Origin of the sequence: Mesorhizobium sp. BR1-1-13 (assembly GCF_020165515.1) — a bacterium.
Lineage (GTDB): Bacteria > Pseudomonadota > Alphaproteobacteria > Rhizobiales > Rhizobiaceae > Mesorhizobium.
Genome location: NZ_JAIUIH010000001.1, coordinates 109,785 through 335,640, shown reverse-complemented (window position 1 = coordinate 335,640; position 225,856 = coordinate 109,785). Strand labels below are relative to the sequence as shown.

At 64.1% G+C, this 225,856-nt stretch carries 212 protein-coding genes, 1 tRNA gene, 1 other RNA gene, 3 pseudogenes and 1 riboswitch (2 of these 218 only partly in view); of the genes and pseudogenes, 126 read left to right on the top strand and 91 right to left on the bottom strand.

Annotation, left to right across the window (positions count from 1 at the left end):
* From leuC to rplS, 7 genes and pseudogenes are all read right to left on the bottom strand, one after another.
* Window positions 1–105 carry the 5' portion of a 3-isopropylmalate dehydratase large subunit gene (leuC, locus tag LB533_RS01685; protein ID WP_224676506.1) on the bottom strand. 1,305 nt of this gene lie to the left of the window's left edge, so the window shows 105 of its 1,410 coding nt (coding positions 1–105); it begins with the start codon at window positions 103–105; its stop codon lies beyond the left edge, outside the window.
* A gap of 312 nt (window positions 106–417) precedes the next feature.
* Window positions 418–1,053, bottom strand: coding sequence for a class I SAM-dependent DNA methyltransferase (locus LB533_RS01680; RefSeq protein WP_224676752.1), 636 nt, complete (start codon window positions 1,051–1,053; stop codon window positions 418–420).
* Between the two features lie 56 nt (window positions 1,054–1,109).
* Window positions 1,110–1,925, bottom strand: coding sequence for an amino acid ABC transporter permease (locus LB533_RS01675; protein ID WP_224676505.1), 816 nt, complete (start codon window positions 1,923–1,925; stop codon window positions 1,110–1,112).
* A gap of 116 nt (window positions 1,926–2,041) precedes the next feature.
* A pseudogene (locus LB533_RS01670) lies at window positions 2,042–2,841 on the bottom strand (transporter substrate-binding domain-containing protein).
* 177 nt (window positions 2,842–3,018) lie between these two features.
* Window positions 3,019–3,528: a MarR family winged helix-turn-helix transcriptional regulator gene (locus LB533_RS01665; protein ID WP_140643310.1), complete on the bottom strand. Its 510-nt coding sequence runs from the start codon at window positions 3,526–3,528 to the stop codon at window positions 3,019–3,021.
* Window positions 3,525–3,941, bottom strand: coding sequence for an organic hydroperoxide resistance protein (locus LB533_RS01660; protein WP_224676504.1), 417 nt, complete (start codon window positions 3,939–3,941; stop codon window positions 3,525–3,527). The genes LB533_RS01665 and LB533_RS01660 overlap by 4 nt, the downstream gene beginning before the upstream one ends.
* 154 nt (window positions 3,942–4,095) lie before the next feature.
* The gene (rplS, locus tag LB533_RS01655; protein ID WP_140492749.1) at window positions 4,096–4,635 is read right to left on the bottom strand and encodes a 50S ribosomal protein L19; all 540 of its coding nucleotides are present in this window, start codon (window positions 4,633–4,635) and stop codon (window positions 4,096–4,098) included.
* Window positions 4,636–4,940: 305 nt separating this feature from the next.
* On the opposite strand from rplS, the gene LB533_RS01650 reads away from it, so the two are divergent.
* The gene (locus tag LB533_RS01650) at window positions 4,941–5,693 is read left to right on the top strand and encodes a sulfite exporter TauE/SafE family protein (RefSeq protein WP_140643307.1); all 753 of its coding nucleotides are present in this window, start codon (window positions 4,941–4,943) and stop codon (window positions 5,691–5,693) included.
* On the opposite strand, the gene trmD is transcribed toward LB533_RS01650, so the two are convergent.
* Both trmD and rimM read right to left on the bottom strand, forming a co-directional pair.
* Window positions 5,675–6,376 carry a tRNA (guanosine(37)-N1)-methyltransferase TrmD gene (trmD, locus tag LB533_RS01645; RefSeq protein ID WP_224676503.1) on the bottom strand — a complete coding sequence of 234 codons (702 nt, stop codon included), beginning with the start codon at window positions 6,374–6,376 and terminating at the stop codon, window positions 5,675–5,677. The genes LB533_RS01650 and trmD overlap by 19 nt on opposite strands.
* Window positions 6,373–6,972: a ribosome maturation factor RimM gene (rimM, locus tag LB533_RS01640; protein WP_224676502.1), complete on the bottom strand. Its 600-nt coding sequence runs from the start codon at window positions 6,970–6,972 to the stop codon at window positions 6,373–6,375. The genes trmD and rimM overlap by 4 nt, the downstream gene beginning before the upstream one ends.
* A 315-nt stretch (window positions 6,973–7,287) precedes the next feature.
* Here rimM and LB533_RS01635 point away from each other — a divergent pair, with 315 nt between their 5' ends.
* Together LB533_RS01635 and LB533_RS01630 are read left to right on the top strand one after the other, a co-directional pair.
* Window positions 7,288–8,226 (top strand): tyrosine recombinase XerC, encoded by a 939-nt coding sequence (locus LB533_RS01635; RefSeq protein ID WP_224676751.1) that lies wholly within the window; start codon window positions 7,288–7,290, stop codon window positions 8,224–8,226.
* 175 nt (window positions 8,227–8,401) lie between these two features.
* Entirely contained in the window at window positions 8,402–9,469 is a 1,068-nt protein-coding gene (locus LB533_RS01630) for a TraB/GumN family protein (protein ID WP_224676501.1), read from the top strand.
* A 571-nt stretch (window positions 9,470–10,040) separates the two neighbouring features.
* Here LB533_RS01630 and lpdA read toward each other — a convergent pair.
* The 11 genes from lpdA to mdh form a co-directional block, all read right to left on the bottom strand.
* Window positions 10,041–11,444, bottom strand: coding sequence for a dihydrolipoyl dehydrogenase (lpdA, locus tag LB533_RS01625; RefSeq protein WP_224676500.1), 1,404 nt, complete (start codon window positions 11,442–11,444; stop codon window positions 10,041–10,043).
* A gap of 25 nt (window positions 11,445–11,469) precedes the next feature.
* Window positions 11,470–12,225, bottom strand: coding sequence for an SDR family oxidoreductase (locus LB533_RS01620; RefSeq protein ID WP_140641062.1), 756 nt, complete (start codon window positions 12,223–12,225; stop codon window positions 11,470–11,472).
* Window positions 12,222–12,680, bottom strand: coding sequence for a hypothetical protein (locus LB533_RS01615; RefSeq protein WP_181169414.1), 459 nt, complete (start codon window positions 12,678–12,680; stop codon window positions 12,222–12,224). The genes LB533_RS01620 and LB533_RS01615 overlap by 4 nt, the downstream gene beginning before the upstream one ends.
* Before the next feature lie 86 nt (window positions 12,681–12,766).
* Entirely contained in the window at window positions 12,767–14,053 is a 1,287-nt protein-coding gene (gene odhB, locus LB533_RS01610) for a 2-oxoglutarate dehydrogenase complex dihydrolipoyllysine-residue succinyltransferase (protein ID WP_140641066.1), read from the bottom strand.
* Window positions 14,054–14,099: 46 nt separating this feature from the next.
* Window positions 14,100–17,084: a 2-oxoglutarate dehydrogenase E1 component gene (locus tag LB533_RS01605; protein ID WP_140641068.1), complete on the bottom strand. Its 2,985-nt coding sequence runs from the start codon at window positions 17,082–17,084 to the stop codon at window positions 14,100–14,102.
* A gap of 138 nt (window positions 17,085–17,222) precedes the next feature.
* Window positions 17,223–18,125 carry a succinate--CoA ligase subunit alpha gene (gene sucD, locus LB533_RS01600; protein WP_140518080.1) on the bottom strand — a complete coding sequence of 301 codons (903 nt, stop codon included), beginning with the start codon at window positions 18,123–18,125 and terminating at the stop codon, window positions 17,223–17,225.
* 14 nt (window positions 18,126–18,139) lie between these two features.
* Window positions 18,140–18,559 carry a PIN domain-containing protein gene (locus LB533_RS01595; RefSeq protein ID WP_140641070.1) on the bottom strand — a complete coding sequence of 140 codons (420 nt, stop codon included), beginning with the start codon at window positions 18,557–18,559 and terminating at the stop codon, window positions 18,140–18,142.
* Entirely contained in the window at window positions 18,549–18,779 is a 231-nt protein-coding gene (locus LB533_RS01590; RefSeq protein WP_140641072.1) for a hypothetical protein, read from the bottom strand. The genes LB533_RS01595 and LB533_RS01590 overlap by 11 nt, the downstream gene beginning before the upstream one ends.
* A gap of 56 nt (window positions 18,780–18,835) precedes the next feature.
* Complete coding sequence (locus tag LB533_RS01585; RefSeq protein ID WP_140641074.1) at window positions 18,836–19,207, bottom strand: cupin domain-containing protein; 372 nt, start codon at window positions 19,205–19,207, stop codon at window positions 18,836–18,838.
* A 4-nt stretch (window positions 19,208–19,211) separates the two neighbouring features.
* The gene (gene sucC, locus LB533_RS01580) at window positions 19,212–20,405 is read right to left on the bottom strand and encodes an ADP-forming succinate--CoA ligase subunit beta (RefSeq protein WP_140641075.1); all 1,194 of its coding nucleotides are present in this window, start codon (window positions 20,403–20,405) and stop codon (window positions 19,212–19,214) included.
* 30 nt (window positions 20,406–20,435) lie between these two features.
* Window positions 20,436–21,404 carry a malate dehydrogenase gene (mdh, locus tag LB533_RS01575; protein WP_140492808.1) on the bottom strand — a complete coding sequence of 323 codons (969 nt, stop codon included), beginning with the start codon at window positions 21,402–21,404 and terminating at the stop codon, window positions 20,436–20,438.
* Between the two features lie 235 nt (window positions 21,405–21,639).
* On the opposite strand from mdh, the gene LB533_RS01570 reads away from it, so the two are divergent.
* A complete protein-coding gene (locus tag LB533_RS01570; protein WP_224676499.1) occupies window positions 21,640–22,068 on the top strand; it encodes a GNAT family N-acetyltransferase in 429 nt (142 codons plus the stop codon).
* A 55-nt stretch (window positions 22,069–22,123) separates the two neighbouring features.
* On the opposite strand, the gene zapE is transcribed toward LB533_RS01570, so the two are convergent.
* The 3 genes from zapE to LB533_RS01555 form a co-directional block, all read right to left on the bottom strand.
* Window positions 22,124–23,323: a cell division protein ZapE gene (gene zapE, locus LB533_RS01565; protein WP_224676498.1), complete on the bottom strand. Its 1,200-nt coding sequence runs from the start codon at window positions 23,321–23,323 to the stop codon at window positions 22,124–22,126.
* A gap of 28 nt (window positions 23,324–23,351) precedes the next feature.
* A complete protein-coding gene (locus LB533_RS01560; RefSeq protein WP_140550731.1) occupies window positions 23,352–23,891 on the bottom strand; it encodes a protease inhibitor Inh/omp19 family protein in 540 nt (179 codons plus the stop codon).
* Window positions 23,892–24,027: 136 nt separating this feature from the next.
* On the bottom strand, window positions 24,028–24,258 hold the full coding sequence (locus LB533_RS01555; RefSeq protein ID WP_224556313.1) for a hypothetical protein: 231 nt from the start codon (window positions 24,256–24,258) through the stop codon (window positions 24,028–24,030).
* Between the two features lie 73 nt (window positions 24,259–24,331).
* Here LB533_RS01555 and LB533_RS01550 point away from each other — a divergent pair, with 73 nt between their 5' ends.
* The 8 genes from LB533_RS01550 to LB533_RS01515 all read left to right on the top strand — a co-directional run bounded on the left by LB533_RS01550 (window position 24,332) and on the right by LB533_RS01515 (window position 31,651).
* Window positions 24,332–25,342, top strand: coding sequence for an MBL fold metallo-hydrolase (locus LB533_RS01550; RefSeq protein WP_140641079.1), 1,011 nt, complete (start codon window positions 24,332–24,334; stop codon window positions 25,340–25,342).
* A gap of 86 nt (window positions 25,343–25,428) precedes the next feature.
* Window positions 25,429–25,590, top strand: coding sequence for a DUF1328 family protein (locus tag LB533_RS01545; RefSeq protein WP_140550734.1), 162 nt, complete (start codon window positions 25,429–25,431; stop codon window positions 25,588–25,590).
* A 72-nt stretch (window positions 25,591–25,662) separates the two neighbouring features.
* Complete coding sequence (dapF, locus tag LB533_RS01540; protein WP_140641081.1) at window positions 25,663–26,547, top strand: diaminopimelate epimerase; 885 nt, start codon at window positions 25,663–25,665, stop codon at window positions 26,545–26,547.
* Window positions 26,547–27,875: a tRNA (N(6)-L-threonylcarbamoyladenosine(37)-C(2))-methylthiotransferase MtaB gene (gene mtaB / locus LB533_RS01535; protein WP_224676497.1), complete on the top strand. Its 1,329-nt coding sequence runs from the start codon at window positions 26,547–26,549 to the stop codon at window positions 27,873–27,875. Before dapF ends, mtaB begins: the two co-directional genes overlap by 1 nt.
* A gap of 12 nt (window positions 27,876–27,887) precedes the next feature.
* Window positions 27,888–29,720 (top strand): signal recognition particle-docking protein FtsY, encoded by a 1,833-nt coding sequence (ftsY, locus tag LB533_RS01530; protein ID WP_224676496.1) that lies wholly within the window; start codon window positions 27,888–27,890, stop codon window positions 29,718–29,720.
* Between the two features lie 51 nt (window positions 29,721–29,771).
* A complete protein-coding gene (locus LB533_RS01525) occupies window positions 29,772–30,446 on the top strand; it encodes a septation protein A (RefSeq protein ID WP_140641087.1) in 675 nt (224 codons plus the stop codon).
* Window positions 30,447–30,469: 23 nt separating this feature from the next.
* Window positions 30,470–31,090 carry a pyridoxamine 5'-phosphate oxidase family protein gene (locus tag LB533_RS01520; RefSeq protein WP_140641089.1) on the top strand — a complete coding sequence of 207 codons (621 nt, stop codon included), beginning with the start codon at window positions 30,470–30,472 and terminating at the stop codon, window positions 31,088–31,090.
* A 30-nt stretch (window positions 31,091–31,120) separates the two neighbouring features.
* Window positions 31,121–31,651 (top strand): NADPH-dependent FMN reductase, encoded by a 531-nt coding sequence (locus LB533_RS01515; protein WP_224676495.1) that lies wholly within the window; start codon window positions 31,121–31,123, stop codon window positions 31,649–31,651.
* Between the two features lie 297 nt (window positions 31,652–31,948).
* Here the strand turns inward: LB533_RS01515 and LB533_RS01510 are convergent, their stop codons facing one another.
* On the bottom strand, window positions 31,949–32,152 hold the full coding sequence (locus tag LB533_RS01510; protein ID WP_224676494.1) for a tautomerase family protein: 204 nt from the start codon (window positions 32,150–32,152) through the stop codon (window positions 31,949–31,951).
* 22 nt (window positions 32,153–32,174) lie between these two features.
* On the bottom strand, window positions 32,175–33,095 hold the full coding sequence (locus LB533_RS01505) for an SMP-30/gluconolactonase/LRE family protein (protein WP_224676493.1): 921 nt from the start codon (window positions 33,093–33,095) through the stop codon (window positions 32,175–32,177).
* Window positions 33,096–33,405: 310 nt separating this feature from the next.
* On the opposite strand from LB533_RS01505, the gene LB533_RS01500 reads away from it, so the two are divergent.
* Window positions 33,406–33,573, top strand: a complete 168-nt coding sequence (locus LB533_RS01500; RefSeq protein ID WP_140641097.1) for a hypothetical protein — start codon at window positions 33,406–33,408, stop codon at window positions 33,571–33,573.
* Between the two features lie 114 nt (window positions 33,574–33,687).
* Here LB533_RS01500 and LB533_RS01495 read toward each other — a convergent pair whose 3' ends face one another.
* Both LB533_RS01495 and LB533_RS01490 read right to left on the bottom strand, forming a co-directional pair.
* Window positions 33,688–34,281 (bottom strand): hypothetical protein, encoded by a 594-nt coding sequence (locus LB533_RS01495; RefSeq protein ID WP_224676492.1) that lies wholly within the window; start codon window positions 34,279–34,281, stop codon window positions 33,688–33,690.
* A 44-nt stretch (window positions 34,282–34,325) separates the two neighbouring features.
* Complete coding sequence (locus LB533_RS01490; RefSeq protein WP_224676491.1) at window positions 34,326–34,943, bottom strand: TetR/AcrR family transcriptional regulator; 618 nt, start codon at window positions 34,941–34,943, stop codon at window positions 34,326–34,328.
* A 74-nt stretch (window positions 34,944–35,017) separates the two neighbouring features.
* Between LB533_RS01490 and LB533_RS01485 the strand changes: the two genes are divergently transcribed.
* Window positions 35,018–36,301 (top strand): MFS transporter, encoded by a 1,284-nt coding sequence (locus tag LB533_RS01485; protein WP_224676490.1) that lies wholly within the window; start codon window positions 35,018–35,020, stop codon window positions 36,299–36,301.
* 87 nt (window positions 36,302–36,388) lie between these two features.
* On the opposite strand, the gene LB533_RS01480 is transcribed toward LB533_RS01485, so the two are convergent.
* The gene (locus LB533_RS01480) at window positions 36,389–36,670 is read right to left on the bottom strand and encodes a hypothetical protein (RefSeq protein WP_224676489.1); all 282 of its coding nucleotides are present in this window, start codon (window positions 36,668–36,670) and stop codon (window positions 36,389–36,391) included.
* A gap of 199 nt (window positions 36,671–36,869) precedes the next feature.
* On the opposite strand from LB533_RS01480, the gene typA reads away from it, so the two are divergent.
* A complete protein-coding gene (gene typA / locus LB533_RS01475) occupies window positions 36,870–38,699 on the top strand; it encodes a translational GTPase TypA (RefSeq protein WP_140492867.1) in 1,830 nt (609 codons plus the stop codon).
* 61 nt (window positions 38,700–38,760) lie between these two features.
* Here typA and LB533_RS01470 read toward each other — a convergent pair whose 3' ends face one another.
* Window positions 38,761–39,387, bottom strand: coding sequence for a DUF1062 domain-containing protein (locus LB533_RS01470; RefSeq protein ID WP_224676488.1), 627 nt, complete (start codon window positions 39,385–39,387; stop codon window positions 38,761–38,763).
* Between the two features lie 399 nt (window positions 39,388–39,786).
* Between LB533_RS01470 and LB533_RS01465 the strand changes: the two genes are divergently transcribed.
* Complete coding sequence (locus LB533_RS01465) at window positions 39,787–40,401, top strand: LysE family translocator (protein WP_140628809.1); 615 nt, start codon at window positions 39,787–39,789, stop codon at window positions 40,399–40,401.
* Window positions 40,402–40,404: 3 nt separating this feature from the next.
* Here LB533_RS01465 and LB533_RS01460 read toward each other — a convergent pair whose 3' ends face one another.
* Both LB533_RS01460 and LB533_RS01455 read right to left on the bottom strand, forming a co-directional pair.
* A complete protein-coding gene (locus LB533_RS01460) occupies window positions 40,405–40,728 on the bottom strand; it encodes a YciI family protein (RefSeq protein ID WP_140641107.1) in 324 nt (107 codons plus the stop codon).
* A 129-nt stretch (window positions 40,729–40,857) separates the two neighbouring features.
* A complete protein-coding gene (locus LB533_RS01455) occupies window positions 40,858–41,421 on the bottom strand; it encodes a peroxidase-related enzyme (RefSeq protein WP_140641109.1) in 564 nt (187 codons plus the stop codon).
* A 136-nt stretch (window positions 41,422–41,557) separates the two neighbouring features.
* On the opposite strand from LB533_RS01455, the gene LB533_RS01450 reads away from it, so the two are divergent.
* On the top strand, window positions 41,558–46,390 hold the full coding sequence (locus LB533_RS01450) for an NAD-glutamate dehydrogenase (RefSeq protein ID WP_224676487.1): 4,833 nt from the start codon (window positions 41,558–41,560) through the stop codon (window positions 46,388–46,390).
* 279 nt (window positions 46,391–46,669) lie between these two features.
* A complete protein-coding gene (locus LB533_RS01445; RefSeq protein WP_140641113.1) occupies window positions 46,670–48,046 on the top strand; it encodes an MFS transporter in 1,377 nt (458 codons plus the stop codon).
* Window positions 48,047–48,086: 40 nt separating this feature from the next.
* On the opposite strand, the gene purH is transcribed toward LB533_RS01445, so the two are convergent.
* From purH to htpX, 4 genes are all read right to left on the bottom strand, one after another.
* On the bottom strand, window positions 48,087–49,703 hold the full coding sequence (gene purH, locus LB533_RS01440) for a bifunctional phosphoribosylaminoimidazolecarboxamide formyltransferase/IMP cyclohydrolase (protein WP_140641116.1): 1,617 nt from the start codon (window positions 49,701–49,703) through the stop codon (window positions 48,087–48,089).
* A 90-nt stretch (window positions 49,704–49,793) separates the two neighbouring features.
* The gene (locus LB533_RS01435) at window positions 49,794–51,518 is read right to left on the bottom strand and encodes a heparinase II/III family protein (protein ID WP_140641118.1); all 1,725 of its coding nucleotides are present in this window, start codon (window positions 51,516–51,518) and stop codon (window positions 49,794–49,796) included.
* A 249-nt stretch (window positions 51,519–51,767) separates the two neighbouring features.
* Window positions 51,768–53,150 carry an RsmB/NOP family class I SAM-dependent RNA methyltransferase gene (locus LB533_RS01430; RefSeq protein ID WP_181169418.1) on the bottom strand — a complete coding sequence of 461 codons (1,383 nt, stop codon included), beginning with the start codon at window positions 53,148–53,150 and terminating at the stop codon, window positions 51,768–51,770.
* Window positions 53,147–54,160: a zinc metalloprotease HtpX gene (gene htpX / locus LB533_RS01425; RefSeq protein WP_140641122.1), complete on the bottom strand. Its 1,014-nt coding sequence runs from the start codon at window positions 54,158–54,160 to the stop codon at window positions 53,147–53,149. Before htpX ends, LB533_RS01430 begins: the two co-directional genes overlap by 4 nt.
* Window positions 54,161–54,278: 118 nt before the next feature.
* Here htpX and LB533_RS01420 point away from each other — a divergent pair, with 118 nt between their 5' ends.
* Window positions 54,279–54,497, top strand: coding sequence for a DUF1674 domain-containing protein (locus LB533_RS01420; RefSeq protein ID WP_140641124.1), 219 nt, complete (start codon window positions 54,279–54,281; stop codon window positions 54,495–54,497).
* Between the two features lie 164 nt (window positions 54,498–54,661).
* Here the strand turns inward: LB533_RS01420 and LB533_RS01415 are convergent, their stop codons facing one another.
* Complete coding sequence (locus LB533_RS01415; protein WP_140641126.1) at window positions 54,662–55,327, bottom strand: HAD-IA family hydrolase; 666 nt, start codon at window positions 55,325–55,327, stop codon at window positions 54,662–54,664.
* Between the two features lie 214 nt (window positions 55,328–55,541).
* Here LB533_RS01415 and LB533_RS01410 point away from each other — a divergent pair, with 214 nt between their 5' ends.
* The 3 genes from LB533_RS01410 (at window position 55,542) to LB533_RS01400 (ending at window position 59,807) form a co-directional block, all read left to right on the top strand.
* Window positions 55,542–56,411: a transglutaminase-like domain-containing protein gene (locus LB533_RS01410; RefSeq protein ID WP_224676486.1), complete on the top strand. Its 870-nt coding sequence runs from the start codon at window positions 55,542–55,544 to the stop codon at window positions 56,409–56,411.
* 289 nt (window positions 56,412–56,700) lie between these two features.
* Entirely contained in the window at window positions 56,701–58,179 is a 1,479-nt protein-coding gene (locus tag LB533_RS01405; protein WP_140641130.1) for a TadE/TadG family type IV pilus assembly protein, read from the top strand.
* A gap of 365 nt (window positions 58,180–58,544) precedes the next feature.
* Window positions 58,545–59,807: an SAM-dependent methyltransferase gene (locus tag LB533_RS01400; RefSeq protein WP_140641132.1), complete on the top strand. Its 1,263-nt coding sequence runs from the start codon at window positions 58,545–58,547 to the stop codon at window positions 59,805–59,807.
* Here the strand turns inward: LB533_RS01400 and LB533_RS01395 are convergent, their stop codons facing one another.
* Together LB533_RS01395 and acs are read right to left on the bottom strand one after the other, a co-directional pair.
* A complete protein-coding gene (locus tag LB533_RS01395) occupies window positions 59,808–60,548 on the bottom strand; it encodes an MOSC domain-containing protein (RefSeq protein ID WP_140641134.1) in 741 nt (246 codons plus the stop codon).
* Window positions 60,549–60,556: 8 nt separating this feature from the next.
* A complete protein-coding gene (gene acs / locus LB533_RS01390; RefSeq protein WP_140641136.1) occupies window positions 60,557–62,512 on the bottom strand; it encodes an acetate--CoA ligase in 1,956 nt (651 codons plus the stop codon).
* Between the two features lie 303 nt (window positions 62,513–62,815).
* On the opposite strand from acs, the gene LB533_RS01385 reads away from it, so the two are divergent.
* Window positions 62,816–63,088 carry an usg protein gene (locus tag LB533_RS01385; RefSeq protein WP_140641138.1) on the top strand — a complete coding sequence of 91 codons (273 nt, stop codon included), beginning with the start codon at window positions 62,816–62,818 and terminating at the stop codon, window positions 63,086–63,088.
* A 232-nt stretch (window positions 63,089–63,320) separates the two neighbouring features.
* Here LB533_RS01385 and LB533_RS01380 read toward each other — a convergent pair whose 3' ends face one another.
* Both LB533_RS01380 and LB533_RS01375 read right to left on the bottom strand, forming a co-directional pair.
* Window positions 63,321–64,355 (bottom strand): aldo/keto reductase, encoded by a 1,035-nt coding sequence (locus tag LB533_RS01380; protein WP_140641140.1) that lies wholly within the window; start codon window positions 64,353–64,355, stop codon window positions 63,321–63,323.
* A gap of 58 nt (window positions 64,356–64,413) precedes the next feature.
* Window positions 64,414–65,595, bottom strand: a complete 1,182-nt coding sequence (locus LB533_RS01375; protein ID WP_140641158.1) for an MFS transporter — start codon at window positions 65,593–65,595, stop codon at window positions 64,414–64,416.
* Between the two features lie 124 nt (window positions 65,596–65,719).
* Between LB533_RS01375 and LB533_RS01370 the strand changes: the two genes are divergently transcribed.
* Window positions 65,720–66,625, top strand: a complete 906-nt coding sequence (locus tag LB533_RS01370; protein ID WP_140641160.1) for a LysR family transcriptional regulator — start codon at window positions 65,720–65,722, stop codon at window positions 66,623–66,625.
* 115 nt (window positions 66,626–66,740) lie between these two features.
* Here LB533_RS01370 and LB533_RS01365 read toward each other — a convergent pair whose 3' ends face one another.
* Window positions 66,741–67,790 (bottom strand): aldo/keto reductase, encoded by a 1,050-nt coding sequence (locus LB533_RS01365; protein ID WP_140641162.1) that lies wholly within the window; start codon window positions 67,788–67,790, stop codon window positions 66,741–66,743.
* 389 nt (window positions 67,791–68,179) lie between these two features.
* Window positions 68,180–68,830 carry a YggS family pyridoxal phosphate-dependent enzyme gene (locus LB533_RS01360; protein ID WP_140641164.1) on the bottom strand — a complete coding sequence of 217 codons (651 nt, stop codon included), beginning with the start codon at window positions 68,828–68,830 and terminating at the stop codon, window positions 68,180–68,182.
* Window positions 68,831–68,983: 153 nt separating this feature from the next.
* On the opposite strand from LB533_RS01360, the gene leuS reads away from it, so the two are divergent.
* From leuS to LB533_RS01345, 3 genes are all read left to right on the top strand, one after another.
* Window positions 68,984–71,608, top strand: coding sequence for a leucine--tRNA ligase (leuS, locus tag LB533_RS01355; protein WP_224676485.1), 2,625 nt, complete (start codon window positions 68,984–68,986; stop codon window positions 71,606–71,608).
* Entirely contained in the window at window positions 71,595–72,173 is a 579-nt protein-coding gene (gene lptE / locus LB533_RS01350; RefSeq protein ID WP_224676484.1) for an LPS assembly lipoprotein LptE, read from the top strand. Before leuS ends, lptE begins: the two co-directional genes overlap by 14 nt.
* A 263-nt stretch (window positions 72,174–72,436) precedes the next feature.
* A complete protein-coding gene (locus tag LB533_RS01345) occupies window positions 72,437–74,986 on the top strand; it encodes a DNA translocase FtsK (protein WP_224676483.1) in 2,550 nt (849 codons plus the stop codon).
* 71 nt (window positions 74,987–75,057) lie between these two features.
* On the opposite strand, the gene fsa is transcribed toward LB533_RS01345, so the two are convergent.
* Window positions 75,058–75,714: a fructose-6-phosphate aldolase gene (gene fsa / locus LB533_RS01340; RefSeq protein WP_224676482.1), complete on the bottom strand. Its 657-nt coding sequence runs from the start codon at window positions 75,712–75,714 to the stop codon at window positions 75,058–75,060.
* A 90-nt stretch (window positions 75,715–75,804) separates the two neighbouring features.
* Here fsa and LB533_RS01335 point away from each other — a divergent pair, with 90 nt between their 5' ends.
* The 8 genes from LB533_RS01335 to LB533_RS01300 all read left to right on the top strand — a co-directional run bounded on the left by LB533_RS01335 (window position 75,805) and on the right by LB533_RS01300 (window position 84,653).
* On the top strand, window positions 75,805–77,988 hold the full coding sequence (locus LB533_RS01335; RefSeq protein ID WP_224676481.1) for a primosomal protein N': 2,184 nt from the start codon (window positions 75,805–75,807) through the stop codon (window positions 77,986–77,988).
* A 46-nt stretch (window positions 77,989–78,034) separates the two neighbouring features.
* Window positions 78,035–78,730: an aspartate/glutamate racemase family protein gene (locus LB533_RS01330; RefSeq protein WP_224676480.1), complete on the top strand. Its 696-nt coding sequence runs from the start codon at window positions 78,035–78,037 to the stop codon at window positions 78,728–78,730.
* A gap of 95 nt (window positions 78,731–78,825) precedes the next feature.
* Window positions 78,826–79,221, top strand: coding sequence for a DUF4345 family protein (locus tag LB533_RS01325; RefSeq protein ID WP_224676479.1), 396 nt, complete (start codon window positions 78,826–78,828; stop codon window positions 79,219–79,221).
* Window positions 79,222–79,456: 235 nt separating this feature from the next.
* Complete coding sequence (locus LB533_RS01320) at window positions 79,457–80,017, top strand: F0F1 ATP synthase subunit delta (RefSeq protein ID WP_140550778.1); 561 nt, start codon at window positions 79,457–79,459, stop codon at window positions 80,015–80,017.
* Window positions 80,017–81,546 (top strand): F0F1 ATP synthase subunit alpha, encoded by a 1,530-nt coding sequence (gene atpA, locus LB533_RS01315; RefSeq protein ID WP_140550779.1) that lies wholly within the window; start codon window positions 80,017–80,019, stop codon window positions 81,544–81,546. The genes LB533_RS01320 and atpA overlap by 1 nt, the downstream gene beginning before the upstream one ends.
* 46 nt (window positions 81,547–81,592) lie before the next feature.
* Window positions 81,593–82,477 carry a F0F1 ATP synthase subunit gamma gene (locus LB533_RS01310; RefSeq protein ID WP_224676478.1) on the top strand — a complete coding sequence of 295 codons (885 nt, stop codon included), beginning with the start codon at window positions 81,593–81,595 and terminating at the stop codon, window positions 82,475–82,477.
* A gap of 69 nt (window positions 82,478–82,546) precedes the next feature.
* Complete coding sequence (gene atpD / locus LB533_RS01305) at window positions 82,547–84,133, top strand: F0F1 ATP synthase subunit beta (protein ID WP_224676477.1); 1,587 nt, start codon at window positions 82,547–82,549, stop codon at window positions 84,131–84,133.
* A gap of 112 nt (window positions 84,134–84,245) precedes the next feature.
* Window positions 84,246–84,653 carry a F0F1 ATP synthase subunit epsilon gene (locus tag LB533_RS01300; protein WP_140641182.1) on the top strand — a complete coding sequence of 136 codons (408 nt, stop codon included), beginning with the start codon at window positions 84,246–84,248 and terminating at the stop codon, window positions 84,651–84,653.
* Window positions 84,654–84,705: 52 nt separating this feature from the next.
* Here the strand turns inward: LB533_RS01300 and LB533_RS01295 are convergent, their stop codons facing one another.
* On the bottom strand, window positions 84,706–86,196 hold the full coding sequence (locus LB533_RS01295; protein WP_224676476.1) for a mannitol dehydrogenase family protein: 1,491 nt from the start codon (window positions 86,194–86,196) through the stop codon (window positions 84,706–84,708).
* Window positions 86,197–86,556: 360 nt separating this feature from the next.
* On the opposite strand from LB533_RS01295, the gene LB533_RS01290 reads away from it, so the two are divergent.
* The 7 genes from LB533_RS01290 to LB533_RS01260 all read left to right on the top strand — a co-directional run bounded on the left by LB533_RS01290 (window position 86,557) and on the right by LB533_RS01260 (window position 92,232).
* On the top strand, window positions 86,557–87,534 hold the full coding sequence (locus LB533_RS01290) for a TRAP transporter substrate-binding protein (protein WP_140641186.1): 978 nt from the start codon (window positions 86,557–86,559) through the stop codon (window positions 87,532–87,534).
* 79 nt (window positions 87,535–87,613) lie between these two features.
* Window positions 87,614–88,165 carry a TRAP transporter small permease gene (locus LB533_RS01285; protein WP_140550947.1) on the top strand — a complete coding sequence of 184 codons (552 nt, stop codon included), beginning with the start codon at window positions 87,614–87,616 and terminating at the stop codon, window positions 88,163–88,165.
* Window positions 88,166–89,446, top strand: a complete 1,281-nt coding sequence (locus tag LB533_RS01280; protein ID WP_140560745.1) for a TRAP transporter large permease — start codon at window positions 88,166–88,168, stop codon at window positions 89,444–89,446.
* 8 nt (window positions 89,447–89,454) lie between these two features.
* Window positions 89,455–90,231: a FadR/GntR family transcriptional regulator gene (locus LB533_RS01275; protein WP_140525004.1), complete on the top strand. Its 777-nt coding sequence runs from the start codon at window positions 89,455–89,457 to the stop codon at window positions 90,229–90,231.
* Between the two features lie 22 nt (window positions 90,232–90,253).
* Window positions 90,254–91,105 carry a 5-dehydro-4-deoxy-D-glucuronate isomerase gene (gene kduI / locus LB533_RS01270; protein WP_140641188.1) on the top strand — a complete coding sequence of 284 codons (852 nt, stop codon included), beginning with the start codon at window positions 90,254–90,256 and terminating at the stop codon, window positions 91,103–91,105.
* Window positions 91,102–91,866 (top strand): 2-dehydro-3-deoxy-D-gluconate 5-dehydrogenase KduD, encoded by a 765-nt coding sequence (kduD, locus tag LB533_RS01265; RefSeq protein ID WP_140641190.1) that lies wholly within the window; start codon window positions 91,102–91,104, stop codon window positions 91,864–91,866. The genes kduI and kduD overlap by 4 nt, the downstream gene beginning before the upstream one ends.
* A 27-nt stretch (window positions 91,867–91,893) precedes the next feature.
* Entirely contained in the window at window positions 91,894–92,232 is a 339-nt protein-coding gene (locus LB533_RS01260) for a cupin domain-containing protein (protein WP_140525007.1), read from the top strand.
* A gap of 238 nt (window positions 92,233–92,470) precedes the next feature.
* Here LB533_RS01260 and LB533_RS01255 read toward each other — a convergent pair whose 3' ends face one another.
* Window positions 92,471–93,892 (bottom strand): coniferyl aldehyde dehydrogenase, encoded by a 1,422-nt coding sequence (locus tag LB533_RS01255; protein WP_224676475.1) that lies wholly within the window; start codon window positions 93,890–93,892, stop codon window positions 92,471–92,473.
* Window positions 93,893–94,083: 191 nt separating this feature from the next.
* On the opposite strand from LB533_RS01255, the gene recQ reads away from it, so the two are divergent.
* Complete coding sequence (recQ, locus tag LB533_RS01250) at window positions 94,084–95,925, top strand: DNA helicase RecQ (RefSeq protein ID WP_140641194.1); 1,842 nt, start codon at window positions 94,084–94,086, stop codon at window positions 95,923–95,925.
* A gap of 105 nt (window positions 95,926–96,030) precedes the next feature.
* On the opposite strand, the gene LB533_RS01245 is transcribed toward recQ, so the two are convergent.
* Window positions 96,031–96,120, bottom strand: a tRNA-Ser gene (locus LB533_RS01245).
* A 574-nt stretch (window positions 96,121–96,694) separates the two neighbouring features.
* On the opposite strand from LB533_RS01245, the gene LB533_RS01240 reads away from it, so the two are divergent.
* The 3 genes from LB533_RS01240 to LB533_RS01230 all read left to right on the top strand — a co-directional run bounded on the left by LB533_RS01240 (window position 96,695) and on the right by LB533_RS01230 (window position 98,458).
* Window positions 96,695–97,363: a 50S ribosomal protein L21 gene (locus LB533_RS01240; RefSeq protein WP_140517511.1), complete on the top strand. Its 669-nt coding sequence runs from the start codon at window positions 96,695–96,697 to the stop codon at window positions 97,361–97,363.
* A 100-nt stretch (window positions 97,364–97,463) separates the two neighbouring features.
* Window positions 97,464–97,733 carry a 50S ribosomal protein L27 gene (gene rpmA, locus LB533_RS01235; protein WP_140493012.1) on the top strand — a complete coding sequence of 90 codons (270 nt, stop codon included), beginning with the start codon at window positions 97,464–97,466 and terminating at the stop codon, window positions 97,731–97,733.
* A gap of 137 nt (window positions 97,734–97,870) precedes the next feature.
* Entirely contained in the window at window positions 97,871–98,458 is a 588-nt protein-coding gene (locus tag LB533_RS01230) for a GNAT family N-acetyltransferase (RefSeq protein WP_224676474.1), read from the top strand.
* Window positions 98,459–98,609: 151 nt separating this feature from the next.
* Here the strand turns inward: LB533_RS01230 and LB533_RS01225 are convergent, their stop codons facing one another.
* Window positions 98,610–99,479, bottom strand: a complete 870-nt coding sequence (locus LB533_RS01225; RefSeq protein WP_140641218.1) for an endonuclease/exonuclease/phosphatase family protein — start codon at window positions 99,477–99,479, stop codon at window positions 98,610–98,612.
* Between the two features lie 128 nt (window positions 99,480–99,607).
* Here LB533_RS01225 and obgE point away from each other — a divergent pair, with 128 nt between their 5' ends.
* The 5 genes from obgE to LB533_RS01200 all read left to right on the top strand — a co-directional run bounded on the left by obgE (window position 99,608) and on the right by LB533_RS01200 (window position 105,248).
* Entirely contained in the window at window positions 99,608–100,639 is a 1,032-nt protein-coding gene (obgE, locus tag LB533_RS01220; RefSeq protein ID WP_140641220.1) for a GTPase ObgE, read from the top strand.
* 7 nt (window positions 100,640–100,646) lie between these two features.
* Complete coding sequence (gene proB, locus LB533_RS01215) at window positions 100,647–101,786, top strand: glutamate 5-kinase (protein WP_140641452.1); 1,140 nt, start codon at window positions 100,647–100,649, stop codon at window positions 101,784–101,786.
* A gap of 3 nt (window positions 101,787–101,789) precedes the next feature.
* The gene (locus LB533_RS01210) at window positions 101,790–103,076 is read left to right on the top strand and encodes a glutamate-5-semialdehyde dehydrogenase (RefSeq protein WP_140641222.1); all 1,287 of its coding nucleotides are present in this window, start codon (window positions 101,790–101,792) and stop codon (window positions 103,074–103,076) included.
* Between the two features lie 185 nt (window positions 103,077–103,261).
* Window positions 103,262–103,849: a nicotinate-nucleotide adenylyltransferase gene (locus LB533_RS01205; protein WP_224676750.1), complete on the top strand. Its 588-nt coding sequence runs from the start codon at window positions 103,262–103,264 to the stop codon at window positions 103,847–103,849.
* 100 nt (window positions 103,850–103,949) lie between these two features.
* The gene (locus LB533_RS01200; protein ID WP_224676473.1) at window positions 103,950–105,248 is read left to right on the top strand and encodes an MFS transporter; all 1,299 of its coding nucleotides are present in this window, start codon (window positions 103,950–103,952) and stop codon (window positions 105,246–105,248) included.
* Here LB533_RS01200 and LB533_RS01195 read toward each other — a convergent pair whose 3' ends face one another.
* On the bottom strand, window positions 105,249–106,100 hold the full coding sequence (locus LB533_RS01195) for a mechanosensitive ion channel family protein (protein WP_140641226.1): 852 nt from the start codon (window positions 106,098–106,100) through the stop codon (window positions 105,249–105,251). It lies immediately after the preceding gene.
* A gap of 242 nt (window positions 106,101–106,342) precedes the next feature.
* Between LB533_RS01195 and rsfS the strand changes: the two genes are divergently transcribed.
* The 10 genes from rsfS to LB533_RS01145 all read left to right on the top strand — a co-directional run bounded on the left by rsfS (window position 106,343) and on the right by LB533_RS01145 (window position 115,921).
* Window positions 106,343–106,720 carry a ribosome silencing factor gene (gene rsfS / locus LB533_RS01190; RefSeq protein WP_135902362.1) on the top strand — a complete coding sequence of 126 codons (378 nt, stop codon included), beginning with the start codon at window positions 106,343–106,345 and terminating at the stop codon, window positions 106,718–106,720.
* Between the two features lie 75 nt (window positions 106,721–106,795).
* A complete protein-coding gene (gene rlmH, locus LB533_RS01185; RefSeq protein ID WP_140641228.1) occupies window positions 106,796–107,278 on the top strand; it encodes a 23S rRNA (pseudouridine(1915)-N(3))-methyltransferase RlmH in 483 nt (160 codons plus the stop codon).
* 167 nt (window positions 107,279–107,445) lie between these two features.
* Window positions 107,446–108,795: a murein hydrolase activator EnvC family protein gene (locus tag LB533_RS01180; protein WP_140641230.1), complete on the top strand. Its 1,350-nt coding sequence runs from the start codon at window positions 107,446–107,448 to the stop codon at window positions 108,793–108,795.
* 1 nt (window position 108,796) lies between these two features.
* Window positions 108,797–110,128 carry a S41 family peptidase gene (locus LB533_RS01175; protein ID WP_181168618.1) on the top strand — a complete coding sequence of 444 codons (1,332 nt, stop codon included), beginning with the start codon at window positions 108,797–108,799 and terminating at the stop codon, window positions 110,126–110,128.
* Window positions 110,129–110,326: 198 nt separating this feature from the next.
* A complete protein-coding gene (locus LB533_RS01170; RefSeq protein WP_140641232.1) occupies window positions 110,327–111,502 on the top strand; it encodes a divergent polysaccharide deacetylase family protein in 1,176 nt (391 codons plus the stop codon).
* 30 nt (window positions 111,503–111,532) lie between these two features.
* Window positions 111,533–112,054, top strand: coding sequence for an RNA pyrophosphohydrolase (locus LB533_RS01165; protein ID WP_140641456.1), 522 nt, complete (start codon window positions 111,533–111,535; stop codon window positions 112,052–112,054).
* Window positions 112,055–112,145: 91 nt separating this feature from the next.
* On the top strand, window positions 112,146–113,285 hold the full coding sequence (gene alr / locus LB533_RS01160) for an alanine racemase (RefSeq protein WP_224676472.1): 1,140 nt from the start codon (window positions 112,146–112,148) through the stop codon (window positions 113,283–113,285).
* 275 nt (window positions 113,286–113,560) lie between these two features.
* Window positions 113,561–113,983 (top strand): nucleoside diphosphate kinase regulator, encoded by a 423-nt coding sequence (gene rnk, locus LB533_RS01155; RefSeq protein WP_140641237.1) that lies wholly within the window; start codon window positions 113,561–113,563, stop codon window positions 113,981–113,983.
* A 14-nt stretch (window positions 113,984–113,997) separates the two neighbouring features.
* Complete coding sequence (locus tag LB533_RS01150; RefSeq protein WP_140641239.1) at window positions 113,998–114,540, top strand: nucleoside-diphosphate kinase; 543 nt, start codon at window positions 113,998–114,000, stop codon at window positions 114,538–114,540.
* 124 nt (window positions 114,541–114,664) lie between these two features.
* Window positions 114,665–115,921, top strand: coding sequence for a D-amino acid dehydrogenase (locus LB533_RS01145; RefSeq protein WP_140566787.1), 1,257 nt, complete (start codon window positions 114,665–114,667; stop codon window positions 115,919–115,921).
* A gap of 237 nt (window positions 115,922–116,158) precedes the next feature.
* On the opposite strand, the gene LB533_RS01140 is transcribed toward LB533_RS01145, so the two are convergent.
* A complete protein-coding gene (locus LB533_RS01140) occupies window positions 116,159–117,040 on the bottom strand; it encodes a LysR family transcriptional regulator (RefSeq protein ID WP_140550806.1) in 882 nt (293 codons plus the stop codon).
* A 221-nt stretch (window positions 117,041–117,261) separates the two neighbouring features.
* Here LB533_RS01140 and LB533_RS01135 point away from each other — a divergent pair, with 221 nt between their 5' ends.
* Together LB533_RS01135 and LB533_RS01130 are read left to right on the top strand one after the other, a co-directional pair.
* Complete coding sequence (locus LB533_RS01135) at window positions 117,262–118,758, top strand: CoA-acylating methylmalonate-semialdehyde dehydrogenase (RefSeq protein ID WP_140641241.1); 1,497 nt, start codon at window positions 117,262–117,264, stop codon at window positions 118,756–118,758.
* 582 nt (window positions 118,759–119,340) lie between these two features.
* Window positions 119,341–119,637, top strand: coding sequence for a hypothetical protein (locus LB533_RS01130; protein WP_140641243.1), 297 nt, complete (start codon window positions 119,341–119,343; stop codon window positions 119,635–119,637).
* An 84-nt stretch (window positions 119,638–119,721) separates the two neighbouring features.
* Here the strand turns inward: LB533_RS01130 and LB533_RS01125 are convergent, their stop codons facing one another.
* Window positions 119,722–120,366: a GntR family transcriptional regulator gene (locus LB533_RS01125; protein WP_224556308.1), complete on the bottom strand. Its 645-nt coding sequence runs from the start codon at window positions 120,364–120,366 to the stop codon at window positions 119,722–119,724.
* Between the two features lie 116 nt (window positions 120,367–120,482).
* Between LB533_RS01125 and LB533_RS01120 the strand changes: the two genes are divergently transcribed.
* The 13 genes and pseudogenes from LB533_RS01120 to LB533_RS01060 all read left to right on the top strand — a co-directional run bounded on the left by LB533_RS01120 (window position 120,483) and on the right by LB533_RS01060 (window position 135,371).
* Window positions 120,483–121,376, top strand: coding sequence for a dihydrodipicolinate synthase family protein (locus LB533_RS01120; protein ID WP_140641247.1), 894 nt, complete (start codon window positions 120,483–120,485; stop codon window positions 121,374–121,376).
* Between the two features lie 48 nt (window positions 121,377–121,424).
* Window positions 121,425–122,717 carry an NAD(P)/FAD-dependent oxidoreductase gene (locus tag LB533_RS01115; RefSeq protein WP_181169422.1) on the top strand — a complete coding sequence of 431 codons (1,293 nt, stop codon included), beginning with the start codon at window positions 121,425–121,427 and terminating at the stop codon, window positions 122,715–122,717.
* A 16-nt stretch (window positions 122,718–122,733) separates the two neighbouring features.
* Entirely contained in the window at window positions 122,734–123,735 is a 1,002-nt protein-coding gene (locus LB533_RS01110) for a 4-hydroxyproline epimerase (protein WP_224556307.1), read from the top strand.
* A gap of 335 nt (window positions 123,736–124,070) precedes the next feature.
* Window positions 124,071–124,973, top strand: a complete 903-nt coding sequence (locus LB533_RS01105; RefSeq protein WP_140493067.1) for a branched-chain amino acid ABC transporter permease — start codon at window positions 124,071–124,073, stop codon at window positions 124,971–124,973.
* 91 nt (window positions 124,974–125,064) lie between these two features.
* A pseudogene (livM, locus tag LB533_RS01100) lies at window positions 125,065–126,576 on the top strand (high-affinity branched-chain amino acid ABC transporter permease LivM); the annotation flags it as partial.
* Window positions 126,576–128,078, top strand: a complete 1,503-nt coding sequence (locus LB533_RS01095) for an ATP-binding cassette domain-containing protein (RefSeq protein WP_140641255.1) — start codon at window positions 126,576–126,578, stop codon at window positions 128,076–128,078. The pseudogene livM and the gene LB533_RS01095, both read left to right, overlap by 1 nt.
* The gene (locus LB533_RS01090; RefSeq protein ID WP_140493077.1) at window positions 128,078–128,806 is read left to right on the top strand and encodes an ABC transporter ATP-binding protein; all 729 of its coding nucleotides are present in this window, start codon (window positions 128,078–128,080) and stop codon (window positions 128,804–128,806) included. The genes LB533_RS01095 and LB533_RS01090 overlap by 1 nt, the downstream gene beginning before the upstream one ends.
* Before the next feature lie 17 nt (window positions 128,807–128,823).
* Window positions 128,824–129,171 (top strand): DUF6867 family protein, encoded by a 348-nt coding sequence (locus tag LB533_RS01085; RefSeq protein WP_140493080.1) that lies wholly within the window; start codon window positions 128,824–128,826, stop codon window positions 129,169–129,171.
* A gap of 137 nt (window positions 129,172–129,308) precedes the next feature.
* Window positions 129,309–130,427, top strand: coding sequence for a branched-chain amino acid ABC transporter substrate-binding protein (locus tag LB533_RS01080; RefSeq protein WP_140641257.1), 1,119 nt, complete (start codon window positions 129,309–129,311; stop codon window positions 130,425–130,427).
* A 266-nt stretch (window positions 130,428–130,693) separates the two neighbouring features.
* Window positions 130,694–134,152, top strand: coding sequence for a pyruvate carboxylase (pyc, locus tag LB533_RS01075; RefSeq protein WP_224676471.1), 3,459 nt, complete (start codon window positions 130,694–130,696; stop codon window positions 134,150–134,152).
* 166 nt (window positions 134,153–134,318) lie between these two features.
* On the top strand, window positions 134,319–134,579 hold the full coding sequence (locus tag LB533_RS01070) for a DUF2312 domain-containing protein (RefSeq protein ID WP_140493089.1): 261 nt from the start codon (window positions 134,319–134,321) through the stop codon (window positions 134,577–134,579).
* 32 nt (window positions 134,580–134,611) lie between these two features.
* Entirely contained in the window at window positions 134,612–135,052 is a 441-nt protein-coding gene (locus tag LB533_RS01065) for a DUF4268 domain-containing protein (RefSeq protein WP_140641261.1), read from the top strand.
* A 7-nt stretch (window positions 135,053–135,059) separates the two neighbouring features.
* Complete coding sequence (locus LB533_RS01060; RefSeq protein WP_224676470.1) at window positions 135,060–135,371, top strand: hypothetical protein; 312 nt, start codon at window positions 135,060–135,062, stop codon at window positions 135,369–135,371.
* A gap of 63 nt (window positions 135,372–135,434) precedes the next feature.
* Here LB533_RS01060 and msrB read toward each other — a convergent pair whose 3' ends face one another.
* From msrB to LB533_RS01035, 5 genes are all read right to left on the bottom strand, one after another.
* Window positions 135,435–135,839 carry a peptide-methionine (R)-S-oxide reductase MsrB gene (msrB, locus tag LB533_RS01055; RefSeq protein ID WP_140560780.1) on the bottom strand — a complete coding sequence of 135 codons (405 nt, stop codon included), beginning with the start codon at window positions 135,837–135,839 and terminating at the stop codon, window positions 135,435–135,437.
* 113 nt (window positions 135,840–135,952) lie between these two features.
* Window positions 135,953–136,750, bottom strand: coding sequence for an MBL fold metallo-hydrolase (locus LB533_RS01050; protein ID WP_140641267.1), 798 nt, complete (start codon window positions 136,748–136,750; stop codon window positions 135,953–135,955).
* Window positions 136,751–136,774: 24 nt separating this feature from the next.
* A complete protein-coding gene (locus LB533_RS01045) occupies window positions 136,775–137,965 on the bottom strand; it encodes a vWA domain-containing protein (protein WP_224676469.1) in 1,191 nt (396 codons plus the stop codon).
* Window positions 137,966–137,971: 6 nt separating this feature from the next.
* A complete protein-coding gene (locus LB533_RS01040; RefSeq protein WP_140628055.1) occupies window positions 137,972–138,418 on the bottom strand; it encodes a GNAT family N-acetyltransferase in 447 nt (148 codons plus the stop codon).
* A gap of 65 nt (window positions 138,419–138,483) precedes the next feature.
* Entirely contained in the window at window positions 138,484–139,347 is an 864-nt protein-coding gene (locus LB533_RS01035; protein WP_224676468.1) for a LysR family transcriptional regulator, read from the bottom strand.
* Window positions 139,348–139,489: 142 nt separating this feature from the next.
* On the opposite strand from LB533_RS01035, the gene LB533_RS01030 reads away from it, so the two are divergent.
* A complete protein-coding gene (locus tag LB533_RS01030; RefSeq protein WP_224676467.1) occupies window positions 139,490–141,055 on the top strand; it encodes an MFS transporter in 1,566 nt (521 codons plus the stop codon).
* Between the two features lie 43 nt (window positions 141,056–141,098).
* Here the strand turns inward: LB533_RS01030 and LB533_RS01025 are convergent, their stop codons facing one another.
* Window positions 141,099–141,938, bottom strand: a complete 840-nt coding sequence (locus LB533_RS01025) for an AAA family ATPase (protein WP_224676466.1) — start codon at window positions 141,936–141,938, stop codon at window positions 141,099–141,101.
* A gap of 159 nt (window positions 141,939–142,097) precedes the next feature.
* On the opposite strand from LB533_RS01025, the gene ssrS reads away from it, so the two are divergent.
* The 4 genes from ssrS to LB533_RS01005 all read left to right on the top strand — a co-directional run bounded on the left by ssrS (window position 142,098) and on the right by LB533_RS01005 (window position 144,655).
* Window positions 142,098–142,253: non-coding RNA, 6S RNA (gene ssrS, locus LB533_RS01020), on the top strand.
* 95 nt (window positions 142,254–142,348) lie between these two features.
* Window positions 142,349–142,936: a 5-formyltetrahydrofolate cyclo-ligase gene (locus tag LB533_RS01015; protein ID WP_140641272.1), complete on the top strand. Its 588-nt coding sequence runs from the start codon at window positions 142,349–142,351 to the stop codon at window positions 142,934–142,936.
* A 62-nt stretch (window positions 142,937–142,998) separates the two neighbouring features.
* Window positions 142,999–143,823 carry a YmdB family metallophosphoesterase gene (locus LB533_RS01010; protein ID WP_224676465.1) on the top strand — a complete coding sequence of 275 codons (825 nt, stop codon included), beginning with the start codon at window positions 142,999–143,001 and terminating at the stop codon, window positions 143,821–143,823.
* A 70-nt stretch (window positions 143,824–143,893) separates the two neighbouring features.
* Window positions 143,894–144,655 carry a TerC family protein gene (locus tag LB533_RS01005; protein ID WP_224676464.1) on the top strand — a complete coding sequence of 254 codons (762 nt, stop codon included), beginning with the start codon at window positions 143,894–143,896 and terminating at the stop codon, window positions 144,653–144,655.
* 50 nt (window positions 144,656–144,705) lie between these two features.
* Here the strand turns inward: LB533_RS01005 and LB533_RS01000 are convergent, their stop codons facing one another.
* The 3 genes from LB533_RS01000 to LB533_RS00990 all read right to left on the bottom strand — a co-directional run bounded on the left by LB533_RS01000 (window position 144,706) and on the right by LB533_RS00990 (window position 146,267).
* Complete coding sequence (locus LB533_RS01000) at window positions 144,706–145,173, bottom strand: SRPBCC family protein (protein ID WP_224676463.1); 468 nt, start codon at window positions 145,171–145,173, stop codon at window positions 144,706–144,708.
* Between the two features lie 204 nt (window positions 145,174–145,377).
* Entirely contained in the window at window positions 145,378–145,767 is a 390-nt protein-coding gene (locus LB533_RS00995; RefSeq protein WP_224556306.1) for a VOC family protein, read from the bottom strand.
* A gap of 17 nt (window positions 145,768–145,784) precedes the next feature.
* On the bottom strand, window positions 145,785–146,267 hold the full coding sequence (locus LB533_RS00990; RefSeq protein WP_140641280.1) for an SRPBCC domain-containing protein: 483 nt from the start codon (window positions 146,265–146,267) through the stop codon (window positions 145,785–145,787).
* A 51-nt stretch (window positions 146,268–146,318) separates the two neighbouring features.
* Here LB533_RS00990 and LB533_RS00985 point away from each other — a divergent pair, with 51 nt between their 5' ends.
* The 3 genes from LB533_RS00985 to LB533_RS00975 all read left to right on the top strand — a co-directional run bounded on the left by LB533_RS00985 (window position 146,319) and on the right by LB533_RS00975 (window position 147,908).
* Window positions 146,319–146,642, top strand: coding sequence for an ArsR/SmtB family transcription factor (locus tag LB533_RS00985; RefSeq protein ID WP_140493140.1), 324 nt, complete (start codon window positions 146,319–146,321; stop codon window positions 146,640–146,642).
* Between the two features lie 207 nt (window positions 146,643–146,849).
* Window positions 146,850–147,599 carry a YebC/PmpR family DNA-binding transcriptional regulator gene (locus tag LB533_RS00980; RefSeq protein WP_140493143.1) on the top strand — a complete coding sequence of 250 codons (750 nt, stop codon included), beginning with the start codon at window positions 146,850–146,852 and terminating at the stop codon, window positions 147,597–147,599.
* A gap of 12 nt (window positions 147,600–147,611) precedes the next feature.
* Window positions 147,612–147,908 (top strand): SelT/SelW/SelH family protein, encoded by a 297-nt coding sequence (locus LB533_RS00975; RefSeq protein WP_140641282.1) that lies wholly within the window; start codon window positions 147,612–147,614, stop codon window positions 147,906–147,908.
* A 248-nt stretch (window positions 147,909–148,156) separates the two neighbouring features.
* Here LB533_RS00975 and LB533_RS00970 read toward each other — a convergent pair whose 3' ends face one another.
* Window positions 148,157–148,636: a DUF1772 domain-containing protein gene (locus LB533_RS00970; protein WP_140641284.1), complete on the bottom strand. Its 480-nt coding sequence runs from the start codon at window positions 148,634–148,636 to the stop codon at window positions 148,157–148,159.
* 220 nt (window positions 148,637–148,856) lie between these two features.
* Between LB533_RS00970 and LB533_RS00965 the strand changes: the two genes are divergently transcribed.
* Window positions 148,857–149,513 carry a TetR/AcrR family transcriptional regulator gene (locus LB533_RS00965; RefSeq protein ID WP_140641286.1) on the top strand — a complete coding sequence of 219 codons (657 nt, stop codon included), beginning with the start codon at window positions 148,857–148,859 and terminating at the stop codon, window positions 149,511–149,513.
* Window positions 149,514–149,586: 73 nt separating this feature from the next.
* Here LB533_RS00965 and rpmE read toward each other — a convergent pair whose 3' ends face one another.
* Window positions 149,587–149,808, bottom strand: coding sequence for a 50S ribosomal protein L31 (gene rpmE / locus LB533_RS00960; RefSeq protein ID WP_006327661.1), 222 nt, complete (start codon window positions 149,806–149,808; stop codon window positions 149,587–149,589).
* 208 nt (window positions 149,809–150,016) lie between these two features.
* Between rpmE and LB533_RS00955 the strand changes: the two genes are divergently transcribed.
* Window positions 150,017–151,816, top strand: coding sequence for an ABC transporter transmembrane domain-containing protein (locus tag LB533_RS00955; RefSeq protein WP_140641288.1), 1,800 nt, complete (start codon window positions 150,017–150,019; stop codon window positions 151,814–151,816).
* An 18-nt stretch (window positions 151,817–151,834) separates the two neighbouring features.
* Here LB533_RS00955 and LB533_RS00950 read toward each other — a convergent pair whose 3' ends face one another.
* Window positions 151,835–153,322: a carboxypeptidase M32 gene (locus LB533_RS00950; RefSeq protein ID WP_224676462.1), complete on the bottom strand. Its 1,488-nt coding sequence runs from the start codon at window positions 153,320–153,322 to the stop codon at window positions 151,835–151,837.
* Between the two features lie 141 nt (window positions 153,323–153,463).
* On the opposite strand from LB533_RS00950, the gene LB533_RS00945 reads away from it, so the two are divergent.
* Window positions 153,464–153,817, top strand: a complete 354-nt coding sequence (locus LB533_RS00945; RefSeq protein ID WP_140641292.1) for a DUF1304 domain-containing protein — start codon at window positions 153,464–153,466, stop codon at window positions 153,815–153,817.
* Between the two features lie 77 nt (window positions 153,818–153,894).
* Here LB533_RS00945 and LB533_RS00940 read toward each other — a convergent pair whose 3' ends face one another.
* The 9 genes from LB533_RS00940 to LB533_RS00900 form a co-directional block, all read right to left on the bottom strand.
* Window positions 153,895–154,320 carry a hypothetical protein gene (locus tag LB533_RS00940; protein ID WP_140641294.1) on the bottom strand — a complete coding sequence of 142 codons (426 nt, stop codon included), beginning with the start codon at window positions 154,318–154,320 and terminating at the stop codon, window positions 153,895–153,897.
* A gap of 250 nt (window positions 154,321–154,570) precedes the next feature.
* Window positions 154,571–155,602, bottom strand: a complete 1,032-nt coding sequence (locus tag LB533_RS00935; RefSeq protein ID WP_140641296.1) for a peptidoglycan -binding protein — start codon at window positions 155,600–155,602, stop codon at window positions 154,571–154,573.
* Between the two features lies 1 nt (window position 155,603).
* Window positions 155,604–156,629, bottom strand: coding sequence for a MotA/TolQ/ExbB proton channel family protein (locus tag LB533_RS00930; RefSeq protein WP_140493167.1), 1,026 nt, complete (start codon window positions 156,627–156,629; stop codon window positions 155,604–155,606).
* A gap of 104 nt (window positions 156,630–156,733) precedes the next feature.
* On the bottom strand, window positions 156,734–157,420 hold the full coding sequence (gene trhA / locus LB533_RS00925) for a PAQR family membrane homeostasis protein TrhA (protein ID WP_224676461.1): 687 nt from the start codon (window positions 157,418–157,420) through the stop codon (window positions 156,734–156,736).
* Between the two features lie 124 nt (window positions 157,421–157,544).
* Complete coding sequence (locus LB533_RS00920) at window positions 157,545–158,345, bottom strand: inositol monophosphatase family protein (RefSeq protein WP_140641300.1); 801 nt, start codon at window positions 158,343–158,345, stop codon at window positions 157,545–157,547.
* 87 nt (window positions 158,346–158,432) lie between these two features.
* Window positions 158,433–158,999 carry an elongation factor P gene (efp, locus tag LB533_RS00915; RefSeq protein ID WP_140493174.1) on the bottom strand — a complete coding sequence of 189 codons (567 nt, stop codon included), beginning with the start codon at window positions 158,997–158,999 and terminating at the stop codon, window positions 158,433–158,435.
* A 140-nt stretch (window positions 159,000–159,139) separates the two neighbouring features.
* Window positions 159,140–160,180 (bottom strand): tetratricopeptide repeat protein, encoded by a 1,041-nt coding sequence (locus LB533_RS00910; protein WP_224676460.1) that lies wholly within the window; start codon window positions 160,178–160,180, stop codon window positions 159,140–159,142.
* A 1-nt stretch (window position 160,181) separates the two neighbouring features.
* A complete protein-coding gene (locus LB533_RS00905) occupies window positions 160,182–160,829 on the bottom strand; it encodes a thiamine phosphate synthase (protein WP_224676459.1) in 648 nt (215 codons plus the stop codon).
* A 130-nt stretch (window positions 160,830–160,959) separates the two neighbouring features.
* Window positions 160,960–161,865 (bottom strand): DMT family transporter, encoded by a 906-nt coding sequence (locus tag LB533_RS00900; protein ID WP_224676458.1) that lies wholly within the window; start codon window positions 161,863–161,865, stop codon window positions 160,960–160,962.
* 128 nt (window positions 161,866–161,993) lie between these two features.
* Between LB533_RS00900 and LB533_RS00895 the strand changes: the two genes are divergently transcribed.
* From LB533_RS00895 to LB533_RS00885, 3 genes are all read left to right on the top strand, one after another.
* Window positions 161,994–162,434, top strand: coding sequence for an Lrp/AsnC family transcriptional regulator (locus tag LB533_RS00895; protein WP_224676457.1), 441 nt, complete (start codon window positions 161,994–161,996; stop codon window positions 162,432–162,434).
* Window positions 162,435–162,521: 87 nt separating this feature from the next.
* On the top strand, window positions 162,522–163,250 hold the full coding sequence (locus LB533_RS00890) for a class I SAM-dependent methyltransferase (RefSeq protein ID WP_224676456.1): 729 nt from the start codon (window positions 162,522–162,524) through the stop codon (window positions 163,248–163,250).
* Window positions 163,251–163,367: 117 nt separating this feature from the next.
* The gene (locus tag LB533_RS00885) at window positions 163,368–164,138 is read left to right on the top strand and encodes a sulfite exporter TauE/SafE family protein (RefSeq protein ID WP_224676455.1); all 771 of its coding nucleotides are present in this window, start codon (window positions 163,368–163,370) and stop codon (window positions 164,136–164,138) included.
* Between the two features lie 21 nt (window positions 164,139–164,159).
* Here the strand turns inward: LB533_RS00885 and LB533_RS00880 are convergent, their stop codons facing one another.
* Window positions 164,160–164,711 carry a DUF2269 family protein gene (locus LB533_RS00880; RefSeq protein ID WP_224676454.1) on the bottom strand — a complete coding sequence of 184 codons (552 nt, stop codon included), beginning with the start codon at window positions 164,709–164,711 and terminating at the stop codon, window positions 164,160–164,162.
* A gap of 326 nt (window positions 164,712–165,037) precedes the next feature.
* On the opposite strand from LB533_RS00880, the gene LB533_RS00875 reads away from it, so the two are divergent.
* From LB533_RS00875 to ruvB, 5 genes are all read left to right on the top strand, one after another.
* On the top strand, window positions 165,038–165,418 hold the full coding sequence (locus LB533_RS00875; protein WP_140550847.1) for a cbb3-type cytochrome c oxidase subunit I: 381 nt from the start codon (window positions 165,038–165,040) through the stop codon (window positions 165,416–165,418).
* Between the two features lie 377 nt (window positions 165,419–165,795).
* Window positions 165,796–166,329, top strand: a complete 534-nt coding sequence (locus tag LB533_RS00870; protein ID WP_224676453.1) for a DUF1465 family protein — start codon at window positions 165,796–165,798, stop codon at window positions 166,327–166,329.
* A gap of 92 nt (window positions 166,330–166,421) precedes the next feature.
* Window positions 166,422–166,934 carry a crossover junction endodeoxyribonuclease RuvC gene (gene ruvC / locus LB533_RS00865; RefSeq protein ID WP_140641317.1) on the top strand — a complete coding sequence of 171 codons (513 nt, stop codon included), beginning with the start codon at window positions 166,422–166,424 and terminating at the stop codon, window positions 166,932–166,934.
* Between the two features lie 13 nt (window positions 166,935–166,947).
* The gene (gene ruvA, locus LB533_RS00860; RefSeq protein ID WP_224676452.1) at window positions 166,948–167,568 is read left to right on the top strand and encodes a Holliday junction branch migration protein RuvA; all 621 of its coding nucleotides are present in this window, start codon (window positions 166,948–166,950) and stop codon (window positions 167,566–167,568) included.
* 43 nt (window positions 167,569–167,611) lie between these two features.
* Window positions 167,612–168,649, top strand: a complete 1,038-nt coding sequence (gene ruvB, locus LB533_RS00855; protein WP_140493220.1) for a Holliday junction branch migration DNA helicase RuvB — start codon at window positions 167,612–167,614, stop codon at window positions 168,647–168,649.
* A gap of 105 nt (window positions 168,650–168,754) precedes the next feature.
* Here ruvB and LB533_RS00850 read toward each other — a convergent pair whose 3' ends face one another.
* Window positions 168,755–170,023 carry a glycoside hydrolase family 5 protein gene (locus LB533_RS00850; protein WP_224676451.1) on the bottom strand — a complete coding sequence of 423 codons (1,269 nt, stop codon included), beginning with the start codon at window positions 170,021–170,023 and terminating at the stop codon, window positions 168,755–168,757.
* A gap of 57 nt (window positions 170,024–170,080) precedes the next feature.
* Here LB533_RS00850 and ybgC point away from each other — a divergent pair, with 57 nt between their 5' ends.
* From ybgC to ftsH, 10 genes are all read left to right on the top strand, one after another.
* Window positions 170,081–170,551, top strand: coding sequence for a tol-pal system-associated acyl-CoA thioesterase (gene ybgC / locus LB533_RS00845; protein ID WP_140641323.1), 471 nt, complete (start codon window positions 170,081–170,083; stop codon window positions 170,549–170,551).
* Between the two features lie 268 nt (window positions 170,552–170,819).
* Entirely contained in the window at window positions 170,820–171,530 is a 711-nt protein-coding gene (gene tolQ / locus LB533_RS00840; protein WP_140550852.1) for a protein TolQ, read from the top strand.
* An 11-nt stretch (window positions 171,531–171,541) separates the two neighbouring features.
* Entirely contained in the window at window positions 171,542–171,994 is a 453-nt protein-coding gene (tolR, locus tag LB533_RS00835; protein ID WP_140493239.1) for a protein TolR, read from the top strand.
* A 7-nt stretch (window positions 171,995–172,001) separates the two neighbouring features.
* Window positions 172,002–173,156: an energy transducer TonB gene (locus tag LB533_RS00830; RefSeq protein ID WP_224676450.1), complete on the top strand. Its 1,155-nt coding sequence runs from the start codon at window positions 172,002–172,004 to the stop codon at window positions 173,154–173,156.
* Window positions 173,157–173,197: 41 nt separating this feature from the next.
* The gene (tolB, locus tag LB533_RS00825; RefSeq protein ID WP_140641326.1) at window positions 173,198–174,508 is read left to right on the top strand and encodes a Tol-Pal system beta propeller repeat protein TolB; all 1,311 of its coding nucleotides are present in this window, start codon (window positions 173,198–173,200) and stop codon (window positions 174,506–174,508) included.
* Between the two features lie 37 nt (window positions 174,509–174,545).
* Window positions 174,546–174,923 (top strand): four helix bundle protein, encoded by a 378-nt coding sequence (locus LB533_RS00820; protein ID WP_224676449.1) that lies wholly within the window; start codon window positions 174,546–174,548, stop codon window positions 174,921–174,923.
* A gap of 220 nt (window positions 174,924–175,143) precedes the next feature.
* Window positions 175,144–175,650 (top strand): peptidoglycan-associated lipoprotein Pal, encoded by a 507-nt coding sequence (gene pal / locus LB533_RS00815; protein WP_140641328.1) that lies wholly within the window; start codon window positions 175,144–175,146, stop codon window positions 175,648–175,650.
* Between the two features lie 212 nt (window positions 175,651–175,862).
* Window positions 175,863–176,984, top strand: coding sequence for a tol-pal system protein YbgF (ybgF, locus tag LB533_RS00810; protein WP_224676448.1), 1,122 nt, complete (start codon window positions 175,863–175,865; stop codon window positions 176,982–176,984).
* Window positions 176,985–177,042: 58 nt separating this feature from the next.
* Window positions 177,043–178,401, top strand: a complete 1,359-nt coding sequence (gene tilS / locus LB533_RS00805; protein WP_318012442.1) for a tRNA lysidine(34) synthetase TilS — start codon at window positions 177,043–177,045, stop codon at window positions 178,399–178,401.
* A 133-nt stretch (window positions 178,402–178,534) separates the two neighbouring features.
* The gene (gene ftsH / locus LB533_RS00800; protein WP_140493260.1) at window positions 178,535–180,460 is read left to right on the top strand and encodes an ATP-dependent zinc metalloprotease FtsH; all 1,926 of its coding nucleotides are present in this window, start codon (window positions 178,535–178,537) and stop codon (window positions 180,458–180,460) included.
* A gap of 440 nt (window positions 180,461–180,900) precedes the next feature.
* Here ftsH and LB533_RS00795 read toward each other — a convergent pair whose 3' ends face one another.
* Window positions 180,901–181,743, bottom strand: coding sequence for a hypothetical protein (locus LB533_RS00795; RefSeq protein ID WP_140641332.1), 843 nt, complete (start codon window positions 181,741–181,743; stop codon window positions 180,901–180,903).
* A 368-nt stretch (window positions 181,744–182,111) separates the two neighbouring features.
* On the opposite strand from LB533_RS00795, the gene glmM reads away from it, so the two are divergent.
* From glmM to serA, 5 genes are all read left to right on the top strand, one after another.
* Window positions 182,112–183,464 carry a phosphoglucosamine mutase gene (gene glmM, locus LB533_RS00790; protein ID WP_140550858.1) on the top strand — a complete coding sequence of 451 codons (1,353 nt, stop codon included), beginning with the start codon at window positions 182,112–182,114 and terminating at the stop codon, window positions 183,462–183,464.
* A gap of 246 nt (window positions 183,465–183,710) precedes the next feature.
* Window positions 183,711–184,544: an outer membrane protein gene (locus tag LB533_RS00785; RefSeq protein WP_140493269.1), complete on the top strand. Its 834-nt coding sequence runs from the start codon at window positions 183,711–183,713 to the stop codon at window positions 184,542–184,544.
* A 185-nt stretch (window positions 184,545–184,729) separates the two neighbouring features.
* Entirely contained in the window at window positions 184,730–185,494 is a 765-nt protein-coding gene (locus LB533_RS00780) for an outer membrane protein (protein ID WP_140641334.1), read from the top strand.
* Between the two features lie 202 nt (window positions 185,495–185,696).
* Window positions 185,697–186,872, top strand: a complete 1,176-nt coding sequence (locus tag LB533_RS00775; protein WP_140641336.1) for a phosphoserine transaminase — start codon at window positions 185,697–185,699, stop codon at window positions 186,870–186,872.
* A gap of 159 nt (window positions 186,873–187,031) precedes the next feature.
* Window positions 187,032–188,630: a phosphoglycerate dehydrogenase gene (gene serA, locus LB533_RS00770; RefSeq protein ID WP_140641338.1), complete on the top strand. Its 1,599-nt coding sequence runs from the start codon at window positions 187,032–187,034 to the stop codon at window positions 188,628–188,630.
* Between the two features lie 334 nt (window positions 188,631–188,964).
* On the opposite strand, the gene LB533_RS00765 is transcribed toward serA, so the two are convergent.
* Window positions 188,965–189,867, bottom strand: a complete 903-nt coding sequence (locus LB533_RS00765) for a DMT family transporter (protein ID WP_140641340.1) — start codon at window positions 189,865–189,867, stop codon at window positions 188,965–188,967.
* A gap of 213 nt (window positions 189,868–190,080) precedes the next feature.
* Between LB533_RS00765 and LB533_RS00760 the strand changes: the two genes are divergently transcribed.
* Complete coding sequence (locus LB533_RS00760; RefSeq protein ID WP_140493285.1) at window positions 190,081–191,379, top strand: adenylosuccinate synthase; 1,299 nt, start codon at window positions 190,081–190,083, stop codon at window positions 191,377–191,379.
* A gap of 74 nt (window positions 191,380–191,453) precedes the next feature.
* Window positions 191,454–193,139: a hypothetical protein gene (locus LB533_RS00755; protein WP_140641342.1), complete on the top strand. Its 1,686-nt coding sequence runs from the start codon at window positions 191,454–191,456 to the stop codon at window positions 193,137–193,139.
* On the opposite strand, the gene LB533_RS00750 is transcribed toward LB533_RS00755, so the two are convergent.
* From LB533_RS00750 to LB533_RS00735, 4 genes are all read right to left on the bottom strand, one after another.
* The gene (locus LB533_RS00750; RefSeq protein WP_246674453.1) at window positions 193,108–193,350 is read right to left on the bottom strand and encodes a CcdB family protein; all 243 of its coding nucleotides are present in this window, start codon (window positions 193,348–193,350) and stop codon (window positions 193,108–193,110) included. The two genes, LB533_RS00755 and LB533_RS00750, sit on opposite strands and share 32 nt — an antisense overlap.
* Before the next feature lie 83 nt (window positions 193,351–193,433).
* Window positions 193,434–193,676, bottom strand: a complete 243-nt coding sequence (locus LB533_RS00745; RefSeq protein WP_140641344.1) for a type II toxin-antitoxin system CcdA family antitoxin — start codon at window positions 193,674–193,676, stop codon at window positions 193,434–193,436.
* 57 nt (window positions 193,677–193,733) lie between these two features.
* Window positions 193,734–195,551, bottom strand: a complete 1,818-nt coding sequence (locus LB533_RS00740; protein WP_224676447.1) for an ABC-F family ATP-binding cassette domain-containing protein — start codon at window positions 195,549–195,551, stop codon at window positions 193,734–193,736.
* A gap of 1 nt (window position 195,552) precedes the next feature.
* Window positions 195,553–196,197 carry a thiamine diphosphokinase gene (locus LB533_RS00735; protein WP_224676446.1) on the bottom strand — a complete coding sequence of 215 codons (645 nt, stop codon included), beginning with the start codon at window positions 196,195–196,197 and terminating at the stop codon, window positions 195,553–195,555.
* Between the two features lie 88 nt (window positions 196,198–196,285).
* A riboswitch (TPP riboswitch) is annotated at window positions 196,286–196,401 on the top strand.
* 42 nt (window positions 196,402–196,443) lie between these two features.
* Between LB533_RS00735 and thiB the strand changes: the two genes are divergently transcribed.
* The 4 genes from thiB (at window position 196,444) to LB533_RS00715 (ending at window position 201,796) form a co-directional block, all read left to right on the top strand.
* Window positions 196,444–197,442: a thiamine ABC transporter substrate binding subunit gene (gene thiB / locus LB533_RS00730; RefSeq protein ID WP_224676445.1), complete on the top strand. Its 999-nt coding sequence runs from the start codon at window positions 196,444–196,446 to the stop codon at window positions 197,440–197,442.
* Between the two features lie 237 nt (window positions 197,443–197,679).
* The gene (thiP, locus tag LB533_RS00725) at window positions 197,680–199,293 is read left to right on the top strand and encodes a thiamine/thiamine pyrophosphate ABC transporter permease (RefSeq protein ID WP_224676444.1); all 1,614 of its coding nucleotides are present in this window, start codon (window positions 197,680–197,682) and stop codon (window positions 199,291–199,293) included.
* Window positions 199,293–200,075: a thiamine ABC transporter ATP-binding protein gene (thiQ, locus tag LB533_RS00720; protein WP_140641356.1), complete on the top strand. Its 783-nt coding sequence runs from the start codon at window positions 199,293–199,295 to the stop codon at window positions 200,073–200,075. Before thiP ends, thiQ begins: the two co-directional genes overlap by 1 nt.
* Before the next feature lie 257 nt (window positions 200,076–200,332).
* A complete protein-coding gene (locus LB533_RS00715) occupies window positions 200,333–201,796 on the top strand; it encodes a M48 family metalloprotease (RefSeq protein WP_140641358.1) in 1,464 nt (487 codons plus the stop codon).
* 45 nt (window positions 201,797–201,841) lie between these two features.
* Here the strand turns inward: LB533_RS00715 and LB533_RS00710 are convergent, their stop codons facing one another.
* Complete coding sequence (locus tag LB533_RS00710) at window positions 201,842–202,708, bottom strand: RNA polymerase factor sigma-32 (RefSeq protein WP_140493315.1); 867 nt, start codon at window positions 202,706–202,708, stop codon at window positions 201,842–201,844.
* A gap of 320 nt (window positions 202,709–203,028) precedes the next feature.
* Between LB533_RS00710 and LB533_RS00705 the strand changes: the two genes are divergently transcribed.
* The 3 genes from LB533_RS00705 to LB533_RS00695 all read left to right on the top strand — a co-directional run bounded on the left by LB533_RS00705 (window position 203,029) and on the right by LB533_RS00695 (window position 205,379).
* A complete protein-coding gene (locus tag LB533_RS00705) occupies window positions 203,029–203,802 on the top strand; it encodes an amino acid ABC transporter substrate-binding protein (protein WP_224676443.1) in 774 nt (257 codons plus the stop codon).
* A 108-nt stretch (window positions 203,803–203,910) separates the two neighbouring features.
* On the top strand, window positions 203,911–204,591 hold the full coding sequence (locus LB533_RS00700) for an ABC transporter permease subunit (protein WP_224676442.1): 681 nt from the start codon (window positions 203,911–203,913) through the stop codon (window positions 204,589–204,591).
* Window positions 204,588–205,379, top strand: a complete 792-nt coding sequence (locus LB533_RS00695; RefSeq protein WP_140654769.1) for an amino acid ABC transporter ATP-binding protein — start codon at window positions 204,588–204,590, stop codon at window positions 205,377–205,379. Before LB533_RS00700 ends, LB533_RS00695 begins: the two co-directional genes overlap by 4 nt.
* A gap of 184 nt (window positions 205,380–205,563) precedes the next feature.
* Here LB533_RS00695 and LB533_RS00690 read toward each other — a convergent pair whose 3' ends face one another.
* The 6 genes from LB533_RS00690 to LB533_RS00665 form a co-directional block, all read right to left on the bottom strand.
* On the bottom strand, window positions 205,564–206,145 hold the full coding sequence (locus tag LB533_RS00690) for a CarD family transcriptional regulator (protein WP_006327799.1): 582 nt from the start codon (window positions 206,143–206,145) through the stop codon (window positions 205,564–205,566).
* A gap of 367 nt (window positions 206,146–206,512) precedes the next feature.
* Entirely contained in the window at window positions 206,513–206,851 is a 339-nt protein-coding gene (gene fdxA / locus LB533_RS00685) for a ferredoxin FdxA (protein WP_140493333.1), read from the bottom strand.
* A 207-nt stretch (window positions 206,852–207,058) separates the two neighbouring features.
* On the bottom strand, window positions 207,059–207,442 hold the full coding sequence (locus LB533_RS00680; RefSeq protein WP_224676441.1) for an RNA-binding S4 domain-containing protein: 384 nt from the start codon (window positions 207,440–207,442) through the stop codon (window positions 207,059–207,061).
* A 26-nt stretch (window positions 207,443–207,468) separates the two neighbouring features.
* Window positions 207,469–210,801: a helicase-related protein gene (locus LB533_RS00675; RefSeq protein WP_224676440.1), complete on the bottom strand. Its 3,333-nt coding sequence runs from the start codon at window positions 210,799–210,801 to the stop codon at window positions 207,469–207,471.
* A gap of 717 nt (window positions 210,802–211,518) precedes the next feature.
* Window positions 211,519–212,244 (bottom strand): acetoacetyl-CoA reductase, encoded by a 726-nt coding sequence (gene phbB / locus LB533_RS00670; RefSeq protein ID WP_140627981.1) that lies wholly within the window; start codon window positions 212,242–212,244, stop codon window positions 211,519–211,521.
* A gap of 118 nt (window positions 212,245–212,362) precedes the next feature.
* Window positions 212,363–213,547 carry an acetyl-CoA C-acetyltransferase gene (locus LB533_RS00665; protein ID WP_224676439.1) on the bottom strand — a complete coding sequence of 395 codons (1,185 nt, stop codon included), beginning with the start codon at window positions 213,545–213,547 and terminating at the stop codon, window positions 212,363–212,365.
* Here LB533_RS00665 and LB533_RS00660 point away from each other — a divergent pair.
* Window positions 213,528–213,725: a hypothetical protein gene (locus tag LB533_RS00660; protein WP_224676438.1), complete on the top strand. Its 198-nt coding sequence runs from the start codon at window positions 213,528–213,530 to the stop codon at window positions 213,723–213,725. The genes LB533_RS00665 and LB533_RS00660 overlap by 20 nt on opposite strands.
* Before the next feature lie 117 nt (window positions 213,726–213,842).
* Entirely contained in the window at window positions 213,843–214,451 is a 609-nt protein-coding gene (gene phaR / locus LB533_RS00655; RefSeq protein ID WP_140493348.1) for a polyhydroxyalkanoate synthesis repressor PhaR, read from the top strand.
* 24 nt (window positions 214,452–214,475) lie between these two features.
* On the opposite strand, the gene LB533_RS00650 is transcribed toward phaR, so the two are convergent.
* Entirely contained in the window at window positions 214,476–215,618 is a 1,143-nt protein-coding gene (locus LB533_RS00650; RefSeq protein ID WP_224676437.1) for a citrate synthase, read from the bottom strand.
* A gap of 91 nt (window positions 215,619–215,709) precedes the next feature.
* Here LB533_RS00650 and LB533_RS00645 point away from each other — a divergent pair, with 91 nt between their 5' ends.
* The 5 genes from LB533_RS00645 (at window position 215,710) to LB533_RS00625 (ending at window position 223,588) form a co-directional block, all read left to right on the top strand.
* On the top strand, window positions 215,710–216,798 hold the full coding sequence (locus tag LB533_RS00645; RefSeq protein WP_224676436.1) for a citrate synthase/methylcitrate synthase: 1,089 nt from the start codon (window positions 215,710–215,712) through the stop codon (window positions 216,796–216,798).
* Window positions 216,799–217,009: 211 nt separating this feature from the next.
* Window positions 217,010–218,140, top strand: a complete 1,131-nt coding sequence (locus LB533_RS00640) for a patatin-like phospholipase family protein (RefSeq protein WP_224676435.1) — start codon at window positions 217,010–217,012, stop codon at window positions 218,138–218,140.
* Between the two features lie 769 nt (window positions 218,141–218,909).
* Entirely contained in the window at window positions 218,910–220,082 is a 1,173-nt protein-coding gene (locus tag LB533_RS00635; RefSeq protein ID WP_224676434.1) for an efflux RND transporter periplasmic adaptor subunit, read from the top strand.
* A 75-nt stretch (window positions 220,083–220,157) separates the two neighbouring features.
* Window positions 220,158–223,334 (top strand): efflux RND transporter permease subunit, encoded by a 3,177-nt coding sequence (locus tag LB533_RS00630; protein ID WP_224676433.1) that lies wholly within the window; start codon window positions 220,158–220,160, stop codon window positions 223,332–223,334.
* A 95-nt stretch (window positions 223,335–223,429) separates the two neighbouring features.
* Window positions 223,430–223,588: a DUF3309 family protein gene (locus tag LB533_RS00625; RefSeq protein WP_140493366.1), complete on the top strand. Its 159-nt coding sequence runs from the start codon at window positions 223,430–223,432 to the stop codon at window positions 223,586–223,588.
* Between the two features lie 56 nt (window positions 223,589–223,644).
* On the opposite strand, the pseudogene LB533_RS30085 reads toward LB533_RS00625, so the two are convergent.
* The 4 genes and pseudogenes from LB533_RS30085 to LB533_RS00600 form a co-directional block, all read right to left on the bottom strand.
* A pseudogene (locus LB533_RS30085) lies at window positions 223,645–224,165 on the bottom strand (oxidoreductase); the annotation flags it as partial.
* A 37-nt stretch (window positions 224,166–224,202) separates the two neighbouring features.
* Entirely contained in the window at window positions 224,203–225,384 is a 1,182-nt protein-coding gene (locus LB533_RS00610; protein ID WP_140641382.1) for an MFS transporter, read from the bottom strand.
* Between the two features lie 129 nt (window positions 225,385–225,513).
* The gene (locus LB533_RS00605) at window positions 225,514–225,822 is read right to left on the bottom strand and encodes a DUF1244 domain-containing protein (RefSeq protein WP_140641384.1); all 309 of its coding nucleotides are present in this window, start codon (window positions 225,820–225,822) and stop codon (window positions 225,514–225,516) included.
* A gap of 10 nt (window positions 225,823–225,832) precedes the next feature.
* On the bottom strand, window positions 225,833–225,856 hold the 3' portion of the coding sequence (locus LB533_RS00600; RefSeq protein WP_140641386.1) for an N-formylglutamate amidohydrolase. 774 nt of this gene lie beyond the right edge of the window; 24 of the gene's 798 nt are visible here — the last part of the coding sequence; the start codon falls outside the window, past its right edge; its stop codon occupies window positions 225,833–225,835.

The window sequence follows — 225,856 nt, the reverse complement described above, 5'->3', positions numbered from 1 at the left end:
ATGGACGAGGTGGCGGTCGATATAGAGCAGGCAGGTGCCGTCGTCCTGGCGGTCGACGACGTGGTCGTCGAAAATCTTGTCATAGAGGGTGCGCGGTGCGCTCATGTGCGTAAATCCGTCGATATGAGAATGGGAAGGGCAGGCGCCGAGATGTCCGGCGGAACGACTTGATCAGTCGGCCCGCGTAAGTCGGCTGGTCGGCGCGCCACAGACGCGCGCGGAGAAGCGCGACGGCAGGCGTTTTCTGTCCTGCAGCACGAACCCCTTGTAGGCCGGATCGCCAAAAAGCTCTTCCATGGGGTGTTAGATAGCAATGTTTTGGCTTTTCGGCAATTGGCGGGTGGCTGCGCGGGACCTGGGTTCCTCGTCCTCGCGTCCACACCTTCGGGGAAGCACCAAGCTTGGCGGCCCCGCGGCTCAAAGCACCTCGAAGACAAACGTCTTCACCAGCGCATCCGGCTCGGCAATCGCATAACAGCGGAACCACGGGCTTTGCTCGACCAGCCGCCATTTTCCCGTCCGTTCCAGCTCTTCGAAGACCGCCTGGAAACCACCGCTCTCGAACACCTGGTCGCGCACGGTGAAGATGGCATGGCCGCCTTTCTTCGTGATGCGCACCAGTTCGTGCAGGCCGGAAGCCGGCGCATGGCTGATGGTGAACACGCCGGTCGAGAAGAAGGCACGGAAATGCCCGTCGGGCCAGGGCAGCGGGCCGCCCAGCATTGCCTGCTTCAGCTCGCCGTAGGCGTTGCGGCTGCCGGCGATCTTCAGCATGTCGACCGACAGGTCGAGCCCGGCGATATCGCCGTAGCCCAGCGCCTTCAGCGATGGTCCCGACAGGCCGGTGCCGCAGCCGGCGTCGAGCAGCGGCCCTTCGCCCGCAGGCACATGGCGCGCCACCCAGGCGGTGATGAGGAACGGCAGGAGATAACCGAGCGAGGCGGTCTCGCTGTCATAGGTCGCGGCCCATGCGGCATAGGCCTGCGCCAGGGTTTCGGGCGTATCGGCCGTATAGACCGAATCCAGCGCGGCATTGGCCTTGTCGATGTTCACGGGCATGCTCCTCCTCCAGTGCGCAACCGGAGCGTAACGCCGTCCTTGCCGAAAGACTATTCCTGATGCTGGCGGCGCAGCCGCCGTTCGAGCGCCCGGAGCGCCAACGACAGGCCGACGGTCAGGATGAGATAGATGTAGGCTGTTATCGAATAGGTCTCGAAGAAGCGGAAGGAGCCGGCGGCATAGACCTTGCCCATCTGCGTGATGTCGGCGACGCCGAGCACCGAGACCAGCGAGGAATCCTTGACCAGGGCGACGAAGTCATTGCCGAGCGGCGGCAGGATGGTGCGGATCGCCTGCGGAAAGACGATCAGCCGGAAGCGTTGCGTCCGCGTCAGCCCGAGCGCCTTGGCCGCTTCGATCTGGCCCTTCTCGACCGCCTGGATGCCGGCCCGGAACACCTCGGAGATAAAGGCGGAATAGCCGATGGTCAGCGCCATGATGGCGCGCCACAAGAGCGAGACGTCACGCACCAGCAACTCGCCGAGATAGCCGGCGCTCTGCAGCGGCGCGGTCAGCGCGTTCCAGGCGGCGACGAAAGCCGGTGCGCCGGCAAAAGCGATCCAGAACAAAAGCACCAGGACCGGTACGCCACGGATGATCTCGACATAGAAACGCGCGATCTGCCGCAGCCACTGCGAACCCGACAATCCCATCAGCGCGATGCCGAGGCCGATCATCGAGGCCAGCGCGAAGGCGACAATGGTGACGAAGACGGTGACGCCGATGCCCTTGGCAACAGTGGCGAAGACCTGGGCATAGAGATCGCTGGCGGCGATGGCGAGCGCGGCGGCCAGGGCAAGGACAAGGGCGGCGGCCAGCCACCAGGGAAATTCAGGTCTGGCGGAGGAGGAAGTCGAGGACGGCATCAGGTATTGCCGGTGACAAAGATACCAAGGCTGCGTTCTGTCACACCCCCCTCTGGGCGCAGAGTCAGCGCAAGTTCCCGCGCATAACCATCATGCAATGCGCGTAACAATGAGGTTCACTGCCCCATCTTGTAATCAAGGAACCATTTTTTGTTCAGCGCGTCGAAGGTGCCGTCGGCCTTGAGCGCGGCGATGGCGGCGTTGACAGGCTTCACCAGGTCGGACCCCTTGGGGAAGATGAAGCCGAAATCCTCGGTGCCGAGCGGGCCGCCGATCAGCTTCAGCTTGCCCTCGGAAGCGTCGACATAACCCTTGCCGGCGGTGCCGTCCGTGAGCACCACATCGACGTCGCCAGTCTTCAGCGCCTGCACGGTAGCACCGAACGTCTCGAACAGCTTTATGCGCGGGTTCTGCTCATTGCCGTCCAGCACGCTGTAGACAGCGGTGTAGAAGGGCGTCGTGCCGGCCTGCGCGCCGATCAGCCCGTCCTTGAAGGCGCCGAAGGTCTTGGCGTCGGTGAGAAGCGGCTCTCGTCGCCGCGCACCAGCATGAACTGTTCCGAGCGCATATAGGGGTCGGAGAAATCCACCTTCTGCTTGCGGTCGTCCTTGATGGTGATGCCGGTCATGCCGATGTTGTACTGGTTGTCGGAAACCGCCTGGATCATCGCGTCCCAGGAGGTGTTCTGGTACTCGACGGTGAAATTCAGCCGCTTGGCGATCTCGTTCATCGCGTCATATTCCCAGCCGATCTGTTTTCCGGTCTTGGCATCGATGAACTGCAGCGGCGGATAGGCGTTTTCCGTCACCACCACCACTTTCTTGCCGCCGAGATCGGGCAGCGCCTGGGCGAAGGCGGCAACGGGCGCAAGCATGACGGCAAGCAGGCCGGCCAGCAGCAGTAGCGATTTGGTCATGACACACTCCCCGGAAGTGAAAGCGCCCGGACATGGCCGGGCCTGCAAAGGAAATCCGGCGCCGACTTTAGCTCTCCGCAAGCGCCATGCAAGACGCTCCGCTACGCCACGGCTGGCGAAAAACGCAAATAGATACTTTCGGCCGGGATTTTGGGGAACGATCCTTGCCGTGGCCGATCAGCCGCGCTGCGGCGCTCCGGCATCGGCCTCGCGCAGCCCGGCGACAAAGCGGGTCAGCGTGCCATGCAGCGACTTCAGCTCGGCTGGGTCGAGAGGCAGGCTGCAGAGCATGGCGGCGGGGATGTCCCTGGCGCGCTCGCGCAGAGCCTGGCCCTTGGCGGTCGGCTCGACCAGCACGCGGCGCTCGTCGGCAGGATCGCGCCGGCGCGTAACCAGGCCGCCGGCCTCGAGCCGCTTGAGCAGCGGCGTCAGCGTTGCCGAATCAAGGCCCAGCGCCTCGCCGAGCTCGCCCACCGTGCTCGGCGCGCGCTCCCACAGCGCCAGCATGGCCAGATATTGCGGATAGGTCAGGCCAAGCGGATCGAGCAACGGCCGGTAGAGCTTCGTCATCAATCCGCTTGCCGAATAGAGCGCGAAGCAGAGTTGATCGCGGAGCCTTGGAACCGCGCTGGTCCCGGCGTCATCCGCCGGGACCTGGTCGGCCGTGTCTTTGGTTTTCGCCGTCATGTCGCCTTTGCCGAAATCGCCACCTCGATATTGCCCCTGGTTGCGTTGGAGTAGGGGCAAATCTGGTGCGCCGCCGATACAAGCGCTTCTGCGGCCGCCTGATCAAGGCCTTTCGTCTCGGCCGCCAAGGAAACGCCGAGCTTGAAACCCTCGCCATTGGGAAGAAGGTTGACGGTCGCGGTTACCGCGGCGTCGGCAAGCGGAAGCTTCTGTTTACGCGCGACGAAGCGGATGGCGCTTTCGAAGCAGGCGGCGTAGCCGATGGCGAAAAGCTGCTCGGGATTGGTGGCGCCGCCCGGCCCGCCTAGCTCCTTGGGCATCGCCAGATCGACCTTGAGCAGACCGTCGCTGGTCTCGCCATGGCCGGCGCGGCCGCCGGTGACGCGAGCCTGTGTGGTATAAAGTGCCATCATACATCTCCACTTATATTGTGTACGATTAGTTAGTGTACTAATTGCTGTTTCGTCAACACCCCGGATCCTGATCCTGCGGAGGAAAAGCGATCACAGTCTGGTGAACGAAAAAAGGCGGCCGAAGCCGCCTTTTCAAAATCCTTCGTCGAAAACCTTATTCGGCGGCTGCGGCTTCCGCAGCCTTGGCGGCTTCGTCGGCGGCCTTCTTCTCGGCGGCTTCCTTGGCGGCCGTCTCCGCGGCCAGCGCCTGCGCGGCGGCAACCTTCTCGGCCTCGATGCGCGCCTTCTCGGCGTTCAGCGCATCGCGCTCCTCATCGTTGAGCTTGCGGGCGCGCACGCCGGTGTTCTCCGAAATACGGGCCGACTTGCCGCGACGGTCGCGCAGGTAATAGAGCTTGGCGCGACGCACCTTGCCGCGACGCACGATCTCGACGCCTTCGACCATTGGCGAAAACACCGGGAAGACGCGCTCGACGCCTTCGCCGTAGGAGATCTTGCGGACGGTGAAATTTTCCTGGAAGCCCGAACCGGCGCGGGCGATGACGACGCCTTCATAGGCCTGAACGCGGGTGCGGGTGCCTTCGGTCACGCGGACCTGGACGCGCACGGTGTCGCCGGGCTGAAATTCGGGAAGCTTGCGCTTGGCTTCGATCTTGGCGGCCTGTTCGGCCTCGAGCTGACGGATGAGATCCATCTCAGTAATCCACTTCTTGTTCTTCCGACAGTCAGAGCGCCCGGCGCTCGCCTTGCAGTTCCAATGACCGCTCGGCTATGCCCTTTGTTCGAAAACATCGGGCAGGGGCGACTACACCGCCATTGTTGACGGGTCCGGCAGATTTCTCCCGGTTCGGCGGGCACATACAGCTATTTCGACGCTTTGTCACGTCTTGGCCGCGTCTTTTTTGCTCGCGTGCACCATCGTATCTGTCCACTGCCGGGTTGCAAGGGCCCTTCAAGCTGCCTAAGGCGGGGCAACCATAGTTCTCCGGCGGCATCCTCATGTCCTTTTTCGACGCGGTCCTGCTATTCATGGCGGGTTTTCTTTCCGGCGCCGCCAATGCGGTCGCGGGCGGCGGCACCTTCATCACCTTCGGCGCCATGACCTTGGTCGGCCTGCCGCCGATCGTCGCCAACGCCACCTCCTCGGTGACGCAATTTCCCGGCTATGTCACCTCGACGCTGGCCTACCGGGACGACATCCGTCATTTCTGGCGTGGCGCCCTGCTGCTCTGCCTGATATCGGCGCTCGGCGCACTGGCCGGCGCGCTCATCCTGTTGGCGCTGGACAATCCGTCATTTCGCATCCTGGTGCCGTGGCTGCTGCTGGCCGCGACGGCGCTGTTCGCCGCCGGGCCGTGGCTGAAGCCCGCACCCAAGCCGGGGCATGAGGCTTCTGTGGGCTCATTGGCCGGCTCGCTGGCGCAGTTCGTCACGGCCATCTATGGCGGCTTCTTCGGGGCCGGCATGGGCGTGATGATGCTGGCGACGCTCGGCCTGACCCAGGCCGGCGACTACCACCGCCTGAATGCGCTGAAAAACATGCTGGCAATTGTCATCGCGGCGGTCGCCATCGTCGTCTTCGTCTCGGGTGGCGTCGTCGCCTGGCCGCAGGCGATCATCATGATCCCCGGCGGCGCGCTGGGCGGCTATGCCGGCGTGTGGATCGCCAAGCGCGTGCCGCAGAATGTGGTGCGCGGCTTCGTCGTCGCGGTCGGGCTGTTCCTGGCGTTCTACTATTTCGCCAAGGGCTGAGGAGAGCCGAGCAAGTCCGGCCGCCGTTCTCGAGTCAGCTTCTCCGACTCTGCCCGCCGCCAAGCTGCGATCTTGCCGTGGTTGCCCGAGGTCAGCACCTCGGGAATGGGCCGGCCCTCGAAATCCTGTGGCCGCGTGTAATGCGGGTGTTCGAGCAGGCCGTTTTCAAAGCTCTCTTCTTCACCCGACACGGCATTGCCCATGACGCCGGGCAGCAGCCGCACCACCGCATCGAGCAGCACAAGCGCCGCCGGCTCGCCGCCGGAGAGGATGAAGTCGCCGATGGAGACTTCCTCCAAATTCCGCGCGTCGATCACCCGCTGGTCGATGCCTTCGAAGCGGCCGCACAGGATGACGGCGCCCGGCCCGGCGGCCAGTTCGCGCACGCGCGCCTGCGTCAGCGGCTTTCCACGTGGGCTCATCAGCAGCCGTGGCCGCAAATCGCCTTCGGGCGAGGCATGGTCGATCGCCTTGGCCAAGACATCGGCGCGCATGACCATCCCGGCGCCGCCGCCGGCCGGCGTGTCGTCGACAGTGCGGTGGCGGTCGGTTGCGAAGTCGCGGATCTGGATTGCCTGCAGCGACCATGTACCGGCCTCCAGCGCCCGCCCGGCCAGCGACAGGCCAAGCAGACCCGGAAACATTTCCGGGTAGAGCGTAAGCACGGAGGCGGAGAAGCTCACCGGTTGCCCCCGGCGTCCCTCGGGCCGCGCGGCCTGCCCTTCGGGTCGAAGCCTTCCTCGCGCGGCACTTCGCCGTCCTCGTCCTCGACCAGCCCGGCCGCCGCCGGGTCGACGCGCACAAAACCCCCGGCGATCGACACTTCGGGCACAGCGGCCTGCGTGAACGGGATCAACACGCCCTTGCGGCCGGAGAGCGTCACATCGAGGATGTCGCCGCCGCCGAAATTGTGCACTGCGACCACCTTGCCAAGGACGGTTCCCGTATCGTCCCGAACCTCCAGACCGATCAGGTCGGCATGATAGAATTCGTCCTCCTCGCCGTCATCGGGCAGCATAGAGCGATCGACGAACAGCTCCGTGCCGGCCAGCGCCTCGGCCGCGTTGCGGTCACTGACACCCTTGAAGCGCACCACAACCACGGTGTTGGCAGGCCTTATGTCGATGATCTGGAAGGCGCGGCCGTCCTTGGCATAAAGCGGCCCGTAATCGGCGAGCGCCAGCGGATCGCCGGTGAAGGTTTTGACGCGCAATTCGCCCTTGATGCCGTGGGCGGCGCCAATCACGGCCATCTGGACGGGGTTCTGGGGCTTGCTCATGGCGCGCTTTTACCTTCGTCATCCACGGTCGGAGCAGGCGCGAAGCGACTGCGCAGACCCGAGGATCCATTCCGTTACTGTGATCAAAACCCACGGCAGTTCAGAAAGGCTCACGGGTCTCTTCCCTGCAACTCTCTATTGGCGGACATCCTGCGGTCTCCGCAGCAAAGAGGCACTGGGCATTTCAGCCAATCAACAAGGTTATGACTTGCCGCCAATCGACTCCTAGCCCCACCGGGTTGTCATTTCAATGACGGCCTCTTCACCGCTTCCTAACCCGGCTGCCGGAAAATGACGGCGAACCGGAACGACGCCATGCAGGAATTCCTTATCCCGGCAAAGCCCGACCTTCAGGCGGTGCGCGAAAGCTGGCTCAAGATGCTCGCGCGAGAACGTCGGCTGTCGCCCGAGACGGTGGAAGCCTATGAGCGCGACACCAGGCAGTTCCTGCATTTCCTGACGGGGCATAATGGCGGACCGCCCGGCATTGCCGACATCGCCGAACTGCGCCCGGCCGACCTGCGCGGTTTTCTCGCCGCCCGTCGCAATGAAGGCGCAGGCGCCCGCACGCTCGGCCGGGGGCTGGCCGGCATTCGCTCACTCTTGCGCTTTCTGGAACGGCGTGGTCTCGCCAACGCAGCGGGCGCGGCGGTCCTGCGGGCGCCGCGCCAACCCAAGTCGCTGCCGAAACCGCTGACGGCCAGTGACGCAAAACATGTCGTTTCCGTCGAGGGTCAATTGGCGGAGGAACCCTGGATCGCCGCCCGCAACGCCGCCGTGCTGACGCTGCTCTACGGCTCGGGCCTGCGCATTTCCGAGGCGCTCGGCCTTGCCGGCGCCGACCTGGCGTCGGAAGCCGACACGGTGCTGCGCGTCACCGGTAAGGGTGGCAAGACGCGGTTGGTGCCGGTGCTGCCGGTGGCGCTCAAGGCGATTGCCGAATACCGCCGGCTGTGCCCCTACCATCTCCACCCCAAGGGCCTGTTGTTTCGCGGCGCGCGCGGCGGCCCGCTCAACCCGGCCATCGTCCAGCGCGAGATGGCCAAGCTGCGCTCGGCGCTCAACCTGCCGGACACGGCAACGCCGCACGCCCTGCGCCATTCCTTTGCCACGCATCTGCTCGGCCGCGGCGGCGACCTGCGCACCATCCAGGAACTACTCGGCCATGCCAGCCTGTCGACCACGCAGATCTACACCGGCGTCGATACGGCGAGGCTGCTGGAGATCTATGAATCGGCTCACCCGAGGGCGTGAAGTATTGGGGTTGTGCGAGGCTTCCGGACTTCGCCACGGGATGACGATGGGTGGGCGGCTCAACTAACCACAGGCCGTTCAGTAATCCGAGCGATCGTCAAAAACTGATTGAACCGAAGACAATTTCGTTCTCCGGGTTAACCGTTTTGCCGTTTTTCCGGCTTAGGAAAGGGTCATGAAACGGGTCATCGTCATCGCCGACCGCGCTGCGCTCTTCTCGCTAAAGCTGCTCTTGGCGCTCCATGTTCTGTTTTTCCTGTCTCTGCTCGCCGTCCTGTTGTTCGCGGCCGGCAAGGCGCATGCCGAAATCCCGTCCTGCACCGGCGCCGACATGCTGTCGGCGTTGCAGAAAAGCGACCCGTCCACCTACCGCAAGATCGAGGCGGAAGCCGCCGCAACGCCGAACGGCAAGGGCCTGCTGTGGAAGCTGGAGAAGACGGGCGAACAGCCGTCCTTCCTGTTCGGCACCATGCATATGACCGACCCGCGTGTCACAGCGCTGCCGCCGGCGGCGCAGAAGGCCTATGACGGCGCCGGCACCATCGTGATCGAGACCACCGAAGTGCTCGACCAGCAGAAGATGATGGCGGCTCTGCTCAAGCAGCCGGAGCTGATGATGTTCACCGACAGCACCACGCTGTCGTCGCTGCTGTCGCCCGACGACGCTGCGGCTGTCGACAAGGCGCTCGACGAACGCGGCATCCCGCCGGCAACCGTCGCCAAGATGAAGCCGTGGATGCTGTCGGCCATGGTGGCGCTTCCAGCCTGCGAACTCGCCCGCAAGGCCGGCGGCGCGCCGGTGCTCGACGTCAAGCTTGCCGAGGATGCCAAGGCCTCCGGCAAATCCGTCGAAGGGCTGGAAACCGTCGCCGACCAGCTGCGCGCCATGGCTTCGCTGCCGATTGCGTTCCACATGAAGGGACTGGTCGACACGCTGAAGCTCGGCGACAGAATGAACGACGTCAACGAAACCATGATCGTGCTCTACCAGCGCGGCGAGACCGGCATGTTCTGGCCGCTGTTTCGCGCCGTGCTGCCCGGCGAGACGGGCGACGCGACAGGCTACGCGGCATTCGAGCAGACCATGATCACCAGCCGCAACAAGGCGATGGTCGATCATGCCGGACCATTCCTCGCCAAAGGCAATGCCTTCATCGCCGTCGGCGCGCTGCATCTGCCCGGTCCGGAGGGGCTGGTCGAGGATTTCCGCAAAGCCGGCTATACTGTCACCGCTGTCGATTGAGTCGCGTGGGCAGCGGAGGACCCAAGGCGCCGCGTTTTCGGCGCTTTCCTTCCCTAGCGTGAAACCCCTTCAACGGTTGCGCGTTGATGGCTGTTGATTGATCATTTTCATCCACGGAGGACACTTTTATGGCGAATCCATCAAACGACACGCCCAGATCAGGTGGCGGCGGCAGCCCTTGGCTGATTGCATTGGTCGTCGTTATTCTGGCTGTAGTCGCGTATTATGTTTTCGGAAGAAGTGGTGAGCATCCGGCGACCGAACCGCCGGCCGCGAGCACACCGGCCCCGGCCCCAGCGCCCGCGGAACCGATGAAGCCCGCCGAACCGACACCCGCGCCTGCCCCTGCCCCTGCACCAGCACCCGCGCCGGCTCCTGCACCGGCGACACCGGCTCCTGCACCGGCCCCAGCTCCCGCACCGGCCCAGTAATCCGGGCCACGGCTTTCAACGAAGAACGGCCCGCCTTCCGGCGGGCCGTTCTGTTTGGGCAGGCAAGGAGGCAATTCCCTCAGGGAAAGCGCTACGCGCTTTTTCCCAGGAAAAGCGTTTCACGGTTTTCCTGGATCGTTCTAAATATGGATCGGCTTGAAGAACGTCGCCAATGCCGCTTCCTTCACTGCTTCCGACATGGTCGGATGGGCATGGCAGGTGCGTGCGAGATCTTCCGACGAGCCGCCGAATTCCATCAGCACCGCCGCCTCGTGGATCATCTCGCCGGCGCCGAAGCCGACGATGTGAACGCCGAGCACGCGGTCGGTGGCCTTGTCGGCCAGGATCTTGACGAAGCCGTCGGTGTGCAGCATGGCGCGTGCCCGGCCATTGGCGGTGAACGGAAACTTTCCGACCTTGTAGTCGATGCCGGCCTTCTTCAATTCCTCCTCGGTCTTGCCGACCGAAGCGATCTCCGGGCTGGTGTAGACGACGCTCGGAATGACGTCGTAGTTCACATGGCCGGCCTGGCCGGCAATCGTCTCGGCGACCGCTACGCCCTCATCCTCGGCCTTGTGCGCCAGCATCGGCCCGGCGATGACATCGCCGATGGCATAGATGCCTGCTATGTTGGTCCTGAGGTGCGCGTCGGTCTTGACCCGGCCGCGCTCATCGACCTCGATGCCCGCTTCCTTCAGGCCCAGGCTGTCGGCGAAAGCGCGGCGGCCGGTGGCGATCAGCACCATGTCGGCCTCGATCGTCTCGGCCGCGCCGCCTTTCACAGGTTCGAAGGTGACGCTGGCGCCTTTCTTGCCTTTGGCGACGCCGGTCACCTTGGCGCCGAGCCTGAATTCGAAGCCCTGCTTGGACAAGAGCCGCTGGAACTGCTTGGAGACCTCGCCGTCCATACCGCCGAGGATGGTGTCGAGGAACTCGACCACGGTGACCTTGGCGCCGAGCCGCGCCCAGACCGAGCCGAGTTCGAGCCCGATGACGCCGCCGCCGACCACCACCAGATGACCGGGAACCTTCTCGAGCGACAGCGCACCGGTCGAGGACACGATGACCTTCTCGTCGAAGTCGACCGTGACGCCAGGAATGCCGGCGACGTCCGAGCCGGTGGCGATGACGATGTTCTTCGTCTCGATTTCCTCGACCTTGCCGTCCTCGCTGGTCACCGACACCTTGCCCGCAGCGATCACCGTGCCGATGCCGCGAAAGCTGTCGATCTTGTTCTTCTTGAACAGGAAGGCGACGCCGTTGACGTTCGCCGTCACCGTCGCGTCCTTGTGCGCCATCATCTTCTTTAAATTGAGCTTCGGCGTCACTTCGACACCCAGCGTGTCGAAGGAATGGCCGGCCTCGGCGAACATCTCGGAGGCATGCAGCAACGCCTTGGACGGAATGCAGCCGATGTTGAGGCAGGTGCCGCCGAAGGTCGGGTTCTTCTCGACCACCGCGACCTTCAGCCCGAGCTGCGCCGCCTTGATGGCGCAGACATAGCCGCCCGGTCCCGAGCCGATGATTACGACGTCATAAGCCATGTTCGTTTCCCTTTTCTTGGGGCGCTCAGCGGCCGCCGCTGACATTCAGGATCGCGCCGGTCGTATAGGACGCGGCATCGGACAACAGGTAGAGAACCGCGCCCGCGACTTCATCCGCGGTGCCGGCTCTTTTCATCGGCAGAAGGTCGCGGAACCGTTCTATCCGGTCCGGCTGTCCACCCGAGGCATGGATTTCGGTATCGATGATGCCCGGCCGCACCGCATTGACGCGGATGCCTTCCAGCGCCACCTCGCGGGCGAGCCCGATGGTGAAGGTGTCGATCGCGCCCTTGGACGCGGCGTAGTCGACATATTCGCCCGGCGAGCCCAGAACTGCCGCAGCCGACGAGATGTTGACGATGGATCCACCCGACCCACCGTGACGGCTCGACATCCGCTTCACCGCTTCGCGGGCGCAGAGGAACGACCCCACCACGTTGATGCGCATCATGCGCTCCAGCCGTGAGACATCCATCTCGTCGATACGCGCCTTGACATCGACGATGCCGGCATTGTTGACGAAAGCATCGAGCCGGCCATAGGTGCGGTCGACGGCTTCAAACATGGCAACGACATCGGATTCGACGCCGACATCGCCCCTGACCGCAAAGGCCTCGCCGCCTGCGGCCTTGATTTCGCCGACCAGCGCCTCGGCGGCTGTCTGGTTGGAGGCGTAGTTGACCGCTACGCGATAGCCAGCCTTCGATCCGAGCCTACAAATGGCGGCGCCGATGCCGCGGCTGCCGCCGGTGACAAGCAGCACCTTTTGCGTTTCACTCATTCCTGGCATCCATTCAAGGCAAACACATCCGACGGCACTTTCGAAAACCCGCCGCCGCCATAGGCGGTGGATTGATGCAACACCGGACCGAGATCGGGCAGGATCAGCGTCTTCGGTGCGTCGACGCCTTCGGCCGGCAACAGGCCGATGCCGCCCCTGTCATCCGACGTATAGATGACGCCGTTCCACAAGGTGCAGGCGGCAAGCTCGGTGCCGGTCACGTCGCCTGCCGGGCATTTGTACATCAGCGCCCCGTTCGGCCGCGAAACACCTTCGTTCCATTGGACGATGCCGTTCAGCACCACATTGTTGTCGAGGATCAAGCGGAACGTGTTGGTGACGGTCGCCGACGTGCCGGTCGGGGCAAAATCGATCTCACTGCCGCTCTGGGCATCGCCGTAGACGGCGAGTTCGATCGGGCATGCGGCATTAGCGTGGACGGCGGCGAATGCCATACCGGCCGCCAGCGCTATCGGTCTGGCGGGCCCAGGGAACAGGGGCATTATTGGCTACTCCGACCGCGAGCCGCCATCCGACCGCCTCACAGATCAAGCACCAGCCGTTCCGGATCCTCCAGGCTTTCCTTGACGCGCACCAGAAAGGTGACCGCTTCCTTGCCGTCGACGATGCGGTGATCGTAGCTCAGCGCCAGATACATCATCGGCCGGATCACGATCTGGCCGCCGACCACCACAGGCCGGTCCTGGATCTTGTGCATGCCCAGAATGCCCGACTGCGGCGCGTTGAGGATCGGCGTCGACATCAGCGACCCGTAGACGCCGCCGTTGGAAATCGTGAACGTGCCGCCCTGCATGTCGGCGACCGACAGCTTGCCGTCTCGCGCGGCGATGCCGAGCCGGCCGATCTCCTTCTCGATCTCGGCGATAGACATCTGGTCGGCATCGCGCACCACCGGAACGACCAGACCCTTCTCGGTGCCGACGGCGACGCCGATATGGGCGTAGTTCTTGAAGATGATATCGGTGGCGTCGATCTCGGCGTTGACCGAGGGGATTTCCTTCAGCGCGTGCGTGACGGCCTTGGTGAAGAAACCCATGAAGCCGAGCTTCACGCCGTGCTTCTTCTCGAACACGTCCTTGTACTTGGTCCTGAGCGCCATCACCGCTGACATGTCGACCTCGTTGAAGGTGGTGAGCATGGCGGCGGTCGACTGCGCTTCCTTGAGCCGGCGCGCGATGGTCTGGCGCAGCTTGGTCATGCGCACGCGCTCTTCGCGTGCCGCATCGTCACCCGACGAGGGCGCGCGGGCCACCGCTGGCGCGGCGGGTGCGGGCGCCGCCTTCGGCGTCTCGGCCGGCTGCGAAGGCGCGCCCTTGGAGATGGCATCGAGCACGTCGCCCTTCAGCACCTGGCCGCGCTTGCCCGAACCGGAAAGCTGGTCGACCGACAGATTGTTTTCGGCGATCAGTTTCGCCGCCGCCGGCGCGGGCGGCATGGCGCGCGGCTCGACCGGGCCGGCGTCACCGGCGACCTTGGCGGTCTCGGCGGCGGCCTGCTTGGTGGTCTGCGCCGCGTCGGGGCTGGATGCCTGCGCCACGGCTTGCGGCTTGGTCACTGGTGCGGCGGCGCCGCCGGCCGAAATCGAGCCCAGAAGCGCGCCGACCCCGACTGTCTCGCCTTCCTTGGCCGCGATCTCGCCCAAGGTTCCAGCGCCCGGCGAGGGAACCTCGACGGTCACCTTGTCGGTTTCGAGCTCGACCAGCGGCTCGTCGGCGGCAATGGCATCGCCCACCTTCTTGAACCATTTGCCGATGGTCGCCTCGGTGACGGATTCGCCGAGAGTGGGAACGCGGATTTCGGTAGCCATTGTGCCTGTCCGTTTCTGTCTGTCTGTTCTATTCGCTCAACTCTGCCTACTCGCCGAGCGCGTCTTCGAGCAAGGCGGCGAGCTGGGCGAGATGCTTGGACATAAGCCCGGTCGCCGGCGAGGCGGATGCCGGCCGGCCGGTGTAGCGCACCCGCTGGTGCTTGGCGTCGATATGCGCCAGCACCCATTCCAGATACGGGTCGATGAACGACCAGGCGCCCATGTTCTTGGGCTCCTCCTGGCACCACACCATTTCGGCATTGCGGAAGCGCGACAATTCGGTGATCAGCGCCTTGGCCGGGAACGGGTAGAGCTGTTCGACGCGCAGCAGATAGATGTCGTTGATGCCGCGCTTCTCGCGCTCCTCATAAAGGTCGTAGTAAACCTTGCCCGAGCACAGCACGACACGGCGGATCTTGGAATCCTTGGTCAGCTTGATGGCCTGGTTGGGCAGGAGCTGGGCATCGTCCCACAACAGCCGGTGGAACGAGCTTTCGCCCGACATTTCCGGCAGCGTCGACACCGCCCGCTTGTGGCGCAGCAGTGATTTCGGCGTCATCAGGATCAGCGGCTTGCGGAAATCGCGCTTCAACTGCCGGCGCAGTATGTGGAAGTAGTTGGCCGGCGTCGTGCAGTTGGCCACTTGCATGTTGTCTTCGGCGCAGAGCTGGAGGAAACGCTCGAGCCGGGCAGACGAATGTTCCGGCCCCTGGCCTTCATAGCCATGCGGCAGCAGGCAGACGAGGCCCGACATTCTGAGCCACTTGCGCTCTCCGCTGGATATGAACTGGTCGAACACCACCTGGGCGCCATTGGCGAAGTCGCCGAACTGCGCTTCCCACAGCGTCAGCGCCTTCGGCTCGGCCAGGCTGTAGCCATATTCGAAGCCGAGCACGGCTTCTTCGGACAGCATCGAGTTGATGACCTCATAGCCGGCCTGCGCCGCCGACAGATTGTTGAGCGGGATATAGCGAGTCTCGTCGCGCTGGTCGTAGAGCACGGAATGGCGCTGCGAGAAGGTGCCGCGCTCCGAATCCTGCCCGGAGAGGCGGATCGGGTTGCCGTCGAGCAGGATGGCGCCGAAGGCCAGCGCCTCGGCCGTCGACCAGTCGATGCCTTCCCCGGATTCGATGGCCTGGCGGCGGTTTTCGAGGAAGCGGATGATCGTCTTGTGCGCCTCGAAATCCTTCGGCACCTCGGTCAGCTTCTTGCCGATCTCCTTCAGCGTCTTGACCGGCACCGCGGTCTTGCCGCGTCTTGTTTCATCCTGGTTGTCGGCGGTGCGCAAGCCCGACCAGGCGCCATCGAGCCAGTCCGCCTTGTTGGGCTTGTAGTGTTGGCCGACTTCCCATTCGGATTCCAGATGCTCGCGCCAGTCGGCCTTGAGCTTGTCGAACTCGGCCTGGGTCATGTGGCCTTCGGCGATGAGCCGGTCGGCATAGATCTGCACCGTCGTCTTATGGGTGCGGATGTTGCGATACATGATCGGCTGCGTGAAGGCCGGCTCGTCGCCTTCATTATGGCCGAAGCGGCGATAGCAGAACATGTCGACCACGACCGGCTTGTGGAACTTCATGCGGAATTCGATCGCCACCTTGGCGGCGTGCACCACGGCTTCCGGATCGTCGCCGTTGACGTGGAAGATCGGCGCCTCGATCATCTTGGCGACGTCGGACGGATAGGGCGACGAGCGCGAGAAGCGCGGATTGGTGGTGAAGCCGATCTGGTTGTTGATGATGAAATGCAGCGTGCCGGCGACGCGGTGGCCGCGCAGGCCCGACAGGCCGAGGATCTCGGCAATCACGCCCTGGCCGGCAAAGGCGGCGTCGCCATGCAGCAAAAGCGGCAGCACCTTGGCCCGCTCTTCCAGAGGCACGATCTCCTCGCGGCCACGGCCGAACAGATAGTCCTGTTTGGCGCGCGCCTTGCCCATCACCACCGGGTCGACGATTTCCAGATGCGAGGGGTTGGCGGTCAGCGACAGGTGCACCTTGTTGCCGTCGAACTCGCGGTCCGACGAGGCGCCGAGATGGTATTTGACGTCGCCCGAGCCCTCGACCTCGTCGGGCGCGGCCGAGCCGCCCTTGAATTCATGGAAGATGGCGCGATGCGGTTTGGCCATCACCTGGGAGAGCACGTTGAGGCGGCCGCGATGCGCCATGCCGAGCACGATCTCCTTCAGCCCGAGCTGGCCGCCGCGCTTGACGATCTGCTCCAGCGCCGGGATCAGCGCTTCGCCGCCGTCGAGGCCGAAGCGCTTGGTACCCTTGAACTTGACGTCGGCGAACTGCTCGAAACCCTCGGCCTCGATCAGCTTCTGCAGGATAGCCTTCTTGCCGGTCGCGGTGAAGGAGATCTCCTTGTCGGCGCCCTCGATGCGCGCCTGGATCCACGCTTTCTCTTCCGGATCGGAGATATGCATGAACTCGACGCCCAGCGTCGAGCAATAGGTGCGGGTCAGGATGTCGAGCATCTGACGGATGGTGCCGAATTCGAGCCCGAGCACATTGTCGAGGAAGATCGGCCGGTCGTAGTCGGCTTCGGTGAAGCCGTAATTCTCCGGCGACAGCTCGTTATAATCCTCGAGCGTGGCGATGCCGAGCGGATCGAGATTGGCGTGCAGATGGCCGCGCATGCGATAGGCGCGGATCATCATGATGGCGCGCACGGAATCGCGCGTCGCCTGGTGCACGTCGGCGTCGGACGGGACGGCGCCGTTGACGGCAGCCTTCTCCTTGACCTTCTTTTCGATGTGCTTTTCGACCAAGCCCCAATTGCCGTCGAGCGCCGACACCAGCTCGCCATTGGCCTGCATCGGCCAGGAAGGCTTGGCCCAAGAGGCGCCCTTGGCGTTCTTGCGGACATCCCCGGCATCGTCCTTCAGGCCGGCGAAGAACTCCTGCCATTCGGGATTGACCGAGGCTGGATCATCCTCATAGGCAGCATAAAGCGCGTCGATATAATCGGCATTGCCGCCATAGAGGAAAGAGGTGAGCGAAAATTGGTCGTTGGCCTGATCTTGTCGTGCCATCTTTGTCTGCGGAGCCTGGCTCCGTCTCCTTTCGAGGGGAATAGTGAGTAGTCAGTAGTGAGTAGGAAAATGAAGGCTTTCCCGTTCAACTGCTACTCACCCGTTTTTCCCTTTTCACTACTCACTATTGACTATTCACTAGCCCTTAATCGCCTCGACCAGCGTCGTGCCCAGCCGGGCCGGCGATGGCGAAACTTTTATCCCGGCCGATTCCATTGCCGCGATCTTGTCTTCGGCGCCGCCCTTGCCGCCCGAGATGACCGCGCCCGCATGGCCCATGGTGCGGCCGGCCGGCGCCGTGCGTCCGGCGATGAAGCCGGCCATCGGCTTGCGGCGGCCGCGTTTGGCCTCGTCCTTGAGAAACTGCGCGGCGTCTTCCTCGGCCGAGCCGCCGATCTCGCCGATCATGATGATCGACTTGGTCTCGTCGTCGGCGAGGAACATTTCGAGCACGTCGATGAATTCGGTGCCTTTGACGGGGTCGCCACCGATGCCGACGGCGGTGGTCTGGCCGAGGCCGACATTGGTGGTCTGGAACACGGCTTCATAGGTAAGCGTTCCCGAGCGCGAAACAACACCGACCGAACCCTTGCGGAAGATGTTCCCGGGCATGATGCCGATCTTGCATTCGTCGGGGGTGAGCACGCCGGGACAGTTCGGACCGATCAGCCGCGACGTCGAACGGTCGAGCCGCGCCTTGACCTTGATCATGTCCATGACAGGTATGCCTTCGGTGATGCAGACGATGAGCGGGATTTCGGCCTCGATGGCCTCGATGATGGCTTCGGCAGCACCCGCCGGCGGCACATAGACGACGGAAGCGTTGGCCCCGGTCTTGGCCTTGCCCTCGGCGACGGTGGCGAAGATCGGCAGGTTCTCGCCCTTGGCGCCGGTCCAGGTCTCGCCGCCCTTCTTGGGATGGATGCCGCCGACCATCTTGGTCCCGTGATAGGCCAGCGCCTGCTCGGTGTGGAACGTGCCGGTCTTACCGGTCAGGCCCTGCACGAGCACCTTGGTGTTCTTGTCGACGAGAATGGACATTTTTTGCGACCTGATCAGTGTGTGCGGAAGGGGTTGATGGCAACCACGGAACCGTAGCTCTGTCCGTGGTGGAGGTCTTCGGTGTAAAGTTTTTTGACGCCAAGGCGCTCGGCTGCGGCGATGATTGCGCCGTCCCAATAAGAAATCCGATACCGCTGCGCATTCTCAATGCCGCGCATGACGACCGCGCTGTCCAAATCCTGGCAAGGCTTCATGGAGATCGCGGCAACCCACTCGGCCGCTTTCGCTGGCGCCAGCACGACATCCGCTCTTTTGGTCACGTTCACATAAAACTCTTGCAGTACCTGGGCTGAGGTCGAGTAGTCTTCCTTGGCGATCAACTCCACGGCGCGCTCATATTTCGTACGCTCGGATTTGTGCCCGATCGCCGCATAAACGAGAACGTTGGTGTCAAGGAAGCACTCAGCGATCATAGAGAGCTTCCCGGTTCCACTTGCTGCTGCCCATGTCTCCTGCCGCCTCGCGGGCGAGCCTCAGCAGCGCTTGCCGTGCCTCGTCCTTGGCATGGCGTTTCGCCGCCACCGCTGCAAAAAACTCTCGCACCATACCATTGACGGTAGTTCGCTGTTCGGCGGCCGTCAGTTTGACCTGCTCCAGAATCTCTTCCTCGACGGCCAGGGTGATATTCTTCATGTCTCTTTTTCTCCTGCTATGCCACACAGTATATGTGTAACTGTGGCCATCGCAAGTCAAAGCCGCTTCAGGTCGGCGACGGTGAGATCGCTCTTGGCGTTGCCGGTGTTGAGCGTCGTCGCCGGCTCGAACATCAGCACCACCGGCTCCGGTGTCAGCGAACGCGGCCGGTGCTCGACGCCGCGCGGCACGACGATGAAATCGCCTTCGCCGAGCTCGACCGGACCGTCGCGGAAATCGATAGCGATGCGGCCGCGCAGCACGAGGAAGGCTTCGTCTTCATCGTCATGGGCGTGCCAGTCGAAGACATCGCCGAACTTGGCGATCTTGACCTGGGCGTCATTGACGTCGCCGGCGATGTGCGGATCGAACACGTTGTCGATCTTCGCATCCGCCGCTTCGACGAGGTTTATCTTGCGCGGAGGCACTTGATCAGCCCTTCACCGCCGCCACGATCTTCTTGGCGGCGTCGTCGAGATCGTCGGCCGACACGACGTTGAGGCCGCTGTCGTTGATGATCTTCTTGCCGAGTTCGGCATTGGTGCCTTCAAGGCGCACGACCAGCGGCACTTTCAGCCCGACTTCCTTGACAGCGGCGATAACGCCCTCAGCGATGATGTCGCATTTCATGATGCCGCCGAAGATGTTGATCAGGATGCCCTTGACCGCCGGATCCCTGGTGATGATCTTGAAGGCCGCCGTCACCTTTTCCTTCGACGCGCCGCCGCCGACGTCGAGGAAGTTGGCCGGCTCGGCGCCGTAGAGCTTGATGATGTCCATCGTCGCCATGGCGAGGCCTGCGCCATTGACCATGCAGCCGATATTGCCGTCGAGCGCGACATAGGCGAGGTCATATTTCGACGCCTCGATTTCTTTCTCGTCCTCTTCGGTGGTGTCGCGCAGTTCGAGCACATCCGGGTGGCGAAACAGCGCGTTGTTGTCGAACGACACCTTGGCGTCGAGGACGCGCAGCCGGCCGTTCTTCATGACGATCAGGGGATTGACCTCGAGCAGGCTCATGTCCTTCTCGACGAAGGCCTTGTAGAGGATCGGGAACAGCGTGCCGCCATCCTTGGCCGCGTCTCCGTCGAGCTTCAGCGCGGCATTGAGCTTCTTCACATCCTCCGCCGTGACGCCCTTTTCCGGGTCGATGGCGACGGTGATGATCTTTTCCGGCGTGTCGTGGGCGACCGCCTCGATGTCCATGCCGCCTTCGGTCGAGACCACGAAGGCGATGCGGCCGACCGATCGATCGACCAGGATCGACAGGTAGAGCTCGCGGTCGATATCGGCGCCGTCCTCGATATAGAGTCGGTTGACCTGCTTGCCGGTCGGGCCGGTCTGCTTGGTCACCAGCGTGTGGCCGAGCATCTCGTTGGCGTTGGCGACGACGTCGGCGACCGACTTGGCCAGCCGCACGCCGCCCTTGGCGTCGGGCCCGAGCTCCTTGAACTTGCCCTTGCCGCGGCCGCCGGCATGGATCTGGCTCTTCACCACATAGAGCGGGCCGGGCAGCGCCTTGGCGGCGGCTTCCGCCTCATCAGCCTTGAACACCGGCACGCCTTGGGCCACCGGCGCGCCAAAGCTCTTCAGCAGCGCCTTGCCTTGATACTCATGGATGTTCATCTGGAGCGTCTCCGGATCAGCTGCTGGGGTTCACTTCGAGGCGAGTTGCGGCGCGATCTTGACGCAGGCCTCGGTCAGGCCCTGCACCGCCGCTACCGAGCTATCGAACATCTTCTGCTCTGGCTTGGAAAGCTCGATCTCGATGACGCGCTCGACGCCACCGGCGCCGATCACCACGGGAACGCCGACATAGGTGTTCTTCACGCCATACTGGCCGGAAAGATGAGCCGCGCAAGGCAACACACGCTTCTTGTCCTTGAGATAGGCTTCGGCCATCGAGATCGCCGATGCGGCCGGCGCATAATAGGCCGAGCCGGTCTTCAACAGGCCGACGATCTCGGCGCCGCCATCGCGGGTGCGCTGCACGATCTGGTCGAGCTTCTCCTTCGAGGTCCAGCCCATCTTGACGAGATCGGGCAGAGGAATGCCTGCAACCGTCGAATAGCGGATCATCGGCACCATGGAATCGCCATGGCCGCCGAGCACGAAGGCGGTGACGTCCTCGACCGAAACCTTGAATTCCTCGGCCAGGAAATAGCGGAAGCGGGCGCTGTCGAGCACGCCGGCCATGCCCACGACATGGGTGTTGGGCAGGCCGGAAAACTTCTGCAGCGCCCAGACCATCGCATCCAACGGATTGGTGATGCAGATGACGAACGCCTTCGGCGCGTACTTCTTCAGGCCGGCGCCGACCTGTTCCATGACCTTGAGATTGATGCCGAGCAGATCGTCGCGGCTCATGCCCGGCTTGCGCGGCACGCCGGCGGTGACGATGCAGACGTCCGCCCCCTCGATGCCGGCATAGTCGTTGACGCCCGTCAGCCTGGAATCGAACCCGTCGACCGGCGACGATTGCGCGATATCGAGCCCCTTGCCCTGCGGGATGCCTTCGGCAATATCGAACAGAACCACGTCGCCGAGGTCCTTGAGGCCGATCATGTGAGCGAGCGTGCCGCCGATCATGCCAGAGCCGATAAGCGCTATCTTGTTGCGTGCCATGTCAGGATAGTTTCCCTTTGTTCGTGATGTCGCTCAAATCGCTGACGATCTGATGACGGCGTCGAGGAAGAGACCGGAATGCTGCGGGGATCCCGCGAGATTTCGCCGCACCCAATAGCCCCGGCGCCGCTTAAATTCAAACGATTATTTTGGAGCGAGCGTTTTCAATCGGTTAGAGTGACTGGGATTTACGTAAACGTAAAAGTTTTGAACTCGACTGGAGAGAATTTACACGATGAAGATGGAGATCGTAAGACTTGAGGCCGGCGATGACACCCTTGTGATGCGGGTCGCCGACGATGTGTTCGACGAACCGGTCACGCCGCATCGATTGGCAGCCTATCTCAGGGAACCCGGCCATTTCATGGTCGTGGCGCTCGCCGACGGCCTGACCGTCGGTCAATGCGCCGCGGTCATCCACCGTCATCCCGACAAGGTGACGGAGCTCTACATCGACGAAGTCGGCGTATCGTCGGCCTTCCAGCGCCAGGGCATCGCGCGAAAGATGCTCGATGCGATGTTTGCGATCGGCAGGGAGAATGGCTGCGAAGAAGCCTGGGTCGGCACCGAGCCGGACAACCGTGCCGCCCGCGCGCTTTACGAGTCGCGGAAGGAACCGCACGGTCCAGCGGAAGATTTCGTGATGTATGTATACGACTTGTAGGGCTCTCATAGCAGGAGCCGTACGGATCAGCCTTTGAAGGACCCGTCGGCTGGTTCTAGGCTTGCGCCTGCGTTTCGGTCGGCGTCGCCTTCGCCTTCCGCCGCTCCGCCCAATCCTCCAGCCAGTCGCGGCTCTGCATCTCGATCAGCCGCGAAGCCGTGCGTTCGAACTCGAACACCTCGACGCCGCGCTTGGCCACATAGAGTTGCTGCGGCGGCGCCTCCGCGCTCACCACCAGCTTGGTGTGATGGTCGTAGAGCGTGTCGACCAGGAGGATGAAGCGTTTGGCTTCGTTGCGCCTGCCTTCACCCAGCACCGGGATGTGGTCGATAAAGACGGTCGAGAAGCGGTCGGCAAGGACCAGATAGTCGCGCGCGCCGAGCGGTTTCTCGCACAGATCGGCGAAGGAAAATCGCGCGGCGTCGCCGGCGGCGCGCGGAACGGCGAGCTGCCGGCCCTTTATGGCAAGCGACGTCTCGACCGTCGGCGCGCCGCGCGTCACCGTTTGCCAAGCCGCGTCCAGCGCCTCATCGGCCGCCGCGTCGGCGGGCGTGACATAGACCGGCGTACGGGCAAGCTTTTCCAGCCGATAGTCCTTGTCGGCATCGAGCGAGAGCACCTGCGCATGCCGTTCCAATATGCCGATGAAGGGCAGGAAAAGCTGACGGTTCAGCCCATCGCGATAGAGGTTCTCCGGCGCTACGTTCGACGTCGCCACCAGCACCACACCGCTGGCGAACAGCGCCGAAAACAGCCGGGACAGGATCATCGCATCGGCGATGTCGGTGACCGAGAACTCGTCGAAACACAGTACCCAGGCCTGTTCGGCAAGCGCCCGCGCCACCGGCGGAATCGGGTCGTCTTCCCTCGCTGTGCCGTCCTTGCGCTCCTGCCGGTGCTTCTGGATGCGGTCCTGCACCTCGGCCATGAAGTCGTTGAAATGCACGCGGCGCTTGCGCCGGACCGGCAGCAGCTCGAAGAACAAGTCCATCAACATGGTCTTGCCGCGGCCGACGCCGCCATGGATGTAGAGGCCCTTGACCGCCTCGTGCGTCTCGCGCCTGCGGGCGAAGAGCCAGCCAAGCGCGCTCGATTTGTGCGCCAGCCGCTTCACCGAAATCTCTGATACCAGCCGGTCGAGAGCGGTGACGATCCGCTCCTGCGCCGGATCGCGCTCGATGGCACCGGTGTCGACCAGATGGTCGTAACGCTGCCTGACGGTCACATGGGTCTGGAGGCCGTCACGCAGATGCATAGGTCACGTCGTTGTCGAGGGGCTTGGCTTACCTTGTAAGCGAGATCGGCAGGCCATTGGAAGTCTGGCCGTCGAATTTTGAGCCGCCCGAGGAATAGAGCCGTGCCAGCGTGCCGCCATTCTCATCGTAAAGCGTCAACTGCTTGCCGGCGACGTTCCATGACTTGATGCCGTCGATTGGCGCCGGGCAATGCAGCGGTCCGGCGCGGAAGCCGGCGCCGAATTTGGTCTGCGGCGTCGCCACCTTGCAGCTCTGGCCGGAAACGCTGGCGTTCCATACGCCGGCGACACTGGCCGCGGTCAGGTCCGGCGCGCCCGCCGGCGCCGAACCGTCCGGCGGCAAGGAGGCGACCTGGCTGTTCTGCGGCGCGGTCGGGAATTGCGACGGATCGGTGGTGCCGGGAGAGGCCGGAGGCGGCAACTGGTTGGCCGTCACCTGACCGGACGGCGCCGGCTGCAGCGGCGCCGGCTGCTGGTCGTCCATCGAGGAAAACCGAGAGGTTGAGCAGCCGCTCGCAACGAGCGCCGCCAGCGATACGGCCACCAGGCCCGTTTTCGAAAAAGTCATTCCAACCTCCGTCGGATCCGGCGGGGCTGCCGTCCGCACAATGTCACCCTCCACCAAGATGGAGAAGGTGGCGAAATTTCAACCCGATATGGTTAAAATAGGGTTTGCGCCAAGAATTGTTGCAAATTTATCGCAATCATCCGGCCAGCGGAGCGCTTGGCACGAATATATAGCCGTCCGGCCCGACGACATAGCTCTCGCGCAGGCCGTGCGGCTTGTCGACCGCCCCGGCCAGCACGATATGGCCATGACCGCGCGCGGCGGCCTCGACCGCATCCGGGTCGGCGCCGTAAAGACGCAGTTCGATGCCGGCGCCGCGTGTCTCGGCGCCGGCGATCGTCGAGCCGGCCGCCGGGGCCGTTGGCATTTGGCCGGCAAACGCTTGCGCCAGCCGGCACAGGGCTTATCTCTATCAAAACGAAATTCGCTGGAGCTGCAAATTGGCTGCGAGACCGAAAGCCGCCAATCGCTATTACAACGGCCCGCCCAGCGATCATTTCGACGGAACCTTGTTCTTCAATCCCGGCGGCCAGCCGCCGGCGCGCTTCGCCGATCTGCTGAAATGGCAGTTCAACGGCCAACGCTCGAAATGGCCAGCGACCAATCCGAGTCCCTTTCCGCAGGCAAAGCCGCCCGCACGTGTCGAGGGTGCCGGCCTGATCGTGACCATGGTCGGTCATTCCACGCTGCTGGTCCAGACCGCGGGCCTGAACATCCTCACCGACCCGGTATGGTCGCTGCGGGCTTCGCCGTTCTCCTTCATTGGGCCGAAACGCGTCAATGCGCCGGGCATCGCCCTGGCCGACCTGCCGCCGATCGATCTCGTGCTGGTCAGCCACAACCATTACGACCATCTCGACATCGCGACACTGAGGCAGCTCAAGGCCAGGCACGACCCGCTGGTGGTGAGCCCGTTCGGCAATGACGTGCTCATTGGCGGGGCGGTTCCGGGCACGCGGCTGTCGGCGCATGACTGGGGCGACAGGGTCGACATCGGCGATGGCGTGGCCGTCCATGTCGAGCCGGCACATCACTGGTCGGCACGCGGCACACGCGACCGGCGCATGGCGCTGTGGGCCGGCTTCGTCATCGAGACGCCGGCCGGCCGGATCTATTTCGCCGGCGATACCGGTTTCCACGACGGCATCAACTACCGGCTCATGGCTCATAAGCACGGCGGCTTTCGCTTCGCCATTCTGCCGATCGGCGCCTATGAGCCACGCTGGTTCATGGCCTCTCAGCACCAGGATCCGCGGGAGGCAGTCGAAGGCATGAAGCTTTGCAACGCCGCCTATGCCGCCGGCTGTCATTGGGGCACGTTCCAGCTCACCGATGAACCGGTCGACGAGCCGGCACGCAAGCTCGACGAGGCGCTGGAGGCCCAGGGCCTGCCGCCGGAGCGTTTTCGCGCCTTGCGGCCGGGCGAGGTCTGGGATGTGCCGCAGATCTGACCGGGGCCGGTTGCGGCCACGGAACCCAAGCGCCACCGGCGCGTTTGTAGGAGGGGTCAAATTCTATCGCTCGGCGAGGCATTTCCATGCTCAGATGGATCATCATTCTCCTGATTATCGCCGCCGCTGCCAGCCTGCTCGGCATGCCGGCATTAGCAGGTGCGGCCGCCACCGGCGCGCGCATCCTGATCGGCATCGTGCTGATCATCTTCCTGCTGATCCTGCTCGGGGTCTTCGCCGTCACCTGAAGGCGCGATGCACTGGTAATTCCCGCCCTTTTCCGCCATATAGCGGCAAACAGCACGGAATGACCGGAAGAAATGGCAGGCACCGCCCCCTTCGCCAAGATGAACGGCATCGGCAACGAGATCATCGTTGCCGATATGCGTGGCCGTGCCGATCGAGTGATGCCGGCAGCGGCGATCATGCTCAACGCCGATGTCTCGACGCGGTTCGACCAGATCATGGCGATCCATGACGCGCGGACGCCGGGTACGGCCTATTTCATCGACATATTGAATTCGGACGGCTCGGGCGCGCAGGCCTGCGGCAACGGCATGCGCTGCGTCGTCCAGGCGCTGGCGGCCGAGACCGGACAAAAGACATTCACCTTCGAGACCGTCGCCGGAATCCTCAACGCGCAGGAACATGCCGACGGTTCGATTTCGGTCGACATGGGCATGCCGCGCTTCGGCTGGCGGGACATTCCGCTCGCCGAGGAGTTTCGCGATACCCGCATGATCGAATTGCAGGTCGGCCCGATCGACGCCCCGGTACTGCATTCGCCCTCGGTCGTCTCCATGGGCAATCCGCATGCCATCTTCTGGGTCGACCGCGACGTCTGGTCCTACGAACTCGACCGCTTCGGACCGCTGCTCGAAAACCATCCGATCTTCCCCGAGCGCGCCAACATCACCATCGCGCAGGTAAGCTCGCCCGACAGCATGATCATCCGCACCTGGGAACGTGGCGCCGGCCTGACCAAGGCTTGCGGCACGGCGTCCTGCGCCGCCGTCGTGGCTGCCGCCCGCACCCGGCGCACCGGGCGCAGCGTCAATCTGCTGACCCCGGGCGGCGGCTCGCTGCATGTGGAATGGCTCGAAAACGACCACGTCATCCTGACCGGCGCGGCCGAATGGGAATTTTCCGGCAGCTTCGATCCCTCGAACGGCGCTTGGGCGCGCGACACCGAGAGCGCGGCCTGATGCCCGCTTTTTCCAGGGATGTCGATGATGCGGCGAAGGGCCCCAATCGCATCGAAATGGTGACCTTCGGCTGCCGGCTGAACACTTATGAATCCGAGGTGATGCGGCGCGAGGCCGAAACTGCGGGCCTCGGTGCGCTGGCCGGCGGCGCCGTCATCTTCAACACCTGCGCCGTCACTTCGGAAGCGGTGCGCCAGGCCAAACAGGCGATTCGCAAGGCGCGCCGCGACAACCCCAAGGCTCGCATCATCGTTACCGGCTGCGCGGCGCAGACCGAGCCGCAGAACTTCGCTGCCATGGATGAGGTCGATCTCGTTCTCGGCAATGAAGAGAAGCTGAGGGCCAATTCCTATCGCGCGCTGCCGGATTTCGGCGTCAACGACAGCGAAAAGGCGCGCGTCAATGACATCTTCTCCGTCCGCGAGACCGCCGGCCATATGGTCGATGCCATCGAGGGCAGGGCACGCGCCTTCGTGCAGGTGCAGAATGGCTGCGACCACCGCTGCACCTTCTGCATCATCCCCTATGGTCGCGGCAATTCACGCTCGGTGCCGATGGGCGCCGTGGTCGAGCAGGTCAAGCGGCTCACCGGCAACGGCTATGCCGAGATCGTGCTGACCGGCGTCGACATGACCAGTTTCGGCGCCGACCTGCCGGGCGCACCGAAACTCGGCAGGCTGGTGAAGACCATCCTTCGCCAGGTGCCGGACGTGAGGCGCCTGCGCCTCTCCTCCATCGATTCCATCGAGGCCGACGACGATTTGCTCGACGCCATCGCCACCGAGCCGCGGCTGATGCCGCATCTGCATCTGTCGCTGCAATCGGGCGACGACATGATTTTGAAGCGCATGAAGCGCCGGCATCTGCGCGATCAGTCGATCCGCTTCTGCGAGGACGTGCGCAAACTGCGCCCCGACGTCGTTTTCGGCGCCGACATCATTGCAGGCTTCCCGACCGAGACGGAGGCGATGTTCCAAAATTCGGAAAAGATCGTCGAGGAATGCGGGTTGACCCACCTGCACGTCTTTCCGTTTTCGCCGCGCGAAGGCACGCCCGCCGCGCGCATGCCGCAGGTCCGCCGCGAAGTGGTCAAGCAGCGCGCTGCCCGCCTGCGCACCGCCGGCGAGACTGCATATCGCCGCCATCTGTCGTCGCTTTCCGGAACGCGCCAGTCGATCCTGATCGAGCGCGACGGGCTCGGCCGCACCGAAGGGTTTACGCTTGCCGCGCTCGCCACCGGCGCGCCGGGCGAGATCGTTGAAGCAACAGTCACCGGCCATGACGGCGCCCGGCTGATCGCGGTTCCGCTTGCCGCCCGCGCCGCCTGAGAAACGCAAGAGATGGCCGGGTTTTTCAAGAAAATATTTTCGTTCGGCAAGAAGGAGGTCGTCGAGGAGCGCGTCGACGAGACCGCCCCGCTGCCGCCGATCAAATGGGATCAGCTCGATACGCTGAAGCCGGCGGCCGAACAGGCCGTTCCGGAATTCCTGAAGCGGGAGGAGATCCAGGCTCAGCCTGCCGTCGAGCCCGCGCCGCCCGAGGAGCCGGGACCCGAGCCTGCCCCGGCCATTCCGCCGGTGCCGGCGCCGGCCGTTCCGCCCGAGCCGGAACCGCTGCCGGAGCCGCGGCCGGAGGAGGAACCGGCACCGACGCCCGAGCGCCCGGAGCCGCCGGCACCCGAGGAAGTTCCGACGCCTCCGGTCATTCCGGAGCCTGCGCCCGAACCGCGGCCGCAGGAGGTACCGCCACCAGCGCCCGCCGAGCCGGAAATTGTCCCGTCGCGTCCGGAGCAGCTGCCGGAACCGGCACCCGTGGAAGTGCCGACGCCCGCCGAAGTTCCGATCGAGACACCGGCGCCAGTCGAGATACCGCCGACACCGTCTTCCGCGCAGCCTTCACAGGCCGGCGCCGCCCCTCATCCGCCTGCCGGCACCCCCTCCCCGTATAGTGACGGGGAGAAGGAAGAAGCTGCAACGCCAACGCCTCCCTCTCCCCGTCCTTCACGGGAAGAGGGTAAGGGTGAGGGGCAGCGCCGATCTGTCGAGAACCTGGCACCCAGTGCCGAAACCGCTGCCGAAATCTCGCCGCCAATTCGCCAGCCTGCGCCGATCGAGCCGCAGCCTGTGCGCGCCGAAATCGCGCCGGAACCTGAAGCAGTTCCCGCGCCGAAGCCCACATCCTCCCCCGTCAAGGTGACGGTCGCGAAAAAAGTGGAGCAGAAGGCCGAGCCGCGGAAGGCGCCGGAGCCGGCGGCGCGACGCTCCTGGTTCCAGCGCATGCGGGACGGGCTTGCCCGCTCCTCGCGCGAATTGTCGGGCAACATTGCCGGCGTCTTCACCAAGCGCAAGCTCGACGACGACACGTTGCAGGACCTGGAGGACGTGCTGATCCGCGCCGATCTCGGACTGGAGACCGCCTTGCGCGTCACCGATGCGCTGGCCGCCAGCCGCTACGGCAAGGATGTTTCCGACGCCGAGGTCCGCGCCGTGATGGCGCAGGAGGTGGAGAAGGTGCTGACTCCCGTCGCCCTGCCGCTGGAACTCGACCTCAGCCACAAGCCGCATGTCATCCTGGTGGTCGGCGTCAACGGCACTGGCAAGACCACGACCATCGGCAAGTTGGCGGCCAAACTGACCGATGGCGGCCTGTCGGTGATGCTGGCCGCCGGCGACACGTTCCGCGCCGCCGCCATCGAGCAGCTCAAGATCTGGGGCGAGCGGACGAAATCGCCGGTCATCGCCTCCAAGCTCGGCGCCGATGCCGCCGGTCTCGCCTACGATGCCTTCGAGAAGGCGAAGGAAGCCGGCTCAGACGTGCTGATCATCGACACGGCCGGCCGCCTGCAGAACAAGGCCGAGCTGATGGCGGAGCTTGAGAAGATCGTGCGCGTGCTGGGCAAGCTCGATCCGGAAGCGCCGCACACCGTGCTGCAGACGGTCGACGCCACAACCGGCCAGAACGCGCTCAACCAGGTCGAGATCTTCCGCAACATCGCCGGCGTCAACGGCCTGGTGATGACCAAGCTGGACGGCACGGCGCGTGGCGGTATTCTGGTGGCGATCGCGGCAAAACACAGATTGCCGGTCTATTTCATCGGCGTCGGCGAACAGGTCGACGACCTCGAACCGTTCTCGGCAAGCGAATTCGCCCGGGCGATCGCTGGCGTTGCGTAACGGCATGATCCCGGAAGTTGCCTCAACCGGATCGTGCGTAAGAAGGAAGATATGAACCCACCCATTCTCGAACGCGATCCGTCTGACCCGCAGAAAGAGAAGAAGGAAGGCGTCAACCCGCTGCTCAAGCTCGTTCTCGAGCTAGGGCCGCTGCTGGTGTTCTTTTTCGCCAATGCGCGAGGCGAATGGCTGACGCAGAAATTCCCGGCGCTGGCTGAATTCGGCGGCCCGATCTTCGTCGCCACCGGCCTCTTCATGGCCGCCACCGCGATCGCGCTGGTCGCGTCCTGGCTGCTGACGCGCACCTTGCCGATCATGCCGATGGTGTCGGGCGTCGTCGTCTTCATCTTCGGCGCGCTGACGCTTTATCTGCAGGACGACATCTTCATCAAGATGAAGCCGACCATCGTCAATACGCTGTTCGGCGGCGTGCTGCTCGGAGGGTTGTTCTTCGGCAGATCTCTGCTCGGCTACGTCTTCAATTCCGCCTTCAGGCTCGATGCCGAGGGCTGGAGAAAACTCACCTTTCGCTGGGGCCTGTTCTTCCTGTTCCTGGCCATCGTCAACGAGGTGGTGTGGCGGAATTTTTCCACCGATGCCTGGGTTACCTTCAAGGTCTGGGGCATCATGCCGATCACGCTTCTGTTCACCTTCAGCCAGATGCCGCTGATCCTGCGCCATTCGCTGGACGACAAGGCCGGCGGCGAAGAGAAGGCCGGCAAATAAGGCTTGCCAATAGGGGGAGTGCCATGGAATTCGTCACCACGCGCGAAGAGCTGCGGACGATCTACAAGACGCCGCGTCCGACGGATGGTTCGATCCGCAAGGAATTGAAGGCGCTGGACGGCCATTGCCGCTCCTTCATCGGCAAGAGCCCCTTCGTGCTGATCGGCTCCTCCGACGGCGAAGGCAATGCCGATGTAACGCCCAAAGGCGACAAGCCAGGCTTCGCCGCCGTGCTCGACGACAGGACCATCGCCATCCCCGACCGGCCCGGCAACAACCGGCTGGATACGCTGGAGAACATCCTGCTCAACCCGTCGGTCGGGCTGCTGTTCCTCATTCCCGGCATGAACGAGACGCTGCGCGTCAACGGCGACGCCCGCATCACCGTCGACGCGGGTTTGCGCGAACGGCTGGCCGTCGACGGCAAGGAGCCGCAGAGCGTCGTCGTGGTCGCCGTCAAGGCCGCCTACATGCATTGCGCCAAGGCGTTCATGCGCTCCGACCTTTGGAAGCCGGAGAGCTGGTACGATCGCGCCACGCTGCCGACGCTCGGCCAGATCCTGCGGGACCAACTGGCGCTCGCCGATTCGGCCGAGGCGACCGACCGCTGGCTGGACGACGAATACAAGCAGACAATGTGGTAGCGTGCGCGGAAGATTCGTCCGAGCGTCGCCTTGCTGAACCTCCTTGCCATTTCCGGCAGCCTGCGGGCGGCCTCCACCAATTCGGCCCTGGTCGCGGCACTGGCGTGGAACGCGCCAGAGGGCTGCCGCGTCGCCATCCATGAAGGGCTCGGCCTGCTGCCGATCTTCAACCCCGACGACGAGGGTGAGCGGACGCCGTGCGAGGCGTCCAGGCTGATCGATGCCGTCGCCGCCGCCGACGGCGTCATCATTTCATGCCCGGAATATGCGCATGGCGTGCCGGGCGGCCTGAAGAATGCGCTCGACTGGCTGGTATCGCGCGACGCCGCCGTCGACAAGCCGGCCATGCTCGTGCACGCCTCGCCGCGCTCGCTCTATGCCCGCGCCGCATTGGCGGAGATCATGCGGACGATGTCGTTTTCGCTTCATGACGGCGGGCTGGAGATCGGGCTGCTCGGCAAGAAGCCTGCGGATGCGGAAAACATCCTCGCGGAGCCGGTAAATGTGCTGGCGATGCGCAACGCGGTTTCGGCCTTCGCCGATTTCATTCGCTCGCGGTGATCTTTGAGCGGCCACCAACACGCCGTCGTCATTCTAGGGCGAAGCAAGGAGCGCAGCGACGCGGCGCAGACCCTAGAATCCATGCCGTAACGTTTGCCAGAGAATGCAACGGTCCAGGACAGACAGCGTGACGTTGGAGATTACGCGGACCACGCTACCGACAGAAATTTCACCATCGCAACGCTCGCATATCACGGCATGGATCCTAGGGTCTCCGCGACGTCGCTTCGCGACTGCTTCGCCCTAGGATGACGACGGATAGATGCTTCGGCCGATCTCCAACGTCAGCCGTCGCCACTACTTCCTCAACGTCTCGACATCGGTCTTGCCGACGTACCAGTCGCGGGCATTGACCTCCTCGAAGACCACCCAGACATCGTCATTGCCGAGCCCGGTGGCGTCCATGATTGCCGCCGTGACTTTTTTGGCGATGTCGGCTTTCTTGCCGGCCGGATCGGCGGCGATCACTTCCTTGACGATGCGGATGTTGACGAATGGCATGACGTCCTCCCCTTAATTCAGCTCAGTAGGTCTTGGCGCCGTTCACCATCAGCCGGACCATGTAGAGCGAGGTGGTGCCGGCGATGTAGAGACAGTTCAGCTTGGCGCCGCCGAACACGCAATTGGCGGTCACCTCGGGCACCTTGACCTTGCCGATCAGCGTTCCGTCCGGATCGTAGCAATGGATGCCGTCGGCGGCGCTGGTCCAGATGCGCCCGGCATCATCGAGCCTGAAGCCGTCGAACAGACCCGCGGTGCAATCGGCGAAGACTTTTTCACCCGAGACCTTCTTGCCGCCCTCGCCGACATTGAATACCCGCATATGCGCCGGGTTCTGCGCGCCATGCGTGCGGCCGGTGTCGACGACATAGAGCTTGCTCTCGTCGAGCGAGAACGCAAGCCCGTTCGGTCTGACCATGTCGGTGATGACGGCCTCGACCTCGCCCGTGCCGGGATCGACCCGGTAGACATTGCAGGCGCCGATCTCGCTCTCGGCCTTGTCGCCCTCGTAATCGGTGTCGATGCCGTAGGTCGGATCGGTGAACCAGATCGAGCCGTCCGACTTGACCACCACGTCATTGGGCGAATTCAGCCGCTTGCCTTTCCACTTGGCGGCGATGGTGGTGACCGAACCGTCGAACTCGGTGCGGCTGACGCGGCGCCCCGAATGCTCGCAGGTCACCAGCCGGCCCTGCCGGTCGACGGTATTGCCGTTGGAATTGCCGCATGGCTGCCGAAACACGCTGACGCTGCCGTCGGTCTCGTCGTAACGCATCATGCGGTTGTTCGGTATGTCCGACCAGACGACATAGCGGCCGGCGGCGAACCAGGCCGGCCCTTCCGCCCATCGGCAGCCGGTGAAGAGCTTGTCCACTTGCGCATTGCCGTTGAACAGCCGCGCAAAACGCGGATCGAGAACTTCATAATAATCGGCGGCAGCCATTCCTTTTTCCTCCCAGTGACATTGGCAATCCAGCGCGATCAAGCCAGCAGCAGGCCGATATGGCAAGATCGGCGGCGATGACATTCCCGCAATTTGTAAGACAAAACGACAGGAACAGGCATTCCCATCACGGGAAGAGCAATGCGCCGGCGTCGGGTATGGCCTTCAGGCGCCATTAACCGGCTATGCACACAGCGCAATGGTGCATTGCAACATCTCGTTTTTGCAATGCACCATTACTATGTCATTCTTCGTACTGATCAAGGGAGGAACAACAGCCGCGAAAATGCGGTGCAAAAGGGAACTCGCTATGATCCTCGACAGTCTCATGACCCGCGCTCGCGCCAGCATCGCCAAGCGCAAGCACTACAACCGCCTCGTCGCTGAAATCGACAGCTTCTCCAGCCGCGATCTGGCCGACATGCGCGCCGACCGCTCGGAAATGCTTTATCAGGTCCACAAGCAGATCTACGGCTGAGCCCACAACAAGCAAATCCGGGCGCTCCGAGACACTGCTGTTTCCCAGCGGTGATGACGAGGGCGCGTCAACCCGAAGCCTATGACGCGTCGGCGAGCGGCGAACGCTTGTCCTTCAATTGTCGACGCGCCCGAAAGCCGGCACCTCGCCGATGACGGTGCGCCGGTCCTTGCCGCAGGCGAAGGACCGTGCTTTCTCGTCGGCAAGCTTGCGCGCCTGATCGTTGGCGGCAGGATTTCCTGTAGCCAGCACCAGCGCGACCGTGCAGCCGTCGCGCGCATCAATTTGCGCGACCTTGGAGACGAGCAGCACGTCGGTGGGTTTCTTCTCGTCTTCCGGATTGCTGATGGAGCGGCGATGAATGACCGCGAACGGCACCGCCTTGTCGCCGTCGGTCTCGATGCGCCACTCGATCCTGGCGCCTGAGGAATTGAAGCCGGAGAAACTTTCCCAGACCGATGTCATGTCGCCGCCGGGCGGGAAACCATAAAACAGCGATTCGCGCGCATCGTCATAGGCGATCAGCACCGGATATCCACGATAGCCCGAACAGGCGAGGTCGGCCCAGTCGCCATCGCCTTCCCCGGCCTGCGCATAGGTGACGCAGTCGTTCTTCCAGTCAAGATCGGTGTAGGCGCTCGATATCTCGCCAGCATGCGCTGCCTGGCAGACGCTGGCGAGAACGAGCGGAAGAACCAGGCTGCGCATCGCGGACATCCCCGTTGAAGGTCGCAGCAGCCTATCGCCAAACACTATTTCTTCAAGCTCGCCTCGATCAGCAGATCGGCGTTTATGGCCACCGACGCCGCCGGGCCACCGGCGCCGAACAACTGGCCGCTGATATAGGCGCCTTCGATCAGAAGCAGCAGACCGTCGCCCAGCGTGTCGGCGTCGGCGGCATCCATCGCGGCGGCCATGGCGCGCAGGCGGCGACGCAGTTCCTGCTTGTTGTCCTCACTCACCACGCGCGCCGGATGGCCGCGCTCGGGATATTCTACGGCCGCATTGGTCATGCCGCAGCCGCGATAGTCAGGCTTCTGCGTGCGCTTGCCGACGCGGGTCAGGAAGGCTCGGATTTGCGCGCGTGGATCGCCGGGATTTGCGTCCACCGCCTCGTCGAAGCGTTCCCAGAATTCGAGGTCGTATTGGCGTAGATAAGAGGCGGCCAATTCGTCCTTGGAGGGAAAGCTGCGATAGAGGCTGGGCTTGGTGACCCCGGCGCGCCGCACGATCTCATCGACGCCGATTGCCCTGATACCACGCCGGTAGAACAGGTCGCGCGCCACGCCGAGTATCTTTTCCGCCGCCTTTGGCGGAGCCGACGCGTGAGCGCTGCTGATGGACGGTTCAATTTTATTGTCTGGTGGCATTCGCGGTCTCGGTTGACACTGTTACCGATCGGTACGTATACATGCTTTCATCCTGCAACGTACCGGTCAGTAACATGATAACTCAATCCCGTCCATTTGGCCAGCGCTACGCTTTCGTCGTGGTCGCCGTCATCTTTCTCTGCCTGCTGATCGCGGCCGGCCTGCGCTCCGCGCCAGCCGTCATGATGCTGCCGCTGGAGGAAAGTTTCGGCTGGCGGCGCGACGTGGTGTCGCTGGCTGCCGCGGTCGGCATCTTCCTCTACGGCCTGACCGGACCGTTTGCCGCCGCGCTGATGGAGCGGATCGGGCTGCGGCGTACGCTGCTTGCCGCGCTTGTCGTGATGTCGGCCTCCACCGCGCTCAGCCTGCTGATGACCAAGCCATGGCATCTGCTGATCACCTGGGGCGTGTTTTCCGGCGTCGGCTCCGGCGCGGTCGCCACCGTGCTCGGTGCCACCATCGTCAACCGCTGGTTCAAGACCAACCGCGGTCTCGTGATGGGCTTGATGTCGGCCTCCAGCGCCACCGGTCTGCTGGTCTTCCTGCCGCTGCTGGCCTCGCTGGCGCAGTCAGGCGGCTGGAAGCCGGTCGTCACCGCCATCTCCGTCGCAACGGCCTGTCTGGTGCCGCTGGTGCTGCTGCTGGTGCCGGAACGCCCGGCATCGATCGGCATGGTGCGCTATGGCGCGGAAGCCGACGACGTGCCGCCGGTACCGCCGGCGGCACAAGGCAATTTCCTGACCCACACGCTGACCACGCTGCGCCGCGCCGCCGGCACGCGCGTCTTCTGGTACCTGTTCGCCACCTTCTTCGTCTGCGGTTTCACCACCAATGGGCTGGTCGGCACGCATCTCATCGCATTTTGCGGCGACATGGGCATCAACGAGGTGCAGGCGGCGGGCCTGTTGTCGATGATGGGCATTTTCGACCTGATCGGCACCACGCTGTCGGGCTGGCTCACCGACCGTTTCGATCCGCGCAAGCTGCTCGGCGTCTATTATGCGATCCGCGGCCTTTCGCTGATCTATCTGCCCTATTCCGGTTTTTCGGCGACCAGTCTGATCATCTTCGCCGTACTTTACGGTCTCGACTGGATCGCCACCGTGCCGCCGACGCTACGGCTCGCCAATGAAGCCTTCGGCGACCGCAGCGGCCCGATCGTGTTCGGCTGGATAGTCGCCGGCCATCAGGTGGGCGCGGCAACCGCCGCCTTCTTCGGCGGCACCATGCGCGAACTGCAGGGCAGTTACGAACTGGCCTTCCTGATCGCCGGCATGACCGCGATTGCCGCCGCGTGTATCTCGCTCCTGATCAACACCAGCCGGCCGGCGTTCGACCCGGAGCCGCAGGCGGCATAGTGCGCCTTCGAACGAGTGTGCCGTCGGTCAGATTGGCGATCTTTCGATGAGGTGAGATTGGCAGCTTCGCCAACGGCGCGCAGCCGATCAGTCGGGATAGCAGACCAACGGGACGTTGGGCCAAACCGCGCTATCGCAATTGGCGCTTTCCTGCCTTTGCTTGAAGGCCGCGCTGACCGGCCCCGTCACGACCGGATCGACGCCATCGGGCGCATCCGCAAAGACCTGTTCGGCGCTCGGGATATCGCTCGGCAGAGCGGGCCGCGCTTCCTTGAGCGTCGCCGCGGATTGAGCGGCGCCGGCAGCCACCAGCACGGCGAGAGCCGCAGTTGCGAGAATCGGCCGAAATTTGACGACTGCGTTGGTCATGATGTTCGAACTGCCCGGGCCCGCAAAAGGTTCCCGCCTTGGTTAACAAAACCATTTCACATGGCGATGCTTAAGATTTGATGATTATTTGGTGTCGCGCTTCCTCTTTCGCAAATGCGAAAAACCCTGTATGAGCCGCGCAACACGAAAGAGGCGGCGCCTTTTGGCCTGCTGCCTGCAACGCTCCCGAGACCAGATCATGAACCTCCGCAATATCGCGATCATCGCGCACGTCGACCATGGAAAGACCACCCTTGTCGACCAGCTTCTGAAACAATCCGGCGCCTTCCGCGACAATCAGCGCGTCGCCGAACGCGCCATGGATTCCAACGACCTCGAAAAGGAACGCGGCATCACCATCCTGGCCAAGGCGACCTCGGTCGACTGGAAGGGCACCCGCGTCAACATCGTCGACACCCCCGGCCACGCCGATTTCGGCGGCGAGGTGGAACGCATCCTGTCGATGGTGGATTCGGCGATCGTGCTGGTCGACGCCGCCGAAGGCCCGATGCCGCAGACCAAGTTCGTCGTCGGCAAGGCGCTCAAGGTCGGCTTGAAGCCCATCGTCGTCATCAACAAGATCGACCGGCCGGACGCCCGCCATGTCGAGGTGGTCAACGAGGTATTCGACCTGTTTGCCGCGCTCGACGCCACCGACGAGCAGCTCGACTTCCCGATCCTCTACGGCTCGGGGCGCGACGGCTGGGTCTCGGAAAATCCGGAAGGTCCCAAGGACCAGGGCCTGTCGCCGCTGTTCGACCTCGTCCTCAAGCATGTGCCCGCGCCGACCGTGCATCCCGGCCCGTTCCGCATGATCGGCACCATCCTGGAAGCCAATCCGTTCCTCGGCCGCATCATCACCGGCCGCATCGAGAGCGGAACGCTGAAGGCCAACCAGGCGGTCAAGGTGCTGCATCATGACGGCACCCAGATCGAAACCGGCCGCATCTCCAAGATACTGGCCTTCCGCGGCCTCGAGCGCCAGCCGATCGAGGAAGCGCAGGCGGGCGACATCGTCGCCATTGCCGGCCTGTCCAAAGGTACCGTCGCCGACACGTTCTGCGACCTGAGCGTGAGCGAGCCGCTGCATGCGCAGCCGATCGATCCGCCGACCGTGACCATGTCTTTCCTCGTCAACGATTCGCCGCTGGCCGGCACCGAAGGCGACAAGGTGACCAGCCGCGTCATCCGCGACCGCCTGCTGCGCGAAGCCGAGGGCAATGTCGCGCTCAAGATCGAGGAATCGCCCGATAAGGATTCCTTCTTCGTGTCGGGCCGTGGCGAATTGCAGCTTGCCGTGCTGATCGAGACCATGCGCCGCGAGGGCTTTGAAATCGCCGTGTCGCGGCCGCGCGTGGTCATGCAGAAGGGCGAGAACGGCGAATTGCTGGAGCCGGTCGAGGAAGTCGTCATCGACGTCGACGAGGAGCATGCCGGCGTCGTCGTGCAGAAAATGTCCGAGCGCAAGGCCGAGATGGTCGAATTGCGCCCCTCCGGCGGCAACCGCCAGCGCCTCGTCTTCCATGCGCCGACGCGCGGCCTGATCGGCTACCAGTCGGAACTCTTGACCGACACGCGCGGCACCGCCGTGATGAACCGGCTGTTCCATGCCTATGAGCCCTATAAGGGCGAACTGCCCGGCCGCACCAACGGGGTGCTGATCTCCAACGAGCAGGGCGAGTCCGTCGCCTACGCCATGTGGAACCTGGAGGATCGTGGCCCGATGGTCATCGATCCGGGCGTCAAGGTCTATCAGGGCATGATCATCGGCATCCACTCCCGCGACAACGACCTGGAAGTGAACGTGCTGAAGGGCAAGAAGCTGACCAACATCCGCGCCGCCGGCAAGGACGAGGCGGTCAAGCTCACACCGCCGATCCGCATGACGCTGGAGCGCGCGCTGGCCTGGATCCAGGACGACGAGCTGGTCGAGGTTACGCCGAAGACCATCCGTCTGCGCAAGCTCTATCTTGACCCCAACGAGCGCAAGCGCTTCGAGAAATCATCCAAGGCCGTCGGCGCGGCGTAATTTTCTGTTTCTGATCGTATCCGGGAGGGGCGGAGCACCTGGTGCATCGCCCCTCTGCCGTTCATCCCCTGGCCGCAGATATGATGGCCTGCCGGTCGGGTTCGCCGGCCAGATCGACGCGGACCGTTGTCCCGTCGCGGGCCGGCTTGCGCAAAGCCTTGGCCCCGTCGCGATCGACAACCAACAGGCGGTTCTCCTCCAGGGCTTGAAGCCGCGACCGTGAGATGCCGAGTTCGTTGGCGAGCAAACGATCGAGTCGCAGCGATATCGGCATTTCGAGCCCGAGCCGGAGCTCCAGCACGCTTGCAGCTTCGCTTGTCCCGCCAAGCGCCGTCTTGTGCACGGCGATGTCGGGAAACTCCTCGACACGCCCCACCTGGCCGCGCAGTGCGATCACATCGAAGGCGTGGTGCCGGGCAAGTGCTGCATCGTTGCTCTCCAGCGCCCGCAGCAGCGCCGGCTCGATGTCGTGGCGGTTGCGGCGCTCGAAAATGCCGAAATTCCAGGAATTATCGCAGTCGATACAACGATAGATCAGCCAGGCGTCAATGCGCTTGCCGTTGGCGTTGACGCGGAACTTTCCGCTGCTGCGATAGGCTTTGATGCCGCCGCAGCGATTGCAAGTGGTGAGGGGACGTGGTGCGATTTGAGGCGCGATCGTCCAGCGGATGCGCAGAATAGAAGACATGCCGATAAGCCCTTCCCGTCGGGAAGTTCATCAGGTCGGCGATGTCGAGATGCCCAGGCGGGCACGGCGTGGCGGTAGGCTGCGGTTCTTGGGATCAGGCGTCGCGGCGCGCGCGGCAGCGGTTCAGCAGTGCCAAACCGGTCTCGAACCGCCGCCCAGAGGAACACATGAAATGGAAAAAGGCACCGTTGTGGCGGCGCCATGCATTGTGTCGGGGGAGTTGACGAGACCGGCGGTTACGTAGGCAAAGTGAAGCTCGAAATTGTTTCGCGGCGATCTATCTAGCCGCGTGATGCCGGGCCGGCAAGCATGTTGATGCTACCGAAGCTCGATCGCTTGCGCTAATGTCTGGCATTGCTAATGTCTGGCATTGAAGGTTTTCAAGCCGAGATCCTCGCCATGCACCTCACCTCGCTCCTGATCTTCGCCGCCGCGCTCTTCGTGGCCGCCGGTTCGCCGGGTCCTTCGATCGCGGCACTCGTCGCCCGCGTCATCGCCAAAGGATTTCGCGACGTGTTCCCGTTCCTGCTCGCCATGTGGATCGGCGAGGGCATATGGCTGTCGCTTGCGGTGTTCGGGCTGGCCGTGGTGGCGCAGACTTTCCATTTCGCTTTCGTCATCGTCAAATGGGTCGGCGTCGCCTATCTCGCTTATCTGGCCTGGAAGATGTGGACCGCGCCTGTTGAAGCGAAAGAAGGCGAGATGCCACGCGAGGATTCGCCCGGCAAGCTGTTCTTCGCCGGCATGGCCGTGACGCTCGGCAACCCCAAGATCATGATGTTCTACCTGGCCTTGCTGCCGACCATCATCGACCTTGCTTCGGTGACGGTGGTTGGCTGGATCGAGCTGACGGCGACCATGGCGGTGGTGCTTGTGGTGATCGACCTTGCCTGGGTGCTGGCCGCCGCCCAGGCGCGCAAGCTCCTGAAGAGCAAGCGCGCCATGAGAATTGCCAACCGCGTCAGCGCCACCACCATGGCCGGTGCAGCCGCGGCGATCGCGGCGCGCTCGTAACCGTCACATCATTTCGACGATCGGAGCGATCTCGACGCTGAAGGCCGGGTTCATGAGGATCGGGCAATCCCTGGCCTTGGCGACGGCATCGTCCATGTCCCTGGCTTCCACGATCGTGTAGCCGGCGGTCGGGTTGCTGCCGCCATTGTTCTCGACCTTGCCATCGGGCAGCACCGTCTTCGACATGCCGACCGGATTGCCGCCGTCGACCACGGCCGAGCCGAGCTTGCCGTACCAGCCGTTCCAGGCATCCATCGCCGCTTTGCGTTCGGCCTCCTCGGTCGGCATCTTGCCGGAGCCGTGATAGACATAGAGAAATTTCGCCATGTTCTCCTCCCTTGTCGGCGGCATCGAACCGGCAGGCGGTCATGCCGCCCGGCGATCATCGGACCAAACCGGCAAACAGGCAATGAGAATGAGAGATAGCTAATGTATGGCAAGGTCAGGCCCTGCTCATCACCTTGCCATGGCGTGGTACTCGGAGTTCGGGCGCATATCGATTGCCGCCGCCACCCGGTTCGACATGTTGAAGAAGGCGGCCGTGGAGGCGATGTCCCAGATGTCGCGGTCGGTGAAGCCGGCCATACGCAGGGCCGCTCGGTCGGCTTCGACGATCTTGGCCGGCTCCTCTGTCAGCTTGACCGCGAATTCCAGCATCGCGGTCTGCTTCGGTGAAAGGTCGGCGGCGCGGAAATTCATCACCATCATCTCGCCGAGCGAAGGGTCGCCCGACAGCTGGCGCACGGCGGCGCCATGCGCCGTCAGGCAGTAGTAGCAATGGTTGATGGAGGAGACAGCGACCGCGATCATCTCGCGCTCCAGCTTCGACAGGCCTGAATCGCCCAGCATCAGATCGTTGTACATGTCGGTGAAGGCACGCAGCTTCTTGTCGTCGAAGGCGTAGGCGCGCAACACGTTGGGGACCAGGCCGAGCTTCTCCTCGCATTTGGCGAAATAGGTCCTGGTCGCATCGCTCAGCTCAGCAGCGGCGAGATCGAGCGCGGTGATCTTGTCGGTCATGGGCATTCCTCCTCGTTTGTCGCCGGCTGCCGCCGAATTGCGATAATTCTTGGCACGCCGTCAAACCTTTGTCGCCAAATAGCGGTCATCTGCTACAGATGTCCGCAAAAGCATACGACGGGAGGAAAGAAGCGTCATGGCCAGCGTGAAATCGGCGAGCAGGTCGAAGAAGAAAGCCACGGCGATGCCGAAGACGCAGGAAAGGCCAGCCAGGCTCGCCGACTACCTGCTCGCCCGCGCGCCGGCGGAAGACATTGCCGCCTATGAGGTGGCCGACCTCGAACGCGCCGCGGATCTCGCCGGCCGCGCGGTCGCCGGTCACAAGAAGGGCGCGTGCGCCGTCGCCGTCGACACCGATTCCGGCGTCGTTCGCGAGGGCCGACCCGTCACGATCGTCACCGTCGTCAACGACAATATGCCTTTCCTGTTCGATTCCATACTCGGCGAGATCACCGAGAGTGCCGGCGAGCCGACCCTGGTGACCCACCCCGTCATCACCGTCCGCCATGGCAAGGACGGCGTCGAGGAAATTCTCGGCGACGGCAATTTCGCCAGGGACGACGGCAGCCACGACCGGCTGAGCGTCATCCATGTCCATATTCCCCGGCTGACCCCGGAGCAGGCGAACGGCTTGGCTGAGCGGCTGCGCAAGATACTCGGCCAGGTCCATTCAGCCGTCAGCGACTGGAAGCCGATGCTGGCCCGCCTCGACCAGGCGATCTCGGAATTCCGTTATTCGGCGGTGCCGCTGGACAAGAAGAGCGTGGCCGAGGCGATCGCCTTCCTGGAGTGGCTGCGCGACGACAATTTCACTTTCCTCGGCATGCGCGAATTCACATATATCGGCGGCGAGGAAAGCGGCACGCTGGAGCGTGCCGACAAGCCTGGCCTGGGCATATTATCCGATCTGGACGTGCTGGTGCTGCGGCGCGGTACCGAAGCGGTGACGACAACGCCGGAGATCCGAGCCTTCCTGCATGGGCCGGAGCCGCTGATCGTCACCAAGGCCAATGCCAAATCTTCCGTACACCGGCGCATCTATCTCGATTATATCGGCATCAAGACCTACACCGCCAAGGGCGCGCTGGCGGGCGAACTGCGCATTGTCGGCCTGTTCACATCGACCGCCTACACGCGCTCCGTGATGAAGATTCCCTATCTCAGGTCGAAGGCCGAAACCGTCATCGCCAAATCCGGTTTCGACCGGCACGACCACTCCGGCAAGGCGCTGATCAACGTGCTGGAGAGCTATCCGCGCGACGAACTGTTCCAGGTGCCGGTGCCGATCCTGAGGAGGCATGCCGCGGCCATTCTGGGCCTCGTCGAGAGGCCGCGCGTGCGGGCACTGGTGCGCGCCGACCAGTTCGACCGCTTCGTCTCCATCCTCGTCTTCGTGCCGCGCGACCGTTACGACAGCGTCGTGCGCGAGAAGGTCGGCACCTACCTCAAGACGGTGTTCGAAGGCCGGCTGTCGGCCTACTACCCGGCCTTCCCGGAAGGCGGGCTGGCGCGCGTGCATTTCATCATCGGCCGCTCCGGCGGCAAGACGCCGAAAGTCGAACAGGCAACGATCGAGGCGGCGATCCGCGACATCGTGCGCACCTGGGAGGACGCCCTTTCCGAGGCGGCGGAAACCAGCGGCAGCGACCCGGCGCTGAAGAGGATTGCGGCACGATTTCCGGAAAGCTACCGGGACTCCTTCAGCGCCGGTGTGGCGCTGGTCGATGCCGGGCGTATCGCCAAGATCAGCGCCAGCAATCCGATCGCCATCGATTACTATCGCCATGCCGAGCAGAAGCCGCACCAGGCGGCATTGAAAATCTATCACCATGGCAGCCCGGTGGCGCTGTCGCGGCGCGTGCCGGTGCTGGAAAACATCGGCTTCCGCGTCATCAGCGAGCGCACCTTCGAGGTCGGCGACGACAAGGCCGGGACTAGCGGCCAGCCCGGCATGATCAATAGGGATCAGCCCGGCACCGTGTTCATCCACGACATGGAGCTGGAGAACAGCTACGGAAAGCCGATCGACCTCAGCAATGGCGGCGCGCTGTTCGAGGACGCATTCCTGTCGGTGTGGCGCGGCGACGTCGACAATGACGGCTACAACGGCCTTGCCCAGACCGCAGGCCTGTGGTCGGGCGAAATCACCATCCTGCGCGCCTATGGCCGCTATTTGCAGCAGGCCGGAATTCCGCAGAGCCAGGATTTCATCGCCGCGGCCCTCAACCGCTATCCCGAGATCGCACGCGGCCTGCACGCGCTGTTCATCGCCCGGCTCGGGCCGACGGCCGAGACGGAAGGCGTGGTGGCGGCAAAGCATCTCAAGGCCAAGATCAGGGACGCACTGGAAGACGTTCCCAACATCGATGACGACGCCATCATCCGCCGCTACCTCAATCTCATCGAAGCCTCGCTGCGCACCAATCATTTCGTTGCCGATACGAAAGCCAAGGGCCAGTCGCTGGCGATCAAACTCGATTCGCGTTCGGTCGACGGATTGCCCGAGCCGCGACCGTGGCGGGAAATCTTCGTCTATGGCTCGGAGGTCGAGGGCGTGCATCTGCGCTTCGGTCCGGTGGCGCGCGGCGGCCTGCGCTGGTCGGACCGCGCCCAGGATTACCGCACCGAGGTGCTCGGCCTGGTCAAGGCACAGCAGGTCAAGAACGCGGTCATCGTGCCGGTCGGCGCCAAGGGCGGTTTCTATCCGAAGAAGCTGCCGATGAGCGCCGGCCGCGACGCCATCTTCGAAGCCGGCACCTCGGCCTACAAGAACTTCGTCTCCAGCCTTTTGTCGATCACCGACAATATCGGCCTCGACGGCGTCATCCCGCCGGCCGGCGTTGTCAGGCGCGACCAGGACGACCCCTATTTCGTCGTTGCCGCCGACAAGGGCACGGCAACTTTCTCCGACACCGCCAACGCCATCAGCGAAAGCCATGGCTTCTGGCTTGACGATGCCTTCGCCAGCGGCGGTTCGGCCGGCTATGACCACAAGAAGATGGGCATCACCGCCAAGGGCGCGTGGGAGGCGGTCAAGCGACATTTCCGCGAGATGAACCGCGACATCCAGACCACGCCCTTCTCCGTCGTCGGGGTGGGCGACATGTCGGGCGACGTGTTCGGCAACGGCATGCTGTTGTCGCCGAAGACAAGGCTGATAGCCGCCTTCGACCACCGCGACATCTTCATCGATCCCGATCCCGACATGGCGGCATCAATGGCCGAGCGCCAGCGCATGTTCGCTCTTCCCCGTTCGAGCTGGCAGGACTACGACAAGAGCAAGCTGTCCGAGGGCGGCGTCATCGTGTCGCGCGGCCAGAAATCGATCACCTTGCCGGCCGCTGCTGCTGCTGCGATCGGCCTCAACAAGACGACCGCCACGCCGGTCGAGATCATGAGCGCCATCCTCAAGGCGCCCGTCGACCTCTTGTGGTTCGGCGGCATCGGCACGTATTTGCGGGCCTCGACCGAGACCAATGCCGAGGTCGGCGATCGCGCCAACGACGCCGTCCGCATCACCGCGCTCGACGTGCGCGCCAAGGTGATCGGCGAGGGCGCCAATCTCGGCGTGACGCAGCGCGCGCGCATCGAATTCGGCATGAATGGCGGCCGTTGCAACTCCGACGCCATCGACAATTCGGGCGGGGTCAACTGTTCCGACGTCGAGGTCAATATCAAGATCGCGCTGGCGTCCGCCATGCGCAAAGGGTCGCTGACCCGCCCGGCGCGCGACAGGCTTCTCGCCGAGATGACCGGCGAGGTCGGCGAGCTGGTCCTGTCCAACAACTACCAGCAGACGCTGGCGCTCTCCATTGCCCGCAAGCGCGGCCTCGCCGACATCGCTCACCAGGCCCGCTTCATGTCGGCGCTGGAAGCACGCGGCCTGCTCGACCGCACGGTCGAGACGCTGCCCTCGCCGGCGGCCCTTGCCGAACGCGAGGCGCGCGGCGAGCCGCTGACCAGGGCCGAGCTCGGCGTGCTGCTCGCCTATGCCAAGATCGTGCTGTTTTCCGACATCGTCGCAAGCGACGTGCCTGACGAGCCACATTTCGACCGCGACCTGATGGGTTATTTCCCCGACCGGATGGCGAAGAAATATGCCGCCGAGATCCACGGCCATCGCCTGCGCCGCGAGATCATCGCCCGCGTCGTGGCCAATGAGCTGGTCAACCGGGGCGGTCCATCCTTCGTCAACCGGTTGCGGGAAGCGACGGGGCGCACCGCCGCCGACGTGGTGCGCACCTTCGCCGTGGTGCGCGACGGCTTTGCCTTGCCGGCGCTCTACCGCGAGATCGACGCGCTCGACAATCAGATCGACGGCCAGATGCAGCTCGATCTCTACCAGGCGGTCAGCCGGCTGATCTACGTGACCAGCGGCTGGTACTTGAAGAACGACGCCGGCACGGCGCCGCTTGCCCAGCGCATCGCCGAATTGCAGGAGGCGCGCAAGGCGCTGGAGCCGAAACTCGTTTCGCTGCTCCCCGATTATTCGCGCGAACGGATCGACGAGAAGCGGCATGGACTGTTCAAGGCCGGAGCGCCGGACAGGCTGGCAGCGCAGCTGGCGCTGGCCGATGTGGCGGAGCTGATCCCCGACATCGCGCTGACGGCGCGAACGGCAGGCGCCGACATCGTCGCCGCGGCGAAGGCCTTCTTCGCGGTCAGCGACGCCTTCCGTATCCCGCGCGTCGAGGAGGCGGCCCGCTCCATCACACCGGCGGACTATTACGACCAGCTCGCCCTGTCGCGCGCCACCGACACGATCGGGACCGCGCGGCGCGGCATCGCGGTGGCGGCACTCGTGAACCACGCCGGGGCAGCCGACCCGGTGGCGGCGTGGCTGGAGGCCGGCGGGGAGAGGATCGGCCGCACCCGCGAACGGCTGCAGGCGCTGACCGAGGGCGGCGACATCACCGTGTCGCGGCTGTCGGTGGCATCGGGCCTGATGAGCGATCTGACAGGGATGTGAGTCATAGCTTGGTAGGTCGGCGCCGCCCCTCATCCGCCTGCCGGCACCTTCTCCCCGTATAGGACGGGGAGAAGGGAGCTTGCCGTATCGCCGGCACCCTTCTACGGAGTTGGCCGTTGGCGAAAGTCGCGAATGAGAGTCTTTCTGCCCGTTCTGTACGGGGAGAAATGCCCGGCAGGGCATGAGGGGCTGGGCGGCGCTTGTTCGTTTGCATGACCAGCGGAAAACATGCAGACATGGGGTGAACCGCCCAACGAAACGAAGGCGACCGGAGGGGACATGGCCGAAGTAGCAGTGCAGCGGGCGTCCGGGCGCGGCATCTGGGGGTGGATGTTGTTCGACTGGGCTGCGCAGCCCTTCTTCACGGTCGTCACCACCTTCATCTTCGGCCCCTATTTCGTTTCGCGCATGGCCAGCGATCCGACCACCGGCCAGGCCGTCTGGGGCTACGGCATCGCCGCGGCCGGACTGGTCATCGCCGTGCTGTCGCCAATCCTCGGCTCGATCGCCGACCAGACCGGGCCGCGCAAGCCGTGGATCGCCTTCTTCGCCGCGGTCAAGATCGCCAGCCTGGTCCTGCTCTGGCTCGCCGCGCCCGGCTCGAACCTGTTCCTGATCGTGGCATTGTTCTCGCTGGCCTCGGTGGCGGCTGAATTCTCCACCGTCTTCAATGATTCCATGATGCCGCGCCTGGTGCCGAAGAGCGAGATCGGCCGCATCTCCAACATGGCCTGGGGGCTTGGCTATCTCGGCGGCATGATCGCGCTGATCTTCGTCGTGCTGTTCCTGGCCGGATCGCAGGAGACCGGCAAGACCATCATCGGCCTCGACCCGTTGTTCGGACTGGACCCGAAGCTCGGCGAGGATGCTCGCGCCACCGGGCCGCTATCGGCCGGCTGGTATTTCCTGTTCATCCTGCCGATGTTTCTCTTCACTCCCGATGCCATCAAAGGCATCCCGATCAGGCCTGCGGTGCGCGAAGGCCTGTCGGAGCTGAAGTCGACCTTGGCCGAGGTGCGCAGGCGCGGCGGCATCTTCCGCTTCCTCGTCGCCCGCATGATCTATCAGGACGGCGTCAATGCGCTGCTGGCGCTCGGCGGCACGTTCGCGGCCGGCATGTTCCACTGGTCAATCACCGAGATCGGCATGTTCGGCATCATCCTCAACGTCGTCGCCATCTTCGGCTGCTGGATCGCCGCGCGGCTCGACACCGCGCTCGGCTCCAAGGCGGTGGTGATGATCACGCTGGTCATGCTTTCCGTGGCCACCATCGGCGTGGTCTCGACCGGCCCCGGCTTCACGCTGCTCGGGCTTATCCAGCTCTCGACCACCGATTCCGGGGGCCTGTTCGGCACCGCTGCGGAAAAGGCCTACATCCTCTACGGATTGCTGATCGGGCTCGCCTTCGGGCCGGTGCAGGCGTCATCGCGGTCCTACATGGCGCGCAGCGTCACGGCGTCGGAATCCGGCCGCTATTTCGGCATCTATGCGCTGGCCGGGCGCGCGACCAGTTTCCTGGCGCCGTTCCTGGTGGCGACCATCACGGCGGTGAGCGATTCGGCGCGGCTCGGCATGGCGGTTATCATCCTGTTCCTGGCCATAGGCATGGCGATCCTGATCAGGACGCCGTATCCGGCGGACCGGGCGGCGGAGTAGCGCTCTTCCTTCTCCCGCAAGGGGAGAAGGGAAGAAGTGCTCAATGCCTGAAGTGTCTCACGCCGGTGAACACCATCGCGATACCGTGTTCATCCGCAGCGGCGATGACGTCGTCGTCGCGCATCGAGCCGCCGGGCTGGATGACGGCGGTGGCGCCGGCCTCGATGGCCGACAGCAGGCCGTCGGCGAAGGGGAAGAAGGCATCGGAGGCGACGACAGAGCCTTTGGTCAGCGGCTCTGCCCGGCCTGCCGCTTCCGCGGCGTCGAGTGCCTTGCGGGCAGCGATGCGCGAGGAATCGACGCGGCTCATCTGGCCGGCGCCGATGCCTACCGTGGCGCCGTCCTTTGCGTAGACGATGGCGTTCGACTTGACGTGCTTGGCGACGCGGAAGGCGAATTTCAGGTCGGCCAGTTCGGCCGGCGTCGGCGCCCGTTTCGTCACCACCTTGAGTTCGAGGTCGTCGACGACGGCATTGTCCCTGCCCTGCACCAGCAGGCCGCCGGCAACGGATTTGACGGTTGTGCCGATCGCGCGCGGATCCGGCAGGCCGCCGGCGACCAGCAGGCGCAGGTTCTTCTTCGCGGCTACGATCGCTGCCGCTTCGTCGGTGGCGCCTGGCGCGATAATGACTTCGGTGAAGGTCTTCACGATCTCTTCGGCCGCCTCGGCGTCGAGGACGCGATTGACAGCGACAATGCCGCCATAGGCCGAGACCGGATCGCAGGCCAGCGCCCTGGCGTAGGCGGCTTTCAGCGTCGAACCCTCGGCGACGCCGCACGGGTTGGCATGCTTGATGATGGCGACGGCGGCCGAGCGCGCCGGGTCGAACTCGCCGGCCAGCTCGAAGGCGGCGTCGGTATCGTTGATGTTGTTGTAGGAAAGCTGCTTGCCCTGAAGCTGGCGCGCGGTGGCCACGCCCGGCCGCTTGTCGCCATTGACGTAGAAGCCGGCGCCCTGGTGCGGGTTCTCGCCATAGCGCATCACAGTCTCCAGCCTGCCGCCGAAGGCGCGCCAGGTCGGGTGCTCGATCTCCAGCGCCTCGGCGAACCAGCCCGAGATTGCGGCGTCATAGCTGGCGGTGCGGGCAAAAGCCTTGGCCGCGAGCTTCTTGCGGAAATCCAGCGAAAGCGAGCCGATATTCATCTCCAGCGCATTGAGCACGGAGGCATAGTCGCCGGGATCGGTGACTATGGCGACATAGGCGTGGTTCTTGGCCGAGGCGCGGATCATCGCCGGGCCGCCAATGTCGATGTTCTCGACGATCGCCGCGTAGTCGGCGCCGGAGCGGCGGACTTCCTCGAACGGATAGAGATTGGAGACGACCAGGTCGATCGGCTCGATGCCATATTTGTGCATCGCCGCGGCGTGCTCGGGATCGTCGCGCACGCCGAGCAGGGCGCCATGTACCGACGGATGCAGGGTCTTGACGCGGCCATCCATGATCTCGGGAAAGCCGGTGAGCTCGGAAACGTCGCGAACCGCCAGGCCCGCATCGGCGATCGCTTTTGCCGTGCCGCCGGTCGACACCAGCTCGACGCCGGAAGCGGCGAGCGCCCTGGCGAGATCGATGAGGCCGGTCTTGTCGAAGACGGAGAGCAGCGCGCGACGCACGGGAACGAGGTCGGGAGCGGGAATGTTCTTGGCGGCGACGGCCATGGGCGTGCTTTCACGGCTGGAGGGGCAGGCCCGCGCCGTATCATATGAGATCAGGAAATCAAGGCGCAAGCTCGGTCAGCGCAGGCGCGGTCAGTCGTTTTCGGGATACCCGGCGATAGAGGTGCGGGTGAGCTGCCAATGGATTTCGGCGATGTCGGACGGCTTGAAGGCAAGCACGATCTGCCGGCTGCGGCGCGGGCCGCCGAGACCGGCGAAGTAGATCGATTCCTCGACCTCCGGCACCATCTCGGTGCAGGTGAACACCCAGCTGTCGGCCTGCTCGGCGGTCAGCACCAGGCGGTCATGCTCGTCCTGCAAAAGGTTGATGTCGGGATGGACGTGGAAGCGCACGGTGACGAAATCGCGGCCATTGTTGCGGATCGCCGCACCTCCAGGACGCAGGAAGCGGTCCCTGCCGGTCAGCACATTGCCGTTCGAGGACAGTTTCAGCTCGCGCTCGTGGAGGAAACCGAAGCGCTGGATATAGCCGTCATGGCGGGCGATGAAGCCTTGAACGCCCTTCTGGTCGATACGCTTGCACTGCACATGCTGCGGGCCGCCGATCAAAGGTGACCCCAGAAGATCGTTGATGCGCAGCGAATGGCTGAACCGCGCCGACGAGGTGTCGTTGATGGTGGCGGTCGAGTGCGCGGCAGTGGCGCGGGCCAAGGGCCGGAATTCGGCGGCGCCATAGGTGTCGATGCCGGCATTGACGATGTAATGCTGGCGGCCCGACGACAGCTCGAACGCAAGGCAGCTGGCATGGGCGGCATTGGAGACGTGGACGGGCGGCGGCAGGCCGGTGTCGGCGATGACGGTGACGCCACCCATGGACAGCCGCTCATAGCCCGAATGCGGTGCATGCAGCAGCGGCGAGCCGGCGGTGTCGTCGTGGCGCAGGATGCTGGCGATGCGGTCATGGATGGTGGCGCCCATGCCGTTGAAGCGGGCGAGGCTGCCGTCCTGGTGGCGAAAGAAGCGCAGCGCCGGCAGCATCCTGTCGATGGCGCCGATCAGGGCCTGTGGCGGCGCTTCCGCCTGGTTGGCGTAGGTCTGCCGCAGCGGCAAAAGGTCGGCGAGGATTTCCAGCACCGCCATCGGGTTGCGCGAGATGTGGCCGCCATCGGGAAGGATCTGGCGGTCGAGTTCCTCGGCGAGGTTGCGGGTGGCGCCGCGCAGCGCCGATGCGGGCGCCGGCAGCGACAGGGCGGCGAAGGCGAGGGCGATGCGGGCGCGCAGCCTGTCCTTGCCGTCAGGCATTTCGCGCGCCATCGACCTGAGGTAGCGGATCTGGACGGCCAGCGATTTCAGGAAGGCGCGGTAGAACGGGAATTCAGCGCCTTGCAACACGATAGAGGAATGCTGCAGCCAGGCGATGATGCGCTTGGCGGCCGTGCCGGGCTCCCAGGCGATGCCGGAAATGTTGTTTCCATGCGTGGCGATCCAGTCGGACACCAGCGCACGCGCATTGGCGGCGGCAAGCTCCGTGCCGGCGGCGCGCATGTGTCGCAGCCAGCGAAAGCCATGCAGCGTCTTCTGCCAGCCGTAATTGGGAACGCTGATCTGGAAGGGCGACTTGCCGCCGGTCTCGACCATATGTCCCGACAAGGGATAACGGCCATAGTAGATCTCGAGCGCGATCTGGGGATCGGCCAGCCGCAGGTCCGGCGGCGCGATCAGGACCCGTTCGGGGGTGCGGCCGGAATAGCGCCAGCGATAGACCGGTCCGGCACGCAGGCGCCGGCGCGTTTTGCGCCAAAACTCCTTCGCGACAAGCGCCCACAGACGCGTCGTGTTGCCGGCAGCAAGTGCCAAAACCCCTCCTGATCGTCCTCTATCCCAACGGCAAGCTTATCTGATTCAACGATTCATGCGAAGGCGAATTCCCGCGAGCGGTGACGCTCCGCCTGGCTTGGCCGCGGATGCTCCCCAAAAAAGTCAGCAACTTCCTAGGCTTAACCCCCAGAGCGGTTCAGCGCCCGATGGGCATCCATACTCCGCTCCAGATCCTTGTTCCACGCAATTCCGGGCGGAGAATCGTCACGCAGCTTTCATGGACCTGCCTTAGCCGGCGCGGCGCATGCGCGCGGCGAAAAAACCGTCGAGACCGGAACGTTGCGGCGAGCCGAGATCGAGGTCGGCTGGTGTGGTGCGCAGCGTCCCTTCCTGCGTCAGGAAGGGATCGATGCCCGCGATCTCTCCGGCGCGAAGCGGGTCGGCAACGACGCCAGGCGTGGCGGCGAGGAAGGCACGGTAAAGCTCCTCGCCTTCGAGCGGGTCGAGCGAACAGTTCGAAAAGACGATCTTGCCGCCCGGCTTGACCAGGGTGACGGCGCGCGCGAGCAGCCGGCGCTGGAGATCGGCGAGCTTCTCGACATCAGCCATCGTCTTGGTCCATGGCACGTCGGGATGCCGCCGCACCGTGCCGGTCGAGGAGCAGGGCGCGTCGAGGAGGACGGCGTCGAACAGCTCGCCCGGCTCGTACTGGAGAAGGTCGGCCTGCACGATATCCGCCGACAGGTGGAGACGTTCGAGATTCTGCGCCAGCCGCGCCAGCCGGTTCTTCGAGGTGTCGACCGCGGTGACGCGTGCGCCGGCCACGATCAATTGGGCGGTCTTGCCGCCGGGCGCGGCGCAGAGATCGGCGACGCGAAGCCCGCCGACATCACCGAGCAGCCGGGCAGGCAGGCCGGCTGCGGCATCCTGGACCCACCAGGCGCCTTCGGCGAAGCCGGGCAGTTCGGTGACCGGGCCGGCAAGCTTCTCCACCCGAATCGTGCCGGTCGGCAGGACAATACCGCCGAGCCTTTCGGCCCAGTGCTCCGGATCGGCCTTGACCGAGAAGTCGACCGGGGCCTCCTGGCGGTGGGCGGCGAGTATCCGTCTGGCCTCGTCCACGCCATAGGCGGCCTTCAGACGGTCGGAAAACCATTTCGGCGCTTCGTCGGTGGTAGCAAGGGCCTCTGGAAGTTCAGATTCCTTGACCCGCGCGAGCGTGCGCAGCACACCGTTGACCAGGCCGGCAAAGCGCAATGTGCGCGGATCGGACTTGGCATGGGTGACGGCGAGGTCGACCGCGGCGCTGTCGGGAATGTCGAGGAACAGGATCTGCGCGGCCGCCACATGCAAAATATGCGACAGCGCAGTGGCATTGGCCGGCAGCGGTTTCTCCAGACGCCGCGCCAGCAGCCCGGCAATGGTCATGCGGTAGCGCAGCGCGGTGACCAGAATGGCGCGCACGAGACCGCGATCGCGCAGGTCTAGCGCCTTGTATTGCGGATGGCCGTTCTCATGGTCGGTCAGGCCATCCAGAGGCGTCCTGGCATCGACGACGGCGGCCAGCAGCCGCGCAGCCGCCTTGCGGGCGGCAAGGCCGGCAACGAACTCGCCGTCCTTGTTGTGTTCCTGACCACCTGTGCGTCGAGGTGCTCTGCCCGCCACGCTCACGACCACGGGCCCTTGGGCCCGGTCGGATTGCGACCCCACGGATTGGATTTGGGCTCTGCCGGCGGTTCCGGCGCGGCCGGCTTGCCCCACGGTCCTGCCGATTGCGGCTCGTCGGCCTGCGGCGGCACTGGCGCCTGGCGCTGCGGGGACCGCGATGCGCCCCCGCCCATGCGCTGCGCCATCGCTTGCAGCGCGGCGATGCGATTCTCGGTGCTCGGGTGGGTGGAGAACAGACTGTCCATGCGCTCGCCGTGCAGCGGGTTGATGATGAAGAGATGAGCCATCGCCGGGTTACGCTCGGCATCCGGGTTGGGTATGCGTTCGGCGCCCCGGGCGATCTTGTCAAGCGCCGAGGCCAGCCAGAGCGGGTGTCCACAGATTTCGGCGCCGCGCCGGTCGGCCTCGTATTCGCGGGTGCGGCTGACCGCCATCTGCACGATCATCGCGGCAAAGGGCGCCACGATCATCGCCGCCAGCACGCCGACAAAGCCGAACGGGCTGTTGTTGTCGCGGTTGCCGCCGAGGAAGAAGGCGAAATTGCCAAGCATCGAGATGGCACCGGCGAAGGTCGCGACAATCGTCATCGTCAAGGTGTCGCGGTGCTGGACGTGGGCGAGCTCGTGCGCCATCACCGCGGCCACTTCCTCATGCGTCAGCCGTTGCAAAAGGCCGGTGGAAGCGGCGACCGCCGCGTTCTGCGGGTTGCGGCCGGTGGCGAAGGCGTTGGGCTGCGGATTGTCGATCAGGTATGTCCTAGGCATCGGCAGGCCTGCCTGCTTGGCCAGTGCCTGCACGATGGCGTAATATTCGGGCGCGTTCTTCTCGTCGACCTCGACGGCGCGGTTCATCGACAGCACCATCTTGTCGGCGTTCCAGTAGCTGAACAGATTGGTGGCGGCGGCGATCAGGAAGGCGATCATCATGCCGCCCGTGCCGCCGATCAGGAAGCCGACGCCCATGAACAGCGCGGTCATCGTGGCAAGAAGCATGGCGGTGCGAAGTGTGTTCATCGTCTGCTCCCGTCCAAGTCGTGATGTAAGGGGGTCGATCCTCGTGGGCTCATCGCTATATGATGGGAAACGCCGGTACCCGTTTCAATCGGCCTGTTTCAATCCGCCGGAATATCGCATGAACAACGAGACCAGTAAAACGCCTGCCACGGATGACGACGCGCGGCTGAAGACGCTGACGCCCGCCGCCCGCCGCGCGCTTGAAGAGGCCGCGGCGCGGCGCGAGAACTACCGCCGCAAAGAAGCGGCGGTGCCGAAGGAAATCGGCGGCCGCGGCGGCAAGGAGCCCGGCCGCTACGGCGACTGGGAGGTCAAGGGCCTGACCAGCGATTTCTAAGGTATGCTGAGATTCAGGTGAGGCCGGCCTGCAAGCGTTGGTTTCCTGCGCTTCCGGTGCTCACGTACTTTAGTACGCTCCGCTCCGCTTCTCGGAAACCATCGCTTTCGACTCGGCCTGACCTGAATCTCAACACACTTCGAGAGGGCGTTGCATTACAATCTTTAGGCGGCGCTGAGTTGCGGCTCGAGCGCGATCCAGCCGCGCTCGTCGACGGTGACGCCGATGGCGTCGTAGCCAGCGATCGCGGCATGCTGCGTCGCCAGGGGATGCCGGTGCGTAGCGTTTATGACCATGACCGCTGCGCCCGCCGCCTCGGCCGCCGTGATGCCCGCCGGGGCATCCTCGAACACGAGGCAATCGCGCGCATCGACGCCGAGCCGCGTCGCGCCGAGCTGAAAGCAGTCGGGCGCCGGCTTGCCGCGCGAAACATCTTCCGCCGCGATCAGCACGGCCGGGACGGGGATGCCGGCAGCCCTCATGCGCAAGAGCGCCAGTTCCCGCGGCGCCGAGGTTACGATCGCCCAGCGCTCCGGCGGGAGCGCGTTGAGAAACGCGGCGGCGCTGGCGATCTGAACAATGCCCTCCAGATCGGCGGCTTCGGCCTTGAGCAAGAGGTCGGCCTCATGCGCCGGATCGACGCCGGGGAGCGCCAGACCCGCGATCGTCTCGATCGCCCGCACGCCATGGATCGTCGGCAGGAAGGCGGCGACGTCGAGCCCTTGCCGCCGCGCCCAGTCGCTCCACACCCGTTCGGCCGAGGCAATGGAATTGATGAGCGTGCCGTCCATATCGAAGAGGAAGGCGGCGAATTTTCTGCCTGCGTACATGATTTTCCTTGATTTCGGGGAGGGTCTTTCGAGGGAGCGCCGATAGTAACGTCCCGGCACCGGCATTGGAAGCCGCGCGGCCTCCTTTTCGGCCATTTCCCCTTTTCGGCCAGTCCCCTTTTCGGCAAGTCCCTTTTCCGCAAGTCAGGGAACCGCGATCCGCCTCCGGCGTTTCAACTTCGCTGCTTTTCCACGACCATCGAAGGGGGACGCGATGCTGATTCGGCTCGGCTACGAAATGGCCATTGAATGCGCTGGAGCCACGCCGGTGATTTCGCTGCTCGATATTCACAGGGACAGGCAGGCCGACATCAAGCGGCAGACGCGCATGCTGACGTCGCCCGCGGTTTCGACCAGGCTCTACAGCGATCTGCATGGCAATTCGTGCCGCCGCTTTACCGCACCCGCCGGCACTTTTCGCATCCTCTACGATGCCGTGGTCGAGGACAGCGGCGAGACGGACGAGGTCAACACGCTGGCACGCGAGGTGCCGGTGGCCGAGCTGCCCGACGAGGTGCTGTTTTATCTGCTGGGCAGCCGCTATTGCGAGACCGATCACCTGAGCCAGCTCGCCTGGGAGCTTTTCGGCCGTTTGCCGTCCGGCTGGGCGAGGGTGCAGGCGATCGTCGATTACGTCCACAACCGCCTGTCCTTCGGCTATGGCTATGCCCGCTCGACCCGCACCGCGGCGCAGGCCCATGAGGAGCAGGTCGGCGTCTGCCGAGACTTCGCCCATCTGGCGATCACGCTCTGCCGCTGCATGAACATTCCGGCACGCTATGTGAATGGCTATCTCGGCGACATCGGCGTGCCGGCCGATCCGGCGCCGATGGATTTCTCGGCCTGGATGGAAGTGTTTCTCGACGGCAAGTGGTACACGTTCGACCCCCGCCACAATGTTCCGAGGATCGGCCGCATCGTCATCGCGCGCGGACGCGATGCCACCGACGTGCCGTTGCTGCACAGTTTCGGCCCGCACCGGCTCAGCCTGTTCAAAGTGTGGACCTACGAACAGGAGAACAATCTGTTCAACCCGCCCTACCACGCCATCGACAGGACGGTCACCGCGCAGATGCTGGCCTGATCCAGGTTTCCATGCATCCATACTGCCTCGCATTGGCACAGGTGCCGCTGTGCCGTGGCGGGACACGGCGGGCGCCCTGTGCCGCCACATGCAGGATTTAGGTAAGCGCTTGGTAAATGCCGCCCGAACGCAAGCATCGGCGTTTACCGATCATTTACCTTTCCATTCTTGAAAGCAAAGCAAAAACAATAATCTAGTCCCTCATGCGCGGCCGCTGACCGCGCCCGGCCGGAATCCTGCATCGATCCGGTTGCCCGGCGACGAGGCCGGGGCGAGCGGAGAGAGAACGATGCGGATTTTCGGGGGCCTTGTGGACGCGGCTGGCGATTTTGCCAGGCATCGCGGCGGGAATTTCGCCATCCTGTTCGGATTCGCCGCCTCGGTCCTGGCACTGGGCGTCGGCTTCGCCGTCAACATCACCCAGCTCTACAATGCCAAATCGAGTCTGCAGAGCGTGGTCGACGCCGCGGTGACGTCGACCGCGCGGGACCTGACGACCGGCGTCATCAAGGAAGCCGATGCCAACAAGTCGGTGCAGGCCTTCCTCGACGCCAACAGCACGGCCGGCATCCTGCAGGCTAACCAGATCGTGCTTGACAGGCTGACAGTCGACAGGACCGCCAGGACGGTGCAGGCGGACGCCCATGTCGACGTCGCCTTCTATTTCCCGCTGTTCGGCACGCGCGACATGCAGCGCGTTCCCGCCTCGACGACGGCGCTCTATTCCGACAAGCAGATCGAGGTGGCTATGATGCTCGACATCACGGGCTCGATGGCGAAGCGGGGCAAGGTCGACAAGATCGGCGATCTGAAAGCAGCTGCGAAAAACGCCGTCCGGACGATGCTCCAGAACCAGGATCCGAAGAACCCCCGCATCCGCGTCGCGATTGTGCCTTACGCATCCGGCGTGAATGCCGGCAAGCTGGCCGAAAACGTCTATGCCGAGAAGCCGGCGAGCTCTGAGCTGCCACCCGTGGCCGGCAGTTCGCTTCTTGTCGCCAAGACGGGCAAAAATTTGCTGCCGTCCTTCAGCGACTACATTTCCATTGTTGGCGCGGCGATGCCACGCCCCGATAATTGCGCCACGGAGCGCAAGGACAAAAATGGCGATGCGGATTTGACTGCCGACGGCCCAGATACGGTTCGCACGGACAAGAACGGCAAGAAGTACTACGCCCTGGTCAACCGGGATGATCATCTCGATGGCGGCGGAATGAACAAGTGCCCCGATGCGGAAGTGATCCCGCTGACCGCCGATTCCGGCGCATTGCTTGATTCGATCGACGACTTCCAGGCTGAGGGTTATACCGCCGGCGCGATCGCCATTCAGTGGACCTACTATATGCTGTCGCCGCAATGGCGCGCTGCGATCAAGAATGCCGGCCTCGGCAACGGCGCCTCGGACGTCAACGCGAAGAAGATCGCCAAGGTCGCGATCCTGATGACCGACGGCCAGTTCAATACCGCCTTCGCCGGTGCCGGGGGCCGCTACAACAGCCAGGGCAATCTTGCGCGCGGCAACGCCGAAACGCTGTGCGGCAACATGAAAAATGACGGCATCGAGATTTTCACCATCGGCTTCGACCTGAACAACAAGGACATGTCGGCACCCGAGCGGGATCAGGCAAAGGCGGTGCTGAAGGACTGTTCGTCGAAAGATGCCTCCACCGCTCAAAAACATTATTTCGAAGTGTCGACCGGGGTGGAATTGGACGCCGCCTTTCAGGAAATCATCCGCAACACCGAAAAGGTCGCGCTGACCCAGTAAGCCGCACAAGGAAAAGGCCGCCGCTTCTTTCGAAGCAGGCGGCCTTCCGTGTTTCCGTCCATGGCGCGGCTCCTGGCGGCAACCCGAGGGGTCGCCCGCCGCGCATCTCGCGCCTTAACGGGAAGACTGCTTCCCGAAAGTGCAATCCGCTGAGGCCACGTTCTGGAAAACGAAATCACTCGACATCGGATCACCTCCTTTCAGTTTGTTGAACATGCACTGATGATGGGGTGCGTTGCAGCAAAAGACAAGACGCCGGATGGAAAAAGACGTTTTCCCGGCTTGGCCGCGTCCTTTCGTGCAAGCGGGTTGCGGCCAGCGGTTCAAGCGGACAAGATCGGCCTACCGAATTCAGGGGGGACGGCATGGACGCTACCGAAAGAGCAGCACGCATCGTTCGCACGGTCGTCGAGGCGTTGAAGCCGGGCTTTGCCGTCAGGCTTTGGACCGGCGAGCGCATCGGTCCGGCCGGCGGCCCGGTGCTTGCCATCAACGACCAGGACATCGTCTGGCAACTGGCCCGCCGGCCAAATTTCTCGACGCTGGTCGAGATGTGGATTTCCAAGGCGGTGGATGTGGAGGAGGGGTCGCTGTTTGATCTCTATGCGCTGCCTTCGCAGGGCAAGCTGCGGTTCAACGCGCTGCCGAAGCTCGCGATCATGCGCGACCTGCCGGCCGTGCTGTTCTCGCGAAGGCAGATGACGCAACGCGCCGATCTCGCCGGGCAAAATCCCTTTGTCAGCGGCTCCAACAAGCAGGCGATCCAGCATCATTACGACATATCGAACGCCTTCTACGGGCTCTTCCTCGACGAGCGCATGGTCTACAGCTGCGGGTATTTCAAGGATTTCGCCAACGACATCGACCAGGCTCAGGCCGACAAGCTCGAGCATATCTGCCGCAAGCTCCGGCTGAAGCCCGGCGACCGCCTGCTCGATATCGGCTGCGGCTGGGGCGCGATGCTGATCCATGCGGTGAAGCATCATGGCGTCATCGGCCATGGCGTCTCGTTGTCGGAGGCCCAGACCGGGCTCGCGCGCGAGCGCATTCGGGCCGAGGGGCTGGAGGACCGGATCACCATCGAGATAAAATCCTATGCCGAGCTCACCGGAAGCTTCGACAAGATATCCTCGATCGGCATGTTCGAGCATCTGGGGCTGGCCAATCACGCCGCCTATTTCTCGACCGTCCATCGCCTGCTCAAGCCGGGCGGCATCTATCTGCATCATGCCATCACCAGGCGCAGCAAGGGCAGCATTAAAAAGACCTTGCGCAAGGGCTCGGAATACAAGGCGCTGATCAAATACATCTTCCCGGGTGGCGAGATCGACACGATCGGCATGACGTGCGGCAACCTGGAAGCACACGGCTTCCTCGTCCACGACGTCGAGAATCTACGCGAGCACTATGCCCGCACCTGCCGGCTGTGGGCAGAGCGCCTGCATGCGCGCTTCGACGAGGCCATCGCCGAGGTGGGAGAAGCCAAGGCGCGGCTGTGGCTGCTTTACCTGGCCGGCTGTTCGATCGCCTTCGATCGCGCCTCGGCGCAGATTTTCCAGACGGTCGCCACCAGGCGGACGCGGGGCCCGAGCGGCCTGCCGCCGACGCGGGCGGACCTTTACCGCTAGTCAGGCGAATCGCATCCCGTCGCCGACCTTGACTTTGGCCGCGCGGTCGACCGTGCAGTAGACGCCGAGATTGTGCGCGTTATGACGCACCAGATTGCGCAATATCGCCGGATCGTTGTCGAAACCGTCTTGGGCGATGATGGTGAAGCCGCAGCGGCGGCACGGCTCGGAGATGGTCAACAGCAGGTCGCCGACGGCCAGCTTCCTGCCGATCCATTCGGTTTCGGGAAACGAGCCTTCCACCGCCGCCATGTCGACGACGATGTTGGGGCGAAAGCGGCGCGGGTCGGGAGTGCCTTGCGGGTGCAGCGCCTTTAGGCGCGCCAGGGAGGCGGTGGTCAACAGATGGATCGGCGCCTTGCGGTAGCGCGCCTCGGTCAACGGGCCGGTATAGGCCGGCGGAGCGTTCTCCAGGCCGAACGGACGGATCGAGGCCGGAAAGCCTAGATAGTCGGAAACGGCACGGTCGCTTTCGGCGCCGGGCGCCGCCAGCCAATCTGCGCCGGGAATCGCGATCTCGAGCCTGCGGTCGCCCGTCAGCCGGGTGCGGATGCGCGGCACGTTGTGCCACTTCGGCTCGCGATCGGGACGGGCGATCTCATTGTCGGAGGCATCGACCAGGCCGAACATGCGGTCGCCTTCGATGCTCTCGGTGCCGACCGCGATCGTCTCCAGGCGTTCGCCGGCAAGCGAACTCGCCGGATAGCGCCAGAGTTCGGCAACGCTGCCTATCGCGGCCATGGCCGGCGTCAGCCTTTCTTGTTCTGGCGGTTGGCGACGAGGTCGTCGACGACGGCCGGATCGGCGAGCGTCGAGGTATCGCCAAGGGCGCCGAAATCGTCCTCGGCAATCTTGCGCAAGATGCGCCGCATGATCTTGCCCGAGCGGGTCTTGGGCAGGCCCGGTGCGAACTGGATCTTGTCGGGCGTGGCGATGGCGCCGATCTCCTTGCGGACATGGGCGAGGAGTTCCTTGCGCAAGTCCTCGCTCGGCGTCTCGCCGGCCATCAGCGTGACGTAGCAGTAGATGCCCTGGCCCTTGATTTCGTGGGGATAACCGACGACGGCGGCTTCCGAAACCTTGTCGTGGCTGACCAATGCGGATTCGACCTCGGCCGTGCCCATGCGGTGGCCGGAGACGTTGATGACGTCATCGACGCGGCCGGTGATCCAGTAATAGCCGTCGGCATCGCGGCGGCAGCCGTCGCCGGTGAAGTACTTGCCCTTGTAGGTCGAAAAATAGGTCTGCACGAAACGGTCGTGATCGCCATAGACGGTGCGCATCTGGCCGGGCCAGGACTCGGTGATGCACAGATTGCCGTCGGCCGCCCCTTCAAGCACCTTGCCCCCGCCGTCAACCAGTTGCGGCTTGACACCGAAGAAGGGCCGCGTGGCCGAGCCGGCCTTGAGGTCGGTGGCGCCCGGCAACGGCGTGATCATGATGCCGCCGGTCTCGGTCTGCCACCAGGTGTCGACGATCGGCACCTTGGCGTTGCCGACGACGTTGAAATACCACTCCCATGCCTCCGGATTGATCGGTTCGCCGACCGAGCCCAGCACGCGCAGCGATTTGCGCGACGCCTTTTTCACGTGGTTGTCGCCGGCGCCCATCAGGGCGCGCAGCGCCGTCGGCGCGGTGTAGAAGATGTTGACCTGGTGCTTGTCGATGACTTCCCAGAAGCGCGACTGCGAGGGGTAGTTGGGCACGCCCTCGAACATCAGCGTGGTGGCGCCGTTGGCGAGCGGCCCGTAGACGATGTAGCTGTGGCCGGTGACCCAGCCGACATCGGCGGTGCACCAGTAGATGTCGCCATCATGATAGTCGAAGACATATTGGTGCGTCATCGAGACGTAGACGAGATAACCCGCCGTGGTGTGCAGCACGCCTTTCGGCTTGCCGGTCGAACCCGACGTATAGAGGATGAACAGCGGGTCCTCCGCCTTCATCTTCTCCGGCTTGCACTCAGCCTTAACGGTCGCGGCCTCTTCGTGGTACCAGACGTCGCGACCCGGCGCCCAGCCGATCTTGCCGCCGGTGCGGCGGACCACCACCACCTTTTCGACCCTGGTGCCGGCTTTTGCCGCGATCTCGATTGCCTTGTCGGTGTTCTCCTTCAAGGGGATCGGCTTGCCGCCGCGCAGGCCCTCGTCAGCGGTGATGACGATGGTCGACTTGCAATCGTCGATGCGGCCGGCGAGCGCGTCAGGCGAGAAGCCGCCGAAGACGACCGAATGGATGGCGCCGATACGCGTGCAGGCGAGCATCGCATAGGCCGCCTCCGGGATCATCGGCATGTAGAGGGTCACGCGGTCGCCCTTCTTGACGCCGTGCTTCTTCAGCACGTTGGCGAAGCGGCAGACATGCGCATAGAGCTCATTGTAGGTGATCTTGCGGTCGTCGTAGGGGTTGTCGCCTTCCCAGATGATGGCGGTCTGCTCGCCGCGCTTCTTCAGGTGGCGGTCGATGCAGTTGTAGGAAACGTTGGTCTGGCCGTCCTCGAACCATTTGATCGAGACCTTGCCGTCGAAGGAGGCGTTCCTGACCTTGGAGAAGGGTTTGAACCAGTCGATGCGCTTGCCGTGCTTGCCCCAGAACCTGTCCGGATTCTTCACGCTGTCGGCGTACCATTTGAGATAGGTGTCGTTGTCGATCAGCGCATTCTTCTTCCAGGCCGGCTGAACGCGGTGGACATGAACCTCGGACATTCCTGCTTTTCCTCCCGAAACCGACGCCGGCTTGAAACGCCAGCGGGATCGCGGCGACGCGGCCGCGAATTCGCGCGCATTATTAACAGTTCCGCGATGACGGCAACATTAGACGTTGGGTTTGCGCGGCGGGATGCCGCACATGGGCCCGCGGCTGCTGTCAGCACTTGCACCGAACGGCTGCTAACTTCATGTTTTCGCGGGCTAAAGCCGGTTTCGATCAAGAAAAAATCAATAGACGGTTAAGCAACCGCGCGCACAATCGGTTGTTGGGAGGAAGGAGAATCAACCCGGGGAGCAAAAATGCGCGACCAGCTTGAAATGGACCTGATGCTGCGGGGCTATGGCCTGACCACGGCCAATATCCTTTATCATTTCCCAGACCATCCGCATCTCTTGCAGAGCTTCATATGGCAGGACTACGACATCGCGCCGAAGTTTCCGGTGCTGGTCCGCTTCATCGAGTTCTGGAAGACCAAGCTCGAGGGGCCGCTGCATTCGATCAGCTACACGCACCAGAAGCTGATCGCGCCCAACGAGTGGCGCAAGGTCGACGGCGAGTTCGTGCTGCATTAGGGGCGCTGCTTCGAGGTCGTGACATCGGCGCTCTACGGCGCTCCCCTCTGTCCTGCCGGACATCTCCCCCCCACATGGGGAGATCGGCAGCTTTGCTAACAGCGCTATCCCTTCACGTTGGAAATTGGCGAAAGCCGAGGTGACATCCAATCTTCCCCTTGTGGGGGAGATGTCCGGCAGGACAGAGGGGGGCGCTGCCCCGCTAACCTTCGGCTCTAGCGGTCGGACACGCTCAAACCGCTGGCGGGCTCAGCCGGGCAAAGCCCTCCTGGCGGCGATAGGGAAAATAAGGGTAGGGCGCGGTGACTTCGCTTGCCGCATCGAGTTTCCCGATCTGCTCCGGCGTCAGGGTCCAGCCGACGGCGCCCAGGTTCTGGCGCAACTGCTCCTCGTTGCGGGCGCCGATGATGACGGATGACACGGTCGGGCGCTGCAACAGCCAGTTGATGGCGATCTGCGGCACGGTCCTGCCTGTCTCCTGCGCCACCGCATCGAGGGCCTCCATGACCCGGTAGAGGTGCCCGTCCTCGACCGGCGGTCCGAAGCTCGCGGTGTCGTGCAGCCGGCTTTTGTCGGGCAATGGCTGGCCGCGACGGATCTTGCCGGTCAGGCGGCCCCAGCCGAGCGGGCTCCAGACCAGCGCGCCGACGCCCTGGTCGAGGCCGAGCGGCATCAGCTCCCATTCATAGTCGCGACCGACCAGCGAATAGTAGACCTGATGCGCGACATAGCGCGGATAGCCGTGCCTGTCGGCCAGCCCGAGCGACTTCATCACCTGCCAGCCGGAGAAATTGGAGACGCCGACATAGCGCAATTTGCCGGCGCGCACGAGGCCGTCCAGCGTCGACAGCACTTCCTCGATCGGCGTGCCGGCATCGAAGGCATGCAGCTGCAACAGGTCGATGTAATCGGTGCCGAGCCGCTTCAGCGCGGCGTCGACGGCCTTGATCAGCCGCGAACGCGAGGAGCCATAGTCGGCCGGCCCGTCGCCCATCGGCAGCGAGGTCTTGGTCGAGATCAGCACGCCATCGCGCCGGCCCTTGATCGCCTCGCCGAGCACGTCTTCCGAGGCGCCGTTCGAATAGACATCGGCGGTGTCGAATAGATTGACGCCGGCCTCAAGGCAGATGTCGACCAGCCGCCGCGCTTCCCTGGCGTCGCTGTTGCCCCACGCGCCGAACAGCGGGCCGGAACCGCCGAAGGTTCCCGCTCCGAACGACAGCACCGGCACTTTCAGGCCCGATGCGCCAAGATTTCGATAATCCATTTTCTTACTCCTGATGGTTTGGAAAGAAGTCGAATCGATCCGGCTTTGCCGGCGAGCTTCACGACCGGACGCAGACAGGCGCGCCGAGCGCGGTGCCGCGGTCGAGACGCAGGGCCAGTCCCCCCACGGCGAGTGCCGCGACCGGCAGCAGCGCGGCGACCCAGGTGAGCGAACCCAGGCCAAGACCTTGGGCGATGACCACGCCGCCGAGCCAGGCGCCGGCGGCATTGCCGAGGTTGAAGGCGGCGATGTTGAAGGACGAGGCGAGGCTCTGGCCAGCACCTTGTGCCTTTTCCAGCACCCACATCTGCAAAGGCGCCACAGTGGCGAAAGCGGCGGCGCCCAGCAGGCCGACATAGATCACGGCAAACACCTGGCTGTGGATAGCGACGCTCATGGTCGCCAGCACCAGGGCGAGCACCACGAGACTGCCGAGCACCGCCGGCACCAGCCAGCGGTCGGCGATCTTGCCGCCGGCGATATTGCCGGCGATGAGGCCGCCGCCGAAGACGAGCAGGATCGGCGAAACGGCCGCTTCCCTGAAGCCGCTGATCTCGGTCAGCAACGGCGCGATGTAGGTGAAGACGGCGAAGACGCCGGCATAGCCGAGAACGGTGATGGCGAAGCCGAGCAGAACCGGCGTGCGGCGCAGCACGGCGAGATCGGCGCGCAGGTCGCTCTTCTCGGGAGTTGCTTGGCTGCGCGGCACCAGTGCCAGGATGACGGCAAAGGCCGCGAGACCGACCGCGGTCACGGCCCAGAAGGTGGCGCGCCAGCCGAAGGCCTGGCCGAGCCAAGTGCCAAAGGGAACGCCGAGAATGTTGGCGATGGTCAAGCCGGTGAACATGAGCGCGATCGCCGACGCCTTCTTGTTGGGCGCGACCAGTCCGGTGGCGACCACCGAGCCGACGCCGAAGAAGGTGCCATGGGCAAAGGCGGTGATGACGCGCGCGCCCATCAGCGTCCAATAATCAGGCGCCAGCGCACAGGCCAGATTGCCAAGGGTGAAGATCGCCATCAGCGCCAGAAGCACCGTCTTGCGCGGCCAGTTGCCGGTGGCGATCGTCAGCAGAGGTGCTCCGATGACGACGCCCAGCGCATAGCCGGAAATCAGTTGGCCGGCGGCCGAGATCGAGACGCCGAGATCTTTGCTGACGTCGATGAGCAGGCCCATGATGACGAATTCGGTGACGCCGATGCCGAAGGCGCCGGCGGCGAGAGCATAGAGAGCGAGAGGCATGATGTTTCCACTTCGGCGGTGACGGGCGCGCTGTCCAGGCCGCGCCCCGACCGGGAAGATCGTGTGGCCATGCGATGTGAACCAGACTTGCTCCAGGCATACTTTCTGTGAAATAGATTCACAGATGGCGAGATCCGACATCAACCGTTCCGGCGAGATCGAAGTGTTTGTGCGCGTCGTCGAGGCGGGCAGCTTTTCGGCGGCGGCACGTGCCTTGCGCATGACTCCGTCTGCGGTGAGCAAATTGATCGCGCGGCTGGAGGCCAGGCTCGGCGCGCGGCTGGTCAGCCGCTCGACGCGCAAGCTGCAACTGACGCCGGAAGGCACTGCTTTCTACGACAGCGGCATGCGCATCCTCGCCGACTTGGACGCAGCCGAGCGCGAGGCGGCCGCCGGGGCGGCGCCGCGCGGCCGGTTGAGGGTCAACAGCTACGTGCCGTTCGGCCACCACCGGCTGATGTCGTTGCTGCCTCGGTTTCTCGAACGTTATCCCGAGATTTCCGTCGACGCCGTGCTGACAGACAGCGTGATCGACCTTCTGGAGGAGCGCGCCGATGTGGCGATACGCGCCGGACCCTTGCGCGAGTCACGGCTGGTGGCGCGCAAACTGGGGCAGAGCCGGATGGTGCTGGTAGCAGCACCATCCTATGTCGAAGCGCGTGGGACGCCGCGCACGCTGACCGATCTCGGACGTCACAATATGCTGGCCTTCGGCTTTGCGCGGCATATAGACGGCTGGCCTTTTGTCGAGGCGGCAGGTGCGCCGGTCATCGTCCCGGTTGTCGGAAACGCAACGCTGACCGACGGCGAGGCGATGCGGCGGATGGCGCTGGCGGGAGGCGGAATCGCTCGGCTGGCGCGCTGGCATGTCCAGCCGGACATCGACGCGGGGGCATTCGTCCCGTTGCTGGAGGAATTCAACCCAGGCGACGAGGAGGCCACCCATGCCGTCTATGTCGGCCAAGGCAAGCATCTGCCTGCGCGGGTGCGGGCCTTTCTCGATTTTCTCTCGGAGGTCGTTCGCCTCTAACTCTTTGTTTTGACGCGATTCTGGACAGAAAAACCGCACACACTTTTCTTGGAATTGCTCTAACCGAGAAGCCGCGTACCTAAGGCACGCGGCTTCGAAGCAGGCTCGAAAACGATCAGGCCTTCGGCACGAACGGCACCGGACGCCGGCCGGCGGCCTGCCGCTCCAGCATCCAGCCAGGATATTCGGCCGGCAGCGCGCTCACCTCGTCCAGTCTGGCAAGATCATCGGTATCAAGTTTGAGGTTCGTGGCGGCAAGATTCTGTTCGAGCTGATCCATGCGGCTGGCGCCGATGATCACGCTCATCACGAAGGGCTTGGCCAGGACATAGCCGAGCGCCACGGTGGCGACGCTGACGTCATGCTTTTTGGCGATCTCGCGCATGACCGCGACCGCCGCCCAGGCGCGGTCCTCGTTGACCGGTGGGAAGTTGAAGGAGGCGCGGCGGCCCTCGCCATTGCCTGGCGCGCCGGGGCCGTATTTTCCGGACAGCAGGCCGCCGGCCATTGGCGACCAGACCATAAGACCGAGCTTCTCTTCGTTGATCAGCGGTACGATCTCGCGCTCGAGATCACGACCGGCGATCGAGTAATAGGACTGGATGGTTTCAAAACGGGCAAAGCCCTTGCGGTCGGCTATGCCGAGCGCCTTGGCGATGCGCCAGGCCTGCCAGTTGGAGACGCCGACATAGCGGACCTTGCCGCTGGCAACGAGATCGTCCAGTGCCCGCAACGTTTCGTCGATTGGCGTCACCGCGTCGGTTCCGTGCAGCTGATAGAGATCGATATGATCGAGCTGCAGCCGTTCCAGGCTGGCATCAACCGAATCCATGATGTGGCCGCGCGAGGAGCCGCGCTGGTTCGGGCCTTCGCCCATGGCGCCGTGAACCTTGGTGGCGATGACCACGCTCGACCTGGCAACGCCGAGGTCCCTGAGCGACTGGCCGAGCAGGCGCTCGGATTCGCCGAAGGAATAGACATCGGCCGTGTCGAAGAAATTGACCCCGGCGGCGAGCGAGCGGCCGACGATCTCGTTGACGCCTTTCTGGTCGAGGCTGGCGATCAGGCCCCATTGGGCATTCTGGCCGGCCGCGCCGAAGGTCATGGTGCCGAGGCAGAGTTCGGAGACGAACAGGCCGGTATTTCCGAGCTGGTTGTAGCGCATGGCGAAAGCTCCAGAGATTTGTGATGACACAAAACAAATAGGAACGGTACGTTTCGTTTCCAGCACTGGCATAATCAGCCAGTTGAACTGGACCACTCTTGCCGGTGATAGGAACTATCGGAGAATGGACCGCTCGGATCATTGGGTTCGGGCGGCGATTGACCTCCTCGACAAATTCGTCATCCCAGACGGGGCCGGAGAGAAGATATTGCGGTTTGCGGCCCCTTTTTCGCGCGACTGTCTTACCAGCTTCGAGAGATTGTTTCTTGCGTCCCGCAAGTGCCTGTTCAAGAAGACTCCTCGCTTAATTCGCAAGATGTGTTCAGTCCGTCTGTGTATCATAGGCTTAGTACTCACAGACGACAGGACCACCCCACGGCGGCCGGTGTTTATCGACTGCCGAAGATCGCCGAACCAACCCTGACACTGGTGGCGCCGAAGGCTATAGCCGTCTCGTAATCGCCGGACATGCCCATCGACAGTTTGGCGACGCCTGCCTCCCGCGCCAATTTTTCCAGCAGGGCGAAATGCGGGCCGGGGTTCTCGTCCGCCGGCGGAATGCACATCAGGCCTCCGATGGCGAGGCCGTGGACATCGCGGCAGCGGGCGACGAAGGTCATGGCCTCGCGCGGCTCGATGCCGGCCTTCTGCGGCTCGGAGCCGGTGTTGACCTGGACGTAGAGTTTCGGTGCCCGGCCTTGCCGGGCGATCTCCTTGGCGAGTTCGGCGGCAATCTTCTCGCGATCGACCGTCTCGATGACGTCGAACAGCGCCACGGCTTCCCTGGCCTTGTTCGATTGCAGCGGTCCGATCAGATGCAGTTCGACATCGGGGAAAGCCTCTTTCAGCGCTGGCCACTTGCCTTGCGCTTCCTGCACGCGGTTCTCGCCGAAGACGCGCTGGCCGGCCTCGATGACGGGCCTGATGTCGGCGGCGTCAAAGGTCTTGGAAACGGCGACCAGCGTCACTGCGCCAGCCTCGCGCTCGGCGGCGGCGATCTTCGCCTTGACCGCGAAAAACTGCTGAACGGCATCGCCCATGTCCAAATCCCGCTGTTTTGACCGCGTTTTTTCCAGACGCGATACCCATATGGTTGACGGGTTTGCCAAACCATGGTGAACACCCGGACCACATCCAATGGACTGCCGAGCTGTCGCCCGCAGTCCGCATGCTTTTTAAGTGAAAAACGTCCCATGGCAACCGAACGATACAATCCGCGCGCGTCAGAGCCCAAATGGCAGAAGGCTTGGGCCGACAGGAAGCTTTTCGAGGCGCACAACGATGATCCGCGCCCGAAATACTACGTGCTGGAGATGTTCCCCTATCCATCGGGACGCATCCATATCGGCCATACGCGCAACTATACGATGGGCGATGTGGTGGCGCGCTACAAGCGGGCCAAGGGTTTCAACGTGCTGCATCCGATGGGCTGGGACGCTTTCGGCATGCCGGCCGAGAACGCGGCGATGCAGAACAAGGTCCATCCCAAGGAATGGACCTATCAGAATATCGCCACCATGCGCGAGCAGCTCAAGGTCATGGGCCTGTCGCTGGACTGGGCGCGCGAATTCGCGACCTGCGATGTCGACTACTACCATCGCCAGCAGATGCTGTTCCTCGACTTTGTCGAGAAGGGCCTGGTGACGCGCAAATCCTCGAAGGTCAATTGGGATCCGGAGGACATGACGGTGCTCGCCAACGAGCAGGTCATAGACGGGCGCGGCTGGCGCTCGGGCGCGCTGGTCGAACAGCGCGAGCTGACGCAATGGTTCTTCAGGATCACCGATTTTGCGCAGGATCTCCTGGATTCGCTCGATCGCCTCGACGAATGGCCCGAGAAGGTCAAGCTGATGCAGCACAATTGGATCGGCCGTTCGGAAGGCCTGCTGATCCGTTGGCCGCTGGCGGCTCCCGTCGCCGGCGAGCAGGAGCTGGAAGTCTATACGACCAGGCCCGACACCATCTTCGGCGCCTCCTTCATGGCGGTCGCCGCCGACCATCCGCTGGCCAGGAAGGCCGCCGAGACCAATCCGGCGCTGGCGAGCTTCATCGACGAGGTCCGCCATATGGGCACTTCGGTGGCGGCGCTGGAGACGGCCGAGAAGAAGGGCTTCGACACCGGCATCCGTGTCGTGCATCCGTTCGACGAGAACTGGACGCTGCCGGTCTACGTCGCCAATTTCGTGCTGATGGACTACGGCACCGGCGCCATCTTCGGCTGCCCGTCCGGCGACCAGCGCGACCTCGACTTCGCCAACAAATACGGCCTGCCGGTGATCCCGGTGGTGATGCCGGAAGGGGCTGATCCCAAGACCTTCCAGGTCATCGAGGAAGCCTATGTCGACGACGGCGTGATGATCAATTCGCGTTTCCTCGACGGCATGAAGCCGGAGCGGGCGTTCGACGAGGTGGCGAAGCTCTTGGAGCAGAAGACGATCGGCAACCGGCCGATGGCCGAGCGCAAGGTCAACTTCCGCCTGCGCGACTGGGGCATTTCGCGCCAGCGCTACTGGGGCTGCCCGATCCCGATGATCCATTGCGAGGATTGCGGCGTGGTGCCGGTGCCGAAGGCAGACCTGCCGGTGAAGCTGCCGGACGACGTCGAGTTCGACCGCCCAGGCAACCCGCTGGACCGCCACCCGACCTGGCGGCATGTCAAATGCCCGCAATGCGGCAAGGACGCGCGGCGCGAAACCGACACGATGGACACGTTCGTCGATTCGTCCTGGTATTTCGCCCGCTTCACCGCGCCCTGGGCGAACGAGCCGACCGACCCGAAAGCGGCGAACGAGTGGCTGGCCGTCGACCAGTATATCGGCGGCATCGAACACGCGATCCTGCATCTGCTCTATTCGCGCTTCTTCACCCGGGCCATGCGCGAGACCGGCCATCTCGACCTGGCCGAGCCGTTCAAGGGCCTGTTCACGCAAGGCATGGTGGTGCACGAGACCTATCGCGTGGGATCGGCATCGAACGGCCGCTGGCTGGCGCCGACCGAGGTGCGGCTGGAGGACGTCGGCGGCAAGCGCCGCGCCATCGAGATCGCCACGGGCGAGACGGCGGAGATCGGCTCCCTGGAAAAGATGTCGAAGTCGAAGAAGAACACGGTCAGCCCCGAAGACATCACCGACGGCTACGGCGCCGACACCGCACGCTGGTTCATGCTGTCGGATTCACCGCCCGAACGCGACGTCGAATGGACCGACGATGGCGCCGCCGGCGCGCATCGCTTCATGCAGCGCATCTGGCGCCTGGTCTCGACCGCGGCCGAATCGCTGGCCGGCATCGCACCCATAGCGGGCGGTGGCGGTGAAGCCGGGGCGGTTTCCAAGGCCACGCACAAGATCCTGAAAGCGGTCGGCGAGGACATCGAGAAACTCGCATTCAACCGCGCCATCGCCCGCATCTACGAACTCGCCAACGTGCTGACCACGCCGCTCAACGACGTGGCCGAAGGCAAGGCCGATGCCGCGCTCAAAGGCGCCTGCCGGGAGGCCGTGGAGGTGCTCGTGCACCTGATCGCGCCTGTGATGCCGCATCTGGCCGAGGAATGCTGGGAGGCGCTCGGCGGTGCCGATCTGGTCGCCGAACGGCCGTGGCCGATCTTCGATCCGGCGCTGGTCGTCGACAATGAGGTCACCTATCCGATCCAGGTCAACGGCAAGAAGCGCGGGGATTTGACAATTGCCCGCGACGCGGACCAAGGTGCGGTCGAAAAAGCCGTGCTCGCTCTCGACTTCGTGCAGAAGGCGCTCGAAGGCAAGGCTCCGCGCAAGGTGATCATCGTGCCGCAGAGGATCGTCAATGTCGTTGCCTGATCGGGAAAAGACAGAGCTGAGCCGTTTGCTGCGCCGTGCCGCGCTTGCCAGCCTTGTCGGCTCGCTTGCGCTCGTTTCGGCGTGCCAGGTGCGGCCGCTCTACTCGAGCGCGCCGCTGTCGACCGGCTCGAGCGCCAATGCCGAACTGGCATCGATCGCCGTCAAGCCGGTCAGGACGCGTTACGGCCAGCAAGTGCGCAACAACCTGATCTTCGGATTTGGGCGCGGCGCCGGCGAACCGGCCTCGCCGGCCTACTCGCTCGATCTCGGCGTGACCGAAGCCGTTGAATCCTCGGCGCTCGTGCAGGTCGGAACCGATCAGGACGAGCCGACCGCCGGTTCGGTGACGCTGACCGCCGGCTACACGCTGACCGATGCCAAAACCGGCGCGGTGATCGCGACCGGCAGGCGGGCGATCACTTCGTCCTTCGACAGGCCGCGCCAGGAATTCGCCGCGTACCGGGCACAGATCGATGCCGAGAACCGCGCCGCGCGCGAGCTTGCCAACGCGCTGCAACTGTCCATAGCCCAGGATCTCGCACGGCACGGCAAGACGGCCGGTTAGCGCCGCTCTTCGTTTCACGGTGGCATAACAATCTGGTGCCTGAAGGCCGCCCTTGTCACGGCTCCGGAGCCGGTTCTCCGTTCGCCTTTAGCCGAAGCGCGCGGGTGAGTGCACGATCGTGGGATGACGATCAGCCGCACGGATCCGATCGTCCGACAGCGCTGCGAAAGTCACGCTTCGCCGCTCCGGAGGGGCCGACGGGAAGCAACTGTTAACCACTCGCTCTCTATTGCTCAGCAGACATTTCAGCGTGAGTCTTGAGCATGGAATCCAAGCGTTTTCCTCGGGTCAGTTCATTGAAGGCAGCGTCGCCCGATGACCCCGGGATGAAGCGTTTCAGGGGTGTGGACAACAAGGCTGACAGCCAGCGAGCAGGAGCCGGCCATTCCCCATCCCCTGTTGATCTCGGCGGCAACGAAAGCCCTGCCTGGCAAGAGTATTTCTTCCTGGCGCCCAATGTGCGGTTTACGCGCACGCCGGACTATGAAACCAGCACGCGCCGTCCGCGGGACGAGGCGATTGCCGTCGAGCAAAGCGAATCACCAGCACCGCAGGCGCACGGCCAATCCACCGCGGCTGGGACGTCTTCATCGGCGCCGATACCAAGCCGAAATCTTTCTTCAGGCGCCGCCAGGCCGCCCCTGGGCAACAGAGCCGTGGTGCAACCGGCCCCGGCGCCGGTTCTGTCAGGGCATGCCGGCGAAAACGTGCGGGCCGCCGCTACGCCTGCGGGCCACAGGATGAGTGCGGCGCGGGCGTCCGCACCGGCAGCGTCCGCCCAAGCAGCGACAGCCCCGGTCAAGACGACGGGCCGCGAAAATGTGCGCTGGCCCTATCTGTCGGATCACGTCTTTTTCGAGGTCATGGCGCCCTATTTGGTCGAAGGCCCGTCACCCGCGCCGCGGGCCGTTCCGGTTGCGCGCACGACCGCGCCTGTGGTCACCGAGCGGACCGACAACCGCCCCGCGCCAACGGCCGATCCGACCGCGCTGTTCCGTGTCATCGAATGCCTTCCCGGGTCGCCAGCTTCGTCCGTCGCGCCGGATGTCCGTCCGGCCAACTCCAACCAGGCCGCGGTTCAGCCGGCGGCCAACCGCGTGGCGCAGCAAGCCCGGGCGAAGGCCGCAATTCCCGCCGTCGCAAGCAATGCCGTTCCGGCACATGTCACGCAAAGTCTGGAGCAAGCCGTCCCGGCTCCGGCTGCGCGCGCATCGTCGCGAGCACCACTGGTCGGCAGGATCGTGCCGACCACGACGGGCGAGACGTACGAACTTCCCTCGGAAGAATTGTTGCAGCAGCCGCCGGAGGGACAAGGCTTCTACATGTCGCAGGAGCGGCTCGAGCAGAATGCCGACCTCCTGGAAAGCGTGCTCGAGGATTTCGGCGTGCGCGGCGAGATCATCCATGTTCGCCCCGGTCCGGTCGTCACCCTCTATGAATTCGAGCCGGCGCCGGGCGTGAAATCCTCGCGCGTCATCGGTCTTGCCGACGACATCGCCCGCTCCATGTCGGCGATCTCGGCGCGCGTTGCCGTCGTGCCTGGGCGCAACGTCATCGGCATCGAGCTTCCGAACGAGGCGCGCGAAACTGTCTATTTCCGCGAGCTGATCGAATCGGAGGGCTTCCGCAAGACCGGCTGCAAGCTGGCGCTCTGCCTCGGCAAGACGATCGGCGGTGAGCCTGTGATCGCCGAGTTGGCGAAGATGCCCCACCTGCTGGTTGCCGGCACCACCGGTTCCGGCAAGTCGGTTGCCATCAACACGATGATCCTGTCGCTGCTCTACCGGCTGAAACCGGAGGAATGCCGGCTGATCATGGTCGATCCCAAGATGCTCGAACTCTCCGTCTATGACGGCATCCCGCATCTTCTGACGCCCGTCGTCACCGATCCAAAAAAGGCCGTCACCGCGCTCAAATGGGCGGTGCGGGAGATGGAGGACCGCTATCGCAAGATGGCGCGGCTCGGCGTGCGCAATATCGACGGCTACAATCAACGTGCCGCCGCTGCCCGCGAAAACGGCGAGAGGGTCGTCATGACCGTGCAGGCGGGCTTCGAAAAAGGCACCGGCGAGCCGCTCTTCGAGCAGCAGGAAATCGACCTCGCGCCAATGCCCTATATCGTCGTCATCGTCGACGAGATGGCCGACCTGATGATGGTCGCCGGCAAGGAGATCGAAGGCGCCATCCAGCGCCTGGCGCAGATGGCGCGCGCGGCCGGCATCCACCTGATCATGGCGACGCAGCGCCCCTCGGTCGATGTCATCACGGGCACGATCAAGGCCAATTTTCCGACCCGGATTTCCTTCCAGGTCACCTCCAAGATCGACAGCCGCACCATCCTTGGCGAGCAGGGCGCCGAGCAACTGCTCGGCCAGGGCGACATGCTGCACATGATGGGCGGCGGGCGCATCGCCCGCGTGCACGGCCCCTTCGTCTCCGACGTGGAGGTCGAGCATGTCGTGGCGCATCTGAAGGCGCAGGGTCGTCCCGAATACCTGGAAACCGTGACGGCCGACGAGGATGAAGAGGAAGACGAAGGCGATGAGGGCGCGGTCTTCGACAAGGGCGCCGTTGCGGCGGAGGACGGCGATTCCAGCTATGACGAGGCGGTCAAGGTGGTGTTGCGCGACAAGAAGTGTTCGACGTCCTACATTCAGCGCCGCCTCGGCATCGGCTATAACCGCGCCGCCTCCCTGGTCGAACGCATGGAGAAGGAAGGTCTGGTCGGCGCACCAAACCATGTCGGCAAGCGCGAGATCATCATGGGCCGGCGCCCGCCGGTAACCGCAGCCGAGGATGACGGCACGGATTGATCGGCTTCTTGATCCGCAGCGCATGAAAAAGGCCGGTTGCCCGGCCTTTTTCGTGTCGGATATAGGTTCGCTCAGCCGATTTTCTGGCCGGTCTTGGCCCAGTCGGCGAGGAAGGCGGCAAGGCCCTTGTCGGTCAGCGGGTGGTTGACCAGCGCCTTCAGGGTCGCGGGCGGCGCGGTGACAATATCGGCGCCGATGAGCGCCGCCTGCTTGACGTGGTTCACGGTGCGCACGGAAGCGGTCAGGATCTCGGTCTGGAAATCGTAATTGTCGTAGATCTGACGGATCTCCTGGATCACTTCCATGCCGTCGGAGCCGGTGTCGTCAACGCGGCCGACGAAGGGCGAGATGAAGGAGGCGCCGGCCTTGGCGGCGAGCAGCGCCTGGTTGGCCGAGAAGCAGAGCGTGACATTGACCATGCGGTTCATCTCGGTGCGGATCGTCTTGCAGGCCTTCAGTCCGTCCAGTGTCAACGGCACCTTGATGGCGACATTCGGCGCGATCTTGGCCAGCACCTCGGCCTCGGCCATCATCTGCTTGTATTCGGTCGCCACGACTTCGGCCGAAACCGGACCTTCGACGATGTCGCAGATCTGCTTGGTGACCTCGGAGATCTTGCCGCCCGATTTGAGAATCAGCGACGGGTTGGTGGTGACGCCGTCGAGCAGCCCCAGATCGATAAGTTCACGGATTTCCTTGATATCGGCGGTGTCGGCAAAAAATTTCATGGCGGTCTCCTGACGATTTCGTCGTGCTTGGGAAGGCACGTTCAGCGTTGCCCTTTGATCTAGAGCAAAGTCGGGGCAAGGTCACGCCTCATGATCGAAGATTCGCCCTTTGTCGCAGCCGCACCGGTGCTGGTGCCGATGCCGGCCGAACGCCCCTACACCTATGCCGTGCCCGCCGGCATGCGGGTGGTGCCGGGCTCGATCGTGCGCGTGCCGCTCGGGCCTCGCCAGGTCGCCGGCATCGTCTGGGACGGCGTGGTCGAGACGGTCGACGCGAAAAAGCTGCGCCCGATCGAACAGGTCTTCGACTGCCCGCCGATCGACCGGGCGATGCGCCGTTTCGTCGACTGGGTAGCGCAGTATACGCTGTCGGCGCCGGGCATGGTGGCGCGCATGCTGCTGAGGGCGCCGGAGGCTTTCGATCCGGAACCTTGGATCGAGGGGTTGCAGCGAACCGCGGCGGTTCCGGACCGGATGACGGATGCGCGGGCCCGCGTGCTGGAGACGGCCGACGGCGGACTGGCCTGGACGCGATCCGGTCTGGCCCATGCGGCCGGCGTGTCGTCGACGGTAATCGAAGGGCTGAAGGCGCAAGGCGTGTTCGAAACGGTGATGATCCCGCCGCGGCCCGTGGTGGCGGAGCCTGACCCAGCCTACGCCACGCCGGAATTGATGCCCGACCAGAACGAAGCCGCACGGCTGCTGCGCGCCAATGTCGCGGGTGGTGGATTCAACGTCGCACTGCTCGACGGCGTCACCGGTTCGGGCAAGACGGAGGTTTATTTCGAAGCGGTGGCGGCGGCACTCGACCGGGGCAAGCAGGTGCTGATCCTGCTGCCTGAAATCGCGTTGACGCATGCTTTTCTCGAACGTTTTCAGCAGCGTTTTGGCGCCAAGCCCGCCGAATGGCACTCCGACCTGCCGCCGAGGATGCGCGAACGCGTTTGGCGGCAGGTGGCGGAAGGCGGTGTGCGGGTCGTGGCCGGCGCACGCTCGGCTCTGTTCCTGCCGTTCAAGGAGCTTGGCCTGATCGTCGTCGACGAGGAGCACGACCCCGCCTACAAGCAGGAAGACCGCGTTTTCTACAATGCCCGCGACATGGCTGTCGTGCGCGGCCATATAGGCGGCTTCCCCGTGGTGCTGGCATCGGCGACGCCATCGGTGGAGAGCCGCGTCAACGCCAGCCAGGGCCGCTACGCCAGGGCGGTGCTGTCCGCGCGCTTCGCCGAGGCGGCACTTCCCGATCTGAAAGCGATCGACATGCGGCGCGCGCCGCCGGCGCGCGGCGGCTTCCTGTCGCCGGTGCTGATCGAGCACATGCGCCGGACGCTGGAGAGGAAGGAACAGTCACTCTTGTTCCTCAACCGGCGCGGCTATGCGCCGCTGACGCTGTGCCGCGTCTGCGGCCACCGCTTCGGTTGCCCGGTCTGCTCGGCCTGGCTAGTCGAGCACCGCTTTCGCGGCCAGCTGGTCTGCCATCATTGCGGGCACAATGAGCGCCGCCCGGAAGCCTGCCCGGAATGCGGCACGCTCGATCATCTGGTCGCCTGCGGGCCGGGCGTCGAGCGCATCGCCGAGGAAGTCGTCACGCACTTCCCGGATGCGCGTACCATCGTCTTGTCGTCGGATCTGATGGGCGGCGTGCGGCGGCTGCGGCTGGAGCTGGAAGCCATCGCCAATGGCGAGGCCGACATCGTCATCGGCACGCAGCTCGTCGCAAAGGGTCACAATTTCCCCAACATGACCTTGGTTGGTGTCGTCGACGCCGATCTCGGCCTTGCCAATGGCGACCCGCGCGCCGCCGAGCGCACTTTCCAGCTGCTCAGCCAGGTGACCGGCCGCGCCGGGCGCACCGGCAAGAAGAGCCTCGGCCTGCTGCAGACCTTCCAGCCCGACCATCCGGTGATGCGGGCGATCGTCTCCGGCGATGCCGACGCGTTCTACGAGCGCGAGATTTCCGAGCGCGAGCGGGCGGCCTTGCCGCCGTTCGGCCGGCTGGCCGGCGTCATCGTCAGCGCGGTGACGCGGGCGGAAGCCGAGGGCCATGCCCGCGGCCTGCGCCGTGCCGCGCCCGAGGCATCCGACCTGTTCGTGCTCGGGCCGGCCGAAGCGCCGCTGTCCCTGCTCGGCGGCCGTCACCGCTTCCGCTTGCTGATCCAGGGCGAGCGCCGCGCCGACATGCAAGGGTTTATCCGGACCATGCTGGCCAACGGGCCAAAGCAGCGCGGCTCGGTGCGGGTGCAGGTCGATATCGATCCGCAGAGCTTTTTGTAAACCGGATCTCAACCATGGCCGCCGCTGCGAGAGAAAAGGAGATCACATGAAAACTCTTGGGTTGCTCGGCGGCATGAGCTGGGAATCGACGGCGATCTATTATCGCCTGCTCAATGATCTCGTGAGGCAGCATCTCGGCGGGCTGCATTCGGCGAAATTGCTGCTGTGGTCGTTCGACTTCGCCGAGATCGCCGAGCGCCAGCACCATGGGGATTGGGACGGCGCCGGCGTGCTTTTGGTCGATGCCGCGCGCAAGCTCGAGTCAGCCGGCGCGGAAGGCCTGCTTTTGTGCACCAACACCATGCACAAGCTCGCCGACCAGGTGCAGGCCTCGGTGTCGATCCCGCTGATCCACATCGCCGACGCCACCGCGGCCGCGATCAAGGCGGCCGGCATGCGGCGCCCGGCGCTGCTGGCAACGCGGTTCACCATGGAGCAGGATTTCTACAAGGGCCGGCTTGTCGACAAATATGGATTGCAGCCGATCGTGCCGGACCGGGCAGGGCGCGACATGGTCCATCGCATCATCTATGACGAGCTCTGCCAGGGCATCGTCACCGAGACATCGAAAGCCGCCTATGTCGCCGAGATCAGCCGCCTGCGGCGCGAAGAAAATGTCGACAGCGTGATCATGGGCTGCACCGAAATCACCATGCTGATCGGCCAGCAGGATTTCGACATTCCGGCCTTCGACACGACGCGCATCCATGCCGAAGCGGCTATCGCCTTCGCGCTCTCTTGATGCGTTTGGCCTAAAGTGCCGGCCGCCATCTGGCGCGCGGCTTTTCCTCCGCTAGAATACCCGCGATTTCAGAGCGGCATTTACGAGGGGACACTATGGATTTTGCGTTTCCGTGGCCGGTAAGCCAGGGGGAATGGCTGGCCTGGTCGAGCGCCGTCGTCACGGTGCTGCTCGGCCTGGTGCTTTTCCTGGCGCCGGGGCTTGCCTTCCGCATCCTGCGCTTGCAGGTCAAGCCGGAGAAGGCGGCGGCGATCGCCGAAGGGCGCGGCCGCATGTCGGGCTTCTATCTCGGCGTCGGCCTGTGCTGCATCCTGCTGGCGCAGCCGCTGATCTACATGGCGCTCGGCTTCTCCTGGCTGTTCACCGCCTTCGGCCGGTTGCTGTCGATGATGTCGGATGGCGCCAACACGCCCTTCAACTGGTTTTCCATCGTCGTGGAACTGGCGCTGGCGGCGTTGCCGCTTGCCTTTGCCTTCGGCTTCCTGCCCTGAATCCACAGGCAATCCAGGGACTTCGTCCCCGGATGCGACAATAGTGCCTGAAAACCATGCGGAACGACGCATTGCGGTCTTAAAAGGCCTGTGCTAGACGGCAATCGACTTTCGGCCGGGGATAGCGGAAGCCGCGCCTCCGTGCTTGAAAAAATGCAGTAAGGTCAAAGATTTAGCCAGAGTTTTCGCTCGCGCCAACAATCTGCGGCCTGTCAGACAAGAGAAAAGACGGTCCGTGGCCCAATCGTCATCGCCAATCTCAGGTGTCGCAGAACGCTATGCGGGTTCGCTGTTCGAACTGGCATCGCAGGCGAATTCCGTCGCCAAGGTCGAAGCCGACCTCAACAGTTTCGAGGCGATGCTCGCGGGCAGCGCCGACTTGACCCGGCTGATCAACAGCCCGGTGTTCTCCAGCGAGGACCAGGCCAAGGCCATCGCGGCCATCGCCGACAAGGCCGGGATCACCGGCCTGACCGGCAATTTCCTGCGCGTCGTCGCCAAGAACCGCCGGCTGTTCGCCGTCCCCGGCATGATCAAGGCATTCCGGCAGATCGCCGCCGAACATCGCGGCGAGACGGCCGCCGAGGTAACGTCGGCACATCAACTGACCGCTGCCCAGCAGGCCGAACTCAAGGCGGCGCTGAAGAGCGTTGCCGGCAAGGACGTTTCCATCTCCGTCACCGTCGATCCGTCGCTGCTCGGCGGGCTGGTGGTCAGGATGGGCTCGCGCCAGATCGATACGTCGCTCAAAACCAAACTCAATTCGCTCAAGCTTGCACTGAAAGAGGTCGGCTGATGGACATCCGCGCCGCGGAAATTTCCGCAATTCTGAAAGACCAGATCAAGAATTTCGGCAAGGAGGCCGAGGTCTCCGAAGTCGGACAGGTGCTGTCCGTCGGTGACGGTATCGCCCGCGTCTACGGTCTCGACAATGTCCAGGCCGGCGAGATGGTCGAATTCCCCGGCGGCATCCGCGGCATGGCGCTCAACCTCGAAGCCGACAATGTCGGCGTCGTCATCTTCGGCGCCGACCGCGACATCAAGGAAGGCGACACCGTCAAGCGCACCGGCGCCATCGTCGACGTTCCGGTCGGTCCGGGCCTGCTCGGCCGCGTGGTCGATGCGCTCGGCAATCCGATCGACGGCAAGGGCCCGATCAAGGCGACCGAACGCAAGCGCGTCGACGTCAAGGCGCCTGGCATCATTCCGCGCAAGTCGGTGCATGAGCCGATGTCGACGGGCCTCAAGGCCATCGACGCGCTGATCCCGGTCGGCCGCGGCCAGCGCGAGCTGGTCATCGGCGACCGCCAGACCGGCAAGACCGCCATCATCCTCGACACGATGCTCAACCAGAAATCGGTGCACGACAACGGCCCCGAGAAGGAAAAGCTCTACTGCGTCTACGTCGCCGTCGGCCAGAAGCGCTCGACCGTGGCGCAGTTCGTCAAGGTGCTGGAAGAGCGCGGCGCGCTCGAATATTCGATCATCATCGCCGCCACCGCTTCCGATCCGGCGCCGATGCAGTTCCTGGCGCCGTTCGCCGGCTGCACCATGGGCGAGTATTTCCGCGACAACGGCATGCATGCGCTGATCAGCTACGACGATCTGTCGAAGCAGGCCGTCGCCTATCGCCAGATGTCGCTGCTCTTGCGCCGCCCGCCGGGCCGCGAAGCCTATCCGGGCGACGTCTTCTACCTGCATTCGCGCCTGCTCGAGCGCGCCGCCAAGCTCAATGACGACATGGGCAACGGTTCGCTGACGGCGCTGCCGGTCATCGAAACGCAGGCCAATGACGTGTCGGCCTATATCCCGACCAACGTGATCTCGATCACCGACGGCCAGATCTTCCTCGAAACCAACCTGTTCTTCCAGGGCATCCGTCCGGCGGTCAATGTGGGCCTGTCGGTGTCGCGCGTCGGCTCCTCGGCGCAGATCAAGGCGATGAAGCAGGTTGCCGGCTCGATCAAGGGCGAACTCGCGCAGTACCGCGAAATGGCGGCCTTCGCGCAGTTCGGCTCGGATCTCGACGCCGCCACGCAGCGCCTGCTCAACCGCGGTTCGCGCCTGACCGAGCTCCTGAAGCAGCCGCAGTTCTCGCCGCTGAAGACGGAAGAGCAGGTCGCGGTGATCTTCGCCGGCGTCAACGGCTATCTCGACAAGCTGCCGGTCAACCAGGTCGGCAAGTTCGAGCATGGCCTGCTCAGCCACATGCGTTCGGCCGGCAAGGACGTCCTCGATGCCATCCGCAAGGAAAAGGCGCTGTCGGACGATCTGCGCGGCAAGCTGAAGGCCGAGATCGACGCTTTCGCCAAGACCTTCGCCTGAGCGAAGCGCCAGTCCGGATGAGACAAGACGGGATCAGGTTTGAAGCATGCCTTCATTAAAAGACCTTCGTAACCGTATCGCCTCGGTCAAGGCGACGCAGAAGATCACCAAGGCGATGCAGATGGTCGCCGCGGCGAAGCTGCGCCGTGCACAGGAGGCTGCGGAAGCGGCGCGCCCCTATTCGGAGCGCATGGGTTCCGTGCTGGCCAACATCACCCAGGCGATCGGGGGCGGTGGCGATGCCCCGGCGCTGATGACCGGCACCGGCAAGGACGACGTGCACCTGCTCGTCGTCTGCACCGCCGAGCGCGGCCTGTGCGGCGGCTTCAATTCGCAGATCGCCCGTCTTGCCCGCGACCACATCCGCAGGCTCCTGGCCGACGGCAAGCAGGTCAAGATCATCTGCGTCGGCAAGAAGGGTTTCGACATCCTGCGCCGCGACTATGCCTCGATGATCCTTGACCGGATCGACCTGCGCGAGGTCAAGACGCTCGGCTTCGTCAACGCCGATGCGATCGCCAAGAAGGTCATCCACCTCTTCAACGAGGGCGGCTTCGATATCTGCACGCTGTTCTATTCGCAGTTCAAGTCGGTGATCAGCCAGGTTCCAACCGCGCAGCAAATCATTCCGGCCGCCGAGTCCCCGGCCGCGGCCGAGTCCACGGATGGCGGCAACGCCGTCTACGAGTACGAGCCGGAGCCGGGCGAGATCCTCTCGGACCTTATCCCGCGCAACATCGCGGTGCAGATCTTCCGCGCGCTGCTTGAAAACGCGGCGGGCGAGATGGGCGCCAAGATGAGCGCCATGGACAATGCCACGCGCAACGCCGGCGAGATGATCAACAAGCTGTCGATCACCTACAACCGCCAGCGCCAGGCGCAGATCACCAAGGAACTGATCGAGATCATTTCGGGCGCCGAGGCGCTCTAGGCACGGTTTCCGGGGTCAACGACCTCGATCCGACCGTGCGAGAAACAAAGGACGAAAAGGGTAAAGACGATGGCGAAAGCAGCGACCCCCAAGACTGCGGCTCCCAAGGCAGCAGCCCCGGCCAAGGCGGCACCGGCAAAGGCTCCGGCCGCGGCAGCTAAGGCGGCTCCGGCCAAGAAAGCGGCAGCGCCGACCAGGGCCTCCGCGGTAAAGACCCCGGCCGTGGCCAGCAAGGCCACCGGCATCGTCGGCCAGGTCCGGCAGGTCATCGGCGCCGTGGTCGACGTGCAGTTCGGCGATCACCTGCCGCCGATTCTGAATGCGCTCGAGACCACCAATGTCGGCAACCGCCTGGTTCTCGAAGTTGCCCAGCATCTGGGCGAAAACACCGTGCGCTGCATCGCCATGGATTCCACCGAAGGCCTGGTGCGCGGCCAGGAAGTGCGCGACACCGGCGGCCCGATCGCCGTGCCGGTCGGTCCGGGCATGCTCGGCCGCATCATCAACGTCATCGGCGAGCCGGTCGACGAAGCAGGCCCGGTGGATGCGGTCGAGCTGCGCTCGATCCACCAGCCGGCCCCGGCCTATATCGAACAGTCGACGGAAGCACAGATCCTGATCACCGGCATCAAGGTGCTCGACCTGCTCGCGCCCTACGCCAAGGGCGGCAAGATCGGCCTGTTCGGCGGCGCCGGCGTCGGCAAGACCGTGCTGATCCAGGAACTGATCAACAACATCGCCAAGGCGCATGGCGGCTATTCGGTGTTCGCCGGCGTCGGCGAGCGCACCCGCGAGGGCAACGACCTCTATCACGAGTTCATCGAATCCGGCGTCAACAAGAAGGGGGGCGGCGAAGGCTCCAAGGCGGCGCTGGTCTATGGCCAGATGAACGAGCCGCCGGGCGCGCGTGCCCGCGTCGGCCTGACCGGCCTGACGGTCGCCGAATATTTCCGCGACCAGGGCCAGGACGTGCTTTTCTTCGTCGATAACATCTTCCGTTTCACGCAGGCCGGTTCGGAAGTGTCGGCGCTGCTCGGCCGTATCCCGTCGGCCGTGGGCTACCAGCCCACGCTCGCCACGGACATGGGCGCCCTGCAGGAACGCATCACCACCACCACCAAGGGCTCGATCACCTCGGTGCAGGCCATCTACGTGCCGGCCGACGACTTGACCGACCCCGCGCCGGCGACCTCGTTCGCCCACCTCGACGCGACGACGACGCTCAACCGCTCGATCGCCGAAAAGGGCATCTATCCGGCCGTCGATCCGCTGGACTCGACCTCGCGCATGCTCGACCCGCTGGTGGTCGGCGAAGAGCATTATGCCGTCGCGCGCCAGGTGCAGTCGATCCTCCAGCGCTACAAGTCGCTGCAGGACATCATCGCCATCCTGGGCATGGACGAACTGTCGGAAGAGGACAAGCAGACTGTGGCTCGGGCACGCAAGATCGAGCGTTTCCTGTCGCAGCCCTTCTTCGTCGCCGAAGTGTTCACCGGCGCGCCGGGCAAGCTGGTCGACCTCGCCGACACCATCAAGGGCTTCAAGGGCCTCTGCAACGGCGACTACGATCACCTGCCGGAAGCCGCCTTCTACATGGTCGGCGGCATCGAGGAAGCGGTCGAGAAGGCACAGCGTCTCGCGGCTGAAGCGGCTTAATCAAGGGAATAGGGAGCAGTCAGTAGTCAGTAGTGAATGGCAGGCAGGTGACCGGGGCAGTTGCTCTTTCTCCTTACCTCCCTACTCACTATTCCCTACTCGCTAAATCGACATGGCAGAAGCTTTCAAGTTCGAACTGGTCTCGCCGGAGCGCCTGCTGGTTTCCGCAGAGGTCGAGGCCGTCGTCATTCCGGGTGCCGAGGGCGAGATGACCGTGATGGCGCATCACGCACCGGTCATGACCACCATCAAGCCGGGCGTCGTCACGGTGAAGGCCGCATCAGGCGGTGAAGAGCGTTACGTCGTCTTCGGCGGGTTCGCCGACATCGTTCCGGCCGGCTGCACGCTGCTGGCGGAATCGGCTGTCGCGGTGAAGGATGTCGACCGCGCCGATCTCGCGCGCCGCATCCAGGAAGCCAGGGAAGACGCCGCCGACGCCAAGGACGACCAGTCCCGCACCAAGGCCGAACAATTCCTCAGCCAGCTCACCACGCTGGAAGGCGCCATCCTGCCGGCTTGAGGCTGGCACCAAATAGTCGACTGAAAAGCGGGGGCCTTGCCTCGCTTTTTTTTTAAATGCCCAATGCCGCGAAGGCCTGAGCCGGTCCGCCACGGCGCAACTGCTCGAGATGGACGGCCGCAAGGTCCATCAATCCTGGCCGCTCAGGCGCTCCGGTCGCGAAGCCGGCGAGATCGAACACTGAAGCGACGGTTTCGGCAGCGGGCAGATTCCGGTCAATGATCGCCGTCATCGGCATGTCGATCGGATCGGTGAAATGGCCGTCGGGCAGGAATTTGCCGCGCGCTTCGCAGGCGGCGATCCAGGCGGCGACCGCCAGCATGAGATGCCTTGGTGGGGCGCCTGAATGGAGGCGCTCGATCGCGGAGGCAATGATGCGCTGCGGCAGTTTCTGGCTGCCGTCATTGGCGATCTGTGCGGTGCGGTGGGCAAGTGCTGTGTTGGAGAAACGCCGGGCAAGCTCTGCCGTATAGCTCGCCGTGTCCAGGCCGGCATCGGTGGGCAGCGTCGGGATTGCCTCGGCCCAGAGCGCATCGACAAAGCGCCTGATCTCCGGATCGGCGAAGGCGCGGTCGACGGTGGCGTGTCCGCTGAGCAGGCCGAGATAGGCGATGGCCGAATGCGCTCCATTGAGCAGCCTCAGCTTCATGTCCTCGAAGGGCCTGACATCCTCGACCATGGTGACGCCGAACTTTTCCCAGGCCGGGCGGCCTGCCGGAAAATTGTCTTCGACCACCCACTGACAGAACGGCTCGGTCATGACCGGCCAGGCGTCCTCGACGCCGAGCTCGAGAGCGATCCGCTCCCGGTCGGCATCGGTCGTGGCCGGCACAATGCGGTCCACCATGCTGGAGGGAAACGCGACCTCGTCGGCGATATGGCCCTTAAGCCTGGTCGCGCCTTTCTCCCCGAGGCTGGCATCGCGCAGCGTGGCGAATTCCACCAGCAGCCTGTGCAAGGTCGCGCCGTTGGCAGGCAGGTTGTCGCAGCAGAGCACCGTGAAGGGCTGCAAGCCGGCCGCGCGACGGCGTGCAAGCGCCTCGGCCAGAAAACCGTGCGCGGTCTTCGGCAGATGCGGGTTCGCCAGATCGTGGACGATGTCCGGGTGGGCAGCGTCGAGCCCGCCGCCGGCGGCCCGCAGATAGGCTTTCTCGGTGATGGTCAGCGTCACGATGCGGGTGCGCGGATCGGTCAGCGCGGCCAGCACGGCGGCGGGATCTTCCGGCGCCACCAGCATCGCGCCGATGGAGCCGATGACATGAAGCCTTTCTTCGCCCCCGCTGCGGATCGCCAGCGTGTAGAGCCCGTCCTGCGGCGCCAGCGCATCGCGCGTGTCGGCACTGCGCAGCGACACGCCGACGATGCTCCAGTCCGTCTCTCCAGCACTCAGGCAATCGTCGACATAGGCTGCCTGGTGGGCGCGATGAAAGGCGCCGACCCCGAGATGCACGATGCCTTGCGTGACCGATGCGCGATCAAAACGCGGCACGGCGATCCTGGCCGGCAAGGTCGCGATCGTATCCTTCGAAAGACGCCTGTTCATTGCTGTGCGAAGTCCCCGATTGGCTTTGGGAGCCGCCCCGTAAGGTCGGCGAAGGAGAAACGGCAGCGGCGTAACATTCACCGCCGTCCGGCACAATGGCCGGTTCCCGCTCCAAAGTCATCATACAACAATCCATTTTTTGTATGTTGACATTATTTCCTCGCGACCCTACCGATAGCGCCTCTTGGGAGGACCACCGTGGCACTGACAGATGCGGATTTGCTGCTTAGCACCGACGCCCGTCCACGCTCGCTCGCCCGCACCGGATGCTGACCGAATGGCCAAGATGAGCAGGGATGACAGGCTGGTGATGCGCCGGCTCTGAGCCGGTGCCTTGATTTTAAAAAAGGGAGGAAAGTCATGTTGCATTTTTCGAAATTGACCGCGGCCACATTCGCGTTCGGCTCGCTGCTGATCGGCATCGCCAACGCGCAAACAGTGCTGCGGTCGGCCGACACGCACCCCGACGGCTATCCGACGGTCGAGGCGGTGAAATACATGGGCGAGTTGATCAAGCAGCGCACCGATGGCCGCTATTCGGTCGAGGTCTATCATTCGGCGCAGCTCGGCGAGGAGAAGGACACGATCGAGCAGACCCAGACCGGCGTCATCGACCTCAATCGTGTCTCGATGGGGCCGTTCAACGGCATCGTGCCGGAAACCGCGGTGCCGTCGCTGCCCTACATATTCCGCTCGGTCGAACATATGCGCCATGTCATGGACGGGCCTATCGGCGACGACATCCTGAAAGCTTTTGAGGCACATGACCTGGTCGGTCTGGCCTTCTACGATTCCGGCGCACGCTCCTTCTACAACACCAAGAAGGACATCGCCTCGATCGCCGACCTGAAGGGCATGAAATTCCGCGTCATCCAGTCGGACGTGTTCGTCGACATGGTCAACGCACTGGGCGCCAACGCCACGCCAATGGCTTATGGCGAAGTCTATTCGGCACTTGAGACCGGCGTCATCGACGGCGCGGAAAACAACTGGCCGAGCTTCGAATCCGCCAAGCACTATGAGGTCGCCAAGCACTACACGCTCGACCAGCACCAGATCGTTCCGGAGGTGCTGGTGATGGCGAAGGCGAGCTGGGACAAGCTCTCGCCGGAAGACCAGACGGTCGTGCGCCAGGCGGCCAAGGATAGTGTCGTCAAGATGCGCGAACTGTGGGACGCGCAGGAGAAGAAATCCCGCGACATCGTCGAAAAGGCAGGCGTCAAGGTCAGCGAGATCGACAAGCAGCCGCTGATCGACGCGATGAAGCCGGTCTACGACAAATACCTGTCGACGCCCGAGCTGAAGGACCTCGCCGCCCGCGTCCAGGCGACCAAGTGAAGTTGGCCGCGGGGCGGACAATGCATGCCGTCCCGCGCCTTCGTGACCGGCCGGCGATCGGGAGGATCAGATGACGACAATGACAAGCAGCGCGGCGCCGCCACGGTTCAGCGTCGTGCTTTCGAGGATCTGCGACGGGGCGCTCTACCTGGCTGGCATCGGGCTGGTCGCCATGACCGCGCTCGTCGCCTATCAGGTCTTCTTCCGCTTCGTGCTCAATTCGTCGCCGAGCTGGACCGAAACCAGCGCCATCATGCTGATGAACTGGTTCATCTTCCTCGGCGCCGCCGTCGGGGTGCGGGAGAACTACCATATGGGGTTCGACGTGCTGCTTTATATCCTGCCGAAAGGCAGCAAGGGAGCGTTGCGCACGCTGTCCGACCTGATCGTGCTCGGCTTCGGATTCGGCATGGTCTGGTACGGCTGCAAACTTGTCGGCCTGACCTGGCACACCATCATCCCGGCGCTCGAGCTGCCGGGTGGCTTCGACTATCTGCCGCTGGTCGCCGGCGGGGTGCTGATCTGCCTGTTTTCGGCCGAGCGCATCGCGCTGCGCTGGTCGGGCGTCGATATCGACAAGGACATCAATCTCGAGGACGTGCCGGAGATGCCGGCGGTGCAGGAGGCCTAGATGGAGCTCTGGATCCTGTTCGGCGTCTTCACGCTGCTGATGTTCGGCGGCACGCCGATCGCGTTCTGCCTCGGTGCGGCATCCTTCGCCACCGTGCTCTATCTCGGCCTGCCGCCCCTGGTGGTGTTCCAGCAGATGAAATCGGGCATGAGCGCGTTCTCCCTGATGGCGATCCCATTCTTCATCTATGCCGGCGATCTGATGGTGCGCGGCGGCATAGCGCAGCGCATCGTTTCCTTTGCCGGCTCCCTGGTCGGCCATGTCCGGGGCGGCCTCGGCCAGGTCAACATCATCGCCGGCACGCTGTTCGGCGGCATTTCCGGCTCTGCCGTGGCCGAGGCCGCGGCCGTCGGCGGGCTGATGATCCCGCAGATGAAGGCACGCGGCTACGGCGCCGACTATGCCGTCAACGTCACCTCGATGGCGGCGCTGATCGCGCTGCTTCTGCCGCCATCGCAGAACATGATCATCTATTCGATCGCCGGGGGCGGCAAGATCTCGATCGCCGACCTGTTCACCGCCGGCATACTACCGGGCCTTTTGTTCGCCGCCTCGCTGATGGTCACCGCCTATTTCGTCGCCCGCAGCCGCGGCTACCCGGTCGAGGCCTTCCCCGGTTTTTCGCGCGTCGGGCAGCTGGCGCTCATCGCTATTCCCGGACTGCTCCTGATCGGCATCATTTTCGGCGGCGTCCGCTCCGGAATCTTCACAGCGACGGAGAGTTCGTGCATCGCCATTCTCTACGCCTTGCTTGTTACCGTCCTCGTTTACCGCTCGATGGGCTGGAGCGATTTCGTCCACGCCACCAAGGGCGCCGTGCGCACCACTTCGATGGTGCTCTTGATCATCGGCACGGCGGCTTCTTTCAGCTGGCTGATGGCCTATCTCAAAGTGCCGGTGCTGCTGATCGCCGGCATGAATGCGATCTCCACCGATCCGCTGGTCGTGCTGCTGCTGCTCAATGTCCTGATGCTGGTGCTCGGCACCTTCATGGACATGGGGCCGATGATCATCATCTGCACGCCGATCTTCCTGCCGCTGGTCACGCATTATGGCGTGGATCCCGTGCATTTCGGCGTCATCACCATCCTCAATCTCGGCATCGGGCTGAACACGCCGCCAGTCGGCACGGTGCAGTTCGTCGCCTGCGCCGTCGGCAAGATCACGGTCTGGGAAGCGATGCGCTCGATCTGGCCGTTCTATGGCGCCGGTATCGTGGTTCTCGGGCTGGTGACATATATTCCGGCCATCTCGCTCTGGTTGCCGAGCGTGTTCAAATAGAGGACGACATGGCATTGGATAGCGCAACCGACCTCAGGGTCGAGAGAAAACCCAAACTGTCGGAGACCGTCGTCGCGGCAATCCGCAGGCAGCTTCAGGCCGGCGAGATCCTGCCCGGCCACAAACTGCCGACCGAGGGCCAGTTGACCGAAACCTTCGGCGTCAGCCGCACCGTGATCCGCGAAGCCCTGGCCAAGCTCGCCGCCGACGGCCTGGTCGAGCCGCGGCAGGGCGCCGGCGTCTTCGTCACGGAGCACATCTCGACGATGTTCGGGGCGCTCGCGGCCGATATGGGCAGCAAGGATTCGATCGCGCTCAACGTGCTCGAAGTGCGGCTCGCCATCGAGATCGAATCGGCCGGGCTTGCCGCCATCCGCCGCAACGCGGCCCAGGAGGCGGCGATCCAGGAAGCCTTCTTCGACTTCGAACGGCTGCTGCTCGCCAGCGAGCCGACCGGTCCGGCCGACCTCGCCTTCCATCGCGCCATCGCCAGCGCCACCAACAATCCTTTCTATGTCGAGATGCTCGACGTGCTCGGCCGGCGCGCCATTCCGTGCGACGTGACCTCGCCCTGGTCGACCGAGCTTGTGCAGTCCGACAGCTATCAGCGCGGGCTGCAGCGTGAGCACCTGGTGATCCTGAACGCGATCACATCGGGCGACGCCGAAGCCGCGCGCGAGGCGATGCGCACGCATCTCTCGGCCAGCCAGCAGCGCTATCGCGAGCGCCTGCACGCGCGGCAGGTCTATTATTCCGACTCGGTCAAGGCGGCCGGCGGCGAATGACCCTTCTCAAGTCAGGACAGCAATGAGCCAGAATCATACCGACTATACATCGCGCTTTGCCATCGACCCCGCCGCCGCCGCGGCCATGGGAACCGACGAGTTGCGCCACAATTTCCACATCGAGGACCTGTTCCAGCCCGGCCGCGTCGGCCTGACCTACACACATTACGACCGCATGATCGTCGGCGGCGCGATGCCGGCCGGCGCGCCGCTTCGGCTGGAGGCAATCAAGCCGACCGGAACGAAAGGCTTTCTCGATCGCCGCGAGTTGATCGCCGTCAATATCGGCGGCGCCGGCACGATCGAAGCCGGCGGCCAGATCCACGAGCTGCAGGCGCGCGACATGCTCTATCTCGGCATGGGCACGCAGGACGTGTCGTTCGCCTCAGTCGACAAGGCGGCGCCGGCGAAATTCTATCTGCTCAGCGCGCCGGCGCATCAAACCTTTCCCAGCCGGCTGATCCGCATCGGTGACGCCAGGCGTCTCGATCTCGGCAGTAAGGAGGCCTGCAACGAACGCTCGATCTTCCAGTTCATCCATGCCGACGGGGCCAAGACCTGCCAACTCGTCGTCGGCATGACACAACTTGCGCCGGGCTCCATCTGGAACACCATGCCATGCCATGTGCACGACCGGCGCATGGAGGCCTATCTCTATTTCGACCTGCCGGAGGCGGCGCGCGTCTTCCACTTCATGGGCGAGCCGGACGAGACCCGCCACATCGTCATGCGCAACGAGGAGGCCGTGCTATCGCCGGGCTGGTCGATCCATTCGGGTGCCGGCACGTCGAACTACGCCTTCATCTGGGCGATGGCCGGCGACAATGTCGACTACACCGATGTCGATCCGGTGGCGATGGAAGAGCTGCGGTGAGCGATCTCTCCGCCTTCAGCCTGGCTGGCAAACGCATCCTCGTCACCGGCGCCAACACCGGCATCGGCCAGGGCATCGCCGTCGCGATCGCGCGCGCCGGCGGCACGGTCGTCGGTGTCGGCCGTTCCTCGATGGATGAGACGGCCGCAAGGATCGCTGCGGCGGGCGGGCGGTTCGAGGCGGTCGTAGCCGACCTTGCCGACACATCCGCCGCAGGTCCGATGCTGGAGCGCGTGTGGGACGAAAGCGGGCCGCTCGACGGGCTGGTCAACAATGCCGGCATCATCCGGCGCGCCGATGCCGTCGACCTCTCGGAAGCCGATTGGGACGAGGTGCTCGACCTCAACCTGAAGACGGCGTTTCTGCTGTGCCAGTCCTTCGCCAGGCGCGTTCTTGCCGGCGCTCGGCGCGGCAAGATCGTCAACATCGCCTCGGTGCTGAGTTTCCAGGGCGGCATCCGCGTCGCGTCCTACACCGCCTCGAAACATGGCGTGCTTGGCATCACCCGGCTGCTTGCCTGCGAATGGGCGGAAAAAGGCATCAACGTCAACGGCATCGCGCCGGGCTATGTCGAAACCAACAACACACAGGCGCTGCGTGCCGATCCCGACCGCAGCGCCTCGATCCTGGCGCGCATTCCGGCCGGCCGCTGGGGCCGGCCGGAAGACATTGGCGATGCGGCGGCCTTCCTGCTGGCGCCGGCGTCGGACTATATGCATGGCGCGGTGGTGCCGGTGGACGGCGGCTGGCTGGCGCGGTGAGGATTTGTCTCGACGAGGAATATTGGGATGAGCGAAACGAAAATCTTCTCGCAGGCCGGCGCAGGCGCCTGGACGGCGACGCCCGACGGCAACAGGCGGCGCGTTCTCCTGCACACGGATGAACTGATGATGGTCGAGTTCGCTTTCGACAAGGGCGGCGTCGGCGCCCTGCATTCGCATCCGCATGTGCAGGCAAGCTACGTCGCCGAAGGCCGTTTCGAAGTGACCATCGACGGCCGGACCGAAATCCTCGAGACAGGCGGCAGCTTCATCGTGCCGTCCGGCCTGGTGCATGGCGTCAAGGCGCTCGAAGCCGGCCGGCTGGTCGACAGCTTTACGCCGCACCGCGCCGATTTCCTCGCCTGAGGGCCGGCCATGCGATGAGCGACAGGCGCTCATTTTGAAGCGCTGTTTCCAAATGAAAAACCCGCGCCTCCGGAGAGGCGCGGGTCTGTTGCCTGGGCGCTTGCGCGCCGCGGTACTCGAAACGTGGCCGCAGGAGATGGAGCCTGCCGCATCATGGTGAAGATAGGCTTAACGCGCGGACGCCATGTGATCGCGCCGCCACGTGATCGCGTCGCCCGCGGCGGGCGGTGCACGGCGTTCAAGTTATCTGCCTGAGCAGGCCGAAAAGCCGTTCGAAGGTCTTGCCATAGGGCGGACGCAGAAGGCTTCCCGCGCTCAAGCGCAACTGCAGGAAAACCGGCTTCTCCTTGCTGAAGGTACGAAAGCCCCATTCCCCGTGATAGGCGCCCATGCCGCTGGCGCCGACGCCGCCAAAGGGCTGGTTCTCCTGCACCAGATGCAGCATGCAATCGTTGATGGTGACGCCGCCGGCGACGGTCTCGTGCAGGATGCGTTGCCGGTTACCGCCGTCTCGCCCGAACCAGTAGAGCGCCAGCGGCCGGTCGGCCCGGTTGACGTGAGCGATGGCGTCGTCGATTCCGGCATATTCGAGGATCGGCAGCACCGGCCCGAAAATCTCCTCGCGCCTCAGCCGCAGGTTGGGATCGGGCTTGACTACCAATGTCGGCGGCAGCTTGCGGCTATCCGCGCCGAACGCCTCGCCGGCCGGGTTGATTTCGGTGACATCGGCGCCGGCGGCGCGGGCCTCCGCGATCATGGCCCGCAGGCGCTGATAATGCCGGTCGCTGACGATGGCGGTATAGTCCGGATTGTCGCGCAGGCTGGGGTAGAGCTTCGCCATAGCCGCCGCGAGTTTCTCTGCCACGATGCCTGACTGTCCCTTGGGCACCAGCAGGTAGTCCGGCGCGATGCAGGTTTGCCCGGCATTGAGGAGCTTGCCATAGGCGACGCTGGCCGCCGCGGCATCGAGGTCGCATGAAGGGTCGAAGATCGCCGGCGACTTGCCGCCGAGTTCCAGCGTAACCGGGGTCAGGTTGGCCGCGGCGGCCAGTGCGACCTGGCGGCCGACGGCCGTCGAACCGGTGAACAGCAGGTGATCGAAAGGCATCGACACGAAAGCCTTGCCGACCTCCGCATCGCCGGTGATGACGCCGAGTTCGTCCGGTGCGAAATGCTCGGCGGCCAGGCGCGCCAGCAGCGCTGAAAAGGCGGGCGTCAATTCGGAGGGTTTGACCAGCACGCGATTGCCGGCGGCGAGCGCCGCGGTGACCGGCGCGACGGCGAGCTGGAAAGGATAATTCCAGGGCGATACGATGCCGACAACCCCGAGCGGCTGCGCGACGAGCCGGTTCCTGCCCGGCAGGAACGGCAAGGTGGTGGCGACGCGGCGTTCCCGCATCCAGCCTTTCAGGTGGGACAGTGCGTGGCGGATGCCGGCCCGCACCACGAACAGTTCGGCAAGGCGGGTCTCATGAGCCGAGCGGCCGCCGAAGTCGGTATCGATTGCCGCGCAGATGTCGGCCTCATGCTTTTCCGTGAGCGCCAGCAGCCGGGCGAGGCGATCCTTGCGGACATCGAGGCCCGGAAAGGGCTGCGCCTCGAATGCGGCGCGCTGCTGCTTGAAGCGCTCGCCGAGAGCGTCCTGTCTGGTCTGCAGCATCGCTCCCTCCCTGATCGCGCCCGGGCAAGCTTACATCGCAGCGCCTGAGGGAATCCAGCAGGGGTGCTGATGTCCCTAGGGAAGGCGCGAATTGGAGCCGGTGGACATGCCACCCCGCGCATCCGCGGATAGCGTTCCGGCGATCTTCGCTTTAAGAACGTAGCCTCAGCCAAACCGGGGACTATTGCGAGATGCCAATATCGACGGCGAGCGTTCCGCCGGATGCACCAGACCCCAAGCAACGCGTGTTGAAGGACGTGTTCGGCTTCGACGATTTTCGTCCCGGCCAGGCCGAAATCATGGACGCGTTGCTGGGCGGACGCCATGTGCTGGCCGTCATGCCGACGGGTGCGGGCAAATCGCTCTGCTACCAGGTTCCGGCGCTGGTCCTGGGCGGCCTCACCATCGTCGTCTCGCCGCTGGTGGCGCTGATGCAGGATCAGGTCGCGGCGTTGCGCCTTGCCGGCGTGGCGGCCGATACGATCAACTCCTCGATCGAGCGCGAGGCCAATGTCGCGGCATGGCGCCGTGTCGCCTCCGGCCAGACGCGCCTGCTCTACCTCGCGCCGGAGCGGCTGATGACGGAGCGGATGCTCGACGCGCTGGCCAGGCTCGACGTCAGCCTGATCGCCATCGACGAGGCGCATTGCATCTCGCAATGGGGGCCGGCGTTCCGGCGCGAATATGAGGATCTGTCGCGGCTGCGCTCGATTTTCCCGCAAGTGCCGATCATCGCGCTGACGGCGACGGCGGACGAGGCTACCCGCACCGATATCGAAGCGCGTCTGTTTGCCGGGCGCGCCGAAACCGTGGTGCTGGGTTTCGACCGGCCGAACATCAAGCTTGCTCTCGAGGCCAAGCAGGACAGCAAGCGCCAGTTGCTGCGCTTCGTCGAGCGTCACCCGGGCAAAAGCGGCATCGTCTACTGCCTGTCGCGCAAAAAGACCGAGGAGATGGCGGCCTTCCTCGAGAAGAACGGCATCACCGCGCTCGCCTATCACGCCGGGATGAGCAAGGAGGCGCGTGAGGCGAACCAAAACGCTTTCATGACGCTCTCCGGCGTCGTCATGGTGGCGACCATCGCCTTCGGCATGGGCATCGACAAGCCCGACGTCGCCTACGTCTTCCACACGGACCTGCCGGGCAGCCTCGAAGCCTATTATCAGGAGATCGGCCGCGCCGGCCGCGACGGGCGAGCGGCCGAGGCGCATATGCTCTACGGGCTCGGCGATATCCGCATGCGGCGCCTGTTCATCGATGACGAAGAGTCATCACCTGAACACAAGAGGCGCGGGCATCGCCGGCTCGATACGTTGATCGGCTATTGCGAGGCGGTACAGTGCCGCCGCCAGATCCTGCTCGGCTATTTCGGCGAACAGGCAGCGCCCTGCGGCAATTGCGACAACTGCCTCGACCAGGCGCCGCGTGCCGATGGCGGAGCGGAAGCGCGAATCATCCTGACGGCGGTCGCGCAGACCGGCGAGCGCTTCGGCGCCGCCCATGTCATCGACATACTGCTCGGCCACGAGACGGAGAAAGTACTGGCGAGAGGCCATCAAACGCTGACCAGTTTCCGGGCCGGCGCGGCGCACAGGAAAACGGTCTGGCTGTCGCTTATCCGGCAACTGGTCGCCGGCGGATTCCTTGTGCCGGATCCGGACGGCCATGGCGGCCTCGCCATTTCCGAAAGCGGCCGCGCTCTCGGGCGCGGCGAGGTTGCGTTCCACTACCGCGTCGAGACGCGGGACCCTCTCGCGCGCGGCAGGAAGCGTTCGGGGGAAAGATCCGCCGCCAGCGCCGAGGGTGTGGATGCATCGCTGCTGGCCTCGCTAAAGGCGCTTCGGCTGCGGCTGGCGAAGGAGCGGCAGGTCCCGGCCTATGTCGTGTTCTCCGACCGCACGCTGATCGACATGGCCGAACGCCGCCCGCGCGACCTCGACGCATTCGCCGAGGTGAATGGCGTGGGAGCGGCGAAGCTTAGGGAATTCGGGGAGATCTTTCTGGGCGCAATCGCGGGACATCATCCGAATTGAGCGGAACCGGTTGGGGCGTCACGCTCAGGCTACAGCGGGCAAACTGTTACCCATGTCTCCGGTATAAACCGTAACCTATATGTCCGGAACGGACCCGAAGCAGGATGGCGGAGAGGGAGGGATTCGAACCCCCGATGGGCTTGCACCCATGCCGCATTTCGAGTGCGGTGCATTCGACCACTCTGCCACCTCTCCGCGGTCATGGTCGGCCGTTGCCGGCGCGGCGCACTAGATAACGGCTGAACGGGCAGGTTACAAGGCCAAATCCGCCGGAAACTCAGCTTGCGTCAGAGGCTGGCCCGGAGCGACGCCGTCCCGACCGCGGTGGACGATGCCAGCCACTTCGCCGGCCAGGAATCCGGCCTCGACTTCGAACTCGGGTTAACGAGGCGTGGGGACGCCAGTCTGGCAGCGCCGGCGACCTCCTAATAGGAATTTTTTCTTGACGGGGTGAAGGCAGCTATGGTAGATATCTGGTTATGGTGCTGAGTTGCGCCAGGGACCCGCCGCACAGGCGGGTTTTTCCGTTCAAGGCTCCATCACCAGCGCGCCGTCGAAAGATCCGAAGGAACCCGTTAGCCCGGATTCGTTGCCCTGAGAATCTGGCCGTTTGCCTTGACTCGCAACAAACCTTCGGTTAGGGACAGCGCGCAATCGGCGTGGAGGGTTCTTCCGCGCCGCTTGTTTTTTGAACCCGCAGACTGACAAAAAGACGGCCGAACCGCCACAGGCGGTTCATCGAGGCCGACCGAACAGCGAAAGGCAAAAAATGTTCGCAGTCATCAAAACGGGCGGCAAGCAGTATCGCGTCGCCGCCAACGATCTCCTGAAGATCGAAAAAGTCGAAGCCAATGTCGGCGATATCGTCGAGATCGGCCACGTGCTCGCGCATGGCGAGGGCGAGAATGTCACGTTCGGCGCGCCGTTCGTCGACGGCGCGGTTGTCACCGCCGAAGTCGTCGAGCAGGGCAAGAACCGCACGGTCATCGCCTTCAAGAAGCGCCGCCGCCAGAATTCGCGCCGCAAGATCGGCCATCGCCAGTTGCTGACCACGGTCAGGATCTCCGAGATCCTGCTGGGTGGCGCCAAGCCGGCCAAGAAGGCCGCTGCCAAGGCGGAAGCCAAGGCCGAGGTAGCCGCCGACGCGGCGCCGAAGGAAGCCAAGGCCAAGAAGGACGCCCCGAAGGAAGAGGCAAAGGCCGAGACCGCGGCAGCGCCGCTGTTCAAGGCGCCGAAGGGCGAGCCGGACGATCTGACCGTGATCAAGGGCATCGGCCCGGTCGCCGCCAAGGATCTCAACGAACAGGGCATCATCACCTTCGCGCAGCTCGCCAAGCTGACCGAGAAGGATGTGGCCAAGATCGACGAGAACATGCCGTTCAGCGCCGACCAGATCAAGGACTGGCGCGAGCAGGCCAAGGAACTGGCGAAGAAGTAAGGCGAACCGGCGCGAAACGTCGCCGGATCGGACTTGAAACGGAACGCGAACGCGTTCATAAGACCATTCAAGCGCCCCTGGGCGCATCGGAGTTAGTTAGATGGCACACAAGAAAGCTGGCGGCTCGTCGCGCAACGGTCGCGACTCGCATTCCAAGCGTCTGGGCGTGAAGAAGTTCGGCGGCGAAGCCGTCATCCCGGGCAACATCATCATTCGTCAACGCGGCACCACCTGGCATCCCGGCGTCAATGTCGGCATGGGTACCGACCATACGCTTTTCGCGCTCGAAGCCGGCGCCGTGACGTTCAACAAAAAAGCCAACGGCCGAACCTACGTATCGGTCAACCCGATTACCAAAGCAGCGGAGTAGCCGGTTCCGCACCACAACACCGGCAGCCCATCTCGGGAACCGGTGTCTGGAAGCCAGAAGGTTTGGCAAAGCCAGGAAAAGGATCAAGGGAGATGGGTTTCCATCTCCCTTTTTTCTTGTGCCTGGAGGACTTTGACATGGTTGCCGAAGCGGAAGACTCAGAAGACGAAAGTTATGCGATCGATTGCCCGGTGCTGGTCACCGAGCGGCTGGTGATGCGGGCTCCGTGCGAAAGCGACATCGCGCAACTGGTCGAGCTCGCCGACAACCGTCATGTCGCCGAGATGCTGGCGCGCATGCCGCATCCCTATGGCGAGGCCGAGGCACGCGCTTTCCTGGCCATGACCAAGTCGCGCCGCGCCGGCATCGCCTATGCGCTGACGCTGGCCGGCACCGAAACCTTCGTCGGCTGCGCCGGATTGAACACCACCGACCGCGGACTGGAGCTCGGCTACTGGATCGGAGAACCCTACTGGAAGCGCGGCTTCGCCACCGAGGCGTCGCACGCCCTGGTCGATCTCGCGTTCCAGCGGACAAACATCCAGGTGCTGCATGCCTCGACGCGGGTCATCAATCCGGCCTCGCGCCGGGTGATCCACAAATGCGGCTTCCAGTATGCCGGCCAGGGCATGCTGAACTCGATCGTCGCCGGCCAGGTGCCGGTCGAGCGCTACAGGCTGGACAGGAAGACGTGGACCAGCCTGCGAAACTGGGTGCATTTTTGATGTGTGCCGATATTCAGCTGAGGCCGGCCTGCGAAGGGCGGCTTCACGTGCTTGAAGTACGCTCCGCTCCGGTTCTCGGAAGCCACCATTCTCGGCGCGGCCTGACCTGAAGCTCAACACATATCGGGTACGGCCAGATCGAGAACTGGGCTCAGCCCAGTTCGGCCCATACCGGCAGATGGTCCGAGCCAACAGCCTTTCGGTCGACCCACAGGCGCTTCAGCGACCGGGCAAGCGAGGCGCTGGTGAAGATATAGTCGATGCGCTTGTGGCGGTCGGTATTGCCGGGGTTCTTGGGGTCGACCCAGCTGACGAGATCGTCGCCGGCGACATTGAGACGCAGGGCGGCATCGACGGCGAAGTCGGCGGTCAGCGGCATGCCGAATTCGTGGTCCGGCCGGCCGGCGAGTTCGACATATTCGGGCGATCCGGCCAGCATGTTGAAGTCGCCCATGCCGACGAAGGCCTCGGGGTGCGGCAGTTCCGGCAGGCCGATCTCGGCGACGCCGGACAGCGCGCCGCCTTCAAGCGCATAGTTCAACAGGCGCCGGCGCAGGAACTGGATCTGGCTGGCGCGTTCGAGCGGGCTGCGGTGATCGAGATGGATGGAATAGAAGCGGATGAAACCAAGCGGCGTCTCGATCAGCGCCTCCAGCGCGCCGCGCTGGAAGTTCATCATCTCGAAGCTGCGGCTGCGCGGCAGGAGCAGGTTGCGCGACAGATGAATGGGCGTCTTCGACAACACCATGTTGCCGAGCTGGAAGGTGGCGGTGATGGCGCGGCCGTTCTCGATGCGCGAGCCGATATTGGCCTCGAAATTGCTGCCATAGACGGCGAAATAGTCGGGCAGCGCTTCGCCGATCTCGGCGACCATGTCGCGTCCGCCGTTCCGGGGATTGTTGCGGGTGACCTCCTGCAGCGCGATCACGTCGGCACCGCGCACGGCATCGGCGATACGCCCGACATCGTACTGCCCATCGAGGCCGATGCCGTACTGGATGTTGTAGGTTACAAGCTTCATGCCGACATCTCCGGCCAACCCACGCGGCCACTGTCACAAAACGGCCTCGCCCTTCGCCGCGCCTTGGTTTAGAGCAAGGCGCAAGGTTTAGAGCAATGCCGCAAGGCCAATAAAGAAACTGCTGTCCGATGAAATTTCTCGATCAAGCCAAGGTTTATGTCCGCTCCGGCGACGGGGGCGCGGGTTCCGTGTCGTTCCGGCGCGAAAAATTCATCGAGTTCGGCGGACCGGACGGCGGCGATGGCGGCCGCGGCGGCGATGTCTGGCTGGAAGCGGTCGACGGGCTGAACACGCTGATCGACTACCGCTACCAGCAGCATTTCAAGGCCAAGACCGGCACTCACGGCATGGGCCGCAACATGACCGGCGCCAAGGGCGCCGACGTCACACTGAAAGTGCCGGCTGGGACGCAGGTGTTCGAAGAGGACAACGAGACGCTGATCTGCGACCTCACCGTGGTCGGCCAGCGCTTCCTGCTGGCCAAGGGCGGCAATGGCGGTTTCGGCAACCAGCATTTCAAGACCTCGACCAATCAGGCGCCGCGCCGCGCCAATCCGGGTCAGCCGGGCGAGGAGCTCAACATCTGGCTCAGGCTGAAACTGATCGCCGATGCCGGGCTGGTCGGGCTGCCCAATGCCGGCAAGTCGACCTTTCTCGCCGCCGTCACCGCCGCCAAGCCGAAGATCGCCGACTATCCCTTCACCACGCTGCATCCCGGCCTGGGGGTGGCACGCATCGATGCGCGCGAATTCGTCATCGCCGACATTCCCGGCCTCATCGAAGGCGCGCATGAGGGCGTCGGCATCGGCGATCGCTTCCTTGGCCATGTCGAGCGCACGCGCGTGCTGCTGCACCTGGTGTCGGCGCAGGAGGAGAACCCCGGCAAGGCCTACAAGACCGTGCGCGCCGAACTCGAAGCCTATGGCCATGGCCTGACCGGCAAGGTTGAGATATTGGCCCTTTCGCAGGTCGACACGCTGGATGCGGATGAGCGCAAGAAGAAGGTCGCGTCGCTGAAGCGCGCCGCCGGCCGCGCGCCGATGCTTCTGTCGGCGGTCACCGGCGAAGGGGTCGAAGCGGTGCTGCGCGCGCTCATGGCGGTGGTGGCCGAAGCGCGCGACGCGATCGCGGCGCCGGTCGACACGCGCTGGGAAAAATAGCATGACCGTGCAGTCGCTGAAGAAATACCGGCGCATCACCGTCAAGATCGGTTCGGCGCTTCTGGTCGACCGCACCGCCGGGCTGAAGCGCGACTGGCTGGCCTCGCTGGCCGACGACATCGCCGTGCTGGCTCAAGGCGGCGCGGAAATCCTGGTCGTGTCGTCGGGCGCCATCGCGCTTGGCCGTACCATTCTTGACCTCGGAAAAAGGGCGCTGAAGCTCGAGGAGAGCCAGGCGGCGGCCGCCGTCGGCCAGATCGCGCTGGCCGGCGCGTGGTCGGACGCGCTTGGCAAGGGTGGGTTGAAATCGGGCCAGATCCTGCTCACGCTTGGCGACACCGAGGAGCGCCGCCGCTACCTCAACGCCCGGGCGACGATCTCGACGCTCTTGAAGATGAAGGCGGTGCCGGTCATCAACGAGAACGACACCGTGGCGACCTCCGAGATCCGCTATGGCGACAATGACCGGCTGGCCGCGCGGGTGGCGACGATGATGGGCGCCGACCTTTTGGTTCTGCTCTCGGATATCGACGGTCTCTACACCGCGCCGCCGGCGCGTGACCCGGAGGCCAAATTCGTCGCGGTGGTCGATCGCATCACGCCTGAGATCGAAGCGATGGCGGGCGCCGCGGCTTCCGAACTGTCGCGCGGCGGCATGCGCACGAAGCTCGACGCCGGCAAGATCGCCACCGCGGCCGGCACCGCCATGGTCATTACCGCCGGCACGCGGCTTTCGCCGCTGATGGCGATCGAGCGCGGCGAGCGCGCCACCTTCTTCCGGCCGAGCGCCAACCCGGTGAAAGGCTACAAGAGCTGGATCGCCGGCCAGCTCGAACCGGCGGGAAGGCTCACCGTCGATGCCGGCGCCGTCGGGGCGCTGACATCGGGCAAGTCGCTGCTGCCGGCCGGTGTCAAGCTGGTCAGCGGCAATTTCTCGCGCGGCGATACGGTGGCGATCCTGTCGCCCGAGGGTCGCGAGATCGCTCGCGGGCTGGTTGCCTATGATGCCGCGGATGCCGTAAGGATCGCAGGCCTGAAGACAACCGAAATCGAGACCGTGCTCGGCTACGAGGCGCGTTCGGCGATGATCCACCGCGACGACCTTGTGGTCAGCCTCGCGGGCGACCAAGTAACGAGCGGAGGATGAGCCATGCTGAAGCTGCATGAAAAATCCCAGAACGATACAGTGGCGACGATGGCCGACCTCGGCCGCCGTGCCCGCGCCGCCGCACGACCGCTGGCCATCGCCACGACAGCCGCCAAGAACGCGGCACTTGCCGCCATGGCGGAGGCGATCACCGCCCGCGAGCGAGCCATACTCGACGCCAATGCCATCGACATCGCGAACGGGCATGAAGCCGGTCTGTCGGCGTCCTCCATGGACCGGCTGAAGCTCAATCCAGCCCGCATCCGCGCCATGGCCGAAGGCATTCGCGAAATTGCCGAACTCGGCGATCCCGTCGGCGACGTGATCGCCAGTTGGGAGCGGCCGAACGGCCTCAGGATCGAACGCGTGCGCACGCCGCTCGGCGTCATCGGCGTCATCTATGAGAGCCGGCCGAACGTCACGGCGGATGCCGGCGCGCTCTGCCTCAAGGCCGGCAACCCGGTGATCCTGCGCGGCGGCTCGGATTCGCTGAACTCGTCGTCGGTGATCCACGCCTGTCTGGTCGACGGCTTGAAGGCAGCCGGCCTGCCGCAGGACGCCATCCAGCTTGTGCCGACCGCCGACCGCGCCGCCGTCGGCGAAATGCTGAAAGGCCTCGGCGGCAATCTCGACGTCATCATCCCGCGCGGCGGCAAGAGCCTGGTCGAGCGGGTGCAGACCGAGGCAAGGGTGCCGGTCTTCGCGCATCTGGAAGGCATCTGCCATCTCTATATCGACCGCTCGGCCAAGCTCGACATGGCGGTCGGCATCGCCGTCAACGCCAAGATGCGGCGCACCGGCGTCTGCGGCGCTGCCGAAACGCTGCTGGTCGACCGTGCGGTTGCCTCCACCCACCTGGTGCCGATCCTCGATGCCTTGCGCGCCGCCGGCTGCGAGATCCATGCCGATGCCGAGGTGCTGAAGCTGTTCTTCGACGCCAAGCCGGCGACCGATGCCGACTGGCTCACCGAATATCTGGACGCCATCATCGCGGTGAAGCTGGTCGACGGCGTCGATGACGCGATCGAGCATATCGAGACTTTCTCCTCACACCATACCGAGGCGATCGTCGCCGAGGACGCGCAGGCGGTGGAACGGTTCTTCAACGAGATCGACTCGGCGATCCTGTTGCACAACGCCTCAACCCAGTTCGCCGATGGCGGCGAGTTCGGCATGGGCGCCGAGATCGGCATCGCCACCGGCAAGATGCACGCGCGCGGGCCCGTTGGCGTCGAGCAGCTGACCTCGTTCAAATACCGCGTGCGCGGCTCGGGACAGGTGAGGCCTTGACGCTTTTCGTCCAAAGGGCCTGAAGCTTGCGCCCAGCCACCCCCCTCCGTCCTGCCGGACATCTCCCCCGCAAGGGGGGAGATTGGCTGACATTTTTGGTTTCGCCGATCTCCGGCAGGACGGAGGGGGGTGCCTAGCGAATGCTTTCCCTGCCTGAGCAACCTATCCCGTCCAGCTATCTCAAAATGCCGCATGCCGGCAAAGGCCTTGCCGTCGGCCTGTTCGGCGGCTCGTTCAATCCGCCGCATGCCGGCCACGCGCTCGTCGCCGAGATCGCACTCAGGCGGCTGGCGCTCGATCAGTTGTGGTGGATGGTCACCCCGGGCAATCCGCTGAAGAACACGCACGAGCTGGCGCCGCTGGCCGAGCGGCTGCGCCTGTCCGAACGGATCGCCAAGAACCCGAAAATCAAGGTCACCGCTTTCGAAGCGGCGCATCATGTGCGCTACACCGCCGACACGCTGGCGCTGGTCAAGGCGCGCAATCCCGGCGTCGACTTCGTCTGGATCATGGGTGCCGACAGCTTGCGCGATTTCCATCGCTGGCAGCGCTGGCGCGAAATCGTCATGACCTTCCCGATCGCGGTCATCGACCGTCCGGGCGCGACGCTGTCGTTCCTGTCGTCGGTCGTGGCCAAGACCTTCGACTATGCCCGCGTCGACGAAGGCGATGCGCCAAGGCTCGCGCGCATGAAGGCGCCCGCGTGGACCTTCATCCACGGGCCGCGCTCGTCGCTGTCGTCGACCGCTATCCGCAAGCAGGCGAAGGGCTGATCGTCCCGCACAGCGCCCTTCTTCGCAAGGAAGGAGGCAAGTCCGGCAATGTCGCTTTTGCGGCGGCCTTTCGTCATCGAATGGATGATCTTGCGCTGATATGACCACTCTCGTGAAAAACCAAACCGAAGCGGAATCGAGGCACGGCGACACGCCCACGCCGCTGATCGCGATTGCCAGCGTCGTGGTGTCGATGGCGCTGATCGCCATCGGCAACGGGCTGATGTTCGCCTACATCCCCGTCCGGCTCGGCGTCGAAGGCTTCGATCCGACCTGGGCCGGTCTGATCGTCACCGGCCTGTCGGCCGGTGGTCTTGCCGGCTGCATCCTGACCGGACCGCTGGTGCGCAGGGTTGGCCATGCCCGCGCCTTCATGGTGCTGTCGGCGCTGATCGCGCTGTCGAATGCCGCAATCGGCGCCGGGCCGCACCCCCTGTTGTGGATCGCGGCGCGCGCGCTCTACGGCTTTGCCATATGCGGGCTTTTCATCGTCGCGCAGAGCTGGCTCAACGATGCCGTCGCCAACGCCATACGCGGCAGGGTAATGGCCGTCTTCTACGTTGCCTATGTCGGCGGGCTCGGCATCGGTTATGCGATGCTGGCGCTGGTCGATATCAGGACGGCGGATGCATCGCTGATCGGCATAGCCTTCACCGCGCTATCCATCCTGCCCGTCGGGATGACCCGGCTGGCCCAGCCGCCGGCGCCGCAGGCGGCATCGGTGGCGCTGCGCCGGGCCTGGCGGATTTCGCCGGTCGGCGTCGCCGGCATGCTGGCGGTCGGTGGCCTGTCCATGTCGATTTCCGGCTTCGCGCCGATCCACGCCACCGCGAAGGGGTACAGCCAGGCCGACGTGGCGCTGCTGCTGTCGGTGATGCCGCTCGGCACACTGATCCTGCAGGTTCCGCTCGGCTGGATTTCCGACCGCACCGATCGCCGCTATGTGCTGGTCGCGGCATCCGCGATCGCCGCGGCGGCAGGGATGTTTGCGCTCGGCTTCGACGGCGGTACGCTGGCGGTGCTGCTGGTGATCTATGTGATGTGGGACGGCGCCTCGGAATCGATCTACTCGTTGGCCAGTGCGCACGCCGCCGACCGCGCCGGCAAGGACGACATGGTGGCGCTGTCGAGTTCGCTGTTGTTTGCCTGGTCGCTGTCCGGCTTCATCGTGCCGGGCATCGTGACCGCGCTGTCGGCTGTCTTCGGCACGCAGGCCTTCATCTATGTGACTGTGGTCATCGCCTGCGTCTTCTGCCTGTTCGTGCTTTTGCGCGTGTTCACCACGCGGCCGGTGCCGGCAACCGAAACCGGCAGCTTCGCGCCGATGACGGCGCAGGCGCCACTGCCGGTGGAACTCGCCTTCGCGCCGGACGAACAGCACCGGCAGAGGAGCGATTGACTATTGCCGGCGGGTTTCGGGCGCCGGGGCCTGCGGTGGCGGCAGCGGGATCGATATGCGTTCGCGGTCGAACTCCTGCTTGGCCCGCTTGGTGAGGTCGGCCTGGGCGGCGAAGAAATCCGCCGATGATGTCCAGTAACGCAAGGTGATCGAGACGGTGCTTTCGCCCAATGCCGCGACAAAGGCGGTCGGCGCCGGCTCACGCCTGATGCGGCGCTCGGCGGCGGCGATCGCAAGCAGCGTCTTCTGGGCGCGGTCGATGTCGTTCCAGGAGCCGATCGAGAGCGTGATGTCGCCGCGCCGCACGCCGTTGCGCGAAAAATTGCGCACTGGCTGGTTCCACAGCGTCGAGTTGGGCGCCAGGATGTAGACGCCTTCGGCGCTCCGGAGCTTGGTGGCGAAGAGGCCGATTTCCTCGATCGAGCCGGCAATGGACCCGACTTCGACGGATTCGCCCATGCGGAACGGCCGCAATGCCAAAAGCATGATGCCGGCGGCGATGTTCTGCAGCGTGCCTTGCAGCGCCAGGCCTATGGCCAGGCCGATAGCGCCGATCGCGGCGATGATCGAGGCCGTCTGCACGCCGAACTGGCCGAGCACCATGATGACGACGAGGACGAGGATGGCGTAGCGGACGATCTTGGAAAAGAAGTGCCGCAGCGTCTGGTCAAAGCCATGGATGTGGCCCAGGCCGGCAAAAATCGAACGCTCGGCAAAGCCGGCGACGATGTAGCCGACAACCAGAAGGATGACGGCGCCGACCGCCGAAAGCGAATAGGAGACAATGAGTGCGCTGAGCTGCGAGAGCCCCGCCTGGACGGTCAGGAGGGCATTTTGCGGGTCGATCGGCATAATGGGATTCCGGTTGATCAATCAGCCGATAACCCCTGTGGAACACCTGGGTTCCGATCTTTTGCGTGTCGCGCGGAACAAGCGGGGGCTCAATGAGTTCGCATGGAAGCAGGGCTCCGTCTTGAAACTGCAACGGAACTCTGCCTATCTAAGCGGTGTCACCTGCTTTCAGGGGTGATTTGGTTGTTCTTGCTGCGAAAGGAAATACACTGAGAACAGCACTGCGGAAGAAGGCCGACATCGTGCCTTCGCCGGCCGGGATCAGCGTAAACGACGCCGTGTCCCGCGCCATCAAGACAGTCCTTGCCAGTCTGGAAGACTCCAAGGCCGAAAACATCGTCTCAATCGACATTCAGGGAAAATCGAGCCTCGGCGACTACATGGTCGTCGCGTCGGGCCGATCGCACCGTCATGTCTCGGCTGTTGCCGACCATCTCCTCAAGGCGTTGAAGGATGCCGGCCTCGGCACGGCGCGCGTCGAGGGGCTGTCCGGCGCCGACTGGGTCCTGATCGATTCAGGCGACATCATCGTCCATGTCTTCCGCCCCGAAGTCCGCGAATTCTACAATCTCGAAAAGATGTGGCAGGCGCCAGACCTCGAGGAAGAGACCTTGCACTGAGCCGGTTGGTTTGGATGCGTGCCGTGTTCCAGGACGATTTCGGGCGACACGCATCGGCGGCCCTCTGAGGCTAGGATGAAGATTACCGTTCATGCCGTGGGCCGGATGAAAAGCGGCCCCGAGAGAGAACTCGCCGACCGCTATTTCGAGCGTTTCTCCAAGAGCGGCCCGGCTGTCGGCCTCGAATTCTCCGGCATCGCCGAGATCACCGAAGGCCGCGCCCAGAACGCCGATGAACGTCGGCGCGATGAAAGCGCGAGGCTGCAGGCCCAATTGCAGCCCGGCTCGGCGCTGGTCCTGCTCGACGAGCGCGGCAAGAACTTGTCCTCGGAAGATTTCGCCGGCCGCATCGGCCAGTTGCGCGACGCCGGCCGCAGGGCGCTGGCGCTGGCCATAGGCGGCGCCGATGGCCACGATCCGTCGCTGCGCAGCCAGGCCGAGCTGGTAATATCTTTCGGTGCGCTGACATGGCCGCACCAATTGGTGCGGGTGATGCTGGCAGAGCAGCTCTACAGGGTCTCGACGATCCTGTCCGGCCACCCCTATCACAGAGCCTGAAGGTCGCATCGCACCGAATTCCGCCCCAATGCCGCGCAAGATCACGGCTTCGGGCCGGCTTTCCCTATTTTGCTCACCGGTGTGCGAAACCGCTGCACAGTTTTGGGCGATGCGCATTAATATGGTTGATGGTTCGTTAACGAAGCCGCAGATAGAGTCCATCCCGCATGGCTGAAGGCTGGAAATCGACGACGGGCTCATCGACAGCGGGCTCCTGGCGCGCGCGCTGCGGTATCGCGGCGGCGGTGGTCATCCTGTCGCTCAATGCCGCGTGGGCCGAGAACACGCTCGACACGGCCCCCGATCCGGACCAGAGCCGTGCCGAATACGAACAGATATCCAAGGAGATAAACCTGTCGTCCGAGCGGCTGGCCAAGCTGGCCGCCGACATCGCCGCGGTCAAGAAGGACCACGCCTCGATCACCGCCGCGCTGATCCAGTCGGCGATGACCGAGCAGAAGCTTGGCCAGGACATCGAGGACATCGGCGCCAAGCTGGAAGGGCTGAAGACCCAGCAGCAGAAGATCCGCGCCTCGCTGATGGCGCGGCGCGACGTGCTGGCGGAGGTGCTGGGCGCATTGCAGCGCATGGGGCTGAACCCGCCGCCGGCGATCCTGGTCAAGCCGGAGGACGCGCTGTCGTCGGTGCGCAGCGCCATTTTGCTTGGCGCCGTGGTGCCTGAATTGCGCCAGCAGACCGACAGGCTCCTGGCCGACCTCAAGGAGCAGACGAGGGTGACGGCCTCGATCGAGGCCGAGCGGGCACGGCTGACGGCGGCGGTGGGCGAGCAGACGGCGGAGAAGAAGCGGCTCGGCATGCTGCTGGAAGCCAAGCAGAAGCTCGAAGCCGACACGCAGGCGCAGTTGTCGGCCGAGCGACAGCATTCCGAGGCGCTCGCGGCCAAGGCCAGCAGCCTGAAGGAATTGATCGCCTCGCTCGAAGCGCAGGCCGAACGCAACCGCAAGGCCGCAGATGCCGCAAAGGCCGCGGATGCCGGCCAAGCCGGCGGCGACAAGGCGGGCGGCGACATGACGGCGTCGCTGCCGGTCCCCGAAGCCAACCGGCTTGCCGCGGCGGCACCCTTCTCGGCGCTGCAAGGACAGATCGCGCTGCCGGTCATCGGCCGCATCAAACGCAGGTTCGGCGCCGAAGACGGTAACGGCGCGGTGATGCTCGGGGACATGGTTGCGACACAATCGGGCGCCATCGTCACCGCGCCGGCGGATGGGAATGTGCTTTATGCGGGGCCGTTTCGCTCCTACGGTCAACTCTTGATCCTGAATGCCGGCGACGGTTATCATGTCGTCCTGGCGGGGATGAGCAGAATCAGCGTCGCCACCGGCCAATCAGTGCTCGCAGGAGAGCCGGTCGGTGCGATGGGAGAGGCCCGGGTGGCAAGCACCTCGGCTTCGAAGAATGGAAATGCCACGCCGGAGCTCTATGTCGAGTTCCGCAAGGATGGAAAACCCGTCGATCCGGCCCCATGGTGGGCGGACCGTTTTTCTGGAAGGACGTGAAATGATGCGGAAACTGTCGCTTCTGTTTGCCGGTGCGCTGATGGGCGCGTCCGCCATGAGCCTGGTCTATGGCGCGCCCGGCTCGGCAGCGAACGCTGCGGGGTCGGAGACCTACAAGCAACTGGCGATCTTCGGCGATATCTTCGAGCGGGTGCGGGCGCAGTATGTGACGCCGCCCGACGACAAATCGCTGGTCGAGAACGCCATCAACGGCATGCTTGCCTCGCTCGACCCGCACTCCTCGTACATGAACGCCGAGCAGGCGCAGGACATGCGCGTGCAGACCAAGGGTGAGTTCGGCGGCCTCGGCATCGAGGTCACCATGGAGAACGACCTGGTCAAGGTGATCACGCCGATCGACGATACGCCGGCCGCCAAGGCGGGCGTGCTGGCCGGCGATTACATCGCCAAGATCGACGGTGAGGAGGTTCGCGGCCTGACGCTGAACGATGCGGTCGACAAGATGCGCGGCCTGGTCAACACGCCGATCAAGCTCACCATCCTGCGCCAGGGCGCCGACAAGCCGATCGAGCTGACGGTGGTGCGCGACATCATCAAGGTCAAGGCGGTCAAGTTCCGGGTCGAGAACGACATCGGCTACATGAAGATCACCTCCTTCACCGAAAAGACCTATGACGACCTCGAGAATGCCATCGACACCATCAAGAAGCAGGTGCCGAACGACAAGCTCAAGGGCTACGTGCTCGATCTGCGCCTCAATCCCGGCGGTCTGCTCGACCAGGCGGTAAGCGTATCGGACGCCTTCCTCAACCGCGGCGAGATCGTGTCGACGCGCGGCCGCGATCCGAAGGATGTCACCCGCTTCGACGCCAAGTCCAAGCAGGTCGACGATATCGGCGGCAAGCCGCTGATCGTGCTGGTCAATGGCGGATCGGCCAGTGCGTCCGAAATCGTCGCCGGCGCGCTGCAGGACCTGCGCCGCGCCACGGTGGTCGGAACGCAGTCCTTCGGCAAGGGTTCGGTGCAGACCATCATCCCGCTTGGCGAGAATGGCGCGCTCAGGCTGACGACGGCGCTCTATTACACGCCGTCCGGCAAGTCGATCCAGGGCAAAGGCATCACGCCCGACATCAAGGTCGACCAGCCGCTGCCGCCGGAACTGCAGGGCAGGGACCTGACGCGTGGCGAATCCGACCTCAAGGGGCACATCAAGGGTGCCGACGAGAGCTCGACCGGTTCGGGCTCGGCAGCCTATGTGCCGCCGGATCCGAAGGACGATCTCCAGCTCATCTATGCCGAGCAGCTTCTGCGCGGCCAGAAGACCGATCCGTCCTTCCCGCCCAATCCGCAGAAGGCCGTCCTCAACCAGTAACAGGTGGCGGCCAACAACGGATCTGGCCGCCCGATGGAAGCAATGCGATGCTGCCGGGACCGAAAGGTTCCGGCAGTTTGATTCGGGGGCAAGGCGAATCCCTCGATACAGGGCGCCAGGGGTGCGCCGGGATGAAGAATTCGCGCATGTCTCTTCGAAAGGGTTCCATGTTCGAAGCCATGCGGACGGGGACAGGGCTTGGCTGATATCGGCAAGGACATCGAACGACCGCTCGGGCTGACTGTCCGTCCGCCGCGCACCGCCGGCAAGGTCAGCGCGGGTGCGCTCGTGGCTGCGTTCGTCGTGCTGGCGATTGTCGGCGTCTCCGGCGCCATCGCGCTCAGGGACAAGCCATTCCGCAAGCCCCAGGAAGTCGCCGTTTCGACCCCGAAAGTGGTGCCGGAGCCGACCGCTGCGCCGTCCGCTTTGGCGCCGGTCACGACGCCAAAGGCGGAAATGCCGGCCAAGCCCGGAGGCCCGCAGATCATCCATGTGCAGACGGAGGAAGGCGATGGTCCGCCCAAGGCGGCAATCGTCATCCATGATCCGTCGACCATCGGCCAAAACCTGAAGATCGCGCATATTCCCGACAGGGCGCTGATCGAGGCCAGCGATGCCGGCCCCTTGCCGATGCGCGCCGCCGACGGAAGGCGGCCCTTCGATGTCTATGCGCGGCCATGGTCTGGCGCGCGCGGCGCCCGCGTGGCGATCGTCATCGGCGGGCTCGCGGTTTCACAGACCGGCACCCAGGCGGCCATTGCCAAGCTGCCGGCAGAAGTGACGCTGGCCTTCGCGCCGCAAGGCAACAGCATCGGCCGCTGGATGCAGGCCGCCCGGCAGAGCGGCCACGAGATCGTCATGCAGGTGCCGCTCGAACCGTTCGACTATCCCAACGTCAACCCCGGGCGCAACACGCTGACGGTGGCGGCGAGCGCCGAAGAGAACCTGAAGAGCCTGCACTGGGCGCTGTCGCGGACGACGAACTATACCGGTGTTATGAACTATATGGGCGCGCGGTTCTCCGCCGACCCGGCGGCAATGGGGCCGTTCATGGCCGAGCTCGGCAAGCGCGGGCTCGCCTATATCGACGACGGCTCGTCGGCACGCAGCCTTGCGCCGGATCTGGCGCTGAAGGACGGCGTGCCCTTCGTCGCCGGAGACACGGCGATCGACGCCGTGCAGGATCGCGGCGCCATCCTGAAGAAACTGGACAGCCTGGAGGCGACCGCCCGTGCCAAGGGCACTGCGGTCGGCATCGGCTCCGCTTTCGACCTGACGGTCGATACGGTGTCGTCATGGGCGGCCGAGGCCAAGAAACGCGGCATCGAGATCGTGCCGATTTCAGCGGTGGCGGTCGATCCGCAAAAGGGCTAGCCACCGGGAAACAGCTTGAAAGACTGAATGATGCCGAAGACGAAGAAGGTCGACCGCGAGACGCTGCCCTACCGCCCCTGTGTCGGGCTGATGATCCTCAACGACGAGGGCCTGGTCTGGGTCGGCCATCGCATCGCCGAGCCGGACAGTGAATTCGCCGGCACCACGCAGCTCTGGCAGATGCCGCAAGGCGGCATCGACAAGGGCGAGGAGCCCCTGCAGGCGGCGGAGCGCGAGCTTTATGAGGAGACCGGCATGCGCAGCGTCTCGCTGCTAGCCGAGGCGCCGGACTGGATCAACTATGATCTGCCGGACAACCTGGTCGGCGTCGCCTTCAAGGGGCGCTATCGGGGCCAGACGCAGCGATGGTTCGCTTTCCGCTTCCATGGCGATACCAGCGAGATCCAGATCAATCCGCCGCCCGGCGGCCACACCGCCGAATTCGACAAATGGTCGTGGCGGCCGATGCAGGAGCTGCCCGACCTGATCGTGCCGTTCAAGCGCAAGGTCTATGAAGACGTGGTGACGGCGTTCCGTCACCTTGTGCCATAGCTGGACGGGCCGCGGCGCCGGTTCAAACGCCCCCGGTTGCCGCCCCGGTTCGACCGTCTTATTGATGTCCATCCGTCACAGAAGGGCCGCCATGCACGACGCCCCCAAAAGATCGCTGCCCGAGGAAGCCGACGCCACAAGCGAGGCTGCTGCCGGGGCCATCCTCACCATCGACCTTGGCGCGGTCCGCGAAAATTACCGGCGGCTGAAGGCGCGGCTGGATGGCGTGCGCTGCGCAGGCGTGGTCAAGGCCGACGGCTACGGTCTCGGCGCCGCGCAAGTGGCATCGGCGCTGATGAAGGAAGGCTGCGACATCTTCTTCGTGGCGCTGCTGTCCGAAGGTATCGCGCTGCGCAAGGCGGTGGGGGCCGGACCGGACATCTACGTGCTGAACGGGCTGCCGCCGGGTTCCGAGCCGGAAGCGGTGGCGGCTGGCTTGTGCGCCGTCATCAACAGTGGCGCACAGTTGGAAGCCTGGCGCGCAGCGGCACACCGCGCCGGGCGCCGGCTCCCGGCTGCCGTCCAGGTCGACAGCGGCATGTCGCGGCTTGGGATGGCGCCAGCCGAGGTCGAGGCGGTGGCCGGGGATGTCGGCGCTTTCGATGGCATCGACGTCAGATATGTAATGAGCCACCTGGCCTGCGCCGATGAACCGCGCCACCCGGCCAATGAACAGCAGAGGCTGGCATTCGAGGGGTTGCGTGCCATGCTACCCGTGGCGCCGGCCTCGCTTGCCAACTCCTCCGGTATCTTTCTAGGCCCGCCCTATCATTGCGATCTCGCCCGGCCCGGTGCCGCCCTCTACGGCATCAACCCGACGCCTGGCGAATCCAACCCGATGCTACCCGTGGTCGGGCTGCAGGCCAAGGTGGCGCAGACGCGCAGTGTCCAAAAGGGCACTGGCGTCGGCTATGGGCACAGCTACCATGCGCAGGGCCCGCTCAGCCTGGCGACGATTTCATTCGGCTATGCGGACGGCTGGCTGCGCCGCTCCGCGTCGGCCGCATGGTTCGAGGCGGTGCGCCTGCCTTTCCTCGGGCGCGTGTCGATGGATTCGATCATTCTCGACATTTCCGCCTTGCCGCCCGGCCGGCTCGGAGAGGGCGACCTGGTGGAGTTGCTAGGGCCCTCACAGAGCGTCGACGATGCTGCCGACCATGCCGGCACCATCGGGTATGAAATCCTGGCCAGCCTCGGAACGCGTTTTCACCGGCGCTATCTGGGCGGTTGAGCGGTTTGGCCGCGCTTGACAAGCGGGTGCCATTCGGCAAGCTTTGGCACATGAGCAAGCTCGCTTATATCAAAACCTTCTTCAGGGTCTGCCCGATCGCGGGATCGTAGCCCCGGCGCGGCCGCCTTCCGGCGTCCGTCCGTACCGGGGCATCCATACATCCACAATCGCCATCAAGTCGAACAGCCCTTCGCGGCTGCCGGCCTTTCATCACGCCGCCGCCAGCGCGCCGGCAGGCGCGCATCCGCTCGATGCGCCGATCCATGAGGTTTGCCATGCAACACGCAAAAGAACTGCGTCCAAACAGCCATATTCTGATCAGCGACGCCGACCATGACAGGCTGACGGGCCTGGCGAGGGCTTTGCTCGATCGCGCGCCCGAGACGGCCGAGGAGCTGCTTTCGGAAATGGACAGGGCCGTCGTCAGGAGCGCGGCGGCGATGCCGGCCGGTGTGGTGCGAATGGGTTCGACGGTGATCGTGCGCGGCGAAAGCGGCGACGCCCAGTGCATCATGCTGGTCTACCCGGGTGAGGCCGACATCGCCGAGAACCGGATCTCGGTGCTGACGCCGATGGGAACCGCGCTCATCGGCGCCAGCGTTGGGCAGGCGGTTTGCTGGAACGGTCGTGGCGGTCGGGAACTGTCAGTGACCGTCGAGGCCGTCGATGAGCCGGCTTCCGGCCCGCAACGAGCTTGATGGCGGAGGCGGTGATGACGAGCACGAATTGCTGCCTGACGACGAAGGACTTCGCCGTCCTCGAAGTCATGCTGGAGCGCCGGCGGGCATTCGCGGATCCGATCGTGCGCATGCTCGAACACAAGCTTTCACGCGCCGATGTCGTGCCGATCGATTCGGTCGGCCCCGACATCGTTACGCTGAACAGCAGGGTGGTGTTCGGCGTCGATGCCGGTCCCGCCGAGACGCGAACCCTGGTGCAGCACGAGGTGCGCGGGCCGGTCGGCTCCAGCCTGTCGGTCGCAACGAGGCGCGGGCTCTGCATGCTTGGCATGGCGCAAGGCCAGACGGCAATGGTCGAACATGCCGACGGCAGGCGGGAGTCGATCCTGATCAAGGCCGTGCTCTACCAGCCGGAAGCTGCCCGGCGCACGATCAGGCAGAAAGACCAAGCTGACGCGCGGCGACCGCACGGGCTCAGGCTCGTCTACAGTGCCGCAGCCGATTGGCGGCCTCTTGGCGAGACGGCCGGAATGCGGCAGACAGAAGAAGACGACCCCGGTCCCTCGGCGGCGTGAATGGGCAACAGCGCGTGGTCTCGAAGATCGACATCGATTTTCGCTTGGGATCATGCGCAAACCGAAAAATACGGCCGCGTCCACGGGCGTCCTGAGGACGCTCGGCGCGGCAAGGAGTGAATGAATGAAAATCATGGTGCTGGGCAGTGGCGTGATCGGGGTGACCACGGCCTATTATCTCGCCGAGGCTGGCCACGAGGTGACCGTGATCGACCGCCAGAAAGGGCCGGGACTGGAAACCAGCTTCGCCAATGCCGGCGAGATTTCGCCCGGCTATGCCTCGCCTTGGGCCGGGCCCGGTATCCCCCTTAAGGCCATCAAATGGCTGCTGATGAAGCATGGTCCGCTGGTGGTGCGGCCGGCCTTCGATCCGCATATGTGGACGTGGCTGGTCAAGATGCTGCGCAACTGCACCGCCGAACGCTACGCGGTCAACAAATCGCGCATGGTGCCGCTGGCCGAGTACAGCCGCGACACGCTGAAGGCGCTGCGCGAGGCGACCGGCATAGCCTATGACGAGCGGACGCAGGGCACGCTGCAGCTGTTTCGCACGCAAAAGCAGCTCGACGGCACATCAGGCGATGTCGAGGTGCTGAAGAGATATGGCGTGCCCTACGAAATCCTCGACCAGGACGGCTGCATCGCGGCGGAACCGGCTCTGGCCGCGGTGCGCGAAAAATTCGTCGGCGGCCTGAGGCTGCCGGGCGACGAGACCGGTGACTGCAAGATGTTCACCGACAGGCTGGCCGAGCTTTGCGTGGCACGCGGGGTCAAGTTCGAATACGACACGACGATATGGCGCGTCATCCGCAGCCGCAACCGCGTCAACAATATGAGCACCAGCAAGGGCTGGCTGACCGCCGACGCCTATGTGATGGCGCTGGGCAGCTATTCGGCGGACTTCATGCGCCGGATGAAGCGGCCGATTCCGGTCTATCCGGTCAAGGGCTATTCGATCACGGTGCCGATCAAGGATGCCGCCGCCGCACCGGTGTCGACGGTGATGGATGAAACCTACAAGGTCGCGATCACGAGGCTCGGCGATCGCATCCGCGTCGGCGGCACGGCCGAGATTTCCGGCTTCGATCTCAGGCTGCACGAATCGCGACGGCGCACGCTCGAACACTCGGTCGGCGACCTGTTCCCGGGAGCCGGGGCCATGCGGGAGGCGACGTTCTGGTGCGGGCTGCGACCGATGACGCCGGACGGGCCGCCGCTGATCGGGCGCACGGAGCTTTCCAATCTCTACCTCAACACCGGCCATGGAACGCTCGGCTGGACCATGGCCTGCGGCTCGGCCAAGGTGCTGGCCGACATCATCTCGAACAAAGTGCCCGATATCGACGCCCGCGCGCTGGCACAGGAGCGTTATCTGAAATAGAGCCGCTCGCTCGCCATCGGCGGGCGCGGCCAGCGGATATCGCGTCAGAACGCCTGTTTCACCCAGCCCTCGTCGAACAGCAGCCGGTAAGCCCACGGAATCGTCACGTCGGTGGCGACCGGGTTGGACTGGGCGAGATACTCGTCATAAATCGGTTTCATCCTGGCGTAGAAGGCGGGTCGAGCACCATCACGCCGTTCTCCGAGTCGTGGAAGAAGCTGCGATGGCCAACATGCGTCAGACGAAAAGATTTCTCTCCCGCTCCACCGCCTTTGTAATGAAGGAGGCAACGATCTGGACGCGGCGCAGCGGCCTGACCGATTCGTGATAAACCAGCCAGTAGGCACGGCGGATGGGCGCCACCACGTCGACGGCCACCAGTTCCGGCATCGAGCGGGCGACGAAAGTGTGCAGGATGCCGATGCCGGCCCCCGACCGCACCGCTTCGGCCTGCCCGAGCGCGGAGGAAATGGCGAAGCTGGTGCGCCAGTCCGCGCTGAATTCGGCGGCGTAGTCGAGCGATGGGCTGACGATGAGGTCCGGCACATAGCCGATCAATGTGTGCCGTCCCAGTTCGGCAGCGGTCTGGGGCAGGCCGTGGGCCTCAGCATAGGCACGTGAGGCAAACAGGCCGAGCGAGTAGTCGACCAGCTTGCCCGCTACCAGCCGGCCCTCGGTCGGCCGCTCGACGGTGATGGCAATGTCGGCCTCGCGGCGAGACAGGGAGAAGGAGCGCGGCACCGGTACGAGCTGAATCGTCAATTCACGGTGCAGCGCGGTCAGTGCGCCGAGGCGCCGGGCGAGAAACGCGACGCCAAACCCGTCCGGCGCGCCGATCCGCACCGTGCCCGAAACGTCGTCGCCTTCGCCCGATATTGTCGAGCGGGCGGCGATCATATCGCCCTCCATGCGCTCGGCGATGTCGAGGAACCGCTCGCCGGCGGGCGTCAGCTCACTACCGGTGGTCAGCCGGCGAAAGAGTTTCGTGCGCAGTGCGTCCTCGAGCGCGGCGATGCGGCGGGAGACGGTGGCGTGGTTGAGCTCCAGGCGCTTCGCCGCGCCAAGGATTTGCCCGGCGCGCGCAACGGCCAGAAAGATGCGGACGTCATCCCAGTTCATGGGGATGGTCCGGATGACAATTTCCAATGTCGCGTTCTGTGGTGAAGGAACTCAACCTGCCAATCCTTGGACGTCGTCTTTGTGACCCCTCCCATTTGCGAGAATTGATGCTCTCCCGTCAACCGCTGTCCATTTCCGCACAACGGTTGCGTTCTCCCTCGCGTTGCCATCCGCGTGCCAAAGGCGGACAATGCACCATCATAAACACAGGGAGAGATATCATGATCGAATACGGTCATTTCATCGGCGGCAAGCGTGTCGCCGGCACCAGCGGCCGCAAGCAGGACGTGATGCAGCCGATGGACGGCTCCGTGCGCGGCACGGTGGCGCTGGCCTCGCAGGCGGAACTGCGCGCGGCGGTCGAGAACGCCAAGGCGGCGCAGCCGAAATGGGCCGCGACCAACCCGCAGCGCCGCGTACGCGTCCTGATGAAGTTCCTTGAACTGGTCGCCCGCGACTATGACGAACTGGCCGACATCCTGGCGCGCGAGCACGGCAAGACGATCGCCGATGCCAGAGGCGACATCCAGCGCGGCCTCGAAGTGGTCGAGGTCTGCATCGGCGCGCCGCACATGATGAAGGGCGAATTCACCGACGGTGCCGGCCCCGGCATCGACGTCTATTCGATGCGCCAGCCGCTCGGCGTCGTCGCCGGCATCACGCCGTTCAACTTTCCGGCGATGATCCCGCTGTGGAAGATCGCGCCTGCGATCGCCTGCGGCAACGCCTTCATCCTGAAGCCCTCCGAACGCGACCCGGGCGTGCCGATCCGCATCGCCGAGCTGTTCATCGAGGCGGGCCTGCCTGCCGGTATCCTCAACGTCGTCAACGGCGACAAGGAAGTCGTCGACGCCATCCTTGACGATCCCGACATCAAGGCCATCGGCTTCGTCGGCTCGACACCGATCGCTCACTACATCTATTCGCGCGGCACCGCGTCGGGCAAGCGCGTGCAGTGCTTCGGCGGCGCCAAGAACCACATGATCATCATGCCCGACGCCGACATGGACCAGACCGTCGATGCGCTGATCGGCGCCGGCTACGGCTCGGCCGGCGAGCGCTGCATGGCGATCTCGGTGGCCGTTCCGGTCGGCAACGACACCGCCAACCGGCTGATGGAAAAGCTGGTGCCGCGCGTCGAAAGCCTGAAGGTCGGGCCCTCGACAGATTCCGCCGCCGATTTCGGCCCGCTGGTCACCGCCCAGGCGCTGGAGCGGGTCAAGGGCTATGTCGACACCGGCGTCAAGGAAGGCGCCAAGCTGGTCGTCGACGGCCGCGGCTTCAAGATGCAGGGCTATGAAAACGGCTACTATATGGGCGGCTGCCTGTTCGACAACGTCACGTCGGACATGCGCATCTACAAGGAAGAGATCTTCGGGCCGGTGCTGTCGGTGGTGCGCGCGCCGACCTACGAGAACGCCATCAAGCTCGCCAACGACCACGAGATGGGCAATGGCGTCGCCATCTTCACCCGCGACGGCGACGCCGCGCGCGACTTCGCCTCGCGCGTCCAGGTCGGCATGGTCGGCGTCAACGTGCCGATCCCGGTGCCGATCGCCTACTACACGTTCGGCGGCTGGAAGGCATCGTCCTTCGGCGACCTCAACCAGCACGGTCCGGACGCGTTCCGCTTCTATACCAAGACCAAGACGGTCACCTCGCGCTGGCCGTCCGGCATCAAGGACGGGGCCGAGTTCGTCATCCCGACGATGAACTAGCCGGACGCTTGTCCGACTGCGCGTCCTCGCCTTCGGCTGCGGGCGCGCGGGCAGGCACCAAGGACGGGGCCGAGTTCGTCATCCGACGATGAACTGACCGGACGGTTTCCTGCTTGCGCGTCCTCGCCTTCGGCTGCGGGCGCGGGCCGGCATCAAGGACGGGGCCGAGTTCGTCATCCCGACGATGAACTGACCGGACGGTTTCCTGCTTGCGCGTCCTCGCCTTCGGCTGCGGGCGCGGGCCGGCATTAAGGACGGGGCCGAGTTCGTCATCCCGACGATGAACTAGCCGGACGCTTGTCCGATTGCGCGTCCTCGCCTTCGGCTGCGGGCGCGCGGGCAGGCACCAAGGCCGGGGCCGAGTTCGTTATTTCGACGATGAACGGACCGGACAAGAAAATCGACGCTCAAGGCCCGAGTCCCCGGACTCGCGCCTTTTTCATTGCAAACATCAATGTGATGGAACCAGCGAGGGGCGCGGAGACTTAGGGCTGCAATCCTGCCGTGAGGAGGCATGGCAGCCAACCAAGGCGCCGACGGCTGACCGTTAGCATTGCATCGTCGGGCGTAAGGAGGTGTCCGATGACACAACGTCTCATGCTAACGCTGTGCGCCGTTGCGGCGCTCTCGGTAGGCCCGGCGCATGCAGCCGGCCAATGTGCGGCACGCGCCGACATCGTCAAAGCGCTCGGCGAGAATTTCCACGAAAGCGAGGCCGGGCGTGGCCTGATCAATCCCAATGTGGTGCTTGAGGTGTTCGTTTCCGAACAGGGCAGTTGGACCGTCCTCGCCTCCGACACCAAGGGCCAGAGTTGCATCCTGTCCGTGGGCGAGGGCTGGGACAGCCCGACGATCAAGGCGGCCTTGCCAGGAGCGTGAGCCGCATCGCGTCGAAGCGGTTCAGCCTACGCGTAGTCTTGGGCATGCACTGTCCCGAACCGAGGTCGGTGTCGGCGGCATACTTCAACGTGTGGCGGCCGCCTCGGCATGGCCGCGTAGCAATGCCATCAGCCGCTTGGCATCCTTTGCGGCGGCTTCCTCGTCACCGTCGACAATCGAGCGGATCAGCGCGACGTGATGCTCGGCCGATTCCGCCAGGCCGGTATCGGCCTTGTAGCGGAACCAGAAGCGGCGGCTGTGGGTCTGCAGCGGGGCGGCCAGCCTGGCCGCGAACGGATTGTCGGCAGCCCGTGCCAGCGCCTCGTCCAGCATCTTGTCTGCCTGGATGAAGGCAAGCACGTCGCCGGAGATGACAGCCTTCTGCATGGCAAGCGCGGCATCGTGGAAGAGGTCGGCTGCGTCGCGGGTGACGAAGCGCGCCGCAGAGCGGGCCAGCACCACCTCGACGCCGCGGCGCGCATCGATGACGCGCAGCCAGTCGCCGGGGTGCAGCGGCGCGACGGCAATGCCTGCGCGTGGCCGCACGTCGAGCAATCCTTCCCAGGCCAGCCTCTGGATCGCCTCGCGCACCGGCGTACGGCCGAGCGCCAGCTTCTCGATCAGGCCGCCTTCGGTGACGAAACTCGCCGGCGCCAGTTCGAGCGTGACAATCATATGCTCGAGCATGCGGTAGGCCTTGGTCGCAGCCGGCTCGAACGCAGTGCTCATTTCCATGGATATCAAAGGCGGTCTCCTGATATATTTTGCATATATCATAGGGGAATCCGTGTTGACAGCGGCTTTCTTAATAGATATACGCCTGATATATCAGAGGAGCGATGACCATGTGGACCGGAGTTTTCCCAGCCGTCACGACTAAATTCACCACGGACGACCGCCTCGACCATGCCGAGATGGAGCGCTGCTTCGGCTTGCAGATGGAGGCCGGCTGCGACGGCATCATCGTCTGCGGATCGCTCGGCGAAGGGCCGATGCTGTCGCATGACGAGAAAATCGAAGTGCTGAAAACCGCGCAGAAGGTGGCTGGCAAGAAACCGGTGCTGCTGACGGTGAACGAGGCCGGGACGCGCGAGGCCGCCAGCATCGCCCGCCGCGCCGCCAAAGAAGGCGCCAACGGCCTGATGGTGGTGCCCAGCCCGATTTACCATACCAATGCGGAAGAGACGGTGGCGGCGCTGCGCGCCGTCGCGAAGGCCGGCGACTTGCCGGTCATGATCTATTCCAACCGGCTCGCCTACCGCGTCGATGTTACCGTCGACCAGATGGAGGAGCTGGCGTCGGACGAGCGCTTCGTCGCCATCAAGGAATCCTCCGACGACATCAGGCGCTCGACCGAGATCATCAATCGCCTGGGCGGCCGCTACGACCTGTTCACCGGCGTCGACAACCTTGCTTTCGAGGCGCTGTCGGTGGGCGCCATCGGCTGGGTGGCCGGCCTTGTCACCGCCTTCCCGCGCGAGACGGTGGCGATTTACCAGCTGATGAAGCAGGGCCGCCGCGAAGAGGCGCTCGCCATCTATCGCTGGTTCCGGCCGCTGCTTGACCTCGACGTCTCGACCTATCTGGTGCAGAACATCAAGCTTGCCGAGGTGTTCGCCATTCAAACCAACGACCGCGTCCGCATGCCGCGACAGCCACTGTCGGGCGAGCGCCGCAAGGCGGTCGAGAAGGTCGTCAAGGACGCACTGGCGGTGCGGCCAATACTGCCGGCGTTCTGAGGCTTTCTTCCGAGAGGCGGCGCCCACGTGACAGGAAGTTCCAAATCGATGGAAGCACGGCGGCGCCCCGCCCTGCGGGCGTCTTCTCCCCGTGAACAGGGAGAAGGAATGGATATCGCCATCGTCGGCGGCGGCATCATCGGCATCTGCGCGGCGGCGTTTCTTGCCGAGGCGGGGCGAAACGTCACGGTCTACGACCGCACCGGCATCTGCGAGGAGACGAGCTCCGGCAATGCCGCGGCCTTCGCCTTTTCGGACGTGCTGCCACTGGCGCACAAGGGCATGATCCGGCAATTGCCGAAATGGCTGGCCGATCCGCTCGGCCCGCTCGCCATCCCGCCCGCCTACCTGCCGAAGCTGCTGCCCTGGCTGATCCGCTTCTGGCGTGCCGGCTCGGCGAAGCACTACGAGGCTGGCCTGGCGGCGCAGGCCGCAATGATGGCGCTCGCCGAGGCCGAATGGATTGATCTGCTCGACCGCTCCGGCACCAGGCGGATGCTGCGCGAGGACGGTTCGCTCGAACTCTATGAAAGCGAGGCCGAATTCCAGGCTTCGCTGTCCGGCTGGGCGGCGCGCCAGCGCTTCGGCATCGGCTTCCGCCATGTCGGCGGCGAGGAGCTGGCGGAGCTGCAGCCCGGCCTGTCACCGCGTTTCGGCAAGGGCACGTTCGTGCCGGGCTGGAAGACGGTCGCCGATCCAAAACTGCTCGGCAAGGCGATCTGGGAGTATGCGCAATCCAAGGGCGCGCGGTTTGAGAAGGCCGGCGTCGCCGGCGTCGCCGCGGACGGGAACGGCGCGACGTTGAGGCTGGCCGACGGTACGACGCGGCAAGCCCGGCACCTGGTCATCACCGCCGGTGCCTGGTCGCATCTGCTGGCGCGGCAGCTCGGCGATCGCATTCCGCTCGAAACCGAGCGCGGCTACAACACGACGTTGCCAAAGACCGCCTTCGAGGTGAAGCGGATGCTGATCTTCTCCGGCCAAGGCTTCGTCATCACGCCGCTCGACACGGGCCTGCGCATCGGCGGCGCGGTCGAGCTCGGCGGCATCGAGCGGCCGCCCAACTACGCGCGCTCGAAGGCGCTGCTGCGCAAGGCTCAAGACTTCCTGCCGGGCCTCGATCCTTCGGGCGGACGCGAATGGATGGGGTTTCGTCCCTCGCTGCCGGATTCATTGCCTGTCGTCGGCCGCGCATCGGGAAGCCGGCCGGTGGTCTACGCTTTCGGCCACGGCCATCTTGGCCTGACCCAGGCTGCTGCGACGGGACGGTTGATCCGCGAGCTTGTCCTGGGGCAGACTCCGCCGATCGACGTGGCCCCCTTCAGTCCACAACGGTTTTGAATTTTCGAGGAGCGTCATGGCCAGGAATTCCTTCTTCTGCATCGACGGCCACACCTGCGGCAACCCGGTGCGGCTGGTCGCCGGCGGCGGCCCGCTGCTCCAGGGTTCGACGATGATGGAGCGGCGCGCGCATTTCCTGGCCGAATATGACTGGATCCGCACCGGCCTGATGTTCGAGCCGCGCGGCCACGATGTGATGTCCGGCTCGATCCTCTACCCGCCGACGCGCGAGGATTGCGACATCGCCATCCTGTTCATCGAGACCTCGGGCTGCCTGCCAATGTGCGGCCACGGCACCATCGGCACGGTGACGATGGCCATCGAGCACGGGCTGATCAAGCCTAAGACGCCCGGCGTGCTCAGGCTCGACACACCGGCCGGCCTGGTCATCGCCGAATACAAACAGGTCGGCGAATATGTCGAGGAGGTGCGCATCACCAACGTGCCCTCCTTCCTTCATGCCGAGGGCCTGACGGTCGAATGCCCCGGGCTCGGCGAGATCGTCGTCGACGTCGCCTATGGCGGCAATTTCTACGCCATCGTCGAGCCGCAGAAAAACTATCGCGACATGGCAGACCATTCGGCGGGCGACCTCATCGCCTGGAGCCCGGTGGTGCGGCAGCGGCTCAACGAGAAATACTCTTTCGTGCATCCGGAGAATCCGGGCATCAACCGGCTGTCGCACATGTTGTGGATCGGCGAGCCGACGGTGGCGGGTGCGGACGCGCGCAACGCGGTCTTCTACGGCGACAAGGCGATCGACCGCTCACCGTGCGGCACGGGCACCTCGGCGCGCATGGCGCAGCTCCACGCCAAGGGCAAGCTCAAGGCCGGCGATGCGTTCGTCCATGAATCGATCATCGGCTCGCTGTTCAAGGGCAAGGTTGAAAAGGACGTCACGGTCGCCGGCAAGCCGGCGATTATTCCCTCGATCGGCGGCTGGGCGCGCATGACCGGGCACAACACGATCTTCATCGATGACCGCGATCCGTTCGCACACGGCTTCGTCGTCAAATAGTCGATTCATCACGCTGCGGAAGGTCGGGAAGGACAAAAAGGATTGCTGTCACGAGCGCAACAAATCGTCTCATCAACTTATTTTGACGGCGATTTCTTCGAAATGGAGCGCATGATGACGCTTAATCGTCAAAGACATTGCGTTATGCCAATGATAGGGTCCGCGATAGTCCAGGGGGCGGGTGCGAAAGAACGGGCAATCGAACGGCGTGTAGTCGGAAACACGCATGACGATCAAAAAATGACGTTGCAATCCCGCCTCGAAACTTTACGACTAGGGGAAATACGAAAAGGAATGCGTCTGCATGGGCGACATTCCAGGGGAGCCATGTACACATGCAGTATTTTGTCCAGCAGCTTATCAATGGGCTGACGCTGGGATCGATCTATGGGCTGATCGCGATCGGCTACACGATGGTCTACGGCATTATCGGCATGATCAACTTTGCTCATGGCGATATCTTCATGGTGGGCGCTTTCACGGCGCTGATCGTTTTCCTCATCCTGGGTGCCCTGTTCTATTCGGTTCCCGTGGTCATCGCGCTGCTGGTGATGATGATCGTGGCGATGCTGCTGACCAGCCTCTACAACTGGACGATCGAGAAGGTGGCCTACCGGCCGCTGCGCGGCTCGTTCCGGCTGGCGCCGCTGATCACCGCCATCGGCATGTCGATCGCGCTGTCGAATTTCGTGCAGGTGACGCAAGGCCCGCGCAACAAGCCGATCCCGCCGATGGTGTCGAAGGTCTACAACATCGAAGGCATCAGCGTGTCGCTGAAGCAGATCATCATCGTCGTCGTCACCGCGCTGCTCTTGGTGTTGTTCTGGTACCTGGTCAACAAGACCTCGCTTGGCCGGGCGCAGCGCGCCTGCGAGCAGGACCGCAAGATGGCGGCGCTGCTCGGCATCGATGTCGACCGCACCATCTCGATCACCTTCATCATGGGCGCCGCACTTGCCGCCGTCGCCGGCACGCTGTTCCTGATGTATTACGGCGTCATCGCCTTCTCGGACGGCTTCGTGCCCGGCGTGAAGGCATTCACCGCAGCGGTGCTGGGCGGCATCGGTTCGTTGCCGGGCGCGGTCCTGGGCGGCCTTTTGATCGGCTTCATCGAGAGCATGTGGTCGGCCTATTTCTCGATCGACTACAAGGATGTCGCCGCCTTCTCGATCCTGGCCATCGTACTGATCTTCCTGCCTTCCGGCATTCTCGGCCGGCCAGAAGTCGAAAAGGTCTGAGATCATGGCCGTCACCGTATCTCCCGAGCGCGACACCGTCGCCGCCACGCCCATGCAGCGCGCCTTGCGCGAGGCCTTCTATGCCGGTGCCATCGCGCTCGGCCTGTTCGTGCTGTTCATCGGGCTCAAGACCGACCAGAACATCTCCAACGAGCTGATCCTGGTGCAGCGCTGGGGCCTGCTCGCCGCAGTGGTCATCGCCACGGCCGTCGGACGCTTCCTCTATGTCGCCTACGGCCAGCCCTTTTTGGCCAACCAGAAGATCGCCGACGTCGCCACCGGTTTGCTGCCGGCCAGCGTGGCGTCGCGCTTCTTCCTCTTTCCAGCCTTCATCATCGCCGTCATCGTCGCAGCGCTGCTGTTCGTCTTCAGCAGGTCTCTCGCCGGCTGGGTAGGGGCGGAGCCGGCCGGCTATCTGCAATTCCTGCGTGCCCTGGCGGTCATCTACGCGCTGGCCTGCGTGATCTATTATTTCCGCGGCTTCATCCATGCCAACTTCACAAAACTCGGCATTGCCGCACTGGTGCTCTATCCGATCATTGTCGTGGGCATGCTGTCGCTGATGTCGTGGTCGCTCGTCGGCGGGCTGCAAGGGTCGCTGAAATGGGTCGACAATTTCGGCATCCAGATCCTGATCTATGTCATGCTGGCCTGGGGGCTGAACATCGTCGTCGGCCTGGCCGGCCTGCTCGACCTCGGCTATGTCGCCTTCTATGCGGTCGGCGCCTATGCCTATGCGCTGCTCGGCACGCAGTACGGCCTCTCCTTCTGGATCCTCCTGCCGGCCGCAGGCGCCATGGCCGCCTTCTGGGGCGTGCTGCTCGGCTTTCCGGTGCTGCGCCTGCGCGGCGACTACCTGGCCATCGTGACGCTTGCCTTCGGCGAGATCATCCGGCTGGTGATCATCAACTGGCGCGAGGTGACCAACGGCTCGGCAGGCATTTCCGGCATCCCGAAGGTCACCTTCTTCGGCCTGATGAGCTTCAACGTCTCGGACCCGAACTACATCGGCAAGGTGCTGAACATTGCGACGTCGAGCGCCTATTACAAGATCTTCCTCTATTACCTGATCCTGGGGCTGGCGCTGCTCACGGCTTTCGTCACGATCAGGCTGAGGCGCATGCCGGTCGGCCGCGCCTGGGAAGCCTTGCGCGAGGACGAGATCGCCTGCCGCTCGCTCGGCATCAACACCACGACCACCAAGCTGACGGCCTTTGCCACCGGCGCCATGTTCGGCGGTTTTGCCGGCTCGTTCTTCGCCGCCCGGCAAGGCTTCGTGAGCCCCGAATCCTTCGTCTTCCTGGAATCGGCCATCATCCTGGCCATCGTCGTGCTTGGCGGCATGGGATCGCTGGTCGGCATTGCCGTTGCGGCTCTGGTCATGATCGGCGGCACCGAGGTGCTGCGCGAACTCGACTTCCTCAAGCAGGTCTTCGGACCCGACTTCACGCCGGAACTCTACCGTATGCTGCTGTTCGGCATGGCCATGGTGATCGTCATGCTGTGGAAGCCGCGCGGCTTTGTCGGCAGCCGTGAGCCGACCGCCTTCCTCAAGGAGCGAAGGGCTGTCTCCAGTTCCTTCACCAAGGAGGGGCACGGCTGATGAACGCGAACCCCTCCATGAACGACGCCATCCTGAAGGTCGAACACCTGTCGATGAAGTTCGGCGGCCTGGTCGCGATCGGTGACCTGTCCTTCACCGCCAGGCGCGGCGAGATCACGGCGCTGATCGGGCCCAACGGCGCCGGCAAGACCACCGTGTTCAACTGCATCACCGGCTTCTACAAGCCGTCGGAAGGCATGATCACGCTCACCCGGCAGGACGGCTCGAGCTACCTGCTCGAACGGCTGCCCAACCATGAGATCCCGGCGCGCGCCAAGGTGGCGCGCACCTTCCAGAACATCCGCCTGTTCTCGGGCATGACGCTGCTCGAGAACCTGCTCGTCGCCCAGCACAACAAGCTGATGAAGGCTTCGGGCTATACGGTGCTCGGCCTGTTCGGCTTCAGCGGTTACCGCAAGGCCTCGGCCGAATCCGTCGAACTCGCCAAGCACTGGCTGGAAAAGGCCGATCTGGTCGACCGCGCCGACGATCCGGCCGGCGACCTGCCCTATGGCGCGCAGCGGCGCCTCGAGATCGCGCGCGCCATGTGCACCGGCCCCGAGCTTTTGTGCCTCGACGAGCCCGCCGCCGGCCTCAATCCAAAGGAATCGGCCGCGCTCAACGACCTGCTGATGGACATCAAGAACAACACCGGCACCTCGATCCTGCTGATCGAGCACGACATGTCGGTGGTCATGCAGATCTCCGATCACGTCGTGGTGCTGGAATACGGCCGCAAGATCTCCGACGGCAATCCGCAGTCGGTGCGCACCGATCCGCGCGTCATCGCCGCCTATCTCGGCGTCGACGACGAGGAGGTCGAAACCGTGCTGACCGAAGTCGGTGACGAGGACGTCATCGAGCAACTCGATACCGGTCCCGATGCCGCGCATGGTCCGGGAACATCGTCGTCCTATCTCGCCGGCCCGGTGAGCGACACGGTCGGCCACAGCGAAGGCGAGCGCATCACGGTATCGAAGGGCGCCTCGAAGGCGGCGCAGGTCGATGCGCGGGCGGCGAGCGTTGCAAGCAAGGCTGTCGCGCCAACACCTGCTTCGCGGGCCAAACCGGCTGCGAAGCCGGCCGCCAAAGCGGCCGTCAAGACAGGGGCCAAGACGCCGGCCGCGAAGGCCGCCGGGATCTCGAACCGCCTCGCGGCACCCCGCGGCGGCAAAGCCGACAATCTCACCCGCATCAAGGGGATCGGCGCGGTCAACGAGAAGAAGCTCAACGAACACGGCATCTTCCACTTCGACCAGATCGGCGCCTGGAAGAAGGCCGATGTCGAGGCCGTCGAAGCGTATCTCGCCTTTGACGGACGCATCGCCCGCGAAGAATGGGTCAAGCAGGCCAGGCTGCTTAGCCAGGGCAAGGATACGGAATTCTCGCGCCGCGTCGACGCCGGCAAGGTGGCGACGAGCCATGCTTCCGGTAAGCAGGCAGCAAAGCCCGCGACAGGAGCGGGCAAGCCCGTTCGGGCCAAGCGCGGAGGGGGCAAGTGATGGCCGGGAAGACTCTGCTCGATATCAAGGGCGTGCAAACCTATTACGGCAACATCCGCGCGCTGAACGGCGTCGACGTCACCGTCAACGAGGGCGAGATCGTGGCGCTGATCGGCGCCAACGGCGCCGGCAAATCGACGCTGATGATGACCATTTTTGGAGCGCCGCGCGCCCGCGCGGGCACCATCACCTTCGCCGGCGCCGACATCACCCAATTGCCGACGCACGAGATCGCGCGCTTGCGCATCGCCCAGTCGCCGGAAGGCCGCCGCATCTTCCCGCGCATGACGGTGATGGAAAACCTGCAGATGGGCGCCAGCCTCGACAACCTCAAGCACTATGACGAGGACGTCGAGAAGGTGTTCGCGCTGTTCCCGCGCCTGAAGGAGCGCATCGCCCAGCGCGGCGGCACTCTGTCGGGCGGCGAGCAGCAGATGCTGTCGATCGGGCGCGCGCTGATGGCGCGGCCGAAGCTGCTTCTTCTCGACGAGCCGTCGCTCGGTCTTGCGCCGTTGATCGTCAAACAGATCTTCGATGCCATTCGCGAGCTGAACCGCACGCAGGGTCTGACCGTGTTCCTGGTCGAGCAGAACGCCTTCGGCGCGCTCAAACTCGCGACGCGCGGCTATGTCATGGTCAACGGCAATGTGACCATGAGCGGCACCGGCAAGGAACTGCTCGCCAATCCGGAAGTGCGCGCCGCCTATCTCGAAGGCGGCCATCACTGAGTTCAGGAGTCCTTACCATGCAAGGCATTCTCTACGAGGAACCGTCCATCTGGCAGTTCTTCTTCGTCACCTGCCTGCTCGGCGGCTGGGCGGCCTGGATGACCGGCAAGGCCAGCGCCCAGACCTGGCGCAGCTTCGTCCAGCTGTTCGCCTATCTGCTGGGTCTCGGCATCGGCATCCGCTTCATCCACCACGCGCTGTTCAACGGCACGATGTTCTCGCTGCATTACTATGTCGTCGACACCATCGTGCTGATGATCCTCGGTTTTGTCGGCTATCAATACACACGAACCAACCAGATGGTGACACAGTATAATTGGCTCTACGAAAGAGCTTCAATCTTGAGCTGGAAACCGAAAGGTTGACGTTCATCATTAACGCCGTTTCGGGGATGAATCGGCGTGACAAGTGCCTGAAAATCGGCAAACTATGCTTTCTGCGATAAGGGTGGGCATCGCATGAAAGCTTCATCCACGCCCACTCCGTTAATGGGAGCGTTTAAATGAAAAAATCACTTTTGTCCGCCGTCGCCCTGACCGCGCTGATCGCGTTCAGCGGCAATGCGTGGGCTGATCTAATGGTCGGCGTTGCTGGCCCGATCACGGGTCCGAATGCCGCCTTCGGCGCACAGTTGCAGAAGGGCGCGGAGCAGGCGGTCGCCGACATCAATGCGGCGGGCGGCATCAATGGCGAGCAGATCAAGCTCGAAGTCGGCGACGACGTCTCCGATCCGAAGCAAGGCATCTCGGTCGCCAACAAGTTCGTCGGCGACGGCGTCAAGTTCGTGGTCGGCCACTTCAACTCGGGCGTCTCCATTCCGGCGTCGGAAGTCTACGCGGAAAACGGCATCGTCGAGATCACGCCTGCCGCGACCAACCCCCAGTTCACCGAGCGCGGCCTGTGGAACGTGTTCCGCACCTGCGGACGCGATGACCAGCAGGGCGGCATCGCCGGCGCCTATCTGGCGGCCAATTTCAAGGACGCCAAGATCGCCGTCGTGCATGACAAGACCACCTACGGCCAGGGCCTTGCCGACGAGACCAAGAAGGCGATGAACGCCAAGGGCGTGACGGAAGTCATGTATGAAGGCGTCAACGTCGGCGACAAGGACTTCTCGGCGCTGATCGCCAAGATGAAGGAAGCCGGCGTTTCCATCATCTACTGGGGCGGCCTGCACACTGAAGCCGGCCTGATCATCCGCCAGGCGGCCGACCAGGGCCTCAAGGCCACGCTGGTTTCCGGCGACGGCATCGTGTCGAACGAACTGGCTTCGATCGCTGGCGACGCGGTCGCGGGCACGCTCAACACGTTCGGTCCGGACCCTCGCCTGATCCCGGCGAACAAGGAACTGGTCGAGAAGTTCCGCGCGCAGGGCTTCGAACCGGAGGCCTACACGCTCTACTCCTATGCCGCCATGCAGGCGATCGCCGAGGCAGCCACCGCTGCCAAGTCCAACGACCCGCAGGAAGTTGCCAAGGCGCTGCATGAGAAGGGTCCGTTCAAAACCGTGCTCGGCGACCTCTCCTACGATGCCAAGGGCGACCCGACGCTGCCCGGCTACGTCATGTACGAGTGGAAGAAGGGCGACGACGGCAAGTACACCTACGTCCAGAAGATGTAAGCCTGTCGGCATTGACTTCACGGAATGCCCGGCGCCTCGCGCCGGGCATTTTCTTTTACGGAAGCAACGATCGCGCGTTTATGGCTCGCGACGCTTTCCGTTTTGGAGCCAATAACGACTTTCTGCTGATGTTCAGCCGTCCTATTCAGGGCGAAGAATCGATTTTAAATCGGTTTAGACGCGCGTCAAATTTTGTTTGCACTGCAGCATTTTCACGCTAATCATGGCGCCGCTTGCTCTTCCCTTCCGCTGCTGGAGCCCAATCCTTGGCCATCACCAAGATCCTCGTCGCCAACCGGTCCGAAATTGCCATCCGCGTGTTCCGCGCGGCCAATGAACTTGGCCTTAAAACGGTGGCGATCTGGGCCGAGGAGGACAAATATTCGTTGCATCGCTTCAAGGCCGACGAGAGCTACCAAGTCGGGCGCGGGCCGCACCTCAACAAGGACATGGGGCCGATCGAAAGCTATCTCTCGATCGAGGAGGTGATCCGCGTCGCCAGGCTGTCGGGCGCCGATGCGATCCACCCCGGCTACGGGCTGCTTTCGGAAAGCCCCGAATTCGCCGAGGCCTGCGCCGAAGCCGGGATCACCTTCATCGGGCCCAAGCCGGAGACGATGCGCCGGCTTGGCAACAAGGTCGCGGCGCGCAATCTGGCCATCGAGGTCGGGGTACCTGTCATTCCCGCCACCGATCCGTTGCCGGACGACATGGAGGCGGTCAAGAAACTTGCCACGGAGATCGGCTATCCCCTGATGCTGAAGGCTTCCTGGGGCGGCGGCGGCCGCGGCATGCGCGCCATCCGTGCCGAGGCCGATCTCGCCCGTGAAGTCACGGAGGGCAAGCGTGAGGCGAAAGCCGCCTTCGGCAAGGACGAGGTCTATCTCGAAAAGCTGATCGAGCGCGCCCGCCATGTCGAAGTGCAGATCCTGGGCGATACCAGTGGCAATGCGGTGCATCTGTTCGAGCGCGACTGCTCGATCCAGCGCCGCAACCAAAAGGTCGTCGAGCGGGCGCCCGCGCCCTATCTCAGCGAGGAGCTGCGCCAGGAGCTGTGCAGCCATGCGCTAAAGATCGCGCGCGAAACCAGCTATATCGGCGCCGGCACGGTCGAGTTCCTGCAGGACGCCGACACCGGCAAGTTCTATTTCATCGAGGTCAATCCGCGCATCCAGGTCGAGCACACCGTCACCGAACAGGTGACAGGCATCGACATCGTCAAGGCGCAGATCCACATTCTCGACGGCTTCGCCATCGGCACGCCGGAATCGGGCGTTCCGGCACAAAAGGACATCAGGCTGAACGGCCACGCCCTGCAATGCCGCATCACCACCGAGGATCCCGAGCACAATTTCATCCCGGACTATGGCCGCATCACCGCCTATCGCGGCGCCACCGGCTTCGGTATCCGCCTCGATGGCGGCACCGCCTATTCGGGCGCGGTCATTACCCGCTTCTATGACCCGTTGCTGGAAAAGGTGACCGCATGGGCGCCGACGCCGGCCGAGACGATCGCACGCATGAACCGGGCGCTGCGCGAATTCCGCATCCGCGGCGTGGCCACAAACCTGACTTTCCTCGAAGCGATCATCAATCACCCGAGCTTCGCCGACAATTCCTACACGACCAAGTTCATCGACACGACGCCGGAGCTGTTCGAGCAGGTCAAGCGCCAGGACCGCGCCACGAAGCTGCTCAACTATCTTGCCGACGTCAGCGTCAACGGCCATCCCGAGACGCGCGGCCGGCCGCAGCCGAAAGCCGATGCCGCCGCACCCGTGGTGCCCTACCTCAACGGCAATGTGGCCGGCGGCAGCAAGCAGAAGCTTGACGTGCTCGGTCCGGAAAAATTCGCCGCCTGGATGCGCACGCAAAAAGAGGTGCTGGTCACCGACACGACGATGCGCGACGGCCATCAATCCCTGCTGGCGACGCGTGTGCGCACGCATGACATCGCCGGCATAGCGGGCACCTATGCGCGTGCCCTGCCGCAGTTGCTTTCGCTTGAATGCTGGGGCGGCGCCACCTTCGACGTCGCCATGCGCTTCCTCACCGAGGATCCCTGGGAGCGGCTCTCGCTGGTACGCGAGGCGGCGCCCAACCTCCTGCTGCAGATGCTCCTGCGGGGCGCCAACGGCGTCGGCTACACCAACTATCCCGACAATGTCGTGCAGCATTTCGTCAAACAGGCGGCATCAGGCGGCATCGACCTGTTCCGGGTGTTCGATTGCCTGAACTGGGTCGAGAACATGCGCGTCGCCATGGACGCCGTCGGTGCCGAGGGCAAGCTGATCGAGGCGGCGATCTGCTATACCGGCGATATTCTCGATCCCACGCGGGCGAAGTACGACCTGAAATATTATATCGGGCTGGCGAAAGAGCTCGAGGCGGCCGGCGCCCACATCATAGCGGTCAAGGACATGGCCGGGCTGTTGAAGCCGAGCGCCGCGCGCGTGCTGTTCAAGGCGCTGCGCGAAGCGACAGACCTGCCCATCCATTTCCATACACACGATACGTCGGGGCTCTCAGCGGCAACGGTTCTGGCGGCGGTGGAGAGCGGCGTCGACGCCATCGACGCGGCGATGGATGCGTTCTCCGGCAACACCTCGCAGCCCTGCCTCGGCTCTATCGTCGAGGCGCTGAAGGGCACCGAGCGCGATCCCGGGCTCGACCCGCAATGGATCCGGAGGATCTCCTTTTACTGGGAGGCGGTGCGCAACCAGTATGCCGCCTTCGAAAGCGACCTCAAGGGGCCGGCGTCGGAAGTCTACCTGCACGAGATGCCGGGCGGACAGTTCACGAACCTCAAGGAACAGGCGCGTTCGCTTGGGCTGGAGACGCGCTGGCACGAGGTGGCGCAGACCTATCATGACGTCAATCTGATGTTCGGAGACATCGTCAAGGTGACCCCGTCGTCCAAGGTGGTCGGCGACATGGCGCTGATGATGGTCAGCCAGGATCTCACCGTCGCCGACGTCGAGAACCCGGCCAGGGACATCGCCTTCCCGGACTCGGTCGTCTCGATGCTGCGCGGCGATCTCGGCCAGTCGCCTGGGGGCTGGCCGCAGGCGCTGCAGAAGAAAGTGCTGAAGGGCGACAGGCCGATCACGGCGCGGCCGGGCTCGCTGCTGAAGCCGGCGGACCTCAAGGCCAGCCGCAAGGAGATCGAACGGAAGCTCGAGCGCAAGCTCAGCGACTACGAGTTCGCTTCCTGGCTGATGTATCCGAAGGTCTTCTCGGACTTCGCGGCTGCGCAGGAAACCTACGGTCCCGTCAGCGTGCTGCCGACGCCGACCTATTTCTACGGCATGAAGCCGGAAGACGAGGTGTTCGTCGACATCGAGAAAGGCAAGACGCTGGTCGTACGCTGCCAGGCGATCGGCGACGTGGACGACAAGGGCATGGTCACCGTGTTCTTCGAACTCAACGGCCAGCCGCGCCGCGTCAAGGTGCCCGACCGGGCGCATGGCGCATCCGCTGCCAAGGCACGGCGCAAGGCCGAGCCGGGCAACGAGGCGCATGTCGGCGCACCAATGCCAGGCGTGGTCTCGGCGCTGGCTGTGGCCGCCGGCCAAGCCGTCAAGGCAGGTGACGTGCTATTGTCGATCGAGGCGATGAAGATGGAAACGGCATTGCATGCCGAGCGTGACGGCACGGTCGCCGAGGTGCTGGTCAGGGCCGGCGACCAGATCGATGCCAAGGACCTGCTGATCGCCTTCAATTGAGAGCTCGCAAGAGAAAGCCACAGACTATCGGCTTCTGTCGGCAGCCCTGACGGCCTGTTCGATAACCGCTTGACCCGCGGTCCCTGGTCGGGCATCGAACCGCAGAAATTTGCGGCGGCACGGTTCCCCGAGTCGCGGCGAAGCATCGATTTTTTTGGAGAAAGACATGGCCGACGATATCACAGAGACCAGCCAGACTGTTGCCGCCGGCCAGTTGCGTGCCTTCATCGAGCGCATCGAGCGGCTCGAGGAGGAGAAGAAGACCATTTCTGACGACATCAAGGAAGTGTTCGCCGAGGCCAAGGGCACCGGCTTCGACACCAAGGCGATGCGCGCGATCATCCGGCTGCGCAAGAAGGACCAGGCCGAGCGCCAGGAGGAGGAGTCCATCCTGGACCTCTACAAGGCCGCCCTCGGCATGGTGTAAGGCGAGGCATCTCGTGACGTCCGGGGTCGGCGATGAGTGAGTTCGACTTCGGTGGCCGAAGGGCCTCGGAGTTCCGCCAACGCGGCTTCTGGACGCTGTTTGCCGAGCGTCACCCGGAAGAAAGAACCCGGCTGGCGAGGCGAGGGCCCTGGTTCTGGCAGCGCGGGCTGCCGGAATTCGCGCTGGTGCTCTCCATGTATGTGGCGCCGAGCGAGAATGTGGTCGGCGTCTTCTTCGGCCGTAACGAGAAGCTTGGCGCAACCGACGTCTGGGTGCGCCTCAAGCCGTTTCAGCCGGCGATCGAGGAACGGCTGAAACTCAGGCCGGAGCAGAGCGCACAAAACCTCGGCATCAATTCACAGTGGCGGGTCAACTGTTTTGCCGAGGACAATTGGCCGGCCATGACCGACTGGCTGGTGACCGAATGCTCGCGTTTCGAGCGCGCCATCACCGAAGTTCTGGGACAGGGATAGATATCCGGTGTCGCCGGGGGTCGTCAGATCCTTCTTTCGCTCACGCTGGCTCGGCCAGGTGCGGCTCGACCGGCTGTTCTGGCGCGATATGGTGCTCGTCGGCACGGGGATCAACATTGCATCGTCCGTGGCGGCGCTCATTCTGCTGGGGTTGAAGATGCCGCTCGGTCTTGTGCTGGCGGTGCATTTCGCGCCGGTGCCCTACAACATCTTCCTGACTTCGGCCGTCTGGCGGACGGCAGAGCGAACCGGCGGCGCCAAGGCCTCCCTTGCTATGCTGGGTTCGGCGCTCTGGCTGATCGCAACAGTCGTCGCCTGATGATGCTGCACGAAAAAGGGCGGCTGGAGCCGCCCTTCGCAGGAAGCGTCGGCGAGGCCTCGCTCAGGCCGCCGGCTCGAATCTCAGCGCCACGCCGTTGATGCAGTAGCGCAGGCCGGTCGGCGGCGGGCCGTCCTCGAAGACGTGGCCGAGATGGCTGCCGCAGCGAGCGCAATGGCATTCCGTGCGGACCATGCCGTAGCTGCGGTCGGTCGTGGTCTCGATGGAACCGGGAACGGGGTCGTTGAAGCTCGGCCAGCCGGTGCCGCTCTCGAACTTCAGCTTGGATTCGAACAGCGGCTGGTCGCAGCCGACGCAAAAGAAGGTGCCTGCGCGCTTTTCGTGAAGCAGTGCACAGCTGCCCGGGCGTTCGGTGCCATGGTTGCGCATGACGGCATATTGCTCAGGCGTCAGCCGGGCGCGCCATTCGGCGTCGGTGCGGGTGACGGGATAGGTGTGGGTGTCCATGCAGAAAACTCCTCGGCCTTGACGGCTCATTGTTGATTGCAATCTCTATTCGCAACAAGATAGGGGTTTGTTACGGGATTTACCCGCATTTTCGAGCGCTCCGCCTGCGCTCCTCACGCGATCGCCGCAAGATAACGCGCAACGGAGGCCGCCAGCGCCTCTTTCGCGCCACCGACAACGTTCTGGTTCCACCACGCGCCGTAGATGTCATCGAATGTGAAAGGCTCCAGCGCGGCCGCGATGTGGCGCACGGCGACCGCGTTGAGCGGGATGTAGTTGGGATAGCTGTACATGAAGCTGACGTGGCGGCGGGTCGGCGTCACCTGCAAGATATCGCCGGCCAGCAGAGCATTGCCGCCTTCGCGCTTCCAGTGCAGCACCTGGCCGCCAGCAAAGTGACCGCCGCAGCGGATGAGCGTCAACGCCGGGTTCAGGCCCAGTATCTCGCCTTGCCAGCTGACAATCGACGGGTGCGGCCGCATGATCCACTGCCGGTCGTCGTCATGGAGATAGATCGGTACGCCGCCAAATGCCTCGCTCCATTCGACCATCACCGAATAGTAGTGGCAGTGCGAGATGGCGATCCCGGCAAGGCCGCCGCGGCGATTGATCTCGGCCACCGCCTCATCAGTCACCATCGAGATGCAGTCCCACAGAACGTTGCCGTGCGGCGTCTGCGCCAGCAGTGCCCGCTGACCGATGGCGAAGCGCGGCTCGATGCCGAAGGCGAGAACGCCGGCGTCATCCTTCATCACGAGCCGATGCCCGGCGGCGAGCTCTTCCGGTGTGGTCCAGGCCTGGCCTTCCCAGCGCACATATTGCCGCTCGTCCTCGCAGATCGGACAATGCCGCGGGGGCGCTCCGCTCTGCGCGAACTGGACACCGCATTGCAGGCAGAGGAAACAGGTCATGGGACCGCCCGTCATTGTCCCGGCTCAATGCTTGCGCGACAATTGCCTGGTGGCGCTTTCCAGTCCGGCGAGCGTCAGCGGAAACATGCGGCCGCCGAACATGTCGCGGATCATAGCGATCGAAGGGGTGAAACCCCAGTTCTTCTGGCTCTCGGGGTTCAGCCATACCGCGTTCGGCCACTGCCGCAGCAGGCGGCCGAGCCAGACGGCGCCCGCCTCCGGGTTCCAGTGCTCGACCGAGCCGCCGGGATGCGCGATCTCGTAAGGGCTCATCGAGGCATCGCCGACCACGATCACCTTGTAGTCAGGTCCATATTTGTGGAGGAGATCTGATGTCGGGATCGTCTCGGCATGGCGGCGGCGATTGTCCTTCCACACGCCCTCGTAGAGGCAGTTGTGGAAATAAAAATATTCGAGCTGGCGGAATTCGGCGCGAGCGGCCGAGAACAATTCCTCGACGCTTCTGATGTGGTCGTCCATCGAGCCGCCGACATCGAAGAACATCAAAAGCTTCACCGCGTTGCGCCGCTCTGGCCGCGTCTTGACGTCGAGATAACCGTGCTCGGCGGTGGCGTGGATGGTGCCGGGCAGGTCGAACTCCTCCTCGGCGCCTTCACGCACCCAGCGGCGCAGCCGCTTGAGCGCGATCTTGATGTTGCGGGTGCCGAGCTCGACGGCGTCGTCGAAATTCCTGAACTCGCGCCTGTCCCAGACCTTCACGGCCCGGCGGTTGCGGCTCTCATGCTGGCCGATGCGCACGCCTTCGGGATTGTAGCCATAGGCGCCGAAAGGTGAGGTGCCGCCAGTGCCGATCCATTTCGAGCCGCCTTGATGGCGGCCTTTCTGTTCCTCGAGCCGCTGCTTCAGCGTCTCCATCAGCTTCTCGAAACCGCCGAGCGCCGCGACCAGCTTTTTCTCTTCCTCGGTCAGGTGCTTTTCGGCCAGCCGGCGCAGCCATTCCTCGGGGATATCAGCGACGTTGACGGCCTTCGGACCGCTGAGCGCCTCCACACCCTTGAAGACATGCGCGAACACCTGGTCGGAGCGGTCGATATGGCGCTCGTCCTTCACCAGCGCAGCGCGAGCGAGGTGGTAAAATCCTTCGACGTCATAGTCGACCAGCCCGGCCTCCAGCCCCTCCAGCAGCAACAGATATTCCCTGAGCGAAACGGGAACGCGCGCTGCCTTCAGTTCAAGGAAGAAGGGGATGAACATTTTCTATCATAGAAGATCATATTCGATGAAGCCGGTGCGGCGCGCGACATGGTCATAGAGCTTGCGCGCCGTGGCGTTGGTTTCGTGCGTCATCCAGTAGACGTTCCTGACGCCGATCTTGCCGGCTTCCTGCTTCACGGCCTCGATCAGCGCAGCGCCAATCCCCTTGCCGCGCACTTCGGGGTCGGCGAACAGATCTTGCAAGTAGCAGTTGTTTTTCTCAGACCAGCAAGAGCGATGGTACAGGTAATGGGTGAGGCCGACAGCCTTGCCGTCGAGGAGGGCGATGAAGCCCTTCGGTTCGAACTCGCCTTGCGTGAACAGGCGCTTCCAGGTGACCTCATAGACCTCTTGCGGCAGCTTCGTCTCGTAGAAGGCAAGGTAAGCGGTCCACAGCCGACGCCAGTCGGCGTGGTCGGATTCTGCGAGCGGGCGGATAGTGATCTCGGCCATTTCTTTCCCTCTGAGGTCTGGAACCCAATCCATACCAACAGAATCGGGATCATGAACACCTTTGCCTATCCCGCCGGCAAATTATACTCGCGAAAAGCGGTCGCGAGGATGTGCAGCGCTTCTCGTGCCCGCGGCGCCAAGCCGCGCGAATGCAAAACGATCTCGGAAGGGGGAATTGGCGGCAGGCCGAGTTTGCGGCCCACCTCGACCAGGCCGGGCGGCGCGACACGGTGGGCGAGCGCAGCGACGGCGAAGCCGGCCGACACCGCGATGTTGACGGCTGCGCCGCCGCCGCCCACGAAAGCCTCGTTCCAGGCAATGCCTGCCTTATCCAGCGCCTCGACGGCTCTCACGCGGTCAGGGCAATTGCATACGGTGCTTAGCAGCGCCAGGCGCAATGGCGTTCCCGGCCGCCATTCGAAGGCCGGGGCGGCGAACCAGCCATAATGGGTGCGCGACAAGGCTTCGCCGCGGCGGCTGTCGTCTTCCTGATGGACAATCACCGCATCGAGCTCACTGCGATCGAAAGCCTCCTCCAGCATGGAGCTCGTATCGATCCTGATGTTGAGCGCGAGCGACGGATCGTGGGCATGCAACTGGGCTATCAATATGGACAGCTCGGGCCCGGCGACGTGATCGACAAAGCCGAGAGCAAGCCGACACGGCGCGTCGGCAAATTCCGTGACGGCTCGTTCGTGGGCGGCAAGGAATTCACGCGCCGCCGGGAGAAAAGCCGCTCCCCTTGCAGAGAGGGCCACGCGGCGCGGCGTTCGTTCAATCAGGCGCGCGCCGAGCTTCTCTTCCAGCCGGCGCAGCTTGACGCTGATCGTCGCCTGGGTGCTGCCCAGCGCGGCGGCCGCACGCGTGAAGCTCTGCAGGTCGGCCACCATGACGAACGTCCGCACGGCATCGACGTCAAGACTGGGCATCTCAAGTATTCCATTTTGTCATCTCTGAAATAGAGGTGCATAGCCTTTTTTCATGGTCAAGTCCCGTCTATGTCAGCCTGACCAGTTGAAGAGCACTGCTCCCCAGCCGTCTCTCCGAATGTTCCGACAGAAAGTGCCCGACATGAGGTTTCAAATTGACCGAAACACCATTGCGCTCGCTGGCGTTTGCTTGGCCTCGCTGCTGTTCGGCCTCGAAATCTCCAGCGTTCCGGTGATCCTGCCGAAACTGGAAACCGTGCTTGGCGCTGATTTCAAGGATCTGCAATGGATCATGAATTCCTACACCATTGCCTGCACCACGGTGTTGATGGCGACGGGGACATTGGCCGACCGTTTCGGCCGCAAACGCGTGATGGTGAGCACCACCGTCGCCTTTGGCCTCGCCTCTTTGCTATGCGGCCTCGCACCGAGCGCTCCGCTGCTGATCATCGCCCGGTTTCTTCAGGGCCTGGCGGGCGGAGCGATGTTTACCTGCAGCGTGGCGGTGTTGTCCCACCAGTTTCAAGACGGCAGTGAACGCGGCAAGGCTTTCGTCGCCTGGAGCGTCGTCTCGGGCATCGGCCTTGGCTTTGGCCCCGCCATTGGCGGATTGATCGTGACGCTGTCGAGCTGGCAATGGGTGTTCCTCATCCATGTGCCGCTTGCCGTTCTCGCCCTGGCCTTCATCAGCGCCGGCGTCACCGAGTCGCGCGATCGCAATGCCCAGAAGCTTGACCGGGCCGGCATACTGACGCTGTCGCTTGCGGTGTTCGGCTTTTCCTATCTGCTCACGCAAGGGGCTGATCTGGCGGCTGGCGCGCGCGTCGGCGTGGCAAGCGCGGCCGTGCTGGCCTTCTTTGCGTTCCTCGTAGCCGAGAAGATCAATCCCTATCCGATGTTCGATTTCTCCGTTTTCCGAGTCCGCCAATTCTCGGGAGCGATCATGGGCGGCATCGGCATGAATTTCAGCTACTGGCCGTTCATCATCTATCTGCCGATCTATTTTTCGGGGGTTCTCGGTTACGACAGCACCACGACCGGGCTGTTGCTGCTCGTCTACACGCTACCCCTCATGCTGATGCCGTCGATCGCCGAGCGCCTGCGCGCGCGCTATCAGGCGCGGGTGGCGATCCCGCTCGGCTTGCTGACATTGGGGGTCGGTTTCATCGCCATGTGGATAGGGTCCGGGCTCGAGGGCGCCAACTGGCTGACCATGCTGCCCGGCACGCTGATCGCCGGCATCGGCATCGGCCTGACCAATTCGCCGACCACCAACACCACGACCGGCTCGGTGTCGCCCAATCGTGCCGGCATGGCGTCCGGCATCGATATCAGTGCGCGGCTGATCACGCTTGCCATCAACATTGCGGTGCTGGGACTGCTGCTGACGCAAGGGATCGTTTCTTATCTGCGCAACGCATTCGGCACGGCTATCGACCCGAACGAACTGCGCGCCCTGGCGGAGAAGATCGCAGCCGGTAATCTCGACGGCCTTGCGCAATACTCGCCCAAGCTCACGGCCCTCGACCCGACGGGCGCCATCGTACATGCCTCCCTGATCAACGGTTTTGGCTGGGTCATGCTCTATAGCGGGATCGGCGTTCTGGCTCTTGCCGTCATCAGCTTTGCTATCTTCGGCCCAAAATATAGCGCGCCGAAGCAGCGAACCGGGCGTCCTGCGCAGGGTGCTGGCGAGGTGCGCTCGTAGCAATGCCTTGTGCGGCTCGGCCTCGGGACGCCGATGCGCTCGTTCACCCTTGCCGTCTCGCCATGAAGGCCAGCCGTTCGAACAGATGCACGTCCTGCTCGTTCTTCAGCAATGCGCCATGCAGCTTGGGCAGCGCGTTCTTCGGGTCGGCGCGCAGATCCTCGGGCGCGATGTCGTCGGCGACCAGCAGGCGGATCCAGTCGAGCGCCTCGGAGGTCGACGGCTTCTTCTTCAGCCCCGGTACGTCGCGGATCTCGTAGAACTGAGTGAGTGCCGCCCGCACCAGATTCTGCTTGATGCCGGGATAGTGGACATCGACGATTCTGTGCAGTGTCTCGATGTCGGGAAAGCGGATGTAGTGAAAGAAGCAGCGACGCCGGAAGGCGTCGGGCAGTTCCTTCTCGTTGTTGGAGGTGATGATGACGATCGGCCTCACTTTGGCGCGGATCGTCTCGCCGGTCTCGTAGACGAAGAACTCCATCCGGTCGAGTTCCTGCAAGAGGTCGTTGGGGAACTCGATATCGGCCTTGTCGATCTCGTCGATCAGAAGCACGACTTTCTTGCCGGCGGCGAAGGCCTCCCACAATTTGCCGCGCTTGATGTAATTCTTGATATCGTTGAACCTGACATCGCCAAGCTGGCTGTCGCGCAACCGCGACACGGCATCGTACTCGTAGAGGCCCTGCTGCGCCCGCGTCGTCGATTTGACATGCCATTCGATGAGTTCCAGCCCGAGTGCAGCCGCCACCTGCCTGGCAAGCTCCGTCTTGCCGGTGCCGGGCTCGCCCTTGACCAGCAGGGGCCGTTCCAGCGCGATCGCCGCGTTGACCGCCACCATCAGATCCTTGTCGGCGACGTAGGCCGCCGTGCCTTCGAAACGCATTTTTGCTCCTTGGTTCAGTACGGACGACCGTAAGGAGACGTCTTGGCCCATGCAAGGGTGGGCTGGTGGCGGCGAAGTGTGAAGCCGGCAGGGAAAGAGCACTAACTCTCTGGCGCCGACTCTCTGGCGCTTGGGAGGGCATCGGCCTATATTGGGGCTGACGGTCTGCGCTTCCCGGCAGGAGACACTTTTCCCCGGGGCCTTAACGATCCTTAGGGAGCTGTCCCTGGGAAGACCCGTGGGTTTTCTCACACGGCGCCCACCTACTTTGTAGGCACCCGGGATCGACCTCTCCACCGGTTGTGTGGATCGTCACTTATTAGCCACATCCACGTATTTCGTGGATCATGCGATGGAAAACGTCGCTCCCAAAACGTCCATTCAGGTCTGGCTTTTTCTAGCGTCTGCGCATGGCATCCTTAAAAGACCTGAAAAAACAGCTGCGCAAGGAAGCACTTGGCCGCCGCGACGCGCTCGATGAATTCTGGCGAGTGGAAGTCGCGCTCGATATGGCCGAAACCGCGCGCGACCAGCTTGCCATCGAGCCAGGCCAAATCGTGTCCGGCTTTTGGCCGATGCGCTCGGAAGTCGATGTCCGGCCGCTGATGTTCGCCTTGCGCGAAAAGGGCGCACGGCTCTGCCTTCCGGCGATCCTCGACAAGACGACCATCGTCTTTCGCGAATTGGTACGCGGCGCGCCGATGATCGATATGGGATTTGGGACCGTCGGGCCGCATGAGGAGGCCGAAGTTCTTGACCCCTCCGTCATGCTGGTGCCGCTCGCCGGCTTCGACGCGCGCGGCCACCGCATCGGTTACGGCGCGGGCTATTATGACCGTGCGATCGCCAAGCTTGTCGACAAGGGGCATGCGCCCCGGCTGATCGGCATTGCTTTCGACTGCCAGGAAGTGACGATGGTTCCCAATGAGGACCACGACGTCATCATCCCGGAAATACTGACCGAGAGCGGGTTGCGCCGGTTCGCGCCAGAATTGTAAATAGTTCTTTGGAACGCATGATCTTTGCCGAAAGTCATGCCACTTTTCGGGATCAGGCGTAGATGAGACTTCTCTTTCTCGGCGACATGGTCGGCAAGACAGGCCGCACGGCGGTGTGGGAGCAACTGCCGGGCCTGATCTCGGACTTCAGGCTCGATTTTGTCATCGTCAACGGCGAAAACGCGGCCGGCGGCTTCGGCATCACCGAGGAGATTTTTCGCGAGACCATCGCGGCCGGCGCCGATGTCGTCACCACCGGCAACCATGTCTGGGACCAGCGCGATGCGCTCGCCTTCGCGCCGCGCGAAGAGCGCTTCCTGCGCCCGTCCAATTTTCCCAAGGGGACGCCCGGGCGCGGCTCGGGGGTCTACATTGCCAGGAGCGGCGCGCGTGTGCTGGTCGCCAACATCATGGGCCGGGTGTTCATGCATCCCGAGCTCGACGATCCCTTCCAGGCCGGCGAGCGCGAGCTTGCCGCCTGTCCGCTCGGCGAGCAGGCGGATGCCGTGGTCATCGACTTCCACGCCGAGGCGACCTCCGAAAAGATGTGCTTCGCGCACTTCGTCGACGGCCGCGCCAGTCTCGTGGTCGGCACCCACACCCACCAGCCGACCGCCGATCACCATATCCTCAATGGCGGCACCGGCTACATTTCCGACGCCGGCATGTGCGGCGACTATGATTCCTCGCTCGGCATGGACAAGGAGGAGCCGCTCAATCGGTTCCTGTCGAAGGTGCCGAAGGGCCGTTTCGAGGCCGCGACCGGGCCGGCGACATTGTGCGGCCTCGGCGTCGAAATTTCCGACCGCACCGGCCTGACCGAGAAGATCGCGCCGTTTCGCCGCGGCCCGCGACTGGAGGAAACCGCGCCGTCTTTCTGGACGTGACATTGATATGGGGGCTCTCAATACCTAATTGCCGGCGACACTGCTCTAGATCGTAGAGGGGACGACCTCCATGCAGCTTATCGAGTTCCTGGCGCCGCACTTCGCCTTCGTAGCCGATCCCACTGCCTGGGTCGCGCTGTTGACCCTGGTGGTGCTCGAGATCGTGCTCGGCATCGACAACCTGATCTTCATCTCGATCCTGACCAACAAACTGCCTGAAGCGCAGCGGGCCCGTGCCCGCCGGCTCGGCATCTCGGCGGCGCTGGTCATGCGTCTGGTGCTGCTCGCCACCATCTCGATCATCGTCCAGCTGACGGCGCCGGTGTTCACGGCCTTCGGCCACGGTTTCTCCTGGCGCGACCTGATCCTGATCGCCGGTGGCCTGTTCCTGGTCTGGAAGGCAACCAAGGAAATCCACCACACGGTCGATCCGCAGGATCATCAGGACACGATGGTGGGCGCGCTGCAGCTCAGCCTGGCCGGCGCCATCTTCCAGATCCTGTTGCTCGACCTCGTCTTCTCCATAGATTCCATCATCACCGCGGTCGGCATGACCGACGAGATCGCGATCATGTATATCGCCGTGATCGTGGCGGTTACGGTGATGATGCTGGCGGCCACGCCCCTGGCGAACTTCATCGCCAGGAACCCCAGCATCGTCATGCTGGCGCTGGGCTTCCTTTTGATGATCGGCATGACGCTGATCGCCGACGGCATGGGCTACCATGTGCCCAAGGGTTACATTTACGCCGCCATGGGTTTCTCGGCACTTGTCGAAGGGCTCAACATGCTGGCGCGCAACCGCAAGAAGGCGAAGTCCGGCGGGAATTGAGTCTGGTGCTTGCTGTCGAGTAGTCCCGCCAGCGTTTCGGTGTAGAAGAGCTAGCCCGCCGGCACGCCCTTGGGGTGACGGTCGCCGATCAGATCAAGCGTCAGGCCCTGTTCAAGCCAGGCCTTGGCACCGGCGAGCACCAGCGAGAAGCCGTTGGTTGAATCGACCGCCTGTTTCACCTGTTCGTCGCCATTGCCGGCAAAGCCGAAGTTGCGAACCTCGAGAAAGGTTGCATCGCCTGGCATTTCGGTGAAGGTCCACACCACCGTCGCCGGTGGATCGTTCCATTGTATGACGATCTTTTCGTTACGGACGATTTCGTTGACGACCGCCGTCGTCGAGACGCCGTACATGCGCCACTCCCACTGAACCGGCCTGCCGCCGTCGAGCCGGCCGCTGGAATGGGTGAACCAGAACTTCGTAGTGATCGCCGGATCGACGATGGCCTCGAAAACGTCGGAGACCGGCCGCCGGATCAGCATGGCGGCTTCGGCCGTCGGTGGCTCGCGGATTTCCATAGCGTTCTCCTCTTCCGAATACGCCTTCACCAGGCGTCGGGCTCCCGCACCATGTGAACGACGTGGCGGGGCTGGTGATTCAAAAACCGCGGAAGCCGTCTCCCAGCGGCTCGATGGCATCGCATCGCTCGACACCGGCGAGATGATCGGCGGCGCCCGGGAAATCCCCGGTGAACAGTTCCAGCCGGCCTGGCTCGGGTCTTGCTATGGCAGATTGATCTGCCAGGAAACGCCGAACCTGTCGTTCAGCCAGGCAAAACGGCGGCTGAAGCCGTAATTGCCGGTCGGCATCAGAAACGTGCCGTCTTTGGACAGGGCCTCGACGATACGTTCCAGCTCGTCTTCGGTGGAACAGTCGACGAAGAGCGAGACCGACGGCGTGAAGGTGAAGGCGTGGCGAACCGGGCTGTTGAAGATCATAACCTCCGTGCCGCCGATGGATGCGCGAGCCAGCTTGACTGCCCCTTCGGGTCCCTCCTCGCCTGCACCGTAGCGCGTGAGGTCGAGGACGCGGCTATCCGGAATGGTCTCACAATAGAAGGCCATGGCTTGCTCGGCCTTGCCTTCGAACATCAGGAACGGGGTTACTTTCACGGCAGGCCTCCCTTCGCTCAAATGTTGGTCTCGTTGGCAGGCTCGCCCTTCATCTCGCTGCGATAGTAGCCGTCGCGCAGATTGATGCCGTATTCGACATAGGCCTTCATGCAGGCCAGCATCTGCGACCAGCCCTCGCAATTGAGATAGGACTTCCGCAGGCCGACTTCGCCTTCTTGCCAGCCACTCTCGGCGATGGTGACGAAGGTACCGCCATCGTCGAGCGGCTCGAAATTCATCTCGATGCGGGTCTTGTAGGCCGGCTTTCCCTCTTCGTCGGTGGCATCCCAGCGCAGCACGATGCGGCTGTACCTGACGATTTCGTCGACTTCGACCGGCACCTTGCCCCACCACACGACATTGGCGCCCGGCACCAAGGGCGCGCTGGCACCGCCGATGGTGGTGAAATAGGAGCTGAGCTTCTTCGGATTGACGACCGCGTCGAAGACGTCGGCGACCGGTTTGCCGATGCGTCCTGAAACCCTGAATCCAAGAGACATATCCACAGCTCCTTCCTTGATTGATAGGAGTTTATGTTATAAAAAAATAACATGTCAAGCCGATCGCAAGACGACAATGTTTTCAAGGCGCTGGCGCATCCGCGCCGGCGCGAGATGCTGGATCTGCTGAAGGACGCGCCAAAGACGACCGGCATGCTGTGCGAGGCATTTTCCGATGTCGACCGCTGCACCGTCATGCTGCACCTCAAAGTGCTGGAAGAGGCCGATCTCATCGTGGCGCGGCGCGAGGGGCGCGAGCGCTGGAACCATCTCAACGCGCTGCCGATCAAGCAGATTCACGACCGCTGGATAAGCCAGTACGCCGGCCATGCGCTTAGCATCATAGACCGGCTGAAATCCGATCTGGAGGGGTGAACGGCCGTCACGGCTTTGCCATGCGTGGCAAAGCGCGGCGCGGCTGGACGAATTGAGCCGATTTATCTATAAGCCAGCCATTCCGACAAAGAGCGCCATACGTCCATCGGACGCAGCAGGGACGTTCTGACATTTTGAATTCGAGCATTGCGGAAGGCGGGTCATGCATCGCCGCGCAATGCTCTAGCCGAACACGACAGGGGTGCCATGGCTGGCCATTCACAGTTCAAGAACATCATGCACCGCAAGGGCCGTCAGGACGCGGTGCGGTCGAAAATGTTTTCCAAGCTGGCGCGCGAAATCACCGTCGCGGCCAAGAGCGGGACGCCCGATCCGTCGATGAATCCGCGCCTGCGCCTTGCCGTGCAGAACGCCAAGGCGGTGTCGATGCCGAAGGACAACATCCAGCGCGCCATCAACAAGGCGTCGATGGGCGACGCCGAAAATTACGAAGCCGTGCGTTACGAGGGCTACGGTCCCGGCGGCGTCGCCGTGATCGTCGAGGCGCTGACCGACAATCGCAACCGCTCGGCTTCGAATGTGCGCGCCGCCTTCACCAAGGCCGGTGGGGCGATGGGCGAAACCGGCTCGGTGTCGTTCATGTGGGATCGGGTCGGCGAGATCTATTATCCGGCATCGGCCGGCAGCGCCGACAAGGTCATGGACGCGGCGATCGAAGCCGGCGCCGATGACGTGGAGTCGGACGAGGAAGGTCACACCATCTATTGCGCCTTCGAAAACCTCGGCGAGGTGTCGAAGGCACTGGAAGCCTCTCTCGGCGAGGCGGAATCGGTGAAGCCGATCTGGAAACCGCAGAACAATGTTCCGGTCGACGAAGAACGCGCCCAGTCGCTGATGAAGCTGGTCGCCACGCTCGAGGACGACGACGACGTTCAAAGCGTCTACGCCAATTTCGAGGTCGACGAGGAGACCATGGCCAAGCTCAGCGCTGCGTGAGCAAAGCCTGACATGACCGAAAAACCGCTGCCCACCATCCGCATCACCTATTGCACGCAGTGCCAGTGGTTGCTGCGTGCCGGCTGGATGGCGCAGGAACTGCTGTCGACATTCGGCGTCGATCTGGGCGAGGTGACGCTGGTGCCCGGCACCGGCGGCGTCTTCACCATAAGCTGCAACGAGGTGCTGGTCTGGGATCGCAAGCGCGACGGCGGCTTTCCGGATGCGGCAAAACTCAAGCAACTGGTGCGCGACGTCATCGACCCGGACCGCGATCTCGGTCATGCCGATCGCAAGGCGAAGAGCTGAGACTTTTCGCGGAAGCCGAACGTCATTTTCCTCGCCTCTGCCCGAAAATCGCGCCGATCCCGGCGCCGATTGCTATGCCCATGCCGATGCCGACGGCAAGGTCATCCATCGCTGCGCCACAGACAGCGCCGAGGCCGATCCCCGCGGCCAATGCCCAAGGCCATGGTGGAATACGGGTCGTTCACGGCGCGTCTCCCGACAAACAGGCCTCCGTCGCCGCGATGCCGAACGCGGCGGACCGAGACATGTCAATGCGCGGCGAACCAGAAGGATGCCAGCGCGGCGATGGCGGTGATGGCGCGCACGTGGTTCCACATCACCCAGTCCCTGAGATAGGTGGTCCATACAGCAGCGCCGTTGCTGCTCGCCGGATCGACGGCGGCCAGCGCGTCGTTGAGCGGCACGTTGAAAACCATCGTCACGATCGGGTTGCCGACGAGATAGATGACTGCGCCGGCCAATAGCCAGAAGGAGCCTGGCTGCTGCCAGCCGATGATGGCGCCGGCGATCAAGACAAGGCAGATCAGGCCGGTGCCGAACAAGGCGGTCATGAACATCGGCGTGATGACGGTGATGTTGATCGAGTTCATGGCGGCGATGCCGCCCGCGGCAGGCAGGCGAGCCATTGCCGGCATGACGAAGTTGGAAAAGGCGAAGAACACGCCGCCGACAACGCCCGAGCCGATAGCGGCGATGAAGATGAGGGTGGGAAGTAGTTTCGCGATCATGTCAGTTGCTCCAGATGCCGGTTGCGGCGGTTCAGTCGCAATGGGCAGAAAGGTTTTGGGGGGTGGCCGGGCACCCGTTCGACGCCTTCAAATCAATTATCCCGTTTGCTTCTTTCAGAACATGAGGAATCCTCATATTTGCAAAACGTGATAAACTCTCGTATTTTGCGAGTCAAGTCATTTCTGGGTGGCATTACCGCCCGGCGTCTGTTGAAGAGCCATGGAAAAAACCGCCACGTCCCCACAGGAACAGGTCGCCACGCCACGCCGCGCGCCGAGCCAGCAGCGCAGCCGTGAACGGGTCGAGCGCATGCTCGCCGCCGCCTCGGCGCTGATTGCCGAGCAAGGCAGCGATGCCATGCGCATGGGCGAGGTGGCGAAGCGGGCTGGGGTGTCGATCGGCTCGCTCTACCAGTTCTTTCCCGACAAGCGGGCGATCGTCTGGGCGCTGGCCGAGCGCTACACCGCCGAGAGCCAGGCCTGCATTTCAGCCTCGCTCAAGGACGTCGGCGACGCCGAGGGCCTTCGGCAGGCGTTCTCGGAGCTGGTGGACATTTATTACCGTCTGTTTCTCGACGAGCCGGTGATGCGCGATATCTGGTCGGGCACGCAGGCGGACAAGGCGCTGCGCGAACTGGAGCTTGCCGACAGCCGTGCGAACGCCGAATTTCTCACTGCGGCGCTCAAGCGCCTGCGGCCCGATGCCGATGCCGTCGCGCTGGAGACGACGGCGTTTCTCGTCTGGCAAATGGGCGAGGCCGCCATGCGGCTGGCGATCTCGGTCGAGCGGCAGGAGGGCGACAGACTGGTTGCTGCCTACAAGCGCATGGCGCTCCGGGAATTGCTGGCGGAACAGGATGCACGGGCAGCGCGCTAGAATGAGTATCCATCTAAGCACAAAAAACCCGCCACGAGGGCGGGTTCTCTGGTCTGCGAAAAGCTGATGTGGCCTAGAGGCCGAAACCTTCGAAGCGCTTCTTGAACTTCGACAGGCGGCCGCCGCGATCGAGCAGGGTCTGCTGGCCGCCGGTCCAGGCCGGGTGCGTGGTCGGGTCGATGTCGAGGTTCATCGTATCGCCTTCCTTGCCCCAGGTCGAACGGGTCATGTACTCGGTGCCGTCGGTCATGACGACCTTGATGGTGTGGTAGTCGGGATGGATATCGGTCTTCATGGCTCGGTTCCTGGCTTGCCGGGCGCGGCTGACGGGCTGAAAGCCTGCGTCGATGCGCCCCTTTTTAAAACTCGAAGCCGCAGCTATTGAGGAGCCACGGCTTCTAAAACGGTCGGCGAGCCTATACATCAGCCGGAATTGAATCACAAGGCCGCGGCAAGCGCATATTGAGGCGCATAGCTGAAGGCGGCCAAGAGGAAAGACCAGGATGGCGCAAACCAGCAGCGCAGACGAGCGCCGGCGCTCGCTCAAGCCGCTCAGGCGCCTGTTTCCCTACATCGGCCGCTACCGCACATTGGTGGCGGGCGCCGTCATCTCGCTGATCATCGCGGCGGTGACGACGTTGGCGCTGCCGCTGGCGGTACGGCGCATGATCGATCATGGTTTCACGCCGTCCGGTTCCTCCTTCATCGCCGAATATTTCGCCGCGCTGGTGGCGATGGCCGCGCTGCTGGCGGCGGCATCGGCGGGCCGCTACTATTTCGTCATCACGCTCGGCGAGCGCGTCGTCGCCGATATCAGGCGCGATGTCTTTGCCCATGTGACGAAACTGTCGCCGGCCTTCTTCGACACTGCCCAGTCGGGCGAGATCGTGTCGCGGCTCGCCGCCGACACCACGCAGGTCAAGTCGGCGGTCGGGGCGACCGCTTCGGTGGCGCTGCGCAATGTCATCCTTGGCCTCGGCGCGGTCGCGATGATGGTCTTCACCAGCCCGAAACTGTCCGGTCTGGTCATCGCAGCCATTCCAATCATCGTGCTGCCGCTGGTCGCCTTCGGCCGCTCGGTGCGGCGCAAGTCAAGGCAGGCGCAGGACACGCTGGCCGATGCCACCGCCTATGCCAGCGAGCAGATCGGCGCGGTGCGCACATTGCAGGCCTTCACCAATGAGACGCTGGTCACCGGGCGGTTTTCGGGTGCGGTGGAGGCCGCCTTCGAGGCCGCGCGCGCCTCGATCTTCGCGCGCTCGTTCCTCACCTTCTTCGCCATTTTCACGATTTTCTCCTCGGTCGTGGCGGTGCTGTGGTTCGGCTCGCGCGACGTGCTCGACGGCAATCTGTCGCCGGGCACGCTCGGCCAGTTCCTGCTCTATTCGGTATTCGCCGCCGGTGCGCTCGGCGCGCTATCGGAGGTCTGGGGCGAATTGGCCCAGGCAGCAGGTGCCGCCGAACGGCTAACGGAAATCCTGGCCGAGGAGCCGGCGATCGTGGCGCCTGCCGATCCCAGGCCGCTGCCGGTGGCGAGCAAGGGAGCGATCAGCTTCGAGGCGGTGTCCTTCTCCTACCCGGCCCGGCCCGACCGCGCCGCCGTCCACGGCCTGAGCTTCTCGGTCAAGCCTGGCGAGACGGTGGCGATCGTCGGTCCCTCGGGAGCGGGCAAGAGCACGGTATTCTCGCTGATCCTGCGCTTCTACGATCCGGAGACCGGCAGGATCCTGATCGACGGCGTCGACATCCGCGAAGCCGATCCCGTTTCGGTCAGGCAGCGCATCGCCATCGTGCCGCAGGACGTCACCATCTTCGCGGCCAGCGCGCGCGACAATATCGGCTTCGGCCGGCCGGGCGCCAGCGGGGCCGAGATCGAGACAGCGGCGAAGGACGCGCTGGCCGACGAATTCATCCTCAAGCTCGAGAAGGGCTATGACAGCCAGGTCGGCGAGCGCGGCGTGACGCTGTCGGGCGGGCAACGCCAGCGGGTGGCGATCGCGCGCGCCATCCTGCGCGACGCGCCGATCCTGTTGCTCGACGAGGCGACCTCGGCACTCGACGCCGAAAGCGAGACGCTGGTGCAAATGGCGCTGGAGCGGCTGATGCGGGGCCGCACCACAATCGTCATCGCGCACCGCCTGGCGACGGTGCTGAAGGCCGACCGTATCCTGGTGATGGATGGCGGCCGCATCGTCGAGGAAGGCACGCATCAAAGCCTGGTGACCAAAGGCGGCATCTATGCCCGGCTGGCCAAGCTGCAGTTCGAGACCGGTGCCAGCGCCTTCAGGGGCGCGGCTGAGTAACGGCTACGCTGGGCGTGCTCACGCGGCTCCATAACGTTTGCGCAGGTGGTCGGTGAAATAGACGGCATTGAGCTTTTCACCGGTGGCGCGCTCGAGCAGGTCGGGCGTCGACCAGCGCGAGCCCTGCGACCATATGTTCTTGCGGCGCCAATCGTTGATGGCACCGAAATTGCCCTTGGCAAGATCGTCATCGGCCGACGGATGCTCCCGTGTCAGCGCAGCCCATTGCTGCGCCGCCATCATGGCGCCCAGCGTGTAGGACGGAAAGTAGCCAAAGGCGGCAGCAGGCCAATGCACGTCCTGCATCGGCCCGTCCGCGGGATTGTCGATGGTTGAGAGGCCGAGGTAGTCGCGCATCCTGGCATCCCAGGCCTCGGGCAGGTCGGCCACCTCGATCTTGCCGGAGACGAGCTCCTGCTCCAGCTCGTAGCGCAGGATGACATGAAGCGGGTATGTCACCTCGTCGGCATCGACACGGATCAGGCCACGCTCGACATGGTGGACATGCGGCAGGATGTCGTCGAGCGACCAGGCTTCGCCGAGATGCTTTTCCACGACCGGCAATGCCCAACGCCAGAAGGCGGGATTGCGCCCGATCTGCTTTTCAACGAACAGGCTCTGGCTTTCATGCACCGCCATGCCGCGCGCCTTGCCGAGCGGCCAGTGCGACCAGGCCTTGGGCAGATTCTGCTCGTAGAGTGCATGGCCGGTCTCGTGCAGCACGCCCATCAGCGCCGACAGGAAATCGGACGTCTTGTAGCGGGTGGTGATGCGCACGTCGCTCGGCACACCGCCGCAGAACGGATGGTGCGACACCGACAGCGAGCCGTGCGTCAGGTCGAAGCCGACCGCCGCCATCATGGCGAGGCCGAGTTCGCGCTGCCTGTCGACCGCATAGGTTCCCGAAAGCGGCTTCAGAGGTCGCTTGCGCAGCCGCGCTTCCTGCACCGCCAATGCTTCCGGCACGAAACCCCTGAGAAATGTCCTCAGCTCGGTGAAGACAGGCGTGATATCCGCGGCGCGGTTGCCGGGGTCGTATTGCTCCATCAGCGCGTCGTAGGGGGCGAGGCCGAGAATGTCGGCGCGTAGGGCCGCCTCTTCGCGCACCAGCGCCACGACGCCCTCAAGCGCCGGCAGGAAGCCCGCCCAGTCGTTCTTGGCCCGCAGGTCGCGCCACAACTGCTCGCAGCGCATGCGGGCGGTCGTCTGGCGTTCGACGAATTCGACAGGCAGGCAGGTCAGGTTGGTGTAGTGCCGCCGCAGTTCGGCCAGCGCCGCCCGCTGTTCATCGTCAAGCGCTTCGCCTTCGGCGGCGGCGATCCAGTCCGCTATTTCCGGCGCGGTCGCCCTGGTGTGGTACATGCCGGCAAGTGCCGCCATGGCCTCGGCGCGCTTCTCGCCGCCGCCGACGGCCATGTGGGTCGCTTCATCGGCGCCGAGGATGGCCAGCGCGTGCTCCAGGGCTTCGAGCTTATGGCCGAGGTCATCGAGTTTTTGAAAGGACATGGTGGCTTCCGTGATTGGGACGGGGCGAAAAGATACCAACGCCTGAGCGTTTGCAACCCTCACGCGCCGTCCGGCAGATGCGCCTTGCGCTGGCGAGCCGACGCGTGGAATGCTGGCCATGACACATCACGGGGGAACACAATGATCGGCAACATCCTGGTCGGACTGGTGGCCTTGATCCATGTCTATATCGTCTATCTGGAGATGGTGCTCTGGGACACGCCGCGCGGGCACAAGGCATTCCGGCTGACGCCGGAATTCGCCAGCGCCTCGAAGGTGCTTGCCGCCAATCAGGGGCTCTACAACGGCTTTCTCGCCGCCGGCCTGATCTGGGCGCTCTCCCTCGGCGCGGCCGGGTTCCAGGTCAAGGTTTTCTTCCTGCTCTGCGTGGCCGTTGCCGGGCTCTACGGGGCGGCAACGGTCGGTCGCAAGATCCTGTTCGTGCAGGCCGCGCCGGCAGCGGCTGCCTTGGTCGCGGTCTGGCTCGGCTGGTGAGGAAAAGAGGCGCCTGCGAGATCGGGTCCCGTAGACGCCAGGTGGTCCCTTCCTCTTGGGCCGCGATCAGAATGGCCTCAGCCGTTCGGATAGTTCCCGCCGTCGGCGCCGTCGCCCATCAGGAAGCCGCTGCCGACGTCGACCCTCAGCCGCTGGTCGACATTGTCGAGACGGCGCAGCAGGTCATGATATTGTGCGGCCGGTATCCTGCCGTGATCCGACGAGGCAATCTTCTCGGCCGCCTGACCTATGCGAGCGGTGCGCATCTCCAGGCGCTCCGCCGCGGCCGGGGTGATGTTGTTGGCCTGTCTGGCGGTGATTATGCCCTGATGGACGCCTTGAACCTGTTCAATGAGAGCCTCGACACGCGGGCCGGTCATGTCGGTCGGGTCGGTCGCGTCGAGCGCGCCCCTGTGGTGACCCGCGGCGTAGGCGCCGGCAAGGGGGGCGGCGACAAGAATCGCGGCAAGGGTTGCAGTCTTGAGAGATGCTGAAGAGCGCATGACGGCGCCTCCTTTTTGCTGCGGAAAAGAACGGCTCTGCGTTCCGCTTCCGGACGATGCGGGCCGTCCAGTTCCGTCGCGTCGCGATGGGAGGCATCGCCGGCGGTTCTCGGCCCTGCGCGACACGCTAGGAGCGCTCCGTGGCGAAGTGTAATTAAAAAAAGATAATCTTTTCAGGCCTTGCCGGTGCGCACCTGCGCCCTAGAGTTGAGCCGGCGAACAAATTCGCGTGAGATCGCGTGATGATGGATCACCGTTCGGTGAGCTTCAGTTCGATCCGGCGGTTCTTGTTGCGCGCCTCTTCGGTGTCGGCGGGGTCGAGCGGCTGGAACTCGCCGAAGCCGGCGGCGACCAGCCGGTTGGCCGGCACGCCGTTCTCGATCAGGAACTTCACTACGGAAGTCGAGCGCGCCGTCGACAGCTCCCAATTGTCGCGATAGCGACCGGTGCCGGACAACGGCTTGTTGTCGGTATGGCCATCGACGCGCAGCACCCAGTTGATCTCCGGGGGGATCTCCTTCTGTAATTCGATGATGGCGTCGGCAAGTTTCTTCATCTCGACCTTGCCGGCATCGTTGATCACCTCCGAGCCGGTCGGAAACAACACTTCCGACTGGAAGACGAAGCGGTCGCCGACGATGCGGATGTTCTCGCGGTCGGCGAGGATCTCCCGCAGGCGGCCGAAGAAGTCGGAGCGGTAGCGGTTGAGTTCCTGCACGCGCTGCGCCAACGCCACGTTGAGGCGGCGGCCAAGGTCGGCGATCTTGGTGTTGGAATCGCGGTCGCGGGCCTCGGAGACGTTGAGCGCATCCTCGAGCGCGCCGATCTGCTTGCGCAAGGCCGCGATCTGCTGATTGAGGATCTCGACCTGGCTCAGTGCCTGCTGGCTGATCTGGCGCTGGCTGTCGAGCTCGCCCGTCAGCGCCGCCGCGCGCTGGTTGGCTGCATCACCGGCGCCCGCACCTTGCGCCAGCAACTGCTGGAGCCGGCTCTTCTCCGCCTCCGCCGCCGACAGCGATGCCTGCAGATTGGCGAGCGAATCCTCCTTGTCCTGCGTCGTGGAACGCTCCAGCGCCAGAAGCTGCGTCAGTTCGTTGATCTGCGAATTGAGGCGGTTGAGCACGGCGTCCTTGCCGGAGATTTCGCGGCCGAGCAGGAACTGCGCCAGCACGAAGACGGTGAGCAGGAACATGATGGCCAGAAGCAGCGTCGACAGCGCGTCGACGAAGCCCGGCCAATAGTCGATACGGCGGTCGGCGCGCCGGCTCCTGGCGAGCGCCATGCTAGTGCACCCCGGTCTTCTTCAGGGCGTCGGCGATCTTTTCCAGCGTGTTGCGCATCGCCTTTTGTTCATCCGACTGCGCTTCGACCCAGTCGCGCATGATCTGCTGCTCGGAGCGCATGTTCTTGACCAGGCCGGAAATGCCGTCGGCGAGATTGGCCATGGCGGTGGCAACGCGCGGGTTGGAGCCGCCGCCATTCTCCTGCATGCTGCGCAGCCGCTCGGACAGCAGGCGGATTTCGTCGGAAGGCTCGGTCCGGACCGCGTCGGAGACGACGATGTCGGACGACAGGTCGGTGACCGAGGACAGCCAGTTCTCCAGCTCGGTGTAGAAGCGCGTCTGGGCGCGGCCGGCCTGCAGGTCGAGAAAACCGAGAACGAGCGAGCCGGACAGGCCGAACAGCGAGGACGAGAAAGCCGTGCCCATGCCGGCGAGCGGCGCCGACAGCCCTTGCTTCAGGGAATCCAACACAGCGGCGGCGTCGCCCGTGCCGGGATCGAGCGACTCGATTGTCTCGCGGATGGAGCCGATCGTGTTCAGCAGGCCCCAGAAAGTGCCGAGCAGGCCAAGGAACACCAGGAGGCCGACGAGGTAGCGCGAGGTGTCGCGGCTTTCATCGAGGCGCGTGGCGATGGAATCGAGCATGGTGCGCATCGAACTGGTCGAAAACGCCATGCTCGACGAGCGGCCGATCATCGCCTTCATCGGCGCCAGCAGCACCGGTTCGGTGATCTCGGAGCCAGCGCGGAAGGAGTTGACCCAGCGCACTTCACGAAACAGCCGCCCGACCTGGACGAAGGCCAAAAGGATGCCGACGGCAAGCACGCCGATGATCAGGCCGTTGAGCCCCGGATTGGTGACAAAGGCGGTCGAGATCTGCCGGGTCAGGATCGCTGCGATGAAGGCGACGATGGCCAGGAAGATAACCATGGTCAGCAGGAAGACCTGCGGGCTCGACAATTTATGTGGGTCGTAGATCAGCACGTCGGAGCGCCTGCCCATGCCGAAGGATCTGAGAAAAGCCATCCGTGCCCCGTTTCCGATGCCACTGCCGCCGATCACGTGCCCGCGACTCTAAACGGAATTGTGACCAAATTGAATGGTGCTTGGCAATATAGCCGCAAGCGGCTTTACAGGCGATTGATGACCAGACAATCGACCATCGCCGCCAGATGCAGGCCGGCGCCAGTGACGACGAAGCCGTGCCACAGCGCATTGTGGAAGCGCAGCCCTTTCCAGGCGAAGAAGATGACGCCGCAGGAATAGACGACGCCGCCGGCGACAATGAGCACGATCGAGGTGGTCGGCAGAGTCTCGACGAGCGGCTCGACCAGGACGATGCCGCTCCAGCCGATGGCGAGATAGAAGACGATCGCCAGCCGGTCGAAGCGGCCGGGGAAAAACACCTTTATGGCGATGCCGATGATGGCCGCGGTCCAGACCAGGACGATCATCCAGCCGGCCAGCGCCGAGCCGTCGAGCTGCGCGAGAAAGGGCGTGTAGGTGGCGGCGATCAGCAGATAGATCGCAGCGTGGTCGAAACGCCGCAAAATCCACTTCACCGGCGAGGTCACCGGCCATAGATTATAGGTCAGCGACACCGAGAGCACGGTGAGCAGCGATACGACATAGAAAGCGGCGGCGATGTATTCACCCGGTCCGACCCGGGAGGCGGCCAGCGCCAGCAGCGCCGAACCGGCCGCTATCGCCAGCACGATGCCGACGGCATGGACGATGCCGTCGGCGATCATCTCGGCACGCGAATAGTGCCATCGTCCGACAAAGGGAATCTCGATCTGCGGCGGCGTCTTGATCATCATCGTCCTGCGTCAACCCTATCTGGGCAAGCGCCGGACAGTATTTCAAGCTTTGTTTGCCGTTTTGCGACTGCGTCGCTTCAGCGCGGCGGGGATTTGATTTTACACTACGCTTTTTCCTGCTTCAGCGGGCAGCGAGGGGCTTTTTCACGGTTTTCAGGAGCGCGCGCTGGATGATCTCGTTGCCGGCAACGACCGAACCGTTGTCGAGCATGTCCTGGCCGCCGTCCATGTCGGAGGCGAACCCTCCTGCTTCACGGATCAGCAACAGGCCGGCTGCGATGTCCCAAGGCGACAGGCCGACTTCCCAGAACCCGTCCATGCGGCCGGCGGCGACGTAAGCGAGATCGAGCGAGGCCGAACCCAGGCGCCGGACGCCGGAAACCTCGGCCATGACATTGCGCAATTCGATCAGGAAATTGCCATGCTGGCCACGCCCCAGATGCGGCACGCCGCAGCCGATGACGCTGTCGATGAGCTTGGTGCGGCCGGCGACACGCAGGCGGCGATCGTTCATGAAGGCGCCGCCGCCGCGTTCGGTCGTATAGAGCTCGTCCATCGCCGGATTGTAGATGACGCCGGCCACGATCTGGCCCTGGCGCTCGAGCGCGATCGAGACAGCGAAAAGCGGAATGCCGTGCAGGAAATTGGTGGTGCCGTCGAGCGGATCGACGATCCAGCGGTGCTGGCTGTCATCGCCGGTGATCGTGCCGCGCTCTTCCATCAGGAAGCCGTAGCCGGGCCGCGCCTTCGACAGTTCGGCAAAGACAATGTCCTCGGCCTTGCGGTCTGCCTGGCTGACATAGTCGCCCGGTCCCTTCATCGAGACCTGCAGGTTCTGGACCTCGCCGAAATCGCGCGACAGCGAGCGGCCGGCCTTCATTGCGGCCTGGACCATGACGTTGAGAAGGGCTGAGCGTGCCATCGTAACTCTTCCTGCTGCCCGCGCTTTAACCTTTATCCTGATGCATGTCGGCGACCCGAAACCTGGGCCACCTTTGGGCGACCTGCATCAGTCGGCGCGGCGCATATAAGTGATTTCATTGGTGTCGACGACGATGCGTTCCCCCGCGCCGATGAAGGGCGGCACCAGCACGCGAATGCCGTTTTCCAGCACCGCAGGCTTGTAGGAAGAGGCCGCTGTCTGGCCCCTTACCACCGGGTCCGCCTCGGTGATGGTCAGCGTCACCTGGTCGGGGAGCGAAATACCGATCGGCCTTTCCTCGTAGAGCTGGACCGTCACCATCATGCCGTCCTGCAGGAAAGCGGCGCGGTCGCCGACGAAATCCTTCGCCAGCTCGAGCTGCTCGTAGCTCTCGGTGTCCATGAATACCAGGGCGTCGCCCTGCTCGTAGAGGAAGGAAAAATCCTTGAGATCGAGCCGGATCTGCTCGACCGTCTCTGCCGAACGGAAGCGCTCGTTCAGCTTGGTGCCGTTGATGAGGTTCTTCAATTCGACCTGGTTATAGGCGCCGCCCTTGCCCGGCTTGACGGTGTTGGTTTTGACGGCCACCCACAGGCCGCCATCGTGCTCGATGACGTAGCCGGGACGGATTTCGTTGCCGTTGATCTTGGCCATGATGATGTGATCCGGGAATGAGATGTTCGCAAGACAGCGATTTCGGGCTCCCAAGACCACAAAACACCCAAAGAGGCAAGGGAGTGGGCAGGATGGGCCGAGTTACGGGGCGACGCGCCGGCCGATTTCGCCAACCGCCATCAAGGCAAGCGGTTCGCCTTCTGCAGTGCCTGCTTGGTCTGGTCGTCGCTCAACCCTTGCAGGAAATCGTCCATCTCGGGGTCGATGAGGCCGGCGCGGCGGGCCACGATGTACCAGGCGCCGGCAAGCACGAGGTCCGGCTCGGTGCCGATGCCTTGCATATAGAGTTTCGCCAGGCGGTTCTGGGCGGCGACATTGCCGCCTTCGGCGGCCTGCTTCATCCAGCCGAAGGCGGATTTCAAATCACGCCCGCCGCCGCGGCCCTCGATCATCCAGGTTGCGAGGTCGAGCTGCGCGGTGTCGTAGTTTTGCCGCGCGGCCTGAGCCAGCAGGCGCCGGGCCTGGGCGTCGTCGCGCGATTTGCCGCCTACGCCGTTGGCATAGATCTGCGACATCGCATACTGGGCGTCGGAGAGGCCGGTCGCCGCGGCGCGCTCGTAATAAGTCACGGCCTTGGCGATGCCGGCGTCGCCGGGGTCCTGCTGGACCAGCATCTGCGCGAAATTGAATTGCGCCAGCCGGTTGCCCGCTTCGGCGGCGGCCTGCATCAGCGCATAGGCTTCCTTTTCGTCCTTTTTGACGTAGCGGCCGTCGAGCAGCATCAGCGCATATTGGAACTGCGATTCCGGCACCCCTTGCTCGGCGGCGGCGGCGTACCATTTCGCCGCTTCGGCCGCGTGGAGGGGCACACCCAGTCCGCGCGACAGGATCTCGGCCACCAGCGTCTGCGCCGCCGGGTCGCCGTTTTGCGCGCGCACCAGCGCGAGATTGTAGGCGGTCTTGTAGAGCCCGCGCTGGAAAGCGCCGTAGGCCGCATCCGACGGCTTGGCGCCGAAGCGGTCGGGATTGATCGCGTCGGCCGAAGGCAATGGCGCTGGCTCGGCGGTGGTGGCGGGCTGCGGCAACTGCTTTTCGATCGGCTTGTCGGTATGCACGCCGGCATCGGGCTTAGGGTGCGGCAAAGGAATCGTTTCGGCGGCAGCGGCCTGGATCATGACCGCGGCAAGCAGGGCCTGAAGGGGAAGCCTTGCCGAAGACATGTCAGTCCTCGAAGCGCGGTGCGGTTTCGTCGAGCACCGCATTGGCCTGCGCGATCGCCGCTTTGGGATCGACGCCGTCGGCGAACGCCGCACTCGACAGCGCAACGAACTCGGCGCCCGTATCTGCAACGGTTTCGATGGAAGCGAGCTCCGATCCGGCCATGACGATGCAGGGGATCTGGATCATCTGCGCCCACCATCGCCCCAGCGCCAGGTTGCGCGGATGCGGATCGGGCTTGTTGTCGTAGCCGAAGCGGCCGAAGAAAATATAGTCGGGCCTGACTTCGCCGAGTTCGAGCGCGTCATCACGCGTCTTGGCGCCGCCGGCGCCGACCATCATCTTTGCCTGGAAATGCTCGACCGTCTCGGCGAGCTCGGCCTTGGAAACCTCGACATGAATGCCGTCGGCCTGGACACGCCCGGCGATGCGCGTATCGCCGGCAATGACGACCGCGATGCCGGCTGCCTGTGCTGCCGGCACGATTTCGGCGGCGAAGGCCTGGAAGGAGGCTTCGTCCATGTCGTTCTGCGGCAGGATCAGCGAGGCGACGTCGCCACCGTCGAAGGCCGAGACAATATGGGCGGCCGGCACGCCAGACGGCGCGATCAGCACGATGCGGCAGCGATTGGGGGGCGTTGCGTCGTTCATGGTCTTCGATCCCGGGTTTCGCCTATGCCGGGCGAAGATGGTTGGATTGCGGCATAGAGCAAAGTGCCCGCTTTGAACAGGCGGGCAGGCGGGATCGCTATCTTGACCGCCGGGGCGCCGGCGATTGGCGTTACTCGATCGGTTGCGGACCTGCCGCGGCAGGCCTCCGCTTCCACAATGTCCAGCCGAGATTCATGCCGGCGGCCGCGATAAGGATGGCGACGGCGCCGACGAGCTGGCTGAGATGCAGGCGATGGCCGAATGCCGTGACGTCGACCAGGATCGCAACGATCGGGTAGATGAAGGACAGCGATCCCTGCAGATGCGTCGGCAGCTTCTGGATGGCGCCATACATCAGGATGTACATCAGGCCGGTGTGGACGATGCCGAGCGTTGCCAGCATGGCCCAGCTCCGGGCGTCGGTCGGAAGATGCGAGAGATTGGCGAAGGGCGCCAGCATCAACACGCCGACACAGACCTGGACGAGCGCGATGAGATGCGGCGGCGTGCCCTTGAGCTTCTTGGTGACGATGGCAGCGACGGCCCAGAAGAAGGCAGCGGCCAGCGCCATGACGATGCCGGCGAAATAGTTGGTGCCGACTTCGCCGGCGTCGGGGGCGGCCTCGACGATCAGCACCATGCCGGCGAAGGCGATTGCCAGCCAGGTCAATTTCGTCAGGGTCAGCCGCTCGCCGAAGAAGAGCGCGCCGAAGCCGACCAGCATGAAAGGCTGGGTATTGTAGACAGCGGTGGCGATCGAGATCGACGCGCGCGAGAATGCGCTGAACAGCAGCAGCCAGTTGACGACGATGGCTGCGCCACCGAGGGCTGCGATGACGAAAACGCGAAGCGACAGCCTGTTGCGCAAAAGGCCGAGGCCGGCGCAGATGACGAGCAGCGTCACCGCGCCGAAAGCGCAGCGCCAGAACACCACATCCATGATAGGCTGGCCGGACAGGACAACGAACCATCCGATCGTTCCCAGGATCGCCATTGCGGCGGACATTTCGATCGTCCCACGGACTTTATCGTTCACGGCAAACCTCCGAAGCGTTGCGGGCATAATCTCATGCGGCTCAAGGGGTTTCCATGAAACTAGAAAGGCGATAAGCTGTTTTCTCCTAATTTAAACAGGCATCGCGCTAGAAATCCTGAGAATGTAAAATGCTTGACGAGCTCGACCGACGCCTCCTCGAAATCCTGGTGAGGGATGCGCGGACTTCGCTGAAGGAGCTGGCCGGCCAGGTCGGGCTGTCGTCGCCGAGCGTTTCGGAGCGGCTGAGGCGGCTCGAGGAGCGTGGCGTGATCAGGGCTTTCACCGTCGAGATCGACCCGCTGGCGCTCGGCTATACATTGCAGGCGATCGTGCGCATCAAGCCGCTCCCGGGCAAGCTGCACATCGTCCAGAAGCTGATCGAGGAGATCGCCGAATTCGGCGAATGCGATAAGGTGACGGGGGACGACTGCTTCGTTGCCAGGCTGTTCGTGCGTTCGATCGGCGACCTCGACGGTATCCTCGATCGCATCGCCGACAAGGCTGAGACCAGCACCGCCATCGTCAAGGCTCAGCCGATCCGGCGGCGGCCGCCACCGCTCGGCGCATGACCGGTCCGCGTTTCTTGACTCTGCCTGCCGGTGGTGGAAATGCGTGGCGGCTCCGCCAGTCAGGCATATGAACAACGAGGAAGGAACATGGCGCAGAATGTCTACGATCAGCCGGATTTCTTCGCAGGCTACAGCCAGCTCGGCCGGTCCGTCGAAGGGCTGGAGGGCGCCGCCGAGTGGCCGGCGCTGCGCGCGATGCTTCCCGACGTCGGCGGCTTGCGAATCGTCGATCTTGGTTGCGGTTTCGGCTGGTTCTGCCGCTGGGCTCTTGAACACGGGGCCAAGGAGGTTCTGGGTCTCGACCTGTCGGAAAAGATGCTCGCCCGGGCGCGTGCCGCCGGCCCGGATGCCGGCATCGTCTACGAACGCGCCGATCTCGATGAACTCAGCCTGCCGCGGACGGCTTTCGATCTCGCCTACAGCTCGCTTGCCCTGCACTATGTCAGCGATGCCGCGCGGCTGTTCCAGACCGTGCATCAGTCCCTGGTCCCCGGCGGGCATTTCGTCTTCTCGACGGAGCATCCGATCTATATGGCGCCGACCCTTCCCGGCTGGTCTGTCGATGCCGAAGGCCGCAAGACATGGCCTGTCGACCGGTATCTGGTGGAGGGACCGCGCAAGACAGACTGGCTGGCCAAGGGAGTTGTGAAACATCACCGCACCATCGGCACCACGCTCAACGCGCTGATCCGGTGCGGCTTCACCATCGAGCATGTCGAGGAATTCCGTCCGACGGACGCGCAGATCGCGGCCAAGCCCGAACTGGCGGAAGAGCTCGAGCGACCGATGTTCCTGCTGGTCTCGGCCCGGCGATAGATCAGAGCAGAATGGGCCGGCCTTGCTGTGGCGACGCCCACATTTGCTGTCGCTCCGCTCGGGAATCTGGGCTATTCAGGCGTTGACGCGCTTTCCCTCCAGACCAGTCCCTCCTCCATGTCAGGCCTGCTTTCCGATCCGTGGTTCTATGCGGCCGCCGTCCCGGCGATCATTCTGGTCGGCCTGTCCAAGGGCGGATTTGGCGGTGCGGTCGGTTTCGTCGGCGTGCCGCTGATGGCGCTGACCATGCCGCCGGTGCAAGCGGCGGCCATCCTGCTGCCCATCCTGTGCCTGATGGACATCGTTTCGGTATGGACGTGGTGGGGCGTCTATAACAGAAAGATGCTGGCCGACATGATGCCCGGCGCGGTGATCGGCATCGGTCTCGGTTGGCTGACGGCCGCACTGGTCACTGAGGAGGCGGTGCGGCTGATCGTCGGCGCCGTCGCCATCATTTTCGTGCTGCGCTGGCTCTATCTGAAGTACCGCCACGGCGCCGACCATGCGGCGCACCCCAACCGCGTCGCCGCGGCCCTCTGGGGCACGGTCGCCGGCTTCACCAGCTTCGTCGCCCATGTCGGCGGCCCGCCCTTTCAGGTCTACGCGCTGCCGATCCGGCTCGACCCGAAGGTGTTGTCTGGCACGGCGGCGATCTTCTTTGCCGCCACCAACGCGCTGAAGCTCGTTCCCTATTTCGCGCTCGGCCAGTTCGACAGCACCAATCTGACCGCGTCGGCGGTGCTGATGCCGCTGGCGCCGCTATCCACCGTCGCCGGCGCCTGGCTGGTGCGCCGCATGCGTCCGGAGATATTCTATCCCTTCACCTATGCGACGGTGGCGGTCGTCGCGGTGAAGCTTCTGTGGGACGGGATCGCCGGCCTGATGTAGCCGCGACCGTTTTCGCCTGCCTCAGGCGACGCCCGGCACCATGCGCCTTGGTCGGCCGAGCGCCAGGGTGGCGCCAGCCGCCAACACAAGCACCATGGCGGCAAGGACCGTGAAGTCGTCGATGGTCGGCTTCAGCACCATGTCGGCGATGATGACCAGCATCACCGCATAGTCGAAGCGCGCCGCCCGCAGGATGCGCTGGCCATAGGCTAGGGCGGCCGGCGTCACGCCATCCCTGGCGATCATCGCGCCCATGTGGTCGGCGCTCGGCTTGAAGACGAACATGCCGATTGAAAAGGTGGTCGCGTAGCCGGCAAGACCGATCAGGATCCACAGTTGCGAGAAGCCGACCCAGAACCAGCACATGATCAGCCCGAAGGCCAGTGTCAGCATCGACATCGGCGCGAAGAAGCGGTTTCCCAATTCGCCCGTGGCGCGCATTGCCTGCAGCGTTCCCTGGATGTTTCCCGAGCGGTCGGCAAGCGTCGCCAGCACCATCAGCGCGAAGCCGCCGCCGACCCACAGGGTCGCCGAAAGTATGTGCAGCAATTTGACGATGGAATACCAATCCATGGCTTTCTCCCCGGTGCCTGATGTAGCGAAGGAAGCGAGCCGTCGCCCCCCACCGCTTCGATGGCCAAGCGTGTATCGCCGCGCCTGTTTCGGAACGATGTCGTGAAAAAACCAGTTCTGTTTCAAGTGCCGGATAACGTAAGGAGCCGCTGATATTGCGAGCGCGCCATCCGGGTTTCTGCCATTATGAGCAGCGTCCGGGGGCGCGACATCGTCCAGAAACAGTGCCGATGCTAGTGCGCCCGAGCCGGGAGCCCGGTGGCGAGAGCAATCGCCTGACGATCAACCCTTTCCCGAACACGGGAAAGGCAACTCGGGGGAAAGATATGCAAGGGGTAGCACGGAATTTCTTCACGCTGGCCGTTATCTATGCGCTGTGCGGCATGGCGCTCGGCCTGTACATGGCGATCAGCCAGGACCATGGCCAGATGCCGACCCACGCCCATACGATGGTCGCTGGATGGCTGATGTCGGCGGTCTTCGCCTTCTTCTATCACCTGTTTCCGGCGGTCGGACAGAAGACGGTTGCCGTCGTTCACTTCTGGCTGACCGCAATCAGCGGCATCGGCCTTTTGATCGGGCTCTACTTCCTGCTTGGCGGCAATGCCGCGATCGAACCGCTGGTGGCGGCGTCTTCGATGGGTTTCTACGCGGCCTTGCTGCTGTTTGCCTTCATTGCCTTGCCGGCGGTGTGGAAAACGGCCTGAGTCGAGGCTCGGCACATCTTCAGGAACTGTGCTGTTACGGCACAGTGGCGCGGGGTTCGCTCAAAAAACATCGGCGCCGTTAAGGGTTCATTAAGCTTTACAGGCGTTTACTATGCGCATCCAGTGATCTGGATTCTTACCGAGTGGTTGGAGCCACTTTGTTTGACGCCTCCCTGTTAAACTCCTGAGAGCCGCCTTATCCGCGGCTCTTTTTTTGTCCGCTTTCCAGCGACACGCGCCGGATCGCGTTAACCTTCTGTTAAACATGTGCTTGCCTTCACCCCGGACGAAGCGCATTTTCAAGCTTCAGTTATGTAGGGTTCCGGGTGTATCGGCAGTAAGCCGAATCGGCCGGTTGCAAGTGCAGGGGCGCATCGATGAACGAGCCTTCGAAGGGCAGCGCGAAAACCGTCAAGCTGGCGGAACGTCGGGTCTTTTCGCACTCCTTCAAACCGCTCTACCAGGAAGGCATGGGGCTGGTCGAACAGGCGGCGGAGTATCTAGACGGCAAGGGCCGGGCCGAGGCCAAGAAGCTGTCCCGGCTGGCGGCCACGCTCTATGCAGCCGAATCGATGCGGCTAACCACAAGGCTGATGCAGGTCGCCTCGTGGCTGCTTCTGCAGCGCGCCGCGAATTCCGGCGAGATGACCCGCGATCAGGTCGCGTCGGAAAAGTCCAAGGTGCGCCTCGACACCGCCTCCGCCCATGACGAGGCGGCCGGCTGGGCCGAACTGCCCAAGGATTTCCTCGACCTCGTCAACCGGTCGCTGCGCCTGCAGGCACTGGTGCGCCGCATGGACGAGGAGATCTACGGCGCCGGCGCGGTGGTCGACATGCAGCCCATGAGCCGCCGGCCCAATCCGGTCTCGGCCCAGATCAGCCTGCTCAATACGGCTTTCGCCCGCAACTAAGGAGTTTGGAGCATTTCTGGCCCGGCAGGCTGCTGTTTCCGGTTTGTTCACATTTCGCTGGCATCGCTGTCCGCCGGAGGTAGAGTAACCGGATGGGGGACGCGATTCGCATCATCGGTATCGATCCGGGGCTCAGGCGCACCGGCTGGGGTATTGTCGAGAGCCTCGGCAATTCGCTGCGCTTCGTCGCGTCCGGCACGGTGCGTTCCGAAGACAAGGCGGCGCTGGCAACGCGGCTTTGCCAACTGCATGACGGGTTGGCTGAAATCCTGCATTCCGCCATGCCGCATGAGGCGGCCGTCGAACAGACCTTCGTCAACAAGGATGCGGTGGCGACGCTGAAGCTTGGCCAGGCGCGCGGCATCGCCATGCTGGTGCCGGCACGCGCCGGCCTGGTCGTTGCCGAATATGCACCCAATGCCGTCAAGAAGGCGGTGATCGGCGTCGGCCATGGCGACAAGAAGCAGATCCACATGATGGTAAAGGTGCTGCTGCCGAAAGCGACCTTCGACACCGAACATGCCGCCGACGCGCTCGCCATAGCCATTTGCCACGCGCATCACCGGCAAAGCGTCGCCTATCGGATGACGGCATTGGCATCGTGAGGGATTGTTCGGCATGATAGGCAAGCTCAAGGGTACGCTTGACGAAATCGACGAGGATCATTGCCTCGTCGACGTCCATGGCGTCGGCTACGTCGCCTACTGCTCGGCGCGCACGCTTGCCGCGCTGCCTTCGCCCGGCGAAGCGGTGGTGCTGTTCGTCGAGACCTATGTGCGCGAGGACATGATCCGGCTCTACGGCTTCCAGTCGGTGCTGGAGCGTGAATGGTTCCGGCTGTTGATGAGCAATGTGCAGGGCGTCGGCGCCAAGGTGGCGCTGGCCATCCTGTCGACGCTGGCGCCGGCCGACCTTGCCAACGCGATCGCGCTGCGCGACATCGCCATGGTCTCCCGCGCGCCCGGCGTCGGCAAGAAAGTGGCCGAGCGCATCGTTACCGAATTGAAGAACAAGGCGCCGGCCTATGCCGGTGCCGCCTCGGGCACGATCGGCTTGAAGCAGGAGCTCGGCGAGGGCGTGGCAGCCGCGCCGATCACAGACGCGGTCTCGGCCCTAGTCAATCTCGGTTATTCCCGCGACACCGCCGCCAATGCGGTGGCGGCGGCACTGAAGACGGCGGGCGAGGAGGCGGACGCGTCGAAGCTGATTCGCTTCGGGCTCAAGGAACTGGCGCGGTGAGCGCACGCTTGTCCGGTTCCCGGCCATATGCAAGGAAGGCGGCATGAGCCTGTCCCCCCGTCTGATCGCTCCCGAAAAACGCGGCGAGGATGCCGATCAGAGTTTGCGGCCGCAGACGCTTGACGATTTCGTCGGCCAGGCGGCGGTGCGGGCCAACCTCAAAGTATTTATCGAGGCCGCCAAGGGCCGCAAGGAAGCGCTCGACCATGTGCTGTTCGTCGGTCCTCCCGGGCTAGGCAAGACGACGCTGGCGCAGATCATGGCGCGCGAGCTCGGCGTCAACTTCCGCTCGACCTCCGGACCGGTCATCGCCAAGGCCGGCGATCTCGCCGCACTCTTGACCAATCTCGAGGAAGGCGACGTCCTGTTCATCGATGAGATCCACAGGCTGAACCCGGCGGTGGAAGAGATCCTCTATCCGGCGATGGAGGATTTCCAGCTCGACCTGATCATCGGCGAGGGACCGGCGGCGCGCTCGGTCAAGATCGACCTTGCCCGTTTCACGTTGGTGGCCGCCACCACGCGGCTCGGCCTGCTCACCAATCCGCTGCGCGACCGCTTCGGCATCCCGGTGCGGCTCAACTTCTACACGGTCGAGGAACTGGAGCAGATCGTGCGGCGCGGCGCACGCATTCTGCAAATGCCGCTCGGCGATGACGGCGCGCTGGAGATCGCGCGGCGCGCGCGTGGCACGCCGCGCATCGCCGGCCGGCTGTTGCGCCGCGTGCGCGATTTCGCCTCGGTCGCCGGCGATGGTCATGTGAACCGCTTGATCGCTGACGAGGCCTTGACCCGGCTGGAGGTCGACGCGCTCGGCCTCGATGCGCTCGACCGCCGGTATCTTTCGATGATCGCGCGCAATTTCGGCGGCGGGCCGGTCGGCATCGAGACGATCGCCGCCGGCCTGTCCGAGCCGCGCGACGCCATCGAGGACATCATCGAGCCCTATCTCATCCAGCAGGGTTTCATCCAGCGCACGCCGCGCGGCCGTGTGCTGACCGCCAATGCCTGGCGCCATCTTGGCCTCGACGCGCCGAAGGACCTGGCGCAACAGCAGATCAATTTGTTTCAGGAAGAATAGCGGCCGCGGCGGCGGCGTTCGGCCGGCGATCGAGCGTCCGCAACCGCTTTGCGGCGTGCAATCTGAGATCTTGCTGATCGGTCCCGGCGCGTGGAGCAACGGCGCTCAATGAAGCGACCGGATCACGTCCAGCACATCAGGCTCGGCCCTGTCGCCATTGAAGGCGTCGACAATGCCGAAAGCGCCGCCGTAACTCCACACCGACCAGGAGAAGCCATGCGCCTCGGCGCGCGCGATCATGTCCCGGACATAGGCGGCGCGATATCCGGCCGGCATCACATGGGAATTGCCGTATTCCTGGCGGATCATGCCGAACTCGCCCAGCGTGACGTTTTCCGGCTTGATGCCGTTGGCCTTCGTCCAGGCATCTACGGCCTTGAACGGGGCGTCCATGAGACCAAGCAGCTTGGCGTCGGTGTCCATGCTGGCGACCTGCTCGTCGAGATAGGCAAGCAGCCCGCCCTGCCGCGCCCAGGGCGCCTCGGCCTTGATCCTGGCGCGGATGGTGTCGAGCGTGACGTCGAGCTCAGCCTGCGGCACCGCGGTCAGCGGGTAAGGCAGGCCGGTCACATAGGGAATGAAATCGCCGGCCCAGGTCGCGCCCTGATGGGTAAGCAGGAACGGATCGTAGGAATGGAAGGTCCAGATGACGTTGTCGTCCGGAATCGCCTTCGGATCGATTTTTTCCAGCGACGCCGCCGCGGAATAGCAGGCCCCGGTCAGAACAAGCGTCAATCTCGTCGCCGAAGAGCGCGCCGCGGCGAACAATCTCTGCTGGCGTTGCGGCCACAGGCTGGTGCCGTCGGCGTCGCAGTCGACGATCGGTTCGTTCATCGGTTCGAAAGCCACTTGCGCCGGATCTTCCCCGGCGAGCGTGTGCGCCATCTTGCGCACCATCTCGACATAGGCATCGAATGTCACCGGGTTGTTCATCACCTCGGCCATGCCGATCTTGCGCCCGCCGCCGGCGGGGATCAGATGCATGTCGACGACAACCTTCAAGCCGGCGCGGTTGATCATGCGGACAGAGTCCAGCACGCTGGCATAGAGATCGTCGCGCAAGGCCATCGTGTTTTCGGAAAGGAAGGGCGAAGGATCGACCGGCATGCGCAGGAAATCGAAGCCTGCATCCTTCAAAGCCTCGAGATCGTCGTCCTTGAGAAATTTGCGCCATTCCGGGTAAGGCAGGATGGCCTTGGCGTCGCCCCACTGGTCTTCGCCCGGCCAGGTCACCCACTGGTCGAGATTGAGCCCGCGCTTCATGGAGAAGGCCGCGGCCTGGCCCGGCTCGGCCAGAGCCATCACGACGAACAGAGCCATCACCACGAGCAGCGCCGTCGCCAAGGTCTTGATCATCGCCGTCAACAGTGCCATCCGATGCCATGTCACGCGCGGCACAGGTGCCTTGCCGCGACTGAAAAAGGAAGCGCAATGGACGATCATGGTGAATCCGCGACCTTGCTGGCGGGGATTTCCGGTGCGCTGACGCCGTTCGGCCACCGGCTGATGGCGCGGGTCTACTATGCCGACACCGATTTCTCCGGTGTCGTCTACCACGCCCGCTATCTCGAATTCCTTGAGCGCGGCCGCTCCGACTATCTGAGGCTGAGCGGGGTGCACCACACCGAACTTGCCGATGGCAAGCATGGCGAAAGAATTGTCTGGGTGGTGCGTCGCATGGAGATCGACTTCCGCATCCCGGCCCGCATGGACGACATCCTGACGATCGACACCCGGACCGAGGAAATTTCCGGCGCGCGCATCTTCATGGCCCAGCAGCTCAAGCGCGGCGACGAGGTGCTGGTCGAGGCCAGGGTGGAGGCGGCGATCATCGGCGAGAACGGCCGGCCACGCCGCTTCCCCAGGGAGTGGATCGCAGCGTTCATGCCCAAGGCGGGTTAAAAGGGTCGGCGCCGTTGGTATCGCCGGCGCCGGCTTGAAGCGCGGCGATGCGCCGCGCCTGATCGACTAACCCATCCTTAACCATAACGGTTCATGAAGAGATTGGTGAAGATTGGCGCTATACGGCGCCTTCCTTTCACCAACATTTGCCCCGAAAAGGCCGCGAAAGGCACGTTTTGGGGTTGTTCCGGTAGCTTCGTGCGAACCGACCACAAGGGATGCCAGGGGCCAGCCGCCAGCTTCGCCCGGAAATCTTAAGGACGTTACGATGGAAAATATCGCACTCGCCGAACCGGGCGCGCAATTATCGATTTGGGCGCTGTTCATGCAGGCCAGCTGGGTGGTCAAGCTTGTCATGATCGGTCTGCTCTGCGCCTCGGTCTGGACCTGGGCAATCATCGTCGACAAGCTCGTATCCTATGCCCGCATGCGGCTGGCGCTAAACCGGTTCGAGCAGGTATTCTGGTCGGGGCAGTCGCTGGAGGAGCTTTACCGCACGCTTGCCGACCGCAAGACATCGGGCATGGGCGCCATCTTCGTCGCCGCCATGCGCGAGTGGAAGAAGAGTTTCGAGAAGGGCGCCAAGTCGCCACTCGGCTTACAAACCCGCATCGACAAGGCAATGGACCTGGCGCTGACCCGCGAGATGGAGAAGCTCGAAGGCCGCCTCGGCTTCCTCGCCACCACCGGCTCGGCCGCCCCGTTCATCGGCCTGTTCGGCACCGTCATCGGCATCATGACGTCGTTCCAGGCGATCGCCGGCTCCAAGAACACCAGCTTGTCGGTGGTCGCGCCCGGCATCGCCGAGGCGCTGCTGGCGACCGCTATCGGCCTGCTCGCCGCCATTCCGGCTGTCATCGCCTACAACAAGCTGTCATCGGATGCGAGCAAGATCGCGGTGCGCATGGAAGGGTTCTCCGACGAGTTCTCCGCCATACTCTCGCGCCAAATCGATGAAAAAGTAGCGCCGAAGGCCTGAGGAGTAAGCCGATGGGAATGTCCGTAGGCATGGCTGGACGCGGCGGGCGCGGCCACAGGCGGCGCGGCCGCCATCATGGCCTCATCGCCGAAATCAATGTCACGCCGATGGTCGACGTGATGCTGGTGCTGTTGATCATCTTCATGGTCGCCGCGCCGCTGTTGACGGTCGGCGTGCCGATCGATCTGCCGGATACGCAGGCCAAGGCGATGAATGCCGACACACAGCCGATCACCGTTTCGATCAATGCCGCCGGTCAGATCTATCTCCAGGAAACCGAAATCCCGATCGAGGAATTGGTGGCGAAGCTGCAGGCGATCTCGAAGACCGGCTATGACGAGCGCATCTTCATCCGCGGCGACAAGTCCACCGACTACGGCACGGCGATGAAGGTGATGGCCCGCATTTCGGCCGCCGGCTACAAGAATATCGGCCTGGTTTCACTGCAGGAACAGGATCAATAGACCCACTATGAGGACCGGCTTCACCACATCGGTGATCATGCATGCGGCGCTGATTGGCTTCGGCCTGTTCACGCTGTCGGCACCGGCCGCGCTTCCGTCGGCCGACGTGGAGTCGGTCGCTGTCGACATCGTTCCGATCGAAGCCACTGCCCAGGTGCTGCAGGGCGACAAGAAATCGGTGGTGCATGAAAAGCCGGCTCCCTTGCCCACGCAGCGTCCCGATGTGGTGGCGGATGCGCAGAAGGTCGGCGAGAACAGCGTCGATACCGACAAGCCGGTAACGCCCGAGGCCAAGCCGAAGCCGGTCGACATGACGTCGGCTCCGCCGCCGGCGCCAACGCCGATCGAAAAGCCGAAGACCGAGGACGTGCCGAAGCCGCAGGAAAAGCCCAAGCCGACGCCGGCCACGGAAGTGGCTCCCGCGCCGCAGCCCAAGGAAGAGGTCAAGCCCGAGCCGGTCAAGCAGACCGAGCCGAAGCCGGCGCCAGCCAAGGAGCCGACGCCCGCACCGCCACAGGACAAGACCGCGGCCATCGAGCCGACGCCCGAGGTGAAGCCGGACGCGGTCGCCCAGGCGATCGCCAAGGACCAGCCTGACGATGCCCAACTGCCGGACTCCGCGCCCGCGCCGCAGGCGCGGCCGAAGCCGCAGCCGGCACAGGCCGAAAGCGCCAAAGCGCCGGAGCGCAAGGACGCCGACAAACCGGTCAAGGAGGCTTCATCCAAGCCGAAGTCGGATGACAAGCAGTTCAATTCCGACGAGATCTCGGCCCTGCTGGACAAGCAGAAGCCGTCCGGCGGCGGCGCCAAGCGTTCGACACAGCAGGCTTCGCTCGGTGGCGAGAAGGACCAGGGTCAGAAGCTGTCGAGATCAGAACTGGGCGCCCTGTCGGATCAGCTTGGCGGTTGCTGGACATTGCCGGCGGGGCTGGAGGGCTCGGAGAATTTCGTCGCCGTGGTCATGTTCAACCTCGACCCCTCGGGCAAGCTGGATGGCCGGCCCACCGTCGAGAAATCGAGCGGAAACCGGCAGTTCGATGAAAGCGCCGTGCGTGCGGTTCAGAAATGCAACATGGCCGGCCTTCAGGTTCCGGCGGGCAAACAGGACATCTGGGCCCAGGTCCGTGTCACTTTCGATCCGAGGGAAATGCTTGGCCTTTGAGGCCTGCCCTCCGCAGAATCAGTGAAGAGAAGCGAGAAGACATGAAATTCATCCTCAAGCCGCTCCTGATGGTCGCGATAGTAGCGCTGGGCTCGATGGCCGGCGCCGTCATGCCTGCGTGGGCGCTCGTCGAAATCAACGTCAACAAGGGCAATGTCGAGCCGCTGCCGATCGCCATCACCGATTTCCAGTCGGGCGATGGGCTTGGCGCGCAGATTTCCGGCATCGTCACCGCCGACCTGAAGCGCTCGGGCCTGTTCGCACCGATCGACAAAAGCGCCTTCATCGAGAAGATCGCCAATCCTGACGCAGCGCCTCGCTTCGACGACTGGAAGGTGATCAATGCCCAGGCGCTGGTCACCGGCAGCGTCAGCAAGGAGGCCGACGGGCGCATCCGCGCGCAGTATCGGCTGTGGGACACGTTCGCGGGACAGCAGATGTCGGGCGAACAGTTCTTCGCCAACGACGCCAATCAACGACGCGTCGCTCACATCATCGCGGACGCCATCTACGAGCGGCTGACCGGCGAGAAGGGCTATTTCGACACGCGCGTCGTTTTCATCGACGAGTCCGGCGCCAAGAACGCGCGCAAGAAGCGCCTCGCCATCATGGACCAGGACGGTGCCAATGTGCGCTATCTCTCGGACGGCAGGGCGATCGTCTTGACGCCGCGCTTCTCGCCGAACCGGCAGGAAATCACCTACATGTCCTATGAGAGCGGCCAGCCGCGGGTGTATCTCCTGCAGATCGAGACCGGCCAGCGCGAACTGGTCGGCAATTTTCCGGGCATGACGTTTGCGCCGCGCTTTTCGCCGGATGGGCAGAAGGTAATCATGAGCCTGCTGCGCGACGACGGCAATTCCAACATCTTCGCCATGGACCTCAGGAGCCGCTCGACCACCCGGCTCACCAACTCGACCGCCATCGACACCTCGCCTTCCTATTCGCCCGACGGCAGCAAGGTGGTGTTCACCTCCGACCGCGGCGGCCGCGCGCAGATCTATGTGATGGGCGCCGACGGTTCGGGCCAGACCCGCATCTCCTTCGGCGACGGGGTCTATTCGACGCCGGTGTGGTCGCCGCGCGGCGATCTCATCGCCTTCACCAAGCAGACCGGCGGCGAATTCCAGATCGGCGTCATGAAGACCGACGGTTCGGGCGAGCGCATCCTGTCGTCCGGCTTCCAGCAGGAAGGACCGACCTGGGCGCCGAACGGCCGCGTGCTGATGTTCTTCCGCGATTCCGCCGGCGGCCCGAAACTGGTTTCTGTCGATCTCACCGGCCGCAACGAGCAGTCGATCCCGACCGCGAACTTTGCCTCCGATCCGGCCTGGTCGCCGCTACTGGAGTGAGAGGAATTGGAGAAATGAAGAAATGAAGAATTGAGGGATGGAGAGAGAAGCGGGCTACATCAAGCGCGCGAAGGATTTGGATGTGTATAGGCACGCTTATGCGGTTTCCCTTGACGTCCACAAGGCCACGCTTGTTTTTCCGAAAATGGAACAATACGCGTTGGCTGACCAAATGCGGCGATCCAGCAAGGCGATCTGTGCCAATCTGGCTGAAGGATTTGCCAAACAGACCCATTCCAGGCCCGAATTTGCGCGTTTCATTTCGATGACCATGGGATCATGCAGCGAAGTAGAGACGTGGATTTCGTATGCGTTCGACCTTGGCTACATCACGCACGCGCAGCGCGATGAATGGCGGCAATCCTATGTCCATATCTATGGAATGCTGGTGAATCTCAGGAAGAAGTTGAAATGACCCTTTCCTCATTTCTTGAATTCCTCAATTCTCCATTTCCACCCCTTTGTCGCGTTTTGGCCGCATTTCCGCCTAGGGTCCGCGCCAACTGTGACCCGGATGAAAGGCTGCGGACGGGCAGCCCTAAACCAAATTTTAACCGTGTTTCTTGAATGCCGGTTAACCCAAACGTGGTTACTGGGTGATCAACGAAATCACTCAAATGCGAAGGAGAGGCGGCATGGGCCGTATCGCAGCACTTACCAGAAACCCGGCCATGATCGCGCTGGTGGCAGCACTTGCCATCACCGGCTGCGCCTCGAAGAAGACGCCCAACAGCGCTGCCGATCTCGGCCTCAACGGCGCCGGTGCCGCAACGCCTGGATCGGCGCAGGACTTCACCGTCAATATCGGCGACCGCATCTTCTTCGACACGGACTCCTCCTCGATCCGCGCCGATGCTCAGACGACGCTGTCGCGCCAGGCGCAGTGGCTGAACCAGTACAAGCAGTATGCGATCGTCGTCGAAGGCCATGCCGACGAACGCGGTACGCGCGAATACAATCTGGCGCTCGGTGCCCGCCGCGCCGCCGCAACGCGCGACTTCCTGGTCTCCAAGGGCGTCTCCGCCAACCGCCTGAAGACCATTTCCTACGGCAAGGAACGGCCGGTCGCGGTGTGCGACGACATCTCCTGCTGGTCGCAGAACCGCCGCGCGGTCACCACGCTCAGCGGCGCCGGTTCCTGACATTTTCGCGCCTCGAGCGACACGCGAAAAACACGACCGGCAAAAATGCAACACAGGTTTGCGAAAGGCGGCTGAAAGGCCGCCTTTTTCATGTTTGGCCCCTTCAAACAAAATTTGGCCGAAGTCTCGCGTCCTGCTATGAGCCGAGGGCGCTTGGCTGGTCCCATACCGATTGGAAGGCGCGAACAAGCTAACGACACGGCGAGAGGCATATGCATTTGAGATCAGTTCTGAGCGGCACGCTTGCGCTGCTGCTCCTTTCAGGCGTCACCGCGATGGCGGGTGGCTTAGGGACTGATGGCACGGGACAGCCAGCCGACAGCGGCTTTTCCTTCCATCTGCCCAGCATCGAGTTGCCTGGCATTTTCGGCGAAAAGAAGAAGTCGGACCAGGTTCAGTTCGCGCAGCAGTCGACCGGCACAGGCGCCACCGGGCTCGAGGACCAGCTACGCCAGATGAACGGCAAGATCGAGGAGCTCAACTTCCAAATCTTGCAGATGCAGGAGCAGATCCGCAAACAGCAGGAAGACAACGAGTTCCGCTTCCAGCAGCTCGAAGGCGGCACGCAAGGCGCGCAGCAGCCGGCCGGACCGAAGAAGTCGCAGGCCGCGCCCGCAGACGGCGACAGCAGCGTGGCCGAGGCGCCGGCCGCGCAACCGCCCGCCGACGCCGGTAGTCAGGCGGCGGCCGGCCAGTCGGCTGGCGGCGGCCAGAGCGTCGAGGACGTCATCGTCGAATCCTCCAACGGCGATCCGGGCAAGGTGATCCCCGGAACGGGAGCGCACGAAAAGACCTTCGGCAGCATCACCGTCGACAAGAACGGCAATGTGGTCGATGCCGGCGGCAGCACGCAGGCGACCGCGCCGGCGCAGGATGTCGCTCCAGCCACCGGCGCTCCGGCGAAGGGGGGCAAGTCCGACGGCACGGTGGTTGCGGCGCTGCCTTCCACGAACGATCCCGAGGAGCTCTACCGCAATTCCTACCAGTTCATCCTGTCGGGCGACTACGGCACCGCCGAACAGGGTTTTCGCGACCACATCGCGCGTTTTCCCCGTGACGCCAAAACGGCGGATGCGCACTATTGGCTGGGCGAATCGCTGCTTGGCCAGCAGAAATACCGCGATGCCGCGGAGGTCTTCCTCGCCGCCAGCAAGGACTATCCCAAGGCCAAGAAGGCCCCTGACATGCTGCTGAAGCTCGGCGTGTCGCTGGTCGGCCTGAAGCAGCACGACGTGGCCTGCGCCACCTTCAGCGAGGTCGGCAAGCGCTACCCCGACATTTCCAACACGCTCAAGGAGCGTGTGAAGCAGGAAAAGGCCCTGGCGGCGTGCTAGCCCTTCTCCTGCCTGCCGTTGCCTTGCCCTCGGAGCCGCGTTCGGGCGACATGCATTGATGCTCGACACCGAGCCTGATCTTTCGAAAGACCTTTTTTCGCACATCGACTTTACCAGCGGCGCCGTTGCGGCCGTATCCGGCGGCAGCGACTCGACCGCCCTGCTTCTCCTTCTCAAACGACATCTCGACCGAACCGCGCCGTCCGCGAAGCTGCTGGCGGTGACGATCGACCACGGTTTGCGGCAGGGCGCGGCGGCCGAAGCGGAGGCGGTGGCCAGGCTTTGCGCCGCGCATGCCATCGCGCACCGCATCGTCGCCTGGTCCGGACGCAAGCCGTCGACCGGGCTGCCGGCCGCCGCGCGGGAGGCGCGCTACCGGTTGCTGGCCGAGGCGGCGCGGGCGGAAGGCCTCGGCCTGATCGTGACCGGTCATACAGCGGACGACCAGGCCGAGACGGTGCTGATGCGGCAAGTCCGAGGCAAGGGCGCCCGCGAGGAAGGGCGCGGCCTTGCCGGCATGGCGCCGGCCACCTTGCACGACTGGCACGAGTGGATCGTGCGGCCGCTCCTTGGCATTCGGCGCGCGGCCCTGCGCGACTTCCTGCGGCGCGAGCATGTCGGCTGGGCCGAGGACCCGACCAACGCCGACGCGGCCTTCGAGCGACCGCGCATGCGGGCGGCACTGGCCGGCGCGGACGGCGCGCAGCGCATCGATGACGCATTGACGCTGGCGGCGCGCGAGAGCGAGGCGCGCAGCCGGCTTGGCGTCCGCGCCGCGGATTTGATCGCGCGCTTCGCCAGCCAGCCGGCGCCGGGTCTTGTCCGCCTCGATCCGACCCTGCTTTCGGCCGGCGACGATCCGGCGGCCGTCTATGCGCTGCGCATCCTCCTTGCCACAAGCGGGGGCGTCGAGTTTCTGCCGGACCAGGCGCGATGCGAGGCGCTGTTCGGTGGGCTGAAGGCTGGATTTCTTTGCGCCACATTGTCGCGGACGGTGGTGGATTCCAGGCGCGCCGGCATCTTTCTGCGCCGCGAGGCGCGAGGCTTGCCGCCTGTGGTCGCGGCCACCGGCGGGCTGCTTTGGGACAGCCGCCGGAACATCACGTTGGACGACGGCGGCAGTGCATTGTTGATCGCGCCGTTCGGGGCAGCGGCGGCGAAGCGTCTGGCAATCGCGGAAGGCGAGACGCCGCGCAGCCTCGTGCGCGCGGCGCTGGCCTGCGAGCCGGCATCGCGGCAGGCCGTTGAAAACCCTGGCCTGCCTCAAGGTGGGCAGGCGTCGCGGGGGTTCACGGCACAGGCCGTCGTCGCCCCCTTTGCCCGCTTCCTGCCGTCCTTCGACCTGGCGCCAGCGCGGGCCGTCGCCGAATTGATCGGCGCACCGGCGCTTCCCGCCGCGCCTTTCAACCGGCCATAGCGCCGGTCGGTCGTGGGCGAAAGCTTAACCCAGACGTGCTGTTCTGCTTGGCAAGGGGGGACGCTCTCCCTATGTTAGGCTCAAGTTTCCTCTCACGACGCGTGTCCGCCCGCGGACGCCAACGGGACAATTGATGAATCCGAACTATCGCAACCTCGCGCTCTGGGCGATCATAGCGGTCCTGCTCATCGCCCTCTTCAATCTGTTCCAGACGCCGCAGACGCGTGGGGCTTCGAGCGATGTGCCTTATTCGCAGTTCCTGCAGGATGTCGCGGCGGGCCGGGTCAAGACGGTGACCATCGCCGGCGCCCGCATCTCCGGCACCTACACCGACAATTCGAGCGGCTTCCAGACCTATTCGCCCGGCGATCCGTCGCTGGTCTCGCGGCTGCAGGACAAGAACGTCACCATCAATGCGCGGCCAGAGACCGACGGCTCAAACTCGCTGTTCGGTTACCTGATCTCGTGGCTGCCGATGATCCTGATCCTCGGCGTATGGATATTCTTCATGCGCCAGATGCAGTCCGGCTCCGGCCGCGCCATGGGCTTCGGCAAGTCGAAGGCCAAGCTTCTGACCGAGGCGCATGGCCGCGTCACCTTCCAGGACGTCGCCGGCGTCGATGAGGCCAAGGAAGACCTGGAGGAAATCGTCGAGTTCCTGCGCGATCCGCAGAAATTCCAGCGGCTCGGCGGCAAGATCCCGCGCGGCGTGCTCTTGGTCGGCCCTCCGGGAACCGGCAAGACGCTGCTCGCCCGCTCGGTCGCCGGCGAGGCCAACGTGCCGTTCTTCACCATTTCGGGTTCGGACTTCGTCGAGATGTTCGTCGGCGTCGGCGCATCCCGTGTGCGCGACATGTTCGACCAGGCCAAGAAGAACGCGCCCTGCATCATCTTCATCGACGAAATCGACGCGGTCGGCCGTCATCGCGGCGCCGGCCTCGGCGGCGGCAATGACGAGCGCGAGCAGACGCTGAATCAGCTGCTGGTCGAGATGGACGGCTTCGAGTCCAACGAAAGCATCATCCTGATCGCCGCCACCAACCGGCCCGACGTGCTCGACCCGGCGCTGCTGAGGCCCGGCCGTTTCGACCGCCAGGTGGTGGTGCCGAACCCCGACATCGTGGGACGCGAGAAGATCCTGAAAGTGCATGTGCGCAACGTGCCGCTGGCGCCCAATGTCGACCTCAAGGTCGTCTCCCGCGGCACGCCGGGCTTTTCCGGCGCCGATCTGATGAACCTCGTCAACGAAGCCGCCCTGATGGCGGCGCGGCGCAACAAGCGCCTCGTCACCATGGCCGAGTTCGAGGACGCCAAGGACAAGATCATGATGGGCGCCGAGCGCCGCTCCTCGGCGATGACCCAGGCCGAGAAGGAGTTGACCGCCTATCACGAGGCCGGCCACGCCATACTGGCGCTCAACGTGCCGTCGGCCGATCCGCTGCACAAGGCGACCATCATCCCGCGCGGCCGCGCGCTCGGCATGGTCATGCAGCTGCCGGAAGGCGACCGCTATTCGATGAGCTACAAGTACATGATCTCACGGCTTGCCATCATGATGGGCGGCCGCGTCGCCGAGGAGTTCAAGTTCGGCAAGGAGAACATCACGTCGGGCGCTTCCTCCGATATCGAGCAGGCGACCAAGCTGGCGCGCGCCATGGTCACGCGCTGGGGGTTCTCGGACAAGCTCGGCCATGTCGCCTATGGCGACAATCAGGAGGAAGTGTTCCTCGGCCATTCGGTGGCGCGGACGCAGAACATCTCGGAAGAGACCGCGCAGATCATCGACGCCGAAGTGCGCCGCCTGATCGACGAGGCCTATTCGACCGCGAGGTCGGTGCTGACCAAGAAGAAGAAGGAATGGATCGCGCTGGCGCAGGGCTTGCTCGAATACGAGACGCTGTCGGGCGACGAGATCAAGCAGCTGATCGCCGGCGAGAAGCCCGCGCGCGACCTCGGCGACGACACGCCGCCGAGCCGTGGTTCGGCCGTGCCGAAGTCGGGCCGCCGCAAAAAGGGTCCCGAGCCCGAAGGCGGCATGGAACCGCAGCCGTCCAGCTGAACCCGGCCAAGAACAAATTGAGAAACGCCGCGGTTGAACCGCGGCGTTTTTTTAGGGCAGGCTGCCGAGTTTCTCCGTGGCCTGCGCCTGCAAGGTTGGTTGGGCGATTGGCGGAAGCCGGCGTGACAGCCAATCTTCCCACTTTGTGGAAGGTGCCCGGCAGCTCAGAGGGCAGTGTCCGCCGACAAATCGAGGTTGGGCCTTCCGGCTGCGGGAGGATCTCTCTTGCCGTTCGATTCCTCGAGCCACCCTCGCCCAGCTTTTCGTGAATGCAAGGCAACCTGGCCGGAGCAGGCAACGATCCTTCGTGCCCCCTCTGGCCTGCCGGCCATCTCCCCCAGGAGGGGTCGCCAACGGCGCGCTTTCGAACGGCACGGATGGGAAAAGGCCCGCGAACCTTGCGGCTCGCGGGCCTTACTTTCCTCAAATAGTGCTGTCGCTCAGCTCTTCAGCTTGGCATTGCACAGGCTGTAGAAGCCGCCGCCCTTCTGGATCCACTTCAAGCCGCCAAGCGTGTTGGCGTCCTTGTTGGCATAGTACTGCTGGAGGCAGGTATGCATGCGGGCCTTGGCCGGGGTTTCGGTGGCGAATTTCGGCGAGATCGCGGTCGGGAAACTCACGCCCTTCGGCGCAGCGACAGTCGGCTTTGCCGGCTCCTTGGTGTAGGTCGCCTCTGTTGGAGCCGGGACGGTGTCATCGTCCGACGCGCTGGCGCCGCATTCGGCCTTGCGGAAGTCGTTCCACTTCATGCCGTTGAGCGTATTGGCGGTCTTGGCGGCCTGGTACTTGCTGCTGCAGTCGGCCATGCTCAGGCCCTTGCCCGCGCTGTCGGTCGCCGCAGCCGTGGTTGCCGCCTTGGTGGTCGCCGGCTTGGTGGCGGCGGCAGCGGATGCGCCGGCGCCGCATTCGCTCTTGCGGAAGTCGTTCCACTTCATGCCGTTGAGCGTGCCGGCAGCCTTGGCCGCCTGGTATTTGGTGCTGCATTCCTTTGCGGTCAGGCCTTTCGCTCCGTCGTCGTCGGCGGCGGCCGCAGCCTTGGTCGCCTTCGTATCGGCCGCCTTGGTGTCCGCTGCTTTGGCGTCGGGCTTGGCCGCCGCGGCGGCATCAGTGCCGCACTGCGCCTTGCGGAACTGGTTCCAGGTCTGGCCGGCAAGTGTCCCTGCGTCCTTGGCCGCGTTATACTTCGTGCTGCACTCGGCCATCGTCAGCGCGTTGGCTGGCGCGGCCAGGAATAGCGTCGCGACCGCAAGGCCGGTCAAAGTGGCAAGTCGGTGGATGAGCATGGCGTTTCTCCGTTGCAGCAGCCCATTATACGTCCCTGCAAATCAATAACGCTCAACGGTCGGTTGCGCCAGATGCTAAGTGGCGTATACATCGCCGAAACCCGGCTTCTGCCGACAAGGTGATGAAATCGTTGCCTGTTGCCGGCTCGAAGACAAGAATTTACGGGTAAATCCATGTCGAATGCTCCAGAGGCGTGGTATATTGTGGCAAGGCAGCGCCGTCACGCTAGGTTGCGCCAGTCTGTGTGCAATGCACAACAAGGGTTTTCTAAAGGATTGGTAACAGATAATCACGAAATGTGATCGTAGTGCGCCGGCCAATTATGGCATGACGTACCGGGCGAGAACCACCGGGGACACTGACTAACATGGCAGGAAATTATTTCGGCACGGACGGTATTCGCGGGCGCGCCAACAAGTTTCCCATGACGGCGGAGATCGCGATGAGGGTCGGCATGGCGGCCGGCCTGTCCTTCCAGCGCGGCAGCCATCGTCACCGTGTGGTGCTCGGCAAGGACACCAGACTTTCCGGCTACATGATCGAGAACGCCATGGTGGCGGGCCTCTGCGCCGCCGGCATGGACGTGTTCCTGCTCGGCCCCATCCCGACGCCGGCGGTCGCCATGCTTGTGCGTTCGCTGCGCGCCGATATCGGCGTCATGATCTCGGCCTCGCACAATCCTTATTACGACAATGGCATCAAGCTGTTCGGTCCCGACGGCTACAAGCTCTCCGACGAGATCGAAGAGCGCATCGAGAGCATGCTGGACAAGGATATCGAACTGGCACTCGCCGATTCCGACGGGCTTGGTCGCGCCAAGCGCGTCGATGGCGTGCATGACCGCTATATCGAGTTTGCAAAACGCACCTTGCCGCGTTCGATGTCGCTTTCAGGTTTGAGGATCGTCGTCGATTGCGCCAATGGCGCCGCCTACAAGGTTGCCCCCGAGGCGCTTTGGGAGCTGGGCGCCGAAGTGGTGGCCATCAATGTCGAGCCCAACGGCTTCAACATCAACAAGGAATGCGGCTCGACCCATCCGGCGGGCCTGCAGAAGAAAGTGCACGAGGTGCGCGCCGACATCGGCATCGCGCTCGACGGCGATGCCGACCGTGTCGTCATCGTTGACGAGAACGGCGCGATCGTCGACGGCGACCAGATCATGGCAATGATCGCCGAGTCCTGGCACCAGAGCGGGAGGCTTGCCGGCGGTGGCGTCGTTTCGACGGTCATGTCCAATCTCGGCCTCGAACGCTTCCTCGGCGACATGAAGCTGCAATTGCACCGCACCAAGGTCGGCGACCGCTATGTCGTCGAGCATATGCGCGCGCACGGGCTCAATGTCGGCGGCGAGCAGTCGGGCCACATCGTGCTGTCGGACTTCTCAACCACGGGCGACGGCCTGGTTTCGGCGCTGCAGGTGCTGGCCTGCATCAAGCGGCAGGGCCGGCCGGTCAGCGAATTGTCGAAAAAGTTCGAGCCGGTGCCGCAACTCCTCAAGAACGTCCGCATCGCCGGCGGCAAGCCGCTCGAGGCAGCTCCGGTCAAGGCTGCGATCGAGGACGCCCGTCAACGCCTCGGCAAGGCGGGGCGACTCGTCATCCGGCCGTCCGGCACCGAGCCGCTGATCCGTGTCATGGCCGAGGGCGACGACCCGCAGCTGGTCGAGGCCGTCGTCAACGACATCGTCGAGGTCATCTCGGAAACACGCAGCGCCGCCTGATCTCAGGCGCATCCGGAGGGCCGACGCCGCTCTGATTGCTTCGAAGCCCGCCCGTCCGGCGGGCTTTTGTTTGCCTGCGGACTGGCTCGTGACACGTGGAACCATTCGAATTCCTCAAATGCTGGAGAGTCGTAGTTAATAGACAGGGTTAAATGCCTTTTAACCTTTGCAATTCATTATCCACGCCTGAAAGCCAATCTCATTCGGACGCGACCGCTGTTCCGAAGGTTTCTAGGGGTGACAAGCATGTTCAATACAGCAAGAAAGGCCCTGTTCGCCGCGCTGTTCGCGGGCCTTGCATGGCCGGTGTTCGCGGCCGACCTTCCGGAGCCGGTGGTCGAAGAGGCACCGCCGCCGGTGTACGAGCAGCCGGTCGATGTCGGCGGCTGGTACATTCGCGGCGATCTCGACTATCACAAGTCGAAAGTGCGCGGCATCGATTACACGACCTACACAATCGATCCGTGTAATTGTAACGTCATTCCCGGCGACAGGAGCTTCGATTTCGGCAAGCTCAAGGGCGGCTTCTCGCTCGGCGCCGGCGTCGGCTACAAGATCAACGATCATTTTCGTACGGATTTGACCGCCGATTACTGGTTCAAGTCGAACTTCGACGGCGGAACTTCGGACGCTTTCTCGACGTCGACCGAAGTGTCGAAAATGAGCGCCTTGCTGCTGCTGGCCAACGCCTATGTCGATCTCGGCACCTATCACGGCATCACGCCCTATGTCGGCGCCGGCATCGGCGGCGCGCATGTCAGATGGGACGATGTCAGGGATCCGAACACCACCGAGTTCAACCCCGGTGCGAAAAGCTGGCGCTTTGCCTACGCGCTCATGGCCGGCGCTTCCTACTGTCTGACCGACAAGCTGATCCTGGACGCGGGTTATCGCTACAGCCACATCCAGGGCGGCCGCATGTTCGAGTGGGACATCAGCAGCGCCGGGCCGGGCTTCGACCGTGGCATCGACACGCATGAGGTGCGCGGCGGCCTGCGCTACCAGTTCGGCGGCAATAACGGTTGCGCCGCGCCGACGGTGGCCTATCAGCCCGAACCCGAGCCGATCTACACCAAGTAACATCCGACCCTCCAACGGCCCGAAATCGCCCGGCATCAGCCGGGCGGTTTTCGTTTGTCGGGCTGCCCGAAAGTCAATTCGCTAACGCTCTGTTAGCCTTAACCCCGACTTAACCACTATGGTTAACAATGCTCCCTGAAACGATGGCTGCCGTCTGGTGGCGCCGAAATCGGGAGCAGGGGATCATGAAACTCATATCGTGTCTGGCGCCGGTGCTTGCCACATTCGCCATCATGCCGCTGACGCCTGCGCTGGCCGCCGACTATGATCCGCCGGTCTATGTCGACCAGGCCCCCGACTACGTGCCGGTCGAGGTCGGCTCGGGCTGGTATCTGCGCGGCGATGTCTCCTACCTGGTAGAGAAGAGTTTCAAAAATGAGGATTTCGCCTTCACGCCGGCGAGCTTCGACAACGAGGAAGACCCGATCTTCGCCAGCATCGGCTTCGGCTACCACTTCAACGACTATCTGCGCGCCGATCTCAATCTCGGTTACCTGCCCGGCAACAAGATCGGCATTGGCTATGATGATTCAGCGACTGCGGCAGAGGCGACCCTGGCGTCGGCGTCCCTGAAGAACTATGCCTTTTCAGGCATGCTCAACGGATATGTCGACCTTGGTACTTATGTCGGCATAACACCCTATCTCGGCGCCGGCATCGGCATCGTCAGGAGCACGCACAAGCTCTCGGCGAGCTATTTCACCGACAATGGCGATCCAACCGACGACTTCGGCCTGAGTGACGACAAGACCAAATATTCCTTCGCTTACACGCTGAATGCCGGCCTTGCCTATCAGGTGTCGAAGAATGTTTCCGTCGATCTCGGCTACCAGTATTTCTCGGCGCCCGATGCCGAATATGTGACGGCCGAGAGCTTGACCTCGTTTCCGGTCCACAAGGGGATCAGCAATCATCAGGTCAAGCTCGGGCTACGCTACGATCTCTGGTAGCAGGCTGGCATACATGAACCCTGGCGGCGGATCTCTTCGGTCCGCCGTTTGCGTTTGAGGCTCACGAGATCCTGATCGCGGATCGCCAGTATCCTGCCCGCGACAAAAACTTTCCCCTTGACGCCCGAAGCCCGAGCGCATATCGCCGTCCGTGGGCCACCCCTCCCCAACGAGGGGCCACTATCTGGAAGGATAGACCACGATGACGACGCATACGAAGCCCGGACTCCGTCCGGCAAACCCCAATTTTTCCTCAGGTCCCTGCGCGAAACGTCCCGGCTGGTCGGTCGAGGCGCTGAAAGCTGCCGCACTCGGCCGTTCCCATCGCGCCAAGATCGGCAAGACCAAGCTCGAACAGGCGATCGCGCTGACCCGCGAAATTCTCCAGGTTCCTGCCGACTACCGCATCGGCATCGTGCCGGCGTCCGACACAGGCGCCGTCGAGATGGCACTTTGGTCGCTGCTGGGCGAGCGCGGCGTCGACATGGTCGCCTGGGAGAGTTTCGGCTCCGGCTGGATCACCGACGTGGTCAAGCAGTTGAAGCTTGCCGATGTGCGCAAGCTCGAGGCCGGTTACGGCGAACTGCCGGATCTCGGCAAGATCGATTTCGACCGCGACGTGGTCTTCACCTGGAACGGCACGACCTCGGGCGTGCGCGTGCCGAACGGCGGTTTCATCCCGGCCGATCGCAAGGGTCTGACCATCTGCGACGCGACGTCGGCCGCCTTCGCGCAGAAGCTCGATTTCGAGAAACTCGATGTCGTGACCTTCTCCTGGCAGAAGGTGTTGGGCGGCGAAGGCGCGCATGGCATGCTGATCCTGTCGCCCCGCGCCGTCGAGCGGCTGGAGAGCTATAAGCCTGCATGGCCGCTGCCGAAGATCTTCCGCCTGACCTCGGGCGGCAAATTGATCGAAGGCATCTTCAAGGGCGAAACCATCAACACGCCGTCGATGCTGTGCGTCGAGGACTATCTCGACGCGCTCAACTGGGCGAAATCGATTGGCGGCCTCGATGCGCTGGTCGCCAGGGCCGACGCCAACGCGGCCGTGCTCGACCGTTTCGTCGCGAAATCCTCCTGGCTGGGCCATCTCGCCGTTGAGCCGGCGACGCGGTCGAACACGTCCGTCTGCCTGTCCTTCACCGATGGGCAAGTCGCGGCACTCGATGCCGACGCACAGGCGGCCTTCGCCAAGGGCCTGGTTTCGGTACTCGACAAGGAAGGTGTCGCCTATGACATCGGCTCCTATCGCGACGCGCCGCCTGGCCTGCGCATCTGGTGCGGCGCAACGGTCGAGACCTCCGATCTCGAAGCTCTGCTGCCCTGGCTCGACTGGGCCTTCGCCGGTCAGAAGGCGTCGCTCAAAGCAGCGGCCTGAAACTCAACAGTTATTTTCTGGAACACCCCTCATCCGGCCGCTTCGCGGCCAGCTTCTCCCACAAGGGGAGAAGGATCGGCGCCTCACATTCTCCCCTTGTGGAGAAGGTGCCTGAGCGAAGCGAAAGCGGGTGTGAGGTAAGCAACAAGGACCAATCCCATGCCTCGCGTTCTCGTCTCGGATAAACTTTCCACCACCGCCGTTCAGATCTTCAGGGATCGCGGCATCGAGGTCGACTATCTCCCTGATCTCGGCAAGGACAAGGAGAAGCTGCTTGAAGTGATCGGCCAGTATGACGGCCTCGCCATCCGCTCGGCGACCAAGGTTACCGAGAAGCTGATCAATGCCGCCACCAGGCTCAAGGTCGTCGGCCGCGCCGGCATCGGCGTCGATAATGTCGACATACCGGCGGCCAGCCGCAAGGGCATTATCGTGATGAACACGCCGTTCGGCAATTCGATCACGACGGCCGAGCACGCGGTAGCGATGATCTTCGCGCTCGCCCGCCAGATCCCGGAAGCCAACGCCTCGACGCATGCAGGCAAATGGGAAAAGAACCGCTTCATGGGCGTCGAGATCACCGGCAAGACGCTCGGTGTCATCGGCTGCGGCAATATCGGCTCGATCGTCGCCACGCGCGGCGTCGGCCTGAAGATGCATGTCGTCGCCTTCGATCCATTCCTGTCGGACAAACGCGCCGAGGAACTCGGCGTCGACAAGGTTGAACTGGACGAGCTCTTCGCGCGCGCGGACTTCATCACGCTGCACACGCCGCTGACCGACAAGACGCGCAACATCATCGATGCCGCCGCGATCGCCAAGATGAAGGACGGCGTGCGCATCATCAACTGCGCCCGTGGCGGGCTGGTCGTCGAAGCCGACCTGGTGGCGGCGCTGAAGAGCGGCAAGGTGGCCGGCGCCGGCATCGACGTGTTCGAGGCCGAGCCGGCCGAACAGAACGCATTGTTCGGCATGGAGAATGTGGTGGCCACCCCCCATCTCGGCGCCTCGACCGCGGAGGCGCAGGAGAATGTCGCGCTGCAGGTCGCCGAACAGATGGCGGACTACCTGATCAAGGGCGCCGTCTCCAACGCCATCAACATGCCGTCGATCACCGCGGAGGAAGCGCCGCGGCTCAAACCCTTCGTCAAGCTCGCCGAAGTGCTTGGCGCCTTTGTCGGCCAGGTCACCGAGGACCCGATCAAGGAGGTGGAAATCCTGTTCGATGGCTCGACCGCGACGATGAATACGCGCGCGCTGATCAGCGCGGCCCTCGCCGGGCTGATCAGGCCGCAGGTCGCCGACGTCAACATGGTGTCGGCGCCGATCATGGTGAAGGAGCGCGGCATCATCGTTGCCGAGGTCAAGCGCGACAAATCGGGCGTGTTCGACGGCTATATCAAGCTGACGGTCAAGACCGAGCATATGACGCGCTCGATCGCCGGCACTTGCTTCTCCGACGGCAAGCCGCGCTTCATCCAGATCAAGGGCATCAATCTCGATGCCGAGGTCGGCCAGCACATGCTCTACACGACCAATGCCGACGCGCCGGGCATTATCGGCCTGCTCGGCACGGTGTGCGGCGAGAACGGCGTCAACATTGCCAACTTCCAGCTCGGCCGCAACCGGCCGGGGGGGGATGCCATCGCACTGCTCTATCTCGACGCACCGTTCCCGGAAAAAGTGCTGGAGCAGGTGCGGGCGCACAAATCGATCGATTCGGCCAAGCGGCTACAGTTCGACGTCGGTGGGGTGTAAGGCCCCACACGGGCCGCACCCAGCATCATCGCGACGTCCCGCGTGCCGGCGAGCATAGGGGACGTTCCGGCGCCGGCTCAACCGTCCGGCGGATTTGCGCCCGTTGCTGCCGACGGCACATCGGGGTGTCCCGACTTGATCATCCCCAAACGGATGTTTGCCATTCGCATGCCCACGGCTGAGCCGCCGTGGCTGCATTGCACCCCGGGAGATCGCCGACGTGCTGACTTCCGTGCGCGGCAGCTGGGGCAATTCCGTGCCTGCGGTCTCCTCCGACGACTTAGCGGCGGTGCGCAAGGCATTGCTGCGACAAGGCCGCAAGGGCGGCCAGCATTCAGCTCGGTCCCGGTATCGCCATCTTGCGGCCGCTATATTCGGCAAGCGCGATGCCGCCCAGCACGAGGACGAGCGCCAACGCCTGGTAGAGCTGGAATGTCTCGCCGACGATCAGCACCGAAAGCAGGGTGCCGAAGATCGGCACCAGGTTGATGAACAGGCCGGCCCGGTTGGCGCCGATCAGCTCATTGCCCCTGATGTAGAATATCTGCGAGACGACCGAGGCGCCGATCGCAGTATAGACGATCACCGCCCAGCCGCGCGCGTCGGGAACGATGACCTTGCCGGCCGCGATTTCCCATAGGAAGAACGGCAGCGAGGTGATGAGCGCGGCGAGCGACATGGCCAACATCAGGCTCTGCCATTGCATGGCCGGCTTCAGCCGCAATCCGACCGAATAGCCGCTATAGAGAATGACCGCGACCAGCATGATGGCGTCTCCGAAATTGAGCTCCAATGTCAGCAGCCGGCGCGGATCGCCGTGGCAGGCGGTCAGGATGACGCCGAAGATCGTCAGCACCACGCCGGCGATCTGCGCCCAGTTCACGCGCAGGCGGAAGAAGATGAAATTGGCTACGATGATCAGGATAGGCATTGCCGCCTGCTCGATCGAAACGTTGATCGCGGTCGTGTAATTGAGCGCCGTATAGAAGATCGTGTTGAACAAGGTGAAGCCGCTGGCGCCAAGTGCGGCGAGCACGAACCAGTGCCTGCGCACGACGGGCCAATCTTTTTTCAGCGCATTCCAGCCGATCGGCAGCAGGATCGCTACCGCCAGCACCCAGCGCAGGAAGACCAGCGTCATCGGCGAGACGTGATGGACCGCCAACTTGCCGGCCACCGAGTTGCCGCCCCAAAGCAAGGTGGTGAGCAGCAGGAACATGTAGGCGCTTCGGTGCATGGCGGGTCGCAGCGGGAAGAGGTGAATGGGGCGTGCCTGCCGGCCTATTGCCCCCGCCTGGACAAGTAAATGATGTCAAAGCTGAAAATTGTTGTGCCTCAGGCCATTTTCGGCGGCAAAGAAAGGTCGCATCGGCCTGCTCTTGACGTTATAGAGGCCTGTCGTTTCGAACCGTATTCAAGCCGCGCGGCGGCGCCTCGAAGGAAAAGAAACATGGCCAATGTGGTGGTCGTCGGCTCGCAATGGGGTGACGAAGGCAAGGGCAAGATCGTCGACTGGCTGTCGGAGCGCGCCGATGTCGTGGTGCGTTTCCAGGGCGGCCACAATGCCGGCCACACGCTGGTCGTCGATGGCAAGGTCTACAAGCTGTCGCTGTTGCCGTCGGGCGTCGTGCGGCAGGGCAAGCTGTCCATCATCGGCAATGGCGTCGTCTTCGATCCGCACGCATTCGTCGCCGAAGTGGCGAAGCTCAAGGGGCAGGGCGTCGAGGTAACGCCGGAGCGCCTGAAAATAGCCGAAAACACAGCGCTTATCCTGTCCCTGCACCGGGAACTGGACGGCTTCCGCGAGGACGCCGCCTCAAATTCCGGAACCAAGATTGGCACGACCCGCCGCGGTATCGGCCCCGCCTATGAAGACAAGGTGGGCCGGCGCGCGGTGCGGGTGATGGATCTGGCGGATTTGGAAACACTACCCCTGAAGGTCGACAGGCTGTTGACGCATCACAATGCACTGCGTCGCGGACTTGGCCATGCCGAAGCCACGCATGACGCGGTCATGCAAGAGCTGACCTCGGTCGCCGGCGAAATCCTGCCCTACATGGACCGGGTCTGGAAGGTGCTCGACGACAAGCGCCGGGCCGGCGAGCGCATCCTGTTCGAGGGCGCCCAAGGCACGCTGCTCGACATCGATCATGGCACCTATCCGTTCGTCACCTCGTCCAACACCGTCGCCGGCCAGGCGGCAGCCGGTGCCGGCGTGGGCCCGGGCGCCATCGGCTATGTGCTTGGCATCACCAAGGCCTATACGACGCGCGTCGGCGAAGGTCCGTTCCCGACCGAGCAGCAGAACGAGATCGGTGAATTCCTCGGCACGCGGGGCCATGAATTCGGCGTCGTCACCGGCCGCAAGCGCCGCTGCGGCTGGTTCGACGCGGTGCTGGTGCGCCAGGCCGTCGCCGTCAACGGCATCAAGGGCATCGCGCTGACCAAGCTCGACGTGCTCGACGGGCTGGACGAGATCAAGGTCTGTACCGGCTACCGCCTCGACGGCGAGACGATCGATTATCTACCCGCCAGCCAGGGCGCGCAGGCCCGCGTCGAGCCAATCTACGAGACGCTGGAGGGGTGGAAAGGCACCACCGCCGGCGCGCGCAGCTGGAACGACCTTCCAGCCCAGGCCGTCAAATATGTCCGCCATATCGAGGAGTTGATCGGCGCGCCGGTCGCGCTCCTCTCCACCAGCCCGGAACGGGACGACACGATACTTGTGACCGATCCGTTTCAAGACTAGTTTCTCAAGCCTTTCCGGGCGTTGCGGCTGATTTGCGGAGGCCGGTCCGGAGCACAATACAGGTCGACTGACGCATGGCGAAAGATTTCGTTTCTGCTCTGAGGGATACGATAAACAATTTTGGCGATCCTACGCCGGAGCTGCGGGCCAAAGTCTACGACAAAGCGCGCTCGACGATTGCAAAGAAGATTGCCGAGCGCGAGCCGCCGCTTTCGCCGTCGGATGCCGAAAGGCAGAAGCGCGGCCTGGAAGACGCCATATCGAGGCTCGAGCGCGAATATGCCAAAAGCGTGCCGGAGAGCGATCCGCTTGCGGAACTGGAACACATATTTTCCTCCATCGACCGCAACAAGAACCAGTCGACCCATACCAAGCAGCCGGTAAAGGCGAAGCCGGCCTGGCCGGCAGCGCCCGCCCCGAACGCTGAACCCTATAAGCCTGCGCCCCCCGCTCCGAAGCCTGACATCTCCAGGCCCGCATCGCCGACCGCCGAGGTCGAGTCGAACTGGCAAAAGCCCGTACCGGTGCAGCCGGCCCCGGAGTTCGACGACAGGGCTCAGCCTGGTCTGGACGCGGGTCAGGACGACGAGCATGCCGATGTCTTTGCGAGCGACGAAGAGCCTGCGACCGCCGACACTTTCCAGCGCCTGCGTCCGGCTGAACGCAAGCGCAGCTATGGCGGGCTGATCGCCGCTGCGGTTGCGTTGCTGGTCATTGCCGGCGGCGGCTATGGCATCTGGCTAAACAAGGATGCCTTCGGCAAGCTTCTGGGTCTGGGCGCCGGCAGCAAGGTCGCGAAGACCGAGCCGGTCAAATTGACACCCGCCAAACCGGCGAGCGATGCGGCGGCAACGCCCCCGGCACCTGCGGCCAGCGGTGCCGAGCCCGAAGGGACACCGAAGTTCACTCAAAGACTGACACCGCAAGGAAGCGAGGTCGATCCTGGCCCGGCCGGCGGACAGAGCGGCGTGGGCGAGGGCGAGTCCGTCGCGGCGCTGACGACGCCGCCTTCAGCCACGACCGCCCCGGCCTTGTCGGCTCCGGCAGGAGGCACGCCGGCCGCAGGCGCGCCCGCCGGGACCACGCCCCCTGCACCGGGCGCTGCGCCAACGGCGCCACCCGCCAATGGAACGGCACCCGCGGCGCCGGCTGACAACGCCGCCACGCCGCCCGCGCCGGCCGGTGCGCCGACGCAAACCTCTCTGCCGGTCGGCCAGAAGGCGATCTTCTACGAGGAGCGCACCAGCACCGCGCAGGGTTCGGCCGAGCCGGGCAACATCGTCTGGTCGCTGGTGCAGGAATCGCCCGGCGGCGACCTGCCGCCTGAGCCGGCGATCCGCGCCGAGGCGACCATTCCTGGCAAGGACATCCAGTTGCGTATGACCATCCGCCGCAACACTGACCAGACGCTGCCGGCCAGCCACATCATCGAGATGATCTTCCTGACGCCCGACGGTTTCGAAGGCGGCGGCGTCGATAACATCCTGCGCGTGGCCATGAAGAGTTCCGAGCAGGACGCCGGCAGTCCGCTGATAGGCATTCCGGCCAAGATCGCCGACGGCTTCTTCCTCGTCGCGCTCAACGACACCAAGGCAGACGAGGACGCCAACCTGACCTTGCTTCGGGGACAGGACTGGATCGACGTGCCCGTCGTCTACAAGACCGGACGACGAGCGTTGCTGACGATGGAAAAAGGCATTCCCGGCGAGAAGGTGTTCGACGAGGCCATCAAGGCCTGGCAGGCGAAGACGGCCGGCTGAGGTAAAGTCGACGTCGGTCAGAAACCCTGGAACAGCATGTCGAGCGCGGAGACGATGTCGTCGTGATGCCTGGAGAGATCCCCTTGGCATCCGGCAATTCGGAGGCCGTCAAGGCCGACATGAACTGGGTGACCATTACATGATCCTTGCCATCTATAGGGAAGGTCGGGTTCAGTCGGCAGCCGGGAACCGGGGCTATATCAGACGGCATCAGTGGAATGACCACTCTCGTGCTCAGCCGCTCAAGAAGATAACCGTTGCCATCGCTATTCCGATAAAGATCGTAGCGTGCCATCAAAACAGCCGGCGTTTGGCCAATGGCAACCCGTTGCGCTCGACATAAGCGTTCGAGCGTTCGATCGCTTCCTTGTTCTCTTCCTGCCACCGACGCGTTTTTTCCACCGCGATGGCCTTTGCGATACCTGCCTCGGCGGCGCGGGAGAGATTGATGCCCAACGCTTTGGCGTCGTTGATCAGCTGAGCGTCAATGGATGTGTTGACCGACTTTCGCTGAGGCTTTGGCGTCGATTGAAGCACGGAGAGAGCCCTCTTTTATGCGCATAATAGAGGCGCATAACGTAGCGCATGCAATGCTCACCCCTCCATCTCCTCGCGCAACATCTCCAGTTCGAGCCACTCTTCCTCCAGTGCCGCCAGTGTCGCGCGCTCCTTGTCGAGGGCGGCGATGGTCTTCTGGAACGAGGCCGGATCGCGCTCGTAGTAGGCGGGATCGGCGATGTTGTTCTCCAGCCGTGAGATCGAGGCTGTGACCGCCTCGATCTTCTTGGGCAGCGATTCCAGCGCGAATTTCTGCTTGAACGAGAGTTTTTTTGCCGGGGCTTTGGCGGTGGCGCTGTCCGCCTTGGCCGTCGGGGCCTCGCTTGCATCCGCCTTCGCCCGCGCCTTGCGGTCATCGAGCCTGGTGCCGCCGCGCTGCGCCAGCATGTCGGAATAGCCGCCGGCATATTCGACCCAGCGACCGCCGCCGTCCGGCGCGATCACGCTGGTCACGGTGCGGTCGAGGAAATCGCGGTCGTGGCTGACCAGGATGACCGTGCCGGCAAAGCCGGCGACCAGTTCCTGCAGCAACTCCAGCGTTTCCATGTCGAGATCGTTGGTGGGCTCGTCGAGCACCAGAAGGTTGGCCGGCCGCGCCAGCACACGCGCCAGGATCAGCCGCGCGCGTTCGCCGCCGGAAAGCTCGCGCACCGGCGTGCGCGCCTGTTCCGGTTTGAACAGGAAATCCTTCATGTAGGACACGACGTGGCGCTGCTCGCCATTGATGACAAGGTTCTCGCCGCGCCCGTCGGTGAGATATTGCGCCAGCGTCTCCTGCGGATCGACCGCCTCGCGCTTCTGGTCGAGCGTGGCGATCTCCAGATTGGTGCCGAGCCGCACCGAACCGGCGTCCGGCTGCAACTCCCCGGTCAGCATCTTCAGGAGCGTCGTCTTGCCCGCGCCGTTCGGCCCTACCAGGCCGACGCGGTCGCCGCGCTGGATGCGGGTCGAGAATCCCTTGACCACGGTAAGATCGCCAAAGCTCTTCTCGATGTTCCTGGCCTCGATCACCAGCTTGCCGGATTCGGCGGCGTCGCTGGCCACCATGGTCGCGGCCCCTTCGGCGCCGCGATGGCCGCGAAAACGCTGGCGCATGGTCTGCAATTCGCCCAGGCGGCGCATGTTGCGCTTGCGCCGCGCGGTCACCCCATAGCGCAGCCAGTGTTCCTCGCGCACGATCTGGCGGCCGAGCTTGTGCTGTTCGCGCTCTTCTTCCTCAAGCACCTGGTCGCGCCATTCCTCGAACTGGCCAAAGCCCTTATCCAGCCGGCGCGTCTGGCCCCGGTCGAGCCAGACGGTGGCGCGCGAGACGCGCTCGAGGAAACGGCGGTCGTGCGAGATGACGATGAGAGCCGAGGAGGTGCGGACGAGCTCCTCTTCCAGCCATTCGATCACCGAGAGATCGAGATGGTTGGTCGGCTCATCGAGCAGCAGGATATCGGGCTCGGGCGCCATGACCCGGGCAAGGGCGGCGCGCCTGGCCTCGCCGCCGGAGAGGTCGCCTGGCCGCTCCTCGCCGGAGAGGCCGAGATGCTCCATCAGGTAACTGGCGCGATAAGGATCGTCGGCGGGACCGAGCCCGGCCTCGACATAGGCCCGCACGGTTGCGAAGCCGTCCATGTCGGGCATTTGCGGCAGATAGCGGACGGTCGCCGATGGCTGGCGGAACACCTCGCCGTCTTGCGGCTCGATCAGCCCGGCGGCGATCTTGAGCAGCGTCGACTTGCCGGACCCGTTGCGGCCGACCAGCGCAATCTTGTCGCCGGCCGACGCTGCCAAGTCGGCGCCGTCGAGCAGGGGCGTGCCGCCGAAGGTCAGTTTTATTCCGTCGAGATTGAGAAGAGGCGGCGCCATATCAGCTTTCTGGCAAGGGATAGGGATGGGCGAGCAGCAGCGCGCGGCCCGCTCCCAACGCGATCTCCAGCCTGCCCTTGACCTCGTTGGAGATGGTCAGCGACGAGCCGAACGCGACCTTGACGCGGTCAAGCGGCCATTTCGCGCCGGCGACGGTCAGCCCGGCAAGCTCGGAAAAACCCAGGATCGAGAACAGGGTGCCGTCGGGATAGTCGAAGCGGGCCGTGCCGTGCGCCAGGGGCACGCCTTCCTGCGCGCCGCTGGTCAACAGCACCTTTGTCCCGGCCCCGGCCAGCCGCAGGGCGAGCGCCATGTGCAGGAAGGCATGGTCGGCGCGCTTGCCGCCGAAGGCGCCGGCAAGAACGAGGCTGGTCGCGCCGCGCTCCAGGGCGGCCGATATCGCGAGTTCGCCATCGGTGGCGTCCTTCTCTGCCGGAAAGGTTCGGCGCGGCACAGCAGCCAACTCATCCGGCAGGCCGGCGGGCACGGAATCGAAATCGCCGACCCACAGTTCCGGCACAAGGCCGAGCGTCCACGCATGGCCGATGCCGGCATCGGCGGCGATGACGCGGGTTCCCTCGACCTGACGGTCGAGCCGTGGCGTGCGGATGAGATCGCCGCCAAGCAAGATGGTGAATGTGCTCATATCGTGTGGCCCTTACCAGCCCGGCGGCGGAAACGGAAGGCCGGCAAACAGCCACTTGCGCGGTTCACCGGCCGGGCCTATGTGTCGAGGCGCTCTAACGGGGTGCCGGACGCGATATTTCGCGGACCGGCTGAGAGGCAGTCTCGCCAACCCGCTGAACCTGATCCGGTTTGTACCGGCGGAGGGATTAGACGTTTCGGACAGTCCGACGCCTCAATTCCTTTAACGCGAACGAAGGAGGCGCCGATGCGCACGCTTTTATACGCCCTTGTCTCTGCAATGGTCGTGGTTTTCTCCGGGCCGGCCTTGGCCAAGGACAAACTCACCGTCTACACCTATGAGAGCTTCACCGCCGACTGGGGTCCCGGCCCGGTGGTGAAGAAGGAATTCGAGGCTGAATGCGGCTGCGATGTCGATTTCGTCTCGGTCGCCGATGGCGTCGCGCTGCTCAACCGCGTCAAGCTGGAAGGGACCGCGACCAAGGCCGACATCGTGCTTGGCCTCGACACCAATCTCACCGCCGATGCCAGGGCCACCGGCCTTTTTGCGCCGCACGGCGCCGTGACCGGGCTCAATGTGCCGGGCGGCTGGAACGACGACGTCTTTGTCCCGTACGACTATGGCTATTTCGCCGTCATCTATGACACGCAGAAGCTGAAGACGCCGCCCAAGAGCCTGGAGGAATTGGTCGAGGGCAGTGCCGACGACAAGATCGTCATTCAGGATCCGCGCACCTCGACGCCGGGCCTCGGCCTGCTGTTATGGGTGAAGTCGGTCTATGGCGACAAGGCGCCGGAGGCCTGGGCCAAGCTCAAGGCGAAGGTCTTGACCGTGACGCCGGGCTGGAGCGAGGCCTACGGCCTGTTCACCAAGGGCGAGGCGCCGATGGTGTTGTCCTACACGACCTCGCCCGCCTACCACATGATTGCCGAGAACACCGAGCGCTATCAGGCCGCTTCCTTCGAGGAGGGCGAATATCTGCAGATCGAGGTCGCCGGCATCACCACGACGGGAGCCAAAAATCCGCTGGCGGAAAAGTTCATCGCCTTCATGACCGGGCCGAAATTCCAGGATGCCATCCCCGAGACCAACTGGATGTTCCCGGCCGGCAAGACCGACAAGCCGCTCAATCCGGCCTTCGACAGACTGGTCAAACCGACCAAGACCTTGCTGTTCAGTCCCGAGGAGGTCGCGGCCAACCGCAAGGCATGGGTGGATGAATGGCTGGCGGTGATGAGCAAGTAGTTGGGTCGTATGATCGAACGATGAGTGCTCTACGGCGCCCCCCTCTGTCCTGCCGGACATCTCCCCCACGAGGGGGGAGATTGGCCGTCACGACGGCTTTCGCCAATTGGCGACGTCACAGGAGAGGGTGGAGCGCTGAAGCAGTCAATCTCCCCCCAAGTGGGGGAGATGTCCGGCAGGACAGAGGGGGGCGCGAAGGAACGCGACGCTCGCTAAAGGTCCTTTGGGCGGCCCAGCGTGCAGCGCGCGTCTGACCCCCGCATCTCCGCCGGCATCCTCGCGCTTGCGGCGATCGCGCTGCTGATCGGCGGCGCGTTTGCGGGTCTTCTTTTCGAAGGCGCAAACAATTTCTCCGGAGCCTGGGCAGCGTTCGATCCTTATCTCCTGCGCGTCGTGCGCTTTACGTTGTGGCAGGCGGCGCTTTCGACGCTGCTGTCGGTGGCGCCGGCCCTGTTCGTGGCTCGCGCGCTGTCGCGCCATCCGCACTTTCGCGGCCGCGGCTTCATCCTCCAGCTCTTCGCCCTGCCGTTGGCGCTGCCGGCGATCGTGGCGGCGCTCGGCATCCTGGCGCTCTACGGCCGCGCCGGCTATTTCGCCGGCTTTCTTGGTTCCGTCGACGGTTACCATTGGCCGGGCATCTATGGCCTCTCCGGCATCCTCGTCGCTCATGTCTTCTTCAACCTGCCGCTGGCCACGCGGCTGTTTCTCGAAGCGCTGCAAACCATCCAAGCCGACCAGTGGCGGCTGGCGAGCCAGCTCGGCATGGGTGCCGCACCGGCTTTCCGGCTGATCGAGTGGCCGACACTGCGCGCCGCTCTGCCGGGCGTCGCCGGCCTGGTGTTCATGCTCTGCATCACATCCTTCACGATCGTGTTGACGCTGGGCGGTGGCCCCAGCGCGACGACGCTGGAGGTTGGCATCTACCAGGCGCTGCGTTTCGATTTCGATCCCGCGCGTGCGGTGGCGCTGACGCTGCTGCAGATCGCGCTGACCTTTGTCGTGGTGCTGGCGTTGACGCGGCTCGGCGCCAACACCACCGGTGACGCCAATCTGCCGGTTGCGCCGCGCCGCTATGTCTCGGCCGGCAGGACCGAGACCGCGCTGAATGCCGCGCTCGTCGTGCTGGCCCTTTTGTTTGTCGCTGGGCCGATGACGGCGACGGTGATGTCAGGCCTCGGCGCTGACCTCGGCCGTCTCGCCGGCGAGACGGCCGTGCGGCAGGCGACGCTGACCAGCGCCGTGCTGGCCTTCCTGTCGGCGCTGCTGTCGGTTGCGTTGTCGCTTTCGCTCACCATGGCGCGCCGCGTGCTGAGCCTGAAGCGTCGCTCCGGTCCGCGGACTGTGCTCGAACACGCCACCGACACCGGTGCCGGCTTCGTCCTGGTCGTGCCGCCCATCGTCATCGGCGCCGGCTGGTTCCTTCTGCTGCGCAATGTCGGCGATGTCTTTGCGATAGCCCCGGTCATGGTCGTCACCGTCAATGCAGTCATGGCGATGCCTTTCGCCATCCGTGCCATCCGCCCCGCCTATGATGCGGCGAGCGAGCGCCATGAGCGGCTCTGCGCGCTTCTGGGAATAGCGGGCTGGGCCCGGTTGCGACTGGTCGACTGGCCGTCGCTGCGACGGCCGCTGGCCACCGCCTTCGCGTTTGCCATGGCGCTGTCACTTGGCGATCTCGGCGTCATCGCACTGTTCGGCAGTGATTCCGTGCAGACCTTGCCCTACCTTCTCCTGGCGCGCATGGGCAGCTACCGTACCGAGGACGCCGCCGGCCTGGCGCTGCTGCTCGGTCTGGTCTGCCTTGCGCTTGTGGTGGCGGCGAGCTGGCTGGGAAGGGGAGAACGAGATTGATGGCTGCGGGCGCCACCAATGGTGCGAAAAGGGGAGTCGAGGTGCGGCTGGACTCAGTCTCGTTCAGCTACGGCGATGCGCCGCTTATTTTCGATGTCGATTTCGCCGCGTCGAAAATCACCGCCATCATGGGGCCGAGCGGTTCGGGCAAGTCGACGCTGCTCAATCTGGTGGCGGGCTTCGAGACGCCGCAGTCCGGCCGTGTGCTGATCGGCGGCGCCGATGTCGGCGCGGCGCCGCCTTCGGCGCGGCCGGTGTCGATGGTGTTCCAGGAAAACAATCTTTTTGCCCATCTTTCGGTCGAAGAGAATGTCGGGCTCGGCCGCTCGCCCTCGCTGCGGCTGACCGAGGCCGACCGCGCTGATATCGCGGAGGCGATCGCGCGCACGGGCCTCGCGGGCAAGGAAAGACGCCTGCCGCGCGAACTTTCGGGAGGCGAACGCCAGCGTGTCGCATTGGCGCGCGTGCTGGTTCGCAACCGCCCGGTGCTTCTTCTGGACGAGCCGTTCGCTTCACTCGGACCGGCCTTGCGCGACGACATGCTCGATCTTGTCGCCGACGTGCATGCCGAGCGGGGCATGACGCTGCTGTTCGTCACGCACCAGCCACGGGACGCACGCCGTATTTGTGAGGAGGTGGTGTTCCTCGACAACGGCATGGTTGCCGCCAAGGGAAAGGCGGATGATTTCTTTGCCGGGGCTGGTCCTGAAGTTTTCCGGCGCTATGTTGGCACAAGCGCCTGGGAGGCTGGATCACGAGATATTGCCCGGAAGCGGACATAATTTACGCTCAAACCGGCTCCTGGCGACGGGGCGATTGCTTGCCATGACAGAGGTAGTGTGGCTAGGTCCGCCCCGTACCGGTCCGGTGCAGGCCGTGATTTGCCTGCAGCATCCGCCGCGCGTTGGTATGGCGTGGATGCTGTAATGCTTTGATTTGCGCATGAGCCCTTGCGAGGATCGCCCCGATTTTCGCGGGCATGCGCCAGACCCGAAAGGAAGCCGTTCTGCCGACCGGCACGGAAAGACCAAGAGGGAAAATGCTGGCGCGCTTTCTGGCGCTGGCCGGCTTTGTCGTGGCCCTGGCAAGCTGCCAGATGTTCACACCTCCGGAAGTCCAGGAATCCGGTTTCCAGCCTTCCGACAAACCGATCACGGTCGACAATGTCGCGGCCAATAACAAATTGGCCGAACTGGCCAAGGCGCAGCATCCACGCATCCTGGCGACCTATGGCGGCGAATATTCCGATCCCAAGCTCGAGCGCATGGTCGCCAAGGTCGTAGGCAGCCTGACGGTGGTGTCGGCCAATCCGACCCAGACCTATCGCATCACCATCCTCAATTCGCCCAACGTCAATGCCTTCGCGCTGCCGGGCGGCTATCTCTACGTCACGCGCGGCCTGCTGGCGCTGGCCAATGATTCGGCCGAGCTCGCCGCCGTCATCGCGCATGAGATGGGCCACGTCACCGCCAACCACGGCCTGCAGCGCCAGCAGCTCGAGGCCGAGGAGGGGCTCGCCACCAAGGTTGTTTCCGACGTGCTCGGCGACAGCCCGACCGCCAAGGCGGCGCTGATCCGCGGCAAGCTGAGGCTGGCGCAGTTTTCGCGCAACCAGGAACTGGAGGCCGACGCGATCGGCATCAAGTCGATCGGCGAAGCCGGCTACGATCCTTACGCCGCCGGCCGTTTCCTGCAGTCCATGTCGGCCTACACCGATTTCCGCTCGATCAGTGGCGCCACCGACGCCAGCCTCGATTTCCTGGCAACGCATCCCAATACGCCGCAGCGTATCGACCTTGCGCAACGCCATGCCCGCCAGTTCGGCCCGCCGGGCGTGGGCACCCGCGATCGCGACGCCTTTCTCGCCGGCATAGACGGCCTGCTTTACGGCGACACGCCGGAAGAAGGCTATGTGCGCGGCGAGACCTTTCTGCATCCGGGCTTGGGCGTGTCCTTCTCGGTGCCGGAGGGCTTCATCATCGACAATTCGGCCGCCGCCGTGACGGCGACCGGGCCGGGCGACATTGCGATCCGCTTCGACGGCGTGTCGATCGACAAGAACCGTGCGCTGACCGATTATATCAGGAGCGGCTGGGTGGCCGGTCTCGACGACGCGAGCGTCAGGCAGGAAACGATCAACGGCAACGAGGCGGCGACAGCGCATGCCGGCGCCGAAGGCTGGCAGTTCGATATCGCGGTAGTCCGCGCCGGCGGCCAGGTCTACCGGCTGCTGACGGCGGCACCGTCCGCCAGCACGTCGCTCGACACCGTGGCGCGTTCCGTCAGCGGCTCGTTCCGTATTCTGAGTGCCGCCGAAAAGGCGGCACTCAAGCCGCTGCATATCCGCGTCGTCACCGTCCAGCCGGGGCAGACGATGGGGTCGCTTTCGGCGCAGATGGTCGGCGTCGACCGCAAACTCGACCTGTTCCGGGTGCTCAACGCGCTGTCGCCGGGGGCTGCGGTTTCGGCCGGCGACAAGGTCAAGATCGTCACCGACAAATAGCCGATAGTCGGCGCTGACCCGCTCTCTCGTTTTCCTGGAATTGATTTAGGCGGCGGTGGCGAGGAATTCCGGGTTCTGCTTCACCAGCGCCACTTTCAGCTTTTCCATGGCGCGGGCCTCGATCTGGCGCACGCGTTCCTTGGAAATGCCAAGCGTCTCGCCGAGCGCTTCGAGCGTGGCGCCCTCGTCGCTCAGCCGACGCTCCTCGATGATGCGCAGCTCACGCGCGTTGAGTGCGGCAAGCGCCGCCTTCAGCCATATCGAGCGGCGTTCGATGTCGATGGTGTCGCTGACGACCTCGTCGGGCAAGGGATCGTCCGACACCAGGAAGTCCATCCGCTCGGTCGCGCCTCCATCGTCGGCAAGCGGAACATTGAGGGAGGAGTCGGGCGCCGAGAGCCGCGAGTCCATCAGCGCGACATCGGCTTCGGAGACGCCGAGAGCCGCTGAAACCTCGCGGTACAGCGTCCTGTTCGACAGCGGCTCCGCGGCGCCGTTCGCCAGCCGGGCGCGCAGGCGCCGCAGGTTGAAGAACAGAGCCTTTTGCGCCGAGCTGGTGCCGCCGCGCACGATCGACCAGTTGCGCAGGATGTAGTCCTGCATCGAGGCCCGGATCCACCAGGTCGCATAGGTCGAAAACCGCACTTCGCGCTCCGGCTCGAAACGGGCCGCGGCCTCGAGCAGACCGACATGGCCCTCCTGGACCAGATCGCCAAGCGGCAGGCCGTAGTGACGGAATTTGGAGGCCATGGAAATGACCAGGCGCATATGCGCCACGGTGATGCTGTGCAGCGCGTTCTGGTCGTTGTCCTTTTTCCAGCGCAGCGCCAGCCGCAGCTCCTCGTCGCGTTCGAGATAGGGAGCTCTCATTGCCGCGCGGACCATGATCCGTCCTGCCGTGTCTTCCATCATGAGGCGCTCCCTGGCTCAGGCGATACGGATGTCATTTCGAAGCCCGGCAGCCGCCTCGACTTGAAATGACGGCGTCCTGCCCTACAACGAACGCAAAACGTGCCATGCGCGGGAAAGGTTCCGCCGCTGGCGGCGCTGCGTGGAAGCTGCGCGAAAAAGTCCGGGCGGGTTCGAGACGCCGCCGGAAACGTCAGTTGTAGAATACGATTCCCAATGATGGATGTTTTTGAAATTCCATTCCTTATTTTTTCAACTTACATCTGTCAATTTCCAGCGCTCACACCATGCCGGATATCAGGCCAGGACGGGATCACAGAAAAATGAAATGGCTCAAGTCGCTCATCGTCGCCGGAACTTTGCAGGTTTTGGCTGTTACCGCAGGCTATGCCGGCGCCAATCTCGATCAGATCAAGCTGGCCGGCGTCATCAAGGTCGGCACGGAGGGCACCTACGCACCCTTTACCTATCATGATGCCGGCGGAGCGCTGGTCGGCTTCGATGTCGAAATCGCCAAGGCGATCGGCGACAAGCTCGGCGTGAAGGTAGAGTTCCTCGAGGGCAAATGGGACGGGCTGATCGCGGGCCTCGATGCCAACCGCTATGACGCGGTCATCAACGAAGTCGGCATCACCGACGCCCGCAAGGCGAAATACGATTTCTCCGACCCCTACATCGCCTCCAAGGCAGTGCTGATCGTGCGCGGCGACGACACCGACATCAAGAGCTTCGCCGATCTCAAGGGCAAGAAGTCGGCGCAGTCGCTGACTTCGAATTTCGGCAAGCTTGCCGAGGCCAACGGCGCCGAACTGGTCGGCACCGACGGGTTCGACCAGTCGATCCAGCTGCTCCTGACCGGCCGCGCCGACGCAACCATCAATGACAGCCTATCCTTCCTCGATTTCAAGAAGCACAAGCCGGATGCCAATGTGAAGATCGCGGCCCAGGAAGAGAACGCCGACTATTCCGGCGTCATCGTTCGCAAGGGCGATCCGGAACTGGTTGCCGCGATCAACAAGGCGCTGGCCGACATCAAGGCAGACGGCACCTATCAGAAGATCGCAGACACCTATTTCGGCCAGGACGTTTCGAAGTAATTTACGGCCGGGCCTTTGGCGGCCCGCGCGACATCGCCCGGCGGCGGACCGTTTTGACGGCCCGCCGCCTTTCGCGTGATATACGGCAGTCGCAAGAAGGAGCCTTTCGTGCCGCACTGGCTGCAACTCATGCTGGAATCGCTGCCTTCGCTGCTGTGGGCGGCGTTGATCTTCACCGTACCGCTGACGCTCCTGTCTTTTTTGCTTGGCTTGAGCGTCGGTCTCGGAACCGCGCTGATCCGGCTCTTTGGGCCAATGCCCCTGGTCGCGGTGGCGCGTTTCTACGTCTGGATATTCCGCGGCACGCCGCTCCTGGTGCAGCTGTTCCTGATCTTCTACGGCCTGCCCTCGGTCGGCATCCTGCTTGACGCGTTTCCCGCGGCGTTGATCGGCTTCACGCTCAATATCGGCGCCTACTCGTCGGAAATCGTTCGCGCGGCGATAGGCGCGGTGCCAAAGGGGCAATGGGAGGCGGCCTATTCGATCGGCATGACCTGGAGCCAGGCGATGCGCCGCACCATCCTGCCGCAGGCCGGGCGCGTGGCGGTGCCGCCGCTCTCCAACACCTTCATCTCGCTGGTCAAGGACACGTCGCTGGCCGCCGCCATCACCGTGCCGGAAATGTTCCAGGCTGCGCAGCGCATCGTCGCCACCACCTATGAGCCGCTGATCCTCTATGTCGAGGCGGCGATCCTCTATCTGGCGATGAGTTCGGTTCTGTCGGCCTTGCAGACGCGGTTGGAGGCGCGGCTCAACCGCTATGGCGGCTTCCTGGAGGCGCGCTCGTGATCGACCTTGCCAACATCGAAAAGCGCTTCGGCGACAATCTCGTGCTGAAGGGCGTGACGGTTGCCATTGCCGAAGGCAGCGTCACCGCGCTGGTCGGTCCTTCGGGTGGTGGCAAAAGTACGCTGCTGCGCTGCATCAACCTGCTTGAGATCCCAACCTCGGGCACAGTGCGTATCGGCGATCAGGCGCTGGAGTTCCATCCGGGAGCGAAGGTGGCGGCCCGGGACATTCAGCGGCTGCGGCTGCAGACCGGCATGGTGTTCCAGAACTTCCAGCTGTTCCCGCACCGCACCGCGATCGAGAACGTCATGGAAGGGCTGGTGACGGTGCTGAAGTGGCCCCAGGCACGGGCGCGCGAACGGGCGCTCGCGCTGCTGGAAAAGGTCGGCATGGCGCACAAGGTCGATGCCTGGCCGGCAACGCTGTCGGGCGGCCAGCAGCAGCGGGTAGCGATCGCCCGGGCGCTGGCGCCGTCGCCAAAGGTGCTTTTGTGCGACGAGCCGACCTCCGCGCTCGACCCGGAACTGGCGCAGGAAGTCGTCGACGTGCTCGGCCGGCTCGCCAGCGAGGGGACGACGATGGTGATGGCCACGCACGATCTGCGGCTTGCTTCAAAGATCGCTCGCGAGGTGGTGTTCCTCGACGCCGGCATTGTCGTCGAAAAGGGCCCCGCGGCGGTGCTGTTCGGCAATCCGGAGCGCGAACGGACAAGGCGATTCATCGCGACGCTAAAGCAGGAAATGGCGGAGAAGGAGGGTGGGGGAGAAGGCGGTAATTTCTCGTCGTAGGCCTGCGCTGCCCTTGCCCCCTGCCGGGCATTTCTCCTCGTGAGCCGGCCGTCAGGCACGGTGTTTCTATTTCGATGGACGGCGATTGCACGCCGAGGGGCGTGCACCAACTTTCCAAATACTGCCTGCAACAAAAAACCCGGCGCAAGGCCGGGTTTTTCAAAAACTCAAAAGGCGCAAGGCCTCAGGCAGCTTCTTCCTGCTCGGCTTCCTCATTGTCGGCCTTGGCGCCGCGCTTAGGGCCCTTGTTGAGATTGACCTCGATCAAACGCACGGCTTCGGTTTCCGACATGCGGTTGACCGCGGCGATCTCACGGGCCATGCGATCGAGCGCGGCCTCGTAGAGCTGGCGTTCGGAATAGGATTGCTCCGGCTGGTTGTCGGCACGGTAGAGGTCGCGAACAACTTCCGAGATCGAGATCAGGTCGCCGGAATTGATCTTGGCATCATATTCCTGCGCGCGACGCGACCACATGGTGCGCTTGACGCGGGCGCGGCCCTGAACGACCTTCAGTGCGCGCTCGACATAATCCTCTTCCGACAGCTTGCGCATGCCGATCGAGGTTGCCTTGGCGACCGGCACCTTGAGGCGCATCTTGTCCTTCTGGAAATCGATGACGAACAGTTCCAGCTTGTGCCCGGCCACTTCCTGCTCGTCGATCGAGACGATCTGGCCGACACCATGCGCCGGATAGACGATGTACTCGCCGGTCTTGAAACCGTGACGTGCAGCGGTGGACTTCTTCTGCGGGGTGATCGTTGCCATTACGCCCTGAACTCCTTGTTGTGGGCCGGCGGCGGTGCCGGCTGAACTCGCGCGATCGGGTTACCGATCATTAGCCGCACAACAGATGAACCCACCGGAAAAGCCGGGACCGGCAAACCGCACGATTGCGATCGCCTGGCCCAGATCGCTCTGGTCCGATATAGGATTTTCACCTTTCAGTGATTTGGGGCGTTAGCGCCATAAATCGACGTTGTGTCACCGGCATGTTTCGCTCATGTAACACAAAAAGTCGGAAGAATCAAGGTTTTGCTGCATAAGCGAAGGCCACAGGTTCACGCCGCCTGTCAAGGCGGTTAATAGGCCGTACCTCTTACGCCGCGTCATGCCGGTTGAAACGGCAGCGCTGTCAGTCGCCTTCTCCGGGTTCAGCCGAGAAATATTTCTCGAACTTGCCGGCCTCGCCATCGAAGGCCTTGGCGTCGGCCGGCGGCTCCTTCTTGGCGGTGATATTAGGCCATTTCTCGGCGTATTCGGTGTTTATCTGCAGCCATTTGTCGAGGCCCGACTCAGTATCGGGCTTGATCGCGTCGGCGGGGCATTCCGGTTCGCAGACACCGCAGTCGATGCACTCGTCGGGATGGATGACGAGCATGTTCTCGCCCTCGTAGAAACAGTCGACCGGACAGACCTCGATGCAGTCCATATATTTGCATTTGATGCAATTGTCGGTCACGACATAGGTCATCGATCTGCTCCGGGACGTCCCGTTTTTGTTGGCTTTTTCCGTGAGGTAACGCCTTTGGCGCTCGCTTGCAAGGGTGGCCATTCCGGCCATGCCGGCATTGCCGGAATGGAATTCCAACGGGTCGGCAATGGCGGGCATCGGTCATGTGCTCGGACCGTTGTGTCGGCGGCGTGGAGGAACATACATGCTCCCTCCGTGCATCGGCGGTCAGTCATCGCCAAGCAAACGGTCGGTCTCGCGGCGCTCCTTCTTCGTCGGGCGGCCGCTTCCGGCCTCGCGCAGCCCTGGGATCGCGTCGGGAGGCGCCTCGCCCGTCGGCGCGGCAGGCGGCGACATGTCTTCGTAGAGCGTGCGTGCCTCCACGGCGGGGCCCCGCCGGCTTCCCGCATCGAGCACCTTCCAGATGAAGATGCGCCGCTCCAGCGTGATGGTCAGGACGTCGCCAAGCTTGACCAGGTCGGAGGCCTGCGCTGCTTTGTCGCGATTGATGCGCACCCGGCCGGCCACGACCAGTTTGGCGGCCAGCGAGCGCGATTTCACCGCGCGCGAGAAGAACAGCCATTTGTCGATGCGCTGGCGGTCGGTGGCCATCGGGGCGACCATCGGATCCTGTGCGGCTACTTCTTCAGCTGGTCGCGCAAAGCGGCGAGCTTGGCGAAGGGAGAGTCGGGATCGAAGCGCGCCGGGCGCTCCTCGCGCGGTTTTGCCTGGAACGAGGGTTTGCCACCCTGCGGGCCGCCCTTGCCTTCCGGCCTGCCGCCCGGCCGGCCTTCACGGCGGTCAGAACGCTCGCCCTGCGGCTTGCTCTCCCGCCGTTCCCCGCCTTCGCCTTGCGGCCTGGGCTTGAACTTCGAGCGATCGAAACGCGGCTGGCCGGCGCCATCGCGGCGCCCTTCATGAGCGGGCCGGGTGCCGGGCTGGCCGCCAGCGGCATCCGCCGGGGCATCGGAGCGCGCCGCCTGGCCGTTGCGCGGCCGGGCGCGGTTCTCGTGGTGACGGTGACGAGGCCGCTGGTCGAAGCGTCCCTGCCGCCACAACAGGATCGGCTTAGGCTCTTCGGCTTCCGCGGCGGGCACGCCGGCTTCATCCTGTCCCTGTTGGGGAGCGTCGGCGCTGTCACCCCCCTCGCTTCGCTCCGCGACCTCCCCCGCCGAGGGGGAGGTGAGAGCGTCGGCGCTTTCGGCGGCAGGAGTTTCAAGCAAGGCTTCTGCTACAGGCGCAACCCCTTCCGTAGCTTCGGCTGGAGCTTCGGGTTGTTCTTCCGCAACAGACTCGGCCGCTTCCGCAATGGGTTCAGCAGGAATTTCGACGGCGGTCTGGGCAGTCGCGGTTTCCGGATCTTCCGCCGATGTCTCCGCAGGCGTATCCGTCGCAGCCGCCTCCGCCGCCTTGGCCTGCTCGGCGCGCGCGGTCTCTTCCGCTGCCAGCTTGGCCGCCACGGCTTCCCGGGCGGCGTTGTCCTGCGCTTCCAGCCGTGCCTTGATTTCGGCCGCCGGCTTCGGCTCGGCACGATAGCCAAGACCTTTCAGGATTTCTTCCATGTCATCGGCCGTGGCGCCGAGAATCGACATCATCGGCGGCGTCACCATGAAAGACTGGCCGTCATAGGCGCCATCCGGACGCTGGCCGAGGCCGGGCTTCCAGTTGGTCGCCGGGCGGATCAGGTCGGCCAGCCGTTCCAGAATGTCGATGCGCACGGCGCGGCGGCCGAGATTGCGGTAGCCGGCAAGCTTGTAGAAGGCCTTGTCGAAAGCCGGATCGATGACCACAGAGGTGCGGCCCGATGCCAGCGCATGGACGACGTCGCCGAAGCCGGGCTTGTCCTTGCCGTCGTTTTTCAGCGCCCACAGCAACGTCACCAATCCCGCGGGCGCCGGCTTGATCAGCGCCGGCACGAAGACATGATAGGCGCCGAAGCGCACGCCCAGCCGGCGCAATGCCGCGCGGCCTTCCTGGTCGAGCGACTTCATCTCCTCGGCGATGTCGCGGCGATTGATAAGGCCGAAATTCTCGACCAGCTGGAAGGCAATGCCGCGGCCGATACCCGATATCTGCTCGGCATTCTTTAAATCGACCAGCGGCTTCAGCAGGGATTCGATCTGAAAATTGACGAAGCGCTCGGCGCGCGCCGCGACCTTGTCACGCGCTGGGCCGGTCAGTTGTTCGTCGGCCAAAAGCACCAGGCGAGGCTTCAGCGCGTCCTCGCCGGCCACCAGCGTGCCGATCGGCGCACCGATCCAGCGCAGCGTGCCGTCGGAGCCGAGCGCGATGTCGCCATTCGCGCAGGCGCCGAAGCGTTCGGCGCGTGCCTCGAACTCCGCCGCCAGCGCCTTCTGGGCGGCCGCGCGCACGGCCTTGGCGTCTTCGCCGCCAGCGCTCTGATCGGCGGTGAAACGGAACCCCTGCAACTCGCCGACATGGTGGCCTTCGACGAGGACAGTTCCGGTTGGGCTTATTTCGGCTTCAGGCATGGTATTTTCTCTAAGGCGCCGCATGAGGACGGAAGTCCTGCGGTCTACGAAGCGTTTCGTCAACCGCTCATGCAGCGCATCCGACAATCTGTCTTCGATTTCGCGCGTCTTTTCCTGCCAGTGTGCCTGATCGGCCAGCCAGCCGGGCCGGTTCGACACGAATGTCCAGGTGCGGATCTGGGCAATGCGGTGCGACAGCGTATCGATGTCACCCTCGGTGGTGTCGGCGCGGCGCACCTGCTCGGCCATATAATTCTCGTCGACATGGCCATGCCTGGCGAGGTCCATGTAGATCGACGCAATGAGGTCGGCGTGCTGGGCCGGGGCTATCTTGCGGTAGTCGGGAAGCGCGCAGGCCTCCCACAGCAGCGCGACGCGCCTTGCGTCGGTGGCGAGCGCCCTGATGTCCTCGTCACGCGACAGGTGCTCAAGCGCCTGCGCATCGACTGCCGGCAGCGCGCGGGTCAGGCCCTCTACCGGGGCATTGGTCTCAATCGAGCGCTTCAGCGCGTCGAGGCTGGCGAAATTGAAACGCGCTGTGCGCCATTGCAGAACCTTCACCGGGTCAAAGTCGTGGCTTTCGATCTTCTTGACCAATTCCTCGTCCAGCGGGTCGACCTGGCCGGTGACGCCAAAGGTGCCGTCGCGCAGGTGCCGGCCGGCGCGCCCGGCGATCTGGCCGAGTTCGGCCGCCGTCAGGTTGCGATACTGGTAGCCGTCGAACTTGCGGTTCTGGGCGAAGGCGACATGGTCGAGATCGAGATTAAGGCCCATGCCGATGGCATCGGTGGCGACGAGATAGTCGACGTCGCCCGACTGAAACAGCGCCACCTGGGCGTTGCGGGTGCGGGGCGAGAGCGCGCCAAGCACGACGGCCGCACCGCCCTGCTGGCGGCGGATCAGTTCGGCGATGGCATAGACCTCGTCGGCGGAGAAGGCGACGATCGCTGTGCGCCGCGGCAAGCGGGTCAGCTTCTTCGAACCGGCATAGGCCAGATGCGACAGCCGCGGCCGCGTCACCACCGAGACGCCTTTCAACAGGCGCTGCAAGATGCCGTGCATGGTGGCGGCGCCGAGCAGCAGCGTCTCCTGGCGGCCGCGCAGGTGCAGGATGCGGTCGGTGAAGATATGGCCGCGCTCGAGATCACCGGCAAGCTGCACCTCGTCGATGGCGACAAAGGCGGCATCGGTCTCGCGCGGCATGGCTTCGACGGTACAGACCGAATATCTGGCGCCTGGCGGCTGGATCTTCTCCTCGCCGGTGATGAGCGCCACCTTGTGGGCACCGACCTTTTCGCAGACGCGGGTATAGACCTCTCGCGCCAAGAGCCTGAGCGGTAGGCCGATGATGCCGCTTTCATGCGCCACCATTCGCTCGATGGCGAGGTGGGTCTTGCCTGTGTTGGTCGGCCCAAGCACGGCAGTCACGTCGCGACCCGACAGGATCAGCGGCTCGGTGGGTTTCGGATGGATGTTCATCGGCTCGGAAATAAGGCTTTCTGGCCTCTCATTGTCGGGAGCACGCCTCGGTCGGCGCGTATGACAGGCGACACATAGGGATTTCAGGCGCGAAGCGAAAGCGGAATGTTCCGCCGTCGGTTCGAAGCCGCCTCCGTCAAGTTTCGGTTCGGCTGCTGATTAAGGGTTGGAACGAGTCTGGAACGAATCGGCGACGAATCGCTGACTCGCCCGGATTCAGGTTTTGTTCACGGCTAGATGTGGAGTTTTGGCTGATGATCCTTACCACATGCTGAATCACGGAATTGGCCCGATTCATGCTAGGCGAGAGCCGCCGTTAACTTTTGCCGGCAAGGCCGCGCGGCAGCCCGCCTTGCTTCATCCAAGCTTATGAAATTGTTGACCTTTCTTAATAGAATTAACGGTTTGACAGGCGATTGCGGCTGCTCTCGTTAACGTTTCGGCCAAACATGGAACGAAAGGGCGACGAATCGGCGACGTCGGGATTTTCCCTGTTTGTTCACGACAAGATGTAGTGTTGCGCACAGGTTTTCCACCGACAATGCACAGCTTGTCCATGCAGTTTTGCACAATACCCGCTGGCGCCATTAACCTTTACGTGCCGGATTGGAACAGCAGACCGACAGCCATCATCGGACGGCGTCACGGACATGCCAAGCGGATGGCGAACGAGCCCTCCTTCAAATCGGCACCGGAAGCCGGCAGCCCGGCGAGGCCTCAGGCGAAGTACTGGCCGCCATTGGCGGTGATGGTCGATCCCGTGATGAAGCCGGCGTCCTCGGAGGCGAGGAAGACGACGCAACGCGCGATCTCCTCCGGCTCGCCGAGGCGCCCGACCGGGATTTGCGGGATGATGCGTTCGTTGAGCACCTTCTCGTCGATCGCCCGGACCATTTCGGTGGCGATATAGCCTGGGCAGATGATGTTGACGGTGATGCCCGCGCGGGCTCCTTCCTGGGCCAGAGCCTTCGAGAAACCGATGTCGCCGGCCTTGGCCGCGGAGTAGTTGACCTGGCCGGCCTGGCCCTTCTGGCCATTGATGGAGGAGATGGTGATGACGCGGCCGAACTTGCGGTCGCGCATGCCGCTCCACAGCGGATGCGTCATGTTGAAAACGCCGGAGAGATTGGTGTCGATGACCTCCTTCCACTGCTCGCGCGTTAGCTTGTGGAACATGGCGTCGCGCGTGATGCCGGCATTGTTGACCAGCACCGCGACCGGGCCTAGATCGGCCTCGACTTGCTTGATGCCGGCGGCGCAGGCGTCGTAGTCGGCGACCGACCATTTGTAGGTCTTGATGCCGGTTGTGGCCGTGAATTTGCTCGCCGCCTCATCATTGCCGGCGTAGTTGGCGGCAACCGAATAGCCGGCTTCCTTCAGCGCCATCGATATTGCCGCGCCGATGCCGCGCGATCCGCCCGTGACGATTGCAACCTTGGTCATGCGCTCCCTCCCTTTGGTTGGGAGAGTGAACAGGGAGCAGCGAATAACGAGTAGGGATCAGATATCCCGTTGCGCCGACGCCGTTCTCCCTGTTCGCTACTCCCCATTTACTTCTCTTTTAGAGCGCTTCGACGCACATGGCGACGCCCATGCCGCCGCCGATGCACAGGGTGGCGAGACCCTTCTTGGCACCTCTTCGGCGCATCTCGTGGACCAGCGTGTTGAAAATGCGCGCGCCAGAGGCGCCGATCGGGTGGCCGATGGCGATGGCGCCGCCATTGACGTTGACGATCGAGGGATCCCAGCCCATGTCCTTGTTGACCGCGCAGGCCTGCGCGGCGAAAGCCTCGTTGGCCTCGATCAGGTCGAGATCGCCGACCGACCAGCCGGCCTTTTCCAGCGCTTTTCGCGAGGCGGGAATCGGACCGGTGCCCATGATCGCGGGGTCAACGCCCGCGGTCGCCCAGGAGACGATGCGCGCCAGCGGGGTGATGCCCCGCCTGGCAGCTTCCGCTTCGCTCATCAAAAGCGCGCCGGCGGCGCCGTCGTTGATGCCGGAGGCATTGGCGGCGGTCACAGTGCCGTCCTTGTCGAAGGCTGGCTTCAGTTTGGTCATGGCATCCAGCGTCGCGCCATGGCGGATGTATTCGTCCTGGTCGACAATTGTATCGCCCTTCTTGCCCTTGATGGTGAAGGCGACGATCTCGTCCTTGAACCGGCCCGCCTTCTGCGCGGCCTCGGCCTTGTTCTGCGAGGCCAGCGCGAACTGGTCCTGATCTTCGCGGGTGATCTGGAACTGACGCGCGACGTTCTCGGCGGTGTTGCCCATGTGATAGCCGTTGAAGGCATCCCACAGCCCATCCTTGATCATGGTGTCGATCATCTTGTAGTCGCCCATCTTGACGCCGGCGCGCAGATGCTGGGCGTGCGGTGACAGCGACATCGATTCCTGACCGCCGGCGACGATCACCTTGGCATCGCCGGCGGCGATCTGCTGCATGCCAAGCGCAATCGCACGCAGGCCCGAACCGCACACCTGGTTGAGGCCCCAGGCGGTGGTCTCCCTGGGCAGCCCGGCGAGGATCGAAGCCTGGCGGGCGGGGTTCTGCCCTTGGGCCGCGGTCAGCACCTGGCCTAGGATCACCTCGTCGACCTCGGCCGGCTCGACGCCGGCGCGCGACAGCAGTTCCCTTACGACGACGGCGCCAAGCTCGTGCGCCGGGGTGGCGGCGAAAGCGCCGTTGAAGGAACCGACCGGTGTGCGCGCCGCGCTGGCGACGACGATGGCATTGGAAGCGGGCATTCTGTTCTCCAAACTTCAAGCTGATGTTCTGTCGTTGAAGACTTTTCTTGCCCTTTCCAAATCGCGAGTCAAACCGGAAATCGGCAGGGCACCCATGCGCCGCAAGCAAGCTGCGCACGGCCGCGACATCAAGCTGTCCGCTGCTGCGCAGCATATTTCACCGGCCATGCAGCGATAATTAATCCCGCACTGCACAAACTGCTTGGAATTGTGACGCTTTTGCGCATATCCTTTGAACGGGCGCAATCGTTGCCGGCGGCTTACTCAGGCGCGCGGGTGTCCGGGGAGGATGCAGATGGCTGCGAAAGACGATCCGATCGTCATCAAGAAATATGCCAATCGCCGGCTCTACAACACCGGCACCAGCACCTATGTGACGCTCGAGGACCTGGCCGAAATGGTCAAGAAGGGCGAAGAGTTCACGGTGCAGGACGCCAAGACCGGTGACGACATCACGCATCCGGTTCTGACCCAGATCATCTTCGAATTGGAGAACAAGGACGGGCAGAACATGCTGCCGATCCCGTTCCTGCGCCAGTTGATCGCCTTCTACGGCGACCAGATGCAGATGATCGTGCCGAGCTTCCTCGAACAGTCGATGATCGCCTTCTCCAAGGAACAGGAGCGCTTCCGCGAGCAGATGAAGGGCGCCATCGGCAAGTCACCACTCGACATGATGAAGATGGCCACGCCGATCAAGGCGCTGGAGGAGCAGACGCGCCGCAACATGGAAATGTTCCAGAATGCCATGCGTCTGTTCACGCCTTTCCCGCCGGCAGGCTCGGCACCTGCGGCAGCCCCCGCCGAACCGGCCAGGAAGGAAACGCCGGAAAAACCCGACGATCTGCAGCAGTTGAAGGACCAGATCGCGGCCATGCAGCGCAAGCTCGACACCATGTCGTGAGCGCGCAGCGCTTTTCTTCCGATCCTACGGCAATAATCCCTCATAGCGACCGCGCGGCCTGATGCTGCCGCCGCTCATTGCCTGTTCGACCATGTGGGCGGCCCAGCCAACGCTGCGCCCAAGCGCGAACAGCTGGAACGGCGCATCGCGCGGCAGGCCGAGGCTGCGCGTCAGAACGGCCAGGGCAAAGTCGACGTTCGGGCGGGCGCCGGTCGCGGCAATGGCGGCGATTTCCAGCGATCGCAATATTTTGTCGGTGTTGTCGATGGCCGCCAAAAGCGCCGTGGCGCGGGGATCGCCTTCGGGATAGAGCGGATGGCCGAACGCTGGCAAAGGCCTATCGTGGCCGAGCCAGCGCCGGATCGCCGCATCGGCGCCGTGCCGCGCCGCATCGTCCGCGAGCTGCATCACCGCCTCGCTGGCGCCACCGTGCCGCGGACCGGAAAGTGTCGCCAGACCCGCGAGCAGGCAGGCGGCGGGCGAGGCTCCGGTCGAGGCCGCGACGCGCGCCGCGAAGGTCGATGCGTTGAGTTCGTGATCGGCAAGCAGCACAAGGGCGCGCCGGATAGCCTGCGCCCCGCCTTCATCCACCGACCAGCCTCGCGCCAACCGCAAGTGCACGGGATCGGATCCCGCCGAGGCGCCAAGGGCGCCGGCCAGCACGCCGATCGCGCGCGCGGCGTCGGTACACAGCGAGGCGGCGCCGCGTCCAAGTGAAGGCCGCCCCTGGCCGGCGAGCATGGCAAGTTGCATGAAGGCCGGGGCTCGGCCGAGTTGTTGGGATTGATCCGAGGCCGGGGCTTCGAAACTCACCGGCTCAGGCAGGGCCCACAGCACGGCGGCGGTCTCTTCGAGCGTGGCATGTTCGGACAGCGTAACGGCGTCACGGCCCCGATAGACAAGGTGCCCGTGCGAAACGGTCGAGATCGAGGTGACGATCGACGGTTCGCCCCAGGCGATGGCGCTTTCGGCGATGGCCGATGGGCTGCGTCCGCGCGCTCTTCGCAACGTCAGGGCCGCGATATCGTCGGCGCGATACTGGCTGCGGCGCGGATCGGCACTGTCCGGGCGCATGCCGATGCGCCCGCGACTGACATAGGCGTAGAGCGTCTGCGGACGCACCTTGAGCCGTTCCAGCGCCTCGTCCCGCGACAGCCATTCGGACATGTCGGCCCCATATTGATTCTATTGATCAAGATTGATGCGCGTGTTGCCCATCCTTATCCTTGATGTCGGAGAAGCTCAAGGAGACAAAGCCATGGCGAACGGGCTCGATGACGTGGTGGCGGCGGAAACGGTGCTGTCCGACGTGGATGGGCTGGGCGGCCGCTTGACGATCCGGGGGTATTCCCTGCCGGAACTGGCCGGGCGATGGAACTATCCGCAGGTCGTTCGCCTGCTTCTCAACGGCTTCTTCGACGACCTTCCCGGAGACGCGGAGCTGGCCGCGAAACTGGGCCAGGCGCGCGTCGAGGTGTTCGACCGGCTCTTGCCTTGCCTGCCCCTGCTGGCGCCGCTCGACGTCTATAGCGCCATGCGCGCCGGCATGGCGCTGCTGCCGGACGGCGAGACGCTGACGGACGCGCTTCGGCTGATCGCGGCGCCCGCCGTGCTGACGCCGGCGCTCTTGCGCATGCAGCGCGGCGAACAGCCGGTCGCGCCCGACGGGAAGGCCGATCATGCCGCCGATATGCTGAGGATGCTCGACGGTTCCGTGCCGACGCCGGCTCTGGCAAAGGCACTCGACACTTACCTCGTGACCGTCTGCGATCATGGCCTCAATGCCTCGACCTTCGCCACGCGCATCGTCGCCTCGACGCAGGCCGGGCTGACATCGTCGGTGCTGGCTGGCCTCGGCGCGCTTAAGGGGCCGCTGCATGGCGGCGCGCCCGGCCCTGTCATCGAGATGCTCGACGCCATCCAGGCGCATGGCGACGCCGCCGGCTGGCTGCGCGGCGAGCTCGCGCGTGGCGCACGCATCATGGGCTTCGGCCATCGCATCTACCGCGTGCGCGATCCGCGCGCCGATGTGCTGAAGGCGGTTGTGCGCCAACTCGGCGGGGAGGGCGAAACCGGCCGTCGGCTGGCCTTCGCCGAGACAGTCGAGCAGGCTGCGCTCGAGGCGCTTCGCATCGCCAAGCCGCAGCGCTCGCTGCAGACCAATGTCGAGTTCTACACCGCGCTGGTGCTGGAAGCGGCGGGTTTTCACAGCCAAGCCTTCAGCAATGTCTTCGCGGCCGGGCGCGTCGCCGGTTGGGTAGCGCATGCGCGCGAGCAGCAGACGACGGGACGGCTGATCCGGCCGCTGTCGCGCTATGTCGGACCGATGCCGGACCTCGTCGCCTGAGCATCAAATCTGTTTGGAAGATACACCGCGCCCTCCGCCACAAGGCGGAGGTGTTTCCGCATGATCGAAATTTCATGCGATCACGCGACCGTGCTCGTGTTCTTGCCTTGGTGCGTCCTTATATGCTGCACTGCAACATAGGTCTGCCGTGACGCTGACGTCCCGATTCCCGGGCGCGCAATAAGTCAGGCACCGGGATCGACAGGAACGCATGACGAAGAACGGCAAGGCGGAGGAAGTGAAGAAGATCAACATCGCGCTTCAGGGCGGCGGTTCGCACGGGGCTTTTTCCTGGGGCGTGCTCGACCGGCTTCTGGAGGATGGCCGGCTGGAGATCGCAGCGGTGTCCGGCACAAGCGCGGGTGCGATGAACGCGGTGGCGCTGGCCGACGGCTTCGTTCGCGGCGGCGTCGAAGGCGCGCGCAAGAAGCTCGACGACTTCTGGCATGCGGTGGCGGCGAAGGGCCGGTTCAGCCCGGTGCAGCGCACGCCGTGGGACGTCGCCTGGGGCAATTGGTCGATCGAGAACACGCCGGGCTATGTCTTCTTCGACACGATGTCGCGGGTGTTCTCGCCCTATGTCGCCAACCCGCTCGGCCTCAATCCGCTGCGCGACGTCGTCGCGCAGGAGATCAATTTCGATAATGTACGCGCCTGCAAGTCGATGGAACTATTCATTTCCGCCACCAATGTCGAGACCGGACAGCTACGGGTGTTTTCCGATGGCGAGATCGACCTCGACACAGTGATGGCCTCGGCCTGCCTGCCGCAACTGTTCCGCGCCGTCGAGATCAAGGGCGTGCCCTATTGGGACGGCGGTTATGGCGGCAATCCGGCGCTCTATCCGTTCTTCAAAGCGGCTGCCACCGAGGACGTGCTTTTGGTGCAGATCAATCCGGTCGTGCGCGAGGGAACGCCCAAGAGCGCCAACGAGATCCAGAATCGCATTGACGAGATCACCTTCAACGCCGGGCTGCTGCGTGAATTCCGCTCGATCGCCTTCGTCAAGGAACTGATCGCCGCCGGCCGCCTGCCGCGGGGCGAGTACCGGGACATCCGCATGCACCGCATCGACGCCGACGAAGCCTTCAAGGATCTGTCGGCATCATCGAAGGTCAATGCCGAATGGGCATTCCTGGCTTATCTGCGGGATCTCGGCCGTACCGCCGCCAGCGACTGGCTGGAGGAGAACTACGATGCCGTCGGCAAGCGGCCGACGCTGGACCTCTCCGGCGAACTCGACGATGGCTTCAAGCCGGTGCGGGGGCCGGCACCTGGCCGACGGGTGAAGGAATTCCTGGCGGCGCGCAAGAGCCCCGAAGCGGAGCGCCGCCGGGCCTGAACCCGCATCCGTCACACGGGCATGATCTGCCGCGCGGCGCCAGCAAGTTCCTTCCAGCATCGGCAACAACCATCGCGTGTGAAGCGCGCATCATCATGCTGACGCCTGCTGCCAGTGTCGTGCGGGCGCCGCTGTTGGGCGCCATCCCTCGACCGTATCCGGAACGGTGACTGGCGGGCGAGGAATACTGTCACCAACAGGGTCGGCAGGCGGTCTGTTTGGGACTGTATCATGTCTCAAATCTAGTCGGCGGGACCCATGGAGTACACGCATCGCGGCGACCCGCCTCGCTCTTGGAGCATCTGGCTTGATCAAGAACCGGCAATTCGGATCTGAGTTGAACGGCTCGTTCTTCAAGCAATTCCAATGCGTTGCATGAAACGCCGTGCGCCGCGATGATCCATCAGGCAGAGGTCATCAGCATGCTCGAAACCTGCGCAGGGCGAAAAATCGTCCCGCGCCGGCGTCGTGCCTCAGAGAGCAGACGCAGGCCCGTCGGCACCGGGCCTTTAACGGCCGATCATGGGCCGCCAGCGAGCCCCGCTAAAGCCGCACCCGCCTTAAGCAAAAACGTTTCGCGGCAGTCACACTCCGTCCGGCTTTGCAATGCTGCTGCAACTTTCCGACTGTATTGCGTTGCAAACTTGATGTAGAAGCGCGCTTCGCCGATCACGGCAATTTGAACACGGCCTGGCGCGCACCCATATCGGCGACGCGCTCCTCGAGGAGGACGCAGTCCCGGCCAAACCCCGCAGTGGAAAAAACGACGATGCCGAAAATCAGGTTTCACAAGCTTGCTGCCATTGTTGTGCTCATCGGTTTCGCCGCCTGGATGGCGACGGGCGAGTTTTCCTCCGTTGGCAGTGCCGCCGACGCCCAGAAGGCAGCAGAGGCCGACAAGGCCAAGACGCCGGAGGCCGGCAAGCCGAACACGGCGCAAGCCGAGCCGAAGGCCGCGCCGCGGACCGTCGCGGTGGTGACGCCGCCGCGCAAGACCTATGCGCGCGCTATCCGCATTTCGGGGCTGACCGAGGCCGACAAGCGCGCGGTGCTGGCAACGCGCGTCGCCGGCGTCATCGACAAACTGCCGGTCAGCCAAGGCCAGCACGTCAAGACGGGCGACCTGGTTCTGATGCTGGCGGCCGAAGAGAAAATCTCGAATGTCGACAACGCCAAGCAGTTGCTGGCGCAACGCAAGGCCGAGCTCGACGCCGCCGAACGGCTGGCCAAGACCGGCAATCTGCCAAAGCTGCAGCTCGACACGGCGCGCTCGAATTTGACTGCGGCGCAATCGATGCTGGAGACCGCCCAGGCCGAGCTCGACCGCAACGAGGTCAAGGCGCCGTTCGACGGCGTCATCGACAGGGTGCCGGTGGAACTCGGCAGCTCGGTCATGCAAGGCGGCGAGGTGGCGACCATCCTCAAGCTCGATCCGGTGATCGCCCGCGGCGAAATCAGCGAACGCGACCTGCGCTATATCAAGATCGGCGAAGAGGCCAATGTGCGCCTGGTCAACGACCAGAAGGTCACCGGCACCGTGCGGTATATCAGCCGCGACGCCTCCTCGCAGACCCGCACCTTCCGTGTCGAAGTGGCGATCCCCAATGCGGATGGCAGCATCCCCGCCGGCATGACGGCCGAGATCACGCTCAGCGCCGAACCGACCGACGCGGTTCTGCTGCCGCGTTCGGTGGTGACGCTTGGCGACAAGGGCGATCTCGGCATCCGCGCCGTCGGCAGCGACGATAAGGTGGCCTTCTACCCGATCGACCTGGTGGACGACATGCCGAACGGCCTCGTGCTCGGCGGAATTCCGAAAGATGCGCGCATCATTGTCGCCGGCCAGGAACTGGTGAAGGAAGGCGACATCGTCAAGCCCGTCGAGGCCGACCAGGCGACCATCAACAAGCTGATCGGCGAAGCCACCGCCGGTACCCAGTAGCGCAAACCCTGGCGCCGGGATCTCCGGCGCCGCCCGCCAGTTCGCCGCTTCCGAAGAAACAGCAGGCATCAAGTCATGGATATCGTCAGACTCGCAATCCACAACGCCCGCCTCACAATATCCGCCCTGCTGTTCCTGCTGGCGGCGGGCTGGGTCGCCTATCAGTCGACGCCCAAGGAAGCGGAACCCGACGTTCCGATCCCGATGATGTATATCAGCCTGATCTACCAGGGCATTTCGCCGGAGGATTCGGAACGGCTTCTGTTGCGGCCGATGGAAAGCAAGCTGAAGAGCCTGAAGGGCCTCAAGGAGATGCGCTCGGCCGCCTTCCAGGGCGGCGGCTACGTGCTGGTCGAGTTCCAGCCGCAGACCAATCTGGCCACGGCGCTCCAGGACACGCGCAGCAAGGTGCAGGACGCCAAGGCCGACCTGCCGCAGGCGGCCGAAGAGCCGACGGTCAACGAGGTCAACGTCTCCGAGTTTCCGGTCCTCGTCGTCACTCTGTCGGGCGACGTGCCGGAGCGCGTGCTGACGGCGGCGGCGCGCGAACTGCGCGATCGCATCGAAGAGGTGCCGGGCGTGCTGGAAGGCTCGCTGCAGGGCGCGCGCGACGATCTGGTCGAAGTGGTCATCGATCCGGTGAGGCTGTCCTCCTACGGGCTGCAGCTCGACCAGCTGATGCAAGGCGTCGGCGCCTCCAACAGCCTGGTCGCGGCCGGCAATCTCGAAGGCTCGGAAGGCAAATACGCAGTCAAGGTGCCGTCGCTGATCGAGACGCCCGAGGACGTCGCCAACCTGCCGGTCGTCGCCACACCCAACGCCGTGGTGCAGGCCAAGGACATCGCCACCATACGCTCGACCTTCAAGGATGCCGAGACGGTCACTCGCCTCGACGGCAAGCCGGCTATCGCCATCGAGGTGAAGAAGCGCATCGGCGCCAACCTGATCGACACGCTGAACCATGTCAGGGAGGTGTCCGACACCTTCATCAAGACGATGCCCGAAGGCATGCATGTCACCTACACGCAGGACAAGTCGGTCTTTGTCAACCAGCTCTTGGGTGACCTCCAGAACCACGTCATGATCGCCGTGATCCTGGTGTTCATCGTCATTCTCTACGCGCTGTCGGGCCGCGCCTCGCTGCTCATCGGGCTGGCCATTCCATCGTCCTTCCTGATCGGCATATTGCTGCTTGCCATGATGGGCTACACGATCAACATGATCGTGCTGTTCAGCCTCATCCTGGCGGTCGGCATGCTGGTCGACGACGCCATCATCGTCACCGAGTTCGCCGAACGGCGCATGAGCGAAGGCATGCCGAAGGCGGATGCCTTCGAACTCGCCGCCAAGCGCATGGCCGGCCCGGTCATCGCGGCGACGATGACGCGCATCGCCGCCTTCTCGCCGCTCCTGTTCTGGCCCGGCATCATCGGCGACTTCATGAAATACATGCCGATCACGCTGATCGTCACGCTGTCGGCCTCGATGCTCTATGCGCTGGTGTTCGCGCCGACGCTGGGCGCGATCTTCGCCAAGGCGCCGAAGCATCACGAGGACGACAACCGCGACGGCTGGTACATGGCCATAGTCAAGCAGGCAGTGCGCTTCCCGATCACCGTCCTGGTGCTCACCGTGGCGCTGCTGTTCGGCGTCGGCTACGCCTATTCGAAATACGGCGCCGGCGTCGAGTTCTTCCCCAGCGTCGAGCCGGATTACGGCCTGCTCTACGTGCATGCGCGCGGCAATCTTTCGCTGGCCGAGATGGATGCCGCCACCAAGACAGCGGAGAACAGGCTGCTCGGCTGGCCGGGCGTGAAATCGGTCTATACCCGTGTCGGCAAGACTCAGGGCGGCGGCCAGGACATTCCCGAGGACGTCGTCGGCGTGATCCAGTACGAGTTCGTCGACTGGCGCGAGCGCAAATCCGCCAACCAGATCCTCAGCGACCTGCGCGGCGTCATGGCCGGCATTCCCGGCGTCGATGTCGAGGTGCGCGTGCCGGAGGCCGGTCCGCCGACCGGCAAGCCGATCCAGATCAGGCTTTCGGCCGCCGATCCCAAGGGGCTCGACGACAAGGCGCGCGCGGTGGCGGCGCGGATCGCCAAGGTGCCCAACGTCATCGACATTTCGGACGGCCTGCCGCCGCCCGGCGTCGACTGGGCGCTCGAGGTCGACCGCGCCAAGGCCGCCCAATACGGCATCAGCCCGACGTCGGTCGGCACCGTGGTGCAACTGGTGACCAACGGCTTGAAGCTGTCGGAATACCGGCCGGCGGGCGCCGACGATGCCGTCGACATCCGCCTGCGCCTTCCGGAAGACCGGCGCACGCTGTCGACGCTCGACGAACTCAGGGTGCAGACGTCGCAAGGGTCGGTGCCGATCTCCAACTTCGTCGTGCGCAAGCCCGAGCCGACGGTCGGCATCCTCAACCGCATCGACGGCGCGCGCACCGTGGTGGTGCAGGCCAATGTCGCCGCCGGCGCGCAGGTCGCCGCCGTACAGGAGCAGGTGACCAAGGCGGTCTCGGACATGGATCTCGGCAGCGGCATACGCTGGAAGCTCGCCGGCTCCAACGAGGACAGCGCGGAAGCGAGCGCCTTCCTCAGCAAGGCCTTCGGCGCGGCGATCTTCCTGATCTTCCTGGTGCTGCTGGCGCAGTTCAACAAGTTCACCAGCGTCTGGCTGGTGCTCTCCTGCGTGGTCATGGCGACGATCGGCGTGTTCCTGGGCCTGCTTCTGACAGGCGAGGCGTTCGGCATCGTCATGTCGGGCATCGGCGTCATCGCGCTGGCCGGCGTGGTGGTCAACAACAACATCGTGCTGATCGACACCTATGACCGGCTGCGCGAGGAGGGCTGGGACAAGATGGAAGCGGTGCTGCAGACCTGCCGCGAGCGTGCCCGCCCAGTGGTGCTGACGGCTGTTTCGGCTATCCTCGGCGTGCTGCCGATCGCCTTCGGCCTCGGCCTCGAGATCTTCCATCATGAGACGACGATCAACGCGCCGTCGACGCAATGGTGGATTTCGCTGTCCTCGGCGATCGTGTTCGGCCTGTCCTTCGCCACCGTGCTGACGCTGGTGGTGACGCCGTCGATGCTGATGGTGTTCACCCGCGCCAAGGTCAAGCCCGGCGCGCGGCGAGGGTGGTTCAGCCGGCTGTTGCGACGCGGCAAGGGAGAGATCTCGCCGCAGGAGCCAACGGCCGATGGCGACACCGAGCCGGCAATCGCCTTCCCGAAGGCCGCCGAATAGAGCGGTTTCGCAAGGTAGGTCAAAAGGCCGCCTGGGAACTACCGGGCGGCCTTTTGCATTGTTCCCTCGCATTCAACCAGACGGCGAGGGCTAAAATGACGATCAGTACGATTCTCATCATCATCCTGATCCTGATCCTGATCGGCGCGGTGCCGGCATGGCCGCATTCGCGCTCCTGGGGCTACGGGCCGTCGGGCATCGTCGGCGTCGTCCTCGTCGTGGTGCTTATCCTGCTTCTGATGGGCCGGATCTGACCGGCAACGATTTGCGGCCGGGCCTGCCGTTCTCATCTTTTCGGCACGCTCGGCAATCACGCTGCTTGGTGCCAGGCCGGCGCGACGGCGACGCCGATATGCTGCAAGGCTTCGTGCACCGCCTGGTCCAGAGGGGTGTGCGGGATTTTCACCAAGATCTCGTTCAGTCGCGCCGAGGCCAGCCGGTGCGCTTCGAAGCGCAGATAGGACATCGAGACGATCTCGCGCCACATCGCCACGAACGGGCTGCCGGCGCGCAAGCACCCACCAGGGCATCAAGCTTAGTTTAAGCTTGCGTCCGAGCGCCTTTCGGCGGCCGTCTTGATCTCGATGTCGGTGACGGCGTGGGCCGGAAAATTCAGCGCCTCGCAAGAGCCGAGCCTGTCGAGATTGCGCGCCAGCGCGACGAAACCGACAGCGAAATCCGGCAGATAGGCCCATTTATGCACCAGATCGGCCGGGCCAGGCGCAGTGTAGATGCCCTTGCTCATCTTGGCGGCCACGACGAGGTCGAACCAGGAGCCGTTGCGGTGCCGCCGAAGAAATCGCCGGCGCGCAGAATGATCGTGCGCATCCGACGCGTGGCGGATTTCCCTTCACGAGGAACTGAAACGCTATTCGGCCGGCGCCGCGTCGGGAGCAAATTCGGCGCGATGAGCCAATCCGGCCATCAGCAGGACGACGATCAGCAGGCCCGACATGGCGATGAAGATCGGGCCGAAGCTGGAATGCTCGGCGACAAAGCCGATCGCGGAGGGCGCCACGAGGATGCCGGAATAGCCCATCGTGGTGACCACGCTCATGCCGGTGCCCGACGACATGCCTTCCTGGTTGCCGCCGGCCGAAAAGATGATCGGCACCATATTGGCAATGCCGAAGCCGCACAGCGCGAAGGCCGAGATGGCAAGCCAGGGTGAGGGCGACAGGCCTGCGATCAGCATGCCGGCGGCAGCGATGATCGCCGAACCGCGCAACGTCGTCACGGCCCCGAAACGATTGCGCACGCCATCGCCGAAGAAACGCATGATCGCCATGACGCCGGAAAAGGCGGCGTAGGCGAGGCCGGCAATGGCGAGATCGGCGCCAAGTTCCTGCCTGAGATAAAGCGCTGCCCAGTCGAGCACGGCGCCTTCGGAGACCATCGTCAGCAGCGCCATCAGGCCGACGAAGTAGACCAGCGGGTTCCCCGGCAAGGTGAATTTATGATGCTCGGCAGCCTGCGGCCTGCCCTCGGCGACGATATAGGGCACCGCCGCCGCGATCGCCGCGAAGGCAAGCGCCGTCACCACCGCGGCATGGGCGAGGTGGCCGTAATTCTGGATGGCAAAGCCGCCAAGGGCACCGCCGGCGAAACCGCCTAGGCTCCAGAAGCCATGCGAGGAGGACATGATCGCGCGCGACAGCCGCCGCTCGACCACTACCGCATTGGCGTTCATGGCGACATCCATGCCGCCAATGGAGCCGCCAAAGATGAACATGGCGACGGCAGCCAGCGGCACGTTGGGCGCCAGCGCCACGACCAGCAGGCCGAGGCTGCCGCAGAGGCCAAACCAGCGCAGCACGGTGCGCGAGCCGTGTTTGGAGATCAGGTGCCCGCACCAGGTCATGGCGGTGACGGCGCCGGCGCCAAACAGCAGGATCAAAAGCCCCAGAGTGAACTTGGAAATATCGAGCCGGGTCAGGAACACCGGGATCTGCGGCGCCCAGCTGCCGGTCAGGAAGCCATTGGCGAGGAAGATGGCCGCCACGGCCCAGCGGCCGCGAATGGCGGTCTGCATTGCATTCGACGCGTTCATAGGCGAATCCGGTCAGAAAGTGGCTTTGCGCGGCAAATTAGATCGATTCAATTTCCAGTCAAGCGCTGCGCTCGGGAAGCATTTGGGCCAAACCGAAGCCTTGAGGTAATCGAGGACGTGAGAGACCACCTAGTGGTCTCTGGGTCGCCTGGTCTCGAACTCGGCCTTCTTGGCGTCGGAGGCTTCGGTCTGGTGTAGCGCCTGCCATTGTGCGTAAGGCATGCCGTAGACGATCTCGCGCGACTGGTCCTTACTGAGATCGACGCCTTCGGCTTCCGCGGCCTCGCGATACCAGTTCGACAGGCAGTTGCGGCAGAAGCCGGCGAGATTCATCAAATCGATGTTCTGCACGTCGCCGCGCTCACGCAAATGCGCCACCAGCCTGCGAAAGGCGGCGGCCTCGAAGTCACGTTTCTGTTCGTCGCTGAGTTCGGTCATCGAAACCTCCTCATAACGGCCCGGTGCGTGAGCC

Excerpts from the sequence above, each read along its gene's own strand:
- dapF (WP_140641081.1), top strand. The coding sequence starts at position 25,663 with ATGGCAGGCACCGCCCCCTTCGCCAAGATGAACGGCATCGGCAACGAG.
- rlmH (WP_140641228.1), top strand. The coding sequence starts at position 106,796 with ATGAAGATTACCGTTCATGCCGTGGGCCGGATGAAAAGCGGCCCCGAG.
- LB533_RS01295 (WP_224676476.1), bottom strand. The coding sequence starts at position 86,196 with ATGAACAGGCGTCTTTCGAAGGATACGATCGCGACCTTGCCGGCCAGG.
- LB533_RS00750 (WP_246674453.1), bottom strand. The coding sequence starts at position 193,350 with ATGCCGTCTGATATAGCCCCGGTTCCCGGCTGCCGACTGAACCCGACC.
- LB533_RS01660 (WP_224676504.1), bottom strand. The coding sequence starts at position 3,941 with ATGATGGCACTTTATACCACACAGGCTCGCGTCACCGGCGGCCGCGCC.
- LB533_RS01280 (WP_140560745.1), top strand. The coding sequence starts at position 88,166 with ATGGAGCTCTGGATCCTGTTCGGCGTCTTCACGCTGCTGATGTTCGGC.
- LB533_RS00650 (WP_224676437.1), bottom strand. The coding sequence starts at position 215,618 with ATGTCCGAATGGCTGTCGCGGGACGAGGCGCTGGAACGGCTCAAGGTG.
- LB533_RS01200 (WP_224676473.1), top strand. The coding sequence starts at position 103,950 with ATGACCACTCTCGTGAAAAACCAAACCGAAGCGGAATCGAGGCACGGC.
- LB533_RS01310 (WP_224676478.1), top strand. The coding sequence starts at position 81,593 with ATGCCTTCATTAAAAGACCTTCGTAACCGTATCGCCTCGGTCAAGGCG.
- LB533_RS01070 (WP_140493089.1), top strand. The coding sequence starts at position 134,319 with ATGGCCGACGATATCACAGAGACCAGCCAGACTGTTGCCGCCGGCCAG.
- LB533_RS01605 (WP_140641068.1), bottom strand. The coding sequence starts at position 17,084 with ATGGCACGACAAGATCAGGCCAACGACCAATTTTCGCTCACCTCTTTC.
- LB533_RS01370 (WP_140641160.1), top strand. The coding sequence starts at position 65,720 with ATGGCGAGATCCGACATCAACCGTTCCGGCGAGATCGAAGTGTTTGTG.
- LB533_RS01405 (WP_140641130.1), top strand. The coding sequence starts at position 56,701 with ATGCGGATTTTCGGGGGCCTTGTGGACGCGGCTGGCGATTTTGCCAGG.
- alr (WP_224676472.1), top strand. The coding sequence starts at position 112,146 with ATGCACGACGCCCCCAAAAGATCGCTGCCCGAGGAAGCCGACGCCACA.
- LB533_RS01005 (WP_224676464.1), top strand. The coding sequence starts at position 143,894 with ATGCAGCTTATCGAGTTCCTGGCGCCGCACTTCGCCTTCGTAGCCGAT.
- LB533_RS01520 (WP_140641089.1), top strand. The coding sequence starts at position 30,470 with ATGGAATTCGTCACCACGCGCGAAGAGCTGCGGACGATCTACAAGACG.
- LB533_RS00955 (WP_140641288.1), top strand. The coding sequence starts at position 150,017 with ATGGCGCAAACCAGCAGCGCAGACGAGCGCCGGCGCTCGCTCAAGCCG.
- LB533_RS01415 (WP_140641126.1), bottom strand. The coding sequence starts at position 55,327 with ATGTACGCAGGCAGAAAATTCGCCGCCTTCCTCTTCGATATGGACGGC.
- fsa (WP_224676482.1), bottom strand. The coding sequence starts at position 75,714 with ATGAAATTTTTTGCCGACACCGCCGATATCAAGGAAATCCGTGAACTT.
- LB533_RS01495 (WP_224676492.1), bottom strand. The coding sequence starts at position 34,281 with ATGCGCAGCCTGGTTCTTCCGCTCGTTCTCGCCAGCGTCTGCCAGGCA.
- LB533_RS01085 (WP_140493080.1), top strand. The coding sequence starts at position 128,824 with ATGCAAGGCATTCTCTACGAGGAACCGTCCATCTGGCAGTTCTTCTTC.
- LB533_RS00965 (WP_140641286.1), top strand. The coding sequence starts at position 148,857 with ATGGAAAAAACCGCCACGTCCCCACAGGAACAGGTCGCCACGCCACGC.
- LB533_RS01260 (WP_140525007.1), top strand. The coding sequence starts at position 91,894 with ATGAGCGAAACGAAAATCTTCTCGCAGGCCGGCGCAGGCGCCTGGACG.
- LB533_RS01290 (WP_140641186.1), top strand. The coding sequence starts at position 86,557 with ATGTTGCATTTTTCGAAATTGACCGCGGCCACATTCGCGTTCGGCTCG.
- LB533_RS01000 (WP_224676463.1), bottom strand. The coding sequence starts at position 145,173 with ATGGAAATCCGCGAGCCACCGACGGCCGAAGCCGCCATGCTGATCCGG.
- LB533_RS01125 (WP_224556308.1), bottom strand. The coding sequence starts at position 120,366 with ATGAGCACTGCGTTCGAGCCGGCTGCGACCAAGGCCTACCGCATGCTC.
- ruvA (WP_224676452.1), top strand. The coding sequence starts at position 166,948 with ATGATAGGCAAGCTCAAGGGTACGCTTGACGAAATCGACGAGGATCAT.
- LB533_RS00625 (WP_140493366.1), top strand. The coding sequence starts at position 223,430 with ATGACGATCAGTACGATTCTCATCATCATCCTGATCCTGATCCTGATC.
- LB533_RS01395 (WP_140641134.1), bottom strand. The coding sequence starts at position 60,548 with ATGGCCGCGATAGGCAGCGTTGCCGAACTCTGGCGCTATCCGGCGAGT.
- LB533_RS00690 (WP_006327799.1), bottom strand. The coding sequence starts at position 206,145 with ATGGCAACGATCACCCCGCAGAAGAAGTCCACCGCTGCACGTCACGGT.
- LB533_RS01420 (WP_140641124.1), top strand. The coding sequence starts at position 54,279 with ATGAACAACGAGACCAGTAAAACGCCTGCCACGGATGACGACGCGCGG.
- LB533_RS01165 (WP_140641456.1), top strand. The coding sequence starts at position 111,533 with ATGCCGAAGACGAAGAAGGTCGACCGCGAGACGCTGCCCTACCGCCCC.
- LB533_RS01105 (WP_140493067.1), top strand. The coding sequence starts at position 124,071 with ATGCAGTATTTTGTCCAGCAGCTTATCAATGGGCTGACGCTGGGATCG.
- LB533_RS01325 (WP_224676479.1), top strand. The coding sequence starts at position 78,826 with ATGGATTTTGCGTTTCCGTGGCCGGTAAGCCAGGGGGAATGGCTGGCC.
- LB533_RS00755 (WP_140641342.1), top strand. The coding sequence starts at position 191,454 with ATGGCGAAAGATTTCGTTTCTGCTCTGAGGGATACGATAAACAATTTT.
- LB533_RS01380 (WP_140641140.1), bottom strand. The coding sequence starts at position 64,355 with ATGGATTATCGAAATCTTGGCGCATCGGGCCTGAAAGTGCCGGTGCTG.
- LB533_RS00705 (WP_224676443.1), top strand. The coding sequence starts at position 203,029 with ATGAAATGGCTCAAGTCGCTCATCGTCGCCGGAACTTTGCAGGTTTTG.
- LB533_RS01035 (WP_224676468.1), bottom strand. The coding sequence starts at position 139,347 with ATGCCCAGTCTTGACGTCGATGCCGTGCGGACGTTCGTCATGGTGGCC.
- LB533_RS01345 (WP_224676483.1), top strand. The coding sequence starts at position 72,437 with ATGGAATCCAAGCGTTTTCCTCGGGTCAGTTCATTGAAGGCAGCGTCG.
- LB533_RS00765 (WP_140641340.1), bottom strand. The coding sequence starts at position 189,867 with ATGCACCGAAGCGCCTACATGTTCCTGCTGCTCACCACCTTGCTTTGG.
- LB533_RS00605 (WP_140641384.1), bottom strand. The coding sequence starts at position 225,822 with ATGACCGAACTCAGCGACGAACAGAAACGTGACTTCGAGGCCGCCGCC.
- odhB (WP_140641066.1), bottom strand. The coding sequence starts at position 14,053 with ATGGCTACCGAAATCCGCGTTCCCACTCTCGGCGAATCCGTCACCGAG.
- LB533_RS00880 (WP_224676454.1), bottom strand. The coding sequence starts at position 164,711 with ATGGATTGGTATTCCATCGTCAAATTGCTGCACATACTTTCGGCGACC.
- htpX (WP_140641122.1), bottom strand. The coding sequence starts at position 54,160 with ATGAACACACTTCGCACCGCCATGCTTCTTGCCACGATGACCGCGCTG.
- LB533_RS00885 (WP_224676455.1), top strand. The coding sequence starts at position 163,368 with ATGTCAGGCCTGCTTTCCGATCCGTGGTTCTATGCGGCCGCCGTCCCG.
- LB533_RS00870 (WP_224676453.1), top strand. The coding sequence starts at position 165,796 with ATGAACGAGCCTTCGAAGGGCAGCGCGAAAACCGTCAAGCTGGCGGAA.
- LB533_RS01675 (WP_224676505.1), bottom strand. The coding sequence starts at position 1,925 with ATGCCGTCCTCGACTTCCTCCTCCGCCAGACCTGAATTTCCCTGGTGG.
- LB533_RS00735 (WP_224676446.1), bottom strand. The coding sequence starts at position 196,197 with ATGAGCACATTCACCATCTTGCTTGGCGGCGATCTCATCCGCACGCCA.
- LB533_RS00610 (WP_140641382.1), bottom strand. The coding sequence starts at position 225,384 with ATGAACGCGTCGAATGCAATGCAGACCGCCATTCGCGGCCGCTGGGCC.
- LB533_RS00920 (WP_140641300.1), bottom strand. The coding sequence starts at position 158,345 with ATGGCACGCTCAGCCCTTCTCAACGTCATGGTCCAGGCCGCAATGAAG.
- LB533_RS00990 (WP_140641280.1), bottom strand. The coding sequence starts at position 146,267 with ATGTCTCTTGGATTCAGGGTTTCAGGACGCATCGGCAAACCGGTCGCC.
- LB533_RS01205 (WP_224676750.1), top strand. The coding sequence starts at position 103,262 with ATGCCGCATGCCGGCAAAGGCCTTGCCGTCGGCCTGTTCGGCGGCTCG.
- LB533_RS00715 (WP_140641358.1), top strand. The coding sequence starts at position 200,333 with ATGCTGGCGCGCTTTCTGGCGCTGGCCGGCTTTGTCGTGGCCCTGGCA.
- LB533_RS01090 (WP_140493077.1), top strand. The coding sequence starts at position 128,078 with ATGGCCGGGAAGACTCTGCTCGATATCAAGGGCGTGCAAACCTATTAC.
- LB533_RS01140 (WP_140550806.1), bottom strand. The coding sequence starts at position 117,040 with ATGAACTGGGATGACGTCCGCATCTTTCTGGCCGTTGCGCGCGCCGGG.
- rpmE (WP_006327661.1), bottom strand. The coding sequence starts at position 149,808 with ATGAAGACCGATATCCATCCCGACTACCACACCATCAAGGTCGTCATG.
- LB533_RS01095 (WP_140641255.1), top strand. The coding sequence starts at position 126,576 with ATGAACGCGAACCCCTCCATGAACGACGCCATCCTGAAGGTCGAACAC.
- LB533_RS00875 (WP_140550847.1), top strand. The coding sequence starts at position 165,038 with ATGCAAGGGGTAGCACGGAATTTCTTCACGCTGGCCGTTATCTATGCG.
- LB533_RS01110 (WP_224556307.1), top strand. The coding sequence starts at position 122,734 with ATGGCCAGGAATTCCTTCTTCTGCATCGACGGCCACACCTGCGGCAAC.
- LB533_RS01135 (WP_140641241.1), top strand. The coding sequence starts at position 117,262 with ATGATCGAATACGGTCATTTCATCGGCGGCAAGCGTGTCGCCGGCACC.
- LB533_RS01560 (WP_140550731.1), bottom strand. The coding sequence starts at position 23,891 with ATGACTTTTTCGAAAACGGGCCTGGTGGCCGTATCGCTGGCGGCGCTC.
- LB533_RS01175 (WP_181168618.1), top strand. The coding sequence starts at position 108,797 with ATGATGCGGAAACTGTCGCTTCTGTTTGCCGGTGCGCTGATGGGCGCG.
- acs (WP_140641136.1), bottom strand. The coding sequence starts at position 62,512 with ATGTCCGAGGTTCATGTCCACCGCGTTCAGCCGGCCTGGAAGAAGAAT.
- LB533_RS00940 (WP_140641294.1), bottom strand. The coding sequence starts at position 154,320 with ATGCGCTCTTCAGCATCTCTCAAGACTGCAACCCTTGCCGCGATTCTT.
- phbB (WP_140627981.1), bottom strand. The coding sequence starts at position 212,244 with ATGACCAAGGTTGCAATCGTCACGGGCGGATCGCGCGGCATCGGCGCG.
- kduI (WP_140641188.1), top strand. The coding sequence starts at position 90,254 with ATGAGCCAGAATCATACCGACTATACATCGCGCTTTGCCATCGACCCC.
- LB533_RS01505 (WP_224676493.1), bottom strand. The coding sequence starts at position 33,095 with ATGGCTGCCGCCGATTATTATGAAGTTCTCGATCCGCGTTTTGCGCGG.
- LB533_RS01045 (WP_224676469.1), bottom strand. The coding sequence starts at position 137,965 with ATGTTCATCCCCTTCTTCCTTGAACTGAAGGCAGCGCGCGTTCCCGTT.
- LB533_RS00930 (WP_140493167.1), bottom strand. The coding sequence starts at position 156,629 with ATGGCTTTTCTCAGATCCTTCGGCATGGGCAGGCGCTCCGACGTGCTG.
- LB533_RS01145 (WP_140566787.1), top strand. The coding sequence starts at position 114,665 with ATGAAAATCATGGTGCTGGGCAGTGGCGTGATCGGGGTGACCACGGCC.
- LB533_RS00665 (WP_224676439.1), bottom strand. The coding sequence starts at position 213,547 with ATGCCCGCTTCCAATGCCATCGTCGTCGCCAGCGCGGCGCGCACACCG.
- LB533_RS01130 (WP_140641243.1), top strand. The coding sequence starts at position 119,341 with ATGACACAACGTCTCATGCTAACGCTGTGCGCCGTTGCGGCGCTCTCG.
- LB533_RS01410 (WP_224676486.1), top strand. The coding sequence starts at position 55,542 with ATGCTGATTCGGCTCGGCTACGAAATGGCCATTGAATGCGCTGGAGCC.
- LB533_RS01465 (WP_140628809.1), top strand. The coding sequence starts at position 39,787 with ATGCACCTCACCTCGCTCCTGATCTTCGCCGCCGCGCTCTTCGTGGCC.
- LB533_RS00985 (WP_140493140.1), top strand. The coding sequence starts at position 146,319 with ATGTCAAGCCGATCGCAAGACGACAATGTTTTCAAGGCGCTGGCGCAT.
- LB533_RS00630 (WP_224676433.1), top strand. The coding sequence starts at position 220,158 with ATGGATATCGTCAGACTCGCAATCCACAACGCCCGCCTCACAATATCC.
- mtaB (WP_224676497.1), top strand. The coding sequence starts at position 26,547 with ATGCCCGCTTTTTCCAGGGATGTCGATGATGCGGCGAAGGGCCCCAAT.
- LB533_RS00645 (WP_224676436.1), top strand. The coding sequence starts at position 215,710 with ATGGCGAACGGGCTCGATGACGTGGTGGCGGCGGAAACGGTGCTGTCC.
- LB533_RS00780 (WP_140641334.1), top strand. The coding sequence starts at position 184,730 with ATGAAACTCATATCGTGTCTGGCGCCGGTGCTTGCCACATTCGCCATC.
- LB533_RS00975 (WP_140641282.1), top strand. The coding sequence starts at position 147,612 with ATGACCGAAAAACCGCTGCCCACCATCCGCATCACCTATTGCACGCAG.
- typA (WP_140492867.1), top strand. The coding sequence starts at position 36,870 with ATGAACCTCCGCAATATCGCGATCATCGCGCACGTCGACCATGGAAAG.
- LB533_RS01545 (WP_140550734.1), top strand. The coding sequence starts at position 25,429 with ATGCTCAGATGGATCATCATTCTCCTGATTATCGCCGCCGCTGCCAGC.
- LB533_RS01385 (WP_140641138.1), top strand. The coding sequence starts at position 62,816 with ATGCGCGACCAGCTTGAAATGGACCTGATGCTGCGGGGCTATGGCCTG.
- ftsY (WP_224676496.1), top strand. The coding sequence starts at position 27,888 with ATGGCCGGGTTTTTCAAGAAAATATTTTCGTTCGGCAAGAAGGAGGTC.
- LB533_RS00895 (WP_224676457.1), top strand. The coding sequence starts at position 161,994 with ATGCTTGACGAGCTCGACCGACGCCTCCTCGAAATCCTGGTGAGGGAT.
- rplS (WP_140492749.1), bottom strand. The coding sequence starts at position 4,635 with ATGGATCTCATCCGTCAGCTCGAGGCCGAACAGGCCGCCAAGATCGAA.
- LB533_RS00945 (WP_140641292.1), top strand. The coding sequence starts at position 153,464 with ATGATCGGCAACATCCTGGTCGGACTGGTGGCCTTGATCCATGTCTAT.
- LB533_RS01240 (WP_140517511.1), top strand. The coding sequence starts at position 96,695 with ATGTTCGCAGTCATCAAAACGGGCGGCAAGCAGTATCGCGTCGCCGCC.
- LB533_RS01570 (WP_224676499.1), top strand. The coding sequence starts at position 21,640 with ATGAAGATGGAGATCGTAAGACTTGAGGCCGGCGATGACACCCTTGTG.
- LB533_RS01030 (WP_224676467.1), top strand. The coding sequence starts at position 139,490 with ATGAGGTTTCAAATTGACCGAAACACCATTGCGCTCGCTGGCGTTTGC.
- LB533_RS00710 (WP_140493315.1), bottom strand. The coding sequence starts at position 202,708 with ATGATGGAAGACACGGCAGGACGGATCATGGTCCGCGCGGCAATGAGA.
- LB533_RS01025 (WP_224676466.1), bottom strand. The coding sequence starts at position 141,938 with ATGCGTTTCGAAGGCACGGCGGCCTACGTCGCCGACAAGGATCTGATG.
- LB533_RS01225 (WP_140641218.1), bottom strand. The coding sequence starts at position 99,479 with ATGAAGCTTGTAACCTACAACATCCAGTACGGCATCGGCCTCGATGGG.
- sucD (WP_140518080.1), bottom strand. The coding sequence starts at position 18,125 with ATGTCCATTCTCGTCGACAAGAACACCAAGGTGCTCGTGCAGGGCCTG.
- LB533_RS00890 (WP_224676456.1), top strand. The coding sequence starts at position 162,522 with ATGGCGCAGAATGTCTACGATCAGCCGGATTTCTTCGCAGGCTACAGC.
- LB533_RS00675 (WP_224676440.1), bottom strand. The coding sequence starts at position 210,801 with ATGAACATCCATCCGAAACCCACCGAGCCGCTGATCCTGTCGGGTCGC.
- atpA (WP_140550779.1), top strand. The coding sequence starts at position 80,017 with ATGGACATCCGCGCCGCGGAAATTTCCGCAATTCTGAAAGACCAGATC.
- LB533_RS01285 (WP_140550947.1), top strand. The coding sequence starts at position 87,614 with ATGACAAGCAGCGCGGCGCCGCCACGGTTCAGCGTCGTGCTTTCGAGG.
- LB533_RS01615 (WP_181169414.1), bottom strand. The coding sequence starts at position 12,680 with ATGGCATTCGCCGCCGTCCACGCTAATGCCGCATGCCCGATCGAACTC.
- LB533_RS01360 (WP_140641164.1), bottom strand. The coding sequence starts at position 68,830 with ATGGGCGATGCCGTTCAGCAGTTTTTCGCGGTCAAGGCGAAGATCGCC.
- LB533_RS01335 (WP_224676481.1), top strand. The coding sequence starts at position 75,805 with ATGATCGAAGATTCGCCCTTTGTCGCAGCCGCACCGGTGCTGGTGCCG.
- ruvC (WP_140641317.1), top strand. The coding sequence starts at position 166,422 with ATGGGGGACGCGATTCGCATCATCGGTATCGATCCGGGGCTCAGGCGC.
- LB533_RS01485 (WP_224676490.1), top strand. The coding sequence starts at position 35,018 with ATGATAACTCAATCCCGTCCATTTGGCCAGCGCTACGCTTTCGTCGTG.
- LB533_RS01330 (WP_224676480.1), top strand. The coding sequence starts at position 78,035 with ATGAAAACTCTTGGGTTGCTCGGCGGCATGAGCTGGGAATCGACGGCG.
- glmM (WP_140550858.1), top strand. The coding sequence starts at position 182,112 with ATGGCAGGAAATTATTTCGGCACGGACGGTATTCGCGGGCGCGCCAAC.
- LB533_RS01375 (WP_140641158.1), bottom strand. The coding sequence starts at position 65,595 with ATGCCTCTCGCTCTCTATGCTCTCGCCGCCGGCGCCTTCGGCATCGGC.
- tolB (WP_140641326.1), top strand. The coding sequence starts at position 173,198 with ATGAAATTCATCCTCAAGCCGCTCCTGATGGTCGCGATAGTAGCGCTG.
- msrB (WP_140560780.1), bottom strand. The coding sequence starts at position 135,839 with ATGGACACCCACACCTATCCCGTCACCCGCACCGACGCCGAATGGCGC.
- LB533_RS00950 (WP_224676462.1), bottom strand. The coding sequence starts at position 153,322 with ATGTCCTTTCAAAAACTCGATGACCTCGGCCATAAGCTCGAAGCCCTG.
- obgE (WP_140641220.1), top strand. The coding sequence starts at position 99,608 with ATGAAATTTCTCGATCAAGCCAAGGTTTATGTCCGCTCCGGCGACGGG.
- LB533_RS01120 (WP_140641247.1), top strand. The coding sequence starts at position 120,483 with ATGTGGACCGGAGTTTTCCCAGCCGTCACGACTAAATTCACCACGGAC.
- trhA (WP_224676461.1), bottom strand. The coding sequence starts at position 157,420 with ATGATCAAGACGCCGCCGCAGATCGAGATTCCCTTTGTCGGACGATGG.
- LB533_RS01510 (WP_224676494.1), bottom strand. The coding sequence starts at position 32,152 with ATGCCATTCGTCAACATCCGCATCGTCAAGGAAGTGATCGCCGCCGAT.
- LB533_RS00760 (WP_140493285.1), top strand. The coding sequence starts at position 190,081 with ATGGCCAATGTGGTGGTCGTCGGCTCGCAATGGGGTGACGAAGGCAAG.
- LB533_RS00970 (WP_140641284.1), bottom strand. The coding sequence starts at position 148,636 with ATGATCGCGAAACTACTTCCCACCCTCATCTTCATCGCCGCTATCGGC.
- lpdA (WP_224676500.1), bottom strand. The coding sequence starts at position 11,444 with ATGGCTTATGACGTCGTAATCATCGGCTCGGGACCGGGCGGCTATGTC.
- ybgF (WP_224676448.1), top strand. The coding sequence starts at position 175,863 with ATGCATTTGAGATCAGTTCTGAGCGGCACGCTTGCGCTGCTGCTCCTT.
- pal (WP_140641328.1), top strand. The coding sequence starts at position 175,144 with ATGGGCCGTATCGCAGCACTTACCAGAAACCCGGCCATGATCGCGCTG.
- LB533_RS00910 (WP_224676460.1), bottom strand. The coding sequence starts at position 160,180 with ATGTCTTCGGCAAGGCTTCCCCTTCAGGCCCTGCTTGCCGCGGTCATG.
- LB533_RS00740 (WP_224676447.1), bottom strand. The coding sequence starts at position 195,551 with ATGGCGCCGCCTCTTCTCAATCTCGACGGAATAAAACTGACCTTCGGC.
- purH (WP_140641116.1), bottom strand. The coding sequence starts at position 49,703 with ATGGCCGTCGCCGCCAAGAACATTCCCGCTCCCGACCTCGTTCCCGTG.
- LB533_RS01490 (WP_224676491.1), bottom strand. The coding sequence starts at position 34,943 with ATGCCACCAGACAATAAAATTGAACCGTCCATCAGCAGCGCTCACGCG.
- LB533_RS01635 (WP_224676751.1), top strand. The coding sequence starts at position 7,288 with ATGCAGGAATTCCTTATCCCGGCAAAGCCCGACCTTCAGGCGGTGCGC.
- LB533_RS01150 (WP_140641239.1), top strand. The coding sequence starts at position 113,998 with ATGACGAGCACGAATTGCTGCCTGACGACGAAGGACTTCGCCGTCCTC.
- atpD (WP_224676477.1), top strand. The coding sequence starts at position 82,547 with ATGGCGAAAGCAGCGACCCCCAAGACTGCGGCTCCCAAGGCAGCAGCC.
- tolQ (WP_140550852.1), top strand. The coding sequence starts at position 170,820 with ATGGAAAATATCGCACTCGCCGAACCGGGCGCGCAATTATCGATTTGG.
- LB533_RS01365 (WP_140641162.1), bottom strand. The coding sequence starts at position 67,790 with ATGCGCTACAACCAGCTCGGAAATACCGGCCTGTTCGTCTCCGAACTC.
- LB533_RS01255 (WP_224676475.1), bottom strand. The coding sequence starts at position 93,892 with ATGCTGCAGACCAGACAGGACGCTCTCGGCGAGCGCTTCAAGCAGCAG.
- LB533_RS01065 (WP_140641261.1), top strand. The coding sequence starts at position 134,612 with ATGAGTGAGTTCGACTTCGGTGGCCGAAGGGCCTCGGAGTTCCGCCAA.
- LB533_RS00935 (WP_140641296.1), bottom strand. The coding sequence starts at position 155,602 with ATGGCGCTCGCCAGGAGCCGGCGCGCCGACCGCCGTATCGACTATTGG.
- efp (WP_140493174.1), bottom strand. The coding sequence starts at position 158,999 with ATGGCCAAGATCAACGGCAACGAAATCCGTCCCGGCTACGTCATCGAG.
- LB533_RS01080 (WP_140641257.1), top strand. The coding sequence starts at position 129,309 with ATGAAAAAATCACTTTTGTCCGCCGTCGCCCTGACCGCGCTGATCGCG.
- LB533_RS00905 (WP_224676459.1), bottom strand. The coding sequence starts at position 160,829 with ATGAACGACGCAACGCCCCCCAATCGCTGCCGCATCGTGCTGATCGCG.
- LB533_RS00820 (WP_224676449.1), top strand. The coding sequence starts at position 174,546 with ATGGAGAGAGAAGCGGGCTACATCAAGCGCGCGAAGGATTTGGATGTG.
- rpmA (WP_140493012.1), top strand. The coding sequence starts at position 97,464 with ATGGCACACAAGAAAGCTGGCGGCTCGTCGCGCAACGGTCGCGACTCG.
- LB533_RS00830 (WP_224676450.1), top strand. The coding sequence starts at position 172,002 with ATGAGGACCGGCTTCACCACATCGGTGATCATGCATGCGGCGCTGATT.
- LB533_RS01500 (WP_140641097.1), top strand. The coding sequence starts at position 33,406 with ATGATCCTCGACAGTCTCATGACCCGCGCTCGCGCCAGCATCGCCAAG.
- rnk (WP_140641237.1), top strand. The coding sequence starts at position 113,561 with ATGCAACACGCAAAAGAACTGCGTCCAAACAGCCATATTCTGATCAGC.
- zapE (WP_224676498.1), bottom strand. The coding sequence starts at position 23,323 with ATGCATCTGCGTGACGGCCTCCAGACCCATGTGACCGTCAGGCAGCGT.
- LB533_RS01460 (WP_140641107.1), bottom strand. The coding sequence starts at position 40,728 with ATGGCGAAATTTCTCTATGTCTATCACGGCTCCGGCAAGATGCCGACC.
- LB533_RS01620 (WP_140641062.1), bottom strand. The coding sequence starts at position 12,225 with ATGAGTGAAACGCAAAAGGTGCTGCTTGTCACCGGCGGCAGCCGCGGC.
- LB533_RS01445 (WP_140641113.1), top strand. The coding sequence starts at position 46,670 with ATGGCCGAAGTAGCAGTGCAGCGGGCGTCCGGGCGCGGCATCTGGGGG.
- leuS (WP_224676485.1), top strand. The coding sequence starts at position 68,984 with ATGGCAACCGAACGATACAATCCGCGCGCGTCAGAGCCCAAATGGCAG.
- recQ (WP_140641194.1), top strand. The coding sequence starts at position 94,084 with ATGCCAATATCGACGGCGAGCGTTCCGCCGGATGCACCAGACCCCAAG.
- LB533_RS01180 (WP_140641230.1), top strand. The coding sequence starts at position 107,446 with ATGGCTGAAGGCTGGAAATCGACGACGGGCTCATCGACAGCGGGCTCC.
- mdh (WP_140492808.1), bottom strand. The coding sequence starts at position 21,404 with ATGGCACGCAACAAGATAGCGCTTATCGGCTCTGGCATGATCGGCGGC.
- LB533_RS01665 (WP_140643310.1), bottom strand. The coding sequence starts at position 3,528 with ATGACGGCGAAAACCAAAGACACGGCCGACCAGGTCCCGGCGGATGAC.
- LB533_RS01300 (WP_140641182.1), top strand. The coding sequence starts at position 84,246 with ATGGCAGAAGCTTTCAAGTTCGAACTGGTCTCGCCGGAGCGCCTGCTG.
- LB533_RS00640 (WP_224676435.1), top strand. The coding sequence starts at position 217,010 with ATGACGAAGAACGGCAAGGCGGAGGAAGTGAAGAAGATCAACATCGCG.
- lptE (WP_224676484.1), top strand. The coding sequence starts at position 71,595 with ATGTCGTTGCCTGATCGGGAAAAGACAGAGCTGAGCCGTTTGCTGCGC.
- LB533_RS01450 (WP_224676487.1), top strand. The coding sequence starts at position 41,558 with ATGGCCAGCGTGAAATCGGCGAGCAGGTCGAAGAAGAAAGCCACGGCG.
- LB533_RS01400 (WP_140641132.1), top strand. The coding sequence starts at position 58,545 with ATGGACGCTACCGAAAGAGCAGCACGCATCGTTCGCACGGTCGTCGAG.
- thiB (WP_224676445.1), top strand. The coding sequence starts at position 196,444 with ATGCGCACGCTTTTATACGCCCTTGTCTCTGCAATGGTCGTGGTTTTC.
- LB533_RS00785 (WP_140493269.1), top strand. The coding sequence starts at position 183,711 with ATGTTCAATACAGCAAGAAAGGCCCTGTTCGCCGCGCTGTTCGCGGGC.
- ftsH (WP_140493260.1), top strand. The coding sequence starts at position 178,535 with ATGAATCCGAACTATCGCAACCTCGCGCTCTGGGCGATCATAGCGGTC.
- LB533_RS00635 (WP_224676434.1), top strand. The coding sequence starts at position 218,910 with ATGCCGAAAATCAGGTTTCACAAGCTTGCTGCCATTGTTGTGCTCATC.
- LB533_RS01015 (WP_140641272.1), top strand. The coding sequence starts at position 142,349 with ATGGCATCCTTAAAAGACCTGAAAAAACAGCTGCGCAAGGAAGCACTT.
- LB533_RS01480 (WP_224676489.1), bottom strand. The coding sequence starts at position 36,670 with ATGACCAACGCAGTCGTCAAATTTCGGCCGATTCTCGCAACTGCGGCT.
- sucC (WP_140641075.1), bottom strand. The coding sequence starts at position 20,405 with ATGAACATCCATGAGTATCAAGGCAAGGCGCTGCTGAAGAGCTTTGGC.
- LB533_RS00775 (WP_140641336.1), top strand. The coding sequence starts at position 185,697 with ATGACGACGCATACGAAGCCCGGACTCCGTCCGGCAAACCCCAATTTT.
- LB533_RS01050 (WP_140641267.1), bottom strand. The coding sequence starts at position 136,750 with ATGACCTGTTTCCTCTGCCTGCAATGCGGTGTCCAGTTCGCGCAGAGC.
- LB533_RS01630 (WP_224676501.1), top strand. The coding sequence starts at position 8,402 with ATGAAACGGGTCATCGTCATCGCCGACCGCGCTGCGCTCTTCTCGCTA.
- rimM (WP_224676502.1), bottom strand. The coding sequence starts at position 6,972 with ATGAGCAAGCCCCAGAACCCCGTCCAGATGGCCGTGATTGGCGCCGCC.
- LB533_RS00795 (WP_140641332.1), bottom strand. The coding sequence starts at position 181,743 with ATGCTCATCCACCGACTTGCCACTTTGACCGGCCTTGCGGTCGCGACG.
- LB533_RS01470 (WP_224676488.1), bottom strand. The coding sequence starts at position 39,387 with ATGTCTTCTATTCTGCGCATCCGCTGGACGATCGCGCCTCAAATCGCA.
- LB533_RS01040 (WP_140628055.1), bottom strand. The coding sequence starts at position 138,418 with ATGGCCGAGATCACTATCCGCCCGCTCGCAGAATCCGACCACGCCGAC.
- serA (WP_140641338.1), top strand. The coding sequence starts at position 187,032 with ATGCCTCGCGTTCTCGTCTCGGATAAACTTTCCACCACCGCCGTTCAG.
- ruvB (WP_140493220.1), top strand. The coding sequence starts at position 167,612 with ATGAGCCTGTCCCCCCGTCTGATCGCTCCCGAAAAACGCGGCGAGGAT.
- LB533_RS01555 (WP_224556313.1), bottom strand. The coding sequence starts at position 24,258 with ATGCCAACGGCCCCGGCGGCCGGCTCGACGATCGCCGGCGCCGAGACA.
- LB533_RS01195 (WP_140641226.1), bottom strand. The coding sequence starts at position 106,100 with ATGCCGATCGACCCGCAAAATGCCCTCCTGACCGTCCAGGCGGGGCTC.
- LB533_RS00850 (WP_224676451.1), bottom strand. The coding sequence starts at position 170,023 with ATGGCACTGTTGACGGCGATGATCAAGACCTTGGCGACGGCGCTGCTC.
- thiQ (WP_140641356.1), top strand. The coding sequence starts at position 199,293 with ATGGCTGCGGGCGCCACCAATGGTGCGAAAAGGGGAGTCGAGGTGCGG.
- LB533_RS01650 (WP_140643307.1), top strand. The coding sequence starts at position 4,941 with ATGTCCTTTTTCGACGCGGTCCTGCTATTCATGGCGGGTTTTCTTTCC.
- LB533_RS01590 (WP_140641072.1), bottom strand. The coding sequence starts at position 18,779 with ATGAAGAATATCACCCTGGCCGTCGAGGAAGAGATTCTGGAGCAGGTC.
- LB533_RS01275 (WP_140525004.1), top strand. The coding sequence starts at position 89,455 with ATGGCATTGGATAGCGCAACCGACCTCAGGGTCGAGAGAAAACCCAAA.
- LB533_RS01455 (WP_140641109.1), bottom strand. The coding sequence starts at position 41,421 with ATGACCGACAAGATCACCGCGCTCGATCTCGCCGCTGCTGAGCTGAGC.
- ybgC (WP_140641323.1), top strand. The coding sequence starts at position 170,081 with ATGGACGATCATGGTGAATCCGCGACCTTGCTGGCGGGGATTTCCGGT.
- LB533_RS01210 (WP_140641222.1), top strand. The coding sequence starts at position 101,790 with ATGCTGAAGCTGCATGAAAAATCCCAGAACGATACAGTGGCGACGATG.
- LB533_RS01230 (WP_224676474.1), top strand. The coding sequence starts at position 97,871 with ATGGTTGCCGAAGCGGAAGACTCAGAAGACGAAAGTTATGCGATCGAT.
- LB533_RS01115 (WP_181169422.1), top strand. The coding sequence starts at position 121,425 with ATGGAAGCACGGCGGCGCCCCGCCCTGCGGGCGTCTTCTCCCCGTGAA.
- LB533_RS01595 (WP_140641070.1), bottom strand. The coding sequence starts at position 18,559 with ATGATCGCTGAGTGCTTCCTTGACACCAACGTTCTCGTTTATGCGGCG.
- LB533_RS00680 (WP_224676441.1), bottom strand. The coding sequence starts at position 207,442 with ATGGCCACCGACCGCCAGCGCATCGACAAATGGCTGTTCTTCTCGCGC.
- phaR (WP_140493348.1), top strand. The coding sequence starts at position 213,843 with ATGGCTGCGAAAGACGATCCGATCGTCATCAAGAAATATGCCAATCGC.
- LB533_RS00980 (WP_140493143.1), top strand. The coding sequence starts at position 146,850 with ATGGCTGGCCATTCACAGTTCAAGAACATCATGCACCGCAAGGGCCGT.
- LB533_RS01525 (WP_140641087.1), top strand. The coding sequence starts at position 29,772 with ATGAACCCACCCATTCTCGAACGCGATCCGTCTGACCCGCAGAAAGAG.
- LB533_RS01010 (WP_224676465.1), top strand. The coding sequence starts at position 142,999 with ATGAGACTTCTCTTTCTCGGCGACATGGTCGGCAAGACAGGCCGCACG.
- fdxA (WP_140493333.1), bottom strand. The coding sequence starts at position 206,851 with ATGACCTATGTCGTGACCGACAATTGCATCAAATGCAAATATATGGAC.
- tilS (WP_318012442.1), top strand. The coding sequence starts at position 177,043 with ATGCTCGACACCGAGCCTGATCTTTCGAAAGACCTTTTTTCGCACATC.
- LB533_RS00660 (WP_224676438.1), top strand. The coding sequence starts at position 213,528 with ATGGCATTGGAAGCGGGCATTCTGTTCTCCAAACTTCAAGCTGATGTT.
- tolR (WP_140493239.1), top strand. The coding sequence starts at position 171,542 with ATGGGAATGTCCGTAGGCATGGCTGGACGCGGCGGGCGCGGCCACAGG.